At 63.7% G+C, this 230686-nt stretch carries 180 protein-coding genes and 5 pseudogenes (2 of these 185 cut by a window edge); 92 read left to right on the top strand and 93 right to left on the bottom strand.

Going from position 1 to position 230686, the window contains the following annotated elements:
* Positions 1-10057, top strand: the 3' portion of a protein-coding gene (locus ACNQP3_RS17285; protein ID WP_264316274.1) for a peroxidase family protein. The gene continues 770 nt to the left of window position 1, outside the view; the window shows 10057 of its 10827 coding nt (coding positions 771-10827); its start codon lies off the left edge, out of view; its stop codon occupies positions 10055-10057.
* Positions 10058-10115: 58 nt separating this feature from the next.
* On the opposite strand, the gene ACNQP3_RS17280 is transcribed toward ACNQP3_RS17285, so the two are convergent.
* The 11 genes from ACNQP3_RS17280 to ACNQP3_RS17230 all read right to left on the bottom strand — a co-directional run bounded on the left by ACNQP3_RS17280 (position 10116) and on the right by ACNQP3_RS17230 (position 26170).
* On the bottom strand, positions 10116-10901 hold the full coding sequence (locus ACNQP3_RS17280; protein WP_012272973.1) for an ABC transporter ATP-binding protein: 786 nt from the start codon (positions 10899-10901) through the stop codon (positions 10116-10118).
* Between the two features lie 11 nt (positions 10902-10912).
* Positions 10913-11668 (bottom strand): ABC transporter permease, encoded by a 756-nt coding sequence (locus ACNQP3_RS17275; RefSeq protein ID WP_012272972.1) that lies wholly within the window; start codon positions 11666-11668, stop codon positions 10913-10915.
* Positions 11669-11678: 10 nt separating this feature from the next.
* Positions 11679-12431, bottom strand: coding sequence for an ABC transporter permease (locus tag ACNQP3_RS17270; protein ID WP_060492925.1), 753 nt, complete (start codon positions 12429-12431; stop codon positions 11679-11681).
* 197 nt (positions 12432-12628) lie between these two features.
* Positions 12629-15076 carry a TonB-dependent receptor plug domain-containing protein gene (locus tag ACNQP3_RS17265; RefSeq protein ID WP_012272970.1) on the bottom strand — a complete coding sequence of 816 codons (2448 nt, stop codon included), beginning with the start codon at positions 15074-15076 and terminating at the stop codon, positions 12629-12631.
* Positions 15077-15193: 117 nt separating this feature from the next.
* On the bottom strand, positions 15194-17437 hold the full coding sequence (locus ACNQP3_RS17260) for a TonB-dependent receptor (protein WP_012272969.1): 2244 nt from the start codon (positions 17435-17437) through the stop codon (positions 15194-15196).
* Between the two features lie 204 nt (positions 17438-17641).
* Positions 17642-18700, bottom strand: a complete 1059-nt coding sequence (locus ACNQP3_RS17255; RefSeq protein WP_069942356.1) for an ABC transporter substrate-binding protein — start codon at positions 18698-18700, stop codon at positions 17642-17644.
* Positions 18697-19761, bottom strand: a complete 1065-nt coding sequence (locus tag ACNQP3_RS17250; RefSeq protein ID WP_264316273.1) for an ABC transporter substrate-binding protein — start codon at positions 19759-19761, stop codon at positions 18697-18699. Before ACNQP3_RS17250 ends, ACNQP3_RS17255 begins: the two co-directional genes overlap by 4 nt.
* A gap of 19 nt (positions 19762-19780) precedes the next feature.
* Entirely contained in the window at positions 19781-20929 is a 1149-nt protein-coding gene (locus ACNQP3_RS17245) for an LLM class flavin-dependent oxidoreductase (protein ID WP_060492923.1), read from the bottom strand.
* 300 nt (positions 20930-21229) lie between these two features.
* Positions 21230-23077, bottom strand: a complete 1848-nt coding sequence (locus ACNQP3_RS17240; RefSeq protein ID WP_264316272.1) for an ABC transporter ATP-binding protein — start codon at positions 23075-23077, stop codon at positions 21230-21232.
* A complete protein-coding gene (locus tag ACNQP3_RS17235; protein ID WP_264316271.1) occupies positions 23070-24845 on the bottom strand; it encodes an ABC transporter ATP-binding protein in 1776 nt (591 codons plus the stop codon). The genes ACNQP3_RS17240 and ACNQP3_RS17235 overlap by 8 nt, the downstream gene beginning before the upstream one ends.
* A gap of 92 nt (positions 24846-24937) precedes the next feature.
* Complete coding sequence (locus ACNQP3_RS17230; RefSeq protein ID WP_012272963.1) at positions 24938-26170, bottom strand: acyl-CoA dehydrogenase family protein; 1233 nt, start codon at positions 26168-26170, stop codon at positions 24938-24940.
* Positions 26171-26460: 290 nt separating this feature from the next.
* On the opposite strand from ACNQP3_RS17230, the gene ACNQP3_RS17225 reads away from it, so the two are divergent.
* The 7 genes from ACNQP3_RS17225 (at position 26461) to ACNQP3_RS17195 (ending at position 34788) form a co-directional block, all read left to right on the top strand.
* Positions 26461-27522, top strand: coding sequence for an ABC transporter substrate-binding protein (locus tag ACNQP3_RS17225; RefSeq protein ID WP_012272962.1), 1062 nt, complete (start codon positions 26461-26463; stop codon positions 27520-27522).
* Between the two features lie 18 nt (positions 27523-27540).
* Positions 27541-28272, top strand: a complete 732-nt coding sequence (locus tag ACNQP3_RS17220) for a class II aldolase/adducin family protein (RefSeq protein WP_060492921.1) — start codon at positions 27541-27543, stop codon at positions 28270-28272.
* Positions 28273-28345: 73 nt separating this feature from the next.
* Positions 28346-29533 carry an LLM class flavin-dependent oxidoreductase gene (locus ACNQP3_RS17215; RefSeq protein ID WP_264316270.1) on the top strand — a complete coding sequence of 396 codons (1188 nt, stop codon included), beginning with the start codon at positions 28346-28348 and terminating at the stop codon, positions 29531-29533.
* Positions 29534-29543: 10 nt separating this feature from the next.
* Complete coding sequence (locus tag ACNQP3_RS17210; protein ID WP_264316269.1) at positions 29544-31118, top strand: ABC transporter substrate-binding protein; 1575 nt, start codon at positions 29544-29546, stop codon at positions 31116-31118.
* Complete coding sequence (locus ACNQP3_RS17205) at positions 31111-32187, top strand: ABC transporter permease (protein ID WP_012272958.1); 1077 nt, start codon at positions 31111-31113, stop codon at positions 32185-32187. The genes ACNQP3_RS17210 and ACNQP3_RS17205 overlap by 8 nt, the downstream gene beginning before the upstream one ends.
* Positions 32180-33007, top strand: a complete 828-nt coding sequence (locus tag ACNQP3_RS17200; RefSeq protein WP_012272957.1) for an ABC transporter permease — start codon at positions 32180-32182, stop codon at positions 33005-33007. Before ACNQP3_RS17205 ends, ACNQP3_RS17200 begins: the two co-directional genes overlap by 8 nt.
* Positions 33004-34788 carry an ABC transporter ATP-binding protein gene (locus tag ACNQP3_RS17195; RefSeq protein WP_179027916.1) on the top strand — a complete coding sequence of 595 codons (1785 nt, stop codon included), beginning with the start codon at positions 33004-33006 and terminating at the stop codon, positions 34786-34788. Before ACNQP3_RS17200 ends, ACNQP3_RS17195 begins: the two co-directional genes overlap by 4 nt.
* Before the next feature lie 132 nt (positions 34789-34920).
* On the opposite strand, the gene ACNQP3_RS17190 is transcribed toward ACNQP3_RS17195, so the two are convergent.
* The 6 genes from ACNQP3_RS17190 to ACNQP3_RS17165 form a co-directional block, all read right to left on the bottom strand.
* Entirely contained in the window at positions 34921-36009 is a 1089-nt protein-coding gene (locus ACNQP3_RS17190) for an LLM class flavin-dependent oxidoreductase (protein WP_264316268.1), read from the bottom strand.
* A 27-nt stretch (positions 36010-36036) separates the two neighbouring features.
* Positions 36037-38613 carry a TonB-dependent receptor gene (locus ACNQP3_RS17185; protein ID WP_264316267.1) on the bottom strand — a complete coding sequence of 859 codons (2577 nt, stop codon included), beginning with the start codon at positions 38611-38613 and terminating at the stop codon, positions 36037-36039.
* 227 nt (positions 38614-38840) lie between these two features.
* On the bottom strand, positions 38841-40394 hold the full coding sequence (locus ACNQP3_RS17180; RefSeq protein WP_060514709.1) for an ABC transporter substrate-binding protein: 1554 nt from the start codon (positions 40392-40394) through the stop codon (positions 38841-38843).
* Positions 40395-40398: 4 nt separating this feature from the next.
* Positions 40399-41598: an LLM class flavin-dependent oxidoreductase gene (locus tag ACNQP3_RS17175; RefSeq protein ID WP_060492915.1), complete on the bottom strand. Its 1200-nt coding sequence runs from the start codon at positions 41596-41598 to the stop codon at positions 40399-40401.
* 12 nt (positions 41599-41610) lie between these two features.
* Positions 41611-42834, bottom strand: a complete 1224-nt coding sequence (locus ACNQP3_RS17170; protein ID WP_012272951.1) for a lipase family protein — start codon at positions 42832-42834, stop codon at positions 41611-41613.
* Between the two features lie 11 nt (positions 42835-42845).
* Positions 42846-43919 carry an ABC transporter substrate-binding protein gene (locus ACNQP3_RS17165; RefSeq protein ID WP_060492914.1) on the bottom strand — a complete coding sequence of 358 codons (1074 nt, stop codon included), beginning with the start codon at positions 43917-43919 and terminating at the stop codon, positions 42846-42848.
* A gap of 294 nt (positions 43920-44213) precedes the next feature.
* On the opposite strand from ACNQP3_RS17165, the gene ACNQP3_RS17160 reads away from it, so the two are divergent.
* Positions 44214-45272 (top strand): sigma-54 interaction domain-containing protein, encoded by a 1059-nt coding sequence (locus ACNQP3_RS17160; protein WP_012272949.1) that lies wholly within the window; start codon positions 44214-44216, stop codon positions 45270-45272.
* Positions 45273-45344: 72 nt separating this feature from the next.
* Here ACNQP3_RS17160 and ACNQP3_RS17155 read toward each other — a convergent pair whose 3' ends face one another.
* From ACNQP3_RS17155 to ACNQP3_RS17145, 3 genes are all read right to left on the bottom strand, one after another.
* Complete coding sequence (locus ACNQP3_RS17155; RefSeq protein ID WP_264316266.1) at positions 45345-47735, bottom strand: TonB-dependent siderophore receptor; 2391 nt, start codon at positions 47733-47735, stop codon at positions 45345-45347.
* Positions 47736-47833: 98 nt separating this feature from the next.
* Complete coding sequence (locus ACNQP3_RS17150; RefSeq protein ID WP_060514706.1) at positions 47834-48805, bottom strand: FecR family protein; 972 nt, start codon at positions 48803-48805, stop codon at positions 47834-47836.
* On the bottom strand, positions 48802-49320 hold the full coding sequence (locus ACNQP3_RS17145) for a sigma-70 family RNA polymerase sigma factor (protein WP_060492911.1): 519 nt from the start codon (positions 49318-49320) through the stop codon (positions 48802-48804). Before ACNQP3_RS17145 ends, ACNQP3_RS17150 begins: the two co-directional genes overlap by 4 nt.
* Positions 49321-49491: 171 nt before the next feature.
* Between ACNQP3_RS17145 and ACNQP3_RS17140 the strand changes: the two genes are divergently transcribed.
* The 5 genes from ACNQP3_RS17140 to ACNQP3_RS17120 all read left to right on the top strand — a co-directional run bounded on the left by ACNQP3_RS17140 (position 49492) and on the right by ACNQP3_RS17120 (position 56027).
* A complete protein-coding gene (locus tag ACNQP3_RS17140; protein WP_012272945.1) occupies positions 49492-50001 on the top strand; it encodes a sigma-70 family RNA polymerase sigma factor in 510 nt (169 codons plus the stop codon).
* Positions 50002-50004: 3 nt separating this feature from the next.
* Positions 50005-50952: a FecR domain-containing protein gene (locus ACNQP3_RS17135; RefSeq protein ID WP_060514705.1), complete on the top strand. Its 948-nt coding sequence runs from the start codon at positions 50005-50007 to the stop codon at positions 50950-50952.
* A 114-nt stretch (positions 50953-51066) separates the two neighbouring features.
* The gene (locus tag ACNQP3_RS17130) at positions 51067-53553 is read left to right on the top strand and encodes a TonB-dependent siderophore receptor (protein WP_082425750.1); all 2487 of its coding nucleotides are present in this window, start codon (positions 51067-51069) and stop codon (positions 53551-53553) included.
* Positions 53554-53611: 58 nt separating this feature from the next.
* A complete protein-coding gene (locus tag ACNQP3_RS17125; RefSeq protein ID WP_012272942.1) occupies positions 53612-54097 on the top strand; it encodes an isochorismatase family cysteine hydrolase in 486 nt (161 codons plus the stop codon).
* 79 nt (positions 54098-54176) lie between these two features.
* Entirely contained in the window at positions 54177-56027 is a 1851-nt protein-coding gene (locus ACNQP3_RS17120; RefSeq protein ID WP_264316265.1) for a DUF3857 domain-containing transglutaminase family protein, read from the top strand.
* Positions 56028-56049: 22 nt separating this feature from the next.
* On the opposite strand, the gene ACNQP3_RS17115 is transcribed toward ACNQP3_RS17120, so the two are convergent.
* Positions 56050-56940, bottom strand: coding sequence for a LysR substrate-binding domain-containing protein (locus ACNQP3_RS17115; protein ID WP_264316264.1), 891 nt, complete (start codon positions 56938-56940; stop codon positions 56050-56052).
* 150 nt (positions 56941-57090) lie between these two features.
* Here ACNQP3_RS17115 and ACNQP3_RS17110 point away from each other — a divergent pair.
* Positions 57091-58108, top strand: a pseudogene (locus tag ACNQP3_RS17110) (LLM class oxidoreductase).
* Positions 58109-58143: 35 nt separating this feature from the next.
* On the opposite strand, the gene ACNQP3_RS17105 reads toward ACNQP3_RS17110, so the two are convergent.
* The 6 genes from ACNQP3_RS17105 to catA form a co-directional block, all read right to left on the bottom strand.
* Positions 58144-60594: a TonB-dependent siderophore receptor gene (locus tag ACNQP3_RS17105; RefSeq protein ID WP_264316263.1), complete on the bottom strand. Its 2451-nt coding sequence runs from the start codon at positions 60592-60594 to the stop codon at positions 58144-58146.
* Positions 60595-60678: 84 nt separating this feature from the next.
* Positions 60679-61359, bottom strand: coding sequence for a FecR domain-containing protein (locus ACNQP3_RS17100; protein ID WP_264316262.1), 681 nt, complete (start codon positions 61357-61359; stop codon positions 60679-60681).
* Positions 61335-61631, bottom strand: coding sequence for a DUF4880 domain-containing protein (locus ACNQP3_RS17095; RefSeq protein WP_264316261.1), 297 nt, complete (start codon positions 61629-61631; stop codon positions 61335-61337). The genes ACNQP3_RS17100 and ACNQP3_RS17095 overlap by 25 nt, the downstream gene beginning before the upstream one ends.
* Positions 61628-62158, bottom strand: coding sequence for a sigma-70 family RNA polymerase sigma factor (locus tag ACNQP3_RS17090; protein ID WP_012272936.1), 531 nt, complete (start codon positions 62156-62158; stop codon positions 61628-61630). The genes ACNQP3_RS17095 and ACNQP3_RS17090 overlap by 4 nt, the downstream gene beginning before the upstream one ends.
* Positions 62159-62255: 97 nt before the next feature.
* Positions 62256-65027, bottom strand: a complete 2772-nt coding sequence (locus ACNQP3_RS17085) for an amino acid adenylation domain-containing protein (RefSeq protein ID WP_264316260.1) — start codon at positions 65025-65027, stop codon at positions 62256-62258.
* A gap of 249 nt (positions 65028-65276) precedes the next feature.
* The gene (gene catA / locus ACNQP3_RS17080) at positions 65277-66182 is read right to left on the bottom strand and encodes a catechol 1,2-dioxygenase (RefSeq protein ID WP_264316259.1); all 906 of its coding nucleotides are present in this window, start codon (positions 66180-66182) and stop codon (positions 65277-65279) included.
* Between catA and ACNQP3_RS17075 the strand changes: the two genes are divergently transcribed.
* Positions 66181-66318 (top strand): hypothetical protein, encoded by a 138-nt coding sequence (locus ACNQP3_RS17075; protein ID WP_264316258.1) that lies wholly within the window; start codon positions 66181-66183, stop codon positions 66316-66318. The genes catA and ACNQP3_RS17075 overlap by 2 nt on opposite strands.
* A gap of 31 nt (positions 66319-66349) precedes the next feature.
* Here the strand turns inward: ACNQP3_RS17075 and ACNQP3_RS17070 are convergent, their stop codons facing one another.
* Positions 66350-68038, bottom strand: coding sequence for a sigma-54-dependent Fis family transcriptional regulator (locus ACNQP3_RS17070; protein ID WP_012272933.1), 1689 nt, complete (start codon positions 68036-68038; stop codon positions 66350-66352).
* 375 nt (positions 68039-68413) lie between these two features.
* On the opposite strand from ACNQP3_RS17070, the gene ACNQP3_RS17065 reads away from it, so the two are divergent.
* The 7 genes from ACNQP3_RS17065 to ACNQP3_RS17035 all read left to right on the top strand — a co-directional run bounded on the left by ACNQP3_RS17065 (position 68414) and on the right by ACNQP3_RS17035 (position 74009).
* The gene (locus ACNQP3_RS17065) at positions 68414-68671 is read left to right on the top strand and encodes a phenol hydroxylase subunit (RefSeq protein ID WP_012272932.1); all 258 of its coding nucleotides are present in this window, start codon (positions 68414-68416) and stop codon (positions 68669-68671) included.
* A gap of 55 nt (positions 68672-68726) precedes the next feature.
* On the top strand, positions 68727-69722 hold the full coding sequence (locus ACNQP3_RS17060) for an aromatic/alkene monooxygenase hydroxylase subunit beta (protein ID WP_264316257.1): 996 nt from the start codon (positions 68727-68729) through the stop codon (positions 69720-69722).
* Positions 69719-69988, top strand: coding sequence for an MmoB/DmpM family protein (locus ACNQP3_RS17055; protein ID WP_012272930.1), 270 nt, complete (start codon positions 69719-69721; stop codon positions 69986-69988). The genes ACNQP3_RS17060 and ACNQP3_RS17055 overlap by 4 nt, the downstream gene beginning before the upstream one ends.
* 32 nt (positions 69989-70020) lie before the next feature.
* Entirely contained in the window at positions 70021-71535 is a 1515-nt protein-coding gene (locus tag ACNQP3_RS17050; RefSeq protein WP_012272929.1) for an aromatic/alkene/methane monooxygenase hydroxylase/oxygenase subunit alpha, read from the top strand.
* 65 nt (positions 71536-71600) lie between these two features.
* On the top strand, positions 71601-71960 hold the full coding sequence (locus tag ACNQP3_RS17045) for a phenol hydroxylase subunit P4 (RefSeq protein WP_060492904.1): 360 nt from the start codon (positions 71601-71603) through the stop codon (positions 71958-71960).
* A gap of 11 nt (positions 71961-71971) precedes the next feature.
* Positions 71972-73033, top strand: coding sequence for an NADH:ubiquinone reductase (Na(+)-transporting) subunit F (locus ACNQP3_RS17040; protein ID WP_060514698.1), 1062 nt, complete (start codon positions 71972-71974; stop codon positions 73031-73033).
* Positions 73034-73109: 76 nt separating this feature from the next.
* Entirely contained in the window at positions 73110-74009 is a 900-nt protein-coding gene (locus ACNQP3_RS17035) for a SphA family protein (RefSeq protein ID WP_012272926.1), read from the top strand.
* A gap of 152 nt (positions 74010-74161) precedes the next feature.
* On the opposite strand, the gene ACNQP3_RS17030 is transcribed toward ACNQP3_RS17035, so the two are convergent.
* Entirely contained in the window at positions 74162-74860 is a 699-nt protein-coding gene (locus ACNQP3_RS17030; RefSeq protein WP_012272925.1) for a pirin family protein, read from the bottom strand.
* A 186-nt stretch (positions 74861-75046) separates the two neighbouring features.
* On the opposite strand from ACNQP3_RS17030, the pseudogene ACNQP3_RS17025 reads away from it, so the two are divergent.
* A pseudogene (locus tag ACNQP3_RS17025) lies at positions 75047-76093 on the top strand (UvrD-helicase domain-containing protein); the annotation flags it as partial.
* Here the strand turns inward: ACNQP3_RS17025 and lasR are convergent.
* On the bottom strand, positions 76094-76813 hold the full coding sequence (lasR, locus tag ACNQP3_RS17020; protein ID WP_347032980.1) for a transcriptional regulator LasR: 720 nt from the start codon (positions 76811-76813) through the stop codon (positions 76094-76096).
* Here lasR and ACNQP3_RS17015 point away from each other — a divergent pair.
* Positions 76811-78211 (top strand): annotated as a pseudogene (locus tag ACNQP3_RS17015) (UvrD-helicase domain-containing protein); the annotation flags it as partial. The gene lasR and the pseudogene ACNQP3_RS17015 overlap by 3 nt on opposite strands.
* A 4-nt stretch (positions 78212-78215) precedes the next feature.
* Here ACNQP3_RS17015 and ACNQP3_RS17010 read toward each other — a convergent pair.
* The gene (locus ACNQP3_RS17010) at positions 78216-82685 is read right to left on the bottom strand and encodes a dermonecrotic toxin domain-containing protein (RefSeq protein ID WP_264316255.1); all 4470 of its coding nucleotides are present in this window, start codon (positions 82683-82685) and stop codon (positions 78216-78218) included.
* A 191-nt stretch (positions 82686-82876) separates the two neighbouring features.
* On the opposite strand from ACNQP3_RS17010, the gene ACNQP3_RS17005 reads away from it, so the two are divergent.
* The 4 genes from ACNQP3_RS17005 to ACNQP3_RS16990 all read left to right on the top strand — a co-directional run bounded on the left by ACNQP3_RS17005 (position 82877) and on the right by ACNQP3_RS16990 (position 86074).
* Positions 82877-83803 carry an alpha/beta fold hydrolase gene (locus ACNQP3_RS17005; protein ID WP_012272922.1) on the top strand — a complete coding sequence of 309 codons (927 nt, stop codon included), beginning with the start codon at positions 82877-82879 and terminating at the stop codon, positions 83801-83803.
* Positions 83804-83878: 75 nt separating this feature from the next.
* Complete coding sequence (locus ACNQP3_RS17000) at positions 83879-84298, top strand: VOC family protein (protein WP_060492899.1); 420 nt, start codon at positions 83879-83881, stop codon at positions 84296-84298.
* Entirely contained in the window at positions 84295-85074 is a 780-nt protein-coding gene (locus ACNQP3_RS16995) for an alpha/beta fold hydrolase (RefSeq protein WP_264316254.1), read from the top strand. Before ACNQP3_RS17000 ends, ACNQP3_RS16995 begins: the two co-directional genes overlap by 4 nt.
* A gap of 118 nt (positions 85075-85192) precedes the next feature.
* Positions 85193-86074 carry a sterol desaturase family protein gene (locus tag ACNQP3_RS16990; protein WP_060514693.1) on the top strand — a complete coding sequence of 294 codons (882 nt, stop codon included), beginning with the start codon at positions 85193-85195 and terminating at the stop codon, positions 86072-86074.
* On the opposite strand, the gene ACNQP3_RS16985 is transcribed toward ACNQP3_RS16990, so the two are convergent.
* On the bottom strand, positions 86057-86743 hold the full coding sequence (locus ACNQP3_RS16985) for a helix-turn-helix domain-containing protein (protein ID WP_264316253.1): 687 nt from the start codon (positions 86741-86743) through the stop codon (positions 86057-86059). The genes ACNQP3_RS16990 and ACNQP3_RS16985 overlap by 18 nt on opposite strands.
* 194 nt (positions 86744-86937) lie before the next feature.
* Between ACNQP3_RS16985 and ACNQP3_RS16980 the strand changes: the two genes are divergently transcribed.
* Positions 86938-88617 (top strand): MFS transporter, encoded by a 1680-nt coding sequence (locus ACNQP3_RS16980; protein WP_012272917.1) that lies wholly within the window; start codon positions 86938-86940, stop codon positions 88615-88617.
* Between the two features lie 63 nt (positions 88618-88680).
* Here ACNQP3_RS16980 and ACNQP3_RS16975 read toward each other — a convergent pair whose 3' ends face one another.
* Both ACNQP3_RS16975 and ACNQP3_RS16970 read right to left on the bottom strand, forming a co-directional pair.
* Positions 88681-89250, bottom strand: coding sequence for a hypothetical protein (locus ACNQP3_RS16975; protein ID WP_012272916.1), 570 nt, complete (start codon positions 89248-89250; stop codon positions 88681-88683).
* Positions 89251-89286: 36 nt separating this feature from the next.
* Positions 89287-89673, bottom strand: a complete 387-nt coding sequence (locus tag ACNQP3_RS16970) for a VOC family protein (protein WP_012272915.1) — start codon at positions 89671-89673, stop codon at positions 89287-89289.
* A 164-nt stretch (positions 89674-89837) separates the two neighbouring features.
* Here ACNQP3_RS16970 and ACNQP3_RS16965 point away from each other — a divergent pair, with 164 nt between their 5' ends.
* Together ACNQP3_RS16965 and ACNQP3_RS16960 are read left to right on the top strand one after the other, a co-directional pair.
* Positions 89838-90020 carry a hypothetical protein gene (locus ACNQP3_RS16965; protein ID WP_041166532.1) on the top strand — a complete coding sequence of 61 codons (183 nt, stop codon included), beginning with the start codon at positions 89838-89840 and terminating at the stop codon, positions 90018-90020.
* Between the two features lie 150 nt (positions 90021-90170).
* Positions 90171-91076, top strand: coding sequence for a LysR family transcriptional regulator (locus ACNQP3_RS16960; RefSeq protein ID WP_041166739.1), 906 nt, complete (start codon positions 90171-90173; stop codon positions 91074-91076).
* A 48-nt stretch (positions 91077-91124) separates the two neighbouring features.
* On the opposite strand, the gene ACNQP3_RS16955 is transcribed toward ACNQP3_RS16960, so the two are convergent.
* Positions 91125-91598, bottom strand: a complete 474-nt coding sequence (locus ACNQP3_RS16955; RefSeq protein ID WP_012272913.1) for a YMGG-like glycine zipper-containing protein — start codon at positions 91596-91598, stop codon at positions 91125-91127.
* 428 nt (positions 91599-92026) lie between these two features.
* Here ACNQP3_RS16955 and ACNQP3_RS16950 point away from each other — a divergent pair, with 428 nt between their 5' ends.
* The 6 genes from ACNQP3_RS16950 to ACNQP3_RS16925 all read left to right on the top strand — a co-directional run bounded on the left by ACNQP3_RS16950 (position 92027) and on the right by ACNQP3_RS16925 (position 98338).
* On the top strand, positions 92027-93373 hold the full coding sequence (locus ACNQP3_RS16950) for a hypothetical protein (protein ID WP_069942381.1): 1347 nt from the start codon (positions 92027-92029) through the stop codon (positions 93371-93373).
* A gap of 132 nt (positions 93374-93505) precedes the next feature.
* A complete protein-coding gene (locus ACNQP3_RS16945) occupies positions 93506-94102 on the top strand; it encodes a paraquat-inducible protein A (protein ID WP_012272911.1) in 597 nt (198 codons plus the stop codon).
* The gene (locus tag ACNQP3_RS16940) at positions 94099-94743 is read left to right on the top strand and encodes a paraquat-inducible protein A (RefSeq protein WP_012272910.1); all 645 of its coding nucleotides are present in this window, start codon (positions 94099-94101) and stop codon (positions 94741-94743) included. The genes ACNQP3_RS16945 and ACNQP3_RS16940 overlap by 4 nt, the downstream gene beginning before the upstream one ends.
* The gene (locus ACNQP3_RS16935; protein WP_012272909.1) at positions 94727-96367 is read left to right on the top strand and encodes an intermembrane transport protein PqiB; all 1641 of its coding nucleotides are present in this window, start codon (positions 94727-94729) and stop codon (positions 96365-96367) included. Before ACNQP3_RS16940 ends, ACNQP3_RS16935 begins: the two co-directional genes overlap by 17 nt.
* An 11-nt stretch (positions 96368-96378) precedes the next feature.
* Positions 96379-96915 (top strand): PqiC family protein, encoded by a 537-nt coding sequence (locus tag ACNQP3_RS16930; RefSeq protein WP_012272908.1) that lies wholly within the window; start codon positions 96379-96381, stop codon positions 96913-96915.
* Between the two features lie 130 nt (positions 96916-97045).
* A complete protein-coding gene (locus ACNQP3_RS16925; RefSeq protein WP_264316252.1) occupies positions 97046-98338 on the top strand; it encodes an MFS transporter in 1293 nt (430 codons plus the stop codon).
* Here the strand turns inward: ACNQP3_RS16925 and ACNQP3_RS16920 are convergent.
* The 3 genes from ACNQP3_RS16920 to ACNQP3_RS16910 form a co-directional block, all read right to left on the bottom strand.
* A complete protein-coding gene (locus tag ACNQP3_RS16920) occupies positions 98221-99726 on the bottom strand; it encodes an MDR family MFS transporter (protein WP_012272906.1) in 1506 nt (501 codons plus the stop codon). The two genes, ACNQP3_RS16925 and ACNQP3_RS16920, sit on opposite strands and share 118 nt — an antisense overlap.
* A gap of 10 nt (positions 99727-99736) precedes the next feature.
* Positions 99737-100405 (bottom strand): TetR/AcrR family transcriptional regulator, encoded by a 669-nt coding sequence (locus tag ACNQP3_RS16915; protein ID WP_264316251.1) that lies wholly within the window; start codon positions 100403-100405, stop codon positions 99737-99739.
* 168 nt (positions 100406-100573) lie between these two features.
* Positions 100574-102352, bottom strand: coding sequence for a phosphoethanolamine transferase CptA (locus ACNQP3_RS16910; protein WP_012272904.1), 1779 nt, complete (start codon positions 102350-102352; stop codon positions 100574-100576).
* 192 nt (positions 102353-102544) lie between these two features.
* On the opposite strand from ACNQP3_RS16910, the gene ACNQP3_RS16905 reads away from it, so the two are divergent.
* The 3 genes from ACNQP3_RS16905 to ACNQP3_RS16895 all read left to right on the top strand — a co-directional run bounded on the left by ACNQP3_RS16905 (position 102545) and on the right by ACNQP3_RS16895 (position 106492).
* The gene (locus ACNQP3_RS16905; protein ID WP_060514690.1) at positions 102545-103060 is read left to right on the top strand and encodes a sigma-70 family RNA polymerase sigma factor; all 516 of its coding nucleotides are present in this window, start codon (positions 102545-102547) and stop codon (positions 103058-103060) included.
* Complete coding sequence (locus ACNQP3_RS16900) at positions 103057-103980, top strand: FecR domain-containing protein (RefSeq protein ID WP_060514689.1); 924 nt, start codon at positions 103057-103059, stop codon at positions 103978-103980. The genes ACNQP3_RS16905 and ACNQP3_RS16900 overlap by 4 nt, the downstream gene beginning before the upstream one ends.
* A gap of 103 nt (positions 103981-104083) precedes the next feature.
* On the top strand, positions 104084-106492 hold the full coding sequence (locus ACNQP3_RS16895) for a TonB-dependent siderophore receptor (RefSeq protein ID WP_264316250.1): 2409 nt from the start codon (positions 104084-104086) through the stop codon (positions 106490-106492).
* A gap of 54 nt (positions 106493-106546) precedes the next feature.
* Here the strand turns inward: ACNQP3_RS16895 and ACNQP3_RS16890 are convergent, their stop codons facing one another.
* Positions 106547-106993, bottom strand: a complete 447-nt coding sequence (locus ACNQP3_RS16890; RefSeq protein WP_012272900.1) for a MarR family winged helix-turn-helix transcriptional regulator — start codon at positions 106991-106993, stop codon at positions 106547-106549.
* Between the two features lie 82 nt (positions 106994-107075).
* Between ACNQP3_RS16890 and ACNQP3_RS16885 the strand changes: the two genes are divergently transcribed.
* Entirely contained in the window at positions 107076-108239 is a 1164-nt protein-coding gene (locus ACNQP3_RS16885; protein WP_069942383.1) for a PLP-dependent aminotransferase family protein, read from the top strand.
* Positions 108240-108277: 38 nt separating this feature from the next.
* On the top strand, positions 108278-108433 hold the full coding sequence (locus ACNQP3_RS16880; RefSeq protein ID WP_082425748.1) for a DUF2986 domain-containing protein: 156 nt from the start codon (positions 108278-108280) through the stop codon (positions 108431-108433).
* Between the two features lie 63 nt (positions 108434-108496).
* Here the strand turns inward: ACNQP3_RS16880 and ACNQP3_RS16875 are convergent, their stop codons facing one another.
* Positions 108497-108871 carry a hypothetical protein gene (locus tag ACNQP3_RS16875; protein WP_012272897.1) on the bottom strand — a complete coding sequence of 125 codons (375 nt, stop codon included), beginning with the start codon at positions 108869-108871 and terminating at the stop codon, positions 108497-108499.
* Between the two features lie 161 nt (positions 108872-109032).
* Positions 109033-110343, bottom strand: a complete 1311-nt coding sequence (locus tag ACNQP3_RS16870) for a PLP-dependent aminotransferase family protein (protein WP_231118559.1) — start codon at positions 110341-110343, stop codon at positions 109033-109035.
* 264 nt (positions 110344-110607) lie between these two features.
* On the opposite strand from ACNQP3_RS16870, the gene ACNQP3_RS16865 reads away from it, so the two are divergent.
* Genes ACNQP3_RS16865 through cydB form a run of 4 tightly spaced genes read left to right on the top strand, consistent with a single transcriptional unit; the run spans position 110608 to position 115529 of the window.
* Positions 110608-112617, top strand: a complete 2010-nt coding sequence (locus ACNQP3_RS16865; protein WP_060494537.1) for a DUF2849 domain-containing protein — start codon at positions 110608-110610, stop codon at positions 112615-112617.
* Complete coding sequence (locus ACNQP3_RS16860; RefSeq protein WP_012272894.1) at positions 112607-113083, top strand: DUF934 domain-containing protein; 477 nt, start codon at positions 112607-112609, stop codon at positions 113081-113083. The genes ACNQP3_RS16865 and ACNQP3_RS16860 overlap by 11 nt, the downstream gene beginning before the upstream one ends.
* 2 nt (positions 113084-113085) lie before the next feature.
* Entirely contained in the window at positions 113086-114507 is a 1422-nt protein-coding gene (locus ACNQP3_RS16855; protein ID WP_012272893.1) for a cytochrome ubiquinol oxidase subunit I, read from the top strand.
* Between the two features lie 14 nt (positions 114508-114521).
* Positions 114522-115529 carry a cytochrome d ubiquinol oxidase subunit II gene (cydB, locus tag ACNQP3_RS16850; RefSeq protein WP_012272892.1) on the top strand — a complete coding sequence of 336 codons (1008 nt, stop codon included), beginning with the start codon at positions 114522-114524 and terminating at the stop codon, positions 115527-115529.
* Positions 115530-115560: 31 nt separating this feature from the next.
* Here cydB and ACNQP3_RS16845 read toward each other — a convergent pair whose 3' ends face one another.
* The 4 genes from ACNQP3_RS16845 to ACNQP3_RS16830 all read right to left on the bottom strand — a co-directional run bounded on the left by ACNQP3_RS16845 (position 115561) and on the right by ACNQP3_RS16830 (position 119060).
* Complete coding sequence (locus tag ACNQP3_RS16845; RefSeq protein ID WP_264316249.1) at positions 115561-116154, bottom strand: biliverdin-producing heme oxygenase; 594 nt, start codon at positions 116152-116154, stop codon at positions 115561-115563.
* Positions 116155-116228: 74 nt separating this feature from the next.
* Complete coding sequence (locus ACNQP3_RS16840; protein ID WP_060514686.1) at positions 116229-117020, bottom strand: ABC transporter ATP-binding protein; 792 nt, start codon at positions 117018-117020, stop codon at positions 116229-116231.
* On the bottom strand, positions 117014-118009 hold the full coding sequence (locus tag ACNQP3_RS16835) for an ABC transporter permease (protein ID WP_012272889.1): 996 nt from the start codon (positions 118007-118009) through the stop codon (positions 117014-117016). The genes ACNQP3_RS16840 and ACNQP3_RS16835 overlap by 7 nt, the downstream gene beginning before the upstream one ends.
* On the bottom strand, positions 117990-119060 hold the full coding sequence (locus ACNQP3_RS16830) for an ABC transporter substrate-binding protein (protein ID WP_012272888.1): 1071 nt from the start codon (positions 119058-119060) through the stop codon (positions 117990-117992). Before ACNQP3_RS16830 ends, ACNQP3_RS16835 begins: the two co-directional genes overlap by 20 nt.
* Before the next feature lie 262 nt (positions 119061-119322).
* Between ACNQP3_RS16830 and ACNQP3_RS16825 the strand changes: the two genes are divergently transcribed.
* Positions 119323-119814: a GNAT family N-acetyltransferase gene (locus tag ACNQP3_RS16825; RefSeq protein WP_060493869.1), complete on the top strand. Its 492-nt coding sequence runs from the start codon at positions 119323-119325 to the stop codon at positions 119812-119814.
* 17 nt (positions 119815-119831) lie between these two features.
* Here ACNQP3_RS16825 and ACNQP3_RS16820 read toward each other — a convergent pair whose 3' ends face one another.
* On the bottom strand, positions 119832-120605 hold the full coding sequence (locus tag ACNQP3_RS16820; RefSeq protein ID WP_060493868.1) for a LysR family transcriptional regulator: 774 nt from the start codon (positions 120603-120605) through the stop codon (positions 119832-119834).
* A gap of 122 nt (positions 120606-120727) precedes the next feature.
* On the opposite strand from ACNQP3_RS16820, the gene ACNQP3_RS16815 reads away from it, so the two are divergent.
* On the top strand, positions 120728-121459 hold the full coding sequence (locus ACNQP3_RS16815) for an SDR family oxidoreductase (protein ID WP_012272885.1): 732 nt from the start codon (positions 120728-120730) through the stop codon (positions 121457-121459).
* Between the two features lie 62 nt (positions 121460-121521).
* On the opposite strand, the gene ACNQP3_RS16810 is transcribed toward ACNQP3_RS16815, so the two are convergent.
* The 9 genes from ACNQP3_RS16810 to phnD all read right to left on the bottom strand — a co-directional run bounded on the left by ACNQP3_RS16810 (position 121522) and on the right by phnD (position 131703).
* Complete coding sequence (locus ACNQP3_RS16810) at positions 121522-123027, bottom strand: nucleobase:cation symporter-2 family protein (RefSeq protein WP_060493867.1); 1506 nt, start codon at positions 123025-123027, stop codon at positions 121522-121524.
* A 122-nt stretch (positions 123028-123149) separates the two neighbouring features.
* On the bottom strand, positions 123150-124523 hold the full coding sequence (locus ACNQP3_RS16805) for an 8-oxoguanine deaminase (RefSeq protein WP_012272883.1): 1374 nt from the start codon (positions 124521-124523) through the stop codon (positions 123150-123152).
* 205 nt (positions 124524-124728) lie between these two features.
* Positions 124729-125556: a phosphonoacetaldehyde hydrolase gene (gene phnX / locus ACNQP3_RS16800; protein WP_179028185.1), complete on the bottom strand. Its 828-nt coding sequence runs from the start codon at positions 125554-125556 to the stop codon at positions 124729-124731.
* A gap of 81 nt (positions 125557-125637) precedes the next feature.
* On the bottom strand, positions 125638-126504 hold the full coding sequence (locus tag ACNQP3_RS16795; RefSeq protein ID WP_012272881.1) for a LysR substrate-binding domain-containing protein: 867 nt from the start codon (positions 126502-126504) through the stop codon (positions 125638-125640).
* 42 nt (positions 126505-126546) lie between these two features.
* On the bottom strand, positions 126547-127842 hold the full coding sequence (locus ACNQP3_RS16790) for an MFS transporter (protein ID WP_060493864.1): 1296 nt from the start codon (positions 127840-127842) through the stop codon (positions 126547-126549).
* Between the two features lie 88 nt (positions 127843-127930).
* Complete coding sequence (gene psrA / locus ACNQP3_RS16785) at positions 127931-129019, bottom strand: iron-containing alcohol dehydrogenase PsrA (protein ID WP_041166735.1); 1089 nt, start codon at positions 129017-129019, stop codon at positions 127931-127933.
* Positions 129020-129221: 202 nt separating this feature from the next.
* Complete coding sequence (phnE, locus tag ACNQP3_RS16780) at positions 129222-130040, bottom strand: phosphonate ABC transporter, permease protein PhnE (protein WP_264316248.1); 819 nt, start codon at positions 130038-130040, stop codon at positions 129222-129224.
* The gene (phnC, locus tag ACNQP3_RS16775; protein ID WP_060493862.1) at positions 130037-130837 is read right to left on the bottom strand and encodes a phosphonate ABC transporter ATP-binding protein; all 801 of its coding nucleotides are present in this window, start codon (positions 130835-130837) and stop codon (positions 130037-130039) included. The genes phnE and phnC overlap by 4 nt, the downstream gene beginning before the upstream one ends.
* Positions 130834-131703, bottom strand: coding sequence for a phosphonate ABC transporter substrate-binding protein (phnD, locus tag ACNQP3_RS16770; protein ID WP_012272876.1), 870 nt, complete (start codon positions 131701-131703; stop codon positions 130834-130836). The genes phnC and phnD overlap by 4 nt, the downstream gene beginning before the upstream one ends.
* Before the next feature lie 112 nt (positions 131704-131815).
* Between phnD and ACNQP3_RS16765 the strand changes: the two genes are divergently transcribed.
* Complete coding sequence (locus tag ACNQP3_RS16765) at positions 131816-132682, top strand: LysR substrate-binding domain-containing protein (RefSeq protein WP_012272875.1); 867 nt, start codon at positions 131816-131818, stop codon at positions 132680-132682.
* 30 nt (positions 132683-132712) lie between these two features.
* On the opposite strand, the gene ACNQP3_RS16760 is transcribed toward ACNQP3_RS16765, so the two are convergent.
* Complete coding sequence (locus tag ACNQP3_RS16760; protein ID WP_069942391.1) at positions 132713-134293, bottom strand: aldehyde dehydrogenase (NADP(+)); 1581 nt, start codon at positions 134291-134293, stop codon at positions 132713-132715.
* Positions 134294-134411: 118 nt separating this feature from the next.
* Positions 134412-135806 carry an APC family permease gene (locus tag ACNQP3_RS16755; RefSeq protein ID WP_012272873.1) on the bottom strand — a complete coding sequence of 465 codons (1395 nt, stop codon included), beginning with the start codon at positions 135804-135806 and terminating at the stop codon, positions 134412-134414.
* Between the two features lie 281 nt (positions 135807-136087).
* On the opposite strand from ACNQP3_RS16755, the gene ACNQP3_RS16750 reads away from it, so the two are divergent.
* The 4 genes from ACNQP3_RS16750 (at position 136088) to ACNQP3_RS16735 (ending at position 143044) form a co-directional block, all read left to right on the top strand.
* The gene (locus tag ACNQP3_RS16750; RefSeq protein ID WP_012272872.1) at positions 136088-136930 is read left to right on the top strand and encodes a helix-turn-helix transcriptional regulator; all 843 of its coding nucleotides are present in this window, start codon (positions 136088-136090) and stop codon (positions 136928-136930) included.
* A 42-nt stretch (positions 136931-136972) separates the two neighbouring features.
* Positions 136973-138355, top strand: coding sequence for an aspartate aminotransferase family protein (locus ACNQP3_RS16745; protein ID WP_179028181.1), 1383 nt, complete (start codon positions 136973-136975; stop codon positions 138353-138355).
* Between the two features lie 106 nt (positions 138356-138461).
* The gene (locus tag ACNQP3_RS16740; RefSeq protein WP_264316247.1) at positions 138462-139955 is read left to right on the top strand and encodes an aldehyde dehydrogenase; all 1494 of its coding nucleotides are present in this window, start codon (positions 138462-138464) and stop codon (positions 139953-139955) included.
* A gap of 203 nt (positions 139956-140158) precedes the next feature.
* Complete coding sequence (locus tag ACNQP3_RS16735; RefSeq protein WP_060493858.1) at positions 140159-143044, top strand: HD domain-containing phosphohydrolase; 2886 nt, start codon at positions 140159-140161, stop codon at positions 143042-143044.
* A gap of 3 nt (positions 143045-143047) precedes the next feature.
* On the opposite strand, the gene ACNQP3_RS16730 is transcribed toward ACNQP3_RS16735, so the two are convergent.
* The 5 genes from ACNQP3_RS16730 to ACNQP3_RS16710 all read right to left on the bottom strand — a co-directional run bounded on the left by ACNQP3_RS16730 (position 143048) and on the right by ACNQP3_RS16710 (position 150362).
* Positions 143048-144838 (bottom strand): sigma-54-dependent Fis family transcriptional regulator, encoded by a 1791-nt coding sequence (locus tag ACNQP3_RS16730; protein ID WP_081336926.1) that lies wholly within the window; start codon positions 144836-144838, stop codon positions 143048-143050.
* Positions 144839-144921: 83 nt separating this feature from the next.
* On the bottom strand, positions 144922-145812 hold the full coding sequence (locus ACNQP3_RS16725) for a transporter (protein ID WP_264316246.1): 891 nt from the start codon (positions 145810-145812) through the stop codon (positions 144922-144924).
* Between the two features lie 60 nt (positions 145813-145872).
* Complete coding sequence (locus ACNQP3_RS16720) at positions 145873-146997, bottom strand: NAD(P)-dependent alcohol dehydrogenase (protein ID WP_060514411.1); 1125 nt, start codon at positions 146995-146997, stop codon at positions 145873-145875.
* 18 nt (positions 146998-147015) lie between these two features.
* Entirely contained in the window at positions 147016-148485 is a 1470-nt protein-coding gene (locus tag ACNQP3_RS16715) for a benzaldehyde dehydrogenase (RefSeq protein ID WP_176729437.1), read from the bottom strand.
* A gap of 164 nt (positions 148486-148649) precedes the next feature.
* A complete protein-coding gene (locus ACNQP3_RS16710; protein WP_264316245.1) occupies positions 148650-150362 on the bottom strand; it encodes an FAD-dependent oxidoreductase in 1713 nt (570 codons plus the stop codon).
* A gap of 194 nt (positions 150363-150556) precedes the next feature.
* On the opposite strand from ACNQP3_RS16710, the gene ACNQP3_RS16705 reads away from it, so the two are divergent.
* From ACNQP3_RS16705 to ACNQP3_RS16695, 3 genes are all read left to right on the top strand, one after another.
* Entirely contained in the window at positions 150557-151333 is a 777-nt protein-coding gene (locus ACNQP3_RS16705; RefSeq protein WP_012272863.1) for an IclR family transcriptional regulator, read from the top strand.
* 139 nt (positions 151334-151472) lie between these two features.
* The gene (locus tag ACNQP3_RS16700; RefSeq protein ID WP_264316244.1) at positions 151473-152525 is read left to right on the top strand and encodes a Gfo/Idh/MocA family protein; all 1053 of its coding nucleotides are present in this window, start codon (positions 151473-151475) and stop codon (positions 152523-152525) included.
* 30 nt (positions 152526-152555) lie between these two features.
* Entirely contained in the window at positions 152556-153371 is an 816-nt protein-coding gene (locus ACNQP3_RS16695; RefSeq protein ID WP_179028175.1) for a sugar phosphate isomerase/epimerase family protein, read from the top strand.
* A 210-nt stretch (positions 153372-153581) separates the two neighbouring features.
* On the opposite strand, the gene ACNQP3_RS16690 is transcribed toward ACNQP3_RS16695, so the two are convergent.
* From ACNQP3_RS16690 to ACNQP3_RS16670, 5 genes are all read right to left on the bottom strand, one after another.
* Entirely contained in the window at positions 153582-154907 is a 1326-nt protein-coding gene (locus tag ACNQP3_RS16690; protein WP_012272860.1) for an MFS transporter, read from the bottom strand.
* A gap of 379 nt (positions 154908-155286) precedes the next feature.
* Positions 155287-156969, bottom strand: coding sequence for an FAD-dependent oxidoreductase (locus ACNQP3_RS16685; RefSeq protein WP_264316243.1), 1683 nt, complete (start codon positions 156967-156969; stop codon positions 155287-155289).
* 41 nt (positions 156970-157010) lie between these two features.
* Positions 157011-157331 (bottom strand): NIPSNAP family protein, encoded by a 321-nt coding sequence (locus tag ACNQP3_RS16680; RefSeq protein WP_012272840.1) that lies wholly within the window; start codon positions 157329-157331, stop codon positions 157011-157013.
* A complete protein-coding gene (locus ACNQP3_RS16675) occupies positions 157316-159049 on the bottom strand; it encodes an FAD-dependent oxidoreductase (protein WP_264316242.1) in 1734 nt (577 codons plus the stop codon). Before ACNQP3_RS16675 ends, ACNQP3_RS16680 begins: the two co-directional genes overlap by 16 nt.
* A gap of 4 nt (positions 159050-159053) precedes the next feature.
* On the bottom strand, positions 159054-159863 hold the full coding sequence (locus ACNQP3_RS16670) for a shikimate dehydrogenase family protein (protein ID WP_012272838.1): 810 nt from the start codon (positions 159861-159863) through the stop codon (positions 159054-159056).
* 155 nt (positions 159864-160018) lie between these two features.
* Here ACNQP3_RS16670 and ACNQP3_RS16665 point away from each other — a divergent pair, with 155 nt between their 5' ends.
* The gene (locus tag ACNQP3_RS16665; protein ID WP_012272837.1) at positions 160019-160789 is read left to right on the top strand and encodes an IclR family transcriptional regulator; all 771 of its coding nucleotides are present in this window, start codon (positions 160019-160021) and stop codon (positions 160787-160789) included.
* A 51-nt stretch (positions 160790-160840) separates the two neighbouring features.
* Here ACNQP3_RS16665 and ACNQP3_RS16660 read toward each other — a convergent pair whose 3' ends face one another.
* Complete coding sequence (locus ACNQP3_RS16660) at positions 160841-161515, bottom strand: GntR family transcriptional regulator (protein WP_264316241.1); 675 nt, start codon at positions 161513-161515, stop codon at positions 160841-160843.
* A 280-nt stretch (positions 161516-161795) separates the two neighbouring features.
* On the opposite strand from ACNQP3_RS16660, the gene ACNQP3_RS16655 reads away from it, so the two are divergent.
* Positions 161796-163118, top strand: a complete 1323-nt coding sequence (locus ACNQP3_RS16655; protein WP_012272835.1) for an MFS transporter — start codon at positions 161796-161798, stop codon at positions 163116-163118.
* A 13-nt stretch (positions 163119-163131) separates the two neighbouring features.
* A complete protein-coding gene (locus ACNQP3_RS16650) occupies positions 163132-163872 on the top strand; it encodes an aldolase (protein WP_012272834.1) in 741 nt (246 codons plus the stop codon).
* Positions 163873-163928: 56 nt separating this feature from the next.
* Here the strand turns inward: ACNQP3_RS16650 and ACNQP3_RS16645 are convergent, their stop codons facing one another.
* The 8 genes from ACNQP3_RS16645 to ACNQP3_RS16610 form a co-directional block, all read right to left on the bottom strand.
* The gene (locus ACNQP3_RS16645) at positions 163929-165173 is read right to left on the bottom strand and encodes an OprD family porin (protein WP_264316240.1); all 1245 of its coding nucleotides are present in this window, start codon (positions 165171-165173) and stop codon (positions 163929-163931) included.
* Positions 165174-165367: 194 nt separating this feature from the next.
* Positions 165368-166411 (bottom strand): polyamine ABC transporter substrate-binding protein, encoded by a 1044-nt coding sequence (locus ACNQP3_RS16640; RefSeq protein WP_012272832.1) that lies wholly within the window; start codon positions 166409-166411, stop codon positions 165368-165370.
* Complete coding sequence (locus ACNQP3_RS16635) at positions 166408-167544, bottom strand: NAD(P)/FAD-dependent oxidoreductase (protein WP_012272831.1); 1137 nt, start codon at positions 167542-167544, stop codon at positions 166408-166410. Before ACNQP3_RS16635 ends, ACNQP3_RS16640 begins: the two co-directional genes overlap by 4 nt.
* Positions 167541-168899, bottom strand: a complete 1359-nt coding sequence (locus ACNQP3_RS16630; RefSeq protein ID WP_264316239.1) for an NAD(P)/FAD-dependent oxidoreductase — start codon at positions 168897-168899, stop codon at positions 167541-167543. The genes ACNQP3_RS16635 and ACNQP3_RS16630 overlap by 4 nt, the downstream gene beginning before the upstream one ends.
* A complete protein-coding gene (locus ACNQP3_RS16625) occupies positions 168896-169186 on the bottom strand; it encodes a (2Fe-2S)-binding protein (protein ID WP_012272829.1) in 291 nt (96 codons plus the stop codon). The genes ACNQP3_RS16630 and ACNQP3_RS16625 overlap by 4 nt, the downstream gene beginning before the upstream one ends.
* A gap of 14 nt (positions 169187-169200) precedes the next feature.
* Positions 169201-169995 (bottom strand): ABC transporter permease, encoded by a 795-nt coding sequence (locus tag ACNQP3_RS16620; RefSeq protein WP_019471212.1) that lies wholly within the window; start codon positions 169993-169995, stop codon positions 169201-169203.
* 4 nt (positions 169996-169999) lie between these two features.
* A complete protein-coding gene (locus ACNQP3_RS16615) occupies positions 170000-170869 on the bottom strand; it encodes an ABC transporter permease (protein ID WP_264316238.1) in 870 nt (289 codons plus the stop codon).
* Positions 170866-171885: an ABC transporter ATP-binding protein gene (locus ACNQP3_RS16610; protein WP_060514404.1), complete on the bottom strand. Its 1020-nt coding sequence runs from the start codon at positions 171883-171885 to the stop codon at positions 170866-170868. Before ACNQP3_RS16610 ends, ACNQP3_RS16615 begins: the two co-directional genes overlap by 4 nt.
* A gap of 249 nt (positions 171886-172134) precedes the next feature.
* Between ACNQP3_RS16610 and ACNQP3_RS16605 the strand changes: the two genes are divergently transcribed.
* Positions 172135-172962 (top strand): IclR family transcriptional regulator, encoded by an 828-nt coding sequence (locus tag ACNQP3_RS16605; RefSeq protein ID WP_012272825.1) that lies wholly within the window; start codon positions 172135-172137, stop codon positions 172960-172962.
* 68 nt (positions 172963-173030) lie between these two features.
* Here the strand turns inward: ACNQP3_RS16605 and ACNQP3_RS16600 are convergent, their stop codons facing one another.
* Positions 173031-174884 carry an ABC transporter ATP-binding protein gene (locus ACNQP3_RS16600; RefSeq protein ID WP_264316237.1) on the bottom strand — a complete coding sequence of 618 codons (1854 nt, stop codon included), beginning with the start codon at positions 174882-174884 and terminating at the stop codon, positions 173031-173033.
* A 336-nt stretch (positions 174885-175220) separates the two neighbouring features.
* On the opposite strand from ACNQP3_RS16600, the gene bcsE reads away from it, so the two are divergent.
* The 12 genes and pseudogenes from bcsE to ACNQP3_RS16540 all read left to right on the top strand — a co-directional run.
* Complete coding sequence (bcsE, locus tag ACNQP3_RS16595) at positions 175221-176711, top strand: cellulose biosynthesis protein BcsE (RefSeq protein ID WP_264316236.1); 1491 nt, start codon at positions 175221-175223, stop codon at positions 176709-176711.
* Positions 176708-176893 carry a cellulose biosynthesis protein BcsF gene (gene bcsF / locus ACNQP3_RS16590; RefSeq protein WP_264316235.1) on the top strand — a complete coding sequence of 62 codons (186 nt, stop codon included), beginning with the start codon at positions 176708-176710 and terminating at the stop codon, positions 176891-176893. Before bcsE ends, bcsF begins: the two co-directional genes overlap by 4 nt.
* Positions 176886-178499: a cellulose biosynthesis protein BcsG gene (gene bcsG / locus ACNQP3_RS16585; protein ID WP_060514403.1), complete on the top strand. Its 1614-nt coding sequence runs from the start codon at positions 176886-176888 to the stop codon at positions 178497-178499. The genes bcsF and bcsG overlap by 8 nt, the downstream gene beginning before the upstream one ends.
* Positions 178496-178714, top strand: coding sequence for a cellulose biosynthesis protein BcsR (bcsR, locus tag ACNQP3_RS16580; protein WP_012272820.1), 219 nt, complete (start codon positions 178496-178498; stop codon positions 178712-178714). Before bcsG ends, bcsR begins: the two co-directional genes overlap by 4 nt.
* A complete protein-coding gene (gene bcsQ / locus ACNQP3_RS16575; protein ID WP_060514402.1) occupies positions 178711-179418 on the top strand; it encodes a cellulose biosynthesis protein BcsQ in 708 nt (235 codons plus the stop codon). Before bcsR ends, bcsQ begins: the two co-directional genes overlap by 4 nt.
* On the top strand, positions 179415-182024 hold the full coding sequence (gene bcsA / locus ACNQP3_RS16570; protein ID WP_060514401.1) for a UDP-forming cellulose synthase catalytic subunit: 2610 nt from the start codon (positions 179415-179417) through the stop codon (positions 182022-182024). The genes bcsQ and bcsA overlap by 4 nt, the downstream gene beginning before the upstream one ends.
* Positions 182024-184310, top strand: a pseudogene (gene bcsB, locus ACNQP3_RS16565) (cellulose biosynthesis cyclic di-GMP-binding regulatory protein BcsB). Before bcsA ends, bcsB begins: the two are co-directional and overlap by 1 nt.
* Positions 184310-185425 (top strand): cellulose synthase complex periplasmic endoglucanase BcsZ, encoded by a 1116-nt coding sequence (gene bcsZ / locus ACNQP3_RS16560; protein ID WP_012272816.1) that lies wholly within the window; start codon positions 184310-184312, stop codon positions 185423-185425. The pseudogene bcsB and the gene bcsZ overlap by 1 nt, the downstream one beginning before the upstream one ends.
* Positions 185413-188931 (top strand): cellulose synthase complex outer membrane protein BcsC, encoded by a 3519-nt coding sequence (bcsC, locus tag ACNQP3_RS16555; protein WP_264316234.1) that lies wholly within the window; start codon positions 185413-185415, stop codon positions 188929-188931. Before bcsZ ends, bcsC begins: the two co-directional genes overlap by 13 nt.
* A 303-nt stretch (positions 188932-189234) precedes the next feature.
* Complete coding sequence (gene dapA / locus ACNQP3_RS16550; protein ID WP_264316233.1) at positions 189235-190104, top strand: 4-hydroxy-tetrahydrodipicolinate synthase; 870 nt, start codon at positions 189235-189237, stop codon at positions 190102-190104.
* A 208-nt stretch (positions 190105-190312) separates the two neighbouring features.
* A complete protein-coding gene (locus ACNQP3_RS16545; protein WP_041166525.1) occupies positions 190313-192175 on the top strand; it encodes a hypothetical protein in 1863 nt (620 codons plus the stop codon).
* Between the two features lie 209 nt (positions 192176-192384).
* A pseudogene (locus ACNQP3_RS16540) lies at positions 192385-192801 on the top strand (dihydrodipicolinate synthase family protein); the annotation flags it as partial.
* Between the two features lie 76 nt (positions 192802-192877).
* Here ACNQP3_RS16540 and ACNQP3_RS16535 read toward each other — a convergent pair.
* The 3 genes from ACNQP3_RS16535 to ACNQP3_RS16525 form a co-directional block, all read right to left on the bottom strand.
* On the bottom strand, positions 192878-193414 hold the full coding sequence (locus ACNQP3_RS16535) for a hypothetical protein (RefSeq protein WP_012272811.1): 537 nt from the start codon (positions 193412-193414) through the stop codon (positions 192878-192880).
* A 31-nt stretch (positions 193415-193445) separates the two neighbouring features.
* Positions 193446-195140, bottom strand: coding sequence for a DUF262 domain-containing protein (locus ACNQP3_RS16530; protein WP_264316232.1), 1695 nt, complete (start codon positions 195138-195140; stop codon positions 193446-193448).
* A 198-nt stretch (positions 195141-195338) separates the two neighbouring features.
* Positions 195339-197105, bottom strand: a complete 1767-nt coding sequence (locus tag ACNQP3_RS16525; protein WP_264316231.1) for an NAD(P)H dependent flavin oxidoreductase family protein — start codon at positions 197103-197105, stop codon at positions 195339-195341.
* Between ACNQP3_RS16525 and ACNQP3_RS16520 the strand changes: the two genes are divergently transcribed.
* Positions 197106-198602 carry a PLP-dependent aminotransferase family protein gene (locus ACNQP3_RS16520; protein WP_264316230.1) on the top strand — a complete coding sequence of 499 codons (1497 nt, stop codon included), beginning with the start codon at positions 197106-197108 and terminating at the stop codon, positions 198600-198602. It begins immediately after the preceding gene.
* Positions 198603-198629: 27 nt separating this feature from the next.
* Here the strand turns inward: ACNQP3_RS16520 and ACNQP3_RS16515 are convergent, their stop codons facing one another.
* Entirely contained in the window at positions 198630-199874 is a 1245-nt protein-coding gene (locus ACNQP3_RS16515; protein ID WP_060514391.1) for a DUF1835 domain-containing protein, read from the bottom strand.
* Between the two features lie 226 nt (positions 199875-200100).
* Between ACNQP3_RS16515 and ACNQP3_RS16510 the strand changes: the two genes are divergently transcribed.
* From ACNQP3_RS16510 to mgtA, 3 genes are all read left to right on the top strand, one after another.
* The gene (locus ACNQP3_RS16510) at positions 200101-200991 is read left to right on the top strand and encodes an alpha/beta fold hydrolase (RefSeq protein WP_264316229.1); all 891 of its coding nucleotides are present in this window, start codon (positions 200101-200103) and stop codon (positions 200989-200991) included.
* 140 nt (positions 200992-201131) lie between these two features.
* A complete protein-coding gene (locus ACNQP3_RS16505; protein WP_264316228.1) occupies positions 201132-202757 on the top strand; it encodes a methyl-accepting chemotaxis protein in 1626 nt (541 codons plus the stop codon).
* 744 nt (positions 202758-203501) lie between these two features.
* The gene (gene mgtA, locus ACNQP3_RS16500) at positions 203502-206216 is read left to right on the top strand and encodes a magnesium-translocating P-type ATPase (RefSeq protein ID WP_264316227.1); all 2715 of its coding nucleotides are present in this window, start codon (positions 203502-203504) and stop codon (positions 206214-206216) included.
* A 14-nt stretch (positions 206217-206230) separates the two neighbouring features.
* Here the strand turns inward: mgtA and ACNQP3_RS16495 are convergent, their stop codons facing one another.
* Together ACNQP3_RS16495 and ACNQP3_RS16490 are read right to left on the bottom strand one after the other, a co-directional pair.
* A complete protein-coding gene (locus ACNQP3_RS16495) occupies positions 206231-207457 on the bottom strand; it encodes an MFS transporter (RefSeq protein WP_041166730.1) in 1227 nt (408 codons plus the stop codon).
* Positions 207458-207613: 156 nt separating this feature from the next.
* Complete coding sequence (locus ACNQP3_RS16490) at positions 207614-208459, bottom strand: EamA family transporter (RefSeq protein ID WP_012272802.1); 846 nt, start codon at positions 208457-208459, stop codon at positions 207614-207616.
* Between the two features lie 107 nt (positions 208460-208566).
* Here ACNQP3_RS16490 and ACNQP3_RS16485 point away from each other — a divergent pair, with 107 nt between their 5' ends.
* Complete coding sequence (locus tag ACNQP3_RS16485; protein WP_012272801.1) at positions 208567-209043, top strand: Lrp/AsnC family transcriptional regulator; 477 nt, start codon at positions 208567-208569, stop codon at positions 209041-209043.
* A 301-nt stretch (positions 209044-209344) separates the two neighbouring features.
* Here ACNQP3_RS16485 and ACNQP3_RS16480 read toward each other — a convergent pair whose 3' ends face one another.
* Positions 209345-210031 (bottom strand): TetR/AcrR family transcriptional regulator, encoded by a 687-nt coding sequence (locus tag ACNQP3_RS16480; protein ID WP_264316226.1) that lies wholly within the window; start codon positions 210029-210031, stop codon positions 209345-209347.
* A gap of 131 nt (positions 210032-210162) precedes the next feature.
* Here ACNQP3_RS16480 and ACNQP3_RS16475 point away from each other — a divergent pair, with 131 nt between their 5' ends.
* From ACNQP3_RS16475 to ACNQP3_RS16445, 7 genes are all read left to right on the top strand, one after another.
* A complete protein-coding gene (locus ACNQP3_RS16475; protein ID WP_081336930.1) occupies positions 210163-210561 on the top strand; it encodes a DUF2946 domain-containing protein in 399 nt (132 codons plus the stop codon).
* Positions 210562-210844: 283 nt separating this feature from the next.
* Positions 210845-211438, top strand: a complete 594-nt coding sequence (locus ACNQP3_RS16470) for a putative natural product biosynthesis protein (protein ID WP_012272798.1) — start codon at positions 210845-210847, stop codon at positions 211436-211438.
* A gap of 231 nt (positions 211439-211669) precedes the next feature.
* A complete protein-coding gene (locus ACNQP3_RS16465) occupies positions 211670-212377 on the top strand; it encodes a hypothetical protein (RefSeq protein WP_012272797.1) in 708 nt (235 codons plus the stop codon).
* A 51-nt stretch (positions 212378-212428) separates the two neighbouring features.
* On the top strand, positions 212429-214084 hold the full coding sequence (locus tag ACNQP3_RS16460; protein ID WP_264316225.1) for an ATP-binding cassette domain-containing protein: 1656 nt from the start codon (positions 212429-212431) through the stop codon (positions 214082-214084).
* Between the two features lie 9 nt (positions 214085-214093).
* A complete protein-coding gene (locus ACNQP3_RS16455; RefSeq protein ID WP_012272795.1) occupies positions 214094-215005 on the top strand; it encodes a JmjC domain-containing protein in 912 nt (303 codons plus the stop codon).
* Entirely contained in the window at positions 214998-215237 is a 240-nt protein-coding gene (locus ACNQP3_RS16450; protein ID WP_012272794.1) for a DUF2164 domain-containing protein, read from the top strand. Before ACNQP3_RS16455 ends, ACNQP3_RS16450 begins: the two co-directional genes overlap by 8 nt.
* Complete coding sequence (locus ACNQP3_RS16445) at positions 215234-215605, top strand: DUF4440 domain-containing protein (RefSeq protein ID WP_081336931.1); 372 nt, start codon at positions 215234-215236, stop codon at positions 215603-215605. Before ACNQP3_RS16450 ends, ACNQP3_RS16445 begins: the two co-directional genes overlap by 4 nt.
* A gap of 85 nt (positions 215606-215690) precedes the next feature.
* Here ACNQP3_RS16445 and ACNQP3_RS16440 read toward each other — a convergent pair whose 3' ends face one another.
* From ACNQP3_RS16440 to ACNQP3_RS16430, 3 genes are all read right to left on the bottom strand, one after another.
* Positions 215691-216566 (bottom strand): universal stress protein, encoded by an 876-nt coding sequence (locus ACNQP3_RS16440; RefSeq protein ID WP_060493501.1) that lies wholly within the window; start codon positions 216564-216566, stop codon positions 215691-215693.
* A gap of 159 nt (positions 216567-216725) precedes the next feature.
* A complete protein-coding gene (locus ACNQP3_RS16435; RefSeq protein ID WP_012272791.1) occupies positions 216726-217028 on the bottom strand; it encodes an AzlD family protein in 303 nt (100 codons plus the stop codon).
* Entirely contained in the window at positions 217025-217744 is a 720-nt protein-coding gene (locus tag ACNQP3_RS16430; protein WP_012272790.1) for an AzlC family ABC transporter permease, read from the bottom strand. Before ACNQP3_RS16430 ends, ACNQP3_RS16435 begins: the two co-directional genes overlap by 4 nt.
* Before the next feature lie 119 nt (positions 217745-217863).
* Between ACNQP3_RS16430 and ACNQP3_RS16425 the strand changes: the two genes are divergently transcribed.
* Complete coding sequence (locus tag ACNQP3_RS16425; protein WP_012272789.1) at positions 217864-218328, top strand: Lrp/AsnC family transcriptional regulator; 465 nt, start codon at positions 217864-217866, stop codon at positions 218326-218328.
* 18 nt (positions 218329-218346) lie between these two features.
* On the opposite strand, the gene ACNQP3_RS16420 is transcribed toward ACNQP3_RS16425, so the two are convergent.
* Positions 218347-219198, bottom strand: coding sequence for a LysR substrate-binding domain-containing protein (locus ACNQP3_RS16420; RefSeq protein WP_012272788.1), 852 nt, complete (start codon positions 219196-219198; stop codon positions 218347-218349).
* Between the two features lie 279 nt (positions 219199-219477).
* On the opposite strand from ACNQP3_RS16420, the gene ACNQP3_RS16415 reads away from it, so the two are divergent.
* Genes ACNQP3_RS16415 through metC form a run of 6 tightly spaced genes read left to right on the top strand, consistent with a single transcriptional unit; the run spans position 219478 to position 225888 of the window.
* Complete coding sequence (locus ACNQP3_RS16415) at positions 219478-220317, top strand: transporter substrate-binding domain-containing protein (protein ID WP_264316224.1); 840 nt, start codon at positions 219478-219480, stop codon at positions 220315-220317.
* Positions 220317-221051 carry an ABC transporter permease subunit gene (locus ACNQP3_RS16410; RefSeq protein ID WP_012272786.1) on the top strand — a complete coding sequence of 245 codons (735 nt, stop codon included), beginning with the start codon at positions 220317-220319 and terminating at the stop codon, positions 221049-221051. The genes ACNQP3_RS16415 and ACNQP3_RS16410 overlap by 1 nt, the downstream gene beginning before the upstream one ends.
* Complete coding sequence (locus tag ACNQP3_RS16405) at positions 221041-221721, top strand: amino acid ABC transporter permease (protein WP_012272785.1); 681 nt, start codon at positions 221041-221043, stop codon at positions 221719-221721. Before ACNQP3_RS16410 ends, ACNQP3_RS16405 begins: the two co-directional genes overlap by 11 nt.
* Positions 221711-222529 carry an amino acid ABC transporter ATP-binding protein gene (locus tag ACNQP3_RS16400; RefSeq protein ID WP_012272784.1) on the top strand — a complete coding sequence of 273 codons (819 nt, stop codon included), beginning with the start codon at positions 221711-221713 and terminating at the stop codon, positions 222527-222529. The genes ACNQP3_RS16405 and ACNQP3_RS16400 overlap by 11 nt, the downstream gene beginning before the upstream one ends.
* Positions 222530-222558: 29 nt before the next feature.
* Positions 222559-223149 carry a cysteine dioxygenase family protein gene (locus tag ACNQP3_RS16395; RefSeq protein ID WP_012272783.1) on the top strand — a complete coding sequence of 197 codons (591 nt, stop codon included), beginning with the start codon at positions 222559-222561 and terminating at the stop codon, positions 223147-223149.
* A 48-nt stretch (positions 223150-223197) separates the two neighbouring features.
* Complete coding sequence (gene metC / locus ACNQP3_RS16390) at positions 223198-225888, top strand: cystathionine beta-lyase (protein WP_264316223.1); 2691 nt, start codon at positions 223198-223200, stop codon at positions 225886-225888.
* On the opposite strand, the gene ACNQP3_RS16385 is transcribed toward metC, so the two are convergent.
* The 5 genes from ACNQP3_RS16385 to ACNQP3_RS16365 form a co-directional block, all read right to left on the bottom strand.
* The gene (locus tag ACNQP3_RS16385; protein ID WP_069942428.1) at positions 225889-226902 is read right to left on the bottom strand and encodes a methionine ABC transporter ATP-binding protein; all 1014 of its coding nucleotides are present in this window, start codon (positions 226900-226902) and stop codon (positions 225889-225891) included.
* Positions 226903-226943: 41 nt separating this feature from the next.
* Positions 226944-227714 carry a MetQ/NlpA family ABC transporter substrate-binding protein gene (locus tag ACNQP3_RS16380; RefSeq protein WP_264316222.1) on the bottom strand — a complete coding sequence of 257 codons (771 nt, stop codon included), beginning with the start codon at positions 227712-227714 and terminating at the stop codon, positions 226944-226946.
* Positions 227715-227740: 26 nt separating this feature from the next.
* Positions 227741-228406: a methionine ABC transporter permease gene (locus tag ACNQP3_RS16375; RefSeq protein WP_264317304.1), complete on the bottom strand. Its 666-nt coding sequence runs from the start codon at positions 228404-228406 to the stop codon at positions 227741-227743.
* Between the two features lie 10 nt (positions 228407-228416).
* The gene (locus ACNQP3_RS16370) at positions 228417-229640 is read right to left on the bottom strand and encodes an SfnB family sulfur acquisition oxidoreductase (protein WP_060493520.1); all 1224 of its coding nucleotides are present in this window, start codon (positions 229638-229640) and stop codon (positions 228417-228419) included.
* Between the two features lie 117 nt (positions 229641-229757).
* Positions 229758-230686 carry the 3' portion of a LysR family transcriptional regulator gene (locus ACNQP3_RS16365; protein WP_012272777.1) on the bottom strand. The gene runs 13 nt beyond the window's last position, so 929 of the gene's 942 nt are visible here — the last part of the coding sequence; its start codon lies off the right edge, out of view; its stop codon occupies positions 229758-229760.

The following is a 230686-nucleotide window of genomic DNA, read 5'->3' as shown; positions in this document are numbered from 1 at the left end:
GATCACCAACCGCGACCTTGGCGCGGACGGCAAATTCGGCACTGCCGACGACGGCAACAGCGAAAATGGCGGCATGGCCACCTGGGCGGTGGTCAAGGCCCAGGCGCGCGACCTGCTGGGCATCAACCTCACCGACGCCGATGTGCACAGCGTGCCGCTGCTGGCCACCGATGCCTACGGCAACTTCCTGCGTGGGCCCAACGGCATGCCGCAGGTGGTCATGCGCGTGAACAACGGCGCCGACGGCATCGCCGGTACCGCCGACGACGTCACGACGCTGGTCGAAGGCAACCGCGCCGCGCCCATCAGCTTGGCCAATGCCGTGAGTACCGGGCATGGCTTCCTCGACGATATCGCCCACAATGCCGAGCCGGTGAAGGTTGGCGGGGTACTGCAAGCCGACGCCGACAGCGCCGTCGGCAACGTGCAGCCAGTGGGCCCAGGCGGCAACAACCTGACCTACGACAACGAACTGCTCGACGCCCACTACATCGCAGGCGACGGCCGGGTCAACGAAAACATCGGCCTGACCGCCGTGCACCACGTGTTCCACTCCGAGCACAACCGCCTGGTGCAGCAGACCAAGGACACCCTGTTGGCCGCAGGCGACCTGGCGTTCCTCAACGAATGGCTGATCGATGACGTCACCGCCATCCCCACCACGCCCGCCGGCATCGCCGCCCTGGTGTGGGACGGCGAGCGGCTGTTCCAGGCCGCCAAGTTCGGCACCGAAATGCAGTATCAGCACCTGGTGTTCGAAGAGTTCGCTCGCACCATCCAGCCGCAGATCGACGAGTTCCTCGCCCCCAATGGCTACGACACCTCGATCAACCCGGCCATCCTCGCCGAATTCGCGCATGTGGTGTACCGCTTCGGCCACTCGATGCTCACCGAAACTGTCGACCGCTTCGACCCATCGTTCAACCCAGTCTCCGGCGACCCAGCCAACCCTGACCAGCAACTGGGCCTGATCGCCGCGTTCCTCAACCCATTGGCATTCGCCGGCAGCGGTGCCACCGCCGACGAAGCGGCAGGCGCGATCATTCGCGGCGTTACCCGCCAGCTGGGCAATGAAATCGACGAGTTCGTCACCGAAGCCCTGCGCAACAACCTGCTCGGCTTGCCGCTCGACCTGCCGGCGCTGAACATCGCCCGTGGCCGCGACACCGGCATCCCCAGCCTGAACGAGGCGCGCCGCGAGTTCTATGGCGCTACCGGTGACAGCCAGCTCAAGGCCTACATCAGTTGGGCCGACTTTGCCGACCACCTCAAGCACCCGGCCTCGCTGATCAACTTCATCGCCGCCTACGGTACCCACAGCAGCATCACCGGGGCCACCACCGAAGCGGCCAAGCGGGCTGCCGCGGTGGCGCTGGTGCTTGGCGGCGCGGGTGCGCCGGCCGACCGCCTGGACTTCCTCAACAGCACCGGTGCCTGGGCCAACGTGACGCTGGCCGGCAAAGACGGCATCGCCGGCACGGCTGACGATATTGCCGGGGTGACGGTCAGCGGGGTCGATGCCATCGACTTCTGGGTCGGCGGCCTGGCCGAGAAAAAAATGCCCTTTGGCGGCATGCTGGGTTCCAGCTTCAACTTCGTCTTCGAGACCCAGCTGGAAGCGCTGCAGAACGGCGACCGCTTCTACTACCTGTCGCGCACGGCGGGCATGAACTTCGGGACGGAACTGGAAAACAACTCCTTTGCCAAGCTGATCATGCTCAACTCCGACGTGACCCACCTGTCCAATACCGTGTTCCTCACGCCGACCTTCACCCTCGAAGTCAACCAGGCCAACCAGTTCACCGGGCTGGGCGCCGACGGCAAGGCCGACCCGACTGGCGGCATCGAGATCAACGGCGTGGAAATCGTACCGCTGGTGATTCGCGACAACCCCGACACCGTCGGGCCAGACAGCAACTATCTGCATTACACCGGCGAAGATCACGTGGTGCTGGGGGGCACCTCCGGCAACGACATCATCATCTCTGGCGACGGCGACGATACCGTCTATGGCGATGCCGGTGACGACGTGCTTGAAGGCGGTGCGGGCAACGATGCGGTGTTGGGCGGTGCCGGCGACGACATCATCACCGACTCGTTCGGCGACAACCGTCTTGAGGGCAACGCCGGTAACGACGTGATCGTCGCCGGCAGCATGCTGGCAGCCGGCAACCTGATCCTGGGCGGTGACGGCCAGGATTTCATCATCACCACCGAAGACATTTCCACCACCTTCGGCGGCCAGGGCGACGACTTCATCCTCGGCGCCAAGACCAACCTGCCACCGACCGGCAACGAGGGTGACGACTGGATCGAGAAGGGCACCCAGGACGGTGCGCCCGGCGACAACTTTGCACCGCTGCTGGGTGACGAAGTGGTCGGCAACGACATTTTCGTCGGCGGCGGTGGCTTCGACGAAATGATCGGTGAGGGCGGCGACGATATCTTCGTCGGCAGCGATGCCCAGGACAAGATGGACGGCATGTCCGGCTTCGACTGGATTACCAACAAGAACGACAAGGTCGGTGTCACCGTGGACCTGAGCCTGGCCGCATTGGCCCAGCCCCATGGCAATGCACCGAACCAGAACGCCGGCGTGTTCAACCCGGTCGGTGCTTCGCCGGCCAGTATCCTCGACCGCTTTGCCGAGGTCGAAGGGGTGTCCGGTTCCCACTACGCCGACGTGCTCAAGGGCGATGATGTCGATGCCGTGACCATCCTCAACCATGGTGGCGCCACCGGTAGCGCCCTGACCAATGTGGCGCTGATTCGTGGCCTGCAGCAGTTCCTGGCCGATGCGGGCTTGCCTACCACGGGCTTTGCCACCGGTAACATCATGCTCGGTGGCAATGGCAGCGACCTGATCGAAGGCCGAGGCGGCGATGACCTGATCGACGGTGACAAATGGCTGAACGTGCGCATTGCCGTGTACGCACCGGGTGACGTCAACCACACCGGCCCCGAAATCGCCAGCTTCGACAGCATGGTCGACATGATCCCGTTCATGCTCGATCGCACCTACAACCCAGGCCAGCTGAAGGCTGTGCGTGAAATTTTGCCTGGCACCTCGACGGGCGGCGCGGCCTTTGACACTGCCATTTTCTCGGGGGTGCAAAGCGAATATGTAGTGAGCCAGAACACCAAAGGCACGGCCGATGTTGCCGATGATGTGTGGACGGTGACCGACACCGTGGCGGGCCGCGATGGCGTCGATACACTGCTGCATATCGAACGCCTGCAGTTCGCCGACAGCCAGCGCGTGCTGGTGACAGGCGTGAACGCACAACCCACGGGCAGCCCGACCATCACCGATGGCAACGGTGCCGCCATTACGGTAGGTGATCTGCTTACGGTGAGCGTGGCCGGTGTGCGTGACGCCGACAACATCAGCGCAGGCAACCCGCTGGGTACGCTGGCCGACCGCTCGGTGTCGTACTACTGGCAGTTCGAGGCGGATCCCGGTAGCGGTGTGTTCCAGGACATCATCCTGCTGCCGGCCGGCGACTTGGCATTCCAGAGCGCCGATGGCACCTCGTTCAAGGTATCGCCAGACCTGGCCGGGCTGAGCCTGCGGGTCAAGGCGATCTACCAGGACGCCCATGGCACCACCGAAGTGCTGTTCTCTGCGCCAACGGCCGTTGTGCAGCCCGGTGCGCCCGTGGTGCCGACGCCGGCCACCCCGGTGGTGGACGCCACGGCAGGGGGGGAGGGGTTGCACATGGTGCGCTCCGACCTCAACTTCATCCTGGCCCAGATCAAGATCGCCGAGGCCGATGCCGCCGGGCAGGACATCCTCTCGTTGATCCCCAACATCCGCGCGCCCCTGGGCCTGCGTGCGGTCGATGGCTCGAACAACAACCTGATGAACCTCAATGGCCACAACAACACCCAGTTCGGTGCCGCCGACAATGTCTTCCCGCGCTTGACCGACCCGGTGTTCAACCCCGCGGAAGGTGCCCCGGCCGGCTTCTTCGGCCCTGGCTCGCCGGCCATTCCCGGCTCGTCGTACCAGCAGACCAGCGGCCCGGTGTTCGACTCGCAGCCGCGCACCATCAGCAACCTGATTGTCGACCAGACCTCCAATAACCCGGCAGCTTATGCCACCGCCTATGACCCAGGTGCCGATGGCGTGCTCAACTTCGGCGCGCCTGGCAACGACGACGTGCTCAAGGATGGCGTACGCATCGTCGCCAGCCCAGGTATGGATGGCCAGTTCGGCACCACGGACGACCACGATGTGTACCTGTTCGAGAACACCGCTGCCGATGCCGGCCTGTCCGCGCCGTTCAACGCCTGGATGACGTTCTTCGGGCAGTTCTTCGACCATGGCCTGGACCTGGTCACCAAGGGCGGCTCGGGTACCATCTACATCCCGCTGCAACCGGATGACCCGCTGTACGTGGAGGGTGGTTTCACCAACTTCATGGTGGTGACCCGTGCCACCAACCTGCCAGGGCCGGATGGCATCCTCGGCAACGCCGACGATATCCACGAGCACACCAACACCACTACGCCGTTCGTTGACCAGAACCAGACCTACAGCTCGCACCCTTCGCACCAGGTGTTCCTGCGTGCCTATGTGATGACCGACGACGGCCCCGTTGCCACTGGCCGGCTGATCACCAACCGCGACCTGGGCGCCGATGGCAAGTTCGGCACCGCCGACGATACCGAAATCGGCGGCATGGCGACCTGGAAGGTGGTCAAGGCCCAGGCCCGCGACCTGCTCGGCATCAACCTGACCGATGCCGACGTCGACAACGTGCCGCTGCTGGCCACCGACGCCTACGGCAACTTCATCAAGGGGCCGAACGGCTACCCGATGGTGGTGATGAAGGGCCTCGACGGCATTGCCGGCACGGCCGATGACCAGCAGGTCGAAGGCAACCCGTTGGCGCCGATCAGCCTCACCAACGCCGTGCGTACCGGGCACCAGTTCCTCGCCGACATTGCCCACAATGCTGTGCCGGTGTTCAGTGGTGGGGTATTGGCGCCGGACGCCGACAACGTCGTTGGCAACGCCGTGCCGGTCAACCCGCAGACCGGTGCCAACCTGGCCTACGACAACGAACTGCTGGATGCGCACTACATCGCCGGCGACGGTCGGGTCAACGAGAACATCGGCCTGACTGCCGTGCATGCGATCTTCCACGCCGAGCACAACCGGCTGGTGGCGCAGACCATGGACACCGTGCTCGACTCGCACGATCTGGCGTTCCTCAACGAATGGCTGCTCAACCCGGTCACCGCATTGCCGGTCACCCCGGCCGAGATCGACGCACTGGTATGGAACGGCGAGCGGTTGTTCCAGGCGGCCAAGTTCGGTACCGAGATGCAATACCAGCATCTGGTGTTCGAGGAGTTCGCCCGTACCGTGCAGCCACGGGTCGACCTGTTCTTTGCCCCGACCCAGGTGTACGACGTCGACCTCGACGCGTCGATCGTGGCCGAGTTCGCCCACACCGTGTACCGTTTCGGCCACTCCATGCTGACCGAGACTGTCGACCGCTTCGACATCGACTTCAACGTCATCAAGGACCCGGCCAGCGCCAACCCCGACCAGCAACTGGGCCTGATCGCCGCGTTCCTCAACCCGCTGGCGTATGCCGCCAGTGGCGTTACCCCCGAGGACGCCACCAGCGCCATCGTGCGTGGCGTCACCCGCCAGGGCGGTAACGAGATCGACGAGTTCGTCACCGAAGCGCTGCGCAACAACCTGCTCGGCCTGCCGTTGGACCTGCCAGCGATCAACATCGCCCGTGGTCGCGACGTTGGCATCCCTTCGCTGAACGCCGTGCGCCGTGATGTCTACGGGCAAACCGGTGATACCCAGCTCAAGCCGTACACCAGCTGGGTCGACCTGGTGCAGCACCTGAAGCACCCTGAGTCGCTGATCAACTTCATCGCGGCCTATGGCACCCACAGCAGCATCACCGGGGCCACCACATTGCTGGAAAAACGCGCTGCGGCCATGGCCCTGGTGTTCGGCGGCGAGGGTGCGCCGGCCGACCGCCTGGACTTCCTCAACAGCAGTGGCGCCTGGGCCAATGTGACGCTGCCCGGCAAGGACGGTGTGCTGGGTACTGCCGACGACCTGAAGGCCGTCACCATCACCGGCGTCGATGCCATCGACCTGTGGATCGGCGGCCTGGCCGAAGAGAAGACCCCGTTCGGTGGCATGCTCGGCAGCACCTTCAACTTCGTGTTCGAAAACCAGATGGAGAAACTGCAGGACGGTGACCGCTTCTACTACCTGGAGCGCACCTCTGGCCTGTCGATGAACGCCGAGCTGGAAAGCAACTCGTTCGCCAAGCTGATCATGGCCAACACCTCGGCCACCCACCTGCCAGGCCTGGTGTTCTCCGACCCAGGCTTGTACCTGGAGCTGGACCAGAGCAAGCAATACAACGACGGCCTTGGTCATGCCGACCCGCTGGGCGAAAACGGCGAACAGGTGGTGTTCCGCGACAGCCCGCTGACGGCTGGCCCGGACAGCAACTACATCCGCTATGCCGGTGCCGAGCACATCGTGCTGGGCGGCACCAACGGTGACGACATCCTGGTGTCCAGCGAGGGTGACGACACGGTCTGGGGCGATGCCGGCAACGACCGCATCGAGGGCGGTGACGGCAACGACCAGCTGCGCGGTGGTGCCGGCGACGACATCATCAGCGACATGGGCGGTGACGACAACATCCAGGGCGGCGACGGCAACGATGTGCTGCACGGCGGCAATGGCGTCAACCTGATCATCGGCGGTTTCGGCAACGACTTCATCGTCACCGGTGAAGACGCCTCCGAAGCCATCGGCGGCCAGGGCAACGACTTTATCCTGGGCAGCAAGGCCAACGAGCAGGACATGGGTAACGAAGGCGACGACTGGATCGAGAAGGGCACCTCGGACGGTGCGCCTGGCGATAACTTCGACCCGTTGGGCAACGACCCGATCATCGGCAACGACGTGTTCATCGGCGGTAACGAGAACGACAAGTTCAACGGTGAAGGCGGCGATGACATCATGGTCGGCAGTTTGGGCTTCGGCGACCGCTATATCGGCGGCTCGGGCTACGACTGGGCCACCTTCAAGGGCCTGGCCCAGGGCGTGACCATCGACTACAGCGACCGCTTCTTCGATGTGCCGCCAGTACCGGGTTCGGGCGCTTCGGCGCTGGTGCGCTTCGACATCATGGAGGGCCTGTCGGGTTCGGCCCATGGCGACTTCCTGCGCGGTGACAACGAAGATGCCGCCAGCTTGCCGACCAATGGCGCCACGGGCAGCGTGCTGACCAACATCAGCCTGATCAACGGCCTGTCCAGCCTGCTGGCGGCGGGTGCGACATTCTACGATGGCGGCAACATCATCCTCGGTGGCAGCGGCAGCGACCTGATCGAAGGCCGTGGCGGCGATGACATCCTCGACGGCGACAAATGGCTGAACGTACGCATCAGCGTACGCGCCAATCACGATGGCACGGGCCCTGAAATCGCCAGCTTCGACAGCATGGAACCGATGGTGCCGTTCATGCTCAATGGCACCTACAATCCCGGCCAGCTAGTGATCGTACGGGAGATCCTCAACGGCACCGACAACTATGACACGGCGGTGTTTTCGGGGGTTGCCACCGATTACAGCGTGGTGGTCGATGGCAACGCGGTGATCGTCACCGACCTGGTGGCCGGGCGCGATGGTGTCGACCACCTGACCGGTATCGAGCGGCTGCAGTTCTCTGACCGCTCGCAGGCCTCCGGCGTGGGTACCGCCGTGAACGCCGGCCCGACGGGGCACCTGGTGATTCTTGACGATGCTACCGGGGTGCGTGACGACACACCGGTCACTGGCCAACTGCTGCGGGTAACACCGCTGGCGGTGCATGATGCCGACAACGTGAGCGCGGCCAACCTGAACGGCGCAGTCAACGGCCCTGTGGCGTATTACTGGCAAGTCGAGAACCTGCCAGGCTCGGGGGTGTATGAAGACATCACCTTTGTTGCCGCTGGCGAAGTTTCGCGGGCCATTGGCACGACCTACCGGGTCACGGACGATGTGGCGGGCCTGAGCATCCGTGTACGTGCGGTGTACCAGGACGCCAAGGGCACACTGGAAATCGTCGATTCGTCGCCCAACAGCGCGCCAAGCGCCGGGCCAGCCGTGACCGGGCTGCTGGTGCAGAACCAGACGCTCACCGCCAACCCGGCGACCATCGTCGATGCCGATGGCCTGAGCAACCCACAGTTCACCTTCCAGTGGCAGGCCAACCGGGGTGTGGGCTGGGTCAACATTGCCGGTGCCATCAGCAGCACCTTTGTCCTGACCCAGGCGCAAGTGGGGCAGAACATGCGGGTGGTGGTCAGCTACGTGGATGACTTCGGCGTGCACGAAAGTGTCGCCTCCGACATCCTCGACCCGGTGGCCAACGTCAACGATGCACCGACCGGTGCCGTGCTGATCAGCGACACCACGCCAGACCAGGGCCAGACACTTACCGCGCTCACGGGCGGTATCGCCGACCTCGATGGTTTAGGTGCCTTCAGCTTCCAGTGGCAGCAAGGCACGGGCGGCACCTTCGCCAACATTGCCGGCGCCACTGCGGCCACCTTTACGCCGGGCTTCGCCCAGGGAAACCAGCAGTTGCGGGTGATCGTGCGTTACACCGATGGCTTTGGCACCCTGGAGTCGCTGACCTCGGCGGCCACCGCAGCAGTGACCGTGCCGCCAGGCGTGGTGCTGACGGGTACCAACGCTGCCAACACCCTGACCGGTGGTGCGGGCAACGACGTGATTTCGGGCCTGGGCGGCAATGACATCCTCAATGGCCTGGCCGGTGCCGACCAGCTGTTCGGGGGTGTCGGCAATGACACCCTCAACGGGGGGGACGACGCCGACCTGCTCAACGGTGAAGATGGCAACGACATCCTCAACGGCGGGCTGGGTGCGGATGTGATGAACGGCGGTGCTGGTAACGATACCTTCGTGGTCGATAACGTCGGTGACACGGTAACCGAAGCACTGAACGGTGGTACCGACCTGGTTCAGACCAGCCTGGCCAGCTACACCTTGGGCGCCAACGTCGAAAACCTGACCTACACCGGCAGCAGTGCCTTCACCGGTACCGGGAACGCGCTGGCAAACACCATCACCGGTGGCGCCGGCAACGACCTGCTCAACGGCGGTGCGGGTGCCGACCGCCTGGTGGGTGGCGTGGGCAACGACACCTATGTGGTGGATGATGCCGGCGACGTCGTGGTCGAAGCCACTGGGGCAGGGACTGACCTGGTGCGTACCACGTTGGCCAGCTACACCATGGCCGCCAACGTCGAGAACCTCACCTACACCGGGGTGGGTAACTTCAGCGGCACTGGTAACGGCCTGGCCAACATCATCAACGGCGCGGCGGGCAATGACACGCTCGCCGGCGACGGTGGCAACGACATCCTCAACGGCAACGCTGGCAACGACACCCTCAACGGCGACGCCGGCAACGATCAGCTGTTCGGCGGCCTGGGTGCCGACCGCCTGAACGGTGGTGGTGGTGATGACAGCCTCGATGGTGGCGATGGCAATGACACGCTGCTGGGGGATGCGGGCAACGACACGTTGCTGGGTGGTGCTGGCGATGACAGCCTGGACGGTGGCAATGGCAACGACTCGTTGCAGGGCGGCGATGGCAACGACACGCTGTTCGGTGATGTCGGCACCGACACCTTGATCGGGGGGGCCGGTAACGACTTCCTCAACGGTGCAGGCGGTAACGATACGGTGGTGGGTGGTGCCGGCAACGACACCATGATGGCAACCGACGGCAACGACGTGTTCCAGTTCGCGGCCGGCTTCGGCAACGACCTGATCATCAACTTCGATGCCATTGCGGCGGGTGGCCAGGATCGGCTGGACATCACCGCCCTCAACATCACCGCGGCTACCTTTGCCGCCAGCGTTACCATCGCCGATGTGGGTGCCGATACGCTGGTCAGCATCGGCGCTGCCGACTCCATCCGCCTGGTGGGGGTGGCGGATGCGACCACGGTGACTGCTGCGGACTTCATCCTGGCGGGTTGAGGGCCTGAAGGCAAAGCTGTTGGTGTCAAATGCCGGGGGCCGCACAGCGGCCCCCGGCTCATTGCCCCACCAGTTCTCCCAGCAACCGCTGCTTGTACCCCTGCAACACCTGGCTATCGCGCTGGCGCGGGTGCGGCAGGTCGATACGCAGGTCCTCGCGAATGCGCCCTGGGTGTGCATCCATGACGATCACCCGGTCGCCCAGGTACAACGCTTCTTCGATGTCATGGGTCACCATGATCACCGTGCAGCGCTCCTGTACCCAAATGCGCTGCAACTCCTGTTGCAAGCGCACTCGGGTCAGTGCATCCAGGGCGCCAAGCGGTTCGTCCAGCAACAGCACCTTGGGCTTGTTCACCAGGGCACGGGCAATCGCCGCGCGTTGGGCCATGCCGCCGGACAACTGGTGCGGGTAGGCCTGCTCGTAACCACTCAGGCCCACCAGGTCGATGTGCTCGGCCACCAGGCGGTTCTTCTCCAGCGCCGGTAGCGCATGGTTTTTCAAGGCCAGGGCAATGTTTTGCTGCAGGGTCATCCAAGGGAACAGGCGGTGGTCCTGGAACACGATGCCGCGCTCCAGGCCTGGCCCGCGCACGGGTTGCTGGTCCAGCAGGATCTGCCCCTGGTAGTCCTGATCGAGCCCGACAATCAGCCGCAGCAGGGTGGATTTGCCACAGCCACTGGCGCCGAGGATGCTGACGAATTCGCCAGGGCGAATGGCCAGGTCGATGCCTTCGAGCACCGGTACCGGCTTGCCTTTGAGCGGGTACGCTTTGTTCAGGCCGCGAATGGTCAGCGCGCCAGTGCTGGCGGTGGTGGGTAAAGCGTGGGCGATGGCGTTCATGGTTGGGCCTTTCAATGGTTGGTGCGCCAGCGCAGCAGGCGGCGGGTGAGCAGGGTGCACAGCCAGGACATCAGGTAGCCACTCAGGCCGATGCACAGCACGCAGACCACGATGATCTCCATGCGTGCGGTGGCTTCGGCATTCATCATCAGGCTGCCAAGGCCGGCGCCAGCGGACAGGAACAGTTCGCTGCCCACCGAAGTTACCCAGGCGAAGGCCAAGGCCTGCAGCACCCCGGCGGCAATGCCAGGCAGAGCCGCCGGCAGCAGGATCAACCACAGTTGCTGCCAACGGCTGAGCATCAGTACCTGCGCGGCTTCTCGGTGCTGGGCAGTGACCTGGCGCAGGCTTTCGAAGGTGTTCAGCACCATGGGGTACAACGCCGCCAGGCTGACGATCAACAGCTTGGCGCCTTCTCCATTACCGAGCCACAAGGCAATCAGCGGGATCCAGCCCAGCATCGGTACCTGGCGCAGGGCATGGAACAGCGGCGCGATCAGGCGGTTGGCCGGTGCGGACAGGGCCATCAGTGCCCCCAGGCCGACACCGCCGACAATGCCGATGGCCAGGCCGCTGCAGGTGCGCAGCAGGCTCGCCCACAGGTTGACCAGCAATTCACCGCTGCCCAGCAGCTCGGTCAGTGCCGTGCCCACTTGGGCCAGTGGCACGAAGGCATAGGCACCGGCCGCCCCCTGGCGCGAGGCATATTCCCATGCACCGAGCAGCAACAGCGGTAACACCAGGCCACGTATGTTCTGCAGTTTCATCTCATCCTCCTCAGCGGTTTTGCCAGGCAGAAAGGCGCCGTTCCACACGGCGCAAGGTGAAATCCAGGGCAAAGCCGATCAGCCCGGTCAGTACCACGCCGACCATCACCACATCGATGCGTAGCATCTGCCGGCCCATCTCGATCATCTGCCCCAGGCCGCTGTCGGCCGCCAGCAGTTCGCAGGCCACCAGCACCACCCAGGCGCGGGTCAGGGCCACGCGAATACCGGTGACGATGGCCGGCACAGCAGCGGGCAGGGCAATCCGACCTACCAGCGTGGGCCAGCGCAAGCGGTACACCGCTGCCACTTCGAAATGACTGCGCGGGATCGCGCGGATGCCTTCGCAGGTGGCCAGTGCCACAGGGAAGAACGCAGTCTTGGCGACGATGACCACCTTGAAGGTTTCGTCGACGCCGAACAGCAGCACGAACATCGGGATCAGCGCGATGCTGGGCACCTGGCGCAAGGTATGGAACAGTGGGGCGCAGTAGGCCTCCACGGTTTTCGACAGGGCCAGCGCCGCGCCAAAGGCAAGGCCTGCCAGGGCACCACCGGTAAAGCCCAGGGCCAGCCGCGACAGGCTGCCGGCCAGGTGTTCCTGAAGCTCGCCGGTGGCCAGCAGGTCGGTGAGGCTGTGCCATACCTCCAGTGGCGGGATCAGCAGGTTGGCCGGAAACAGCCCAGCGTTGGCCACCGCCGCCCAGAGGGTGAGCAGGGCCAGGGGTGAGATGAACCAGGAAAGGGACGAGAGCACGCGCATGGCTGGCCTTGGATAAACAGGGGATACCGGGGTATCGCAAGAGCTGTGCCAGGCGGAGAAAGCCCCGGATTGCGAGGCTGAAGGTCGAGTGTGGTGCTTGAGCAGCAGCGATATGCTGCTTGAGCAGCAGTCATTCAGCAGTATCGGTGCTGGCTTCTTCGCGGGCTTGCCGGCGAAGAAGCCAGCGCGGTATCAGATCAGAAATCGTAACTCACACTGGTGTAGTAGAACGCCCCCTGCGCCCCCTCCGGGCTGGTGATGGAGTATTTCGGTACGCCATACAGCTGTGCGCCCTTGAGCTTGTCCGGGTGGCTGTCGAACAGGTTGATCGCACCCGCCGACAAGGTCAGGCCCAGGTCGAAACGGTATGACACGTCAAGGTCGGTCACCCACTGCGGGCTGAAGGTCTGGTCCAGCGTCGGGTTGGCAGCGTTGCGGTTTTTCCACTCGCCATAGCGGCGCTGGGCCACGGTGACGCTCCAGCCGTCATACAGCCAGTTGGCGCTGAGGGTCAGCTTGTCCTTGGGCGTACCGTCCTCGATCAGGCCCTGGGTGTTGCGGCCGATGATCTGGTTGCCGGGGATGCCGCCCACGTCGTCCAGGCCGGTGATGCGGGTATTGTTGCGCGCGTAGCCGCCGTTTAAGTCCAACCGGCCCCAGCCGGTCAGGTCCAGTTGGTAGTGGCCGGCCAGCTCGAAGCCATCGGTGCGGGTGTCGGCGATGTTGCTGTAGAACGCCGCGCTCTGGATGTTTGCGTAGGGCGTACCGGCGAAGATCGGGCCGACCACCGACGCCGGCAACTGGTCGGACAAGGTAATGCGGTTGTCGATGTCGATGCGGTAGGCATCGAGTGTGACCGACGCGTTTGGCAGTGGCCGCCAGACCAGGCCCACGGAGAAGTTGGTCGACTCTTCCGGCTTCAGCGCCTTGCCGCCAAGCAAGGCGGCCTCGGGGCTGTCGGCGCGCAGGGTGCGTTGCTGCACCTCGACCCAGTTGCCGCTGCCCGGCGGTTGTTCCACCACCTGCACGCTGAACGACGACAGCCCGCTTTGCACCAGTGAAGGCGCGCGGTAGCCGGTGCTGGCGCTGGCCCGCGCGGCAATCTGCGGGGTGAAGTCGTAACGCAGCGACAACTTGCCGTTGGTGGTGTCGCCAAAGTCCGAATAGTGCTCGCTGCGCACCGCCACACCGGCCTGGAATTTCTCGGTGACCTGGGCTTCGACATCGAAGTAGGCGCCGATCACCCGGCGGTCCAGCGACACCGCATCGACCTGGGTGATGCCCGAGTAGTAGCCGGGGATACGCCGGCCGGTGACAGGGTCGATCGTGTTGAACAGTGGCCCGTTGGACCAGCCGGCGGCGTCGCCCTCGCTGAGGTCGTAGTTTTCCTGGCGCCAGGCCAGCCCGGCGGACACGGTCAGCGGCTTGAACAGCCAGGCGTTGGCGAAGTCGCGGGTCCAGTCCAGGGTCAGGTTGGTCTGGTCGGCTTCGCGGCGGCCGGTGTAGATGGTCGACGGACTGGCGGTGCCCCAGCTGGGGTTGATGGCGTCGTGGTCGGTGGAATCGACGCGGTTGTCGCCGTAGTTCAGCGCCAGGTCGAAGTTGCCCAGGGTTTCGTTTTCAAAACGCAGGCCGCCAGTGACGGCAAAGTCTTCCAGGCCGTAGCGGGTGACTGGCAGGCGGCCGTCCGGGTAGCGCGCCAGGGCTACGCTGCCGTAGTTGTTGCGCAACGTGGTCGGCGGGTCGAAGAAGTTCTCGGCGTCGGTGTTCTTGTGCGCATAGGTGGCGAAGCCATAGGCACTCAAGCCTTCGCTCAAACCCATTTCAGCGTTGGCGGTAAAGTTGTACTGGTCCGAGACATTGCCCGAGCCCCAGCGCCAGTTGCGGTAGCGGTTGTTCTGCTCGCGCGGGGTGTCGATGCTGGTGGAGCCTGGGTAGAACAGGCGGTTGTCGTCGCGGGTGTCGCTGGCCGGGTCCTGGCTGCCCGCGTCGAATGCCAGGGTCAGGAAACCGTCGTTGGGCAGGGCAAAGCCCTTCCAACCGCTGAGTTTTCGCTGCAGACCGTCGCCTTTCTTGTAGCCACCGAAGCGGTAGCCGGCGTTGCCGCCTTCGTCGCGCTCCTTGAGCACGATGTTGATCACCCCGGCGATGGCGTCCGAACCGTATTGCGCAGCGGCGCCGTCGCGCAGGATTTCCACCCGTTCGATGGCCGACAGCGGGATCAGGCTGAGGTCCACTGCTGCCGCACCACGGGCGTTGACCAGGCCCTGGCGGGTGACGTTGGCGCTGGTATGGCGGCGCTTGCCGTTGACCAGTACCAGTACCTGGTCCGAGGCCAGGCCGCGCAGCGAGGCGCCTTGGGCAATGGAACCAGCAAAGGCGCCTTGGGGCGACTGCGGGAAACTGAACGAGGGTGACAGCGCGGTAAGCGCTGCGGACAGGTCGCTGGCGCCGGTTTCCTGAAGTTTTTCACCGCTCAGCACATCGACTGGCGCGGCGCTTTGCAGGGCGGTGACGTCGCTGCGATGGGTGCCGACCACGACCACGGTGTCGAGGCGGTCGTTGGGTTCGGCGGCGAATGCGGGCATGGCGAGGCCGGCGATGGCCAGGGCGATGGCGCTGGCCAGGGGGGTGTGGTGGGGCATGGGTAATCCTTCTATACGGCGTGATGCCTTGGGGCTGCTGCGCAGCCCATCGCGACGCGAGGCCGCTCCTACAGAGGGAGCGCGGGCTCCTTGTGGCAGCAGCCCAATGGTTTTCAATCAGAAGCGGCTGGTAACGCTGAGCCCGACGGTGCGTGGGTCGCCGTAGGTGATCACGTACTGCCCGGCAGTGCCGTTGGGCCGGCCATGCACCTGGTAGCGGCGGTCGGTGAGGTTGTTGACGAAGCCCGTCACGCTCAGCTTGTCGTCATGGCTGAACCAGCTCAGCCGCGCGTTGGCCAGGGTGTAGTGGGGCTGGCTGAGGGTTTCGTCGGCGCTGCTCTGGCGGTCGGCCAGGAAATACTCTTTGTCGCGGAAACTCACGTCGCCACCGGCCACCAGCTTGCCGCCGACCTCCAGCGGGATGGTGTAGTCGGCACCCAGCGACACCACGTTGCGTGGCGAGCGCACGAAGCTGTTGCCGCTGTAGTCGCCGGTTACCGCGCCGGTGGTGGGGTTGGTGTTCTTGAAATCGGTGTACTCGGTGTCCAGGAACGACACCGCCGCGCGCAGGTGCAGGCGCTCGGTCGGCTGGCCCTCGACCTCCAGCTCCGCGCCCTTGACCTTGCCTTTGGCGCCGTTGGTCAATGCGGTGGTGAGTACGCCGCTGTTCACTGTCAGCAGGTTCACCTGGATGTCGGAGTAGTCGTAGTAGAAGAGGTTGGCGTTGACGGTCAGGCGACGGTCGAACCACTCCGACTTCAGCCCCAGTTCGTAGGCATCCAGTTCTTCCGGGTCGACCGTGGTCAATTGCGCCAGGCTGGTCGACAGCCCGGTGTTGAAGCCACCCGAACGGAAGCCGTGGGCGTAGCGGAAGAACACCCGCAGGTTGTCGTTGATGCGGTACTCGGGGGTCAGGTCGTAGGTCCAGGCTTCCCAGGTCTTGTCTTCCTGACGGTTGCCGTTGGTGCCTACGCCGCCCAGTGGAATCAGCGGGCCGTTGGCCGTGGCGCGGGTCAACTGCACCAGGTCCAGGTCGATGTCCTTTTTCTCCTGGGTCCAGCGCAGGCCGCCGGTCACGCTGAAGTCATCGGTGAAGTCATAGGTCAAGTTGCCGAACAGCGCGTAGCTGTCGGTGCGGTGATCGTAGCCCAGGTCGCGGAACGCGGTAGTGCCCACCTGGTTCGAGCCGGTACCGTTGGGCGTGGGGCCGGGGGTGACGATGCGCTGGGCAGAACTGTCCAGGTCTTCATGGAAGTAGTGGGCGCCCACCAACCAGTGCAGTGGGCGGTCTTCCGGCGAGGCCAGGCGCAGCTCCTGCGACCACTGGCGGTAGCTGTTGTCGGTGATGGCCGCGCCGTTGACCTCGTAGGGGGTGTAGTCGGCATCGCTGGTGGAGCGGTTGCGGATGTAGTCGTAGGCGCTGATCGAGGTCAGCGTGTAGTCGCCCAGGTACCAGTTGAAGGTCAGCGAGGCGCCGTCGTGGTCCAGGCGGTAGTCTTCGTTGACGTTCAGCGAAATGTCGCGACCCTGCGGGCGTTCGTAACCGACGTTGTAGTAGCGGCCCACCGGCAGCGAACCATTGCTGCCGTCGCCTTTGAACTGGCGGCTGTGCAGCTTGAGCAGGGCGTCCAGGTCGGGGTTGAGCTGGGCCAGGAACTGCAGGCGGATGGCCTTTTTGTTCACGTCGCCATAAGTGTTGCCGTCGAAGTCGTTGTTCTGGAAACCGTCGCGTTCTTCGGAATACAGCGCTACTCGCCCGGCCAGTTTTTCATCCACCAGCGCACCACCAATGGCACCGGTGACGATGCGCTCGTTCTTGCTGCCAAAGCCGACCGTGCCATAGCCATCGGTGTCGAACGTCGGCTTTTTCGAGATCACGTTCACTGCACCGGCAGTGGTGTTCTTGCCATACAGGGTGCCTTGCGGCCCACGCAGGATCTCGATGCGTTCCAGGTCGAACAACGGCCCGCCACCGGCGATGGGGGCGTTGAGGTACACGTCATCGGCGTAGATGCCCACTGGGTAGACCGTTGCCGCACCGGTGTCGCCGGTGCCCAGGCCACGGATGTACCAGCGCGGGCGGCCGTCGCCGTCGGGGTTCTTGGCCGAGGCGTTGGGCACGAAGGTGGTGATGTCGCCCATCGAGCGCACACCGTCGGCAGTGATGCTGGTGCCTTTGATGGCCGATACGGCGACCGGGACTTCCTGCAAGGTCTGTTCGCGATGCTGGGCGGTGACGGTGACAGTTTCCAGGGCTGGTTCGTTTTTATTGTTTTCGTCGGCGGCGATAGCCTGGCTGCCGGTGCCGGCCAACAGCAGCGCGAGGCTGATCTGGCGGGCCAGTGGATGACGTTGGTGCATGGTGAATCTCCCCGTATGTAAAGCGTTGTTGGGGAGAGCTAGAGCAGGGACTGTGCCATGTTGTTAAGTTATTGATGTATAAAGATTTTATTTGAACTATTGGGCTGTGTTGCAGATTGGGCAGCAGTGGGGTGCTGGGCGAGTGCTGCTGGGGCAGCAGTGGTGGGGCTCAGATTGTCGGGGCCGCTTAGCGGCCCCAAAATCTCAAACTGCCAACCGCGACGTCGAACCGATCACACTCTCCAGCACGCGAAAATCAATCCACTCCCGCACATCGAAGCGCCGGGGTATGAACCCCCACCTGAACAGAAACTCGGTAAAGTCCTGCAACGCCCCGATCGAGCGGCTGTCCAGCGTTGTGCGCAAGCGCCGATGCGCATCGTCGCCATAGGCCGCCGCCACCCAGTACTCGCTGGTGTTCAGCTCACGCGCCAGAAAGCGCCGGGTCTCCTCCGGGTTGGCCCAGGCCCATTGCTCGGTGCGCAGCACCGTGTCGACCAGCGTGCGGCTGGCATCGAAGTGGTTCTCCAGCAAGTGCCGGTCCACGGTCAGCGTTCGCGGGGTGCCGTTGTTGCTGCGGATCAGCGGGTCGGGGTGGCTGCCGGTATCCACTACCACGCGCAGCCCAAACTCATGGGCCAGGTGCACGGCATGCGCGCCCTTGAGGAAGATGGCGTCGATATCGCCCCGTAGCAGGCCGATCAGCTCGTTGTTGCGGCGGCTGAAGCGGCTGGTGTCAAGGCTCACTTCGGCGCCATACAGGTGCTGCTTGGCGTCGTCGCTGTAGGTGCCACCGTAGGGGTAGTCGACCAATTCGACATCGGCAACGGCCAGGCCTTCGAGCTTCAGGGCGTTTTCCAGCCCGCGCAGGGCCTGGGCACGGGTGAAATCGATCTGCACGTTGGCCCACTTGGGTATGCCGAAGCGACGGTTTTTCAGGTCGCGGATGCTGCGTACGCCGCTTTCTTCGGTGGTGAGGATCAGCTGCACCTCATCACTCCACGACAGCCCCAGCACGCGGGTATCGACGCCGCTGGCATAGGCCCAGATCGCCGGGATGTTGCCGCCGTGGCGCACCGAGTTCTGCAGGTGGTGGTCGTAATGGGCCTCGCGCACCTCGCGTTCGCTGGATTCGCGCAGCGACTGGATGTTGGTGCCGAACGGCGCAAAGGCCTCAGCCAGGCGCCCCGACTGCACGGCAATGCCGAGGCCGGTGGGCACCGGGCTGTGGGTGTACCAGAGGGTTTCCAGGGGCTTGGTCATGGGGTAACGGGTTTCCTTTCCATGGAGGTGGGGGCCAGCAGCTGGTCCAGTGGTTGCTGGGCGATCCAGTCGCGCACCTCGAAGCGCGCCGGGATGAAGCGCCAGCGTTCGAGGAACTCGACAAAGTCCTGCAAGGCGGTAATGGCCTGATCGTCCAGGCGGGTGCTCAGGCGCAGGTGGGCGTCAATGCCGTAGGCCACTTGCACCCAGTACTCGCTGCTGTTGGTTTCCCGCGCCAGGTAGCGGCGGGTTTCATCCGGGTGCTGATGGGCCCAGCGCTCGGCGCGCAGCACCGAGCCAAGAAGCGTGTGCACCACCTGCGGGTGCTGCGCCAGCAGGTGGCTGTCCACCGCCAGGGTGCGCGGTGTGCCATTGTTGCTGCGGATCAGCGGGTCGGGGTGGCTGCCGGTGTCGATCACCGTGCGCAGGGCAAAGGCGTGGGCCAGTTGCACGGCGCTGGCACCTTTGAGGAAGATCGCGTCCACCTCGCCGCGCAGCAGGCCGGCCAGCTCCAGGTTACGGCCTTCGCTCTGGGTGCTGGATACCGGAGTGCCGGCCACGTTGCGCACTGGGCGGTCGCTGAAGGTGCCGTCGTAGCGGTAGTTGACCAACGCTACGTCGCCCACTTGCAGCCCTTCGAGTTTCAAGGCGTTTTCCAGGCCGCGCAGGGCCTGGGCACGGGTGAAGTCGATTTGCGCCGCAGCCCAGTCGGGCAGGCCGAAGCGCCTGCCCTTGAGGTCTTTGACGGTGTGGATGCCGCTGTGTGGTCGGGTCAGGATCAACTGCGCCTCATCGGCCCACGACAGGCCGATCACGCGGGTATCGCGGCCCTGGGCGCGGGCCCAGATGGCCGGGATGCTGCCGCCATGACGTACCGAGTTCAGCAGGCTGTGGTCAAAGTGCGATTCACGCACGGCCTGCTGCTCGGCTTCGCGTAGCGACTGCACCTGGGTGCCAAGGCTGGCCAGGTCCTCCTGCAGCCAGCCTTGCTGCACGGCAATGCCAAGGCCCGTGGGCACCGGACAACGGGTGTACCACAAGGTATCGAGGGGTTGGCTCATGTTCGGGCTCCGGTCGGGGTCAGGCGCTGGCCTGCAAAAGGGTAGGGGTGGCCTGTTGCACCAGCGGCAGCACTTCCTGGCCGATGCGCAGGGCTTCTTCCAGGTGCGGGTTGGCGGCGAGGATGAAGGTGCTGAAACCGGCATCGCGGTATTCGGCCAGGCGCTCGGCGATGTTCTGGTGGCTGCCCACCAGGCCCACGGTTGGGCCAGGCTTGGCCTTGGCGAAGCCGGCCCACAGGTTGCGTGCCAGGATTAGTTCGTCGAAACCCTGCAAGCCCTGGTGATACGCGGCCTGGCGCGCGCCGCCGACCGAGTCGGAGCCGGTGATGAAGTTTTTCGCCGTGCTGCTGGCCTTGCCTTCCAGGCGCTCGAACTGCTGGCGCAGCTCGCGCCAGGCCTGCTCTTCGGTTTCGCGGGCGAACAGGTCGACGCGCAGGCCGAAGCGCACCGTGCGACCCTGTTTGTCGGCCAGCTCGCGTACCCGTTCGATATGCGGCTTGAGCTTGTCGATCGGTTCAGCCCAGTTCAGGTACACGTCGGCATGGCGCGCGGCCACGTTCAACGCGGCATCGGAAAAGCCGGAGAAGTACACGCCTGGTTTGCGTTCGTGTTGCAGGCCTGGCGGCAGGCTGCCGTTTTCCAGGCGGTAGATGTCGCCATCGTAGGAGAACGAGTCTTGCGTCCACAGGCCTTGGATCACGTCGAGAAATTCGCCCGTGCGCTTGTAGCGCAGGTCGTGTTCGAGGAAGTCGCCATTGGCGCGTTGGCTGGCCGGGTTGCCGCCGGTGATGATGTTCCAGTCCAGCCGCCCTCCGCTGAGGTTTTGCAGAATGGCCGCCTGCTGGGCGGCATAGGCGGGCAGGGTCCAGGTGGCCTGAAAGGCGATCAAAAAGCGGATACGGCGGGTTTCGCGGGCCAGCGCGGCGGCGGCAATCCACGGCTCCGGGCCGGTGGGCAGCAGCGCCCCCTCGAAGCCGGCCAGCTCGGCGGCCTTGGCCACCTGGGCGATGTAGTCGATGTAGGTAAAGCAGTCGGCCTGGCCATCGGGCAGGCGACCGGGGGCGATGTTGCCGGGGCGGTGTACAGGGTTGCCACGGTTGTGGCGGTCGGTGGACAGCTGCGGGCCGTCGGTGCCCAAGGGCAGGCGCCAGAAGAATTCGGTGGTCATGGGGGCTCCTGAAGGGGGAGAGTGTGCGGATGGAGAGGGTGGTGCAACGGCTGTGCCATGCGTGGCGCATGGCCTGTGGGGCGGGGGATTGAGGCGCTAGCGGGGAGAGGGGTGCTGCTGTGGCAGCAGTGCGCCAGCAATGGATGCTGGGGTAGCAGCACGAGTGCAAATCAACCTGTAGGAGCGGCCTTGTGTCGCGATTGGGCGCGCAGCGGCCCCAGATCTCCAGCTTTGCCGCGAAGATTGCCGGGGCCGCTTTGCGGCCCATCGCGACACAAGGCCGCTCCTACAGGGATAGCGTTAATGCGCAGCTTCGGTTGCAACCTCCCCGGCGCTGCGCAGATAGGCTTCGTACAGCGCTGCATAAGCACCGCTACGCCCGATCAGATCGGCATGCGCCCCTTGCTCCACCACCCGCCCATGCTTCACCACGGCAATCCGGTCGGCATCGCGGATGGTCGCCAGGCGATGGGCGATGATGATTGCGGTACGCCCTTGGCACAGTCGACGCAGGGCGCGCTGGATACGCCGCTCGGTGTGCACGTCCACCGCCGAGGTGGCTTCGTCGAGCACCAGCACCGCCGGGTCGGCCAAGTACGCCCGCACCAGGCACACCAACTGCCGCTGGCCATGGCTCAGGTGCGCGCCCAGTGGGCCGACTTCGGTGTGGTAGCGCTGCGGCAGGCGTTCCAGCACTTCGTCGGCACCCAGCTCGCGGGCGGCGGCCACCAACTGCGCGTCGTCGGCGTCGGGCGCGGCCAGGCGCAGGTTGTCGAGGATGCTGCCACTGAACAGCACGTTGTCCTGCAACACCACGCCCACGTTGCGCCGCAGATCGTGCTGGGCCAGTGCGCGCAGGTCGATGCCATCGAGCCTGATGGCGCCTTGCTGCACTTCGTAGAAGCGTGTCAGCAGCTGCACCAGCGTGCTCTTGCCATGCCCGGAGGGGCCGACGATGGCCAGCACCTCACCGGCGCGGATATGCAGGTCGAGCCCATCGATCACAGGCCGGGGGCTGTTGGGTGCGTAAGCAAAACCGACGCTGTCGAAGTCCACCTGGCCGCGCGCACGGGCCAGCGCCTGCTGTACCGGAGGGTCGAGCACCTGCGGGCGGGTGTCGAGCAGCAGGAAGATGCGCTGGGCCGAGGCACTGCCGGTGGCATAGCGCTCGAACAGGTCCGACAGCTCCTGCAATGGCCCAAGGAACAGGAACACGTAGAACAGGCTTTCGGCCACCTGGCCCACACTCACCTTGCCCTCGGCCAGGCCATGGGCGCCGACCAGCAGCAGTACCGCCATGCCGGTGGTGCTCAGCAATGCGGTGAACGGGGCGAACCAGCCGGCGCGCAGGCTGCCGCGAATCAGCGCTTGGTTGAAGTCCTCCAGCAGGCGCCGGTAACGCGCCTGGTTGCGCTGCTCTTGCCCGCACTGCTGGATCAGCCGCACCCCGCTGACGCTTTCTACCAGGTGCGCGGTGAAGCGGCTGCGTTGTTCGGCCACCTTGGCCCAGTTGCGTTGCGACACGCGCTTGAAACGCCAGGTGGCCACGGCCAGCAGCGGCACTGTGGCGGCCAGGCTGTAGAAGAAACTGGGCTCGATGCGCCACAGCATCACCGCCGCCAGGCCGCAGCGCAGCAAGGCACCCAGCAGCTCCGGCGGACCTTGCACCAGCAGCGGCTCCAGCGCATCCACGTCACGGTCGGCGCGGGAAATGATGCGCCCGGCGCGGGTCTGGTCGAAATAGCTCACCGACAGCGCCTGCACATGGGCAAACACCTTCACCCGCAGCGCGTTCAGCACGCCGATGGCAGCGCGTCCGGCAACGAACTGCGACACCCCGGCCAGCAGAAAACGCCCCAGCCAGCTCGCCGCCAGCCCCAGGCCCAACCACAGCACCAGGCGCTCATCCAGCAGCCAGTGGTCGGCGCTGGGCACCAGGCCATTGTCCAGCAGTTCGCGCACGAACCACGGGCGCAGGAACACGGTGAACACCAGCAGCAGTTCGATGCCGATCACTGCCAGGATCTGCCCGCGAACAGGCCGTAGCAGCGGCAGCAGGCGGTGGAACATGCCACGGTCCAGCGCCTGCCGGGCCAGGCGTTGCTCGGTGTCGATATCGCTGGCAGGGGTGTGCTGCACATCAGTCATGGTCGATCCCCAGCAGGTCGCGGTAATGGGCGTTGTGCGTGCTCAGTTCGGCATGGCTACCGGAGGCACCGATGCGGCCGTTTTCCAGCATCAGCACGCGGTCGGCCAGCAGCAGGGTGGACAGGCGGCTGGTGATCAGCAGCAAGGTCGGGCCTTGGCCACTTGTGCTGTGCAGGCGGCGGATGTTGTGCAGTACCTGGCGTTCGCCCAGTGCATCCAAGGCGCTGGTGGCGTCGTCCAGGCAGAGGATATCGGGTGCCCCAAGCAGCGCGCGGGCCAGGCACAGGCGTTGGCGCTGGCCGCCGGACAGGGTCACGCCACGGTCGCCCAGCGGGGTGTCCAGGCCGTGTGGCAGGCGCTCCAGCACATCCTCGGCGGCGGCCAGGCGCAAGGCTTCACGCAACTGCGCGTCGCTGGCCTGCGGTGCGGCCATGCGCAAGTTGGCGGCCAGGCTGTCAGAGAACAGAAAGCTCTCCTGCGGCAGTACCTGCACGCGGCGGCGCAGGTCGGCCAGGTCGAGGTCGCGCAGGTCATGCCAACCGGTACTGTCACTACCGACCTGCACGCTACCGCTTTGCACATCGGCCAGGCGTGGCAGCAGGCTGGCCAGCAGGCTTTTGCCGGTGCCGGTGGCGCCGACCAGCGCCACCACTTCGCCGGGTCGCAGGGTCAGCGAGCAGTCGTGCAGGATGTGCCGGCCCGCTTCTGCAGCACTGACGTGTACCTGGTTGAGCTTCAGCCCCAACGGCCCGGCGGGCAGGGCGGCATGGCCGCCAATGATGGCCGGGCGCTCGTCCAGCAACTGCCAGATGCGTTCGGCGCTGGCGCGGGCATCGGCAAACGTCTGCATCACCCGGCCAATGCCTTCGATACGGAACACCAGCGTGGTCGCCACCAGCAGCGAGGTGACCAGCTCGCCGATGCCCAGCGCGCCGGCTGCCACGCGCTGGGCACCATAGACCAGGATCCACACATGCCCCAGCGCCACCACCGCCTGCGGCAGCGGAATGCGCGAGCTGGCGTAGGCGAGGGCGGTGCGAGCATGGCCGGTGAACACCTCGACCTGGCTGGCAAAACGGGCGATGCGCTGCTTTTCCAGGCCGAAGGCCTTGATTACCCGCACCCCACCAATGCCTTCGGCCAGGTCCTGGCTGACTTGGTCGTAGGCGGCGCCCACGGCACGGTCGAGGGTGACCAGGCGGTCGGTCTGTACCACGAACAGCCACAGCCCGGCACCGGTCAGCAACAAGGGCACCAGGCCCAACAGCGGGTCGTACCAGCTCAACAGGCCAACGGCGGCGATCACCACCAGCGGCGTTTCGATGATCTGCCGCCAGAAGGTGATCAGCGCGTCGCGCACCTTGTCGGCATCGCGGGTGGTGCGGGTAACCAGTTCACCCATGCCGTGGCGCCAGTGGTAGCCCAGGTGCAGGTACTGCACCTGGCTGAGGATGCGCTCACGCAGGCGCGTGAGCAGGGCTTGGCTGAGTACCAGTGACAACACGGCGGCGGCGTATTGCAACAGGCCGCGCCCCAGGGCAATGGCCAGCAGCAGCCACAGCCAGTGCCAGGCTATGCTGGCGTCCAGGCTGCCATCGGCCAGGCGCTGTACGGCGCGGCCGCTGCTGACATCGTCGACCGCGTGGCCGATCAGCCACTGTTGCCAGGCCAAGCCGAGGTTGCCGGCAATGTACAAGGCTGTGACCAAGGCGAAGCGCCAAGGCATTTCGCGATAGATGGCCAAGGCCCGAAGAAGAGGGTGGTTCATGTAAATGCTCGATCAGAATGCGACGCCGCCCCTTGTAGGAGCGGCCTTGTGTCGCGATAGGGGCGCAAAGCGCCCCCCGCCCAAACCCCATTTCAGCGGCGTGTAGCGCCCTGGTTCTCCTTGGCATTGAGCACAGCCGTGTACTCCCCGGGATCCGCCCCGTTCAGGTAGTAGTTGCCGACGTTGTGCAGGCGCCAGCGGATCGGGTCGTGGGTGGTGTGCACCCGGGCATTGCGCCAGAAGCGGTCGAGGTTCCACTTGCTGAGCGAAGCGCTGGCCCCCAGCAGCGAGAACAGGTCGCTGGAAATTTTCAGCGACGCCGCATCGGAATGCGCACGGGCGGTAGCCACCGACAAGATCAGCTCATCCTGCAACGCCTTGTTCTGCGGATCGCGCTCGTGTTCGTCGAACACCCGCGCCGCTTCGCGCAGCACCGACTCGGCGCCGCGTAGCGCCACGGCATACTCGCCGACCTGGCGAATCACATGCGGCTCGTCACTGGCGCGCTCGACGCCGCTTTCCACCCAGGCGCGGGCATGTTCGCGCAGGTACTCGACCGCCGCCTGCAATGCGCCTGCGGCGATGCCGGTGTCGATGGCCGCGTGGAGGATCTGCGGGAAGGTCAGACCGGTGCGTTTCATCGGCCCGCTGCGGCGGGTCAGGTAGCGTTCGTCGAGCACGATATCGTCGAACTTCACCGTGCCGCTCACCGAGTTTTGCTGCCCGAAGGCCTGCCAGTCATCGACCAGGGTCAAGCCGGGGGTGTCGCGGTGCAGCAGCACACCGACGCCGCCGTCTTCGCTGGCGGCAGTCAGCGAGATCCACTCGGCCAGGTAGGAGCCGGTGGAGTAGAACTTGCTGCCGTTGAGTACCCACTGGCCGTCGGCGCGGCGCTCGACGCGGGTCTTGAGGGCGAACTTGTTCTTGCCGCCGATTTCGGCCAGGGCATTGCCGAAGCGCTTGCCAGCCAGCACGTCGGCAATCAGCCGGTCGCGTACTTCATCCGGGTAGCCGGTGAAGATGCCGCGCAGCATCACGTTGTGAATCTGCAGCAGTTGGCCGACGCCGCCGTCGGCGGTGGAAACCAGGCGCACGGTTTCGACCACGGTCTGCACCGAGGCACCCAGGCCGCCGAATTCGGCCGGCACGGCGATGGCGGTCAGGCCGCTGCTGGATAACAGCTCGGCTTGGCGGTGGGGGAGCTGGCCGTTGTTGCGCGGGTCGGCGGCCAGCTCGGCGATTTGTGCAGCAACCTGGCGGGCGGCTTCGATGGCTTGAGCTTCGCTGGTGAGGCGGCGGGCGGGGGAGGGTTCTATGGCGCTCATGAAGAGGTCTCGGGTAGGTCTGAAGGGGCCAGTGCGCCTTGGCGCGGTCCCAAGCCCTTGAGCAATATCTTTGCCACCCCCTCTTCAAGCCCCATCCTGCGCGGTCTCTACAACTTTTTGCTGCCCCAGCAGCAGCCGCCTTGCTGATCTGGCAGCACCCCACCCGCAATCTTGCTCCCAATCCAGCACCATGCGCCCTGTCACAACAGCCAACCCCACGTAAATCAAGGCTTCTAGCGGTTGGCACGCACACTGCAATGGTGCTTGCACGACGCCCAAGGAGCCTCCCCATGACCCTCGCAACCCCCACCGCAAAACGCCTGGCGGACGACCCGTCCGCCCTGGAGCGCATCTGGTTCACCCGCTGCCCCGTGCCTACCGCCTCTGGCATCGCCTACAAGCTCGGCTGGCTGGAACAAGAGTTCGCCCCCGACGGCCTGCCGGTCTCGACCTTGCAGGAGGCCCGCCAGCTGGGCCATCACCATTACGATCACCAGCTGCCTGGGCTGCTGCGCGAAGGCGGCAACGTACCGGCGTTGGCGGCGCGCGCTGCAGGCTCGCCCAGCCGGCTGATCGGCCTGACCTGGATCGAGGAATGGCAAACCATTCTGGTCCGCCCAGACTCCGGTATTCGCAGCGCCGCCGACCTGCGCGGCAAACGCCTGGCCCTGCCGGCCTGGGGCGACAGCCGCCCCGGCAGCATCGCTCGGGCCATGAGCCTGCACGGCTACAAAGGCGCCCTGGCTTCGGCTGGCCTGCACCTGGATGACGTGCAGTTGGTGGAAGTGGCTCTGCTTGACCAGGCCGACGCCGCCACCCCGCAGTTGGGCCTGCAACGGCTGTGGTCGGGGCTGGAGTACCTGGCGCGCGGTGACGTCGATGCGGTGTACGTGAAGGGCGCGGCAGCGGCTGATGCGGCACGCCGGTTGGGCCTGGTGGTCGGCGTCGACCTCGACCTGCTGCCCGACCCACGCCACCGCATCAACAACGGTACACCGCGCCCGATCACCGTGCACCAGCGCCTGCTCGACAACCATTTTGACCTGGTGGTGCGCTTCCTTGCTCAGACCTTGCGTGCTGCCGAATGGGCAGCCGGCAACCGTGCCGCGCTCAATCGCATCCTCGAAGAAGAAACCCGCGCTGGCAGCCAAGGCGTGGCTGACGCCTACCGTGGCGATTTCCACACCACCCTGGCGCCAGACCTGTCCGAGCAGCGCCTGGCCTTCCTTGGCACACAAAAAGATTTCCTCTACCTGCACGGCTTCCTCGAAGCCGACTTCGCCATCGCCGACTGGGTCGACCCGCGGCCCCTGCAAGCTGCCCATGAACTGCTGGCCCAGCGCCGCGCCTGACCTGACCGGAGATTGAACATGACCGTACTGATCAACGAACGCCCCATCACTGCCGAACTGCAAACCTTCATCGACCAGGTGGTGGCCGAAGCGCAAGCGGCCTTCAGCGTCTTTCGCGAAACCAACACCATCACAGCCAATGGCACGGTCGGCTTTATCGAGCGGGTGCCCGGTGAAGAACTGCTGGTAGCGGTCAACTACGGCGGCCCGTGGAACCACCACAAGCCACTGCAGGCCACGGTGACCGACTTTTCCGGCAACGTCATCGTCGGCAAGGGCAAAGGTGGCCTGGGCCGTTACACCAAGCTGTTCCAGACCCACGCCGACATCACCACCGTGTCACACGTGCACAGCCCGTACCTCGGCGCCTGGGCCCAGACCCACCGTACCTTGCCGTTCCACTATGTGCCGGTGCAGCGCTACCAACTGGCCCGCGAGCTGCCGGTGTACATCGACCGGCGCCAGGCCGAGGTGGACTTCATTCTCGACAAGATCGTCGAGAACCCGTTCAACCTGGCGATCCTGGAAGCCAACGGCGGCGCCACGGTGTGGGGCAAGCAGGGGTTGCGGGCCACGGCGGAGTTCATCCTGTTGCTGGAGGAGGGCGCGCAGATTCAGCTGTTGGCGGACGCCTTGGGTGGGTCGCGGCCTTATGGGCCGGGGGTGCTGACCCAGCAGTGGAAGATGAGCGGGTTGTATGAGCGCGCTACCGAGCTGGGCTTGGTGCCTGGCATCGATCGACGTAGCTGAGCAGATCGCTGGGGGCGCTGCGCGCCCCTGTCGCGACACAAGGCCGCTCTTACCTGAAACAAGGACTCACCCCATGGCAGTAAAGATCCTCTGGTACCTCACCACCCCCGACGGCCCCTATCCCTGGGAGCCCGAAGGCCGCTGGCACACCGATTTCGAGCACCTCAAGCAGTTGGCCATCGCCGCTGACCGCCTGGGCTACTATGGCTCGCTGCTCGGCTCCAGCCCCAACGAAAGCCTGGCTGTGTCGGCAGCGCTGATCGACGCCACCCAGCGCCTGCGCTTCCTGGTCGCCCAGCACCCCGGCGAGCTGTCGCCAGCAGTGTTGGCCAAATGGGCACTCACCTTCGACCAGTTTTCCAACGGCCGTCTGCTGTTCAACGTGGTCAACGGCAACGACGCTGGCCTGGCCACCTTGGGCGTGCATTATCCGCACGATGAGCGCTACGACTTCAGTCTGGAGTATTGGCGCGCCTTCCAACGTTTCTACGCCGGAGACACCGCGGGTTACGACGGCCGTTACGTCAAGCTTTCACCCCGTTCGCCAGCTGCCGCCCATCACCCGCTGGGCGGCTGGCACCCACCGAAGCAAACGCCTGGCATCCCGCTGTGGGGCGCTGGTACGTCGGCGCCGGGCGTGGCCCATTCGGTGCAACTGCTCGATGTCTACCTGAGCTTCGCCGACACCCCGCAAAAGCTCGGCGACAAGTTTCGCCGGGTGGCGGCCGAGGCGGCGAAGATCGGCCGTGAGCTGACCTACGGCACCCGCCTGCAGGTGATCGTGCGCGAGACCGAAGAAGAAGCCTGGGCCCACGCCGAGCGCCTGTTGCAGCGCACCTCGCTGGCCACCGCGCGTGCTGCCATCGAGCGCCAGCTGCCGCCGGGGCAAACCTTCGACAGCTACGTCAGCGACGACCCGCGCATTCAGCGCAACCTCGACAGCATCCGCGCCGGGCGCCTGCCCACGGCCCGCGAACTGGAGATCTACCCCAATGTCTGGCTAGGCCCCAGCCTGTTTGGCTTCAACATCCTCGGCCCGGCTGCCGGCACCTACCTGGTTGGCAGCGCCGAGCAGGTCGCCGAGCGCATTCGTGAGTACGAGGCCCAGGGCACGTCGGCATTCATCCTCTCGGGTTTCCCGCTGATCGATGAAGCGCACCGGGTGGCTGACCTGCTGTTCCCGCTGCTGGACCTGGACCATGGCTTCGAGGTGCCGCGCCTGGCTGCGGCCGGCAAGCCGCCCGTGGCACAACCGGCGTAAGGAGAGGGTGATGAGCGAGCTGTTTTCGCGCCGGGTGTTTCTCGGCAACAGCCTGGCCGTTGGCGGCAGCCTGCTGCTTGGCGGCGGGTTGCTCAGCGGCTGCGACAGCGGCGCCCCAGCAACCGCCAGCGCGGTGCCGACGGGCACGCCGGTGCGTGGCGGGCGACTGCGGGTGGGCATTATCGACGGTGACCAGGCCGGTAACCTCGATGCGCACAAACCGGTGGGTGGCGGCATCATCCGCGGCTGGGCGTTGTACGCCAAGTGCTGGGAATGGAATGCTGATGTCAGCACGCGCCTGGCACTGGCCGAGTTCGCCGAGCCGAACGCCGATGCCAGTGCCTGGACCATCCGGCTGAAGCCTGGGCTGGAATTTCACCACGGCAAAAGTATCACCGCCGATGACATGCTGTTCTCGATCCTGCGCCTGACCGACCCGCAACTGGCCTCGCCATTTGCCGGGCTGGTCGGCGCCATCGATCGGCAGGCTTTGCGCAAGCTGGACGCGCGCACCCTCGAAATTCGCTTCAAGCAGGGGCAAAGCTTCTACCCCCTGGACGAAACCTTGATCAGCTTCGGCGGCATCGTGCCCACTGACTACCACCCGGTGACCAACCCGGTCGGTGCCGGCCCGTACCGGCTGAAAAGCTTCATCCCCGGCCAGCGCTCGCTCTACACCCGCTTCGAAAACTACTACAAGCCCAACCGTCCCTATGCGGATGAGCTGGAAATCATCGAATTCAAGGACCAGGTCTCGCGGGCCGCAGCGCTGCGTGCCGGGCAGATCGACGTGGCCAGTGGTGTGCAGGCCGAGCACAGTGCGTTGCTCAAGGCCGACCCACGGCTGCGGCTGTATGCCTCGCCGACCACCTCGTTCACCGGCTTCAACCTGAACATGGCCAAGGCGCCGTTTCAGGATGTGCGGGTGCGCCAGGCGTTCCGCCTGCTGGCCGACCGCCAGGAGTTGGTGGCGCGTGGCCTGAATGGTTTTGGGCGGGTGGCCAATGACCTGTATTCGCCCCATGACCCCACCTTCAACCATGCCATCGCCCAGCGCCCCTACGACCTGGACCAGGCCCGTTCGCTGCTGCGTCAGGCCGGGCAGAGCGATTTGCGTGTCGAACTGACAACCACGCCGGGGGCCGGTGTCAACGCCGCGCTGGTGTTCGCTCAGCAGGCTTTGAAAGCCGGGGTGCAGGTGAAGGTCAATCAGGTGGATGGGTCCGTCTTCAATGGCCCGCAGCGTGAGCAATGGCAGCTGTCGCCGGGCTCGACTCCGGCGCGCGGCTTTCTCGCCTCGGCGTTGCACAACGATGCACCGCAGGCCATCTACAACCGCAGCAATTTCCACGACCCGCGCTTTACCAACCTGTTCCAGCAAGCCCTGGCCCAGCCTGACTTGGCATTGCGCAAGGCCTTGGTGCATGAAGCCCAAACCATCCAGCACGAACGTGGTGGGTTGCTGGTCTGGGGCTTTTCCGACGTGCTCGATGCCGCGTCGGCCAAGGTGGGCGGGCTCACCCCGGAACAGACCACCTTCGCCTCCTGGCGTTTTGACGAACTCTGGTTGAACCCCAATGCCTGATACACGACACACGCCCCGCACACCGGCATGGCTGGCCTGGTTCATCGGCCGACTGGGCTATGGCCTGCTCACCGCGTGGGTGATCACCCTGGTGGTGTTCGTCGCCACCCAGGCGCTGCCCTCGGACCCGGCGCGGGTGATTCTTGGCCCGGATGCGCCGCTGGACAGTATCCTCACCCTGCAACGCCAACTGGGCCTCGACCAGCCGATCCTGGTGCAATACCTGCGCTGGCTGGGCGCCGCATTGGGCGGCGATCTGGGCATTTCGCTGGACTCCCAGGTACCCGTGGCGCAGCTGCTGTTTGGCCGGTTGGGCCATACCCTGGCCTTGTTGGCCGGGGTGCTGGCGCTGGTGGTGCCGATGGCGCTGCTGCTGGGCGTGAGCCTGGCCCTGCGCCGCGATAGCCGGCTGGACCGCTGGGGGTTGTCGGCGTTGATTCTGCTCAAGGCCACGCCGGGCTTTTTGCTGGCCATCGGCCTGGTGCTGGTGTTTTCCATGCCGGGCATGGGCTGGCTGCCGGCGGTGTCGATCCTTGACCCGCAGTTGCCGTTGTGGCGGCAATGGCAATCGTTGGTGCTGCCGGTAGTGGCCCTGAGCTTGTCGGCACTGCCGTACCTGACGCGCATGGTGCGTGCCTCGATGATCGAGGCGCTGGAGTCCGAGTACGTGATCGCCGCCCGTCTGCGCGGCATCCCCGAGCGGCGCATCGTCTGGCGGCACACGTTGCCCAATGCCCTGACCCCGGCGATCCAGGGCGTGGCGCTGACCCTGCGCACGCTGGTCGGCGGCGCCCTGCTGGCAGAGGTGATCTTCAGTTACCCAGGTATAGGTACGGCGTTGAACGCAGCGATCCAGATGCGCGACCTGCCGATGATCCAGGGCGTGGTGCTGGTCATCACCCTGGCGGTGGTGCTGATCAACCTGCTGGCTGATCTGTTGACCGTATTGCTTACCCCCAAGCTGCGTACCGCGCGCCGGGTGCGGATGATCCGCCGTATCCGCCGCGGTATCCGCCCGTGGTGGCGACGCGCGCGCAGCACCCCTGCCCAGGAGGCGACCCATGACTGAATCCCGTTGGCTGGCCGACCCGCAGGTACGGCGTGGCGCCGTGATCACCTTGTTGGTGGCGCTGTTGGCCGCGTTCGGCCCCTGGCTGGCGCCGCATGCTCCCACGGCGATGGTGGGGCCGGTGTACGGCCCGCCGGCCGCCGGAGCGCCGCTGGGGCATGATTTTCTTGGCCATGACCTGTTATCGAGGCTGCTCAGTGGCGGGTTATCGGTACTGTGGATGTCGGTTGCCGCAGCCACCTTGGCATTGCTGGTCGGTGGCAGCCTGGGCTTGCTGGCCGGGTTCTCGCGCCGGCGCCTGGACCAGGCGATCAGTTGGGCGGCGGATGTGTCGCTGGCGTTTCCCGACCTGATCCTGGTGCTGCTGATCGTGTCCATGCTCGGCAGGGCGCCGTGGCTGATCGTGTTGACCGTAGCCATTGCCTTCACCCCAGGCGTCATCCGCCTGGCGCGCGGCAGCGCGGTGGCGGTAGCCGGGCAGGAGTTTGTCGAGGCTGCGCAGATGATGGGTTACCCGCGTTGGCGCATCCTCTTTCAGGAAATCCTGCCGAATATTCTTACGCCCCTGCTGGTGCACTTCGGCAACATGCTGACCTGGGCGGTGGGCATGCTGTCGGGCTTGAGTTTTCTGGGCTACGGGGTGGCACCGCCTGCTGCCGACTGGGGGCTGATGATCAATGAAAACCAGGCCGGCTTGCTGGTGCAGCCGTGGGCCGTGCTGGCTCCGGCGTTACTGATCGGCGTGTTTGCCTATGGCACCAATATCCTCGCCGAGGGCATTGGCCGGGTCAGCGCACGGGTCGGGGAGAAACAGTCATGAATGCGCCTTTGAAGGTCGACAGCGACGTGTTGCAAGTCAGCGAGCTGCGGGTGGAACTGGCTGGGCAGGTCGAGGTGTTGGCCGAGGTTTCCTTCAGCCTGGCGGCAGGGGAGATTGTCGGCCTGGTCGGCGAGTCCGGCTCAGGCAAGACCACCTTGGCCACGGCATTGTTGCAGCATGCCCGGCAGGGCGCGCGCATTGTTGGCGGGCAGGTGGTGGTGGCAGGGCAGTCGGTGCTGGCACTCGAAGGCGAAGCCTTGCGCCTGGCCCGTGGCGGGCTGGTCGGCTACGTGGCCCAGGACCCAGCCACGGCGCTGAACCCGGCGTTGCGCCTGGGGGCCTTGCTGCGTGAAACGCTGCTGGCGCACCAGCCCAAGCTGTCGCGCGACGCTGTGCGTCAGCGCATCGGCGAAACCCTGGTGGAGGTGGGCCTGCCCGATGACGACGCCTTCCTGCGGCGCTTCCCGCACCAACTGTCTGGCGGGCAGCAACAGCGGGTGATGCTGGCGCTGGCGTTCGTCCTGCGGCCCCGGTTGATCGTGCTCGACGAGCCTACTACCGCACTGGACGTCACCACCCAGGCCCATGTGTTGCAGACCCTCAAGCGCCTGTGCCGTGAACACGGTGTGGCGGCGCTTTACGTCACCCACGACCTGGCCGTGGTGCGTGAGCTGGTGGACCGGGTCATGGTGATGTACGCCGGGCGGCTGGTGGAGGTGGCCGGGCGCGAGGCGCTGTTCTGCAACCCTGCGCACCCTTACACCCGTGCCTTGCTCGCGGCTATCCCCGACGTTGCCCGGCGTCAGCCGCTGCAGGCGATTGCCGGGCATGCGCCGGCACCCGGGCAGCGCCCGCATGGCTGTGCGTTTGCGCCGCGCTGCGACCGGCATCGGGCCGAGTGTTCGGTGATCGAACCGTCGTTGCTGACGCTCGACGGCAAGCATCAGGTCGCCTGCCTGGTGCCGCACCAAGAACCGCTGCCCCTTGCGGGGGCGGCTGTCGAGGTTGAATCGGTGCCGAACGAAGCCGTGTTGCTAGAGGTTCGGGAGCTGGATGTCGCTTACGATCGCCAGGTGCTGTTCGATGTTTCATTGCGTGTGGGGCAAGGGGAGTGCCTGGCGCTGGTGGGCGAATCGGGTTCGGGCAAGACCAGCCTGGCCAGGGCCATTGCCGGGCTGGGCGAGAACGTTCAGGGGCAAATGCGTTACGCCGGCGAGCCTTTGGCGTTTGCCGCACGCGAGCGTGATGCCCGTTTGCGTCACCAGATTCAGTATGTGTTCCAGAACCCTTATCGGGCCTTGAACCCAAGGCAGACGGTCGGGCAAACGCTCAGCGCGCCGTTGGCGCACTTTTTCGGTGTGCGTGGTGGTGAGGCGCGGCGTCGGGTCGAGGCGGTGTTGGAACGGGTGTCGTTGCCGGCTCGGGTGGCGGATTTGTACCCGCATAGCTTGTCTGGTGGTGAACGGCAACGTGTGGCGATTGCCCGAGCGTTGATCTGCGAGCCAAGGCTGCTGGTTTGTGACGAGATTACCTCGGCGCTGGATGTGTCGGTGCAGGCGTCGATTCTGGCCTTGCTACAGCGTTTGCAGGGGGAGGGGCTGACCTTGTTGTTCGTCACCCATGACCTTGGGGTGGTGCGGGCGATTGCCGACCGGGTGCTGGTGTTGCGACAGGGGCGGGTGGTGGAGCAGGGGAGTGCCGAGCAGGTGCTTGGGAGGCCGGTTGATGCGTATACCCGGACGCTGGTGGAGCATTCGCCTCGGTTGCGTGTTGGCTTCTAGGTTCATGGCTTGGGGTGTTTGGTGCCTGTGAGATCGAGCGCCGCGCGGGCGGCGCTCGATCTCACAGGTGCTGCATACCCCAAGCCATGAACCCAGAAGCCAACACGCAACCCCAACCCATACACCCCATCCTCACCCCACAAACTGCGCCTGCCGCCGCCGCACTTCCTCGCGCACCGCCGGAATCACCCAGCGCCCGTAATCCACCGTGTCATACAGCGGGTCATAACCGCGGTTGAGAAAAGTGGTCACCCCTAGGTCGACATAATCGAGCAACGCCTGGGCCACCGTTTCCGGCGTGCCCACCAGCGCAGTGGTATCGCCATAGGCACCCACTGCGGTCGCCGTCGGCATCCACAACGCCCGATCATGCCGGTCGGCGCGGGCGGCGGCAGCGAGCAGGCGCTCGGAACCGGTGCCTTTGATACGCTTCTGCCACGGGCTGTCTGCCGCAAACTGCGGGTTGGCTTTGATCTGCGCGAGGATCTGTTCGGCGCGCTGCCAGGCCTGTTCTTCGGTGGCAGCCAAAATCAGCCGCACCGACAGACTAATCCTGGGTGCGGCTACGCCTGCGGCGGCCGCGGCCGCCTTGAGTTTGCCGATCTGCTCGGCAACACCGCTCAGCGGCTCACCCCACAGGGCATACAAATCCGCATGCTTGACGGCGATCTGGTAGGCGATATCGGACGAGCCACCGAAGGAAATCGGGATATGCGGCTGCTGCAACGGTTTGACCGGTGAAAAAGCACCTTTGATGTTGAAGTAGCGGCCCTCGAAGTCGAACGGTTCCTCGGCGGTCCAGGTGCGGCGGACAATCTCGAGGTACTCGTCGGCACGCCGGTAGCGCTCGGTCTTGTCCAGCAGGGTGTCACCTTCTTGCGGCTCGGCGGTAATACCGGTAATTGCGTGCAAGCGGATGCGCCCGCCGCCGGTGGTATGGTCGAGGGTGGCGAATGCCCGTGCGGCCACCGTTGGCGCTGTCAGGGCCGGGCGGTGGGCGATCATGAAACCCAGGCGTTCGGTGTGCGCGGCCGCATAGGCGGCAATCTGCAGGCTGTCGGCGCTGCCTGGGCCGCTGGCGATCAGCACCCGGTCGAACCCGGCATGCTCATGGGCGCGGGCGTGGTGACGAATGAACGGCAGGTCGAAGTCCGCTGTGCGCACGCCACGGGTCTCGGACCACTGGCGGGGGAAGATCATGCCGACGAATTCAATGGACATGGCTGAGGCCTTTCAGGTTGAGGGTGATCAGAACTGGTAATCGACCTGGGCCAGCAGCGTGCGGCCCGGCATCGGTTGCAGGAAAGTGTTGGTGGAACCTGCCAGGCCACTGACGAAATTCAGCTCGTCGGTGACGTTGAGCATGCGCACCGTTACGCCCCACTGGGGCTGGCGGTAGTACACGGCAAGGTCGAGGTTGTATTCGTCCGGCACTTTCACCGTCTTGCTCAGGTTCAGGTACCAACTGCTGGTCCACCAGCCAGAAAGCTCGACGCCAAACCCCGAATCGAAGCGGTAGTCGACATAGCCGCCGGCGTTGTATTCGGGGATCTGCACGGCATCGAACTTGCCGGACGGGCGCTGGTTGAGGCTGTTGTTGTCGCCGAATACGGTGCCGTTGTCGGGGATGAACCCCGCCGAGGCAAACCCCGCTTGGCTGGTGAACTCGTTGTAGGCACTGATGCGGCTGAGGTTGAGGCCGCCGCGCAGGTGCTGGTCCTGGTAGCGCAGGGTTGCTTCCCAGCCTTTGACGATCAGCCGGGCAATGTTGTTGTTGCTGTCCGGCGACTGGTCGCGGGCTTGCCGGTAGGCCGCCAGGGTCAGGAACAGCTGGTCGGGCACTGCCTCCACCTTCAAGCCCACCTCATGCAACACGCTCAGGCTCTCGAAGGCCAGCGGGTTGAGCTGGTTGGCCCCGCTGCCACTGCCCCAGCCCAGGCCGTTGGTGAAGAAGCCGGTGTTCACCGCCAGCGAGCGATCGAAGGTGTAATACAGTGTGCTGTTGTCCGTGGGTTTGAAATAGGGGCTGACCTGCACCGAAAACAACCGGTAGTTGTTCGCGTCCTTGCGCGGGTTGCCGCCGGGCAGCACGAATGGGTTTTCGATGCGTGCGTCTATCCAGCTGCGGCTGGCGCCGACGTTCAGGCCTACACGCTCGCCCAGGCGCAGGTTGTGCTGGCTGAACAGGGTCTTGGTGGTCCAGGTGCTGTCTGCGGTGTACGGCGCCACCGATTCGGCATACAGGCCGTGCCCTGCCGGGTACATGGCGGGCAGGTTGAGCCAGCCGTAATAGCTGGAGAATTGCGGCACACCGGGTTGGCCGATCCAGGCAGCGTTGCCGCCAGCTGGGTTGCGGCCGCTCAGGCCGAGCAGGTCGCCGGGGTTCTTCAAGGTGGGGGCGAGGGTCAGGTCATACGCGTTGATGGTACTGCCGAAGCTGTTGTTGGCGGCGATTGACTCGTTGCGCTCGCGGCGGTAGATAAGCCCGGTATTGCTGTCGTCGATCAGGGTCAGGTCGCCCAACTGCCACTGGCCGCGCGCGCGGAACTCGAAGCGGTTGTCGAAGATGTCGTCCTTGCCCTGCACCTGGAACGCGCCCACGGCGTCGGTGGTGTCGGTGGAGTGTTGGTAGAAGGTGCTGTTGGCCAGGGTGATCGACGAGGTCAGGTCGCCTTCGACGCGCAGTTGCGTGGTGAAGCGCCGCGAGCGGTTTTCGTCTTGCGCGCGCTGGCCGGTCTGCGATGACAGCGAAGTCAGGCCGTTACCTGCAAGCGAGGGGTCGTAGACCCAACCACGCAGGCTGCCGGGGTTGGCCTGGGTGTTGGGCGAGGCGCCCTGGAAACTGCCGTTGACCACCGCGTACTGGCCCTGGGCATTGCGCTGGCGTTGTACCCAACCGAGGACTTGGGCATCGGCGGCGCCAGAGGACAGCACCGGCGACCACAAGGTATTGCCATTCTGAATGATCGGCGTGGCGCGGCCGGCGTAGTACTTGCCGTGGTCGACCAGGCCCTGGCTGGCGCGGTTCCAGCCGTGGGTGATGTTGTAGTCGTAGTAGTCGTCGTAGGCGGCGTTCCAGTCCACCCGCAGGTTGTCATTGCGCCAGGCGAGGGCGCCGTAGAAAGCGTCGAAGTTGTTCTCGACGTTGTCGTAGAAGTCTTCCTGACGCTGGCGGGTAATGCTTACCCGGTAGGCCAGGTTGTCGCTCAGCGGGCCGGTGTTGTCGATGCTGAACTTGGTGGCATCGCGGGACTCGCCATCGGGGATCCAGCTGCCGATCTCACCGCTGAGCTTGGTACGAAAGCGGTTGAAATCGGGCTTCTTGCTCAGGTAATTGACGTAGCCGCCACTGCCGCTGACCGAGCCGTAGGTGACCGACGATGGGCCGGCGACGATGTCGGCGCCTTCGTAGGCGTTGAAATTGGCCGGGTGACGTACACCGTAGGCGCGCTGGCCGTCCTGGAACACCTCGGTGTTCTGCCCGCGCATCTGCGGGGCGATACCGGCGTTCTGGCCACCGCCGCGGGTGATGCCGGGGGCGTATTTGACCAGGTCGTCGGAGCTGCGGATCGGGTCGTTGGCCAGTTGTTCGGCGTTGATCTGGGTGACTGAGCGCGGGGTGTCCAGCACCTTGGCTTCCAGGCCGCCATAGATCGAAGCGGGCGGACGGGTGGGCAGGGCGTCGTCGTCGGTTTGTTCGGCCTGCACGGTGACGGTTTGCAGTTGGGTGTCTTCGGCGAAGGCCATGGGTGTGCTGGTGGCCAGGATGGCCAGCGCCAGGGCGCTAGGCTGGAATTTTGGGTGCAGCAAGGTAACGCGGGGCATTGGCTGGGCCTCGTTCAAGAGTAGGAATGTGGGAGAAACGAGGGCGCAGCCGCGCCTGCGGTTGGTATTGGGTACACGCGGTCCCTGTACGAGCGGCCTTGTGTCGCGATAGGGCCGCAAAGCGGCCCCGGCAATCTATGTATCGACGCTGAAATCCTGGGGCCGCCTTGCGGCCCTATCGCGACACAAGGCCGCTCCTACAAAAGGCAGACCGCGTAGTAACAGGGTCAGGTTTTCAGCCACAGGCTCTCGAACCGCCAGGTACTGAACAGCGACTGCTCTGCCTGCGCGCCACCCACGCGGGTGCTGACACTGTCGAGCAGGTCGGCAAAGCCCCAGATCAACATGCCGCCGCGTTCGTATTGAATGCGTTGCGCCTGGTGCACCAGGTTCTTGCGCTTCTCCAGGTCTGGCTGGGCCATGGCGGCGAGAAAGGCCTGACTGAATTCGGGGTCGTTGAAGTGGGTCTTGTTGGCCACGGCGAATGGCGCATCGGTGTGAATCGCGCTGGCCAGGAACGGCGCACCGATGCTGCCACCGGTACTCAAGGTCCAGTCATCGCGCTGCGGCCCTTGGAAGGTGGCCAGGTCGACCTGGCGCACATTGAGGGTCACACCGATACGCCGGGCCTGCTCGGCCAGCACCAGGGCCGAAGCCAGCCCTGGCCCTGGCGTGGTCACCAACTCCACCTGCAACTGTTCATGGCCGGCTTCGCGCAGCAACTGGGCTGCGCGCTGCGGGTCATGAGGGCGTGGGCCGATGCTGTGGTCGAAGGTGGGGTCGAACGGTGCATACAGGTCGTTGGCCACCCGGCCTTGGCCATTGAGCGCACGGCGCACCAGCTCGTCACGGTCGGCCAGCAGGCGGAATGCCTCGCGCACGCGCGGGTCGTCGAACGGCGCCTTGGCGGTGTTCATGTCGAACGACAGCCAGTTGCCGCTCACCGACTTCAGCAGGCGCAGCCGTGGGTCGGCTTGCAGCACCTGCAGGTGTTCGGTGGACATGACGTTGGCCATGTCGATCTGCCCGGCCCGCAATGCCGCCAGGCGGCCGGTCTGGTCCTTGAAGTCGATGATCTCCAGTTCATCGGCATAAGGCTTGCCGGGTTTGTAGTAGTTGTCGAAGCGGGTGAACAGTGAGCGCTGACCTGGGGTGAAGCTTTTCAGTTTGTAAGGCCCGGCGCCGACCGGGTTGGTGACTGGGTGGTAGTCCACCGGCACGATGCCGCCGAAGTTGACCCAGGTCTCCGGCAGCGGCAGGTAGCTGCGCCCTTCGCGAAAGCCCAGGCGTACGGTACGGTCGTCCAGCTTGACCAGGTTGTCGCGGTCCACCCAGTGCAGCAGCGCCGCGTAGGGCGAGGCCAGCTGCGGGTCGGTGAGGCGGCGGATGGAGAAGATCAGGTCGTCGGCGTCGATGGTCTTGCCGTGGTGGAACTCCAGCCCCGGCTTCAGGCGCAAGGTCCAGCTGCTGGCATCGGCATTGGGCTCGGCGAACTCGGCCAGGGCCAGGCGCGGCTGCATCTGCTCGTCCCATTCCCACAGCTTGCTGTACAGGGCAAAGCCACGCACGATGCCGCTGCCGATGGGCTTGTGGGCGTCGAGGTTGCCGCTCTGGTTGCCGTCGATGATGCCCAGGCGCAGGCGCCCGCCATGGCGTGGCTGGTCGGCCACGGCATGGGTTGGGCCGTCGGCGGGGCCGCAGCCGGCCAGCAACCCGCCGGCCAGCACGCCGGCGTGGCCAAGGAAACTGCGCCGGCTCAGTGGGTAACCGTCCCTGGCCATGGCGTCAGGCTCCGTTGCTGGCGTGCAGTTGCACGGGTTCGGCTACAGGGCGGGCAAGGGCTGCGCGCTGGTCACGAAAGTGCGGCAGGATGTGCTCGCCGATGCGGTAGGCTTCTTCCAGGTGCGGGTAGCCGGCCAGGAAGAACAGATCGATGCCTATGCCGTGGTACTCGCGGATGCGCGCCACTACGTTGGCGTAGCTGCCTACCAGCGCGCAGCCGGGCGGGATGCCGATGTAGCCGAAGCCGGTCCACACATTGGGGTGGATGAAGAAGTCGTCGAAGGCCTGTTGCTCGTCCTTGTCGTTGTAGTCGTGCTCATAGCTCAGTTTGCGTGCCGTGCGCAGGCCCGCATGGGCAGCGCGAGCCTTGACCGTGCCCTTGGCCACGCCTTCGTCGAAGAAGCGCTTGGCCTCGGCCAGTGCCGCCTCTTCGGTATCGCGAGCGATCACGTCGATGGACAGGCCAAAGCGAATATCGGTGCGGCCCCACTTCAGCGCGCGGGCGCGGATATCGGCGATCAGCGCGGCAATCTCGTCCGGGTGCTCGGCGCGCATCAGGTAGAAGTCGGCGTGCTTGGCCGCGAATTCGCGCGCTGCCACCGACGAACCTGCCGTGCAGATCAGCGGCAGCTCGGCTTTTTTCAGCGGGCCGCGCAGGCCACCGCCCTCGGCGCGGTAGTAGGTGCCTTGGTAGTGGAACTGCTCGTTGTGCCAATAGCCGCGCACCACGTCCATGAACTCGGTGGCGCGGGCGTAGCGCTGGTCATGGTCTTCGAAGTCACCGACCTGGCGCTGGATGGCATCCGAACCGCCATTGATGATGTTCCATACCAGGCGATTGCCAGTGGCGCGTTGGTAGGTCGCGGCCTGCTGTACGGCCACCCATGGGGTGTAGTGATAGGGCTGGAAGGCGGTGACGAATTTCAGCGTGCGGGTTTCACGGGCCAGCAGCGAGCACACCGTCCACGGCTCTTCGCCGGTGGGGGCATTGACCATCAGCGCGCCGCCAAAACCGTTTATTTCAGCGGCGCGGGCGATTTGGCCGAGGTAGTCGATGTAGGTGAAGTGATCACCCACGGCAAACCCCGACACTGCACCGGTGCTGGGCCCGCCCGCATGCCAGTCGCCGCGGTTGCGCGGGTCGCCGGGAAGGAACTGGGTTTCGCCATGCAGGGGCAGGCGGGTGAAGAATTCGATGCTCATGGGCTGGCCTCCTTACTGGACGCTTGGGCTGCAATTAGGGGTGACCGGTTGGCCGCTGATGACCTGGCGGGCGAAGGGGATGGAGTCCTTCAACGAGGCATTCACCGTTTCACTGTGGCCCAGGCCTTTGTACAGGTGGCCCTGCACCACCGAGCCTGCCTTGCAGGCGTCCTGCATCAGCGCTACCTGGGTGGCGGCGGCGGGGGTCTTGTCCTCGGCGCCGGTGCCGATGAAGATCGGCTGGGCCAGCTTCAAGGTCGGGTACGACACCTGCGCCAGCCAGGGCTTGAGCTTGTCGCCCTGGTAGTCCTTCTTGGCATTGGCCGGGGTCAGGCCGGTGCCGACCACGTCGCTGACCAGTGCTGACAGGCAACTGGTGCGCGCCTGCTCGAACAGTGGCAGGGCCTTGTCGGTGTAGAAGTCGCGCGGGTCGATGCTCGGGTCATACTGCTGCGCGGCAAGCAGCGTGTAGAAGCCGTAGGCCAGGGCCGGGTCGACCTTGTTCTGGTCCTGTTCGCCGACATTTTTCGAACCCACGGTGTAGATCACCCCTGTGCCGATACTGCCCTTGACGCCCAGCTTGGGCGCATAGGTTGCCGCATAGGCCCCGGCGGCAAAGGCCCCGGCCCCCCCTTGCGACTGGCCAATGATCAACACCTTGTCGGCCAGCCCCGGTACGCCGGCGACCACGGCCTTGGCCGCATCGAGAATGCCGTAAGCGGCCATGCGGTTGTTCAGCAATGGGTGGCCGCCCGGTACACCCAGGCCCTGGTAGTCGGTGGCGACGATGGCATAGCCTTCATCCAGCCAGCGGTTGAGGTATTGCACGTCGCGGTAGCTGCGCCCGGCCCAGGACGGCGCGCAGATATCCGCCACGCCAACGGTGCCATGGCCCCAGCTGGCGACCGGCCAACCGCCCGCGGGTGCCTTGCCTTTGGGGATGAACAGCGCACCAGAAACCACGATTGGCGTCTTGCCGTCGATACCGTCCAGCGAGGTGTACAGGATGCGTTGTGCGCTGGCCGCATTGGGCAGGCTCAGCGCCTGCTCGAGCGGTTCGCTGCGCAGCAGTTTGCCGGGCGTGGCGGGGATGGCCTTGGTCCAGGTGTAGAAGGCCGACACGCGGCCATCGCCCTGTTGCGGGTCAGGTTTTGGCGCGTAGGTTTCGGCGGCCATGGCGCCGATGGACAGGGCCAGGGCGCTGAGGCCGAAGACGAGCGAAGCAGGCAGTTTCATGGGAAAGGCTCTCAAGGTTGTTGGCTGATCTGGGCGTCGAGGGACGGCCAGTAATGGGTCAGTTGCAAGTCGATCAAGGCCTGGCGGGTAAAGCCCGTGGCCAGGTCGCTGGTAATGTCGTAGGGCGTGCGAATCAGCCGGTTGGCCAGTGCGTACTGGCCCAGGGCGTCGTAATGGGTTTTAAGCTGCGCATCGCTTTTTGGCGCCCAGCGCGCTTGCCAGGCCACGGGGTCGTCCTGGTCGTCACGGCGTAGCACGCTTTCACTGACCCCCGCGCGCGATGACAGCGCGTAGTAGGCGTCGCGGTTCTGTTCCTGGGAAATCCACCAGGCCGCGCGCACCCAGGCGGTGGCCACCAGTTGCGTCAGGTCGGCGTGCTGCTGCACGAAGCGGTCGGTGCCCCACAGGTCCGAGACCAGCCGCCAATCATTGGCGCCTTGCTTGGTCGACCAGAGAATGCGCGCCACGCCTTTGTCTTCCAGGGCATAGGCTTCGTTGAGCAACACGGCGGCATCGACCTTGCCGGCGGAAACCGCAGCGGCGCCCACTTGCGGGTTGAGGTTGGCGATCTTGAAATCACTCAGTTTCAGGCCTTGGCTTTCGAGGAAGTTGCTGAAGGCGAACTCCCACGGGCGACCACGGTGCAGGGCCAGGCGTTTGCCCTTGAGGTCCTGGATGCTGCGCACAGTGGAATTGCTCGGCACCACCAGGTAGATGTTGTTGCCGCTACCGCCCGGCACCACCAGCTTGCCCGGCACCTGGCCAGCCCCGGCGATGACCGAAGGCAGGTCGCCACGCACGGCAAAGTCCAGGCTGTCGTTGCTGAAGCCTTCGTTGATCTGTGGCCCGGCGCCGGCATGGGGCAGGGCGGTCCATTGCAGTTTCACGCCGCGGGCGGCCAGTTGCTGTTCCAGCCAGCCTTCCTCGATCACCCGGCCGGGGATGCCGCCGAACACCGGCGCCCCGCCCTGGGTGAAGGCGACGATGGCAATGCGCACCGCCGCCGGTGGCTCGGCTGCCAGCGCAGCCAGGCTGAGGAACAGGCCGCCCAACAGAGCAAGGGCATGACGCCAGGGATTGTTCATGTGCAGCTCCAGGCAAAGGTTCTACAGGCCAGGAGCGAAATGCATGCCAGCCCTTCGAAAATTGGCTGCAGACCATGCGTGGTGGGGCTTTCAGCCAGGGTTAGGCTGCGTGCGGCGGGCCGGGCCTGCTGGCCGGCGGGCAGGCGAGTGCTGGCGGGTTGCTGCTGTGGCAGCAATGGGCTGCTGAAAAATCGAATATTTCCAATTCGAATATATAAATATTAATTAATAATTTTTTGATCTAATTTGTTTCATGCACTATTGGCCTGCGCGTCAACTGCCAGGAATGCCCCTATGTCGCTGATCACCCACCCCAATGCCCGCGAGCTGACCAAGTCGGTACGTGCCACCGTGCTCGTGTTCAAGGACCCGCGCTCCCAGGAGCTGCTCAGCCGCATCGAGCGCCTGGCGCCCAGCGAGGCCAACACCCTGATCATCGGCGAAACCGGCACCGGCAAAGAGCTGGTCGCCCGTCACATCCACCACCTAAGCCGCCGCGGGCGTGAGCCATTCGTGGCGGTTAACTGCGGTGCCTTTGCCGAAACCCTGGTGGAAAGCGAGCTGTTCGGCCACGAAAAAGGCGCGTTCACCGGCGCCACCAGCAACAAGGCCGGCTGGTTCGAAGCAGCCAACGGCGGCACGCTGTTCCTCGATGAAATTGGCGACTTGCCGCTGAACATGCAGGTGAAGTTGTTGCGGGTGCTGCAGGAGCGTGAAGTGGTGCGCCTGGGCTCACGCACGCCGATCCCGATCAACGTGCGGCTGGTGGCAGCGACCAACGTGAACCTGGCTGATGCAGTGGTGGCGGGGCATTTTCGTGAAGACCTGTTCTACCGCCTGCATGTCGCCACGATTCGCTTGCCGCCGCTGCGAGAGCGACCGGGGGACATCCTGCCGCTCGCGGAATTCTTCATCGAGGAGCATTGCCGACGCCTGGGGTACGAGCGTGCCTCGTTGAGCCCGGATGCCGAACGCAAATTGCTGGCGCATAGCTGGCCGGGCAACATCCGCGAGCTGGAAAACGCCATTCACCATGCGTTGCTGGTGTGCCGGTATCAGGTGGTGGCACCGGCGGACCTGCACCTGGTCGATATGCGGCCACAGGTAGCGGCGCCGGTTGCACATGCCTACTTGCCGACAGCCAGCGCGGCACCACCTGACCTGGAAAGTGCGTTGCTGGCGTTGTTCGAGCAGAATGTGCCGAACCTGTATGAGCATATCGAGGAGACAGTGTTCAGGGCGGCGTATCGATACTGCCACGGCAACCAGTTGCAGACGGGGCGCTTGCTGAACATCAGCCGTAACATTGTGCGGGCGCGGCTGGAAAAGATTGGCGAACTGTCGAAGGCATGAGGTGCCTGTGTTGGGGCTGCCGCGCACTTATCGCGGGCAAGCCCGCTCCCGCAAGTTCGGCGGCGTACCCAGCTACCAGCGATAGGTCAGGTCGGCGGTTACGGTGCGCCCCGTTCCCAACAGGCAGGCTACGGTGGCGAAGCAGCCGGCCACGTAGTACTTGTCGGTCAGGTTTTTCACATTGAGCTGCGCCGACAAGCCCTGCAGGCCGTTGTTGGCCTTGCCGAAGTCGTAAGACAGCATGGCATCGACCAAGGTGTAGCCAGGCACTTCGAAAGTGTTCTGCGCATCGCCAGAGGTGGCGCCGGTGTAGCGCACGCCAAGGCCGCCGCCAAGCCCGGCCAATGGCCCGCCCAGCAGGGTGTAGTCGACCCACAGCGAGGCCAGATGACGTGGGACCCGCACCGGTGCATTTCCCTTGTTGCTGACGCCCAGCGCGTTCGGGTTGTCCTTGGTTACCTCGACATCGTTGTAGGTATACGCGGTGATCAGGTTCAGCCCCGGCAGCGGTTTGGCTACGCCTTCCAGCTCCACCCCGCGCGAGGTCACTTCCCCCTGCTGCACGCTGAAGCCCGGGTGCTCGACATCGGTCGTGGCCACGTTCTGCCGGCGCAGGTCGAAGGCTGCCACGGTGATGTAGTTTTCGCTGCCTGGCGGTTGGTACTTAATGCCCACTTCGTATTGCTTGGCTGTTTCCGGTTCGAACGGGGAACCGTCGAAACTGTTGCCACTGGCCAGTTTGAACGACTCGCTGTAGCTCACGTAGGGGAACAGGCCCATGTCGAAGCTGTAGCCGAACGACGCGCGGGCAGTGGTGGCCTCGTCGGTGATCACCTGGTGGCTGCCATTGATGCGATTGGTGCTGTCCTGGCGCGCCCAGTCGTGACGCATGCCAAGGGTGGCGACCCAGTTGTCGAGGTGCAATTGGTCCTGCAGGTACAGCCCGACCTGGCGGTCGTCGCGGGCGGTGGACAACAGTGAGGTGTAGCGGGAAGTGTCGATCGTTACACCGCGCACCGGGTTGTAGATGTTGATCGATGGCGCGTCGCCGTGCTGCACGTCCTGGCTGCGGTGGCCGCGCAGGTAGTCGGCACCCAGCAACAGGTCATGGCGCAATGGGCCGGTGTTGAAATTGGCCAGCAGCTGGTTGTCCAGGGTGTAGTTGTCGCTGTTGTAATCGCGCAGCTCGTAATAGCGGGCCAGGGTGTTGCCATTGATCACACCGCTGTTGCGAAACAGTTGATCCTGATAGCCGTGCATGTGGCTGTAGCGCAAGTTCTGGCGGAAGCTGAAGGTGTCGTTGATGCGATGGCTCAGCTCATAGCCCAGGTTGTTCATCTCTGACTGCTCGCGGTCGAAGCCCGGCTCGTTCAGCGAGCGGTGGCGGGGTACGCGGCCGTTGGGGTTGGAGCCGTCGAACAGGGAGTAGGCCATGTTCGAGGTGAACAGGTTGGTGTTTTTCTGGTACGACGCCAGCAGGGTCAGGCTGGTGTCTTCATTCGGTGCCCAGGTCAGGCTGGGCGCGACGTACTGGCGGTCGTCCTTGATACCGTCGATCTCGTTGTCGGCATCACGGCCGAGCATCACCAGGCGGTAGGCCAGGGTGCCCTGGCTGTCGAGCAGGTCGCCGACATCCAGGCTCAGTTGCTGGCGGTCGTGATTGCCGAGCGACAGACCGACTTCACGGTGGGCGGCAAACAATGGTTTTTTCGAGACCAGGTTGATCATGCCGCCAGGCTCGCCCTGGCCGTAGATAACCGACGCCGGCCCTTTGAGTACCTCGATGCGCTCCAGGCCAAACGGCTCCGGCGCGTAATAGCCAATGTTGTTGTTGCGCAGGCCGTCGGTGTAGGCATCGCTGTTGATCTGTTGGAAACCACGCACCATCAAGGTGTTGTCGGTGGGGTTGTTGCCAGCGACGTTGGCGTGCACGCCAGCGGTGTAGCTCAAGGCTTCGGTAACGGTCTGTGCACCTTGGGCCTTGATCCGGTCACGGGTCACCACCGACACCGAGGCGGGGGTTTCCAGCAGCGCGCTGTCGGTCTTGCTGGCGCTGCTGGCGCGGGTGGCCAGGTAGCCGTTCACGGCACCGTAGGCGCTGTCGCGATAGGCATCGACGCTGGTGGGCGCCAGTTGCAGGCCCGCACCTTGTGCCGCAGGTTGCAGCCGATACTGGCGTTCGCCGCTGGGCACGGCGATCAGGCCACTGCCCAGCAACATGCGTTCCAGGGCCTGTTCGGGGGTGAATTCGCCTTGCAGCGGTGCGCTGGCCTTGCCTTGGCTGAGCACGCCATCGCCGACAATGTAGATACCGGCCGCACTGGCCAGGCGGTTGAGCTGCTGGGCCAGCGGGCCGGATGGCAGGTCGTAGCGGCGCGGGCTGTCGTCGGCCATCACCGGGGTGGCGATCAGCAACGGCAGAGCCAGCAGCAGAGGGCGCAAGGTAAACGGGAGCAGGGGCATGGGTGTTCCTTGTGGGGGCAGATGAAGCTGGGTGTTCATCTGCTAATCCGAACGAGCCGGGTAAAACCGGAACACCCCTGCGCAAAAAAACGGTGGGTTCAGCGTGGCTCGATGCTGTACCACCAAGGCAAGGTCTTGCGCACCTTGATCGGCAGGGCGCTTTCGAGCATGGCCAGGGTGCGTTCCGGGTCATTGGCTGGGAAGTTGCCCATCACCCGCAGCGCCTGCACTTGTGGAGCAACACCGAGATGACCGGGCAGGTAGGCACGCAGTTGTTCGCTGAACTCGCCAAGGCTGATGTCGTTGGCCAACAGACGGCCATCGCGCCAGGCCTGGCGCGACTCGTCCACCGCACGGGGCGGTTGTGCGCCATGGCGGTCGAAATCCGCTTGCCATCCTGCCGCAACCACCAGGCTGCCTGCGCCATCTGCGGGGTGAAGGCGCACGGCACCGTCGAACACGCTCAGGCGTGCGGCCTGGTCGCGTTGCCAGACGCTGAAGCGGGTGCCCAACGCTTGCAGGCGGCCGTAACGGGTGTCGATCACGAATGGCCGGCTGTCATGGGCGGTTTCTACCAGTACTTCACCGGCCAGCAGCTCCAGGCGGCGCAGGTTGGCGCGGTAGTCGATGTTCAATGCGGTGGCACTGTTCAGCCACAGTTGGCCGCCGTCCGGCAGGCGCAGGCTGCGCACTTCGCCGGTGCCGGTGCGCTGGTCGGCGCTGAGTGCCTGCAGCTGTCGCCTGGCGGCAGGTAGGCGCCAGCCGGCCAAGGCCAGCAGGCTGCCGCCGCACAGCAAACCGAGCAGTCCAACTGCGCGACGGCGGTCGAGGTCGGTGCGGCGCACGCTGCCCAGTGCCTGCAGTGAGGCGTCGGCCTGTAGTTTCAGCGGTGAGAAACGCTGACTGATGCGTTGCACATGGTCCCATGCCACCTGGTTGGCGTGTGCAGTCCCGAGCCATTTCTGCCAGCGCAACTGCAATTGCAGGTCTTGCGGGGCTGCAAGCAACTGCGCATACCAGTTGGCGGCTGCCTGCAAGGTGGCGTGGTCCGGGCGCTCGCTGGCGTTCATGGCAGGTCCAGTTCCAGCAGCAGGCACTGGTACATCGCCTGGGCCATGTACTTGGTCACGCTGCGTTCGGAAACCTGCAGCTGCCTGGCGATTTCCCGGTAGCCCAGGCCCTGTACGTGGGCCAGCAGAAAGGCCTGGCAGACCTTGTCCGGCAATCGCGCGAGCATTCGCTGCACCTGCTCGAGTGCCTCGAACACCAGTGCACGCTCTTCCTCGCTGGGTGCCAAGGGTTCGGGCAGGGCGGCCAAGGCCTCCAGCCAAGCCTGCTGCAGGTGCTGACGGCGCCAGAAATCGATGCACAGATGGCGGGTGACGGTGCTCAGGTAGGCGCGCGCGTGCTGCTCGGTCTGGAATTGCTGCGGCTTGCTCAGCAGGCGCACGAACACGTCATGGGCCAGGTCGGCGGCATCACTGGCATTGCCCAGGCGCTTGTGCAGCCAACCGCGAATCCAGCCGTGGTGGTTGGTGTAATATGTGTGAATCTGCTGGCTGTAAGCGGGGTCGAGACGCGACATCGGGGCATCCTTACGCTATGCGACAAGGTCTCATATGAGAATTTTTCGCAATGGTAGGCCAGGGCTGATGAACACGGCAACACTATCTGATGGCGAGATACGATTGCTAAGCCCTGCAAGACTCGGGTTAAATGAGAGTCATTATTAAAGACGTTCTGATCGGTTCAACCCATGCCCTGCGCTGACCCTTCCCTGCAAAAAGCCGTGCACACACTTTACGAGGACCATCATTCCTGGCTGTGCGGGTGGCTGCGCGGCAAGCTCGGTTGTGTGGAGCATGCCGCCGACCTGGCCCAGGACACTTTCATCCGGGTGCTGACCCTGCGCAAGGCCGCTGAGCTGCGACAGCCACGGGCCTATTTGAGCAGCGTGGCCCGCAGCCTGATGATTGACATGTTCCGGCGACGGGCACTGGAGCAGGCTTACCTGGAAACCCTGGCGACACGGCCCGAGCTGGTAGAGGTTTCGCCCGAGGCGCGCCTGCTGATCATCGAGACCTTGATGGAGATCGATCGCCTGCTCGACGGCCTGGGCACACGCACTCGCGAAATCTTCCTGATGGCCCAGCTCGATGGCTTGAGCTATGTGGAAATCGCAAGGCGCCTGAATGTGTCGCTTACCACCGTCAAAAAGCATGCAGTGCGGGCGCTGACCCATTGCCTGCTGCTGGCTGAGGCGTGACCGGTGACAGGTGCAGACCCCTTGGATCGCAACACGCTGGAGGCTGCCGCACGCTGGTACGTCGAGCTGCGCTGCGAGGCTGACGAGGCCACGCGAGCGGCACATCGGCGCTGGCTGCTGAGTGACCCGCGGCACCAGCAGGCCTGGGAGCGCCTGGGGCGTTTGCAGGGCACGCTGCAGCAGGTTGCGCCGGGTATCGCGCGGCCCATGTTGAACAGTGCCAGGGCCAAACGGCGTGAGGTGCTCAAAGTACTGTCGGTGCTGCTGATGGCGGGCGCGGCAGGTGGGCTGGCATTGCGCGAAGGTGGCGTTGCCAGCTTGATGGCTGACTTGAGCACTGGCGTTGGCAAGCGCCGTTCATTGCAACTGGACGACGGCAGCCAACTGCAGTTGAACACCGACACGGCTGTCAACGTTCGCTATACCGCCGACATTCGCGCACTTGAATTGCTCAAGGGTGAAATCCTGGTGCAAACCGTGCCGGATGCATTGTCTCGCCCGTTCATCGTGCACACCAGGCAGGGCAGTGTCCGCGCGCTAGGAACACGCTTTACGGTGCGCTGCGACAGCGAGACCAGCCGGGTTTGCGTGCTGGAACATGCCGTGGAAGTTCGCAGCGCACGTGGCGCGGCGGTGGTGCGGGTAGGCGCAGGCCAGCAATTGGCATTTCGCCTGGAAGAGATCGGTGCCCTGACACCGGCTGCGGCCATGGCAGACGCCTGGGCCCGTGAAATGTTGGTCGTGGATGACTGGCGCCTTGCCGATGTTGTCAGCGAGCTGCAGCGGTATCGCCCTGGGTACCTGGGCTGTGATGCGGCCGTCAATGATTTGCGGTTGTCCGGGGCGTTTCATTTGAGCGATATCGACAGTGTCCTGGAAAACCTCACCACCACGTTACCTGTGCGTATTCGTCGCTTCAGCCGCTACTGGACGCGTGTCGAGGCGGCCTGAAGCCTGTCCTTGTTTTTTTGTCAGCAGGGTTATCGATTTTCGTTCTCGTTCGACTTGTAGGTAGACGCGCACCAAGCGCACTGAAAAAACTGCCGCAGGGCGAAAGGAAACCGCATGCTCGCTGTCAACGATTGCAACCGTACTCTCCCGATCAACTCGACCCAAGCCAGCCTGGCGCGGGCCGTGCATCGCGCGCTGTTCAGCGTGGCGTTGGCGACACCGCTGGCAGCGGCGATGATCGCCCAACCTGCCGTTGCCCAAACCCAGGCTGAAGCGCTCTTCGACATACCCGCTGGCGCACTTGGCACGGCACTGACGCAATTTGCCTCGGCGGCCGGTGTGACGGTGTCGTTCGAGCCGTCATCGGTACAGGGGCTGCAGTCGCCCGGCCTGCATGGCCGCTACAGCGCCGACGCCGGCCTGCGCCAGGTGCTGGCCGGCAGCCGGTTGCAGGTGCTGAAGCAGGGCAGTGGCAGCTACTCGCTGCTGCCCATGGTGGGTGATGATTCCACCTTGCAGCTCGATACCACCAGCGTTACCGGCACGGCCGTTGAGTCCGCCTATGGGCCGGTAAGCGGCTACGTCGCCAGCCGCAGCGCGACCGGCACCAAGACCGACACGCCGATTCTGGAAATCCCCCAGGCCATCAACGTGATCACCGCCGACCAGGTGCAGGCGCAAGGGGCGCGCAACCTGACCCAGGCGCTGCGCTATACCCCGGGCCTGGCCACCGGCGGCTTCACCGACCGCAACAGCATTGCCGACGAAATCACCAGCCGTGGCTTTGCCCCGACCCCGTTGTATCTGGACGGCGCCTACTTGCCGTACGCCGGCAGCCTGGGCGGTGCCCCCCAGATCGACCCCTACACGCTGGAGCGTATCGAGGTGCTCAAAGGCCCATCGTCGGTGCTGTACGGGCAAAACCAGCCGGGCGGGCTGATCAACATGGTCTCCAAGCGCCCGACCCGCGAGCAACGTAGCCAGGTAAAGCTGGGCGCCGGTAGCTACAACCGGGTCAACGGTGCCTTCGATACCAGCGGCCCGCTGGACGAGCAGAAGGTCTTCACCTATCGCCTGGTCGGCGTTGCCGACAAAGGCAACGAATTGGTCGCCCATGCCCACAGCGAGCGCTTGCTACTGGCACCCAGCCTGACCTGGGCGCCGAATGAAGACACCTCGCTGACGTTGCTCGCTCAGGTTCAGCGTGACGATGGCTTGCCCGACTACCAGACGCTGCCGATGATCGGTTCGCTCAAGCGTGGCCCGACAGGCCAGCATATCGACCGGGACTTCTTCTCGGGCGACTCGCATTACAACGATTACAAACGCAACCAGTACATTTTCGGCTACGACTTCAACCACCGCTTCAGTGACGAGCTGGCATTTCGCTCTACCGCGCGCTACACCGATGTCCGTGACCGCTACAAAGGCTTTTACCTGCGCAGTTTCGTGACAGAGGGCGATGGGGTGGACTACACCCGCGCCAACCGGGTGAAGCTCGACTGGCGCCAGCACAATATTTCGTACACCGTCGATAACAACCTGGAATACAAGTTCAATACAGGCGCCTTGCAGCACACCGCGCTGGCAGGCGTGGACTACCGTCACTTCACGCGCAAGTACGATGGCTATAACGCCTACAACGTGCTGCCCGTCGATCTCTATGGCAAGAACAACTTCGACACCAGCAGCATCACCCCGGTACTGGATACCCGTTGGGACAATACCGTGCGCCAGACCGGGGTTTACCTGCAGGACCAGATCAAGCTGGACAACTGGATCCTGACCGTAGGCGGGCGCCAGGACTGGGCCGAAATCGACAACAAAGACTTGTTGGCGCACAGCATTGCTTCCCAGCGTGACAGCAAGTTCACCGGGCGCATCGGCCTCACCTATGTCACCGAGTTTGGCCTGGCACCCTATGTCAGCTATTCCCAGTCGTTCTTGCCAACCTTGGGCACGGCGGCCCCAGAGCGTGGCGGCAAGGCGTTCGAGCCCACTGAGGGCGAGCAATACGAAGTGGGGCTGAAGTATCAGCCGTTCGAGGGCACCTTGTTCACGGCCTCGGTGTTTCAGGTGAAGCAGAAAAACGTGCTGACCGGCGATACCGAGTACCCGCAGTACGAGTCGCAAAATGGCGAGGTGCGTTCGCGTGGGGTGGAGCTGGAGCTCAAATCCAGCATCGAGAACGTTGATGTCCTGGCCGCTGCCACCTACATCGACTCGTTCTATACCAAGAGTACCTATGGCGACCAGGGCAACCGCAACGAGTCGCAGGCCCCGGTGTCTGCCTCGCTGTGGGTGGACTATCACTTCACCCAGGCCATGCTCAATGGCCTGACCTTTGGCGCCGGTGCCCGTTACACCGGCCGCAAGCCGGGCAACTCGGCCAATACCTTCGATGTGCCGGCTTATGCCGTGTATGACGCTACCGTCAGCTACGACCTGGGCAAACTCGACCCAAGCCTGCGTGGCCTGCAGGCCAGCGTGAATGTGCAGAACATCTTCGACCGCGAGTACGTATCGGACTGCAACTACGCATTTGGCTGCTACTACGGGCAGGAGCGGGTAGCTTCGGTAGAGATGACCTACGACTGGTGATCAAGCCCCGGCGCCACGCGTTATACTCCGCGCCATTTGCCTATGGCCGGAGTACGCTATGCGCCAGGTTTTGCTCATCGTCGATGTCCAATCCACCTTCAGCCCACCCGAGTGGCTGGTCGATGGCCTGCGGCGTTTGTCGGCCAACATCCCCACCATTGCCTCGGTCGAGTTGCATGATGAACAGGTCACGCCGTTCGAGCGCCAGCTCGGCTGGCACCCGGCCGCCGAGGACGAAAGCCTGGTCGAGGCCGACCAGGTATTCGTCAAGCATGGCTACGGGCAACGTGCCGAGGCGATTGAGTACATTCGGCAATTGGGTGTGGAACGGGTGCTGGTGTGTGGGTTGCAGACCGAAACCTGTGTGCTGGCCGCAGGCTTCGCCCTGTTCGACGCAGGGTTGATGCCAACGCTGGTGACAGACATGACGGTAGGGTCTTCGCTGGACCGCTCGGGCAAGCTCGGTATCGACCTGTGGAAGCACCATTTTCGGCAGGTCACCACCTCATCCGAAGTACTGGCCGAACTGGCCATGCAAGGGTAGTGCATGTAGTCACTTTGCCATCATGCGGTGACAATGCGTATCATTGTCGATTGTAAACCGCTGATCGAGAAGGATCTCCATGCTGAAAATGCTCCGTCTGGCAGCTGTTCTGCTGCCTGTAACCCTGGCCTGGTGTAGCCATGCCCACGCCTTCACCGACGGCACCGACCGTTCCGTCACCCTGGAGAAGATCGCGCAGAAATTCGTGGTACAGAAAGACGGCAGCTTCCGTCTGGATGTCGACAGCGTCATGCTGATCAACGAAGACCGCGCCATCAAGACCAATGCCCAGCACCCGTTGAGCTACAACCGGTCACTGGAAACGCTGGAAGTGGTCGAGGCTTATACGCAAAAGCCCGACGGGCGCAAAGTGCAGGTGGATGCCGCGCACATCAAGGAGCAGCAAGAGCAGGCGTCTGCCCAGGCACCGATGTTCCAGGACTCGGTCAACAAGGTGGTCATCTTCCCCGAGGTTGCGGTGGGTGACCGGCTGGTGCTGCGTTATCAACGTAACCGCTCTACGCCATTGTTCCCTGGGCAGTTCGAAGACATCACCGTGCCGCAGTTCTACCCGGTCGGGCAGTTTTCGCTGACCTACGAGATGCCCCAGGGCATGCCGCTGCAGGCCGATGCCCGTGGTTTCAAGGCGTCGCCGCCTGCCACGAGTGATGGCCGTACAGTGTATCGCTGGGACTATGTACCGGGGGCGCGGGCGCGGATCGAGACGGGGGCGGTGTCGTACCTGGATTACGGCCACTACCTGGCAGTGTCGACGTTCTTAGGGTTCAAGGACTTCGCCCAGGCCTATCAGACCAGGGCCACGGTCGAGGTCACCCCTCAGATCAGCGAGCTGGCGAAGCGCCTGACCGCCGGTGTGCCCACAGCCCGGGAAAAGGCCCTGACCCTCAGTGATTGGGTGCGCCAGAATATCCGCTATGTGGCGGTGTATGTCGGTGCTGGCGGGGTGGTGCCGCATGCCGCGCAAACCGTGCTGGACAACCGCTACGGCGACTGCAAGGACCATGTTGCGCTGCTGGAGGCGCTGCTGAGCGCGGCAGGTATCAGGAGCACACCGGCGCTGGTGAACCAGGGCAACGCCTATGTGTTCCCCAAAGTGCCGACCTTGGGTGTACTGAACCATGTGATCACCTATGTGCCGAGCCTGGACTTGTACCTGGACTCGACCGACCCGTCGATCGCGGCGGGTTACCTGCCGTTGACCGTGCTGAACAAGCGCGTGCTGCTGACGGCCACCGGCGAGTTCGGCAAAACCCCGGCCATGCAGCTGAACCAGGTTTCCAGTGATTTGCTGTTCAAGGTCAAGGCCGATGGTGCCGCCGACTTCACCAACGTTTCCACGGTGAAGGGCTGGGCCAGCGAGATGAGCCGCTTTGGCTTGCAACTGATGAAACCGGCAGACCGCGACATGCTGGTGGAAAAAGTGCTGGCCGCCTACGGCCAGCGCGGCAGTGGTTCGTTCAAGGTCGCGCCGCCCGTGGGCAATGGCGATTTTGTCAGCACCGTCGACGGGCGCACGGAAAACCTGGTCAACCTGCCAGGGCCGGTGGGCGTGGCGACCCTGACCAGCCTGGCGGGCGGTATCTCGCAGAATGTGTACAGCTTCACCCTGGAAAAGGACCGCAGCCAGAGCTTTGTGTGCATTTCCAACGACACGGTGGAAACGTCGCGCTTCGAGTTCCCGGCCCAGGTCAACGTGCTGGCGATCCCCAAGCCTGTGAAGGTGCACGATGGCAATGTCGACTACAGCGCGCGTTACACCCAGGATGGCAATGCGGTGGTGGTGGAGCGGCATTTCAAGTTCAGCCGACCGGATGTGGTTTGCACGCCAGAAGACTTCACGGCCATGAAACCGGCCCTGGAGGCGATGATCCGCGACCTGCAGAGCCAGATCATCGTGCAGGCGGGGTAAATGGAAGAGGTGCAATTCGCCCTCACCATTTGCCCAGTGCCTGGTCTGTGACCCAGTCTATGAACGCCCGCACCTGCGGGCGTTTCAGTGCTTGCTGGTGGGCCACGGCATAGTAGGCGAACCGCGCCGGCCATGGCCTGTCCACCGCTACCACCAGCCTGCCGCTGCGCAGGTCTTCTTGCGCGTGGTGGTCCTGCACCAGCGCAATACCTTGCCCAGCCAGCGCCGCACGCAACAGCAGCAGGTCTTCATCGAAGCTCGGGCCGCGGCTGCAGCGGCCATCCACGGTGCAACCATGCGCCTGCAGCCACAAGGGCCAGTCGGCACGTTCGCCATCTTGCAGCAACGGATAATACAGGCAGTCCGCGGGGGCTTCGATCGCTGGCCCGCTGGCCAGCAGCGCAGGGCTTGCCACCGGCAACAGCACAGGTGCCATCAGGGCGATGCTCTGCAGCCCAGGGTAATGCCCCAGGCCATGACGCAGCGCCACATCGACGCGGTCGCGTTGCAAGTCCACCAGCTTCGCTGACGCCTCTACCCGCACCTCGATGCCCGGGTGGCGGGCATTGAAATCGCCCAGGCGCGGTACCAGCCAGGTCGCGGCGAAGGCAGGCACGGTGCTGACGGTCAGGGTGGGCGTGCGGGCCACGGTTTGCAGTTCGGCCAAGGCGCTTTCGATCTGCCCGAAGCCGCGTGACAAGCCCGGATACAGCGTGGTGCCGGCGTCGGTCAGTTGCACGCCCTGTCGGGTGCGTACCAGCAGCGTGACGCCCAGGCGCTCCTCGAGCAGGCGTATCTGCTGGCTAATCGCGCCCGGCGTCACCCCCATATGCTCGGCGGCGGCTTTCAAGGTGCCAAGACGTGCTGTTTCGGTGAACGCGCGCAAGGCAAGCAAGGGCAAGACGGCGCCCATGGGCTGCTCCTGTGTTTAGAAAATCTAAAGTTACATGGCAGAACATATCGTTTCTTATTCAAACCAGTGGTGAATAGGATAACGCTCGGATCAACTGCCAAACATTAGTTTTTCTGAGGGATTGATAGAATGTCCGTTTACGATCCGACGTTGTCGGCTGTTACTCGCGGCGCCGATGCCAACGCGTTTGCCAACCACCCCGGTTACTGCCGTATGTTCGCCCCCCAGCGGCTGACGCTGGGCGTGTTCCTGCCATTGCGCGCCTACCAGGGCGACATGCGTGTATTGCTGGGCCAGGCTGAACAGGTGCGGGCCATTGACCGGCTGGGCTTCGCTGCCGTGTGTGCGCGACGTGCCATTGTTCGACCCATCGTTCGGTGATGCTGGGCAGGTGTTCGACCCATTCGCCTACCTGGCCTTCCTGGCCGCTCAGACCCAACGCGTAGCACTGGCCACCGGTAGTGCCATTTTCACCTTGCGTCACCCCATCGACCTGGCAAAAGCAGCGGCGACACTGGACTGCCTGTCGGGCGGGCGGCTGGTGCTGGGTATTGCCTCGGGTGACCGCGCCGTTGAGTTCCCCGCTTATGGCCTGGCCCATGAAGCGCGCGGCGAGCGTTTTGCCCTGGCGGTGGACTATGTGCGCCGATTGCTGGCGGGGCACACGTCGATCGACTCGCCTCTGGGGTTGGTGCGCGATGCCCAGCTGTTGCCCAGGCCGCTGAGTGGGCGTATTCCGTTGGTGGTTACCGGCCGTTCGCAACAAAGCCTGGAGTGGCTGGGCGAGTATGCCGACGGCTGGCTGAGCTACCCGGACGCCACCCACGATGCCATGGGGCGCACGCGCCTGGCCGAGAAGGTCCGCGCCTGGCGTGCCGCAATCCCTGGCGGCGGCTTCCGCCCGCACATGACCAACGAGTGGATTGACCTGGTCGATGACCCGCATTTTCCACGCACACCCGTGCAGGGTGGCTACGTGTTGAAAACCGGGCGTCAGGGGCTGATCGACTTGCTAGGCGAGTGGCAGGCGGCAGGGGTCAACCATGCCGCGCTGGGCATTCACAAGGCGCAACGGCCTGTGGCAGATATCCTCCAGGAGCTGGCGCAAGAGGTGCTACCGCTATTCCCCAGCCTGCCGGGGCCGCAGCCAATGTGTCAGGACTGGTAGATGCCCGGCGGGCTGGGCGCTGAGTCGCAGACCGGTCAGAAATCCCAGCGGGTGGTGACCATCAGGTTGCGTGGTTCGCCATAGTAGGTCGTATCGAAGTTGCCCAGCCCGGTCAGGTAGACCTTGTCGAACACGTTGTTGGCGTTGACCGTAACACTCAGGTGCTCGTTGTACTGGTAGCGGGCCATCAAGTCGACCAGGGTGTAGCCGCCTTGCTTGATGCGGGTGTAGTCATTGGCGACCGGGCTGTAGATGTTGCCATAGAAGCCGCTTTGCCACCTCAGCCCGCCGCCTACGGTCACCGGATCGAGTACACCAGGCAGGCGGTAGGTATTGAACAGCCGCACTACGTGTTCAGGCTTGGTGGTTGCCAACGGGAAACCGAATATCCGCTGGTCGTCGGCATCGCGGGTACGGGCATAGGTATAGCCGGCGGTGATGTTCCAGCCGGGCGCCAGTTCGCCGGCCAGTTCCAGTTCGACACCTTTGGTGGTTGCACCGTCGATAGCTTTGTAGATGCCTTCATTGGTTACCGGGTTGGTGCCGACGTTGGAGGCGACGTTGTCTTGCTCGATGCGGAAGAACGCCAGGGTGCCGTTCAGCCGGCCATCGAACCAGGCGGCCTTGAAACCTGCTTCGTAACCATCGCCTTCCACCGGTGCCAAGGTCGCGCCGTTGATGTCCTTGTACACTTGCGGCTGGTAAATGGAGGTGTAGCTGGCATAGGCCGAGTAGGTGTCGTCCAGGTCGTAGACCACGCCCGCGTAGGGGGTGACCACACCGTGTTCCTTGTAGCTCGCGTGGGTGTCGCTCAGCGAAGACGTTGGGTAATAGTCTTCATCATCGTTGTACTTGAAGGTGCTGACGCGGGTGCCAAGGATGACCGAAAGCTTGTCGGTCGGCCGCAGGCGGGTGGCCACATAGGCGCCGTTCTGGCTTTGCGTGGTGGTGTAGTCGCCGTTTTTCGGGAAGTGCTGCTCGGGCAGTTTGCCGTTCCAGTCGAAGATGGAGCCGGGCACCCTCTCGAATGCGCTGCCGTCGTAGGTATCACCGGTCTGCCGCGAATGCGAGGTCATGAAGCCTGCCACCAGGTCATGCTCGCGGCCGAACAGGGTGAACGGCCCGGATACATTCAAGTCTGCGGTGTTTTGCACGCGGTGGCCTTCCCAGCGCCCCCAATACAGGAACATCCCTTCGCCGGTGACCGGGTCCGGGTTGCCGCCGCTGGCAGAAGCCAGGCGTGTGTCGTGATCGCTGATCATGTGGTTGAGGCTGAATTTGACCTTCCAGTCATTGACCAGGGCCTGCTCCAGCGAGCTGAAGTAGGTGGTGGACTGGAAGTCGCGACGGCTCCAGTCGGCTGCCGGGTTGTGTGCGCGCGAAAAGTCGGTGCGGCTGCCGTCGGAGAAGTACGTCGGGTTGCCGGTCCAGGACGACCCGCGCGGGGTAGTGGCCTGGTTGTCGATGCCGAATGTCAGCAGCGTGTCGGGTGTCAGGTCGGCTTCGACAATGCCGTAGTAGACGTCCTTTTTCTGCTTGTAGTGGTCCAGGTACGACTTGCGGTCCTGGTAGGCACCTACCAGGCGGCCGCGCACGCTACCGCTGTCGTTGAGCGAACCGGAAATGTCACCTTCGGTGCGGTAGTTGTCCCAGGAGCCGGCGCTGGCGGTGATCGACGCCTTGAAGTCGTGAGTGGGCTTCTTGCGCACCAGGTTGACCGTGGCAGATGGGTCGCCAGAGCCGGTCATCAGGCCGGTCGCGCCCTTGATGACTTCGATACGGTCATAGGCGGCCATGTCGACATGGGTTACGCCCTCGTCGTAGACCCCGTCATAGATGGTGTTGATGCCATCGTACTGGTAATTGGTGATGGCAAAGCCGCGTGCGGAGTACTCCATGCGTTCGCTGTCATAAGCCTGGACTGACACCCCAGGCGTGTTGCGCAGCACGTCGCCGATGTCTTGCGAGCCGTGGTCGTCCATGACCTGGCGAGTGATCACGCTGACCGACTGCGGTGTCTCACGCAGGGTCAGTGGCAGCTTGGTTGCAGTGGTAGAACCACCGGTGGTGTACGCACCGGTACCCTCGGTGACGTTACCCAGCCCCAGGGCATCGACGCGGCTGGGTGCCAACTCCACCACATCGCCCTCGCCGGTGTTCAACAGCAGCGAATAGCGCCCGTCACTTTCCTGTATGGCTTGCAACCCGGTACCGCCCAGCAGCATTCGCAAGGCCTGCTCTACGCCATAGCGCCCGTCGAGTGCCGGCGAACGTTTACCGCGCGTCAAGTGCGTGTCGAACGACAGCACGATGCCGGACTGCGCAGCGAACTGAGTCAGTGTTTCGCCTAAGTCACCCTGCGGCAGGTGGTAATCATGGGCTTGGCTGGCACAGGCGGCGCCGGGCCCACCGAGCAGGGCAGCCAGCATCAGGCAGGTGCGCAGGCCTGGCGCAGTGAAAGGCCTGGGGTTGAAGCGGCGGGTCATGTTTGCGTTTCTCATGTAGGTAAGTGTCGGGTTACCTATGAGTCGGATAAGCCGCAGCAAAGTGATCAGGTAGGGCGAGTTTATTTACACCGCCGTGACCGTTACCCAGTAGCGTGTGCGCGCTTGCACCTGCACCGGCAGGGACGTGGCCAGTGCCCGCAGAATCTGGTCGGTATCACTCAGCTTGTAGGTGCCGCTGATGCGTAGGCCTGCCACCGACTGCGCGCAGCGCAGCCAGCCCGGGCGGTAGCGTGAAAGGTTGGCGATGAACGTGTCCAGGCGCTGATCGTTGGCAATCAGCAAACCCTGGCCCCAGGCATCAGCTGCCAGCGCGACAGCTTCCACCGAGGAGAAGCCCTGTTCGTTGAACTGGCAACGCTGGCCGCTCGCTAGCTGAAGGGTTTGGCCCGAAGCCAGCTTCACCTGTGCCTGCTGGGCGAACACCTCAAGGCTGCTGCTGTCTTCGAACAGCCGCACGGCAAAGCGGCTTTCGCCGGCCTCGATGGTGCCGTTACGGGTAACGACTTTACAGGTCTGGCGTGCCGGCACCGTTACCATCAACTCACCTTGGCGCAGGCGCAGCCACGGCGCTTCGCGCAGGTCACCTACATCCGTTGCCGAGGCAGTGTTGAGGACCACCGCAGTGCCATTGTTCAGCAGTAGCGAACGCTGTTCGCCTACGCCGGTACGCACGTCTGCCAGCCACGCAGACTGCTTCACCTCCCGGTAGCCACCCAGGCTCAGAGCACCGCCGCCCAGAAGCACCAAGCCGGCCTTGACCACCCGCCGCCGGCTGGCGTGCCGGCCGTGTGCCGCCAGCGCCAGCACGCGTGCCGAAGCGGGTTTTCGCTTGCTGCCATGCGCGTTTGCAGCCGCTCGGCCTGCTGCCAGGCCCAGCTATTGACGGGTGTCGCATTCAGCCACAGCTGCCAGGCTGAATAGTCACTGGCCTGCACGTCACCGCTGTTGAGCTGGCTGAACCAGTGCGCAGCCTGGCGCAACGAAGCCCGCTGCTCGGCATCCAGGTGCACGCTCACAGGCCTAGGCCAAGGCTGTAGATCATGCAGTGCTCGGCCGCTTTGGCAACGTAACGGCGCACACTGACTTCGGAAATGCCCAGCTGCGCGGCGATTTGCTTGTAGGGCATGCCATCGATCTGCGAAAGCAGAAATGCCTCGCGCACCTTGGGCCCGAGCGAGGCCAGCATGGCGTCGAGTTCGAACAGGGTTTGCAGCAGGGCCAGGCGTTGCTCGGGGGAGATATCCAGTGCTTCGGGTTGCTCGGCGAGCACCTGCAGCCAGGCCCGTTCCAGGTGCACGCGGCGCAGGTGGTCGATCATCAGACGGCGTGCGATGGTTGCCAGGTAACCTTTGGGTTCGCGCACGGCTTCGAGTTTTACCGCAGCGTCGGCGGCAGACATGACGCGCACGAACACATCCTGAACGAGGTCTGCGGCCAGGTGGCTGCAGTTGACTCGCGGTTTAAGCCAGTTATGCAGCCATTTGCTCTGGGCCCGGTATAGCTGGCTGACTTGAGAAGTGAACGCTACGTCCGGGGTGCTCATCCATGCCGCCTGAAAATGCTTGCAAATGTTAATGGTTCGCATTTTAGGCAGAGTGTTTCAGGCTTTGCAATCACTGCTCCTGTGCCGGCAAGTCAGCTCAGGCTGAGGTGGCGCGCTCGGCAGGGTCTGCTCCGCGTGCCGGGTTGTGCTTGTTTCTGCGGGTAAACAGCAGACGTATCAGGGTATTCCAGCAATAGGCCACCAGCACCCCACCAGCGAGTGCCAGGGCCACCTCGAACAGCGGGTGCCTGGACACATGGTCCGCCACGGACTGGAACTGGAAATGCGTCAGGTAGATAAACAAGGTTGAAGAGGCGATCACGGCGCCTGCCCGGGCAACCAGGGCCGGGACCGGCACCGAGCGAAACCAGATCAGCGCCAGCATCGCCGGCAGGGCGATGTCGACATAGCGCGTGAACGCTTCCCAGCCAACACCGGCCACCGCCATCAGGTCCAGCTCGCCGACCACCAGCACGGCTACTGCGCTGGCCACCCATTTACGTGCGGTGGTGTCGGCGTGGTGCACGGCCATGCCCAGCACCATCACCGCCAGGAAGTGCTGCGGTACCCGGTGGAGCAGGGCACTGGCGTCGAATACGAACTGGTTGATGAGCACATCCAGCGCCACCAGCGCACAGGCCGCGATGATCAGGCAGCGGAACGGGTCGGCCACGACGACCCGGCGCACGCGCCTGATCGACAGCAGCAGGCCAATGATCACGATCATCTGCACCAGCACTTCGATGTACCAGTAGTTGAACAGGCTGACCTCGCTGGCCGGGAACCAGTTGGACACCAGCAGCAGCGATTGCCAGTGCAACCGGTCGAACACCAGCTGGATCAGTGCTGTGTACAACAGCGTCGGCACCACGATGGCTGCCAACGACCTGAGCAGCGTGCGTGCATCACCACGTGCTTCGATGGCCTTGAGCTGAAAGCGTGCCAGGCTGATGCCGGAAACCAGGAACAATACCGAGGTTTCACCGACGATCAGCCAGTGGTCGAATTCGCTCAGGTGGCCAACCACAATCAGGATGATGGCGAGCATGCGCACGAACACCGGCATTTCCATCACCCGCCACGCGCCCTTGGGCGGCGCACTCAGCTCGGCCAGTTGGCACACTGGCAGGGTTTCCCAGCGCTCTGGCAGGTGGCCGATCAGCGCTTCCAACACCCGCGAGGCCTGCACGAAAGATATCGAGTCGCCACCCAGCTCGACAAAGCTCAACCTGGCGTCCAGGCGCGGCACCTGGAGAATGCGTGCCCAGGCCGTGCTGAGCTTTTCGGCCAGCGGGGACAACACTTGGTTGGCACTGTCGTCGAAGGGGGCAGGCAGGGCGCGTTTGTCGACCTTGCCGTTGGGCGTGAGCGGTAGGGCATCCAGGAACACGAACAGCGCCGGCACCATATAGTCCGGCAACTGGCCGGCGAGCGCCTGGCGCAGCTCGTCAGCCCGGGTAGCCTGCTGTGCGACGCAATAGGCAACCAGGCGGGTCGCCCCGCCATCCTGGTTGGCCACCACCACGCATTGCCCGATGTGCGGTTGACGGGTGATGGCGTTCTCGATTTCCGCCAGCTCGATGCGATGGCCGCGGATTTTCACCTGGCTGTCACCGCGCCCCAGAAAACTGGCGCTGCCATCGGCCAGGTAGGTGCCCAGGTCACCGGTGCGATAACAGCGGTCGCTTGCACTGCCGGTGAACGGGTTGGCGATGAACTTGGCCTCGGTCAGTGCCGGGTCGTTCCAGTAGCCCAGCGACAGGTACGGGCTGCGGATCAGGATTTCGCCGGTTTCACCTTCGCTGACCAACTGGTTGGCCGGGTTGACCACCAGCAACTGCGCATCGGCAATGCCTTTGCCCAAGGGTACGCGGGCATCGACCGCCTCCGGTTCGAGGGTATGGAAAGCCATGGCTTGCGGGGTTTCGGTGGTGCCGTAGAAGTTCACATTGACGGCATTCGGTGCGATGGCGCGCACCTGCTGGTACTGCGCCGGGCTGAGCGCATCACCGCCCCAGAACAGGTAGCGCAGCTGGTCGAACACCTGGCTATTCATGTGTGCGCCGGTTTCGATCAGTTTGCCCAGTGGTGGGGTGAGGTGGATCACGCTCACGCCGTGCTGGTGAATCCAGCTGGCCAGCCGTGAGGGGTCGGTCAAGGTCGACTGGGCCGGGCAGGCGAGGGTCGCGCCGATCGACAGTGGTGTGAACACGTCGCGGTACACCGGGTCATGACCCAGGCCGGAAAGCAGCGAGAAGGTGTCAGCTTGGGTGAAGCCATGCTGTTGCACATGCCAGTCGATGAAGTGCACCAACGGCGCGTGGTGGGTGACGATGCCCTTGGGCTCGCCGGTGCTGCCCGAGGTGAAGGTGATGTAGGCCGGTTGCTCGGGGCTGACAGCGGGCAGCGCGACAGGTTGGCGAGGGAAGGCTTGCTGTGCTGCAGTGGGGGCTTCTGGCTCCGCAGCGACAATGAACTGGCCGGCGTCCACGGTTGCCTCGCCGCAGCGCAGGACCACGGCAGGCTTCAGGGTGCTGACGATTTGCTTGATGCGCACGGCGGGGTAGGCGGCGTCGGCCACGGTGAAGGCCAGGCCGGCGCGCAGGCAGCCGAGCATGGCGTACACCAGCGCAGCGCTTCGGCTGGCGACGATGACCACACGATCGGCGCCGCTGGCAGCGTTTTCTACCAAAAATGCGGCAATGCCCTGACTGATCTGCTCCAGTTGGGTGTAGCTGCAGGTGGTGTGCTGGGCAATGATGGCAGTGGCATCCGGGCAGCGGCTGGCTTGCTTGAGAAAAGCCTGATGAATCGGCTGCTCGGCACGGTACTCCAGGCGCAGCGTCGGGTTCGGGCGCAGGTCCGGCATGATGGGTGAAGGCTCCGCATGAACGTTGGGGCTGGCTGGTAGCACAACGCTAGTGCAGGGTGGCCGATGGCGCCAATGATTGGAGGCTGCCTTGCGATAGCCGGGTTGGCACGACACTGATTTCGCAGCCAGTCCTAGTGCCCTGTGGGAGCGGGATTACCCGCGAAGAATCCAACGCGGTGCCTGGCACCGGCTGTGCCGGTGTTCGCGGGTAAACCCGCTCCCACAGAGTGGACTGCCCCTGCTAAATCAATCGGTACTTGTTTGCAAAGCCCGAGGCCGCTGGCTGCGCTGTTCATCATCGGCGCTGGCCGCCGCCTGCAGGCAAAAATCGAACACCACCCGCGCCACTCCGTCCGCAAGCTGTTCAACCTCACCCACCAGCCCGTCACGGGTGGCATGGGCAAAGTCATCCCACAAATATTCGTCCCCCGCCAGGTTGATCTGCGTGGTCAGGTGCCGATACCCCGGTGCGCTGATGAAAAAGTGGATATGCGCGGGCCGCTGGCCATGGCGGCCCAACTGGTCCAGGCAGGCTTGGGTCGGCCCGTCGGCCGGGCAGCCATAGCCGCTGGGTACGATGCTGCGGGCGCGATAGCGGCCCTGGGCATCCGTGCGGATACGCCGGCGCAGGTTGTACTCGGCCTGGCTGGTGTCGAAGTAGGAGTACAGCCCCTGGGTATTGGCGTGCCACACATCGACGATGGCCCCGGCCAGCGGTTTGCCGTGCACGTCCAGCACCTGGCCTTCGAGCAGCATTGGCTGGCCCAGGTCGAGGCCATCGTCCAGCCGAGCTTCGCCTTCGCACAGCGGCGCGCCAGCCACGTACAACGGGCCTTCGATGGTGCGCGGTGTACCGCCGGCATAGCCGGCCTGGCTATCGCGGGCATCGCTGAGCAGGTCGAGGAAGTGCTCCAGGCCAAGCCCCGCCATCAGCAGGCCCGCTTCGTTGCGCCCGCCCAGGCGATTGAGGTAGTCCACCGCTAGCCAGAATTCGTCGTCGCTGATCGCCAGGTCTTCGATCAGCCTGGCGCTGTCCTGCAGGATGCGCAGCACGACCTGCTTCAGGCGTGGGTTGCCCTGGTCGTTGCCTATGCCTGCGGCCTTGGCGAAAAAGGCCTGCACGTCGGGGGAATGGGATATCGCTACAGTCATGGTTGCCTCACCGGTCGTTGTTGTTATTGCGGTGCAAAGGCTTGAGCAAATGCAATGCCAGGTTGGTAACACGCTGAAATCAGGCAGTTTTGTTGTTCAGGCGGGGGTGAAAGCGGGCGCAGGCTCGATCATTTGATCAACCTGCGCCAGTGTCATTGCGCAAATGCTCAAGGCTTGTCGGGGGCTTTCTTCAGCCGATAGGCAAGGGCAGGGCGGGTTACGCCGAGCAGGCGCGCGGCTTCAGAAACATTCTGCCCGCAGCGCTGCATGGCTTCCTGCATCAGCGCGTCTTCGACGGCATCCAGGCCAGTACCGCTGTCGAGAATCTGCGCCACCCAGCCAGGCGCAGCCTGGTCACTGGCCGCGACCAGCCGGCCATCGCTACCCAGGCCGATGCTGTCGATAGCCGGCGGCTCATGCGGGAACAGCGCGTCCAGGCCGATGCTCTGGTTCTCGTCGGTGATGATCACGCCGCGCTCCATCAGGTTTTCCAATTCGCGGATGTTGCCTGGCCAGTCGTATTGCAAGCACACCTGCAGCGCTCGGTCGCTCAGGCCACGGGTTTTCTTGCCGTAGCTTTGGTGCAGGCGGCCGAGAAAGTGCTCGATCAGCAGCGGGATGTCTTCGCGGCGCTCACGCAGCGCCGGAATGTGCACGGGGAACACGTTAAGCCGGTAGAACAGGTCGGCACGGAAGCGCCCGTCCTTGACCGCCTGTTCGAGGTTCTCGTGGGTGGCAGCGATCACCCGCACGTCCACCGGCCGCGTACGGCTGTCGCCCACCCGCTCCAGTTCGCCCTCCTGCAGCACGCGCAGCAGGCTGGCCTGGGCTCGCGGGGTTAACTCGACGATCTCGTCCAGGAACAGCGTGCCGCCGTTGGCCCGCTCGAAGCGCCCCATGCGAGCCTGCTGGGCGCCGGTGTAGGCGCCTTTCTCGACGCCGAACAGCTCGGCTTCGATCAGGTCTGGCGGGATGGTCGCGCAGTTCAGCGCGACGAATGCCGCGCCGGCACGCTCACTGCGCAGGTGCAGGCTGCGGGCGATCACTTCCTTGCCCACCCCGGTTTCACCCAGCAGCAATACCGAGGCCTTGCCTGGGGCGACCTTGTCGGTGAGCGCGCAGCAGCGCCGGTAAACCGCCGACTGGCCAATGCCGTAGAACTGCCCTGACTCGTATTGCAGGCGCTGGCGCAGGTTGGCTACTTGCACTTGCAGCGATTGCAGCTCGTCGATCACCGGGTCGCTCTGGAAGTAGCGCAAGAAGGTTTCGGCATCGTCCCATTGCTCCACCGGCTTGCCGATGATGCGGCATTCGCTGCCACCGCAACCGCGGCAGCTGACCTCCTTGTACAGCACCTGGCGGCCAAGGAAGAACGAGCTGTAGCTGATGGCATAGCCCAGCAGCATCCAGCACACCGGCTGTTCGGAATGCAGGCCTTCTGACTGGCAGTTTTCCACCTCGAAGGAATCCTGCCACTCGATGTCGGCGTAGAAGTGGCCGTTGTCCAGGTCGATTTCCAGTTGCTGCGGGCGCACCTTGACCATGCCTTTGAGCGAGTGCAGTTGCGGGCCGATGAAGAACATTTCCACCGGGTTGCCGTTGGGCCGCAGCTTGCGGGCAAGCTCGGCGTCCTTCAGGCCTGACTGGTAGCCCAGGCGTAGGAAGAAGCCTTTGGCCCGTTCTTCGCCGAGCATTTCGATCAGCTCGCGACGCATGCTGGCCATGGTCGCAGCTTGCACCAGCAGCATGCGTTGTTCGTCCAGCCAGATCTTGCCTTCGGTGCCTTCGAACCGTACCCGCTCGGTCAGGTCTTTCAGCGCCGGTGCAGGTTCAGGCGCCCTGTACTGGGTAATCATTCGCTTGCGCCCCTTGCTTGTAGTTGTATGGGGATTTGGCGTGCACCCGCTCAGGCTGGGCGGGTTTATCGGTCACGCCGAAACGACCTCGGTGTTGCAGGCAAGGCCCGGGTCGCTCTCTTTTCTAAACCGCCTGAAAGCCGCGCAAAAGTCAATCGCTGGCCGCATTGGCCATTTGCTCCATCCGCCTTGGCCCGATTGAGCAAATGATCAAACGGGCAGGCTTCTGTGTGCGGGCAGGGCCACGTCCGGTTAGCGTCAGTAGAAATTAAAACTCATAAAAAACAATGAGTTGAATGAATTTTTATTTGGTTTGAAAGTGCCTGGCACAGCCGTTGCTCTAGCCCTTGGCACGTCCAGCCGGAGCACCAGCGCATGACCTCAGCCACCCCTTCTTTCGAACAGATGCCGCGCTACGTCCGCGTACGCAGCGAACCGGATGCGGCCTTTGTCGAGTTCGACTTCGCCATCGGTTACCCGGACCTGTTCGTCGAACTGGTCCTGCCGCGCACTGCCTTCGCCAGCTTCTGCGCCAGCAACCGAGTGCGCCACATGGATGCCGCGATGGCCGCTGCCGTCGATGCCGACATGCAGAAGTGGCGCTATGGCGAAAGCCGCGACGCGGACGAGTGAAGCGCCGCTTGCCGGCGCATTGCATCCCCACAACAACAAGTACAGGACGCCTTGCATGAGTATCGAGATCAAGACGGCCACGGTCGAGCCGATCCGCCAGACCTTCAGCCACACCCGCCGCCGTTTCGGTGACAAGCCGGCCAGCCGTTATCAGGAAGCCAGCTTCGACATCGAAGCCGCCAGCAACTTCCACTACCGCCCGCTGTGGCAGCCCGACAAGCTGCTCAACGACCCCAGCCGCACTGCCGTGCAAATGGCCGACTGGTACGCCGTCAGCGACCCGCGCCAGTATTACTACGGCACCTACGTGCAGGCCCGGGCCCGCATGCAGGAAAACGCCGAGCACAGTTTTGCCTTCTGCGAAAAACGCGAACTGCTGACCAGCCTGCCTGCCGAAACCCGCGCCCTGATCGCGCGCCTGTTGCTACCGCTGCGCCATGCCGAACTGGGCGCCAACATGAACAACAGTGGCATTGCCGCCGACGCGTTCGGCACCAGCGTCACCCAGATGCACATGTTCCACGCCATGGACCGCCTGGCCATTGCCCAATATCTGTCGCGCATGGGGCTGTTGCTGGAGGACGACGGCCTGGCACTGCTGGCCGAAGCCAAGCAGCGCTGGCTGGACGAGCCAGCCTGGCAAGGGCTGCGCCGTTACGTGGAGGACAGCCTGGTGCTGCGCGATTGGTTCGAGCTGAGCCTGGCGCAGAACCTGGTCAGCGATGGCCTGCTGTACCCGCTGTTGTTCGAGCACTTCGACGCGCAATTGGTGGCCGCCGGGGCAGGGCAGCTGGGCATGCTCACCGAGTTCATGCGCCTGTGGTTCGCCGAGAGCCAGCGCTGGGTCGATGCCCTGGTCAAGACCGTGGTTGCCGAAAGCCCGCACAACCGTCAGTTGATCGAGGGCTGGGTCAGCCAATGGCGCGGCCGCGCCGTGCAAGCGCTGCTGCCACTGGCCGAGGCCGGCCCCGGCCGCGACGCGCTGGATGCCTGTGACAGTGCCTTCGGCGCACGCCTGAAAAAACTCGGCCTCAGTGGAGATGCCGCATGACTTCCCTCGTTTATATCGCCTTCCAGGACAACGACAGCGCCCGCTACATCGTCGAGGCCATCACCCAGGACAACCCCCATGCCCAGGTGCAGCACCAGCCGGCGATGATCCGCGTGCAGGCCGAAGGGCGCCTGGAAATTCACCGCGCCACGGTGGAAGACAAGCTTGGCCGTGAATGGGACGTGCAGGAAATGCTGATCGACGTGATCACCCTCGGCGGCAACGTCGAGGAAGACGAAGACTGCTTCGCCCTGCACTGGAACTGATCCGCACAACGACAAGAACAAGGGAGACCACCATGGCCGCCAAGCGCCTCAACCAGAAAGACAAGTACCGCTGCCTGACCCGTGACCTGGGCTGGGAGCCGAGCTACCAGAGCAAGGAAGACATCTACCCCTACGAGCGGTTCGAAGGCATCAAGATCACCGACTGGGACAAGTGGGAAGACCCGTTCCGCCTGACCATGGACGCCTACTGGAAGTACCAGGCCGAAAAAGAAAAGAAGCTGTACGCCATCTTCGATGCCTTTGCCCAGAACAACGGCCACCAGAACATTTCCGACGCCCGTTATGTCAACGCCCTGAAGTTGTTCCTGAGTGGCGTCACACCCCTGGAGTACCAGGCCTATCAGGGCTTTGCCCGGGTTGGCCGGCACTTTGGCGGTGCCGGCGCACGGGTGGCCTGCCAGATGCAGGCCATCGACGAGCTGCGCCACGTGCAGACCCAGGTGCACGCCATGAGCCACTACAACAAGCACTTCAACGGCCTGCATGACTTTGCCCACATGCACGACCGGGTGTGGTTCCTGTCGGTGCCCAAGTCGTTCTTCGAGGATGCCCGCACGGCGGGCCCGTTCGAGTTCCTTACCGCTATTTCGTTCTCGTTCGAGTACGTGCTGACCAACCTGCTGTTCGTGCCATTCATGTCGGGTGCGGCATTCAACGGCGACATGGCCACGGTCACCTTCGGTTTCTCGGCGCAGTCCGATGAAGCCCGGCACATGACCCTGGGCCTGGAGGTGATCAAGTTCCTGCTGGAGCAGCACGAGGACAACGTGCCTATCGTGCAACGCTGGATCGACAAGTGGTTCTGGCGCGGCTACCGGCTGCTGACCTTGGTCGGCATGATGATGGACTACATGCTGCCAAACAAAGTGATGTCCTGGGCCGAAGCCTGGGAGGTGTATTTCGAGGAGGCCGGCGGCGCGCTGTTCAAGGACCTGGAACGCTATGGCATTCGCCCGCCGAAATACGTCGAGCAGACCACCATCGGCAAAGAGCACATCAGCCACCAGGCCTGGTCGATCTTCTACCAGTACAGCCAGGCCACCAACTTCCACACCTGGATCCCTACCGACGAAGAACTGGACTGGCTGTCGGCCAAGTACCCGGACACCTTCGACCGCTACTACCGCCCGCGCTACGAGCATTGGCGCGAATTGCAGGCGCGCGGTGAGCGCTTCTACAACCCGACGCTGCCGATGCTGTGCCAGATCTGCCAGATCCCGCTGGCCTTCACCGAGCCGGATGCGCCGACGCAACTGAGCCACCGTAGCCTGGTGCACGAGGGCGAGCGCTACCACTTCTGCTCCGATGGTTGCTGCGACATCTTCGCCTTCGAGCCGGACAAGTACGTGCAGGCCTGGTTGCCGGTGCACCAGATCCTGCAGGGCAACTGCGGGGGCGGCGATGTCGAGTCGGTGGTGCGCGACTACTACAACATCACCCCCGGCCAGGACAACTTCGAGTACCAGGGCTCGCCCGAACAGCAGCGCTGGCAGGCGCTGCAGGGTGCCGAACGCAAGGTTGTCTGAAGTGCCGATCTGCCAGGGCGCGCTTGTTGCGCCCTGGTTTTCACAAGAACAAGAGGACCAACGCCATGCCCGTGACCGCCATCGGCCGCTACACCGCCCAACCCCTGGACTGCCAGGCCAATTTCCACGGCGCCCAGCTGGTGTACCTGTGCTGGGAAAACCACCTGCTGTTCTGCGCACCGTTCACCTTGCCGGTGGACCCGGCGCTGCCTTTTGCCGCCTTCATCGAACAGGTGGTCAAGCCGGCCATTGCCCTGCACCCGGATGCTGCACAGGTCGATTTTGCCGCCGCCCGCTGGCGCCTTGACGAGCAGCCGTTCACGCCTGACCTGGCCCGTGGCCTGGCCGCCAACGGGGTTGCCCACAAGAGCCTGCTGCACCTGCACACCCCCGGCCTCGAAGGCCTGGGCGGCAGCCACAACTGAGGAATGCCGCCATGAGCTATCAAGTCACCATCGAACCTACCGGTGAGCAGATCGAAGTGGAGGAGGGCCAGACCATCCTGGAAGCCGCCCTGCGCCAGGGCGTCTGGCTGCCGTTTGCCTGTGGCCACGGCACTTGTGCCACCTGCAAATGCCAGGTGCTGGAAGGCGAAGTCGACCTCGGCGCTGCATCGTCCTTCGCCCTGATGGACATGGAACGCGACGAGGGCAAGGTGCTGGCCTGCTGCGCGATCCCGCAGAGTGACCTGGTGATCGAGGCCGACATCGATGTCGACCCGGACTTCGCCGGCCTGCCGGTGCAGGACTACCGTGCGGTGGTCACCCAGCTGGTGGAACTGTCGCCGACCATTCGCGGCGTGCACCTCAAGCTCGACCGGCCGATGGCCTTCCAGGCCGGGCAGTACGTGAACTTGCAGCTGCCAGGTATCGAAGGCTCCCGTGCGTTTTCCCTGGCCAACCCGCCCCAGCAGGCCGACGAGGTGGAACTGCACGTGCGTCTGGTAGAAGGCGGCGTGGCCACCGGGTACATCCACCAGCAGCTCAAGGTGGGCGATGCGCTGGCGCTGTCCGGCCCTTACGGGCAGTTCTTCGTGCGCGGCTCACAGCCGGGTGACCTGATTTTCATCGCTGGCGGCTCGGGGCTTTCCAGCCCGCAGTCGATGATTCTCGACTTGCTGGCGCGTGGCGATACCCGGCGCATCACACTGTTCCAGGGCGCCCGTACCCGAGCTGAACTGTACAACCGCGAGTTGTTCGAGGCGCTGGCCGAGCGCCATGCCAACTTCAGCTACGTGCCTGCTCTTAGCCAGGCTGCTGAGGACGAGCAGTGGCAAGGTGTGCGCGGCTATGTGCACGACGCGGCCAGGCAGCATTTCGATGGCCGCTTCAACGGTCACAAGGCCTACCTGTGCGGCCCGCCACCGATGATCGATGCGGCCATCACCTGCCTGATGCAAGGCCGCCTGTTCGAACGCGACATCTTCATGGAGCGCTTCTACAGCGCTGCCGATGGTGCTGCCGAAGGCCAGCGTTCGGCCCTGTTCAAACGCATCTGAACACCTTCAAGCCCGGCGCCCCGAACGCGGGGGGCCGGCGTGCACCCGACCGATAACAACAACAAAGGTTGACCCGATGAACCCGACCCTAGCGAACCTGCTTCGCCTTGCCGTGTGTGCCTCGTTGTTCGGCGCCGCCAACTTGACCCATGCCACCGAAGGGGGTGGCACCTCGTATCCACTGGGGGCCGAGAACTACATGTCCGGCGCCATGCCGCCACCGGGCTTCTATGGCCAGCTGTTCGTCAACCACTATGAAGCAGACAACCTGCGTGGCAACGACGGGCGCAAACTGCCGGTGGACTTTCGCGTGCGGGCCAACGCCATCGTCCCCCGGCTGATCTGGGTGAGTGACTACACCCTGCTGGGCGGTAGCCTGGCGCTGCATGCCATCGTGCCGCTGGTGGACGTCAAGGTCTCGCTCAATGGCCAGTCACAGCACAACAGTGGCCTGGGTGACGTGATCTTCGGCCCGGCACTGGGCTTTCACCACAGCGACAAGTTCCACAGCATCCTGGCCTTCGACATGATTGCCCCCACCGGCCGCTACGACAAAAACGACCTGGCCAACCCAGGGCGCAACTACTGGGTGTTCGAGCCGGTGTATGCGATGAGCTATGTCGACCCGGCGGGGCTCAACCTGGATGCCAAGGTGATGTACGACTTCAACCGGCGCAACCCAGCCACCGATTACCGCTCGGGGCAGGAATTTCATGTGGATTATGCCGTGGGGTGGGGGCTTGGGAATGGTTGGGTGCTGGGGGTAGGGGGGTACTACTACCGGCAGACGACTGACGACAACCTGGATGGCGAGCGCATCGAAGACAACAAAGGCCGCAGCTTTGCCATCGGGCCGTCGATCAAGTACAGCGGCAAGGATGGCTGGTTCGTGACGGCCAAGTGGTCGAAGGAAACCGAAGTGCGCAACCGCGCCCAAGGCGATGCCTACTGGTTGAAGTTGACCTTGCCCTTCTAAGCCTGCGTGGTCCCTGTAGGAGCGGCCTTGTGTCGCGATCGGGCTGCACAGCAGCCCCTCGGTTTCTGCCGCGCTGCAGAGCGTGCTGGGGCTGCTGCGCAGCCCGATCGCGACACAAGGCCGCTCCTACAAACAACGCAGGTCGCTGGGCGTCAGGCCACATCCACCAGCACAATCTCGCTGTCTTCGATAGCGGTCACGCGCAGTACTGCTTCCTGCTCGATTGCCACGCCGTCGCGCGCCTTGGCCCGCAACCCGTTGACCTCGACCAGCCCCTTGGCCGGCACCAGGTAACCCCGGCGTGCGGCATCGAAGCGGTATTCGGCGGTTTCACCCGCACGCAAGGTGGCCGCCACCAACCGTGCATCGGTGCGAATCTGCAGGCTGTCTTCATCACCGGCACGGCCGCTGGCCAGGGTCACGAAGCCTTCGCCACGTTCGCCTTTGGGGAACGGCCGGCTACCCCACTGCGGTGCTTCACCGGTGCGCTCCGGCACGATCCAGATCTGGAAAATGCGCGTATCGACGTCTTCCAGGTTGTACTCGCTGTGCACGATGCCGGTGCCGGCACTCATCACCTGCACATCACCGGCTTCGGTACGGCCCTTGTTGCCCAGGCTGTCCTGGTGGCTGATCGCGCCTTCACGTACATAGGTGATGATTTCCATGTCGCGGTGCGGATGCGGCGGGAAGCCACTGCCGGCTGCAATCAGGTCGTCGTTCCATACCCGCAGGTTGCCCCAGTGCATGCGTGCCGGGTCGTAGTACTCGGCGAAGGAGAAGTGGTGGTGGGCGTCAAGCCAGCCATGGTTGGCGTGGCCGAGGCTTTCGAAGGGTCGCAGTTGCAGCATGATCGTGCTCCTTGAAACAGTGGAATGACGCCATGATGCGCTAAAGAAACATCGAAAATAAGCGTAAATATCGGCTTAAAACAATCTATTTATTGGATTGAATATGCTGCCAAGCGTTATGCGCTTCATCGCCTAATCCACTGATCTGCAAGCATTCGCTGGCGATTTTCCGTCGATGCGGCGAACATGCCCGTTGTTTTGATTTTCAACGGAGTGACCGTGGCCCACGAGCAACCCCAGGCCCTCGCCGACCTTACCCCTCCTGCCCAGTTGCCCTGGTTTCGCCGCCTGGTCGCCCGCCTGCTGGGGCGTGGCCTGACCCGCTTGCAGGCCCAGCACCGTGACTCCTGGTCCCTCGGCCACGCCACTGGCTATGAGGCTGGTCGCCAGGTGTTGGTGATTCGCGATTCGCGCCCCGACACAACCGCTGTGCCTGGCCAGGACGACAACCTGTTCGACGACTGGCGCCTGCCGTTGACAGCCGAGCTGAAGAAGCGCTTCAAGGCGGATGTCGCCCAGCGCCTGCCTACCGAGGCGCAGCCCAGCGCCGCGCAATGGAAGCTGATCTTCAGTGACACCCCTTCCACCTGCGTGGTGGCAGGCGCCGGGGCAGGCAAGTCCACATCGTTGGTGCTGCGCATCCTGCTGTTACGCCATTACCTGGGCTATGAGCTGGATGCAATGACCGTGGTGACCTTCACCCGCGAGTCGCGTAAGGACTTCATCAAGCGCCTGTTGCAGGTCTTCGCCCAGTGGCAGATCAACCTGCAACCGGTGCAGGCCCGCGAGCTGGTGCGCACCTTCCATTCGCGCATCCTGCCGCTGGTGCGCAGCCTGCCGGGCTTCGGCCAGGTGCGAGCATTCGAAACACTGGGCAACGAGATGCCTGCAGGGCGTGAAGCCGAGGCTGACAGCAACCCGTTCGATCTGCGCCTGAACGACGCCCAGCGCCAGCAGCTCAACCAGTGCTACAGCAGCTTGCTGGGCGAGAGCCCGCGTTTTGCCGAGCTGGTAGGCTTGTTGCGCAGCGAAGCGTTGCAGCTCAAACCGCTGGACCCGAACAACCCCGACGTGCAGAAGCGCGCCCAGGTAACCCAATTGGCGGCCCAGCGCGACGATGAACTGTGCGACGTGATCGAGGACCTGTGGTTCGCTGCCGGTGCCTGGCCGATCAAGGGCATCGAACCCTGCCGCGAAACCGTCGATATCCGTGGCAGCCGCTTTCATGTGCATTCAGAGAGTAATAAGACCCAAATTAACGGCCATAATGGCCGCTACGCGGCGGGAGGTCACACCGAACTTCCGCCGAATATTTCCCATATGGAAGTTCACATTGGCTTCCGAGCAGTTGCAGATAACCGATATCTCCCAACTGGTCTTGCCGATGGCGCACCACTGCAACACTTCCTTCTCCCGGCTGGTCAGAACCACCGGTTTGCTGACCGGATGTTCGAAGGCCAGTCCGGCACCGCTCTGCAGTGCGTAGTCCTTGAGCATCCACAGGGTCGGCAGGACCGACTCTATGAAACGGTTGGCCTCGGCCCGGTTTTCCGCTTCCACGCTGAGGCTCAGCGCGCCGAGTTCGCCGCGAGCACCATGCAGCGGCATGGTCAGCCCATACACCAGGCCGGCGGCCGAGGCTTCCTCGAAGAACTCGTGCTGCTTTCGCGTCTGGTAGATGGACGGTTCCCAGAAAATCGGCAGTACGCTCTGGGTACAGTGACTGACCGTCGGGTCGACCCGCGCGTAGCCAGCCCGGTCGTAATGCTCGCGCCAGGCGGCCGGGTAGTTGCCGACGATGAAGGCGTTCTCGTAGTCCTGGCTGTCCTTAGGCAACAGGCCGAACAGGATCTTCGAGAATCCAAGGTCGCTCGCCATCTTCTGCAGGATGGCGCTCCACTCCAATTTTCCACTTGAGCGTTCCAGCTCAAGAAAACCGTCAACCAAGGCCATGGCCGTCTGCAAGGCCAGGGGCCGTTGGTGGTGCTGGGCTTCGACCCGGCGGAAAGCGCGCAGTACCAGCGCCCTGGCGCCAAGCTGGCAGTGCGTGCGGAGTGGGCGGTCAAGCGCACGCTGTTGCAGGCTTTCTGCGACAGGCCACTGATCTGGCTGGACAACTACGCCATGGCCCGGCGCCTGGCCGCATCGTTGGCAGGCGATGCGGTGGCTGGCCCCGGCTTCGAGTACAAGGTCAAGGGTGAATTGGCCCCGGCGCCACTGCTGGATGCATTCGTCAGCGCGGCCAACTTCATCGAGAACCTTGGCCTGGACGTTAACAACGCGGTGGCGGCCATGAGCTTCCCGTCCGGCGACAGTGATGCACGGTTCTTCGAAGCCCTGGCGCTGTATTGGAAAGCGCTGGAAATGCACCTGCTGGACCAGTCGCCGCCGGTGATGAGCTACAACCGCATGTTCGCGCTGTTCGGCGAAAACAACCCGGAAAACCTGCAACTGCTGCCCGACCCGTTGCTGCGGCCATTGGCGCACCTGATGATCGACGAGTTCCAGGATGTGTCGCCGCAGATCGTCAGTTGGCTGCGTGCCAGCCTCGCCGAAATCCGCCGACGCGGCTCGGCCATGCATACTGGGCGCCACGCCCAGCATTCGTCGCTGCTGTGCGTGGGTGACGACTGGCAGTCGATCTACGGCTGGCGTGGCAGTTCGCCCAAGTACTTCATGGAGTTCACCAAGGCCTTCCCGTCACCGGCCAATACGCGGGTAATGCTGGTCGACAACTATCGCTGCCAGCAGCAGGTGATCGACGCGGCCGAGCACCTGGTCAAAGGCACCCCGGCGATTGCCGGCAAGAAAGCCCGTGCCAGTGGCCCGGCGGCCGAGCTGCCCGGCTCGCCGGTCAAGGTGTTCGACCGTGACGAGGCCGCCCTGGGCGAAACGCTGATCGAGCATTACCAGCGCGGTGAGACGGTCATGATGCTGTACCGCAAAGGCAGCGACAGGGCCTTGATGGCCGAGCACCTGCAAGGCGTATTGCACGCCGACGCGGCGCTGCCGGCCGAACAGCGTCGGCTGCGCCAACTGACCTACCACAGTGCCAAGGGCCTGCAGGCCGATGCGGTGTTCATGCTGGGTGACTGCCAGTACCTGACCAGCTCGCCGTACAAGAATCAGGTGTATCGCCAAGCCGGCTTGGGCAAGGCTGGTGATGCGCAGCCGTTCGATACGGCGCAGAAGGAAGAGGTGCAACGCCTGGCCTATGTGGCGGTGACCCGCGCGGTGCAGCACTGCTACTGGCATGTGGAGGCCGCCAACGGCGATGCCGCGGTGGCCCCACGGGCGTCGAGCCAAGTGGATGGCAGGCAGGCCTTTTTCGAAGACCTGCGCGGGCAGTAGGGCGCTATCTGTTCGGGTCTTGCAGGCGGGTAAGCGTTTCGAACAACGCTTCGCGCTGCTGCTCACGCCCGGCGTTCAGGCGCCGGCTGGCCAGGTCGTAAGCCTGGCTGCCAAGGTCCATTCTTTGCAATTGACCACTGCCGTCCAACGCTGGCGCGGGCAGCGCCTCGCCGATGGCTTGCAATACCGTACCATCCAGCGAAGTGACGGCTTCGTTTTCAGCGTCCAGGCAATAGTCCAGGTACTGCATGCCTTGGTACCACCGCTCATCCAGCGTGGCGAACTGGCTGGCGAAGTGCTGGGCAAGGTAACGTTGCCAGCTGGGCTGCCGCGCAACCCATGCCCTGCGCTCTGTGGCGGTTTGGTCGAATTGCCGGACGGCGTGTTCGACATTGCTTTCCACCCGTGTCGAAATCATCGCTTCGCGGCGATACAGCATGCCTTGGCTGGTTTCTGGAAAGTCGAGTGGCACTGCCAGTGACTGGCGCAAGGCCAGGCGTATTTCGATCAGGTCCGTCCCGCCAGTGAGCAGGGCGTTGTCACTCAGCTCGTCGAGGCTGTCCAGCGCAGGCACATCAATCCTTGCGGGCTGTGCCTGGGCAGGTAGCCGCTCCAGCTCCAGCAAGCGTGCCTGGCGCGCCAGTCGAGCGAGCTGGATCCGTTCGCCCAGCGCGTTGACCATTTCCCGGCGATAGAGGGTTCTGAAAAAGTTGAACAGGTAGGCGGGGCGCTCTGCTTCCTGGGCCAGTTGGCTGAACACCTGTGCTTCAATTTCGAGGGCGCTGAACGCATCGGTACCGGCGTCGCCACAGGTGGGCGGGTAGTCTTGCGCGACATTGTCCAGATGGGTGCGCAGCGCCTCATCCTGCCCGGCCTGTTCGAGCAACCGCCAGACCTGGTTACTCAGCCCGCGCAAATCCTGCTCGGCTTGCTGCGAGCGAGTCACGCGTTCGATGACATCGCGTAAATGTCGGTTTGCATCGCCCTCGAATAATTCGTTCCAAAGCTGTGTCTGTTCTGGGCTGGCATCCACGAGCCAGAACTCCTCGCTGATATCCGACAGTTGATCGTCGCTGTGCACTTCGACGCCGGCCGCGCGTAGCCGGCGGTTGCTGTTGGCATCCAGGTCGTTTTCGTTGAAGTCCCACAAGGCATCGCGGTTTGCACGCAGGGCATCGGCAAAGGGGCTGGTCAGCAACTGGTTAAGGTCCGGCACCTCGGCGATCGGGTTGTAGCTCAGGCTGAGGTGGCGCAATTGCAGGTCGGCCTGCGCCATCAGTGATGTGAGGCCGCGCGGCCACTCATGCAGGCTGCAGTTGCGCAGTTGCAGGTTGGTCAGGCGGGTCAGACCGGTCAGGTCGGGGGCCTGACCCAGTGGGTTGTTGGTCAAGCGTAGGCCGCGCAATTGGTGCAGGCCGGTGAATCGTGCTGCCAAGGCATCACTCAGCGTAATGTGGTTGTACTCCAGATCAATGTATTCGAGGGGAAGCTGTGCAAGGGTCTGCAGGTCGGCTTCGCTTAGCTGCAGCCTGTTCAGACGCAGGCTCAGCCGGCGCAGGCGGGTAAGGCCGGTCAGGTGTTGGCGCATCCCGTCGGTCAGGCTGCCCAACTGGTTGTTGCCCAGGTCCAGCTCTTCCAGTTGCGGGGTGGACGCCAGTGCACGGAACAGGCCGTCGAAATCGAGCTCTGGGCTTTGCGCCAGGCGCAGGGTGCGCAACGAGGGGAAACTCTGGAAGAAGTCTGCAGGTATCTGACGGATGCCGATAGCGCGAATGTTCAGGGTGGTGATGTGATCGAAGCGCGCCGGCAGTGATGGCAGGGCGTCGACTTCCAGGTCTTGCAGTGTCAGGCTGTCGGGGTCGTCACGGCGCCAGGCGGCATTGAACAGGTCGCGTACCTCGTTGCGTGCGTTGCGCTGGTTCTCGTTGCCTTGACTCGCCCAGTCACGCAGCGTGTTGTCGAGGCTGTTGCGCTCGGTTTCCAGCGCCCTGATCTGCGCCGCTACGTCACCGCGCTGGCGCAGTTGGCCGAGCAAGGTATTGCGCTCGCTTGAACTCAGGCTGGGGTACAGTGCCCGCAATCGTCTATTTGCCGTATTGGTCCAAGGCAGCCTTCCACTGAGTGGGTAGCCAAGGCGGCCATCGGCCAGGCGCATCGGCGAACGGTAGCCCGGCCTGATGGGTTGCTGCCCGATCAGCCGTGCCGCATGCGCCCGGTTGGCAATCGCCACCTCATACCGTTGGTGAGGATCAAGCTCAGGGTGTTCGGCCTTGAGTGCGGCATCCAGCACTTCACTGTCGGCAGTGGCCAGGTCAGGGCGATACAGCCCCAGCAAGGCCCTGCTCAAGCGGGCATGTGCCTGAAGCCGCCGGGCCTCTTCGGCGACGCGCAAAGGCACCCTGCCTTGGGCCAGGCGTAGACGCTCACTGGCGCAGGTCCTGGCCATGAGCTGCCGGATGGCGCGCCCCGGCAGCCCCGGAAACTGCCTGGCCAGGGGGTGGGCTCGATCGGCAGGGCTGAGCTGATCCCGTGCGCTAAGGCGGTCGAGTGCATCGGCCAGCAAGGCAGGCGGTTGCTGTGCGGCAACCTGGGTTTGGCGAAGTTCGTCGCCTTGCACACCGGAGCACGCTAGCGCTGCCTTCAGCGCTTCGTCAGTCAGGCCGTCACTGATTGGCCCTAAGCGGCGCAACAGATACAGGTCATCCCATTCCAGCGGCGTTTCATGTTCTGCGCGCCATGCGCCTGCACCGTATTCGCGCACTACCGGCCGATAAGCCTGTGGGGCCAGTGGGTGGGGGATGCGCCACTGGCCCCGCTCATACACCTGTTCGTAGACAACACCATCGATGCGAATGTAGTGGCGCCCGTCTACCGTGTAACGGCCTTGTGCGTCGGGCTCAAGGTGTTCGGCAATCGATACCGGGCTTGCACGGTCCTTCAACGTGGGGTTCCACAGGTAGTCGTTGCCATCCTTGACGATGCTCTGCATGGCATCGACGAATCCTGAGGCCTTCAGCGCTATGGTGGCGCCGCCCATGGCAGCCACTGTGACAATGTTCAGCAACACCGACTCAAGCTGGGCCACAGCCGCTTCATTGTCACCTTCCTCCCACGCTGAAATGCCCTCGAACACGCTGCCCATGATCTGCGCGGCGCCGATGGTCAGCATGATCGGGTTCAGGCAGGGTACGACCATGGCGGCGACATTCAGCACGGTCATGCCCAGGTCCAGCCAGTATTCGATGTTCTGCAAGCGTACCCTGGCGTCAACATCTTCTGTGGGAACCGCCACCTGGCGAGCATCGGCCCGCAGACGTACAAGATGGCGGGATTCCAGCTGTGCCCAAGGGACATCTGGCAAGGTGCTGTCGATGGACTCCAGATGTATCGACTTGCGAGGTTGCCGCTGCGCTCCCTGGTCGGCGTTGCTGTAAAGGGCGCGCTCAAGCTGCTGGTTCAACGCTGCCTGTTGCGATTGCAGCGCCAGGGCGACGAAGCGCTTGCGGTAGTCGTCTTGCAGCAGTTGCTGGCGCAGGTACTTGCGTGCATCGCCCAGCGAGGCAAATTCCCTGAGCGCATCGCCATCTGCCGGGTTGTAGAGAAATACCGGGTCATGGGTGCGGTTTTGCGTGGGCGCGATGAACAGCAGTTCGTGGATCGGGATGCCAAACAATTGCAGCTGCCAGCAACGCAGGGGGCGGCCTTGATAGGTGGGGTCGGCGTTTTCGGCACCGAGGCCATGCAGCGCGAAAGCGCTGGCGTGGCTGAGGTGGCCTTTGTAGGCCGCAATACGGGTTTGCACGCGGAACTCGTCACGCCGTGCGGTGATGGCCAGTGACTGCAGCTCGGCTTTGTTTGCACCGCCGTAGACCTGGTCAAGGTGCTGCTGGTAGCGCTGGCCCAGGTCAAGCGCACGGCACTGGTCGATGAACCCCGCCACTGACATCCCTGCGATTGGCCTGATGTCCTGGCGGCCGTGCTGCAGGCGGCTGAAACGGGTGGTATCGGCAGTTCCTTCGAAATTGTGCAGGGCCGCTTCGAGCAGGCTGCGATACTGCGGGTCACCTTTGGGTACGATCTCGCCCAGCTCACCTGGTACTACAGGGCCACTCGGTATCCCGTCCGGTTGCCTGACGGCGGTGGCTTGATAAACGTATTGCGCCTGAGTGACCGGGGTGTCGATGCCCAGCTGCTTTTGCAGCAGTGGGGCGCAGAACGCAGTGACGCCCTGCAAGTCGCTCAGCGCAGCCTGCAGGGCCCTGCTGCTGGCGTCGCGAGTGGCGATGGCGCGCTGCACGGCCTGACGGGTGAGTGGGTCTGCCTGGCTGTACCAAGGGTAAGCATTGCCTTCGGCATCCTGATAGTCCTTGCGCAAGCGCGCCAGGATGCGACTGGCGTGTTCGCTGTGCAGCGCCTTGCTCCAGCCGGGCAGGGACTGTGTCATTTGCGCGTGGTGGTAAGGGGTGTGGCTCATGTCGTAGCTCCGTGGTCGGTCGCCGCTATGGAGCCGCAGGCGCAGGCGCGAGGTGCGGTAGATAATTGCCTGCCCGAGTCGGTGATGCACATGCAGTTGTCGGCGAGGGGCCAGCAGGTGAGCCGTGGCTGGGCCAAGGTGGTGTGCCGGCCTGACGAGTACGCGCCAGGCACCAGTCAGGGAGAGAGAGCATGCGTTCGCCGTTCAGTCCCAAGGACCATTTACTGGACCTCGACGGTATCGAGATTGCTGTGCGCTGTTGGGGCCCGGAAGAGGGGATACCGGTACTGGCCCTGCATGGCTGGCTGGACAACGCCGCCTCGTTCGAGCGCCTGGCACCGATGCTCGATGGTTGCTTCGTGGTGGCGCCCGACCTGGTCGGCCATGGCCGTTCCGACCATCGTCGTCATGACAGTGGCTATTACCTGTGGGAACACGCCCAGGACATGCTGGCTGTGGTCGACAGCCTGGGCCTGGCGCAGTTTCATGTGCTGGCCCATGGCATGGGCACTGGCGTAGCGTCGCTGCTGGCGGCCATGACCAGTGGCGTTGCCAGCATGACCTTCCTCGACGGCATGGGTGCACCGTTCACGGTGGCCGAGGATGACCGCGTGCAGCACCTGGCACGGGCCTACCGGCTCAAGCGCATGGTACAGCGCAGCCAGTTGCCGGGTTTTGCCGAGCCGGACGCGGGCCGCTTCGACGACCTGGACACCGCCCTGGCGCAACGCCGCGAACGCCTGGACACCGAGCTGTCGGAGGGTGCCGCACGGCTGTTGGCGTTGCGCGACCTGCTGCAACTGGGCGATGGCTATTGCTGGCGCCACGATCCACGGCTGGTGCTGCCCGAACCCATGCCGCTGACCGAGCGCGAAGCCTGCGACCTGCTCAGCCAGATCCGCTGCCCGTTGTACCTGCTGTTTGGCCGCCAGGGCGCATTCACTGGTGAGGCCTTTGTCCGGCGTCAGGCCGCCTTGCCCAGCCAGGCGAAGGTTTCCTGGCACCCGGGCGGGCACCACTTCCACCTGGACGCCCCGGACCGTGCGCTGGTCGACCAACTGCTGCGTATCTTGACGCGCCATGAAGGGGGCGTGCTGCAACGGTTGGTTAACGAGTAGCTGATTCTGGCCACGCCGGGCGAAGCTGGGCTATGGTGGCGACGGTACTCGCACACACGGCATAAGGAGCCCGGCATGCGACCGTTCGCTATCAAGCACATAGACCATCTTGTTCTGCGGGTCCGTGACCTGCCGCGCAGTGTTGCCTTCTACACCGAGCTGCTGGGCTGCAATGTCAGCCGGGTGCGCGAAGACCTGGGCATGGTGCACCTGGCCACGGGCACAGCGATGATCGACCTGGTGACCCTGGACGGCCCGCTGGGCCAGCCAGGCGGGGCGGCACCGGGGGTGGAAGGGCGCAACCTGCATCACTTCTGCCTGCGGATCGAGCCGTTCGACGAGGCCGCACTGACGGCCTACCTGGAGGCCGCCGGGGTAACGGTAGAGCCTGCGGAAAAGCGTTATGGCGCCGAAGGCGAAGGGCTCTCGCTGTACTGCTACGACCCGGATGGCAACCAGGTCGAGTTGAAGGGGCCGGTGGCGGAGGCGGTATGAGCGGCCTGCACATTCGCGAGCACTGGATCGACACCGCGTCAGGCAAGCTGTTCGCCCAGCAGTGGGTGCCGCTGCAGGCACAGGGGGCGCCTATCGTCCTGTTGCACGATTCGCTGGGTTGCGTGGCCTTGTGGCGCGACTTCCCGGCGCAGCTGGCGCAGGCTACCGGGCACCAGGTGATCGCTTACGACCGCTTGGGCTTCGGTCGTTCCGACGCACACCCCGGCAGGTTACGCCTGGGCTTTGTCGAGAACGAGGCGCAGCAGGGCTTCACGGCCCTGCGCGAGTACTTTGACATAGCTGATTTCATTGTCTTCGGTCACAGCGTTGGCGGCGGAATGGCCGTGGCCTGCGCTGCGGCATTCGCCAGCCAGTGCATGGGGTTGATCACCGAGTCGGCGCAGGCCTTTGTCGAAGCCCGCACACTTGAAGGCATTCGGTCAGCGGACCAGCAGTTTGCCGAGCCTGGGCAACTGCAGCGGCTGGAGCGCTACCACGGCAGCAAGGCCCAATGGGTACTGCGCGCCTGGGTGGACAACTGGCTGGCCGAGGATTTTGCCGACTGGAACCTGGATACCGTTTTGGCGCAGGTTCGCTGCCCCTTGTTGAGCCTGCATGGCGATAACGACGAGTTTGGCTCGTCGGCGCACCCCGAACGACTGGTGGCGCTGGCGGGTGGGCCTGGAGTGGCGCGACTGCTGCAAGGCTGTGGGCATGTGCCACACCGGGAGCAGGCAGAGGTGGTGCTGGCGGAGGTCGTGCAGTTCTTGTGGTAACGGTTTTTTCAAGCCAACGCGGGCGATTTGCAGGCGCGGCCATGCATGCGCCGTTCTTTCAAGCGCTCACCTGGGCTGAGGCTCAACACTGGCGGCTCCTGACTACCTGGAGTCGCCCATGCGCACCCTATACGCCCCACTGTTCTTCTTCGGTTTCATTGCCGCCGCCTTGTCATTGGCAGCCCATCCGTTGTGGCTGGTGCCACTGCTGGCCAGCGCAGTGCTGCTGTCATTCGCCTGTGAGCGGCTCATGCCTTACAAGGCTGCCTGGAACCAGGCACAAGGCGATGGCCGTCGCGACCTGTGCCATGCGCTGTTCAACGAGTGCCTGACCCTCGCCAGCGTGGCAGCCATCCCGCTGCTTGCCCACTGGCTCCCGGAAACGGGCCTGTGGCCGGGCCACTGGCCGTTGGCCTTGCAGTTGCTGCTGGCCATTGCCTTGGCCGACCTGGGCATCACGCTGGTGCACTACGCCAGCCATCGCAGCCCGCTGCTGTGGCGGCTGCATGCGGTGCACCACAGTGTCACCCGCTTGTACGGCTTCAACGGTTTGATGAAACACCCTATACACCAGTTGCTCGAAACCTTGGGGGGCACCTTGCCGTTGCTGCTGCTTGGCTTGCCCGTCGAGGTGGCATCGCTGCTGGCGTTCAGTGTGTCTATCCAGCTGTTGCTGCAGCACAGTAACGTGGACATGCATATTGGCGGCTGGCGCCATGTGTTCGCCTGGGCACCGGTGCATCGCTTGCACCACCTGAAGTACGGCACTACCGGCGACGTCAACTTTGCGCTGTTCTTCCCCCTGTGGGACCGCCTGCTTGGCACGCGGCTGTACCTGCCAGGCTATACGCTGGCGGACGACGACATGGGTATCGGTGATCGGCCGGACTATCCGCAGGCGTACCTGGCGCAACTGCGTGAGCCGTGGGCAAGCGCAGATGTTCAGCCACCGGCGGTATTGCCGGCAGGCCTGCGTCAGGCGTTAGCCGAACGTACGTAGGCGCAAGCGGCGCAAAGCGGTACCTGGGCTGAGGCCGAATTGCTGGCGAACGCTGCGGGTGAAATGCGCCGAATCGGCAAACCCCGCCGCCAATGCCGCTTCGGTCAGGCTGGCGCCGCCCAGCGCCTGTTGCAGGGCCATGCGCAAGCGCTGCCACAGCACCAGCCGGCGCACGGACAATTTCAGTGAGCCGCTGAACAGGCGTTCCAGTTGGCTGAGCGACAGCGCAACAGTGCTGGCCAGTTCCTGGGCCGGCAAGGCCTGTTCGTCGAGTGCGCGGATGCGCTCGAGGGCTTTTCTCAGGCGCGGGTCGAGCGGCCGGCGCGGCCAGTGCATGAGGCACTCTGCCAGTTGCTCTGCGCTGTTGCCGGCTTGCTTGCAGGCTAGGGCAAGGTCTGCCAGGTCGAAGGCCAGCGGTTCGGCAAACACGGTTAGGCACGGTACGCCATGGCTGAGGATGGCATGGGGTTGCCGCGACGCGATGAACACCTGTGGGCCGCTGCAAATCCGCTCGCCTAGGCGCACCTCGACATCCGCACCAAGGCCCACAAGCACCTGATGCGCGTAATGCACATGGCTGTCGGTCCTGCCCAGCGTAGACCGCAGCAGGCAGTGATCGTCCGCCAACCAGATATCGCCCTGCCAGCCGGGTATTGCCGTGTCGTCCATGCTGCCCTCTGGTGTATGGCCAGGCGGGTGGATATCCCGGCAATCCCGATTATGCTTCATTTACCTTGCTGCGATCCGAGGCGGCCCGCCTCGTCGTGCTTCGCGCAACCCAAAGCAAGCCCCAGCGCCTGGGTGCGACGGTGAAGTGGTTGTGAGGTGCTCCGGCCTGCATGACGACATGACGGAGGCAACCCATGGCGGTTCTCGACAGCGCATCCACGGGCAGTAGCGCGCCCCAACGCGGTATCACCAAGGAGGAGCGCAAGGTCATCTTCGCCTCGTCCCTGGGCACGGTGTTCGAATGGTACGACTTCTACCTGTACGGTTCTCTCGCCGCGATCATCGCCAAGCACTTCTTTGCCGGGGTCAATGAAACCACCTCGTTCATCTTCGCGCTGCTGGCGTTCGCCGCCGGGTTTGCGGTAAGGCCGTTCGGCGCCATCGTGTTCGGCCGGCTGGGCGACATGATCGGGCGCAAGCATACCTTCCTGATCACCATTGTCATCATGGGCCTGTCGACCGCACTGGTGGGCTTGCTACCCAGCTACAGCGCGATTGGCGTGGCTGCGCCGGTCATCCTGATTACCCTGCGCCTGCTGCAAGGCCTGGCCTTGGGTGGTGAATACGGCGGCGCGGCCACTTATGTGGCCGAACATGCACCCAAGGGCCGACGGGGCTTCTTCACCGCCTGGATCCAGACCACGGCCACGTTGGGGCTGTTCCTGTCGTTGCTGGTGATCATGGCGTGCCGCACCGTCATGGGCACCGAGGTGTTCGAAGCTTGGGGCTGGCGGGTGCCGTTCCTGTTGTCGATCTTGCTGCTGGCGATTTCGGTGTACATCCGCATGCAGCTCAACGAGTCGCCGGTGTTCATGAAGATGAAGGCCGAAGGCAAGGCGTCCAAGGCACCGCTGACCGAGTCGTTCGCCCGCTGGGACAACCTCAAGGTGGTGATCATGTCGCTGCTGGGCGGTACCGCAGGGCAGGCGGTGGTGTGGTACACCGGGCAGTTCTATGCGCTGTTCTTCCTGTTGCAGATGCTCAAGATCGAGCCGCAGACCGCCAACCTGCTGATTGCCGGCTCGCTGCTGATCGGCACGCCGTTCTTCATCTTTTTCGGTAGCTTGTCTGACCGCATTGGCCGCAAGAAGATCATCATGGCCGGCTGCATCATCGCCGCGCTGACCTATTTCCCGATCTTCAAGGCGTTGACCGAGTACGGCAACCCGGATGTGTTCGTTGCCCAGGAGCAGAACCCGGTCGTGGTGGTGGCCGACCCTGGCCAGTGCGCATTCCAGTTCGACCCGGTGGGCAAGGCCAAATTCACCAGCTCCTGCGACATTGCCAAGAGCCTGCTGGCCAAGCGCGCCATTCCCTATACCAACCAGGCGGCCGAGCCTGGCAGTGTGGCGCAGATCCGCATTGGTGAGCGGGTACTGCCCAGCTTTGAAGGCAGCAGCATGGCCGCCGCGGACTTCAAAGTGCAGAGCGAGGCCTTTACCGCCACCTTGAGTGGTGCGTTGAAAGAGGCCGGCTACCCGGAAAAGGCCGACCCGGCGAAGATCCACTACCCGATGGTGCTGTTGCTGCTGACCCTCCTGGTGATCTACGTGACCATGGTCTACGGCCCGATTGCCGCCTGGCTGGTGGAGCTGTTCCCGGCGCGTATCCGCTACACCTCGATGTCGCTGCCTTACCACATCGGTAATGGCTGGTTCGGCGGCTTTCTGCCGACGGTCGCGTTTGCCATGGTGGCGGCGACCGGGGATATCTATTACGGCTTGTGGTACCCGATCGTGATTGCGGTGATGACGGCGGTGCTGGGGATCTTCTTCCTGCCGGAAACCAAGGACCGTGATATCAACCACACCTGATTAATGAAGTTGCCTGTAAGTGTCTCTTCGCGGGTAAACCCGCGAAGAGACCCGCAGAGGCTATCAATCGAAATAGCCACGCAGGCCAAAGGCATATCCTGTATCCACCTCCGTCGCCTCACCCCGGCTCCAGCGCTTCTTCAACACGAACTCGAACGCCGGCTCGTACAAGCCTTCGCGCACCAGCGCCCCGGCCAGCACCTCCACGTCGTACCAGCCATTGTCCAGCTCGATGATCGGCCGTCCCGGTACCTGGTAGCGGGCCATCAGGTCACCCAGAGTCTTGGGTGTGAAGTGCTGCAGGATGCGCCAGGTATAGAGCATCACAGCACCGTGCTCGACGCGCAGCACATAGCCATTGCGCCGATGTTTCAGGCGGCTGCCGGCTTCGCGCAGGGCCGGTGTGTAGCCATCAAGGGTGAACAGGATGCGATAGGGCAGGTTGTCGACCCCGGCCAGCGGCAGCACGATGCCTTCGCGCACCGCTTTGTCGCCGCTGTCGTCGTGAGTGAAGGCGTAGGCCAGGTCGTCCGGTAGCTCGTGCTCCTGCTTGAAGCGCTCTAGCAACTGGATATCGCCAAGCAGGAAGTAATCGACCAGGTCGTTGAGGACTTCGCGGAATTCGTGGCGCATCTGTTTTCCTTATTGGTGCGCTTAGGTTGGGGGCTTTCAGTGTTTCTGGGCGATCTGGATCAAGTTGCCACAGGTGTCATCGAACACGGCCACCGTGACGGGGCCCATGTTGGTGGGTGGTTGGGTAAACTGCACGCCCGCCGCGCACAGCCGGGTGTATTCGGCCTGGATGTCACGTACGCCGAACGAGGTGGCGGGAATACCGTCCTGCTTGAGCGCGGCCTTGTAGGTTTTGGCGGCCGGGTGCGCGTCGGGTTCCAGCAGCAGCTCGACGCCATTGGGGTCATTGGGCGAAGTCAGGGTCAACCAGCGGTGCCGGCCCATGGGGATGTCGTGCCTGGGCTCGAAACCGAGTACGTAGTGGTAGAAGGCCAGAGCCTTGGCCTGGTCGTCGACGAGAATGCTGGTGACCACGATCTTCATAGGCGTACACCGTGTTCCTGATGCCGTTGGGTATCAGTAAAGACGTTTGGGGGTATTTAACCAGTTCGCTGTGGGCCTGCCGTGAGGGTGTTTCCAAATGGGTTGGTGCAGACGCCAGCATTTAAGTTGTTCGGGCAACACAATTCAAACCAGGAGTGAACACCATGCAAGAAGAACCCATGGATCAACTGCCCGATACCTCTGAAGCGTCGCTAGAGGACAATGCTCAACAACCGGAAAGCCTTTCCAGGCGCAAGCGGAGTGTCACCACTTCCGTGGGATTGCAATGCGAGGCAGGCTACAAGATGGTAGGTGACGACTGCGTGATGATAGCGTCGTTCGAGTGAACCGACGTGGAGGGGTGCAGGGCACCCCCCCCCCACAAAAACCTGCTCAAGCCATAGGTAAATCCTTCATCACCCAGCCCCCACTTTGCGTTCGCGAGAGGTAAAGTGTCAGGCATGATCCCAGCGCCGACAGGCGTCAATGAGGTGCCCGTGGCTGCTTATACCCTGCGACAACTCAAGTACTTCGTTACCACCGTGGAGGCTGGCAGCGTTGCCGAGGCCTCGCGCCAGCTGTACATCGCCCAGCCGTCCATTTCCACCGCCATCAAGAGCCTGGAAGAAAGCTTCGGCGTGCAACTGTTCATCCGCCACCACGCCCAAGGCGTGTCGCTGACGCCCAGCGGCAAGCGCTTCTACGCCAAGACCCGAGCGCTGCTACAGATGGCCCACGAGTTCGAGCAGAACGCCCTGGCCGACAACGACACCGTGGCCGGGCAGATCGATATCGGCTGTTTCGAAACCGTGGCACCGTTGTACCTGCCTCGTTTGATCGCCGGCTTTCGTCAACGCTACCCTGGCGTGGATATCCGCCTGCGCGACGGCGAGCAGCAGGACCTGATCCAGGGCCTGACCGCCGGTACCTTCGACCTGGCGTTTCTCTATGACCACGACCTGGATGGCACCATCGAGGCCGAGCCGTTGATGCCACCGCAAAAGCCTTATGTGCTGCTGCCGGAAAACCACCGCTTTGCCGGCCAGGCCCAGGTGTCGCTGCGCGACCTGTGCCCGGAGCCGATGATCTTGCTGGACGTGGCCCCCAGCCGCACCTATTTCGTCAGCCTGTTCAACGAAATGGGGCTGACGCCAAACATCGTCTTCAGCTCGCCGTCAATCGAGATGGTGCGCGGCATGGTCGGGCAGGGCTTTGGTTTTTCGTTGCTGGTCACACGGCCGCACACGGAGTACACCTACGACGGGCAGCGCTTGGCAATGCTGGACATTACCGAGCCAGTGGCGCTTTCTGGGCTGGCTGCGGCGTGGTTGAAGCGCGTGCAGCTGACCAAGCCTGCGCAGTTGTTCGTGGAGTTTTGTCGGGAAGAACTGGCGAAGTTCTGAAGCTGAGCACGCCATGCCTCACCGGCAGGGGCATGGCGTGCCGGTTGCTCAGGGGTTGACCTGATAGCCGCGCCCCTGCAGGCAGCCGCTGTAGGCGCTGGCATGGGCCTGGGTTTTTGCCTGGTCCTGGCTGCGCCTGTCCTGACGCCGGTCCTGACGCTGGCGCATGCCTCCGACCGCGGCACCGGCGGCGGCCACTTCGCCGGCACGGTTCTGCCGGTACTGCTGCTTGGCGTCGTCACCTACCCGGTCATACAGCTCGTCGTGCTGGTTACCGCGTACCTGCGCGCCTACCGCGCCGGCGGCGGCACCCGCGGCCGCACCGCGTACCCGTCCACCGACATGCGGGTCGCTGGACGTCGCCGTGCTGTTCGCGGCATTGCTGGCGACGGTATTGCAATCGTTGATATCCAGTTGCATCTGCTGGCTGCTCTGGCCCTTGAGCGGCACCACCGACTGCGCCTGGGCCGCCGATGCCGCGCACAGCAGTAGCAGCAGGTAACTCCACGTGAACGTACGCATGGCACACCTCCACTGGGCGGAAAGCCCGCTTCACAGAATAGTTCGGCGGTAAGACGGTGATAGGCAAAACGACCGGAAATCGGCTCGGCATGCCAAACGGCTGGCAGTTTTTGCCGTTTCGCCTACACCTGATAGCAAGGAAGAACGGCAAGCGCTCGACAGGAGTCGACACGCGGCACAGCCCGCATACCCCCCTGCGCACACTCCGTTTACACACGCTTTCGATCAACCCTGGCCAAACGGCCTGGGATGTACGCGTTCGCTCGGCAAAAAGCCGGCAGGGAGGTGCGCCACACGCCATTCACTCACCCGTGACAGCCGGCCGCGTTCGGGCGAACTCGGCCCAAAAACAATAAAGGAGTCCCTGCATCCGCCATGGGCACGCGCCCTGTCGATGCCAGGAGTGCAGCCGATCAAGGAGATCATCGATGAACCAGCCCCAAGGAACACTTGCCACACTGGCCATGACGGCCACACTGTACAGCCTCGCCGCACAGGCCGGTACCTATCCGGACTATGGCTACGCGCCACCCGACAGTTACGAAGGGACCAAATTTACCCTCAGCCAAAACTATCCGACGTCACCGCCCAATGGCGTGCCGGCGTTCTTCGGCAAGTTGCCTGCCAAGCGCGACAACAACTTCGAGACATGGCGCCCGTACATGGAGGCTGCGAAGCGCTATTGCCTGGAGGGCAACGTCGAGGCTGACTGGTATGTGCAGCACAACAAGGTTCGGCAGTGGTACCACATGCCGTGGCAGCATTACGGCCCGCTGGGGCGTGAGGGCATACACGGGCTGACCAAGGAGGCGCAGATTCAGGTCAAGCAACTGGCCAGCACGCAGACGGCCACCGGTCAAACCTATGCCGTGGGGATTTATAACGACATTGGCGCCTACACCATTGGGCAAGTCTGGAAGGACCCGAACAACCCAGACCCGAGCCATACCGCCCAACCCAACAGCTTTGCCAACGGCACGGTGGTGTGCAAGGCGCTGTTCGCCGACATCGACCGCAGCACGGTGCCGTTTCTGGCCAACCCGGTGCTGTGGCAGGGCTATATCACAGACACGTTCACCTCGGCCAACCGCAAGCTCAAGGACGTGGCGTTGATCCAGATGGACGTAGCCGTGCGCGACACGCGTATTGCCGAAACCGGGTGGATCTTCGGTACCTTCCAGTACAACGGGGCCATGAGCGGCAAGGCCAGCTGGGACAACCTGGTGCCGGTGGGCGTGATGTGGGGCAACGACCCTCAGGTGACCAGCAATGACTACACTAACCCACAGCCCACCCAGACCCGTATCAACAAGGCACTGCAACAGACCGCCATCAACGCCGATACCCGTGAACTGCCGCCTACCCACCTGGGTTGGAACGGTCGACTCAATGGGCCGGTGGACAACCCCAACAGCTCCTGCCTGAGCTGCCACGCCACCGCCGAGGCGCCGCAGGTGGCGATCATGAACCCATTGTTCCAGAAAAACCCACCGAAACCGGGCTCCGCCGAGTGGATGAAATGGTTCCAGAACATCCCGGCGGGGCACGCCTTCACCCCAGGTACGCAAAGTACCGACTACAGCTTGCAGATGTCGGGTGGCCTGGTGAACTTCTACCAGTGGAAGTGCGACATGAGCGGTATCTATGCGGACGGCAGCAATGCCTGCGCCAAAGTGGCCAGCATGAAGTTGAAGATGTCGGTGCCGGGCAAAGCCGCACAGCAGCCCGTGCAGCGTGTAATGCGTGATCCAAGCCTGGAGCAGTTGCTCGAGTAGCGCTGGGCTAACCTCCGGGCAGCCGTTGCCCGGAGGTTTGCGACGATGGGCACACCCGCTGACGCATTGCGCTTTTCCCGTCTAGGCTTGCTGACGTAGGTGCTGCCTGCAGGTCTATCCGTGGGAACCAACATGACCCAGCCCCAAGATCTGATCATTTGCGAATACTGCGACACGGTGTACCAGCGTGTGCCATTGCTCAAGCACCAGCGTGCCCTGTGCCCGTGCTGTGGCGGCGTGCTGTACCGGCATACGTCGCTCACCATCGAGCAGCGGCTGGCGTTGAGTGTGACCGGTGGCGTCCTGCTGGTATTTGCCAATGCTTACCCGGTCATGACCATCGGGATGCAGGGGCTAACCCATTCGGCGACGTTGTGGGACGCGGTGCAGATCCTCAGCCACGGCAGTATCACCTTCATCGCCTTGGTCATGGCGTTGTCGATCATCTTCGCACCGCTGTTGCAGATTGCCTTGTTGTGCTGGGTGTTGAGTTTTGCCTTGGCCGGCCAGCGTGCCCCCGGTTTTGCCCTGTGCATGCGTGGCCTGGAAAGCCTGCGACCGTGGAGCATGCTGGAGGTGTGCCTGCTGGGGGCGATGGTGGCGGTGATCAAACTGGCGGGGTTGCTCGATGTAATCCCCGGTATCGGCCTGCTGGCGCTGGCCGCGCTGAGCATGCTGATCATCCATATTGCCGGCAAGGACATCCGCGACTTGTGGGAGCAGGTATGACAACCCCGGCCAACGCAGACGACCTTGGCTTGTGCCTGTGTCATGGCTGCGGCCAGGCCTGCGACATGAGTGGCGGTGCGCACACCTGCAACCGTTGCGGCGCGGCCATTCACCGACGCAAGAGCAATGCCATCAGCCGTGGCTGGGCGTTTCTGCTGGCGGCGCTGGTGTTCTATATCCCCGCCAACCTGCTGCCGGTGATGCACACCGAAATGCTCGGCAGTGGCAGCGACAGCACCATTGGCGGTGGTGTGCTGGAATTCTGGGAAGCCGGGGCCTGGGATATTGCGCTGATCATCTTCATTGCCAGCGTGGGTGTGCCCGCGATCAAGTTTTTCTCCCTTGGCCTGCTGCTGTACACCGCCCAGCGTGGTTCCACCTGGGCTTGCCGACAGCGTTCGCAGTTGTACCGCTTCGTCGAGCTGATCGGCTACTGGTCCATGCTCGACGTGATGGTGGTGGCGCTGGTGGCGGCGCTGGTGCAACTGCGCGGGCTGGGCACCATCGAGCCACGGGTGGGTATCCTGTTTTTTGGCATGGTGGTGGTGCTGACCATGTTCTCTGCAATGAGCTTCGACCCACGCCTGATCTGGGATAGCCATGCCAACGAGGGAGGCCGCATTGATGGGGCAACAGACTGACAAGCGCGACGGTACAGGTCAGGTTGACGTGCGCACACGGCGCTGGGGGGTGTCGCTGGTCTGGATCGTGCCGATTCTGGCTATCCTGATCGGCGCATCGCTGGTGGTACGCAACTGGATGCAGCAAGGGCCGGTGATCACCATTTCCTTCCACAGCGGGGAGGGGTTGGTGGCGCACAAGACCCAGGTGAAATACCGCAGCGTGGTGATTGGCGAAGTGACCACGGTGGACCTGGCCGAGGACAAGAAGAGCGTGGTGGCCAACGTGCAGCTGTCCAACGATGCCCGCTCTTTTGCCACCCAGGGCGCGCGCTTCTGGGTGGTGCGACCGCGCATCGGCGTAGGCGGGGTTTCCGGGGTGGACACGCTGCTTTCGGGCAGTTTCATCGGGGCTGATTCCGGTGAGTCGAAAGTGCCGGAAAAGTCCTTCGTCGGCCTGGAGCTGCCGCCGCCGATCACCTATGACGAAAAGGGCAAGCGTTTTGTCCTTACCGCCAGCGATCTGGGCTCGCTGGATGTCGGCTCATCGATCTACTACCGCAAGATCCCGGTCGGTGAAGTGGTCTCTTTTGCGCTGCAGGACGATGGCAAGGGCGTGGAGATTGGCGTGTTCGTGCAAGCCCCCTACGACAGCTTCGTCACCGCCGACACGCGCTTCTGGAATGCCAGTGGTGTCGATATGCAGATTGGCGCCAACGGGCTGAAGGTCGATACCGAGTCGTTATCATCGATCCTGGTGGGGGGGCTGGCCTTTGGTTCGCCCGATTTCGCCCCGCAAGCCGAGCCAGCTGCCGACCAGGCCCGCTTCCAGCTATTTGCCGACCGCGACTTGGCGCTGGCCCCTCCCCACGGCCAGGCGCAGTACCTGCAACTGCGCTTCGACCAGGCCATGCGCGGCTTGTCGGTGGGTGCGCCGGTGGAGTTCAAGGGTGTGGAGTTTGGGCGTGTTACCTCTATTCAGCTCGATTACGACGCCGCCAGGCAGACCTTCCCGGTAGTGGTGGATGCAGTAATCTACCCGCAGCGCCTGGGGCCGGTGCACCGCAAGATGCTGGCGGTGTTCAAGCACACCGAAGGCGACATGGATGGTGCGCGGGAGCTGATCGGCACGTTTGTCGAGCATGGCCTGCGGGCCCAGGCGCGCAGCGGCAACCTGATCACTGGGCAGATGTTCATTTCCCTGGATTTCTACCCCGATGCCCCCAAAGTCGCCTTCGACATGGCCGCCAACCCCATCATCATCCCCACGTTGCCGGGTAGCCTGGAGCAGTTGCAGGAGCAGCTGCAGCGGGTCGTGGAACGCATTGCCAAGCTGCCGCTGGAAAGCATCGCCGGCAACCTCGACGGCAGCCTGCGTGAGCTGCGCGCCAGCCTCAAGCAATTCAATGGCCAGACACTGCCGGATGTAAAAGTGGCGCTGGACGAAGTGCACAAGACCCTGCGCACCGCCAACTCGGCCATTTCCGAGGACTCGCCGCAGCGCGAGCGAATGGGCGAAACACTGGATGAGCTGGAACGCATGTCACGTTCGCTGCGTGACCTTGCCGATTACCTGGGCCGCCACCCCGAGTCACTGATTCGTGGCCGGCCGAAAGCGGCCGGGCCCGCAGACCTTGAGCCCTGAGGAGACAGCCGATGCAACGACTACGCAATGTTTGTGTGGCTAGCCTGCTGGTATGGCTCGGGGGCTGCAGCAGTACGCCGAACAACTACCACACCTTGGTACCGAGTGAGCCGGCGCGTGACAGTGGCCAGCGCATCCAGGTGGTCAGGGTGGTCGTCCCGCCCCAGGTCGACCGCCCACAGTTGGTGGTACGCGAAGGGCAGAGCGGCCTGGCCATCCTTGAGACGGAATGGTGGGGGGCCAACCTGGTGGATGAGTTCCGCAGCGCCCTGCAAGACCAGTTGGGTGGCCCGGCGGGCGGCGGCAAGGCGGCTTTGCGGGTGGATGTGCAGCGCTTCGACACCGTGCCGGGGCGTTACGCCTCGCTGGAGGCCGTTTGGCGCCTGAAGGTGGCGGGGCAGGCTGAGCTGACCTGCCGCACCTCGGTGCAGACTGCGGCTGACAACAGCATCACCAGCCTGGTGAATGCGCATCAGGCCAACCTTCGCAAACTGGCCGAGGCGGTGCGGGGGAGTGCCGGGCGGGGTAGTTGTTCGCCTGTGGCCTGACCCTACATAGAGCCGTTGTGGGAGCGTCTCCTGCGAACCCAGTGCTTTACATTCAGTGCGTATGATAATAGGGTTTTAATCATACGCAATGAATGTAAGTGTGCTTTCGTTCGATAAGGAGAGTCGACCCATGTTCACGACCTACCGCGCGCTGTTCCAGTCACGCGGCACCCTTGGCTTTACCCTGGCTGGTCTGTTGGCCCGCCTGCCGTTGCCCATGACCGGCATCGGTATCATCACCATGCTCGCGCAACTGCACGGCAGCTACGCCCTGGCCGGAGCGGTGGCGGCCACGTTCGTGCTGACCTACGCACTGCTGTCGCCACAGGTTTCCCGTCTGGTCGATCGCCATGGCCAGCGCCGCGTGTTGCCGGCCGCCACCGCGCTGAGCGTGGCCGGTTTGTTGTTGCTGCTGGCGTGCGTCACCTGGCAGGCGCCGGCCTGGTGCCTGTTCCCCGCTGCAGCGCTGGCCGGCTGCATGCCCAGCCTGTCGGCAATGGTACGGGCGCGCTGGACGGCGCTGTACCGCGATACGCCACAGCTGCAGAGTGCCTTTTCGCTGGAAACGGTGCTCGATGAGGTCACGTTCATCGCCGGCCCGCCCCTGTCGGTCGGGCTCAGCGTGGCCTTGCTGCCCCAGGCCGGGCCATTGGCCGCCGCGCTGTTGCTGGCCATCGGGGTATTCGCCTTGGTCGTGCAAACGGGCAGCGAACCCCCGCTGCAGGCTGATGACTCGACCGGCCACCAGCGGGTTGCGGTGATCGCTCAGGCGGACGTGCGCCTGCTGGTCCTGTTGATGGTGGCCATGGGCGTGATCGTGGGCAGCGTCGATATCGTCAGCGTGGCATTCGCTGAACAGGCCGGCATGCCGGCGGCAGCCAGTGTCGTGCTGTCGTGCTATGCCATTGGCTCGTGCGCGGCGGGCCTGCTGTTCGGTGCCGTGAATCTGGCGGCGCCTTTGCACAGGCTGTTGTTGCTCGGCGGCCTGGCGACGGCGGCCAGTACCGTGCCGCTACTGTTGGCAGGCAACCTGTTCGGGTTGGCTGCTGCCGTGTTGCTGGCCGGGCTGTTTTTCGCACCAACCCTGATCGTGGCCATGGCCCTGGTGGAGCGTCTGGTGCCCGCCAGCCAACTGACCGAAGGCATGACCTGGCTGCTGGCCGGCTTGAATGTTGGCGTGGCATTGGGCGCTGTGGCGTCAGGGCAGGTGGTCGACGGGTTGGGCGCCAGCGCCGGTTTCCAGGTGGCGTTGGCGGCCGGGGCGTTGGTGTTGCTGGTTGCCCTGTGGGGCTATCGGCGCTTTGCTCAGGCTCGCCGCAGCGGCACCTCGCGCAGCAACCAGGACAGTGCGAAGGCCACGCTGGTGATCCCCCCAGCCAGCATGAACACGCCATGCATCGCCCCGGAAAACGCCAGCAGGTAACTGTGTTGCAGGGCGGCGGGCAGGGCGTGCACGGCGGCTGGTGAAAGGCTCGCCGGGCCACCGGCGCTGGCGGCGAAATCGCTGGCCAGGCCGCCTAGCAGGGCATGCGAGAACAACGCGCCGAACAGCGAAACGCCGATGGCGCCGCCAATCGAGCGGAACAAGGTCGCCCCGGAGGTGGCCACGCCCATATGGCGCGGCTCGACGCTGTTCTGCACCGCCAGGATCAACACCTGCATGACCATGCCCAGGCCGGCGCCCAAAAGGCCCATGTACAGGTTCATCAGCGCCATGGGCGTGTCCAGCTCAAGCCGGCTCAGCAGGCCCAGGGCAACCACTTGCAGCAGGGTGCCAAGGATCGGGAAAACCCGGTAGCGGCCCCAGCGGCTGATCAGTCGCCCGGTAATCGCCGACACCACCAGCAGGCCACCCATCAACGGCAGCATCTGCAGCCCGGCACTGGTCGGCGTGGCGTCTTTCACCACCTGCATGTACAACGGCAGGAAGGTAACCGCGCCGAACAGCGATACCCCGACGATAAAACCGATCAGCCCGGCAAGCACGAAGGTGCGGTGGCGGAACAGGTGCAGCGGCATGATCGGCTCTGCGGCGCGGCGTTGCTCGAGGACGAAACCGACCAGGCCGATCAGGGCGAACAGCGACAGGCACAGCATGTCCAGTGACTGCCACGCCAGCAGGCTGCCGCCCAGGCTGGTGATGAGCACCAGGGCACCCAGTGCCACGGTGAGGAAAAATGCACCGATGTAGTCCACCTCATGCCGCACCAGGGCCACATGCGGGCGAAACACGCTGCCGATCACCAACAGCGCCAACAGGCCCAGCGGCAGGTTGATGTAGAAAATCCAATGCCAGGACAGGTGCTCGACCAGGAAACCGCCGATCAGTGGCCCGACCACAGTGGCGAGGCCGAACACGCCACCGAACAGGCCTTGGTAGCGGCCACGTTCGGCGGGCGGGATGACATCGCCGATCGCGGCCATCGCCACCACCATCAGGCCACCACCGCCCAATCCCTGCAGGGTACGAAAGGCAATCAGCTGGGCCATGGTCTGCGCTGCGCCACACAACGCCGAACCCAGCAGGAACACCACGATGGCGACCTGAAGCACACGCTTGCGGCCGAACTGGTCGCCGAACTTGCCATACAGTGGCACCACCACCGTGGAGGCCAGCAGGTAAGCGGTGACCACCCAGGACAGCCAGCGCAACCCACCCAGGTCGCTGACGATGGTGGGCAGCGCGGTCGATACGATGGTCTGGTCGAGTGCGGCCAGGAACATCACCAGCATCAGGGCTGCCAGCAGCAGTGGGATGGAGGTTTGCGCGTCCGTTGCGGCGGGGGAGGTATCGGTGGATATCGGTTGCACGGGGCTGACCTCAACGGTGTGTGGCGTGGGCCTGGGCATGCTGTTGGCCGGCATCCAGCAGGCCTGCCAGGGCAAAGCGGTACAACTGCGCTGCAACGGCGTCGGCCGGCATTTGCAGAATCTCGTGCAGCGCGCCAGAGCCACCGCGCGGGCCGATCAACAACATTGCCCAGGGCGCCGTGACGCAGAGGATGCAGCGGGTCAGGGCGGGGTCGCTTGCAGGGATACCGCTGATTTCGCTGAACAGAGCCTTGAGCAGCGACAGCCGCAACGGCGCTGCCGCCTGCAGGTGCGCCTGGCCATGGGGGCTGGGGGCGAGGATTTCCGCGGCCAGTACCCGCAGGTGCCAGTTGTCCCGGGCTGAAGTGGCTTTGTGCACCACCAGCTCTACCAGCACGCGCAGCTTGTCCGCGGGTGGTTGGTTGCCTTGGGTGATGCGCTGCAGGTCGCTGAGGTCGAGGAAACGCTGGCGTGCTTCGTCGAGCACGGCCAGGTACAGGCCGTTGCGGCTGCCAAAGTGGTAGTTGATCGAGGCCAAGTCGACCTCGGCCTTGGCGGCAACGGCCTTGTTGCTGGTTTCGGCATAGCCAAGCGCGGCGAACAGTTCGCCAGCGGCTTCAAGGATGCGGGTGCGGGTGACGGCGCCGTCCTTGCGGGTTTCGCGGGGAGCTGTGGACATGGGGCTGCTCTGCGGGCCAAGGGAATGAGCAGAGCGTCGCGCACACGTAATTTAAAATCAATTTAAATTTAATTTATGTGATGTAAGGCTTAAGGCCCTGGGGTTGCTTTGCGGCCCATTGTGACGCAAGGGGCGCAAAGCGCCCCCAACGATCTCAACCAAAAAACATCAGTTCAAGCGCTTGCCGTTCTGCTCTTCGCCATTACTGGCCGCCTGCTGCAAGCCTGCAGCCTTGTCCATCGGCAGGTGGTCGAATTCGCGCAAGCCATCCTTGCGGTACGGGTCACCGATCCAGCGCGGTGCTGCCACGAACTGCGGGCTCACCAGGCTCTTGGCCGGCTCATAGCGGTCATAGCTCAGCCCGGCCAGGTCGGACAGGGTATGGATCAGGTGCGAGCTGCTGTAAGGGCGGCTGGCCATCGCCTGCAAGTCGCGTGGGTGCTCGGCCTGCCAGCTGGGCGAGGTCCATAGCAGGAACGGGATGGTGTACATCGGCCGGGTCGGCGCGCCTTCGTTGCGCCCCAGGCGGTCGTGGTCACCGGAGCTGTACACATCTTCACCGTGGTCGGACAGGTACACCAGGAAGCCATTGGGGTTGCCGGCCGAGTAGCGTTTAATCAGGCTCGACACCACATAGTCGTTGTAGCGCACCGCGTTGTCGTAGAAGTTGTAGGTTTTTACCTGGTCCGCGGTCAGCTGGCCGGGTACACCTGTGTTGTCGGTAAAGTGGGCATAGTCGTCGGGATAGCGGAAGCGATAGTCCATGTGCGTGCCCAGCAGGTGCACGATGATGAACTTGTTCGGCGCAGGGTCTTGCAAGGCCTTCTCGAACGGCGCCAGCACCACATCATCGTACTGGCTGGCATTCTGGTTGCGCTGGTTGTTCAGGTATACCGGCGCATCGGTCTGCTGCGAGAAGGTGGTGAGCATGGTGTTGCGCTTGGTCATGGTCTGCTGGTTGGTGATCCAGAAGGTCTTGTAGCCTGCCTGTTTCATCAGGTTGATCAGCGACGGGTCGGTGAGGAAGCGGTCCGGGTTCTGCTCGTCGCCGAAGGTGAGGATCTGCTGCATCACTTCGATGGTGTACGGGCGTGGCGATACCACGTCGCGGAACACCGTCAGGCCCTTGTCGCTGGCGGCCAGCGCGTCGAGGTTGGGCGTGGTGTCGCGGTTGTAGCCGTACAGGTGCATGTGCTCGCGGGTGGTGGACTCGCCCAGTACCAGCACCAGGGTGCGCGGCGCGGTGCCGCTGCTGTCACGCAGGTTTTGCAGTGGGGGCAATGCGGCGTTCTGGGCCAGCAAGTCCTGCATGTTGTCCAGTTGCTGGCGATACTGACGGTAGCCGACCAACAGTTGCCAAGGCACTGCGGGCTCCATGCGTTGCTGCACTTTTTCAGCGGCATCGGCGAAGTTGCGTTCCTGGGTGACCATCTGCTTGTAGAACGGGTACACCAGGTTGGCCACCAGCAACAGGGCCACCACCGGCAGGCGGCTGCGCAGGGGCAAGCTGACGGGGCGTACACGTTTCCACAGCAGTACTGCAACCAGCGTGTACAGCAGCAGCGCCAGGCCCAGCCACACGCTGAAGTACTGGCTGAAGTATTCGCCGGCCTCGGCGGTGTTGGACTCGAACATCACGAAGATGACGCTTTGCGAGAACTCCTGACGATAGATGCCGAAGTAACTCAGGCCCACCAGCGATGCGGCCCACAATACCAGGCCGATGACAGCCGCCGTGGCGCGGGTGAAGCGGGGCAGCAGCAGCACCGGGGCCAGCCACAGGCTGCTGAGGAAGAACGCATCGCGAAAACCGGCAAAGCCGGTGGTGCCACTGAACAGCAACAACGCCTGGGTGACGCCGGAGAAGTACCAGAAGAACAGCAGAAGCCAGCCCAGGCCGGCCCAGTCCACGCGCTTGTGCGCGGCGGGGGATGTAGTGTGTGACACGTATGCCTCGTCGTACCTTGGCGGCCAGCAGATGTGCCTGTGGCCGGAAAAGGCGTGACGCTAATCGGTTGACTGTGAAAATAGCGTCAACACGGTGATGAACATGGCTTGGGCGCTGGCTTCCCAAGGCGAAGGCTTATCAATACAATCGAGACAAATTCTTATTTGCATCACTGCCGGCAGGGAGAAGGCATGTCCACAACGGCCTCTGACGCAGCACCCCACGCGCATCTTCACGCCCTTTACCGTGACCACAACAGCTGGCTGCGCGGTTGGTTGCGCCATCGGCTGAGCAACTCCGCCGATGCAGCGGACCTTGCCCAGGACACGTTCGTCCGTGTGCTTCTGGCACGCTCATCCGGCACCCTGCAGGAACCCCGCAGGTACCTGGCGACCATCGCCCGTGGCCTGGTCATCGACCTGTATCGGCGCCGCAGCCTGGAGCAGGCCTACCTCGATGCACTGATGGCGCGCCCGGAACTGCACGCGCCTTCGGCCGAGACCCGCGCGCTGATCCTCGACAGCCTGCTGGCCATCGACCGCATGCTCGATGGCCTGGGTGCGCGTACCCGGCAGATTTTCCTTGCCGTGCAACTCGATGGGCTCAGCTACGAAAAAGCCGCCGATCGCTGTGGGGTTTCGGTCAGCACGGTGCGCAAGCATCTGGCCAGAGGCCTGATGCACTGCCTGCTGCTGGAAGAAGCATGAAGCGCACCCTGGCCCAGGCAGTGGACTGGTATGTGCGGTTGCATGACAGTGCGGTCAGCGACACTACACGCCGCGAGTGGCAGGCATGGCTGGCGGCGGACCCGCAGCATGCCCAGGCCTGGCAGCGCATCGAGCAACTGCAGCAACGCTTGGGCCAGGCCCCGGCAGGCCTGGCGGGGACAACGCTCGAACAGGCACGGCAACAGCGCCGCGCCGCCGTTAAGATGCTGGCCATGCTGCTGGGTGTGGGGGTCGTCGGCTGGCGGGGCTATCAGGTCTCGCCCTGGGGCGCGGACTACAGCACGCGGGTAGGGCAGCGCCGCCACTTCACCTTGGCCGACGGCAGCCGGCTGGTGCTGGACACCGACTCGCGGGCCGATGTGCAGTTCGATGGCACGCAGCGGCTGATCGTGTTGCACCAAGGCGAAATCCTGGTCGAGACGGCCAAGGATACGCGCCCGCTCAGCGTACTAACAGCCGAAGGCCGTGTGCTGGCCTTGGGCACGCGCTTTACGGTACGCCAGGGGGCGGGCATTTCCCGGGTCACGGTGGAGGCCCATGCTGTCGAGGTTCAGCCACGGCTGGCCATTGGTCAAACCTTGCGCGCCGAGGCAGGCCAGGCAGTGAGTTTTACCGCTGACACTGCGGGGCCGTTGCTGCCGGCCGTGGCGCAGGGTTCGGCGTGGACGCAAGGCATGCTGGTGGTGGTCGATTGGCGGCTGGAAGACGTCGTGGCGGAGCTTTCCCGTTATCGACACGGCTATCTGGGCTGTGCACCGGAGGTCGCTGGGTTGCGACTGTCGGGCACATTCCTGCTGGATGACAGCGAGGGTGTACTGGCCAACCTGGAGGACTCCCTGCCGGTAAGGCTGCGGCGCCTGACGCGCTATTGGGTGCGGGTAGAGGGCAGGGCGGCCTGAAAATATTTCGCGTGGAGGGGTAACAGTTTTTCTTTCCTGTTTCGGCTCTACCTGCACATGCGCATCAGTCGCAGTTATTGCCAACCTTTTCAGGATCCCCTTCATGCTCGTACGTCCCTCACTTCTTGCCCTGAGCCTGACCGGCTCGTTGTTGGTGGTCACGCCCGCCTGGGCCATCGCCTACGACATTCCGGCTGGCAGCCTGGCGGCATCGCTCAGCCAGTTCGCCGCCGCGAGCGGGGTCATGATCACCTTCAGTTCGCAAGACACTGCCGGCCTGCGCTCGCCCGGCCTGCAAGGTGACTATGAGCTGGAGCAGGGCTTTGCCCGCCTGCTCCAAGGTAGCGGCCTGCGCGTCGTGCAGGCCGGGGAGAAGCGCTACGTATTGGCCAGGGCCGACAGCAGTGGGGCCATGGAGCTTGGTGCAACCAACATCGACGCGGCGGGCCTGGGGGCTGTCACGGAAGGAACCGGCTCCTACACCACCGGTTCCAGCAACAGTTCGACCAAACTGGCGTTGTCGCTGCGCGAAACCCCGCAGACCGTCAGCGTGATGACGCGCCAGCGCATCGAAGACCAGCAACTGAACACCCTCAGTGACGTGCTCAAGCAAACCCCTGGCCTGAACGTGCAGAACATCGACAGCGAGCGGGTGAACATCTACTCGCGTGGCTATTCGATCGACAACTACCAGTTTGACGGTATCCCCACCACCCTGATCGTGCAGACCAGTGCCAGCCCGCAGAGCATGATCGACACGTCCATCTATGACCGAGTCGAAATCGTTCGCGGTGCCACCGGGCTGATGACCGGGGCCGGCGACCCGTCGGGCAGCGTTAACCTGATCCGCAAGCGTCCGACGGCAAACTTCCAAGGTGCTGTCAGCGCCGGAGCGGGGTCTTGGGACACCTATCGAAGCGAAGTCGATCTATCCGGCCCACTGACCGCCGACGCCCGCCTGCGTGGCCGTGCCGTGGTGGCTTACCAGCAGGGCAACAGCTACATCGACCATTACCAGCAGGAAAAACAGACCTATTACGGCATCCTCGAAGCGGACCTCAGCGACAGCATCCTGCTGACGGTAGGCTTCGACTACCAGAAAAACGACCCGCGTGGGGTTTCGTTCGCCAGCTTCCCGCTGTTCTACGATGACGGCGAGCAGACCGATTTCTCGCGCTCGACCAATGCGGCCTCGCGCTGGAGCTATCGCCAGCAGGACACCCTCAATACCTTCGCCACCCTGGAACAAGACCTGGTCAACGACTGGAAGCTGAAGGTGTCGGTAAACAACATGTACAGCACCCGTGACTACTCGCTGGCGTCCGCCAGTGGCGGTTTCCCCAACAAGCAAACCGGGGAGGGTGCTTACCTGTATGGCGGCGACGGCTATGGCTCGCAACGTCAGTTGGGTATCGATGCCATCGTTCAGGGGCCGTTCCAGTTGCTGGGGCGCCAGCACGAGCTGTTGGCCGGTGTGAGCGGCTCGGCGTTTCACGACTACAGTAACCCGGACGACGATGACCTGGAAATGAAGCCGGTCAATATCTACGACTGGGACAACAACACCGACCGCCCGGTCTCGGTGGGCAAACTGATGAACGATGACACCACCATCCGCCAGGATGCTGCGTACATGGTGGCGCGTTTCAAGCCGACCGACGACCTGTCACTGATCTTGGGCGCCCGTGTCGGCGATTACAGCTACAAGAAAAAGGCCATCTACAACGCGCCCTACACCCGTTCGACCAACCATCAGGCCACCCGCGAATCCGGTTTTGTCACGCCCTACGCGGGTGTGGTCTACGACCTGAATGCACAGCATTCGGTGTATGCCAGCTACACCAAGATCTACAAGCCACAGTCGCTACGCGACAGCAGTGGCGCCACGCTTGAGCCGCGCGAAGGCGACAACTATGAAATCGGCCTGAAAAGCGAGCTGCTGGACGGGCGTGTCAATACAGCCATTGCCCTTTACCAGATCAAGCAGGACAACCTGGGTGTGCTCAGTGGCGGCTTCGTCGAAGGGACCGATCGCGAGCGCGCTTACAAGGCGGTGTCCGGTGCCACCACGCGGGGTATCGACCTGGAAGTCTTCGGCGAGATCACGCCCGGCTGGAACGTCACTGCAAGTTACAGCCACAGCCTGACCAAGGATGCGGACCATGAGCGTATCAACACCATCGCCCCGGCGAACATGGTCAAACTGTGGACCACCTACCGCCTGCCGGGCGAGCTTGATCGCCTGACCGTGGGTGGCGGCATGAACTGGCAAAGCGGCCTGAGCCTGACTGATGCGCCGTGGCAGATTGGCCATACGGTCAAGGCGACCCAGGGCCAATACGCGGTGTTCAACCTGATGGCGCGTTATGACGTCACCCAGCACCTGACGGCGACCGTTAACGTGAACAACCTGTTCGACAAGAAATACCTCAGCGCGCTGGACCCGACCTTTTACACCGGGTTCTATGGCGAGCCGCGCAATGTGATGCTCAGTACCAAGTACAGTTTCTGAGCCTGCGCCTGGCAGGGCTGAGCGCCTGGCCGGCGCAAGTGCCGCCAGGCGTGTTCAGGCAGTAGCCATCTGGCTTTTGCCCAGCGCCGTGTTCACTGCCAGCCAGCCATTCACAGCGTCTTCCCCGGCTTCTGCGAACACCCGCTCCAGCAACTTCACCTGCTCGCGCCGCAGCATCTGCTCCAGGCGCGCGCCTTCCTCGGTCAGGGCCAGCAAGCGCTTGCGTTTGTCGGCCTCGCAGGCCGCACTCTCCACCAGGCGCATTTCCGTCAACTGGCGCATTGGCATGTTCAGCGCTTGCTTGCTGACCCCAAGCAAGGCCAGCAAGTCCTTCACGCTCAGGTTCGGATAGCGCGCGATGAAGAACACGATGCGTTGATGCACCCGGCCCAGGCCACGGCGTTCGAGCATTTCGTCGGCCTTGGCGGTGAACGCCTGGTAGCCGAAGAAAAAGGCCTCCATCGCCTGTTGCTGGGAGGCAGGGTTTTTAAGGTCAATCATATTGACTAATCCACGGGTGGCAGCGTAATTTCGGTCAAATAGTTTGACGTATTTTCCTTCTGCCTTGCTACCGGTGATCCCCATGGCTTTCTCTGAACGTGTCACGCGCCTCAAGAGTTCCCTGATCCGTGAAATCCTCGCCGCTGCCCAGCGCCCTGGGGTGATGTCGTTCGCTGGCGGTTTGCCGGCCGAAGCGATGTTGCCCAAGGTCGACTGGGCCGACATGCCGGTCAACATGGGCCAGTACGGCATGAGCGAGGGCGAGCCGGCCCTGCGCGAAGCACTGGCGGCCGAAGCACGGGCACTGGGGATTGACTGTCAGGCCAGCCAGGTGTTGGTGGTGAGTGGTTCGCAACAGGCCCTGGACCTTGCGGCCAAGCTGTACATCGACCAAGGCACGCAGATCATGCTCGAAGCGCCGACCTACCTGGCGGCGCTGCAGATCTTCCAGCTGTTTGGCGCCGATTGCCTGGCCTTGCCGATGCAGGCCGATGGCCCGGACCTGGCGCAACTGCGTGGGTGCCTGCAGCGCCATCGCCCGGCCTTCATTTACTTGATCCCGACGTTCCAGAACCCCTCGGGCCTGCGCTACAGCGAAGCCAAGCGCGACGCGGTGGCGGCCTTGCTGGATGAGTTCGGGGTGACGTTGGTCGAGGACGAACCCTATCGCGAGCTGAGCTTCGATGGTGGCAGCGCCCAGCCGATCGTCAGCCGCTTGCGTAACGCCAGCTGGATTTACACCGGTACGGTGTCCAAGACCTTGCTCCCCGGCCTGCGGGTGGGCTACCTGATCGCCAGCCCCGACCTGTTCCCGCATTTGTTGCGGCTCAAGCAGGCTGCCGACCTGCACACCAACCGGGTGGGGCAGTGGCAGGTGCTGCAGTGGCTGGGCAGCGACAAGCTGCAGCTGCACCTGAAGACCTTGCGCGACTACTACCGCACGCGCAGGGATGCGTTCCAGTTGGCGCTGGAAGCGCATTTTGCCGACCTGGCCGACTGGCACAAGCCGGATGGCGGGCTGTTCTTCTGGCTGACCCTGAAACAGCCACTGGATACCCGCACCCTATTGGCAGACGCATTGGCGGTGGACGTGGCATTTATGCCGGGTGAGCCATTTTTCCCTGAACCGGACCGGCATCACGGCCATCTGCGCCTGAATTTCAGCCACGTTGCCCCGGACCAGTTGGACGAAGGGCTCAGGCGTTTGGCGCAAGTGCTGCGCAATGCGCAGGCTGCACGGGTATGATGTTGCCAGCAAAACCGCACTGACAGGCCCCGTGGACTATGAACCGTCGTAAGAAGATCAAGCAGCTATTGGAGGCGCATGCCAAAAAGGCCAATGCCAAACTGGCGCCGCGCAAGCCCAAGTACATTTGCAAGGCTGACCGATTGAAAATGGAGGCCGAGGCGGCCGGGGACGTCGCCAAACCGGCTGACTGACGCAGACGGTGCAGGAGCGGCCTTGTGTCGCGATTGGGCCGCTCCTACAGGGGGGCGTCAGTTTCAGCGGCGGTAATAACGGTGTTCGTCGTAATGACGCTGGTGCATGGCCCGCTCATGGCGGCGCTCCCAGTCACGGCGCCGTTCCCAGTCGCGCCGACGCTCCCAATCCCGCCGGGCTTGTTCACGCCGCCACTGTTCGCGGCGCCAGTCGCTTCGGTGGTCGTGCCAGCGGTCGTCATCATGCGCCAGCAGCGTGGCCGGCTGTAGAACGGCCGCATTGGCCACCCTCGACCAGGGGTTGCCGGCTGGCTGCAGGGGCGATTGAACAGCAGGGGCCACGGCCTCGGCTGCTTTCATTTGTGTTGCCGATGCCGTGCCCACCGCCGCGAACGAGAACAGGCCGAGCAGCATCAACCTTGCGACATGCATTTTCATGAGCGAAGCCAACCTCTGATAACAATTGAGCCATCTGGCCAGCAGGTGGTCGGCGAACCTTTTTCGCGTCCCGCTACCTTTCTGTGCCTCCCACATAGACAGGCAATGGAGAAAAAGTTCGCTGCAGCAACAACTTGTAGGACTTTTCCTGCAGCGGGTACTTACACAAACGCCCGCCCGCCACGTCGGCGATCTTCCTTCAACAACCCCTCCACCTTGCGCAAGGCCTGTCCCAGCACTGCTTGGTCTGGCGCTCCACCCAGCGAGAGGCGCACAGCTTCCGGTCCTTGCGGTGCCACGCTGAACGAATCCGCCCCTGCCACGCTCACCCCCACATCATCCAACGCATGGGTGAACCGCTCCTGTTGCCAGTGCGCGGGTAGTGGCAGCCATACGTGCAGCCCGGTGGGGTGCGCCTGGAACTCATGGCTCAGCAGCGTGCGCGCCAGGTGCTGGCGGGCGCGGGCTTCGCGCTGGATTTCCTGTACCAACCCCTTGGCGGTGCCATCGCGAATCCATTGCTCGACCAGCGCCAGCAGCAGGGCGGAACAGCCCATGCTCGATGCACGCAGGCCGTTGAGCAGCCCTTGCCCGTCATCGCCACGCGGTGGCAGCACGAAGGCGGTGCGCAAGCTTGGCCACAGGCACTTGGACAGCGACGCCAGGTAGTACGTGTTGGCCCCCCCGGTCAGGCACGCGATGGGTGCCGGCGCGTCGTCGAGCAGATAGCGGTACGGGTCGTCCTCGATCAGCGTGATGCCGCGCTTGAGCAACACCTCGGCAATCGCCTGGCGCCGGGCTACGGGCATGGTGTGCGCGGTAGGGTTGTGGAAGGTGGGGTTGAGGTACAGCAGGCGCGCACCGCTTTGCTGAAAAGCCTGTTCCAGGTGGTCGGGGCGCATGCCGTCGGCGTCACTGGCTACCTCGACAATGCGCAGCCCCAGTTGCCGGGCGGCCAACAGCAGGCCGGGGTAAGTCAGTGGGTCGCAAAGAATGGCGTCACCCGCGCGGGCATGGGCGCTGAGGATGGCGAAGATGGCCGCCTGCGACCCCGAGCACAGCGCCAGGCCGCGCATGTCCAGATCACCCAGTGCCGGTTCCAGCCAGCCCTGTGCGGCCTGCAGCAGCGAGCGGGTGGCCGGTTCGTCCTGGTAAAGCGACAGTGCTTCGATGCGGTTGCGCTGCAGCGCCTGTTCCAGCCCGGCGCTCACCAACTGAGCCATCGAGCCGTTGGCCGGCTGCGGCGGGATGTTCATGGTCAGGTCGATGCCTGCCAGGGTGGTTGTTTGTCGGGCACCCAGGATGAACGACCCGCGGCCACTGTAGGAAGCAATCAGGCCACGGTCGCGCGCTTCGGCGTAGGCGCGGGTCACCGTGGTCAGGTCGACGCCCAGGTGCGCAGCCAGTGCACGTTGCGGCGGAATTTGCTCGCCATCCTGCAAGACTCCAGATTGTATGGATTCTGCAAGCATATCTGCAATCTGTATGTATCTTGGGCCTGACTTCGGCTTGAAAGGCTTTGTCCAGCGCATTTGCGCCGCTTCTTCTGGCGCTCCGGCAACAGGCATAGATCTTCCTCTCGGTTGTAAGTCCATACGCATAGGCATATCATGGCATACAGTTGTTAACAAATCCATACAATATGGAAAGCGTATGGTTTATTTGATGTGCACCGGAACGGCGCGGCAGGGTTGCAACGATAAGCGCTTCCGGGCTGCCAGTCATGGAGATGTTCGATGAATGACTGTCATCTGATCTGCGCCAACCGCCTCGACGATGGGGCTGTGGTCTGGCTTGATGCCGGGCATGAGTGGGTAGAGACACTGCAACAAGCCGGCACCTTCGATGCGCAGGCGCTGGTATCGGCAACCCTCGCTGCCGAGGCTGCCGTGCTGGCCAACCAGGTCGTGGCACCGACGCCTTGTGAGGCCTGGCTGGTCGATGGCCGGCCAGAGCCGAAAAGCCTGCGTGAACGGTTGCGCGCCCGTGGCCCTTCGGTACGCAGCGACCTTGGCAAGCAGGCTGCGGGCACACCGCCAAGCAGCATTGCGCGCATGCGCCCGGTGTTGCCGGTCGAGGCGGGGCAGGCAGGGGTGTATCGCTACGACCGCTTCGAGCGTGAGTTCCTCAAGGACCGCGCCCGCCAGTTCGAGCAGCAGGTTGCCCGTCGCCTGAGTGGCGAGCTGGATGAAGAGGCGTTCAAGGTCTACCGGCTGATGAACGGCCTGTACCTGCAACTGCACGGCTACATGCTGCGTGTGGCGATCCCCTACGGCACCTTGAGCGCGCTGCAACTGCGCCAGCTGGCCTATGTGGCGCACACCTACGACAAGGGCTACGGCCACCTCACCACCCGGCAGAACATCCAGTTCAACTGGCCGCGCCTGGCCGATACGCCGGAGATACTGTCGGTGCTGGCCGATGCCGACCTGCATTGCATCCAGACCAGCGGCAACTGCATCCGCAACGTCACCACCGACCATTTTGCCGGCGCCGCCGAGGATGAAGTGCTCGACCCTCGGGTACATGCCGAGATCCTCCGGCAGTGGTCCACCGAGCATCCGGAATTTACCTACCTGCCACGCAAGTTCAAGATCGCCATCACCGGCAGCCCCAAGGACCGCGCGGCCGTGCGCTTCCATGACATTGGCATCCTGGCGCAACGCAACGCGCAGGGTGAAGTCGGCTTCCAGGTGTATGCCGGCGGTGGCCTTGGGCGTACCCCGATAGTTGGCACCCGCGTGCGCGAATGGTTGCCGGAGCGCGAACTGCTGCGTTACGTCGAGGCCATCTTGCGGGTGTACAACGCCCTGGGACGGCGCGACAACCTGTACAAGGCACGTATCAAGATTCTGGTGCGTGAGCTCAAGCCTGGGCGTTTCATCGAAATGATCGAGGAGGAATTCGCCAGCCTGCCGGCCGACCACCAGTACTTGGAGCCGGCCATCGTTCAGGGCATTCATGCCCGCTTCGTGCAGCCCGCCTTCGAGGCGTTGCCCGGCCTGTGTGACAGCTTTCTGCGCGCACGGGCGGACGACAACGCGTTCGCCAGCTGGGTACGGACCAACACTCACCCGCACAAGAAACGTGGCTACATCAGCGCGGTCATTTCGCTGAAACCACCCGGCGGTATCCCCGGCGACATCAGCGCCGAGGAAATGCTCGCCCTGGCCGACCTGGCCGAGGCCTACTCGCTGAACGAGATTCGCGTCTCCCACGAGCAGAACGTGGTGCTGCCGCACATTCGCCTGGTGGATCTGTACAGCGTGTGGCAGGCCTTGCGCCAGGCTGGGCTGGCAACCAGCAACATTGGCTTGTTGTCCGACACCATCGCCTGCCCAGGCATGGACTACTGCAGCCTCGCCACCGCCCGCTCGGTGCCGGTTGCCCAGCGCATCGCGCAGCGTTTCGACGCGGCCCGGCAACAGGACATCGGCGAACTCAAGCTCAACGTCTCCGGCTGCATCAATGCCTGTGCCCACCACCACGTGGCGCACATCGGCATCCTCGGCCTGGACAAGGCCGGCCATGAAAACTACCAGATCACCCTGGGCGGCAGCGCCGAAGAGGACGCGGCGGTCGGGACCATCCTGGGCCGCTCGGTGCCCTTCGAGGAGGTGCCCGACATCGTCGAGGCGATCGTTGCCATCTACCTGCAATTGCGTGAAGACGACGAGCGCTTCCTCGACACCTACCGCCGTGTCGGTATCGAGCCGTTCAAGGAGGTGTTGCGTGATGCTCGTTGACCATGAGGGCCAGGTTCAGACCGATAACTGGCGTTATCCGAGCAGCGACGCGCTGCCGACCTTTGCTGCGCGTACGGTGCTGCAGCCGCAGCAGTGGGACGACTACCACATGCGTTTTGGCCAGCCAGCCGAGGGCCTGTGGCTGGCCGCCGACCAGGACCCGGCGCAGGTGCGGGCACTGCTCGGCCAGCTGACATTGATCGTGATCGAGTTCGCCAAGTCACGCGATGGCCGTGGTTTCACCCTGGCCAGGCTACTGCGCGAGCGGCACGGTTTTACCGGTGACCTGCGCGCCGCCGGGCCATTGCTGCCGGACCAGTTCGCCATGCTGCTGCAGTGCGGTTTCACCAGCGCACTGGTTTCGCCCAGCGTGCCGGCGCAGCGCTGGCACGCTGCCGCAGCCAGCCATCGGCAGGCCCGCCCACGCACTTTGCTGCAACGTCTTTCACAACGGAGCGAGGCATAGCCATGTTCAGCCTTACAGCCTTGGAGCTGGCCCGTATACAGTTTGGTTTCACCATTACCTTCCACATCATTTTCCCGGCCATCACCATTGGCCTGGCAGCATTCCTGGCGGTACTGGAAGGCCTGTGGTTGTGGAAAAAAGATAACGCCTACCTCGACCTGTACCACTTCTGGTCGAAGATCTTCGCCGTCAACTTCGCCATGGGCGTGGTCTCCGGGCTGGTCATGGCCTACCAGTTCGGCACCAACTGGAGCTTCTACTCGCAGTTCGCCGGCAGCATCACCGGCCCCTTGCTGACCTACGAGGTGCTGACGGCCTTCTTCCTTGAAGCGGGTTTCTTGGGGGTGATGCTGTTCGGCTGGCACAAGGTCGGCCGTGGCCTGCACTTTTTCGCCACTGTCATGGTGGCCGTGGGCACGATGATTTCTGCCACCTGGATCCTGGCGTCCAACAGCTGGATGCAAACGCCCCAGGGGCACGAAGTGATCAATGGCGTGGTGGTGCCGGTGGACTGGTTTGCCATCATCTTCAACCCATCGTTCCCGTACCGCCTGGCGCACATGGTGACGGCGGCAATGCTGTCGACCGCGCTGTTTGTCGGCGCCTCGGCGGCCTGGCACCTGTTGCGTGGCAACCGTACCCCGGCGGTGCGGCGGATGTTCTCGATGGCATTGTGGATGCTGCTGTTCACTGCGCCGCTGCAGGTGCTGATCGGTGACATGCACGGCTTGAACACGCTCAAGTACCAGCCGGCGAAGGTCGCTGCGATGGAGGGGCACTGGAGCAATACACCGGGCCAGGGCGTGCCGCTGATCCTGTTCGGCATCCCGGACATGGAGGCTGAAACCACCCGCTACAAGGTTGAAATCCCCAACCTGGCCAGCCTGATCCTGACCCACAGCCTGCACGGGCAGATCCCAGGCTTGAAAGACTTCGCCAAAGAAGACCGGCCCAATTCGACCATTGTGTTCTGGTGCTTCCGGGTCATGGTCGGCCTGGGCATGCTGATGGTTGTGCTGGGCCTGTATGGCGCCTGGCTGCGCTGGCGCGGGCGGCTATACACGTCACGGGGGCTGGCGCGGTTTGCCTTGTGGATGGGGCCTTCGGGCCTGGTGGCCCTGCTGGCCGGCTGGTATGTCACCGAAATTGGCCGCCAGCCGTGGGTGGTGTACGGCCTGATGCGCACCAAGGATGCGGTCTCCGACCATTCGGCGCTGACCTTGTCGGTAGGCCTGGTGGTGCTGGTGGTGATGTACATCGGGGTATTCGGCACAGGTGTCGTCTACATGCTGCGCCTGGTGCGCAAGGGGCCGGAGGTACACGACGACCACCAACAGCCGGTGACCGCCAACCAGCGGCCGGCCCGCCCGTTGTCGGCGGTGGACGAGCCGCTGTATCCGCATTCACCCAACCACATTGACTGACCGGAGACGCTGTCATGGGTATTGATCTTCCGCTGATCTGGTTCCTGATCATCGGCTTTGGCGTGATGATGTACGTCATCATGGACGGTTTCGACCTGGGTATCGGCATCCTGTTCCCGTTCATCACCGACCGCGAGCAGCGCGACACCATGGTCAACACCGTGGCGCCGGTGTGGGACGGCAACGAAACCTGGCTGGTGCTGGGTGGTGCAGGGTTGATGGCGGCCTTCCCCAAGGTGTATGCCATTTTGCTCAGCGCGCTGTACATTCCGGCGCTCGGCCTGCTGGCCGGGTTGATCTGGCGTGGGGTGTCGTTCGAGTTTCGCTTCAAGGCCGATGAGGCGCACAAACCGTTCTGGGACCGGGCCTTCATGGCCGGGTCGTACGCTGCGGCGTTCTTCCAGGGGGTGATGCTGGGGGCGTTCATCGAGGGGCACTCGATCGTCGACGGGGTGGCCACCAATGGCCTGATGAGCTGGCTTACGCCGTTCAACGTGTTCTGCGGGGTTGGGGTGGTGGTGGCCTATGCGCTGCTGGGCGCCACCTGGCTGGTACTGAAGACCGAAGGCCGGCTACAGGCAAGCATCATTCGAGCCTGTACACCGATCACCCTGGCGACGGTGGCGGCCATGCTGATTGTCAGCATCTGGACCCCGCTGACGCATCCGGCGATCTTCGAACGTTGGTTCAGCCTGCCCAACTTCTGGTTCTTCCTGCCGGTACCGGTGCTGGTGCTGGTGGCCACCTGGGCGATTCTCAAATCGCTGCGTGGCGCACCCCATGCCGGGCCTTTCGTCTGGTCGCTGCTGCTGGTGTTCCTCGGTTTCACCGGGTTGGTGATCAGCATCTGGCCTTACGTACTCCCGCCCAGCCTGACCATCTGGGAGGCGGCGGCGCCACCGCAGAGCCTGGGCTTTGCCCTGGTCGGGGCGTTGCTGATCATCCCATTCATCCTGGGGTATTCGGCCTGGTCGTATTATGTGTTCCGCGGTAAGGTGAAGGACGGCGAGGCCTATCATTGAGCCGTCGCGGGTAAACTCACCTCCCACACGGCTAGCGATCCTGCGCGAACACCTCGCGCAGGTGTGCCCGATAACTGTCGAACGCAGCAATCACCCCTGTCACTACCTCTGCTTCTTCTTGCTCACCCAGCACCAGGGCATCCAGCCTGGCAACAAACGCGCGCCAATGCAGCGCCCGGCCATCCGGGTGCGCTGCCAGGTGGCGGGCGCCCTGGTCACCGTCCAGCCCCAGGCGCTGGGTGTGCTTGAACAGGAACGCTGCCCCCAGGTTCGACCCTTCACTGCAATACAGCCAGCCCAGGGCCTGGGCCGGGCTGGCACGTATTTGTCGAGGGGGCGTTGGCAGCGGCAGGCCCAAATCGAGTAGGTCGCCCTCGACCGCCGCAAAACGCGACAGCTCAACCAACCCCGGCAGGCGCTGGTTGAGCTGTTCATCCTGATACAGCGCCAGCAGGCTGCCATGAAAGCGGTGCTGCACCTGCAGAAAGCGGCCATACCGCTCGCGGTTTTCAAAAGGCCGCGCCGCCATCACCAGTTGATCGACACTGTCATGGTCCCGGCTGCTGGCGGCCTTGAGGCGTTTGCAGCGGCTTGGCTCCGTAGAGGGGGAGAGGGCAGCGGTCATTGGCGTATCCGTGGCAACAGGGCAATGCCTCCATCATGCTTGCCTTCCCTGGTACGCAGCAAGTATCACCTCGTTCACCAATCCCGCCCTTGGCCCAGTAATTCCAGCGCATGCTGGCGCAACTCCAGCAACCGTGGGTCATCTCGATGCCGCGGGTAACCCCGCTCGACCTTCAGCTCGGCCAGCACCCGCGCTGGCCGTGGCGAAAACACCAGCACCCGGTCACACAGCAACAGCGCCTCTTCGACATCATGGGTCACCAGCAACGAACTGTAGCCTTGCTGCTGCCACAGGCGGATCAGCTCGCCCTGCATGGCAATGCGGGTCAGCGAGTCGAGCTTGCCCAGTGGCTCATCGAGCAGCAGCAGCCGAGGTTCGTTGATCAGCGCTCGGGCCAATGCCACACGCTGGGCCATACCGCCCGACAACTGGCGCGGGTAGGCATCACGAAACTGCAGCAGGCCGACCTTGTGCAAGGTCTCGTCCACCCGATGGCGCTGGGCCTTCAGCTGGCCACGGGCTTGCAGGCCGAGGGCGACGTTGTCCCACACGCTGCGCCATGGGTACAGCGTCGGGTCCTGGAACACCAGCACGCGCGAGTGGTGTGGGGCAACAATGGCCTGGCCGTCCGCCAGCAAGCTACCACTTTGCGTTGTTTCCAGCCCGGCAACCAGGCGCAGCAGGGTGGACTTGCCGCAACCGGACGGGCCAAGCAGCGCCACGCTCTCACCAGGCGCCAACTGCAGGTCGACCTTGTCCAGTACGGGCAGGCGCTCACTGCCCAAATCAAAGGCGTGGCTCAGCCCACGGATATCCAGCGCCATGCCGGTGTCCTGGGCCAGCACCGCTTGTACGCCACTCACCATTTCACTGCTCCCTTTTGCCAGGCCAGCACCCGGTCACGCACCAGGAACAACAGCGTGATCAGCCCCGAGCACAGCAATGCCATCACCAGCAGCGCTGCATACATGTTGGCGTAGGCAGCCCAGCCCTGCGCCCATTGCAGGTACCAGCCAAGGCCGGCCTTGACCCCCATCATTTCGGCCACCACCAGCACCGAGAACGAAGCCCCCAGGCCCATGAACAGGCCGACGAACACATGGGGCAGGGCAGCGGGGATCGCTACCCGCCAGACCAGGAAGCGCCCGCTGGCACCCAGGGTGCGCGCCACTTCGTAATAGGCCTTGTCAACGCTGGCCACCCCGGACCAGGTCAGCACCGTGACCGGGAACCAGGTGGCCAGGGCTATCAGGAACACGCTGGCGCTCCAGCTGGAAGGGAAGAAGAAAAAGCAGATTGGCAGCAGCGCCGTGGACGGCACCGGCCCGAGGATGCGCAGCACCGGGTGTACCCAGTAGCCGATCCGGTGCGACCAGCCAATCGCCACGCCGGCGATGAAACCGGCCGCACCGCCGATGACTACACCGTTGAGCAGCAGCCACAGCGAATGCAGCAGGCTTTCGCCAAGCCGCGACCAGTCATCGACGAACACTTCGATCAGCGCCTGGGGCGGCGCGAAAAACGGTACCGGCAGCAATACCACCTTGGCTGTGACCAGCAGCCACAGGCCAAGCAACAAGGGCAAGGCGACCAGCCACGCAGCGGCCGGCCGCAACCGAGCGACGCTGCGGGTAAACACCCCCGGCAACAGTGCGAGCAGCGCCAGCAGCCCGCCGGCCACTGCGCCCGCCAATGCCAGTTCGCGGGTGAATGGCCAAGGTTTGCCACCGTCCGGGTAGAACTGGGTGAACAGCGCGAAGGCGACCCAAGCCAGTGCCGCAAGCAGGCCGCCACGCCATACGGCGATGGCGGGTGCTTTGGCGGTTCGGCTTTGCTCAAGCGAATACGTTGGCATGGATGCTCTCCGCGAATTCCAGCGGGTCGGTGCGTGGGCGCAGTACCTCGATGTTCTTCAGGTCACGGGCGTACACGGCAATTTCCTTCACGAAGGTGTTACCCACCGAGTAATAACCGTGGGTGTGTTCGGTGAGGATGGCGCGTACTTCTTCCTTGGAGGTGTTGATGGCGAACTTGAGGAATTCTTCGGCCACCGCGTCGGGGTTACGCGATGCCCACGCATGGGCCTGCAGAATCGAGTGAGTGATGGCGGCAGCGACCGGGGTGTCATTGCGCGCCAGCTGGCCGCTGACGCCGACCACGCAGCAGCTCATGTTGGCGTATTCCTCGACCATATTGGTCGCCAGCTCGCGGAACCCTGGCTGCTGCTTGACCCGGTACATGAGTGGGTCCGAACCGCTGGCAGCCTGGATCTCGCCCTTTTGCAGGGCAACGCTGAGCAGATCGATGGGGTAGACCCGCCAAGTCACGTCGCGCACCGGGTCGACGCCATGGCGCTTGAGCATCAGCGAGAAGAAGTTCTTGTCCGCTGCCGCCATGTCGGTGACGCCGATGGTGGTGCCTTTCAAGGCCGCGAAGTCCTGCGGGCCGCCGTCCAGGGTCAACAGGCGCAGGCAGCCGCCATGGGTGCCGGCGGTCAGTTTGACATCGAAGCCCTGTTCCAGCGCTTTCAGCCAGCGCAGTGCCATGCCGGTGGCGGCATCGGCCTTGCCGGTGGCCATCGACTCCAGCAGCACCTCGGTGGAGTTACCGAAGTTGACGAATTCCACATCCAGGTTGTGGCGTTTGAAAATGCCTTGGCTGTCGGCTACGGCCACCGGTGCCAGGCACACGGCATTGAGGTTGGTCGCCAGCCTGACCTTGCGCGGTTCGGGCAGCACCCAGCGGTTGCTCTCCAGGTCCAGGCCACTGCCGACGGGTTGTACGGCGTGCTCGCTGTGGCCGGCGTGGCTGCTGTCGGCGAAGGCCAAGCGGCCGAACAAGGTTGCCGCCGTGGCGGTGCCGGCCAACGCCAGCAGTTGACGGCGGTTGAATGAAGCAATGGGCATGGCGCCTCCATGTGCGATCAGGGGGCAGGCACCACGTGGTCGGGTAGCGTGCGAGAAACCGGCAGCTCAAGGCCGGCTGAGTGGCTTAGACAGTAAAGGCTTTCTGCATAATAATAAAATTCAATTTAGATATAACTTAATATGCAAAAAATGCATTTATTGCGCTGGGCTGTCGCGACCTGCTCGGTTCGCGACGATGGAGCGCAAGGTCGATGCTCATTTATCATGCTGGCTGCCTTCACCTTGCCCTAGGAAACCTGCCATGAGCGCCCCCCAGTTTCGCACCCCCATTCCCGCAGATGCCGAGCGCTGCTACGCCATCGAAATTGGCGCCTATGAGGGGGATGAGGCGGCCACGCTGGAAAAAATCCGCACGCGTATCGCGCAGTACCCGCAAGGCTTCCTGTTGCTGGAACGTGACGGCGAGATCGTGGGTTTCATCAACAGCGGCTGCGCCCACGACGTGGTGATGTCCGACGAAGCGTTCAAGGAACTGGTCGGCCATGACCCGGCAGCGCCGAACGTGGTGATCATGTCGGTGGTGGTAGACCCGGCGCACCAGGGCAAAGGCTACGCCAAGCTATTGATGGACGCGTTCATCGCACGCATGCAGGCGGCGGGCAAGCAGACCATTCACCTGATGTGCAAGGAGCAGCATGTGCCCTTGTACCAGAAGCTGGGCTACCAGTACGTGAAGCCGTCGCCATCGGACCACGGCGGTATGGCGTGGCATGAGATGATCATGTCCCTGTGAGTGCCACTAAAGGCAACTCAACACTGCAAGGCATCGCGCAGTTGCATGACGCCATCGAGCGCCAGCGCCTGGGCTGAGTAGCACAGGCCGATGCGTCGACGCAGGTCCAGTTGGGGCATGGGTTGCCAGCGCACGCCAGGATGCTCGGCGGCCAGTGACTGCGGCACGATTGCAGCGCCCAGCCCGGCGGCGACCAATTCCAGGGCCAACACAAAGCTATCGGCTTCTGCTACCGGGTTCACGCTGTAGAACGGCAGCAGGCGCTGATGGCTCGGCTGCGCAGGGCAGGTAATCCAGTGCTCGGCAGCGCTTGCCTGGGTTGCAAGGGCCAGCACGAACGGGTCGCTGTGCAGCGGCAAGAACAACTCATCTTCACAGCGCTGCTCTTCGCTGGCCAGCCGCACCTCGCCCATGCAGCCGGTTACCAATTGCAGGCGCACTGGGGGCTGGATGGCCGCCGCCGCCAGCACAAGCTTGGCCAGCACCGCTTTGCTTACATCCTGCTCGACGCCAACCTGCAACGGTGAACGTTCACGATCACCCTTGAAACGCCCCAGCAGGCGGTTGGCATCGGCGACCATCCGTTGCGCCTCGGGGTACAGCGCGCGGGCATCTTCGGTCACGTCCACGCCACGGGCCTGGCGCACGAACAGCGTGGTGCCCAAGGCTTCTTCCAGTGCCTTGATACTGCCAGACAGCGCCGGTTGGCTAAGGTGTATCGAACGTGCGGCGGCGGTGATGTTGCGCTCTTCGAACACGGCGATGAAAGCACGGAGCTGGCGATAATCCATGGGTTACCCATAAGTGATGCCGATGGCTGCGAAAGGAATTTCCCATTTTTCGGCAGAAAAACTGGCTTCTATACTCGCTCTACTTCTTACCCATAGGCAAATTGGATAACAGGATGGCGACCATGACCAACACCCATAAACCGCTGGTGGTAATTACCGGTGCCAGCTCCGGCATTGGCCTGGCCACCGCCAAGCTGCTGTCCAGCCGCGGCCATGCACTGTTGCTGCTGTCTCGCCGCCTGGCGCCGATGCAACAACTGCAGTTGCCCAACACGCTGGCGCTGCCGGTCGATGTGACTGACCGCGCGGCTGTGCTGGCTGCCGTTGCCGAGGCCGAGGCACGCTTTGGCCCGGTCGACGCGATCATCAACAATGCCGGTGTAATGCTGCTGGGCGCAATCGCCACGCAGGACCCAGAGCAGTGGGACCGCATGCTCGACGTGAACGTGCGTGGGCTGCTCAACGGCATCCATGCCGTGGCCGGCGGCATGGTCGAGCGCAAGCACGGCACCATCATCAACGTCAGCTCCGTGGCCGGGCGCAAGGCCTTCCCCAACCATGTCGCCTATGTCGGTACCAAGTTCGCCGTTACAGGCCTGTCGGAAAACCTGCGCGAAGAACTGGCACCGAGTAACGTGCGGGTGATCACCATCGAGCCGGGCGCTGTCGACACCGAACTGCTCAGCCACACGACCGATGACGCCATCAAGGCGGGCTACAACGACTGGAAGCAGGAAATGGGCGGGGTGCTGACGGCGCAGACCATTGCCGAGACCATCGGCTTTGCCTATGGCCAACCGCAATCGGTGTGCATTCGCGAAATTGTGGTATGCGCTACCCGTCAGCAGCAATAACCGACCCGATCGACTGGCGCGGTTTCCTCCAGGAGACCGCGCCAGCCTATAGAGGTGCAGTGTCAGTGCATGTGCGCCACTGACGTCTTACCCGTTTTGAAGTGCCCCTCATCAGCCTCCATGATCGGCACTTCGTTGCCGTCCCGGTCATACAGCTTGCCATCACGGAACACATCGCCTTCATTCAACCCGGCGATGTCCCGGTAGCGCAGGGTGCGCTCGCTGGCCGCGACGAACACCGACTGTTGATCGGAGTTGCCAGCGCGCAGGTGGTTGAACAGCAGGTTGAGCAGAATCGCCATGATCGCCGCCGAGCTTATGCCCGAGTGGAAGATGGTCTCGAACCAGGCCGGGAAGTGGTGATAGAAGCCTGGCGCTGCGATCGGGATCATGCCAAAGCCGATCGAGGTGGCGACAATGATCAGGTTCATGTTGTTGCGGTAGTCCACCTGGGCCAGGGTGCGGATGCCGCTGGCCGCGACCGTGCCGAACAGCACCAGCCCGGCGCCACCGAGCACCGCTGTAGGCACCGCGGCGACCAGCCGGCCCATCACCGGCAGCAGCCCCAGGGTCACCAGGATCAGCCCGGCGCTGGCCACCACGTAGCGGCTCTTCACCCCGGTCACGGCCACCAGGCCGACGTTCTGCGCGAAGGCACTTTGCGTGAACGAGCCGAACAGCGGCGCCAGGGCGCTGGAAATCATGTCGGCGCGCAGGCCATTGCCCAGTCGCTTGGAATCGACCGGGGTGCCGATGATTTCACCCACCGCCAGGATGTCGGCCGAGGTCTCGACCATGGTCACCACGATGACGATAAGCATGGACAGAATCGCCGCCACCTGGAACTGCGGCGCACCGAAGTGCAGCACCTCGGGCATGGCCATCCACGGCCCTTGCAGTGCCTGGGAGAAATCAGCCATGCCGGTGGCCATCGCCGCCAGCGTGCCGATCACGATCGCCAGCAGGATCGACAGGCGCGACAGGCTGGCACTGCCCAGCTTGCTCAGCAGCAGTACCGAGGCCAGGGTGAACGCGGCCAGGCCAATGTTAGCCGGGCTGCCGAAGTCGGCGGCCTGGCTGTTGCCGCCCATGGCCCAGCGCGCGGTCACCGGCATCAAGGTCAGGCCGATGGTGGTGATGACGATGCCGGTCACCAATGGCGGAAAGTACTTGATGATGCGTGAGAACAGCGGGGTGATCAGCAGGCCGACCAGCGATGAAACGATCACTGCGCCGAACACCACCTGCATGCCCCCGATACCGTCATTGCCGATGATCGCGACCATGGTGGCGACGCTGGCGAAGGACACCCCTTGGACCAGTGGCAGGCGGCAGCCGAAGAAGGGAATGCCCAAGGTCTGCAGCAGCGTTGCCAGGCCGCCGGCGAACAGCGACGCGGCGATCAGCAGGCCAACGTCGCCAGCGCTGAGGCCGGCGGCTTGGCCGATGATCAGCGGCACGGCGATCATGCCGCCATACATGGTCAGTACATGCTGCAGGCCGTAAGCCAGGTTGGCGCCCACGCCGAGGTTCTCGTCTTCTGGACGAGGTGAAGCGGGAGAAGTCATGGTGAGTAGCTCGCTTTGTTATTTTATGCGTCTAACAGCACGGTCTCAGTCGCATTCGTTGAGAAAAGAACAGGCAGGAATGGGCTGCTGCGCCCGGCTTGGGGCGCAGCAGCCCGGGTGCATCACGCGCCGCTGACCAACTGGTGTGCCAGCTGGTTGTGGCGCTCCAGCACGCGTGGCAGGTCGACGGTGGCCAGCTGGCCATCCTTCACCACCACACGGCCGTTGATCACGCTGGTGTGCACTTGGGTTGGCGTGCAGAACACCAGCGCTGCCAGCGGGTCGTGGTGGCCGCCGGCATAGGCCACGTGGCCCAGGTCGAACGCGACGAAGTCGGCGACCATGCCGGGGGCCAGGGCGCCGATGTCATTGCGGTTGAGCACCTTGGCGCCGCCGAGGGTGGCGATTTCCAGGGCTTCGCGTGCGGTCATGGCGTCGGGGCCGAAGCCCACCCGCTGGAGCAGCAAGGCCTGGCGCACTTCACCGATCATGCTGGCGCCGTCGTTGGACGCCGAGCCATCGACCCCCAGGCCCACCGGTACGCCGTGGTCGCGCATCTTGCGCACCGGGGCGATACCCGAGGCCAGGCGCATGTTCGAGCATGGGCAGTGGGCAACGCCGGTGCCGGTGCGGGCGAACAGCTCGATGCCATGCTGGTCGAGCTGTACACAGTGGGCATGCCAGACATCGTGGCCGACCCAGCCGAGGTCTTCGGCGTATTCGGCAGGGGTCATGCCGAACTTTTCGCGGCTGTAGGCGATGTCGTTGACGTTTTCGGCCAGGTGGGTGTGCAGCGACACCCCGTACTGGCGCGCCAGCACGGCAGCTTCACGCATCAAGTCACGGCTGACCGAGAACGGCGAGCACGGCGCGACCACGATGCGGCGCATCGAGCCGTGGCTGGCGTCGTGGTAGTCCTCGATCAGGCGTTGCGACTCCTTGAGGATGTCGGCTTCCTTTTCCACCACCGAGTCGGGTGGCAAGCCGCCCTGGCTCTGGCCCACGCTCATGCTGCCGCGTGCGGCGTGGAAGCGCATGCCGATCTCGGCGGCAGCGTGGATGCTGTCATCGAGCTTGCAACCGTTGGGGTAGATGTACAGGTGGTCGCTGGAGGTGGTGCAGCCGGAGAGGATCAGTTCGGCCATGGCGGTCTGGGTCGACACCGCGATCATTTCGGGGGTCAGGCGTGCCCAGATCGGGTACAGGTTGGTCAGCCAGTTGAACAGTTCGCCGTCCTGGGCCGCCGGTACCACGCGGGTGAGGCTCTGGTACATGTGGTGGTGGGTGTTGACCAGGCCAGGGATGACCACTTTGCCGGCCATGTCGAGGACGACGTCGGCTTGTTGTGGCAGGGTATCGCTGGTGCCGACCTGTTTGATCAGGTTGTCTTCGATGAACAGGCCGCCGTTCTTGATCTCGCGGCGTTGGCCGTCCATGGTGACCAACAGAGCGGCGTTTTTGACGAGTAACGTTTTTGCAGGGGTTGTAGGTGACATGGCGTAAGCCTGCCGCAATACGCATCGGCGATTACCGATGTCATAGGCGCAGGGCATTGTAATCAAGCTTTTTGCTGATTGTATACAGCTTTGCTGGGCCTGTGCTGGCCTCTTCGCGGGCAAGCCCGCGCCCACAAGGGCGTTGCACAACCCTGAAGGCCGGCGCAATCCTTGTGGGTGCGGGGTTGACCGCGCAGCTTAGGTCTCAACTGCTCTGGGGCATTTCCCCGCGCGCCAGGCGGGCGTTGATATCGGCGATTACCCCGGGTAGCTCGGCGATGGTGTCGATCAGGTAATGCGGTCGCGACCCTTCGAACAGGCTGCCGATGCGCTGGCGTTGCTGTTCCAGTTCCGCTTCGGGCAGGGCCTTGTACTGCTCATGGGTGAGCCCAAGCGCGTTGCCTGAGCAGGTCAGGGCCACGGTCCACATCCCGGCGCTGCGCCCTTCGAGAATGCCCGGCCAGGTGTCGTCGACCTTGACGCAAGCTGCCACGTCGCTCACCCCCAGGGCGACCACGTTGGCCAGTGCCTGCGCGGGGTAGGGGCGGCCATTGGGTACCTCGTCGGTTGCCACCACGTGGTCGGCGCTGTAGCCATTGCGCAAGGCCAGGGCCACTACCTTTTCCATCACCACCGCCGGGTAACCCGAGCACGAGCCAATTTTCAGCCCCTGTTGGCGCATCTGGGCGATGGCCTCCAGCGCTCCGGGGATCAGCGCCGAATGGTCGGCGATCTTCTCGATCTGCAAGGGCATGAAGCGCTCGTAGATGGCTGTTACATCGTCGTCGCTTGGCGTGTGGCCGAAGGCGGCGTGGTAACGCGCAGCGATGGCCGGCACATTGCACAGGGTGCGAATGTGGTCCCACTTGCCCATCCCCATGGGCCCGCGGGCTTCTTCCAGGCTGACCTGCACGCCGAACTCGGCAAAGGCCTCGACAAAGATCTGGGTGGGGGCGAACGAGCCGAAATCCACCACGGTGCCGGCCCAGTCGAGAATGGCGGCTTGCAGTTGCTTGGGTTGCTGATAATGCATGGCAAAACTCCAGTGGGTAAGAACTCAGGGTGCGCGCGGCCCGCCCGGCACACTGGCAGGCTCGCGGTGGTCATGGGGGCATCAGTGCGCGTTGAGCGCGTCGAACAGCTCGGCGATGATCGCCCGGTTACGGCGGATGCCCAGGCAGCACAGGTAGTAATGGATGTGGAACGGGTCTTCGGCAAAGGCGATGGAGCGCGTGCCGGGGCGGTCGGCGTACTCCACTGCCGAGACAAAGCCCACGCCAATACCATGCACCACCGCATGCACGATGGCCTCGCGGCTGTTCAACTGCATCGCGCAATCCAGTGTCACGCCATGCTGGCGGCAGCCTTCTTCGACCAGTTGCCGGGTGCGCGATGCCGCTTCGCGCAATACCACCCGCTGGCCGGCAATGTCCTTGACGCTGACACTCGCCTGCCGCGCCCACGGGTGGTCGTCGCGCACCACCGCCAGAATCGGGCAAGTGCGGTAAAGCCGCGTGCTCAGGCGCTGGTCGAACTCCGACAGGGCGAGGATGGCCAGGTCTATGTCGAAGTTGTACAGCCGCTCCAGCGTGCCGGCTTCGCTGCTGAACGAGGTTTCCAGCTCGATCTGCGGGTAGCGCTGCATCAGCTCGTAGGTCAGGCTCATGGCAATCGGCGGCGACACCGCCCCGATGCGCAACATGCCTTGCTTGCGCTGCTGGAAGCTCTGCAACAGTTGCAGCGCTTCGTCCTCCTGGCCGAACAGGCCCTGGGTAATTTCGTACAGCTGGCGGCCTGCCGGGCTGAGCTCGATAAAGCGCCCTCGACGGTGGAACAGTTCCACGCAAAAGCGCTTTTCCAGGCCACTGACCTGCTCGCTGATGGTTGGCTGGCCGATGCTCAGCAACTCGGCGGCCTGGGTGAAACTGCCGGTGCGCGCCACCGCATGAAATGAGCGCAACCACTTGTGGTACTGGTACATGACACCTCTTTGGCAATGGCATGGACGACATGGCAGGCACCCTCAGCGGCGTACGAACAGGGCGACCAGGGCACTGCAGGCGCAGGCGCTGGTGACCACGATGAAAATCAGCGAGGTGTTGCCGGTGGTGTCGAGCATACGTCCGATCAGCGGCTCTGCCAGCCCGGCGAACAGGTACGAGGCGAAATTCATGATGCCGGTGGCGGTGCCGGCGCGACGCGCGCCGACCAGGTCCGGGCACAGCGCCCAGAAGCTCGATGCCGGGCCGTAGACGAAGAAACCGCAGAGGAACAGCGCCAGCAGGCCAACCGCGCTGTGCGCTGGCAGGCTCCACATCCACAGGCTGGTGAGCGCGCCCAGCACCATGTACAGCATGATCGCCAGGTAACGTTTGCTGCCGAACAGTTTGTCCGACACCCAGCCATTGCTCAGCGCGCCAACGGCCATGCCTACCGGCAAGGCGATGGTGATCCATTTCGGGTCGATGAAACTGTCGCCTTTCTGCCAGTTGGCACCCAGGAAATGCACGGGCACCCAGACGATCAAGCCGTACCGCGCGGCGTTCTGGAAGCCCAATGACACCGCTGCCACCAGCAGGCGCGGGTTTTTCAGCACGGCCAGGTAACGTTGGCGCGAGGTTTCTTCACCGCCCAGGCTGGCCTCGTTGGCACGGTCTTCGGCGTTGGCCACGCCAGTGTCGTCCAGCGCCGGGTAACCCATGTCTTGCGGGCGCTCCCGCGCCACCAGGTAGAAGACGATGCCACCGGCCAGCATCAGCAGCACAGGCAAGCGGAAAATCCAGCGCCACTCCAGGTGCAGCACATCGATCACCACCACCGAGGTCACATACGACAGCACCGATGCGCAGCCAGCGGCGAACACATAGAAGCCATACACCTTGCCGCGCTCGGCAGCGCCCCACCAGTTTGAAAGCAGGCGGCTGCCGGGCGCCCAGCCCAGGGCCTGGAAATAACCGTTGACGCCCCACGGCAGGATCAGGCTGAGAAAACCGCCAGCAAAGCTGGTGACCCAGTTGGCGCCGCACGACAACACGGCGCCGATGCTCATGATGCGTCGGCCGCCGAACTTGTCGGCGAGGTTGCCATTGATGGCTTGGCCAACGGCATACATCCACAGCATGGCGGTGGAGGCCCAGCCGAGGGTTTCCTTGCTCAGGCCGAACTCGGCCTGGATCCCGGGGATGGCGAAGCCGAAGGTTTGCCGCCCGGTGTAGAAGAACAAGTAGCAGAACATCGCGGCCAGCAGCATGCGCCATTGCGCAAGGCGAAACGGCAGGGTGCTGGGCATTGCGCCAGTCAGGGTTTGTGCGCGGTTCATGACGGTTTCCTTTTTGTTCTCTGGCGCCGGCCCATGGGGCTCGGCGAGTCGGCACTCTTGAAAGGTGCTACAGGAAAAACGCAGAAGATCAGGCGGCTTGCGCGCCGATGAAATTGCGCCCGCGGGCGCCCTGCAGGGCGGCGTCGATCATCGCCTCGGCCTCGGCGGCTGTCACGCCGTAATCTTCGAACTCGGTGCGCACGCCCAGGCGGTGAAGAAACGCCCGCAAGCGCTGTTGCGCTGCCGCGAGGTCGTGGCCGAACGCCTTTTGCAGGGTCTGGTCGCGCCCGGCATCACGGCCCCAGGCCAGGCCCAGCACCAGCGGCAGGGTGAACGAGCAGGCAATGCCGTGGGGCAGGCCGTGGCGCAAGGTCATTTCGTAGGAAATGGAATGGGCCAGCGCGGTCTTGGTGTTGGAAAAGGCCAACCCAGCCTTCAGTGCGGCCAAGGCCATGCGTGCGCGCAGTTCGGGGTTGCCAAGGTCTTGTTGCAGGCGTGGCAGGCAGTCGAGGATGTCCTCGATGGCCGACAGCGCGAAGGTGTCGGAGAGTGGGTTGGCGTTGTGGTTCCAGATCGACTCCAGCGCGTGGGACAAGGCATCCAGCCCGGTGGACACGGTTACGGCAGCCGGCACACTGAGCATCAGCTGCGGGTCGATCAATGCAACGCTGGGCCAGGTGCAGGGCAGGTGCAGCGAGTACTTCTTCTGCTGGCCGGCGTCCCACAGGGTGGCCCAAGGCGTCACCTCGCTGCCGGTGCCGGCCGTGGTCGGCGCGGCTACCAGGGTCTTGTGCCGGGGCGGAACAAACGGTTTGCCACTGGCCAGCAGGTCAAGCAGTTCGTCGAATCGGCCTGAAGCGGTACCGACGATCAGTGCCTTGGCGGTATCGATGGCGCTGCCACCCCCCAATGCCAGCACCGTATCGCAATCGCCGTGCTGGGCCCAAAAGGCTTCGTGCACGCCACGCAGCCAGGCGACATCGGGGTTGGGTTGGACGTTGTCGATCACGCACACCAGGCGCTCGCCCAACAGGCTGCGCACCCTGGCCAGCAGGCCGAGCTGCGCAGCTTCGGGAAAGGTAACCAAGGCGACCTTGCCAGGGCAGTGTTCGGCGATCTGGTCCAGGCTGCCACCGCCGAAAACGGTGGTGACCGGGTTGTGGAAGCAGGCAGGCATGGGCAGTTCCTTATTGTTGTTGGAAGGTGCGGCCATGCTCGACGGCTGGCGGTTTTCGTTCCAATCGATTGATTGCAGGGTGCTATCGGCCAGGCCGATAACGGGACGTGCGGGCATTGCGGGAACTCCAGGCATGGTTTGCCCGTCGCGCGCCCAGCGGGCGCACGTGGCAGGTTGCTTGTGTCGAGGGTAGGGCTGTGGATCAGTGGCGGGCGTTGCCCTGAATCGCATGGCGCAGGCGGTTGGAGGCCAGGTCGGCCAATACCACCATCACGGTGATGACCAGGATGCAGGTGGCGGTTTCCTGGTACTTGAACAGTTTCAGGCTGCTGACCAGCTCGAAGCCCAGGCCACCGGCACCGACCATACCCAGTACCGTGGCCGAACGCAGGTTCACCTCGAAGCGGTACAGCACCACGGCGATCCAGGCGGTGATCACCTGTGGTAGTACGCCGAAAGCGATCACCTGCAGTGGCCGTGCACCGGTCGCCTGCAGCGCTTCAATTGGTCCTTGGTCGATCTCCTCGATGCTTTCGGCAAAGAACTTGCCGAGCATGCCCACGCCATGCATCGCCAGGGCCAGCACGCCTGGGAAGGGCCCCAGCCCCACCGCGGAGACGAACACCAGGGCCAGGATCAGTTCGTTGATGCTACGAATCACGTTCAGCACCTGCCGGGTGGCCTGGTACAGCCAGCGGTTGCCGTGCAGGTTGCGCGCCGCGAGAAAGCCCAGTGGCAGGGCGAGGATGATCCCCAGCAAGGTACCCCACAGGGCAATTTGCAGGGTTTCCAGGGCCGGCTGCCAAAGGCTTGGCAGGATGCTCAGGTCGGGCGGCAGCGAGCGGCCAAGGAAATCGCCGATCTGTGGTAGCCCGTTGGCCAACTCGGCCCAGCTCAGTTGTGCGCCTTCGGCGCTCCACTGCAACACCAGGACCACTGCCAGCAGCAGTGCGGCAGTGCCCAGCCAGCCACGGGCGCGGGTGGGTGTATTGACCAGCCATTGGTGGCTTTGTGGGTTCATGCCGAGGCTCCTGTGCCGGTGGTCAGCATCGGCCGGGCCACGGCCAGTGATACTGCGGGCTCATCGGATGAGGGCGTGTGATAGATACGCTGCAGGGCTGCTTCGTCCAAGTGCCCAGGCGGGCCATCGAACACCAGGCGCCCGCTGGCCAGGCCAACGATGCGGTCGGCGAAGGCCCGGGCCAGGTCTACCTGGTGCAGGTTGCACACAACGGTAATGCCGAGGGTGCGGCTGGCTTCGCGCAGGTACTGCATTACCACCTGCGCAGTATTCGGGTCGAGGCTGGCCACCGGCTCGTCGGCCAGGATGACCTGGGGCCGCTGGGCCAGCGCACGGGCGATGCCCACCCGCTGCATCTGCCCGCCAGACAGCGCATCGGTGCGTGAGCCGGCCTTGTGCTCCAGCTCCACCCGGCGCAGGCAGTCACGGGCCAATGCCACGTCGTCGCGGCGGAACAGCTGCAGCAGCGAGGTGAGGGTACTGCAGTGGCCCAGGCGACCGGTCAGTACGTTTTTCAGCACCGACAGGCGCGGCACCACGTTGTGATGCTGGAAGATCATTGCCACTTGCCGGCGCAGGGCGCGTTGATCGGCTGCGCGCATGGCGTTTACCCCGGCTACCTGCAGCTCGCCGCTGTCAGCCTTGGCCAGGCGGTTCATGCAGCGCAGCAGGGTGGACTTGCCGGCACCAGACTGGCCAAGGATCACCACGAATTCACCGGCTTGAACGTCCAGGTCGATGCCGCGCAGCACCGGGTTGTCGGCGTAGCCCTTGGCCAGTCGGCGGATGCGGATCATTTCAGGCTCCGCAGGTCGAGGTCGAGCACCTTGGCCGTGTCGCGAACCACGTTGTAGGCAGCATCGGTGGTTGGCTGGAAGCCATTGAGCATGCCCTGGTCACCCCACGGTACATCCTTGATCTCGGCAAACGCACCGCGCAGTTTGGCCTGCAGTTCGGGGTCGAGGTTCTTGCGCCAGACCATCGGAGATTCGGGAATGTCTGGCGAGGTCCACACCACCTGGAAGTCCTGCTGCTTGACCTGGCCACTGTTCACGGCGCCGGCCAGGATGCGGTCGGCCACGGCGGCGGCATCGACCTTGCGGTTTTCCACGGCGAGGATGCTGGCGTCGTGCGACCCCGAGAAGATCACCCGCGAGAACAGGGTTTTCGGGTCGTGCCCGGCATGCTCCAGGCCGGCCTTGGGGAACAGGTGGCCGGAGGCAGAGCTGGGGTCGACGAAGGCAAAGGTATGCCCCTTGAGGTCGTCGAGCGTGCGGATGCCGCTGTCTTGGCGGGCAATGATCAGGCTGTGGTAGGCACTGCTGGCGGTCTTCCTGGTCACTGCCACGGCAAAGGCTTCGGCGCCTGCTACCTGGTTGGCAAGGACATAGGAGAACGGGCCGAGGTAGGCGACGTCCAGCTTGCCGGCGCGCAGGGCTTCGATCACCCCGTTGTAGTCGGTGGCAACGTACGGCTTGACCGGCATGCCCAGGCGCGCCTGCAACTGGTCGAGCACTTGCTGGCTGCTCTTGATCATGGCCTGGGAGTCTTCCGACGGGATCAGGCCGACGGTCAGCGCCTGCTGGGCTTGCACGGTGGGGGCGAGCAGCAGTGGCAGCAGGGCAAGGCGGGCACAGCGCAACAGTTTCGGGAGGGGTGTCATGGCAATACCGGAGTGGTTGTTGTCGGTAGTGCCAAAACTAGGGCTGTCATGTGACAGTCACGCCATCAATTCAATATGGGTTTCGCCAGCCAACCATTCAAAGGATCTATGGATGTCCACCGCCCGCTTGCGTACGTTCCTTGCCGTGGCCCGGCATGCCAGCTTCAGTGCCGGGGCCAGGGCCATTGGCCTCAGCCAGCCGACCGCCACCAACCAGGTCCAGGGGCTGGAGCGCGAATTCAACGTCGAACTGTTCCACCGCCGTGGCCGGCGCATCGAGCTGACCGCCGTTGGCCGCGCCTTGTTGCCGATTGCGCAGCGGATGTGGATGCTCGAAGCCGAGGCCACCAGCCTGCTGCGCGACAGTGGCCAGCTTAACCGGGGGGAGCTGAAGATCGGTGCGGTGGGGCCGTTCCATGTGATCGAGATGGTCGACCGCTACCGGCAGGCGTATCCACAGATCGACGTATCGATTCGCGTGGGCAACTCGGCGTCGGTGCTGGCCGATCTTCAGGGCTACGTGACCGATATCGGCGTGTTGGCAGGGCTGCATGATGACCCGGCGTTTGTCGCACAACGCTATGCCAGGCACGCGGTGATCCTGTTTGTCCGCGCCGATCACCCGTTCGCCCGTCATGACCAGGTTCTGCTGCAGGCGTTGCAGGGGCAGCCGTTGCTGCGCCGTGAGCAAGGTTCAACTACGCGGCTGGCGTTGGACAATGCACTGGATGCTGCCCAGGTAACACCGCGTATCGTCATGGAGATCGGCAGCCGCGAGGCGCTGCGCGAGGCGGTGATTCGTGGCATGGGTATTGGTGCGGTGTCCGAGGCAGAATACATCGCCGACCCCCGCTTGAAAGTGATCCGCATCGCACAGGACTCGGTGTATACCGAAACCTACCTGTACTACCTGGCCGAGCGACAGGGCAGCCAGGTCATTGCGTCGTTTCAGCGCACCCTTCAAGGCTGGCACGGCTAAAGGTGCCGTGCCAGTTCAACGCGGCAGGTATCACACCCCTTCGCGGCTGCTCACCCCATCGAGCAAACGCACAATCCCCAACGGGTTAGCGTTTTTCAACGCATCCGGCAGCAGCGCATCCGGGTAGTTCTGGAAACACACCGGCCGCAGGAAACGGTCGATCGCCAAGGTGCCCACCGACGTACCGCGTGCGTCGGAGGTGGCCGGGTAAGGCCCGCCATGCACCATGGCATCCGAAACTTCCACACCGGTCGGGTAGCCGTTGAGCAGCAGACGCCCGGCCTTGCGCTCCAGCAAAGGCACCAGCGAGGCAAAGGCGACCAGGTCGTCAGGTTCGGCAATCAGGGTGGCCGTCAGCTGGCCCTGCAGATGGCGCAGTGCTTCGGTCAGTTGCTGCGCATCGGCCACTTCAACCACCACGGTGGTCGGGCCGAACACTTCTTCCTGCAGCAGCGGGTCGCCGTTCAGCAGCAGGCTTACGTCCGCCTTGAACAGCTGTGGCTGGGCCTGGTTGCCGGTTTGTGGTTGCCCGGCCAGGTGCTGAATACCTGGGTGCGCCAGCAGGTGCTGGACACCGTTCTGGTAGCTGCGCAGGGTGCCAGCGTTGAGCATGGTCTGCGGGCCTTGGTCTGCCATGCGTGCAAGCAGTGTTTGCACGAAACGCTCGAACTGCGCGGACCGGATACCCACTACCAGGCCTGGGTTGGTGCAGAACTGCCCGCAACCCACCACCACCGAGGCGGCCAGTTCGCCGGCGACTTGCTCGCCACGGGCTTGCAGCGCCTGGGGCAGGACGATAACCGGGTTGATGCTGCTCATTTCGGCAAACACCGGAATCGGTTGCGGGCGTGCCGCCGCCATGTCGCACAGGGCGCGGCCACCGCGCAGCGAACCGGTAAAACCGACCGCCTGGATGGCCGGGTGCTTGACCAGCGCTTCGCCCACGCCGGCACCGTAGATCAGGTTGAAGACGCCTGCCGGCATGCCGCTGCTGGCCACCGCGCGGTCGATGGCTGCGGCCACATGGGCGGCAGTGAGCATGTGCCCGCTGTGCGCCTTGAACACCACCGGGCAGCCGGCAGCCAGCGCCGAGGCCGTGTCCCCGCCAGCGGTGGAGAAGGCCAGGGGGAAGTTGCTGGCGCCGAACACGGCCACCGGGCCCACGCCGATGCGGTACTGGCGCAGGTCCGGGCGCGGCAGCGGGGTGCGCTGGGGCAGGGCGCGGTCGATACGAGCGGCGTAGAAGTCGCCACGGCGTACCACTTCGGCAAACAGGCGCAGCTGGTTGCTGGTGCGGCTGCGTTCACCACGGATGCGCGCTTCGGGCAGCGCGGTTTCGCGCATCACATGCTGGATGAAGTCATCACCCAATGCGTCCAGCTCGTCGGCGATGGCGTCGAGGAAGGCGGCGCGCTGGGCCGGGCGGGTGCTGCGGTAGGCCGGGTAGGCGGCCTCGGCGGCCTGCACGGCGGCCTCGACCTCATCGCCGGTCGCCTGATGGAAGGCGTAGGGCAGCGGCTCACCGGTATGGGCGTCGACGCTGTTCAGCAGCACGTCACCGTTGCCGCTGAGTTGGCCGGCGATGTGGTTCAGGCGGTGTTCGATGGACATTTCGTCTCCCGTTGGCAATGACTGTCGTTGGGGTTGGACTGTAGGGGGCGAACGGGGGGCTGAATAATGATTAATACGGATCGGGTGATAACGGCCAGTTATCACCCGACGTTCGGCCTCATTCGGCCATCTGCAACTCCGGCAATTTCACCCGGAATGCGCGCGTCAGGCCCATCAGCACTACCAGGCCCATGCCCAGCCAGCACAGGCCAATGGTGAACGACAGGCTGGTCAGGCTGCTCCACAGCCACAGCGTGCTGAGAAAACCCAGCCCAGGAATGGCACCGTACAGCAGGTAGTTGCGGCCGCCGCGCAGTTTCTGGTCGACCAGGTAGTGCTTGACCACCGCCAGGTTCACCGCCGAGAAGGCGAACAGCGCGCCAAAGCTGATCATGTTGGCGACGGTATCGAGGGTGATCACCAGGGCGATCATCGACACCAGGCTGACCACCAGGATGGCCGTGGCCGGCACGCGCTTTTTCGTCGCCAGCTGGCCGAATGCCCGCGGCAATGCGCCGTCGCGCCCCATGGCGAACAGCACGCGCGATACGCTGGCCTGGGACACCATGGCCGAGGCGAAGCAGCCGGCCACGTAGGTGGCGGTGAACGCGGTTACCAGCAGCTCGCCGCCTACCCGGCGCATCACGTCCACCGAGGCCGAATCGGGGTCGGCGAAGCTGCCCCAGTCGGGGAACACCATCTGTGCGCAGTACGACACTACCAGGAACAGCAGGCCACCGATCAGCGACACGGCCAGAATCGCCACGGGAATGCGGTAGGTTGGGTTGCTGGTTTCCTCAGCCATGGTCGACACCGCGTCGAAGCCGAGGAACGACAGGCACAGCACGGCGGCGCCGGTCATGATCAGCGGCACACTGAAGCCTTCGTGGTGAAAGGGCGCCAGCAGCGACACCGGCTCTGCCTGCCCACTGAGCTTGAGCACGGACAGGGCGACGAAGACGATGATGAACACCAGCTGCACCACCACCAGGATCCAGTTGACCCGGGTGATCGACTCGATACCGATCAGATTGAGGAAGGTGACCAGGGCTATGGAGCCGGCCACCCACACCCAGGCGTGGATGGCCGGGAAGTATTCCGACATATAGATGCCGATCAGCAGGTAGCTGAGCAGCGGTAGAAAGATGTAGTCGAGCAGCAATGTCCAGCCGGTGATGAAGCCGATGTGGCTACCGAAGGCTTTGCGCGTGTAGGTGTAGACCGACCCGGAGTAGGGGTGGGCCTGGACCATGCGGCCATAGCTGTAGGCGGTCAGCAGCATGGCGGCGAGGGTCAGCAGGTAGGCGGTGGGCAGGTGCCCTTTGGTCATCTGAGTGACCAGCCCGTAGGTGGTGAATACGGCCAGGGGCACCATGTAGGCCAGGCCGAACAGCACCAGGGCGGTCATCCCCATGGACTTGCGCAAGCGGCCGGTGCTGGCGTCGGGTTGTGTGGGTGCATGCGGGGTGGGGCTATGTGCGGGGCTATGGGCTGTACTTGTTGTTGTATGCATTGCTAACTCCTGGAAAGGGATGCAGGACACCGCAGTACGCGAGCAGGCTCGCTACCGGTGGGCGTTGTGCAAGGAGGTCGAGCGAAAGGCTCGCAGCGCTGGGCGGGTTGATGCTCCCACACCCTGCAGGCACCCGGAATCACCCTTTGGGGTGAGCAGGGGCGGACCTTGTCCGGCTCACCCCAAAGGGTGATTTCGGTGTCCGCAGGGCCGTGGGAGTATCTGGTCAACAACGCACCGCACAGGCGGCGGTGCCACTGAAAAGAAACGGCAGGCCCACAGTGACGACTCAATTGCTTTCAGAACACTGGTTCGAGCACCAGGCCAAGGTCACCGAGGCAATCGGCCGGCCGGGCTTTGCCGCCAACCTGTTTGCCGCACTGGGTGTGATCCGGCCCATCCAGGCCACCACGGTGTACCTGTACCCGCACGATGGCATGCCCTGCGCGCTGTTCGAGCAGGACGACAAGGCGCCTTGGCAGCCCGAGGGCAATGTCAGCCGCTACCTGTCTGGCTTCTACCTGCTCGACCCGTTTTACGGTGCTTGCGTGGAACAGGTCGAATCCGGCTGTTACGGCCTGTTCGAGGTGGCGCCCGACCATTTCGAGGTCAGCGAGTACTACCAGTCGTTCTACCGCCACTCGCACCTTGAGGATGAACTCAACTACATCCTGCAGGTGGCGAACGGGCAAAGCCTGGCGGTTTCGCTGGCCTTCACCGACAAGCTCGATGGGCAAAGCCGCACGCTGTTCGGGCTTGTCACGCCTTGGGTGCTGGCGGTACTCAGCAAGCATTTTGCCGGGCTGGACAGCCGCGCCGGGCGCTTCGAGAACATCCTCGAGCAACGCATCCACGCCGCGCTGAACAACTTCGGCAGTTCGTTGCTGACCGAGCGTGAATGCCGCATCGCCCAACTGATTCTGCGCGGTCACTCGACCAAGTCGCTGGCCGAGCGTCTGGGGGTGTCGGAAGACACCATCAAGTCGCACCGCAAGAACGTCTACGCCAAGCTCGACATCGGTACCCAGTCCGAGCTGTTCTCCCTGTTCATCGACGCGCTGGCCAATGCCCAGGGCGTGCTGGGCAAGGACCCGCTTGAAAGCTACATGGGCAAGCTGCGCTGAGTGCCAGCCACCCTGCAACCCCACCGCAAAGGAAAACCAACAATGAACGCGCCTTTCGCCCCGCAACGCCAGACCCGCGACTACCAGGCAGCCGATGCCGCCCACCACATCCATGCCTTCCTCGACCAGAAGGCGCTGAACGCCGAAGGGCCACGGGTGATCGTCGGTGGCGAGCGCCTGCACCTGTGGGACAGTGAGGGCAAGCGCTACTTGGATGGCATGTCCGGCCTGTGGTGCACCCAGCTTGGCTATGGCCGCCGTGACCTGACTGCCGCCGCCGCCACGCAGATGGACCAGCTGGCCTACTACAACATGTTCTTCCACACCACCCACCCGGCAGTGATCGAACTGTCCGAGTTGCTGTTCAGCCTGCTGCCAGGGCACTACAGCCACGCGATCTACACCAACTCCGGCTCCGAGGCCAACGAGGTGCTGATCCGTACCGTGCGCCGCTACTGGCAGGTGGTCGGCCAGCCCAGCAAGAAGGTCATGATCGGCCGCTGGAACGGCTACCACGGCTCGACCCTGGCGGCCACGGCGCTGGGCGGCATGAAGTTCATGCACGAAATGGGTGGGCTGATTCCGGACGTGGCGCACATCGACGAGCCGTACTGGTACGCCGAGGGTGGCGAGCTGACCCCGGCCGAGTTCGGCCGCCGCTGCGCCCTGCAACTGGAGGAAAAAATTCTCGAGCTGGGTGCCGAAAACGTTGCCGGCTTCATTGCCGAGCCGTTCCAGGGCGCGGGCGGCATGATCTTCCCGCCAGAAAGCTACTGGCCGGAAATCCAGCGCATCTGCCGCCAGTACGACGTGCTGCTGTGCGCCGATGAAGTGATCGGTGGCTTTGGCCGCACCGGCGAATGGTTCGCCCATGAATACTTCGGCTTCGAGCCCGACACCCTGTCGATTGCCAAGGGCCTGACCAGCGGCTACGTGCCGATGGGCGGCCTGGTGCTGAGCAAGCGCATTGCCGAGGCGTTGGTGGAGCGTGGCGGGGTGTTCGCCCACGGCCTGACTTATTCCGGCCACCCGGTGGCGGCGGCGGTGGCCATTGCCAACCTCAAAGCGTTGCGCGACGAAGGCATCGTGCGCCAGGTAAAGGACGACACCGGGCCGTACCTGCAACGCATCCTGCGTGAGGTGTTCGCCGATCACCCGTTGATCGGCCAGGTGCAGGGGGCAGGGTTGGTGGCGGCGCTGCAGTTCGCCGAGCACAAGCCGACGCGCAAGCGCTTTGCCAACGAGAACGACCTGGCCTGGCAGTGCCGCACCTTTGGTTTCGAGGAAGGGGTGATCATTCGTTCGACCCTGGGCCGGATGATCATGGCGCCGGCCTTGATCGCCAACCACAGCGAGCTGGATGAGCTGGTGGAGAAAACCCGGATTGCCGTTGACCGCACGGCGCGGTTGGTCGGCAAGCTCTAACCCGCTCGCAAGCCCGGCACACTTCCTGTTGGAGCGGATAAACCCGCCCCAGCAGGGAGCGCGTTGCCTTTACGAAAAGACTGCTCCAAAGCGATCAGGAGTACAAATGTACACCCTCGAATTCTGGCAACAACGCGCCTCGGATCTGTACCTGCCGTCCCAGGCGTTGATCAACGGCAAACCCGTCAACGCACAGGACGGCGCCACCTTCGCCGCCATCAACCCCGCCACCAACAAGGTATTGGCACAGGTGGCTGCCTGCGGCCAAACCGAGGTCGACCTGGCTGTCGCCAGTGCCCGCCGAGCTTTCGAGCAAGGCCCGTGGCCACGCATGGCCCCTGGGGAGCGCAAGAAGGTGCTGCTGCGCTTGGCCGAGCTGATCATGGCCCATCGCGAAGAACTGGCCTTGCTGGACTCGCTGAACATGGGCAAGCCGGTGATGGATGCCTACAACATCGACGTGCCGGGCTCGGCACATGTGTTCGCCTGGTACGGTGAGGCGCTGGACAAGCTGTACGACCAGGTGGCGCCCACGGCGCCGAATGCGCTGGCCACCATCACCCGCGAAGCACTGGGTGTGGTCGCGGCCGTGGTGCCGTGGAACTTCCCCCTCGACATGGCCGCCTGGAAGCTGGCCCCGGCGTTGGCCGCCGGCAACAGTGTGGTGCTCAAACCCGCTGAACAGTCACCGTTCTCGGCCTTGCGCCTGGCCCAACTGGCGCTGGAAGCGGGCTTGCCGGAAGGCGTGCTGAACGTGGTGCCGGGGCTGGGTGAGCAGGCCGGGCAGGCGCTGGGCCTGCACCCGGATGTGGACTGCCTGGTGTTCACCGGTTCCACCCAGGTGGGCAAGTACTTCATGCAGTATTCGGCGCAGTCCAACCTCAAGCAGGTGTGGCTGGAGTGCGGTGGCAAGAGCCCCAACCTGGTGTTCGAAAACTGCCAGGACCTGGACCTGGCTGCGGAAAAGGCCGCCTTCGGCATTTTCTTCAACCAGGGCGAGGTGTGCTCGGCCAACTCGCGGCTGTACGTGCAGCGCGCCATCCATGATGAATTTGTCGAGCGTCTGCAGGCCAAGGCCCGCCAGTGGTTGCCGGGTAACCCGCTGAACCCGGCGAGCCGCGCCGGGGCCATTGTCGATGCCGAGCAGACTGGGCGCATCGAGGCCGCCATTGCGCGTGCCGGGCAAGAGGGCGCGCGGTTGGTGTGTGGTGGCCGGCGCCTGACCCTCGACGGTTCGGACAACTACATCGAGCCGACTGTCTTTGCCGGTGTCGAGGGCCGCATGAAGCTGGCGCGCGAAGAGGTGTTCGGGCCCGTGCTGGCCGTCAGCGCCTTCGACACGGAAGAAGAAGCGGTGCGCCTGGCCAACGACAGCATCTATGGCCTGGCGGCCTCGGTGTGGAGCGATGACTTCAACCAGGTACACCGGGTCGCGCGGGCGTTGAAGGCCGGCACCGTGTCGGTGAACACGGTTGATGCACTGGATGTGACGGTGCCGTTCGGCGGGGGCAAGCAGTCGGGCTTTGGCCGCGACCTGTCGCTGCATTCGTTCGACAAGTATTCACAACTCAAGACCACCTGGTACCAGTTGCGCGCCTAAGCGCCTGGCGCACTATTTGCCGTGCCTGTGAGATCGAGCGCCCCCGCGCGGCGCTCGATCTCACAGGCGCTGCAAATCCACCGGCAGGCACCTGAACGGCCTAACCCCATACTAATTTCCGTAACCCCAGCAAAAAGCTCACGCGCACTCTACACTGCTCCGGATATCAGCCAAGGCAATGCGCCATACATGGAGTACCTGGGATGGGCTACGTGTCGAATGGTCGTGCCTCTGGAAACGCCGGATGGGGTATTTCACTGCAGTGGCTGGTGGCGCTGGCCATTGTGCTGGGTATGCTGCTGCTGGGCGCCGCCCTGGCCTGGCAAGGCTATCGCGGCATTCGCCAGACCCTGGTAGCCGCCGCAGGCGATTCCGCCTTGCAAATGGGTAAGACCATCGACGAGCGTGCCCGGCGCCTGATCGACCCGGCGCAAAGCAGTATCCGCCTGCTTGCCTACAACCCGGCCGCGCACACCCTGGCGCAGCGCCTGGAGCGGTTGCCGCAGCTGGTGGAAACGCTCGACGCCAACCGCATGCTCAGCGCCGCCTACCTGGGCTACCCCAATGGTGATTTCTTGCTGGTACGGCGCTTGCGTGACCCGCAATTGCTGCAACTTTTCAGCGCGCCACCAGGCACGGTGTTTCTGGTGCAAAGCGTCAACCGTGAGGGTGGGGCGGTACAAGGCGAATGGCGCTTCTACGACCGGGCATTGAACTTGTTGCAGACCCAGGCCAAACCCGAGTACCGCTACGATCCGCGCCTGCGTCCGTGGTTCGTCGAAGCCGCAGCACAAGCCACCACCGTGCTGACCCGCCCCTACGTGTTTTTCACCACCCGGGAAGTCGGCCTGACCATGGCCCAGCGCAGCGTCGACGGGGGGACCGTGATCGGCATGGACGTGTCGGTCAATGACCTGGCCAGCGAAACCCAGGACTTGCGCATGACGCCCGGCACCGAGATTGTCGTGGTCGATGACCAGGGCCGCGTGGTGGCCTACCCAGACCTGCAACGGGTGATCGTGCACGAGGGGCAGGGGGTGCGCCTGTCGAGCGTTGGCGAACTGGGTATTGCCAGCTTGCAGCACCTGTTTGCCGACCTGCCGGCAGGCACCCAGCCGCAGCCTTACCTGGTGGATGGCCTGACCTGGTACGGCATGCGCGTGCAACTGACCACCTTGGCCGGGCAGAACCTGCAAGTGCTGATTGCCGTGCCGGCTGATGAGTTGCTGGCCGGCGCACGCAAGGTGTTGTTCGAGCAGTTGCTCTGGACAGCGGCACTGATGGTCGTCCTGCTGGTGCTCGGCGGTGTGATTGGCCGGCGCATCGCTCGGCCGTTGCGGCGTTTGGCCGAACAGGTGCAGGGCCTGGCCGGTTTCGATTTCGGCCGTGAAGTGGGGGTGCATTCGCGGGTGACCGAGGTGCGTGAGTTGAGCCAGGTGCTGAGCCGCATGTCTGGCACCATCGGCAACTTCCAGGCGATTACCCTCACGCTCAGCCGCGAACGCGACCTGGAGCACATGCTTGATGGTGTTCTGAGCCACCTGGTGAAGGCCGCAGGGGTCAACGCCGGCGTGGTGTACCTGTACGACGACGAGCGTGCACTGCTGCGCCTGGCCGCCTCTTGCCGTGGCGAGCAGTACCCGGTTGAACTGGTCGTGGACAAAGGCGACCAGCAGCGCCTGGCCGTTGCAGTGACCCAAGCCCTGGGCTTGCACGAGCATAGCCTGGCCGTGGTGCTCAATGACCGTAGCCAAGCGCTGCTGGGCATTCTGCTGTTGCAACTGGACGAAGCGCCTGGGCGTGCGCAGGCAGGTCAGCCGTTCCGGCGCTTTGTCGAGGAGCTGTCCGGGGTGGCGGCGGTGGCCATCGAGACGCGCCAGCTGGCCGAAGCCCAGCGGCGTCTGATGGATGCCATGATCAAGCTGCTGGCCGACGCCATCGATGCCAAGAGCCCCTACACCGGCGGCCACTGCGAACGGGTGCCCCAGCTGGCGCAGATGCTGCTGGACCAGGCCGTGGCAGCTGACAGTGGCCCCTACGCCAGCTTCAGCATGACCGAGGCCGAACGTTACGAATTCCGTGTGGCAGCCTGGTTGCACGATTGTGGCAAGGTCACCAGCCCCGAGTACGTGGTGGACAAGGCGACCAAGCTTGAGACCCTGTACAACCGCATTCATGAAGTGCGCATGCGTTTTGAAGTGCTCTGGCGCGATGCCGAACTTACCTACTGGCAGGGCCTGGCCAGCGGTGCCGAGCCGCAGGCCTTACGACGTGCCTTGAGCGTTGCCCAGGCCGAGCTGCAGGGCGACTTTGCCTTCGTCGCCCAGGCCAACATCGGCGGCGAGTTCATGCAGGACGCCGATATCCAGCGCTTGCAACAGATCGGCCAGCGCCGCTGGCTGCGCCATTTCGATAACCGCCTGGGTATCTCCCGTGATGAAGCGGAGCACCTTGCCGGCGTGGCGCAACCTGCGCTACCGGTAGCGGAACCATTGCTGGCCGACCGCCCCGAGCACTGTGTGCCCTGGGGCGCTCGCACGCCGCCGGTGGGCAAGGACGACCCGCGCAATACCTGGGGGTTCGACATGCGCTTGCCAGCCCACGCCAGCAACCACGGCGAGCTGTACAACCTGGCGATCCGCCGTGGCACGCTGAATGACGAAGAGCGGTTCAAGATCAACGAGCACATCGTGCAGACCATCATCATGCTCAGTTCATTGCCGTTCCCGCGCCACCTCAAGCGGGTACCCGACATCGCTGGCAACCACCACGAAAAGATGAACGGCAGCGGTTACCCGCGCCGGCTGGGCGAGCAGGACCTGGGCATTGCAGAACGGGTGATGGCGATTGCCGATATCTTCGAGGCGCTGACAGCGGCCGACAGGCCTTACAAACCGCCGAAGACCTTGTCCGAATCGGTGAAGATCATGGTGTTCATGGTCCGTGACGGGCACCTCGACGGGCAACTGCTGCAGCTGTTCATCAGCAGCGGGGTTTACCGCCAATACGCCGAGCGCTTCCTGCGCGCCGAACAGATCGACGAGGTGGATGTGGCCTACTGGCTGGAGCAGATACGCTGCCCGGCCTGAGCGTTACTGCTTGCCCAGGCGCTTGTACAGGGTAGTGCGCGAGATACCGAGTTCCTTGGCGGCGGCGCTGACGTTACCGGCATGGGCCAGCAGGACGCGTTCGATCACTTCCTGGGTAGCGTCGGCAAGGTTGCACGACGTCACGTGCGCCTGGCCTTGCAGGTCGTCGGGAAGGTGCTGCAGGTTGATGCACGGTTCGCCAGCGGCCAGCACCCCGACCAGGCGCGCCACGTTGTCCAGTTGCCGCAGGTTGCCCGGCCAGTGGTAGGCCTGCAATTGGCGCCTGGCCTCTGCCGCCAGCGGCGGGAAGCCTGGGCGCTGGAAGAAATTGTCGATCAGTTGCGCCTTGTCCAGGCGCTGTTCCAGGGCAGGCAGGGCCACGCGCAGGCCGTCCAGGCGGTAGAACAGGTCCTCGCGAAAGCCGCCGCTGCTCACCAGGCTGGCGAGGTCCTTGTGGGTGGCGGCGACAACGTGGGCCTTCAGCGCCACGCTGCTGGTGCTGCCAACACGGGTGATCTGCCGCTCCTGCAAGGCACGCAGCAGCCGGCTTTGCAGGGCCAACGGCATGTCACCGATTTCGTCCAGCAGCAAGATGCCGTCGCCGGCGGACTCCAGCAGGCCCACGGCGCCGCCTTTGCGAGCGCCGGTGAAGCTGCCTTCGGTGTAGCCGAACAGTTCAGCTTCGATGAGGCTCTCGGGCAGGGCTGCGCAGTTGATTGCAATGAACGGGGCCTGTGGGCAGCAGTGTTCGTGCAGCGCCTTGGCGAACACTTCTTTACCAGAACCGGTCGGCCCGGTGATCAGCACCGGCAGGTTTCCAGCCACGGCCTTGCAGGCATCTGCGAAGCGGGCGTTGACCCGCCGGTCGCTGCCCAGCGCCGTGTGGCTGGCCCGCAGTGGCCGTGGCTTGGCGGCAGGCTGCGCCAATAGCCGGCCATACAGGCGTGAGCCGTCGGCCAAGGCCAGCAGCTGCGGCGAGCCATCCAGGCCGTTGTGGCCAGGGCGGTCGAACAGTTGCTCCAGCGTCAGCCCTTCAGGGCGGTAGCTGGGCACGCCCAGCAACTGCTGTGCGGCGCGGTTGGCTGCGTACACCGTGCCATCGTCGTGCACGGCCAGCAGCGCCTGCAGTGGCGAACCGAGCAGCCTTGGGTCGTGTTGCAGCTCCAGGATGCGGCAGCCCGGCAGGCCGTGGAAGAAATTGTTTTCAGTCGCCAGCGCCGCATGTTTGAGGCGTTCGAGCATGGTCCCGGCATTGCGTGTGCCGATACCGGTCAGGTCCAGCGCCCCGAGCAGCTCGCCATTGACCCCGCGCAATGGCACGCTGACGCAGAAAAACTGGGCAAACTCCTGCAGGTAATGCTGGTTGCCGGCAACGATCGCCGGCAGGCCGTCCATCAGCGTGCAGGCCGGGGCAGTGGTGCCGACGTCGACCTCGCTGACCCGGCGCCCGGTGTGCAGGGCCGACAACGGGCCGTCGATGCCTGATGGCTTGCGGGTCTGGACAATGCGGTTATCCGGGTTGACGCAAAACAGCATCCAGTGCGAATCGCCAATCAGCTCCCATAACCGTTCCAGCTCTGGTTGCACGCAGGCAGCCAGTTGGCTGTCGGCCTCGGTCAGTGGCAGCACATCCAGCTGCCCGTGTGCCAGGCGCGGTTGCCACGGGCTGAGCCCGGCGGCCCTGGAACGCTCCCACGAGCGCTCGATAGGTTCCGGCAGCAGCCCGGCGGGCAACGGCAGGCCTTCGGCGAATTGCTGGCGGGCGCTGTGCAACTGGAGTTGTAGGCGATCCATGGGTACACCTTGTGAGGGTTTACGGCACGCTGCTGACTGCGCACGTTGCGCCGCTGCCAGCAGCGCGTCAAGGCTGCCGAGCATCAGAACAGCAGCAGCGCCCGCAGGTTGACCCCGGTGTCCTCCTGGAAACCACCGACCACGCGGGTGTCGTGGGTCAGCTGGCCGCTCAACTGCACGGTGCTGCCGACCATCTGCTGAAACTCCAGACGCACTTGCTGCACCTCGGTCTTCTGCCCCGTGTAGTCGCCCGACAGGTGCTGCTTGCCGCCTTCGCTGGCGGAGAAGCCCAGGGCCAGGCGCTGGGCCGGGTTGAAGTCGTAGCGCAGGTTGGTCTGCAACTGGTAGGTCGTGTCCTGGCGCAATGTCTGGCTGCCGCTGCCGGCCTTGTCGTTGCTGCCATAGAACACGGCATCGGCATACCACTCCATGGACCAGCGGCCCCACAGCGGTTCTACCCAGCCCAGTTGCAGGTCGCCTTTCCAGCGGTTTTCGCCCAGGTTCACACCGGCGCCGCGGTCGTATTGGCCCCACGGCAGGTACAGCAGTGGGGTAATGCCGAAGTAGCGGCCGCTGGCGCCCAGCCCAGGCTGGTTTACCAGCCAGAAGGTGGCACCGATGATCGGGTCGGCCATGCCGCTGTTGCTGCCCAGCGACTGCCCGCCAACCTTCACGTCGTAGACATGGCCGAAGGGCAGGAGTATTTGCGGGTCCACGGTGATGCCGGCAATCTCGGTGAAATGGATCAGACGCAGGATGCTGATGTTGGAGCGCAGGCTGGTGCCGTGTGTGGCGTCGGGCGCACCGTCGCCGTTGAAGCGGTCGGCGCGGCTGAATTGCTGGTACCAGGCGGCGACGTTGGTGCCTGGGGGCAGCGCCGTGTAGTCGCCGGCATTCACATCGACAGCCAGGGCCTTGGCTGAAACCAGCGCGCAGGCCAGCGTGCCCCAGGCAAGGCTGGAGTTCTTTATCATGTCAGGGGTTCCCTTGTTCTTGTTATGGCGTGGGGCAGCCCATGGCTGCCCCTGGGGGCGTTACTTCTGGATACGGATGATCGGTTTCAGCGTCAGGCCTTTTTCGCTGTCCTCGGCGGCCTGGTTGATCTGCTCGAAGTCATAGAAACGCACCAGTTTGTCGAAGGCGAAGCGGCCCTGCAGGTACAGGTTGACCAGCTCGGGGATGAACTTCTTCGGCACGCTGTCACCCTCGACGATGCCGCGAATGACCTTGCCGCCCAGCAGCAGGTCGTTGACGTCGAACTGTGCAGTGGTGCCCAGCGGCGGCGCACCGACCACCCCCAGTGCGCCACGGCTGCCAAGGGCATCCACGGCCTGGCGCAGCACTTCCGGGCGCCCCGTGGACTCCAGGGCGAACTGCACGCCGCCGCCGGTGATTTCGCGGATGGCTGCCACCGGGTCGGTTTCACGGCTGTTGACCACGTGGGTGGCGCCCAGCTCCAGGGCCAGCGCCAGACGCGAAGGCACCACGTCGACCGCGATGATGGTGGCGGCGCCTGCCACTTGCGCGGCCAGCACGGCGGACAGGCCCACCGCACCGCCGCCAAAGGCGGCAAAGGCGCTGCCCGGGGTGACCCTGAGCGAGTTGATCACCGCGCCGGCGCCTGTCTGGATACCGCAACCCAGCGGGCCAAGCAGCTCGATTGGCGCTTCCTTGGGCACCCGCACGGTGTTGTTCTCGCGCCCCAGTGCGTAGGTGGCGAACGACGACTGGGCGAAGAAGTGGTCATTCAGGGCGTAGCCTTGTTCATCCTGCAGCGCATGTTCGCCTTCGGGGCCAGCACCACTGAAATTGCGCCCGAAAAAGTCCTGGCAGTAGGCGGCCTGGCCGGCGTCGCAGGCCAGGCAGTGGCCGCAGTAGCCGTAGGTCATCACCACGTGGTCGCCCACGGCCAGGTTCTGTACCAAAGGGCCAACGGCCTCGACGATGCCAGAGCCTTCGTGCCCCAGCACCGCTGGCAGCGGCACGGGGTAGTACTGGTCGCGCACGATCATGTCGGTGTGGCACATGCCGGTGGCGACGATGCGCACCAGCACCTCATCACCTTGCGGCGCACGAATACGCGCCTGTTCCAGCACGAAGGGGGCGCCTTTGCCACGGGTGACGGCAGCTTGAATGGGGCGAAACAGAGGTGTTGTCATTGTTATTGTTCTCCGGGGTTACAGGGGGTAGGCAGGCGCTTGGCCCTTGAGGGTCAGCCATTGCCATTGGGTGAACTCTTCCCAGTTGGCGGCGCCACCGATGCTGCTGCCGTTGCCGGATGCACCCACGCCGCCGAAGGGGTTGATGACCTCGTCGTTGACGGTCTGGTCGTTGATATGCAGAAGCCCGGTGCGCAATTGTTCGCCCAGGCGCAAGGCGCGGCCGGTATCGCGCGACAGGATGGCAGCGCTCAAGCCGTAGTCCGTGTCGTTGGCCAGTTCCACGGCCTGCTCATCGCTATCGAACGGCACCACCACGGCCACGGGGCCAAAGATTTCCTCGTGAAATGCCGGGTTGTCACGCTGCACGTCGCTGAGCACGGTCGGCTGGAAGAACAGCCCGTCAGCCGCACCGCCGGTTGCCAGCGTTGCCCCGGCAGCGCGTGCGGCGTCGACGATGCGCAAGGCGTTGTCACGCTGGGCCGCGTTGATCAGCGGGCCTAGGTGTACCTGGCCGCTGGCCGGGTCGCCCACCGTCAGGCTGCGTGCCTTGGCCACCAGGCGTGCGACGAAGGCGTCATAGATGCCCCGTTGCACCAGCACCCGGCCGGTCGACATGCAGATTTGCCCCTGGTGCAGGTACACCCCCCAGGTAGCGTTGGCGATGGCCAGGTCCAGGTCGGCGTCGTCGAGGATGATCAACGAGTTCTTGCCTCCCAGTTCGAGCGAGACTTTCTTCAGGTGGCGACCGGCAGCTTCGCCCACTTTGCGGCCAGCGGCGGTGGAACCGGTGAACTGGATCATCGCCACGCTGGGTGACGCAGTCAGCGCTGCACCGGCCTCTGCGCCGCCCGGCAGCACATGCAGCACGCCTGCCGGCAAACCTGCCAGCTCGAAGATGCGGGCGATGACATGGCCGCCGCACACTGCGGTGCGCGGGTCGGGCTTGAGCACGACCGCATTGCCCGTGGCCAGTGCCGGGGCAACCGCACGCATGGCCAGGTACAGCGGGAAGTTGAACGGTGAAATGACTCCGATCACGCCCAGCGGGCGGCGCCGCGCGATGCTCAGGCGGCCGGCTGTGGAAGGCAGTACTTCGCCTTGGCTGCGCGAGGGAAGGGCACAGGCTTCGTGCAGCGCTTTGATGCTGATGGAGGCCTCGAAGCCGGCCTTGGCCTGGGTCGAGCCACTTTCGCGAACGATCCAGTTGGCGATCTCGGCCTGGTATTGCTCGGCGATAGCGGCGGCCTTGCGCAGGACTTTGGCGCGTTCGTCGTAGGGCAGGGCATACCAACTGCGCTGGGCCGTGGCGGCCTCGCGCGCGCTGTGCTCCACCTGTTTGGCACCGGCGTTGGCCAGGGCACCCAGTGCCACGCCATTGCCAGGGGAGGTTACGGCGGTGGCGGGCAGCTCACCGGGTACCCAGGTACCGGTGAACAGCCGCTCGTTCCAGAGTTCGTTGGGCAGTAAGGTATCCACGCAAAGCATCCTGTGTTGTTGTGTTCACGGATGCTTGTTGCAGGGGGTGTGCCAAGGTGCAGCGGCCATAGAATTCAGGAGCTGCGGGCCTGGCGGTGTTCACAACCTGAACAATCGACGGTTTTGCGAGTGTTCATTTTCTGAACAGGGCGCTGCAAGCCTTTCGGCTTGCCTCACTCGTATCCTTGCGCCCCGGCAATATGCCGCCCGGCCACATAGCCGAAGGTCAGCGCCGGCCCCAGGTTGATGCCGCCCGATGGGTACCAGCCACCAAACACGCTGGCCATGTCGGTACCCGCCGCATACAAACCTGCAATCGGCTGCCCGGCCTCATCCAGCACCTGGGCATTGCCGTCGGTGCGCAGCCCGGCAAAGGTGCCGAAGCAGCCGGGCTGTACTTTCACCGCATAGAACGGCCCGTGCTCGATGGGCGCCACGCAAGGGTTGGGGCCTTTGTGCCCAGGGTCGCCTTGCTTGCGGTTGAACGGCGTGGACCCCCGGCCAAAGGCGGGGTCCTGGCCATTGCGTGCGTGCTTGTTGAAGTCGCTGACGGTGGCCCTTAACCCGGCCGGGTCAATGCCGCAGGCATCCGCCAACGCTTCCAGCGTGGCACCTTGCTTGAGGTAGCCGCTGCGCACATGGGGCCCCACCGGCAACGGCGCGGGGCGGGCGTGGCCCAGCCCGTAGCGGCGCAGGAACCGATGGTCGCAGACCAGCCACGAACACACCGCTTCATCCTGCGGCACCGCCGCGACCATCGCCGATACATAGTCGTAGTAGCCATGCGCTTCATTGACGAAGCGCTTGCCGTTGGCCAGCACGCCGATAATGCCCGGCTTGCCGCGCTCGATAATGTGCGGAAAATGGCCGACGCTGCCGTCGCGGTGCGGCACCTGCGAAACCGGTGCCCAGGCCACCGGCGATTTCAAGTCGGTGGCAACCACGCCACCGGCAGATTCCCCCAGGCGCAGGCCATCGCCCGAGCAGCCCTTGGGCGGCAGCGCCAGGTTGTCGTGGCCGCTGGCATCGCGGGGGAACAATTGCCGGCGGCGGGCGTTGTCGTTGGGGAAGCCGCCTGCCGCCAGCACTACGGCCTTGGCGCGAATCAGCTGCTCGCCCTGCGGTGTGGCCACCCGTGCCCCGCGCACCTGGCCATCCTCGACCAGCAGGTGCTTGGCCGGCGCCGACTCTTGCAGGTGCACGCCCAGGTCCTGCGCCGATTTGGCCAGGCGCGCCACCAGCGCCACGCCGTTGACCAGGTGCATCGCCCGGCCGTAGCGGGCCAGGTGGTACAGGTGGCGGCCAAAGCGTTTGCACACATGCAGCAGGGCTTTGGGCGAGCGGGTCATGTTGAGAAAAGCAGCAAGGTCGGCGCCGGCCATGATCGGCATGCCCATGAATGAGGTTTCGCGCAGGGTCTTGCGCAAGCGCGGCAGCAGGGCGCCAACCTCGCGGGCGTCATAGGGCGCGGCGATCACCTGGTGCCCGCCCTGGGCTGCCCCCGGTGTGTCGCCATGCATGTCGGGTATACCGTTGCCGTCGGCAAACTGCAACGCCGTGTGCTTCTCGAAAAACGCCACCATGTGCGGGCACGCTTCAAGGAAGGCATCGACGCGCTCGGCGTTGTAGTTAGCCCCCAGTTCATGGCGCAGATAAGTGCGTGGCTGTTCGATGTCTTCTACGATGCCGGCCCTGCGCGCCAGTGGATTGCGCGGCGCCCAGGCCCAGCCACCGGACCAGGCGGTGGCACCGCCAAACACCGGTTCCTTCTCCACCAGGATCACCTTCTGCCCATGCCAGGCAGCCGTTACGGCCGCAGCCAGCCCGGCGGCGCCAGAGCCTATGACCAGTACATCGCATTCGGTTTCGAAGGGAGCGGAAGGCATCACGGGATTCCTGTATTGTTATTGGAACAAGGTTCCATATTCTTGTCGGCAGCGTCTCGGCCTGCAAGGGCAGGCGGGTTGTGCCAGGCAAGTACTGGGCGATCATCGGACATTCACAGTCGCTGGCGCTGCGCTGGCTAGCGACGATGTGGAATCATCTTCTAGAATTCGCAAAAAAATCAGGGACCTGTGTCATGGCTGGTAGTCAGATCGAACGCGCCTTCAGTCTTGTAGAAAGCCTTGCCGGTGAGCCCCAGGGGCTACCGCTGCAAACCCTGGCCGAGCGCCTGGACATTCCCAAAAGCGCTGCCCACCGCATGCTCACCGAGCTGGTGCGGCTGGGCTATGTGCGACAAAACCGGGAAAGCAGCCGTTATCAGCTATCGGCCAAGCTGGTCGCGCAGGGCTTTCGTTACCTGGCCAGCAGCGGTGCCGACATCATCCAGCCGATTCTCGACCGCCTGGCCCAGGACAGCGGCGAACTGGTACGCCTGGGTGTGATCGAGGGCGTCCGGCAAACCTGGATCGCCAAGTCCCAGGGCGCCCGCTCCGGGCTGCGCTACGACCCGGACATGGGCCGCGATGCGCCGCTGTTCTATACCGCCTCCGGGCATGCCTGGCTGGCCAGCCTGAACGATGAGCAGGCGCTGCAGATGGTGTTGCGCCAAGGCATTGCCGACCCCGCTCAGTTCGGCCCGAATGCACCGCGCTCCACCGATGAGCTGCTCGCCTACCTGCACCGCGCCCGCGAGCGTGGCTACGCCTGGGTCGAGGAAACCTCCGCCATTGGCACGTCGGCCCTCGCCGCAGTGGTGCGCCGCCCGCAAAGTGACGAGGTCATCGGCGTGCTGAGCATCGCCGGGCCCAGCGCGCGCCTGGCACAAAGCCGCCTGCCCGAGCTGGCACCGCTGCTGCTGGCGGCGGCGGACGAACTGTCGGCTGCCAGCCGCGCCAGCGAGTTGTTCGCTTGAAGGCATAAAGCGGTCGATTACCGCACAGTCTGTTGAGCCGGTTCTTCTGAAAAGCTGAACCAGGTTCTAAATTGTTGATCGTGGATTCTGGAACTGAGTTTCAGAATTCACAAAACAACAATGACAAGAGGACAGGCTGTTGAACGCACCCCTTCGTATTGCCTTGATCGGCGCTGGCATCATGGGCCGCCAGCACTACCAGCACTTGCGCAATGTGCCGCAAGCCCAACTGTGTGCCGTGGCCGACCCCGGCCCACAGGCCGAAGCCTTCGCCGCCGAGTGCGGTGTGCCTTGTTTTGCCGACCATCGCCAGATGCTTGAGCGTGTGCGCCCGGAGGCGGTGATCATCGCCAACCCCAACAATCAGCATGTGGCCACCGCGTTGGATTGCGTCGAGGCCGGCGTGCCGGTGCTTGTAGAAAAACCGGTAGGCGTACATCTGGATGAAGTTCGGGCACTGGTAGAGGCTTCGCGTCGGTGCAATGTGCCGGTGCTGGTCGGCCACCATCGCCGGCACAACCCGCTGATCGCCAAGGCGCACCAGGTGATCAGCGAAGGCAAGCTGGGCCGGCTGATCAACGTCACCGCGCTGTGGCAGTTGCAAAAGCCCGACAGCTATTTCGAAACCCCCTGGCGTCGCGAGCCAGGGGCGGGCTTTTTGCTGACCAACCTGATCCACGACCTGGATCTGCTGCGTCACCTGTGTGGTGAGGTGGTGCAGGTGCAGGCGTTCACCCGCAACGATGTACGTGGTTTTGCCAACGAAGACAGCGCAGCAGTGCTGCTGCAATTCGCCAATGGCGCGTTGGGCAGCCTGACGGGCTCGGACGCGGTGGCCGCGCCCTGGAGCTGGGAGCTGGACTCTGGCGAAAGCCCGATCTACCCGCGCCAGGACGGTCAGCCGTGTTACATGCTGGCTGGTACTCAAGGGGCGTTGAGCATTCCCCAGCTCAAGCGCTGGCATTACGCCGAGGCCGGTTCGGGCTGGCACACGCCGCTGCTGCAGTGCGAGGAGAGCATCCCCGCTGGCGAGGCGTTGACCCTGCAGTTGCAGCACTTCGTGCGGGTTGCCCGTGGTGAACAGGCGCCGCTGATCGATGCCGCCGACGGTGGCCGCACCCTCGCGCTGATCGAAGCGATCCGCCAGGCAGCCGAAAGCGGCCGGGCCTGCGCGCCCGAGCACATTGGCTGAAGCAACCTTACTCTTTACTGGTGACGATAAATGACTGATCGGATTTTCTCCCTCGCGGCCCTGACGGTACTCGAGCTGTCCCCACCGGACATGGTCGAGGCTGCCGCCCGCGCGGGTTACAGCCACGTTGGCCTACGCCTGGTGCCCGCTACCGAACACGAGCAGCACTTCCCGTTGGTGGCCGATGCCGACCTGCGTCGGCAGACCCAGGCGCGCCTGCGCGACACCGGCATCAAGGTGCTCGACCTGGAGATTCTGCGCCTCAAGCCGGAAACCTGCGTCGCCGATTTCGAACCGATCCTGGCGGTGGGCGCCGAGTTGGGGGGCACCGAACTGCTGGTGGCTGGCAACGACCCGGACGAAGCGCGGCTGACCGAACGCTTTGCCGCTTTGTGCGAGCTGGCGGCGCGCTACGGCATCTACCCGCACCTGGAGTTCATGCCCTGGACCGACGTGCGCGACCTGCGCCAGGCCATGCGAGTGGTGGCCAACGCCGACCACGCCAATGGCTGCGTGCTGGTGGATGCCTTCCACTTCAACCGATCCCACTCATCGTTGGACCACCTGGCGCAGTTGGCTCCGCAGCGCATGCGCTATGCCCAGCTGTGTGACGTGGCCGGCCCAGTACCGGCCGACATGGACGAGATTCTGCGCCAGGCGCGTAACGAGCGACGCTTCCCCGGTGATGGCGATGCCGACCTGGTCAGCCTGCTGCGCGGCTTGCCGGCAACCGTGCCGCTGAGCCTGGAAATACCCACACGGCAGTTGCTGGAGCAGGGCATCAGCGGCGAACAGCGCGCGCGCATGGCGCTGGAGAAAGCCCTGGCGGTGTTGGCCAAGGTCTGATTTCGACCGGCAGCGCCCCCTTTTGTAGGAGCGGCCTTGTGTCGCGAAAGGGCCGCAAAGCGGCCCCAGATTCTCAGGCGTGTTGCAGAAATCGCTGGGGCTGCTTTGCAGCCCTTTCGCGACGCAAGGCCGCTCCCACTGTCATGGCCATTATTACTAGCCCAAAAAAAGGGCCCGCAAGGGCCCCGTAGAGAAAAGTGGCTAGCGCCCTCAGGCGCTCTCGACCTTGCGCGGTGCCATGAAGTACATCCACACCAGCGCCAGGAAGTACATGGCCGGGATCATGGTGAACAGCACGGCATAGTTGTTGTGGGTAGCGGTCAACACGCTGCCGACGATTTGCGTCATGAACATCCCGCCAATCGCCGCGCACATGCTGCCAAACCCGAACACCGTGCTCACCAGGTGCTTGGGTGTGTAGTCCATCACCAGGCTCCAGATGTTCGCCGTCCACGCCTGGTGCGCGCCCACGGCCAGCGAGATGGCGGCCACTGCAACCCAAAGGCCACTGGCGTTGGCGGCAAAGATGACGCTGAGCATGGTGCAGGCGAAGATCAGCATCGACACCAGCCGCGCAGTCGTGGCACGCACGCCACGGCCAATCAGCCACGACGACAAGATGCCGCCACCGATGCTGCCAAAGTCCGCCGTCAGCCAGATGATGATCAGCGGGATGCCCATCTGGGTCACGTTGATGCCCAGGCTGTACTGCTGGTTGAGGAATGGCGGCAGCCAGTACAGGTAGAACCAGAACACCGGTGCGGTAATCGCATAGGCCACTGCAAACGCCCAGGTGCCACGCAGGCGCAGGATACGGCTGAACGGCACGCGGGTCGGCTCGGGCTCGTCGTCCTGCTGTATGTACTGCACCTCGCTCTGGCGCACGCTGGGGTGGTCTTCGGGGTTGTAGTACTTCAGCACCCACAGCACCACCCATACCAGGCCCAGGCTGCCCATGGCGATGAACGCGGCCTGCCAGCCCCACACGGCGAGGATCAGCGGCAGCAGGGCCGGGGTGACCATGGCACCGACGTTGGTGCCGGCGTTGAACAACCCGGTGGCAATCGCTCGCTCACCCGCTGGGAACCACAGGCGCACGGTCTTGACGCAAGCCGGGTAGTTGGCGGCCTCGGTCAGACCGAGGATGAAGCGGCACACCATGAAACCTGCCGCCGAGGTAGCCAGGCCATGGGCACCGGTGGCCAGGCTCCACAGCAGCACGGCGAAGAAGAAGGCGCGTTTGACCCCGACTTTGTCGATCAGCCGGCCCTGCAGCAGAAAGCCGATGGCGTAACCGACCTGGAACCAGAAATTGATGTTGGCGTAGTCCATCGCCGTCCAGCTCATTTCCTTGGCCAGCACGGGCTGCATGATGCCAAGGGCGGCGCGGTCGATGTAGTTCAGGGTGGTGGCGAAGAACACCAGGGCAAGCATGCCCCAACGGGTTTTGCCGACGCCGAAGGCGCCGCGAAGCTTGTCGCCGATCGAACCCTGGGACATCCGGGGTGCGGCGGGGGTGATCTTGGAGTGGTTCATAAACTGCTCGTTTCTTGAAATTGTATTCAGCTGCGGTGCTACGGGTACGTGACCGGTTCCCAGGCAGGGGGGCACGCAAGGCCGGTGCATGGTGAGCAGTGAAGGCGGCAGCGTCAATTCAAGAGACGGGCTACTGTTCGGTTACCGAACGGTTGCGTTGGCCTGCGGGCGCGGCAGGGATTCACGTCAATAAAGGGTAGAAGGCTTTGAGCCTTGTTGCTGGATGGGCGCAGTTTTGATGAGAAGGGCAGGCTGCCCATTACCCAGCAGCCGTTCACGGGCTTCCGTTTACCGCGAGGGTTGTTGCAACAGCCACTCAAGGTTGCTCAGATGGAGTAACCCTATGAGTAGCCGTTTCGAAAATCAGGCCTCGCTGTGGTCATATTGAGCTCAGGCCACTCAATGCTCTCCCGGCCAGATACCCAAAGGTCATCCCCGGCCCAAGGGTAATACCGCCGCTCGGGTAGTGCCCACCCATCACGCTGTGCATGTCGTTACCCACTGCAAACAGCCCGGGTATCGGCTGCCCCGCGTGGTCCAGCACGCGGGCCGAGGCGTCTGTGCCCAGGCCGGCGAAGGTGCCAAGGCTGCCTGGCAGCAGTTTTACCGCGTAAAACGGCCCCTTCAGCAGCGGGCGCAACGATGGGTTGGGCACTTGCAGCGGTTCGCCCTGGGCCTGGTTGTATGCCGATACTCCTCGCTGGAAAGCAGGGTCTCTACCTTGGGCTGCATATTGGTTGAAGCCTTCTACCGTGCGCTGCAACTGCGCAGCGTCGATCCCACAGCGCTGCGCCAATTGCGCCAGGGTAGCGCCATTGTGCAAATAGCCACTGCGCTGATAGAAGCGGGTAGAGAAGGGAAACGGCTTGGCCCACCCAATGCCATAGCGCCGTTGCGCAGTGTGGTCACAGATCAGCCAGGCCTCTGGCCGCTCGCCTTGCGGCGTGGCGGCGAACAGCGCGTTCATGAAATCGTGGTAGCAATCGGCTTCGTTGACGAAGCGCCGGCCATCGCGGCGTACGGCAATGAACCCGGGCTTGGCGCGGTCGATCAAGTGCGGGAAATGACCGAAACCGCCATCACGTCGCGGCACCCGCGACACAGGTGCCCACGCGCCACTATGGACCGCAGTGGTAGGTACCAGGCCACCGGCCTGTTCGCCCAGGCGCAAACCGTCTCCGCTGTTTTCCCTGGGCGCTGCAGAGTAATGCTGGTCACCGCCAGGCGCGTGCGGCATCAGCTGCGCGATGCGCTGGCGGTCATGCGGGAAGCCGCCACAGGCCAACACCACACCACGGCGGGCATGGATGACCTGGCCATCGGCGAACAGTGCGCCGCTGACCCGCCCTTCGCCCAGCAAGCGGCTGGCGGGTTTGTCGGTCAGCAAGGTCACGCCGAGGTCGAGGGCGCTGCGCAGCAGGCGCGCCACCAGCGCGTTGCCGTTGACCAATTGCAGCCCGCGACGGTGCAGCAGCAGGTCGCGCCCATGACGCAACAGGCGTTTGCCCACATGCAGCGCCGCCTTGGGCGAGCGGGTGGCGTTGAAGAAGGCGGCCATGTCGGCGCCCCCGGCAACGCCCATGCCGGCCAGGCTGACGATATCCAGCGGCGGGCGCAGCTTGTGCAGCCAAGGCCCGAGCAGGCGACCGTCATAGGGCAGCGCACACAGCGAGCGCCCACCGCGTGCACTGCCATCGCCTTCACGCATGTCGGGCATACGGCTACCGCACTGGAACTGCACGGCAGTGTGTTGCTGGAAGAACGCCACCATCTCCGGGCCATGGCGCAGGAACGCGCGTTGGCGTGGGTCCAGCGCGCGGGTGTGGGTTTGCGCTCGTAAGTAACGCTCCGGGGCATCGTCGTTTTCAAGGATGCCCTCGGCGATGGCCAGCGGGTTGCGTGGTATCCACAACCAGCCCCCCGACCAGGCGCTGGTGCCGCCCAGCTGGCTGGCTTTTTCCGCCACGATCACTTGCAGGCCGTGATGTGCGGCGGTTACGGCGGCAGCCAGGCCAGAGGCGCCGGCGCCGATGACGAGTACGTCACAGTCGAGGGGTTGCATGGAAGGGGTCCACTCAGGCATGGGAAGAGGTGGCGTGCGGTTTATTGCAGCGGTGAGAAGCCGGTCGGCCGCAGCAGCCGCGATTGCAGGCGCTGTACCGCACCCAGCTCGCGGTTGCGCCGCGAGAACTCCGCCCAGCGCGGGTCTGCCGCCATGGCTGCGCGGCGAGCCATGCGCTCGTCGAGGCTGGCGTAGCCCCAGATGTGCACCACCTGGTTGACGTCGCCGAACTCACTGGTGAAAAAACCGACCAGGTTGCCCAGGTGTTCGCTTTGCACTTCCAGCGCATGGCTTTGGTACAGGGCCAGCCAGTCGGCCATTTTCAGTGGGTCGAGGGTGTAGGTTCTCAGTTCGTAGTACATGCTGGGGTCTCCGTGTGGGCAGTCGGCGCCTGCAGGCGCGCGGTGATGTGGTTGGCAGCGAGCCAGCCGAAGGTGAGGGCAGGGCCCAAGGTGATGCCGGGGCCGGGGTAGGTACCCTTCATCAATGAGTTCATGTCGTTGCCGACCGCATACAGCCCGGTGATGGGCTGGCCGCTACGGTTCAACACGTTGGCATCGGCGTTGGTCACCAGGCCGCGGGCAGAGCCGAGGTCGCCGGTGTGGATGCGGATGGCGTAGAACGGCCCACTGCTCAATGGCGCCAGGCAGGGGTTGGGCGTGTGTTGCGGGTCGCCCATGTAGCGGTTGTAGCGGTTGCTGCCTTTGCCGAACGCGCGGTCGATGCCATTGCGGGCATCGGCATTGAACTGCTCGAGGGTTTGCGCAAACACCTGTGGGTCGACGCCGATGGCCTGGGCCAAGGCTTGTGGTGTTGCGGCCCGGTACAAGTAGCCGGCGTCGATCAACGCCTGGTTGTTCACCGGCTTTGGCCGCGCCAGACCCAGCCCGTAGCGATTTATCGCTTCGGCATCGCAGACCAGCCAGCAACTGGCAATGCCGTTGGCGAACATGGTCTGCACAAAATGGTGGTAGGAGTCGGATTCGTTGACGAAGCGGCGCCCGGCCGGGTCGACCGCAATCACGCCAGGTTTGGCGCGGTCGGTGACCAGGTGCGGGAAGCGTTCACGCTCACCCCCGGCGTGGCGCAGTTCGGAAACCGGCGCCCAGAAGAAGTTGGCCGCCAGGCCCTCGCCCTCGGCTGCTGCCACGGCCTGGCAAAGGCGCAGGGCGGCACCGTCGTTGGCCGGCGGTGACATGGTCAGGTGCGGCGCCTCTTGGGGCGGTCTGTAGTTGGCGGCCAGTGCGCCAGCAGCGAACCCGCCCATTGCGCACACCACGCCACCACGAGCAGATACCCGCACACGGAGGCCCTCGCGCTGTACAACTACGCCAGTCACCACGCCGCACTCGACGATCAACTCCACCGCTTCGCTGCGCAACCAAAGCTGTGTGCCGTGGGCAAAAGCGCTGGTGGCGAGGCGGGCAATCAATGCATTGCCGGTGGTAAGCCGGGTGCCACGCGGGTGCTGCAGGCGGTCCCGCGCGTAACGCGCCATCAGTTTCAGGCAGTGCCACAGCGACCTGGGCGAGCGGCGAATGCTGAGGAAATGCTGGATATCCACGCGGTTGACCATCATGCCGCCGAACAGCAGCATGCCGGGCGGGGGCATCTGCAGGTCCTTGAAGCGTGCGCCGAGGTGCTTGCCATCGTACTCGACCATTTCCAGCGCGCGACCGAACTGAGTGGCACCGGGGGCATCGGGGTAGTAGTCGGGCGAGTGTGGGCGCAGGGCATAGCGCAACTCGGTGTTCTGCTCCAGCCAGCGCAGCGCCTGGTGGCCTTGTTCGATGAAGGCGTTACCCAGAAGAGGGTCGTAGCCGTCGCCGATCACCTGCTTGAGGTAGGTGCGCATGGCCTCGGGGGAGTCCTTGGCTCCGGCGGCGCGGGCTTGATCGGTGCCGTATAGCCACACCGCACCGCCAGATATCGCCGAGGTACCGCCAAAGTGCTCGGCCTTTTCCACCACCAGTACCTTCAGCCCACGGCGGGCCGCCGTGGCGGCAGCGGCAAAGCCACCGGCGCCGCTGCCCAGTACCACCAGGTCGAAGCGGTGTTGCGTGTCGTCAGTGGTCGCCATGGTTTCAGATCTCCAGCGGCGTTACGCCCATGAAGGCGCCAAGGTGGCCGAGTTGGGCGAAGGCCATTTCCGGGCCGGTCTGGATCGCGCAGCCTACTTGGCGTGCGCGGTTCAGCAACGGGGTGATCTCGGGCGAAGTGACCACGTCGGCGACCAGGGTGTCGGGCTGTAGAGTGGCCACTAGGGCGGCGGACAGTGGCAGTTCCGCACTGTTGCCCATGCCGACAGGCGAGGCGTTGGCCACCAGGTCGAAATCTTCCAGCCCACTGAACTGCGTGCTGATCGTGAGCCCGGGGAAGGCGCTGCCGAGCAATTCGCACACCGCACCCATGCGCGCTGTGCTGGGGTCGCTGAGGGTGATGCTGGCAATACCTGCCTCGCCCAGTGCATAGGCGATGGCACTGCCAACACCGCCGCAACCGATCACCAAGGCCCGCTTGCCCGCTGGCTCGAAACCATGCTTGCGCGCAGCGCCCAGGAAGCCTGCGCCGTCCACGTTGTCGCCCAGCAGGCGCCCGTCGCGCTCGCGACGTATCACATTGACCGAGCCCAGGGCCGCTGCGCGTTCGCTCAGGCCGTCCAGGCGGTTGGCCAGGGCCTGCTTGTACGGCACGGTGACCACACAGCCGCGCAGGTTCTGCCAGCCGCGCAGGGTGCCGGCAAAGCTGTCCAACGCTGCCTCATGCAGGTCGATGGGCAGCATGGCGAGGTTGCAATTGTTGTGGGTGAACCAAGTGTTGAAGTTTTCCGGGGACTTCACCTGGGCGATGGGCGAACCGACGATGGCGACCAGTTCAGTGGAACCACGAATCATGCTGACCTCCTTATTGGCGTTGTTATGGCGGCAAGGGTGGGCCAGAGGGGCGTGGGTAACAATGCGCTCATCGGGTATTTAGTGCGATAATCGCAACCATGAGCCGGTTATCGCAGTAATCGGCTGTTTTTGTCCCCTGCTTGCGAGCCGAATGCATGAGCACACCCGCTATTCACCCCCGTGACCTGATCGCGGGCTTGCAGAAAGGCCTGGCGCTGATGCAACTGTTCAGTGCCGAGCAGCCACGCCTGAGCGTGCCCCAGGCAGCCAGGCTGTCCGGCCTTACGCCCAGCGCTGCACGGCGCTTTCTGCTGACCTTGGTACATGAAGGCTTTGCCGAAACGGACAGCCGTGAGTACTGGTTGACGCCCAAGGCCTTGCGCCTTGGCCAGGCGTATGTCGACTCGGCGCAACTGCCGCGCATGCTGCGGCCGATTGTGGAGCAGGTAGCGCGGCAGACGCAGGAGCATGTATCGGTGGGTACCCGCGATGGTGACGAGATCATCCACCTGGTGCGCAGCCGCTACAGCCATGTGGCGTCGTTGTCGATCAGGCCGGGCTCTCGGGTGCCGATGCATTGCACGGCCGGTGGGCGGGTTTGGCTGGCCTGGCTGGATGAGGCGGACCGGGATGAGTACTTCGTGCGTAACCCGCTGCGTGCGTTGACGCCTTACACGCAGACTGACCGGGCACAGCTGGAGGCTGCGTTGCAGCGGGTGAAGGCGCAGGGTTTCTGCATCGTTGATCAGGAATATGAAATCGGCATGCGGGTACTGGGTGTGCCGTTGCTGGACCGGGCCGGTCAGTTGAAGGCGACGCTGACCATCACGACCCATGCATCACGGCTTAGCGTGGATGAGGTACGGCTGCGCTACTTACCGGCACTGTACGAGGCGCAGGCGCTGCTTCGACCCGTGCTGGATTGAAATGGCCCGGCGGGGGCGTTTCATCGGCTTTTTACAGGGCTAACCCACCCATCAGGCGTTCCCCTGCACCCACTGCACCAGCCGTTCGCCATCGTAGGCATTGTGCTGCCAGGCCAGTTCGCCGGCAGTCTCGCTCTCGCCCTTGAGGATCGCCTGCACAAAGGCCTGATGCTGCTCCAGGATGGTCTCGGGGCTGGTATGCATCAGCAGGTTGGTGGTGTTGATGACCCAGCGCACTTGCTGCTGTACCAGTGCGTACTGGCGGATCAGACGCTGGTGGCCGGTACCTTCGATAATGGCCTGGTGCAGGGTGAAGTCGCATTGGTTGATGGCCTTGCGTGTCCCTTTGGCACAGGCCTTCTGCAGCGCCAGAAACGCCGCTCCGATCGCCTGCAGCACCTGCGCATCGCCTTGCTTGGCCACCAGTGTGGCGGCCAGCCGTTCCAGGCTGCCACGCAGCGTCCAGATTTCCCAGATGTCGTCGGCTGTCAGCTCAGCCACTTGCCAGCCCACATACGGCGTCTGCACCACGATCCCCTCTGTCGCCAACCGGTTCAGGCCGGTGCGCAAGGTGCCGCGGGCGATGCCCAACTGATCGGCAAGTGCCGTTTCGGTAATGCGCTCACCGGGCTTCAGATGCCCCGACAAGATCGATTCACGAAGGCTTTCGGTGGCTTGTTGTTCTGCAGAAAGCTTCGAAACCGGCCGAAGCTGGATGGATTTCATAGACACAGGTCCTGGTGGCGATACGCCCACATATAGCATTCGCCGCCGTTGGCTGTACACCCGGCCGCTCGCACGCGCGCACGGGTTGAGCAGAAACCTTTGGCACGCAGCAGCCAACCTGCTGAAATTACTACCGTTAATTGTTGATTGTTGACAATCAGCAATGTTCGGCCTAGCGTTTCACCGAGCCAGGCCTGGCCAGCGAGACATAACAACAACGACAGCAGTACCTATTCATCAATGCCTACAACTAGAACAAACGTGCATACAAGGTGAAAACATGAAAGAGGCGATCCTTGATGGGGCAGAGCGTGCGCCGGCCCATCAACTCGATGCGATTTACCGCAAGATGTCACTGCGGCTGATTCCGTTTCTGTTCGTTTGCTATGTGCTGGCCTACTTCGCCAGGATCAACGTCAGCTTCGCCAAGCTGGACATGCTGGCTGACCTGCATATCTCCGAAACCGCCTACGGTCTGGGCGCGGGTATTTTCTTCCTGGGCTACCTGGTGTTCGCCGTGCCCAGCAACATGATGCTGGAGCGTGTCGGTGCGCGGCGCTGGATCGGTTTTATCATGGTGGCCTGGGGGTGTCTGACTTCGCTGATGATGTTCATCGAGCAGGCCAGCACCTTCTATGCCCTGCGTTTTCTGATTGGTGTGGCTGAAGCCGGGTTCTTTCCGGGCATCATCTTCTACTTCACGCGCTGGTTCCCCAGCGAGCGGCGCGGGCGGGTCATTGCCTTGTTCATGGCTGCTATTCCGCTATCGGGGATCATTGGAGGGCCGCTGTCGGGCTGGATCATGTCAGCCATGCGGCATGCACCCATGGGCGTGGCGAGCTGGCAATGGCTGTTTCTGTTGTATGGCCTGCCCACTGTCGTGGTCGGTCTGTTGGTCAAACGCTGCCTGCCAGACAGTTACCAGGACGCGAACTTCCTTAGCGCGGCAGAAAAGCGCTTGGTGGGGGACGAACTGACCAGGGATGCCATGCGTCGGCCGTCCAGCGCGCAGCGCAGGTCGCTGAGCAGCTTTCTGTTCTCACCGGTGATCTGGTATTTCAGCCTGGTGTACTTCCTGATCGAAATGGGCGAGTACGCCCTGGGTTTCTGGATGCCGACCATCATCCGCAACGCCGGCTTCGACGACTTGCAGTCGGTCGGCCTGCTGACGGCCATTCCTTACCTGGTCGCCAGCGGCGTGATGATCTACATCGGGCGTTCGGCCGACCTGCGCAACGAGCGCAAATGGCACCTGGCGATTCCACTGTTCATTGGCATGGTTGGCCTGATCATCGCTGCGCACTTCGCCCACAGTGGCGTGCTGGCCATGCTCGGGCTGACCTTGGCCACCTGCGGGGTGATGGCCTCCTTCCCGATCTTCTGGACCGTACCCACTGCGCTGTTGGGGGCCAATGCCGCCGCCGGTGTGGCGCTGATCAACTCGATCGGCAACCTGGCCGGCTTTTTCAGCCCGTTCCTGGTGGGCTGGACCGTGGACTTGACCCATAGCACCGACCTTTCGCTGTACGTGGTGGCGGGTTGTGCGTTCCTCGGCGCGGTGCTGTTCGTGCTCGTGCCTAACCGTTTCGGCAGCAGCCAATAAGGAGAAACGACCTATGCAAGCCGTTCAAAGCCTGGAGCAAGACCTGTACAACCAGCCTGAAGTCGTGCGGTTGCGCGAGCAACTGGCGCTGGCCCTGCGCGCCGCCGCCCACCATGGCCTTGCAGAAGGCGTGTGCAACCACTTCAGCGTGACTTTGCCGGGCCGGCCCGACCTGTTTCTGCTCAACCCGCGCGGCCTGATGTGGGAAGAAGTGCAGGCTGACGACATCGTCATGGTCGATGACTTCGGCAAGCGCCTTGCGGGGCGTCATGAAATCGAACCGACGGCGATGTTCATCCATGCCGCGATCCACCGTGTGGCGCGCAAAACCTGCGTACTGCACACGCACATGCCGCACGCCACTGCGCTAAGCCTGACCGAGGCGCGGGCCCTGGACACCACGCTGTCGCAGAATGCCATGCGTTTTCACGACCGCCTGGTAATCGACGACCAATACAACGGCTTTGCCCTGGACCATCGCGAGGGGGAGCGTATTGCCCAGGCCATGAATGGGGCAGACATCGTGTTCCTTGGCAACCACGGAGTGGTGGTGTGTGCCGAGCGCATCGATCATGCCTATGACGACCTGTATTACCTGGAGCGGGCGTGTGAGGCGGAAGTGCTGGCGCGCTCGACCGGCCTGAAGCTGAAACCGGCCGACCCGGGCATGGCGCGGAAGGTGGCGGAGCAGGTCGAAGGCGAGCGCTTGCAGTCCGAACTGTTCTTCCTGGCGCTGGGGCGCAAGCTCAAGTAACCCCGGTGCCCCTGTAGGTGCGGGTGAACCTGCGCCTACAGGGCCCTGTCAGGTGGTCAGAACAGGTTGAGCGGATACTCGGTGATTACCCGTACTTCATCGATCTGCCCGCCGCGGTCCGAGCTGCGGTAGCTGGCCTGGCGCACGCGAAACGACAGATCCTTGGCCACGCCAGCCTGTACCACGTAACGCAACTCGACATCGCGTTCCCAGGCCTTGCCATCCAGGTCGCCGCCACTGCCGTTCTTGAAGTCGGTGCCTTTCACGTAGCGGGTCATGAAACTCAGCCCCGGCGCTCCGTAAGCGGCCAGGTTAAGGTCATAGCGGGCCTGCCAGGACTTCTCGTTTTCGTAGTCGAAGTCCGAGTACTGCACCGAGTTGGCAAAGTTGTAGACCGCGTTGCCGTCAGGGCCATACACATAGTCGCCGGTGCCGGACACCTTCTGGTACGCCAGGGTGAAGGCATGTGCGCCCAGCGTCCAGGTGCCGCCCAGGCTCCAGATGCGGTTGTCCAGGTCGCCACTGCGGGCCTGACCGATGCTTTGGGTGTCGTAGGCGTTGAAATCCAGCTTCAGTGACTGGCTGGCGCCCAGCGGCAACAGGTAGCGGGTGTTCACGTAGTACTTGCGAAAGTGCTCGGCAGTCTTGGCGTAGTACAGGCTGCTGGAAAGCCGCTCATTGAAGCTGTAGACCCCACCAATGTAGTCGACTGCGGTCATGCGCCCGCTGTCGCGGGACGACTGGTTGCGGTTGGTCAGGCCGGTGAAGTGGCCCGCATCCAACTGCAGGTTGCGGATTTCCTTGCTGGTGAGCGAGAAACCGTCGACGGTCTCTGGCAGCAGGCGGCTGTCGGAGGTGGCCAGCACCGGCACCGCCATCACTTGTGTGCCGTATTTGAGTACGGTGTTGGACGCACGCACTTTCAGCGCCGCACCGGCCTTGCCGATGTCCTGCTTGGCGCCGTGGCTGTCTTGCTCTAGCAGACCAGTGCCGCCACCGGTGCGGCCATCGCCGGTGTCGAGCTTGAAGGCGTACTGGCCGATCAGGTCGATACCGAAACCCAGCGTGCCTTGAGTGAAGCCGTACTGAAAGGTGCCGATGAAACCCTGGGCCCATTCCTCGCCGTAGTTCTGCCGGGCGCCGCTGGCGCGGTTATCACGCTGCATGTACATGTTGCGTGCCTTGATCGACAGCTTGCTGCCTTCGATGAAGCCTGCCGATTCGGATTGCTCGCTGGCCTGCAACAAGGGGCTGGCGGATGCCAGCAAAAGGGCGGTGACACCGAGTGGGTTGATGCTCATTTCATGCTCCGATTGCTTGTTCTAGTTAAGTGGCAGCGTGATGCAAGGGGTGCCTGAGCCGTTTTTCGGGCGTGCAGAAGCCCTATCCGCGCCTTTGCAGGGCAGAGCGACTTTGCGGTTATTGGTGGCTCAAGCGGGTGGTGCGCCCGCTGGCCGGCACCTGGGGGGCCGGCAGCGGGTCAGGGGGCCTCGGCCTATCGCTCGATCTGGCGATTCCAGCGGGCGTTCCATTCCGGGCGTTGGGTGTTGACCTGGTCCCAGTCGATGGTCACCGCCGTTTGCAGGTAGGTTTGCATGGCTTCGACCTGGCCACGGGTCTTGTCGCTGGTCGGGGTGTTGGGGTTGGACGGGATCTGGTCACCCAGCTCCAGCGCCGGTGCTTGCGCCTCGGGGCTGAGCAGGAACTCGGCAAGCTTTTGTGCAAGCTCGGGCTGGTCGTTGTTGGCGGTGACGCACTCGGCCTGGTTGAGCACCACGGCGCCTTCTTTCGGTGCGGCATACTCCACCGGGATGCCCTTGAGCTTCAGTGCGGTCACCTGGGTAGGGGTGAGCGGGAACAACGCGGCTTCGTCGGTTTGCACCATTTCCGACAGCTTGGCCGAGTTGGGGATGTACTCCAGCACGTTCGGGCCAACGTTTTTCTTCCACGCAGTGAAGCCTGGGTTGACGTCGGTATCGCTGCCGCCGTGCAAGCGGTTGTACATCAGGAAACCGTGCAGGCCAAAGGTGGACGAGGCCATCGACTGGAACACCACCTTGTCCTTGAAGCGCGGGTCGGCCAGGTCGTTCCACGAAGTGGGCGCTGCCCAGCCCTTGGCCTTGAACAGGCGGCTGTTGTAGGCAAGCCCGGTCACGCCCAGGCTGACGGCGGCGGCCTTGTCCTTGATCAGGGCCTTTTCCGGCAGTTGGGCCAGCGTCGGGTTGGGCTTGAGCGTGCTGCACAGGCCCATGCCGATGGCGCGGTACATGATGCCGTCATCCAGCACCATCACATGGATCGACGGCTTGTTCGGGGTGGCCTGGACCTTGGCCAGGATGTCGGCCGAAGTACCGGGGACGATCACCACTTTCACCCCGTTGGCCTTCTCGAACTGGGGCAGGATATTGTCGCTGAACAGCCGCTCCATGGTGCCGCCGTTCATGCCCAGGTACAGCGTGGGTTGAGCCATGGCGGGCAGGCAGGCGAACAGGCCGGGCACGGTGCAGAACAGGGCGAGCAAACGTTGCTTGTGCGTCATGACAGGTTTTCCTTGTAGTGGTGGTTGGGCTGAAAACGGTCGATGGAAAAGGCTGCCAGGCTGATTGCCGGCGCGCCATGGAGTACGCATTGCGCCAGGGCCTCGCCAGCTGCCGGGCCAATCTGGAAGCCGGCGCCGGCAAAGCCGAAGCCATGCAGCAGGCCAGGTTGCAGCAGGCTCGGGCCGAGCACCGGTTCGTCATCGGGCAGGTAGCCCTCGGTGCCGCTCCAGGTGCGAATGGCCTGGGCGCCGGCCAATGCCGGGTACAGCTCGGTGGCGTTGCGCAGGATATCGAGTACGGCGGCTTGCCCAGGGCGCGCGGTGGTCGCGGTCAGGGCGAAGCCACGGCCACCGCCCAGCACGCAGTTGCCGCGTGCCACCTGACGGGCGTAGATGCCACCGCCTTCGACCCCGGTGCTGGCGGTCATGAACAGGGGGAGCGGCTCGGTGACCAGCATGGCCGGGTGGGCTGCGCTCAGCGGCACCGGCTCGCCGTATTGCTCGGCCAACTGCGCCGACCAGGCGCCAGCGCAGTTCAGCAGCCAGGGCGCCTTGAAGCACTGGCCTGAGCTGGTGCGCACAGTGAAGCGCTGGCCGTCGTGGTCCACTTCCAGCACCTTGCACTGCTCATGTACCTGGGCGCCGCTGTGCCGGGCGGCCTGGGCGAACGCGGGTGACACCAGGCGAGGGTTGGCGTGGCCATCCTCGGGGCAGTACGAGGCGCCAACGGCGATATCGCCCACCCAGGGGAAGCGCTGGCGCAGTTCGCGGCGCTCCAGCAATTGCAGGCGTAGGTCAAAGGCCTGGGTCCGCCGGGCATAGGCTTTCAAGGCGTCGAAGTCGGTTTCGCTGCGTGCCAGCTTCAGGTGGCCGCTGCGGGCGTATTCGCCATCGATGCCGATCCACTCGCGCAGTTGCCCCCAAATGGCGTGGGCACGCATCGACAACGGCAGTTGCGCCAACGAGCGGCCCTGGCGGCGTACACCGCCGTAGTTCACGCCGCTGGAATGCGAGCCACAGAAGTCGCGCTCCAGCAGCGCCACCTGCTGGCCACTGCGGGCCAGGGTCAAGGCGGCGCTGCTGCCGACGATGCCGCCGCCGACGATGATGGCATCCACTTCGATCAGCGTCATGGCTTGATCTCCAGGCCGAAGGGCAGGGGCTTGATCGGGGCCTGGCCGCGCAGGCGGCCGACCTGGTCAATGGGGCGACCGCTTTCGCAGGCGATCAGTTCGGCGGCGGCTGCACCGCACACGCGGCCCTGGCAACGGCCCATGCCGACCCGGCACATGGCCTTCACCCGGTTTATTTCCCAGTGCCCGGCGCGCACGGCGGTGCGGATTTCGCCAGCGCTGATCTGCTCGCAGCGGCAAGCCGTGAGCAGGTCCGGCGCTTGCCGGGCCCACTGCTGCGGGAATGGGAAGGCTTGTTCCAGGCCTTGGCGAAAGCGTTGCAGGGTGGCCAGGCGCTTTTCCAGCTGCTGCTGGCGTTGCGGGTTGCCAGGCTTGCCCAGGTCGGCCAGCAGCGTCAGGGCGGCCAGTTCCCCGGTCATTTCCGCGCCGTCGGCACCGAGGATGCCGGCACCGTCGCCGGCCAGGTACACGCCTGGGCTGCTGGCGCGGCCTTGGGCATCACGTACCGGTAGCCAGGCGCGGTTGAGGGTATTCCAGGCAAACTGGCAGCCGAGCAGGTCGGCCAACTGGGTTTCACTGCGCAAGGCGTGGGCGAACGCCACGGCGTCGCAGGGCAGGCTGTGCTGCTGGCCATTTCGTGCCCAGCGCACACCGCTGGCACGGTGCTCGCCGTCGATACCCAGCAGCGTCACACCCTGATGCACCGGCACGCCCTTGGCGGCCAGCCAGGCGCGGTAGTACAGGCCCTTGGCGAAGGTGCCTGGCTGCAGCAGCAGGCGTGGCAGGGCGCGTACCTGGGCACTGAACGGCGATGTATCGAGCACGGCACTGACCGTGGCGCCGGCCTTGGCGTACTGGTAGGCCACCAGGTACAGCAGCGGCCCGCTGCCCGCCAGCACCACCCGCTCACCGATGGCGCAGCCCTGGAACTTCAGGGCAATCTGTGCGGCGCCCAGGGTGTACACCCCGGGCAAGGTCCAGCCGGGGATCGGCAACACGCGGTCGGTGGCACCAGTGGCGACGATCACTCGGTCGAAGGCCAGTCGGTCGGCCAGTTGGCCCTGCTGCAAGGTGTCCAGCACCTGCTGCTCGGCGTTCCACACCAGGGTTTCCGGACGGTAGTCGATCTGCCCGTGCAACTGCTCAAGTGTGTTGTGCAGGGCCTGCGCCTTGCCGGCCTCAAAGCCATACAAGGCTTTGGCCGGGCGGCGAAAGTTGGCCGGCTGCTGGCGATAGATCTGCCCACCGCCACGGCTGGCTTCGTCCAGCAGCACTGGGTGTACGCCGTGGGCCACCAAGGTTTGCGCGGCGCGGATACCGGCAGGGCCGGCACCGATGATGACGATTGCACTCATGGTCGGCGCCCCGGATCACGGCTCACGCAGTGGCCTGGCTCAAGGAACGTCGAGCAGGCGCGCACCCGGCGGCCGTCCTGCAGGCGTACCCAGCAGTCCTGGCAGGCGCCCATCAGGCAGAACCCGGCGCGTGGCTCGGCGCTGAAGTCACTACCGCGCAGGTGCTCCGAATGGGTCAGGATGGCCGTCAGCAGGGTGTCGCCGTGCATGCCCTGGGCCGGCTGGCCGTCGAGCAGGAAGGGCACAGGCTCGCGGTCGTGTTCGGCCACGCGCTTGAACAGGGGCATAAGGGCATTCCTTGTCATTGCTTGCCCACCAGCACGCGGTCCAGGCCGTATACCCGGTCCAGGGCGATCATGGTCAGGGCGGTGACGGCGATCACCAGGGCCGAAACGGCGGCCATCATCGGGTCGATCGATTCGGTGGCGTATACGTACATGCGTACAGGCAGCGTTTGGGTGGCGGGCGAGGTGACGAAGATCGACAGGGTCACTTCGTCGAAACTGTTGATGAACGCCAGCAGCCAGCCACCGGCCACGCCCGGCAGGATCATCGGCAGTGTCACTTTGCAGAACAGCGTGATGCGGCCGGCGCCCAGGCTTTGTGCGGCCTGCTCGGCGCTGCGGTCGATGCCGATGGCCGCAGCCAGTACCAGGCGCAGCACGTAGGGCGTGATCACCACCACGTGGGCGAACACCAGCCAGGCAAAGCTGCCATTGACCCCCAGCAGGGCGAACAGCCGCAGCAGCGCTACGCCCAGCACCAGGTGCGGGATGATGATCGGCGACAGCAGCAGGCCGTTGACAAAACCTTGGCCAGGGAAGCTGTAGCGGGTCAGCGCCAGGCCCGCCGGCACGGCGATCAGGGTGGCCAACGAGGCCGCCAGGGCGGCGAGTTTCAGGCTGTTGTAGAACGCGTCAAGGAAGTCGGCGCGCTCGAACACGGCGCTGAACCAGCGCAGCGAGAAGCCAGCGGTGGGCAGGCTCAGGGTGTTTTCCGGGGTAAATGCCACCAGGCACACCACCACCAGCGGGGCGAGCATGAACAGCATCACCAGGGCGTGAAAAGACAGGGCCAACGGGCCGTTACGGGTCATCGGTTCAAACTCCAAGTGCGCGTTTGTAGCGGCGTTCGACCAGCCGGTTCCAGCTGAGCATCACCAGCAGGTTGATCAGCAACAGGGCGACCGCGATGGTGGCCCCCATCGGCCAGTTCAGTTCGGCCAGGTACTGGTCGTAGATCATGGTGGCGACCATCTTCAGTCGGCGCCCGCCCAGCAGGCCGGGGATGGCGAACGAACTGGCAGCCAGGCCGAACACGATCAGCGTGCCCGACAGCACACCGGGCATGATCTGTGGCAGCACGATGCGGCGGAACACCGTCCACTGGCTGGCGCCCAGCGACAGCGCGGCCTGCTCGGCGGCCGGGTCGAGCTTTTGCAGCGAGGTCCACACCGGGATGATCATGAATGGCAGCATCACGTGGACCAGGCCGATGATCACCGCAAACGGTGTGTACAGCAGCTTCACCGGCTGCCCGCCGAGGGCCGTGATGCCTTGGTTGACCAGGCCATCGGCACCCAGCAGCAGGCTCCAGCCGAATGCCCGCACCACCACCGAAATCAGCAGCGGAGTCAGCACCAGGATCAGGAAGATCGAGCGCCACGGCGCACTCATGCGGCTGAGTACCATGGCCTCGGGGATACCGATCAGCACACACAGCAAGGTGACCAGGGCACTGATCCAGAAGGTGCGGAAGAAAATCTCGTAGTAATAGGTGTCGGTCACCAGGCTCAGGTAATGGCTGAGCGTGTACTGGCCGGCCTGGATACCCGTGGTGTAGTCGAACGCGTTGAACGACAGCAGCACGGTCAGCCCCAGCGGCATCACCAGCAGCGCCAGGAACAACAGCAGGGCGGGGCTGCTCAGGCCGTAGCCCCAGGCGTTGCTGCGCAGTTTTGCGGTACTCATGCCGCCACCTCAGCCGCGTTCAGTACCCGCAGCAGGGCATCGTTCCAGTCCAGGCCAACGTGCGTGCCTTCCTCCAGCGGTGCGTTGCCATCGTTGGCACGAACCACGGCCAGGTTGCCCAAGGCCGTGTCGACGCGGTACAGCCACTGGCTGCCGAGGAAGTAGCGGCAGCTGATGCGGCCCGCCAGCTTGCCGCTGCCGGCGGCGCCAAGGTTGATCTTTTCCGGGCGCAGGCTGAGGGTCAGCGGGCCTTGGGCCGCAGCCTGCGGTTGCCCGCCGGGGCCGGTTACGCCTCGCAGGCGGTTGGCCTTGCCGACGAAGTCGGAAATGAACGGCGTGCCTGGGTGTTCGTAAAGCCGGTAAGGGTCATCGACCTGGGTGATACGCCCGGCTTCCATCACCACCACCCGATCACTGATCGACAAGGCTTCGGCCTGGTCGTGGGTGACCATCAAGGTGGTGATGCCCACCTCGTGCTGAATGCGACAAATCTCGAACTGCATTTCTTCACGCAGGTGCGCGTCCAGGTTGGACAGCGGCTCGTCCAGCAGCAGCACCGGCGGTTCGATCACCAGCGCGCGGGCCAGGGCTACACGCTGACGCTGGCCGCCGGACAGTTCCCGTGGGTAGCGTTCGGCATGTTTGTCCAGGCGTACCAGCGCCAGGGCCTGGTCGACGCGGCGGGCGATGTCGGCATTGGCCACCTTGCGCATGCGCAGGCCAAAGGCGACGTTGTCGCGCACGGTCATGTGCGGGAACAGCGCGTAGCTCTGAAACACCACCCCCAGGCCGCGGCTGGCCGGTTTGGCATGGGTGATGTCACGGCCATCGAGCACGATGCGCCCGCTGGTGACTTCGACGAAGCCGGCGATCATCTGCAGGGTGGTGGTCTTGCCACAGCCGGAAGGGCCGAGCAGGGAGACGAACTCGCCTTTTTCGATGGACAGTGACGAGCTGGCCACTGCCTCCGTGGCGCCATAGCGCTTGCAGAGTTTGTCGATCAACAGAAAGGTCATGGCTGTGCTCCATCGCAAACGGAACCGGGGTCAACCGGCAGTTTCAGGGTGGGCAGAGCGCCAGCGGCGAAAAGCAAAGCTTTTACGGACGTTGGCGCTCGCTTCTGTGGCGGCGGCCGATGTTGTGATATCGCCCTATGGACCGGAGAGTAGGGCAATGATTAGGATGGCGACAAAGGGTAATTTCACTGAGTGACAGCTATTTTGAAATTATTCCACTCATTGGAATTTCTTAGGGTTAAGTGAAAAATGGATTCCGATAAACGAAATGAACAAGGCAAGGAAGTCGGCGTCACTGCGGTGTCCCGTTTGTTCGCCGTGTTGCGTGCGCTGGGTGATTGCGCTGGCGAGGGTGAGAAGGTTAGCCAGCTAGCACAGCGGGTTGGCCTGGCGCAGCCGACCACCCACCGTTTGCTGCGCAGCCTGATCGAAGAGGGCATGGTGGACCAGTGTGCGACCAGCAAGCGCTACCGCCTGAGCCTGGATTTCTTCGCCCTCGCGGCCAAGGCCGGGCAGGCTGGCAACCTACGCGATGTGGTACGCCCGAGCCTGCTGAGGCTTTCGGCTTCATTGGGTGATTCGCTGTTTTTGCTGGCACGTTCAGGGTTCGACGCGGTGTGCCTGGACCGCAGCGAAGGGCCGTACCCGATCCGTACCTTCACCGGTGATATCGGTGGCCGCGTGGCCTTGGGCGTGGGGCAGGGCAGCCTGGCGATCCTGGCCTTCCTGCCCGAGGAGGAGCGTGACGAGGTGATCCGCTACAACTTGCCGCGCTTGAAGGACTTTCATCATTACGACGAAGTGCTGCTGCGTGCCGAGATCGACAACGTGCGCAGCCTGGGCTATGCCGGGCGCAATACCGGCGTGCTCGACGGCATGGCCGGTTTGGCGGTGCCGATCCTTGACCGTAATGGCCATGCGGTCGCGGCCCTGAGCGTGGCGACCATCAGCGACCGCCTGGGGCCCAACCGCATGCCGACCGTGGTGGCATTGCTCAAGCGCGAGGCAGCGGCGATTGGCGAGCGTATCAACCCGTTTGATCCGGTGTTGCGCCGGCCTTCTCATGTGTTTGGTTAGTGCCAAGGCATTGCCGCATCGCCAGAACAACAGTTGGGGCCGCCCTGCGGCCCCAACCAATAGCAGGCCTACTCCACAGCCTCTGCAACACCCTGGTCTTCCCCCAGGAAGCCACCGCTCTGGTGCTGCCACAACCGCGCATAGGTGCCATTCTTCGCCAGCAGTTCGGTGTGGGTGCCTTGCTCGATGATGTGCCCTTCATCCATCACGATCAGCCGGTCCATGGCGGCGATCGTCGATAAACGGTGGGCAATGGCGATCACGGTCTTGCCTTGCATCATTTCATCCAGGCTCTCCTGAATGGCTACTTCCACTTCGGAGTCCAGCGCGCTGGTGGCTTCGTCCAGCAGCAGGATCGGTGCGTTCTTCAGCATGACCCGGGCAATGGCGATGCGCTGGCGCTGGCCACCTGACAGTTTGATGCCGCGCTCCCCCACCAGTGTGTCGTAACCGCTGTTGCCCTGGCGGTCGCTGAGCTGGCCGATGAATCCATCGGCTTGGGCGTTGGCTGCAGCGGCGCGGATCTGCGCCTCGGTTGCATCGGGGCGGCCATAGGCGATGTTGTCGCGAATCGTTCGGTGCAACAGCGAGGTGTCCTGGGTCACCATGCCGATAGCATTGCGCAGGCTGTCTTGCGTGACCTTGGCCACGTTCTGCCCGTCGATGCGGATTTCCCCCTTGTCCACGTCGTAGAAGCGCAGCAACAGGTTGATCAAGGTGGACTTGCCCGCACCGGAGCGACCCACCAGCCCGACTTTTTCGCCTGGGCGAATCTTAAGGCTGAGGTCGTTGAGCACCTGGCGCTCGCCGTTGTAGTTGAAACTGACCTTGTCGAAGCTCACCGCGCCACCGGTGGTGACCAGCTCGGTAGCATCTGGCGCATCCTGCACCTTGGGGCCGCGGGTGAGGGTGGCCATTCCGTCCTGCACGGTGCCGATGTTTTCGAACAGCGAGGTGATCTCCCACATGATCCAGTGCGACATGCCGTTGATACGCAAGGCCATGGCGGTAATTGCCGCCACCGCCCCGGTGCCGACCTGGCCCTGGTGCCACAGCCACAGTGCATAGCCCCCGGCGCCCATGATCAAACCCACCACCAGCGCCTGGTTGACGATTTCGAACTGGCTGACCAGGCGCATCTGACGAAAGCCGGTCTGTTTGAAGTCTTCCATGGCCGCACGGGCAAAGTGCGCTTCGCGGTTGGAGTGGGAGAACAGCTTCACCGTGGTGATGTTGGTATAGGCGTCGGACACCCGCCCGGTCATCGACGACCTGGCGTTGGCCTGCTCCTGCCCGACTTTGCCCAGGCGCGGTACGAAATACAGCATCGCCAAACCGAACAGCACGACCCAGGCGATGAATGGCAACATGAGTTTCAGGGCGAAACCGCCGGCCAGGGCAATGATCGCGATGAAGTACACGCCAATCCCAGGGAGGATTTCGATGAGTGTGAACAGCACATCGCGCACTGCCAGTGCTGTCTGCATCACCTTGGTGGTGACCCGGCCGGAAAACTCGTCAGAGAAGAACGACAAGCTCTGGCGCAGCATCAAGCGGTGGAAGTCCCAACGCAGCCGCAGCGGCAAGTTGATTGCCAGCACCTGGTGTTGAACCATGGTGCGCAGCGCCACCAGCCCGACGCTAACCAGCAGGACGATGCCGATGCCCCAGAGTACGCGGCTTTCGTCGGGGCCGACGGTGCCGCCGGCCTGCCACGCCGAAAGCAGGTCGACCACCTGGCCGAGGAAGGCGAACAGCCAGGCTTCATAGATCGATACCCCGGCACTGAGCAGTGCCAGCGCCAGGATGTAGCCTCGGGCGCCGCGGGTGCAGGCCCACATGAAGCGCACCAATCCCATTGGCGGCGGTGGCACCTCGTCGGGCGGGAAGGGGTCGAGCCTGCGCTCAAAGATACCAAGCATGCTTGTCTCCGGAATATCGATTTTTACTTAACCGGTAACCATACAGCACAGCGCGGGATTCGCCTTCAGCAGCCAGCACCGATGCAGGCAAAGTGCATCACATCAAGCGCTGTGCAGGGCCGCCTGCGGGGCGTCTGTTAACAAAACTTTGCAATTGATTACATTTTCGTCTGATTGCAAATTGCCTTGGTGCTGTAGGATTGACGCGCTTTTATCTTTCGTGATGTTTTTGTCGTTTTATTGACGTAGCTCATGAGGCTTCCTCAGCGGGCATGTCACATTCTCCTTTCAAGCCCTTTCGATTTACTTAGCAGAGCCAGTGTTTTGACGTATGCAATGCCGTTGTTGGCTATTTCCGGCCTGAGCGCCGAGAGTAGCCAGCTTCATCAGCAAGGATTGTATTGGTTAGCCTGTGACGCCACCGAAGACGCCACTTTGCTATGCCGCCAGGTGGTCGAAGGCATGCCCGCTCATACCAGGGCAGCCCTGATTGCCGAAACGCAAGCCATGGATGACGTGCTGGGTGCGCTCGACGCCGCATGCGGCCCGGCCGAGCTGGCGCTGTATGAAGCCAACCCGCGTGCCACCCGCTACCTGTTGCATGATCTTCCCCGTCTCGATGCCCCTGGGCGTGTGCTGGTGCTGCTGGCACCGGCCGATGCCTGGGCGGGCACCGAAGTCGAGCACTGGTGCAATGCCCTGCGCCCCGCTTTGGTGGCCGAGGCAGCGCTGCTGCTGGTCATCAGTGGCGGGCAGGGTACCGCCCTGGTCGAGCGCCTGCGTGCAGTCAATCAAAGCGTGGACGGGTTGGCCCAGGTGTACCGTGGCAAAGGTGGGGTGCGCTACCTGCAGCATTTCTGGAGCAACCCGCTCGGCAAGGCTGGTGCGTGTGAACTGCAACTGGAGCGCCGTAATGCGGGTTTTGCCGTTACCGGAGCGCCGCAGGTGCCAGCCGACACCGGTGGCGATGAGCTGCTGTGCCTGGCCCAGCGCCCAGTACTGGAAGGCGCACCCGCGTTCTCCGAGCACTGGCAGGTCTGCGAAAGCCTTGATGAACTGAGCGCCAAGGCCAGCCGTGCGGTCTCTGCCACGGTAATCTTCGCCATCGATGGTGGGCAGCGCCTGGACCACCTGGCGCGCCAGCTGCACCGCCTGCGCCAGCGGCGTGGCAATGCCTTGAAGTTGGTGGTGCGCGAAATGGCACCCACCCTGCGTTACCAGGACGAACAACTGCTGCTGGCCTGCGGCGCCACCCAGATCGTGCCGTTCGGCGCCAGCTTGTCGCGCTTTTTGACCATGGTCGAAAGCATCCAGGGCTATGTCTGGCGCCGGAACCTGCCAAGCGACTTCGATGCCTTGCTGGCCCGCCTGCGGCCGCAGGCCATCTGCGGGCTGGTGGCACCCCGGGCATTCGCCGAAGCGGTGCAAACCATGTGGCAGGGTGTGCGTCACGGTGAAATCGTCCACCAGTTACTGGTGCTGCACCCGGCGCCTGGGCTGACCCCACTGCAGGCTTGCTCGCGCACGGCGTTCCGCCGTGATGGCGACATTGCGTGCGTGGTTGGCGAGGTGTTGTTCCTGTTCCTGTTCGCCTGCCGCTGCGAAGGTGTCGAACAAGCGCTGGATCACATCTTCCAACTGTCGTGGAAAGAGCTGTTCATTAGCCAGGAGGTGCTTGCCGACCTCGACAGCCTGGCCGCCCCGGCGTTTCTCGACAGCAGCTTGCCACAGCCACCCCGGGCCGATCCGGTGGTGCAGCGGCAGGCACAGGCGTGGCCGGCACTGGCCCCGCGCAAGGTCGCTCTGGCCAAGCGGGGGGGCGCATGAACTTCGTGCAACTGCTGCAGGTGGTCGGCATTACAGCCCTGGTCACATTGGGCCTGGCTTTGTTGATGTTGCGCCTGTGCGCGGCCCTGCGCACTTGGTTGCGCCGTCGCCTTTCCCCCCGTTACCTGAAACCACTGGGCGTACGCCACCGCGCTGTACGCCAGGGCCCCCAGAATGACTAATACCACCGTCACCCTCCCGGTACTGGCCCGCTGGCCTGGACTGGGAGGGTGGAACCTCTATTTTTTTGCCAAATTTTTGTTGGTCGCCCTTGGCATGCTCGACTTCCAGGCATTGCCAAACCTGCTGTTCGCTGCGTTTCTGCTGATCCCGTTGCCGGGCAAGTGGCTGCGTATTGCCCGGCAACTGCTGGCGGTACCCATCGCAATCGCGCTGTTCTACCAGGACACTTGGCTACCACCCTTCAGCCGCCTGTTGGCGCAGCCGGGGGTGCTGGATTTTTCGTGGGACTACCTGCTTGAACTGCTGGGCCGCTTCGTCAACTGGAACCTGTTGGGCGCGCTGACGCTGTTGCTGGTGGGTTACCTGTACCTGCGCCATTGGCTGCGCCTGAGCACCTTGAGCCTGCTGGGGCTGGCCTGGTTGGCAGCTGGCGGCTTGCCATCGCTGGGGGCGGGCCAGGCGCCCGGCGTGGTGACGAGCACCCCGGCCGAACCGCTGCCCACCACCGCAGCCGCTGACAATGCCACGCTCGACAGCTGGCTTGAGCGCTTCTTCGCCAGCGAGCGCGAGCGGGTAACGGCGTTTCCTGCCGTGAATGCCGATGAACAGCCGTTCGACCTGCTGGTGATCAACATCTGTTCGCTGGCCTGGGATGACCTGTCCGCCGTGGGGCTGCGCGACAACCCGTTGCTGTCGCGCATGGACGTGGTCTTCGACCAGTTCAACTCGGCAACTTCCTATAGCGGCCCAGCCGCCATTCGCGTGCTGCGTGCCAGCTGTGGGCAGTCGTCGCATGCTGGCCTGTACCAGCCTGCCCCGGAGCAGTGCCTGTTGTTCCAGAACCTGGCCCGGCTGGGTTTCCAGAGCAACACTTTGCTCAACCACAGTGGCCGGTTCGACAACTTCATCGGTGACATTACCCAGCAGCGCATGCCACAACCGGGCATGCGCAATACCGACTTCCCAAGGGCACTGGTGGGCTTCGACGGCTCGCCGATCGCCAGCGACCTGGAGGTATTGCGCCGTTGGTGGGGGCAACGCAAAAGCACTGCGAATGAGCATGTGTCGCTGTTTTACAACAGCATCAGCCTGCATGACGGCAACCGTATCGTCACCGCCGACGGCGGTACCCGCGTGGCCGACTACGCCACCCGCGCCAATCGCCTGTTCGGCGAGCTTGGCACCTTCCTCGACGAATTGGAGCGCAGTGGCCGCCGGGTAGTGGTGGCCATTGTTCCAGAGCATGGCGCTGCGTTGCATGGCGACCGCATGCAGCTGTCGGGCATGCGCGAAATCCCCACGCCGTCGATTACCCATGTGCCAGTCGGGCTGAAGTTCATCGGCATGGGCCAACCTGCCCGCAGCGAGCCGCTGCGGGTCACGGCAGCCACCAGTTACCTGGCGTTGTCCGAGCTGATCTCCCGTGTGTACGCGGGCCTGGGCCAGCAGCACGTGCTGGATGTGCCCGGCCTGCTGACCGACCTGCCAACCACCGAACAGGTTGCCGAAACCGCCGGCGCGCAGGTGCTGAATTACCAGGGGCGCGCCTACATGCGCCTGCAAGGCCAGCCTGACTGGCAGCCCATCCCCAAGGAGCGCCCATGATCACTGGCAAGGCAGACCCGTCCGACCGCAGCGACGACATCGCCCAACTGCGCCAGCACCTGGACATGCCCGAGCTGAACTACCAGGACATCTCGATGCTGGTGGGCGTTCAGCAAGCCCTGCAGCGCTGGCCGTTGCTGGGTGAAAGCTGTCGGGCCAGCAGCCAGGACGGGTTGTACGCGGCTGTCAGGCAGCGCGAGGGCGTTTCGTCATGACCAGCCTGGCCCTGCACGGGGTGCGCGGAGGCCTGGGGCGCAGCGCCTTGTTGGCTGCGCTGGGCTATGCGCTGCAGGGTATGGGCGAGCGGGTGCTGCTGATTGACCTGTGCCCAAGCAATTTGCTCGGCCTGCACTTCAACCTGCCGCTGGATACGTCCGAGGGCTGGGCGCTGGCCGAGCGGGAAGGGCGGCCGGCCAGCGATGCTGTGTATGAGGTGCTCGATGGCCTGTGCCTGCTGCCGTTCGGCAACCTGCCTGGCAGTTCGCGGCACCTTGTGCCTGACGCGCTGGCATGGCGTGCTCGCCAGGCCGAACTGGCTGAGCAGTTCGATTGGGTGTTGTTCGACCTGCCGCAACCGTTGGCCGACAGCGCTGGCAACGGCATCGAGACCGATGTGCGGGTACTGGTGGCTGAGGCCGAAATGGCCAGCCACCTGCTGCTCGGGCGCCGACCGGTTGAGCACTACGACATGCTGCTGGTCAATCGCTACGACCCGGCCAGCCGTTTGCAGAGCGACCTGTTGATGGTGTGGCGCGACCTGTTCGGTGAGCGCTTGCCGATCCAGGTGGTCCACCGCGACGAAGCCTTCCTCGAAGCCCTGGCGTGCAAGGCGCCGCTTGGCCATTACGCCCCGCAGAGCCTGGCCTGCCGGGACGTACAAAGCCTGGCGGTACGCTGCCTGACGAGGCGCGGGCCGTGACCTTGACTCCTCTGTCGGCCTATACGTGGTTCACCGCCCGTGGTGCGCGGCTACCGGTTGCCTGGCTGTTTACCTTGGGCGTGTGGCTGGCCTTTCTGTTCCTGCGCCTGGAGTCACCCGCCTGGCAGGCATTGCTGGCCGAACGCCAACGCCTGTACCCGCAGCTTTCAGGCAAGCGCCCGAGCCTGGGTGACCCGCTACGGCTGCTGATCCAGAGCCTGTGGTTGCTGGTGCGCCGTCAACCGGTGGCACGCACAACAGGGCCTGGCCGCCGAGCATGGGGCGCAGTGCGCTTGCGACTGCGGGGTGTTGGCCAGGTTGGGCGCCATTACCGAGGGCTGCTGATCGATGCACTGCATCGGGTGCCCGCGCGCTACCGCGCCAGTGCTTTCAGGCACGAAGCCTCGGCACGCCTGCGCGGCCTTAGCGTGCTCGCCAGGCGGGTGTTCTACAGCGTGTTGACGGTGTGCGCCGCAAGCCTGGCCCTGCTGTGCGTGACTGAACCGTTCGGCTACCTGGCGCAACTGATGTTCATCTGCCTGTTGCTGGGCATTGCCATGCTGGTGCGACACATGCCGGGGCGCTTCCCGACCCTGATGCTGATCGTGCTGTCGACCATTATCTCGTGCCGCTACCTGTGGTGGCGCTACACCTCGACCCTGAACTGGAACGACACCACCGACCTGGTGTTCGGGGTGATTCTGTTGGCAGCCGAAACCTATTCGTGGTTCGTATTGATCCTGGGTTACATCCAGACCAGCTGGCCGTTGCAGCGCAAACCGGCCAACCTGCCGGCCAACCCGCAGCACTGGCCGACTGTCGATTTGTTGATTCCTACCTACAACGAAGACCTGTCGGTGGTGCGCACCACGGTACTGGCCGCGCTGGGCCTGGACTGGCCGCGCGAGTGCCTGCGCATCTACATCCTCGATGACGGCCGCCGTGATGCGTTTCGTGCTTTTGCCGACGAAGCCGGGGTGGGCTACATCGTGCGGCCCGACAGCAAGCACGCCAAGGCCGGCAATCTCAACCATGCGCTGGGTGTGACCGACAGCGAGCTGATCGCCATCTTCGACTGCGACCACGTGCCGGTGCGCTCCTTCCTGCAAATGACCGTGGGCTGGTTCCTCAAAGACCCGAAGTTGGCGCTGGTGCAGACACCGCACCATTTCTTCTCGCCCGACCCGTTCGAGCGCAACCTCGGCTCGTTCCGCCGTCGCCCCAATGAAGGCGAACTGTTCTACGGCTTGATTCAGGATGGCAACGACATGTGGAACGCGGCGTTTTTCTGCGGCTCGTGTGCCGTGCTGCGCCGCACCGCATTGGAAAGCATCGGCGGTTTTGCCGTCGAGACCGTGACCGAAGACGCCCACACCGCCCTGCGCATGCACCGCCAGGGGTGGTCGTCGGCTTACCTGAGCATTCCGCAGGCCGCGGGCCTGGCCACCGAAAGCCTGTCGGCGCACATTGGCCAACGCATTCGCTGGGCCCGTGGCATGGTGCAGATCTTCCGCACCGACAACCCGTTGTTCGGGCGTGGGCTCAGCCTGTTCCAGCGGGTGTGCTATGCCAACGCCATGCTGCACTTCCTGGCCGGCTTGCCACGGCTGATATTCCTGACCGCGCCGCTGGCGTTCCTGTTGCTGCATGCCTACATCATCTACGCACCGGCGTTGATGATTCTGCTGTACGTGCTGCCGCACATGATCCACGCCAGCCTGACCAACTCGCGCATGCAGGGCAAGTACCGGCAAACCTTCTGGGGCGAGGTGTACGAGACCGTGCTGGCCTGGTACATCGCCCGCCCGACCACGGTGGCGCTGTTCGCGCCGAAAAAGGGCAAGTTCAACGTCACCGCCAAAGGCGGCCTGATGGAGCAGGCGCAGTTCGACTGGCGTATCGCCCAGCCTTACCTGTGGTTGGCGGCGCTCAACGTGGTTGGCCTGGGCTTTGCCGTGTGGCGCCTGTTCACCGGCCCCACGGCAGAAATCGGCACGGTGATCGTCAGTTCGCTGTGGGTGATCTACAACCTGCTGATCATTGGCGCCGCCGTTGCCGTGGCCGCCGAAGTGCGCCAGGTGCGCCGTGCCCACCGCGTGCAGATGCGCTTGCCGGCGGGGCTGGTACTGGCCAGCGGTCATGCCTACCCCTGCACCCTGGTCGATTACTCCGATGGCGGTGTCGGCCTGCAGGTGCAGCAAGGCCTAGAGCTGAAACCGGGGGAACAGGTACGTCTGCTGCTCAATCGCGGCCAGCGTGAGTTCGCCTTCCAGGCGTGTGTCACCCGTACCGTCGGGCAACACGTGGGCCTGGTGTTCCACGCACTTGACCAGCAACAGCGCATCGATCTGGTCCACTGCACCTTTGCCCGTGCCGATGCCTGGCTTGGCTGGAGCGAGCAGCATGAGGTGGAGCGCCCGCTGCGCAGCCTGATCGATGTACTGAAGCTGGGCGGTGTCGGTTACCTGCGCCTGTTCGAGCACATGCCACCCTGGCTGAGGGCGCGCTTGCGCCCACTGCGTACGCTGGCGCTGTGGTTGGCCAGCTATTGGCCCCGCACACCGCGGGCAATCCCTTCCATGAACCCTGTTGATCGAGACGCATGATGACTGGTTATCCCGCGCGTGCCTGGGGCCTGGCGATGGCGCTGCTCACCGCCTTGTCGCAGAGCGCCGCTGCTACCTCCCAAGCCCCGCTTGCCGAGCCCGCAATACCTACACCCACGGTACCGAACTGGCCGGTTGCGAAAACCTTCGAGCAGCTTGGGCATGCATCCGACAGCCTGCTGCTGGGTGTACGCAACAGCGAGCATATCGAGTTCGGCTTGCGTCGCGACCGCCTGGCCACCGAGGCCAGCTTGCAACTGGACTACACGCCTTCGCCGGCGCTGCTGCCGAACCTGTCGCACCTGCGTGTTTACCTCAATGACGAATTGATGGGCGTGGTGCCGGTGGAGAAGGACCAGCTGGGGCAACGCGTGCGCCGCCAGCTGCCGCTGGACCCGAAGCTGCTCAGCGACTTCAACCGAGTACGCCTGGAGTTCGTCGGGCACTACACCGATATTTGCGAAGACCCAGCGCACAGCGGCCTGTGGCTGAACCTGAACCGCAAGAGCCAGGTGCAGTTGCACGAGCAAGCCCTGGTGCTGGAAAACGACCTGGCGTATTTCCCGTTGCCATTTTTCGACGCGCGCGATACCGGCAAGGTGGAGTTGCCGGTGGTGTTCAGCGGCGTGCCGAGCCTGGGCGAGCAGCGTGCGGCGGCCATCCTGGCGTCCTATTTCGGCAGCCAGGCCGGTTGGCGCAAGGCCAGCTTTCCGGTGCTGTACAACCAATTGCCTGCCCGTGGCGACAAGCCTGCACCGAGCATCGTGTTTGCCAGCAACGACCGCCGCCCGGCGCTGCTCGCCGACCTGCAGCAGTTCCCGCTGGTCGATGGCCCGGTGCTGCAGATGATCGACCACCCCGACGACCGCTTCAGCAAAGTGCTATTGGTGCTGGGCCGTAACGACGACGACCTGGTCAAGGCGGCCTCGGCGCTGGCGGTTGGCAACAACCTGTTCCGTGGCGCGCGGGTGAAGGTGGAGCAGATGACTGCCTTGCAACCGCGCCAGCCCTACGATGCGCCGAACTGGACGCGCACCGATCGGCCGGTACGTTTTGCCGAGCTGCTGGATTACCCTGAGCAACTGCAAGTCAGCGGCCTGCAACCGCGACCTGTGACACTGGCGCTCAACCTGCCACCCGACTTGTTCGTGTGGCGTAACCAGGGCATTGCGCTACGCACCCTGTATCGCTACACGGCGCCGGCGGTGACCGATGAATCGCGCCTGAGCATCAGCGTCAACGACCAGTACATCACCAGCATGCCGCTGGTGGGCAATGACCGGCGCGGCGGTACGCTCGAGCAAATGCGCCTGGCCGTGCTGTCCGCTGACAACACGGCAGTGACCGAGAAGTCGCTGGTACCGGCGCTGAAGATTGGCGACCGCAACCGCATCCGCTTCGATTTCAGCTTTGCCAGTACCCTGGGCAGTGCTCAGCGTGACCGCTGCCAGACCTCGCTGCCGGTAGACGTGCGCGCAGCGATCGACGACAACTCGACCATCGACCTGTCCGGTTATCACCATTACATCGCCATGCCCGACCTGCGTGCCTTCGCCCGCAGCGGCTTCCCGTTCAGCCGCATGGCCGACCTTTCCGAGACCCTGGTCATCATGCCGGCCAAACCCACGGCGATGCAGGTTGGTACGTTGCTCGACACGGTTGGCGGGCTAGCCGGGCAGATCGGTTATCCGGCGCTTGGCCTGCAACTGATCGATGACTGGAAACACGCCGCAACGGCAGACGCCGACTTGTTGCTGATCGGCAACCTGCCCGAGGCTTTGAGCGATGCGCCCAACCTTGGCCTGCTGCTCAGCGCTCAGCGTGACTGGCTGCTGCAGGGGGCGCAGCGCAAGGTTACCTGGCGGCCAGCGCTTCGATACCGAGCCGGTGGCTGCGAGCAGCCGCGTGGCAGTCAGTGCGCAGGCGCCGATTGCCGCCATCACCGGCCTGAAATCGCCATTTCACCAACAGCGCAGCGTGGTCGCCTTGTTGGCCAACAGCGACGGCGATTACGCGTTGCTGCGCGATGTGCTTGGCGATGTGGGCAAGCTCGATGCGGTGGCAGGCTCGGTAACGCTGGTGCGCAGCAGTGGCCTGAGCAGCCAGTTTGTGGGCGAGCACTATTTTGTCGGTGCGCTGCCGTGGTGGCTGCTGCTGTGGTTCCACTTGTCCGAGCACCCGGTGTTGTTGGCGGCGATCGCGGCGGTGTGCGTGGTGCTGTTCGCTTTCTTGCTGTGGCGAGCATTGCGCTGGGCCGGCAAGCGCCGCTTGGGTGAGGCGAGGTGATGATGCGCCAGATGCTGGTAGGGTTGGTCGCCCTGGGCCTGCCCGTTTTCGCCAATGCCGAGGCGGCGTGCTCATGGCCTGCCTGGGAACGTTTCAAGGCCGAGCTGGTGAGTGCGGACGGCCGGGTGATCGACCCGAGTGACGCGCGCTTGATCACCACGTCGGAAGGGCAGAGTTATGGGTTGTTCTTCGCCTTGGTGGGCAATGACCGCGACGCCTTCGCCCAGTTGCTGCGCTGGACCGGCAACAACCTCGCCGAAGGTGACCTGGCCAGGCACCTGCCGGCCTGGCTGTGGGGGCGTAACGAGCAGCAGCAATGGCAGGTGCTGGACGCCAACAACGCCAGCGATGCCGACCTGTGGATCGCCTACAGCCTGCTGGAAGCAGGGCGCTTGTGGCAGCAGCCCGCATACACGCAACTGGGCCAGCGCCTGCTGTGGCGTATCGCGGCGCAGACCGTGCGCAAGCTCCCAGGCCTTGGGGTGATGCTGCTGCCAGGTGACTACGGCTTCGAGGACGCCCAGGGTACCCGCCTGAACCCCAGCTACCTGCCGCTGCAGCTGTTCGACCGCTTCAGCGAGGTGGACCCCTTGTGGGGAGAGCTGGCGGCCAATACGCGGCGTTTGTGGTTGGCTTCGTCGCCAAAGGGCTTCGCCCCGGACTGGTTGCTGTGGACACCGGCCGGCAAGCCAGCGGCAGACCCGCAGCATGGCAGTGCCGGTGATTACGACGCCATTCGTGTGTACCTGTGGGTCGGCATGTTGGCCAAGGATGCGGTGCAACGCAACGAATTGGTCGCCCATTACGCGCCGATGGCGGCATTGACCCAGCGCCAGGGGCTCCCCCCCGAGCGCGCGGACGCACGCAGCGGCGAAGCTAGCGGCCAGGGGCCGGCCGGCTTTTCTGCGGCATTGCTGCCATTGCTGGCAGCCTCGCCGGCGCACGTGGCCGGCTTGGCGGCCCAGCGTCAGCGTTTGCGCGATCAGCCGGTCGAGGCCAAGGCGTATTACAGCCAGGTGCTGGTGCTGTTCGGCCAAGGCTGGGATGAGGCCCGTTATCGTTTTGACCCGCACGGCCGCTTGTTGCCGGCCTGGAGCGCGCCATGCAACGAATGATCGGCGTGCTGATGCTGGCGACAGTCACCTGCCAGGCAGCGGCGCAACCCAAGGATGCCGATGAGCAGCGCCAATGGCTGCTGGACCAGGTACGTCGCGGCGAAGCGCTGCACCGTGACGACCTGGTCCGTGATGCACTGGGCCGGCTGCAGTTGCTGGAACCGCGCAATCCGGATGTATTGCTGGCAGCCTTGAGCCTGGCACTGCGCGAAAAGAACAGCAGCGCTGCCGAGCAATTGGGCGCCCGGATCAGTGCCGTGGCACCTGGCAGCCTGCAAGCACGCCAAGCCAGTCGCCTGCTTGAGCTGCAACACCCCGAGTCTGCGCGGCGCTTGCAGCAGGCGCGCCTGTTGGCGGTGACCGGCCGCTATGAAGAGGCACTGGCGGTGTACGAGCAGCTGTTTGCTGACGAGCCACCCAGCCTGGAGTTGGCCCTGGACTACTGGCGCGTGCGCGGCAATCTGCCGGGCCAGCGCCCTGGGGCGATTCGCCAGTTGCAGCGGTTGGATCAGCAGTACCCAGGCAGTGCCGGGCTGCGCCAGACCCTGGCCGGTTGGCTGTTCGCCGAAAAGCGCGATCGCGAGGCTTTGGCCTTGCTCGATCAGCTGTCACGCGACCCTGGTGCACGGGATGCTGCGGCCCAGCGCGAGTTCGATTACTTGGCGGGGCAAGCGGTGAGTGCCAGCAGCGCGGTGGCCTGGCAAGCCTTTGTCCAGCGCTACCCCGCTTCGCCACTGTTGGCGCAGGCCAGCGAGAATCTGCAACAGCAGCGCAAACTGTTGGCCGACCCGGCCTGGCAGGCTGGTCAACGGGGCAAGGCGCTGCTCGACAAGGGACGTCATGCCGAAGCCGAAGCACAGCTGCGCCGGGCGCTGCGCCAGTACCCAGACGATGCCAGCCTACATGGGGCGTTGGGTTATGCGCTGATGTCGCAAAAGCGATACGACCAAGCCAATGCATCTTTTCGGGCTGCGACTGACAAGGAACAGGACAGCTACAAGATCAGCAAGTGGAGCGATATGGCGTCGGCAAGCCGATACTGGGCGGTAATCCAGAGCGGGGACCGTGCGCTTGCTGCAAACGACCTGCCAACAGCGCGCTCACGCTATCAGCAGGCACGCCAGCAGCGTCCAAACGATGAGTTCGCCTTGTTGGGCCTGGCCGATGTGTTAATGGCCGAGGGCAATACAGTTGCTGCCGAACGGCAGTTTCTGCAGGTCCGGCGTATGGCGCCGGATAACGGCATTGCCGTGCGTGGCTTGATGCGCGTTTACCAGGCGCAATCGCCAGACAAGGCGCAGGCCTTCCTGGACAGCCTGCCAGCACGTCAGCAAACGCAGTTCGCCGGCCTGCGCCGCAGCCTGGCGCTGGCGCGCTTACGCCAGCAAGGGGATGAAGCCTTGCAGCGCGAAGACTGGTCGACGGCCAGCCAGGTGCTGAACCAGGCCGCGTCTTTGGCCCCTGATGAGCCTTGGCTGGTCTACCAGTTGGCCAATAGCCTGCGTCATCAGGGGCGCACCGCCGAGGCCGACGCAGCCTTCGCCAGGGTGGTGCAGCACCAGCCACATGACCCGGCAACCCGCTATGCCCACGGTCTGTTCCTGGAGTCCAGCGACCGTGATGCCTTGGCCCTGGACAGCCTGGGAGCGATACCGCAGCCGGCCTGGACCCCGGACATGCACGCGCTTGAGCAGCGTATCCAGCGGCGCATGACCCAGGCCTCGGCGCAGCAGTTGCAGGCGCAAGGCCGCAACGCCGATGCGACAGCCTTGCTTGAAGCCAGCCTGGCGCGTGGCGAAGCCAGCCCGGATGACCTGATGCTGTTGGCCGACTGGGCCGCCGCGCTTGGTGAGCCTGGTAAAGCGCGGGGCTATTACCAGCGTGTACTTGCCGTGCAACCTGGCCGAGCCGATGCGCGCCTTGGGGTGATGGAAAGCGCAGTGGCCGAGGGTAATCTGGCGCAGGCTCGGCACATGCTGGGCGTGCAGGTGCCACAATTGGCTGCCGATGACAGTAATGCCCAGCGACGCCTGGCGGCGGTCTGGGTTGCCTTGGGCGAACACCAGCAGGCGGCCAGGCAGCTCGACCGGGTCGCAGCGCAGCAGACGCGCCCCGATCCGTTGTTACGGCGCGACGCCGCCCGCCTGGTAGTGCAGGAGGACCCGCAACGGGCGCTGGACCTCTATGCGGCAGCCATGGCTGATGCACAGATGTTGGACCGCGCTGCGCTAGCACCACGGGATGACTGTGCATTGACGCTAGCCAGCCGCGAGCAGGAGGGTGACGACTGGCTGGCGCGCAGCCTGCGCAGTGACGTGGATGCCCTGTATCGCCAGCGCAATACCCACGTGACGCTGATGCACGATTACGGCTGGCGCGAGGACGACGGTACGCCTGGCACTTCCGAACTGAGTAAGCATTCGACCTTGTTGCATGTCGATACCCCTTGGCAGGACGGCACTGCCTTTGCGCGGGTAGAGCGCATCGGCATGGATGCAGGCGCGTTTGAGCAGAACGATGAGGGGCGCTACACCCCCGACTTCGGCAGCTGCCAGTTCGTTGGCCAGACCGCTGACGGCAAAACGCTGCCGGCGTGTACGGGCGGTTCGCAGACAGCGAACGGCAGCGTGCTGGCGTTGGGTTGGCAGGGCAGCCGCTGGGCGTTCGACCTGGGCACCACCCAAGGCTATGCCATCAACAATTGGCTGGGCGGCGCAACGGTCAACGGTGACCTGGGCCAGGTTGGCTGGTCGCTGACCGCCTCGCGCCGGCCGATGAGCAATTCCCTGCTGTCGTTCGCCGGGGCACGCGACCGCCCGACGGGCGTGCGCTGGGGCGGGGTCACCGCCAACGGTGCCACGCTGGGCCTGAGTTGGGACCAAGGCGGCGACAACGGGGTGTGGGCCAGCCTGGGGCACCATTGGCTGTACGGCGAGAACGTGGCTGACAACCAGCGTACTCGGGCCATGGCGGGCTATTACCACCGCGTAGTGGAAAAGGCCGACGAGCGTGTGCGTGTTGGCCTGACGCTGATGCACTGGCGCCACGACAAGGACCTGAGCGGCTACAGCCTGGGGCAGGGTGGTTACTACAGCCCGCAGCGCTACAGCTCGGTGGGCGTGCCGGTCAGTTATGCCTGGCGCAACTACGATTGGTCGGTGCTGCTGGAAGGTTCCGTCAGCTGGTCCCAGGCCCACAGTGACAGCAGTCGCTTGTATCCGCACGCGCACGTCAATCGCAAGGTGCTGGCGCAGCATGGCGTTGACTCCAACATCGATGCCATGACTGAAGCCAGCGACAGCAGCGGCTTGGGCTATCGCGTGCGTGGCCTGTTCGAACGGCGCCTGAGTGATCAGTGGGTGCTGGGCGGCGGCTTCGACTGGCAGCACAGCGATGACTACGCGCCTAGCCATGGCATGCTCTACCTGCGCTACCTGTTCGAGCCATGGCGCGGCAACCTGGCATTGCCGGTAACGCCGCTGGAACCCTACAGCGAGTGGCGTTGACTGCATCGACATGGCCAGGGTTGACAGCAGCCCCGACGCACCACCATTATCCAGCCATATCTACGCAACCGGCTTGCCAGCATGTCCATATCCAACCACGCCATTTCCGCTTCGGGCTTCATCGCCCAGGCAGGCGCGTGCGTTGCCGTTGCCAAGAAATCCAAGAAACAGCCGCTCATCTGACCGAGGCGCGCTGTCTCGTCAGGTGGGCTGACGAGACAGAAGGCGCCAGGTATCCCTGCCAGACCACTTCGACTCTTCATCCTCTGACGCTGACTTTCGGTCAACATCAGGAGTTTTTGCATGTCGAATTTCCGTGGTATCTGGATCGCCCTCGTCACGCCAATGCGCGACAACGAAATCGATTTCCCTGGCCTGGAGCGGTTGGTGAAGAAGCTGCTCGAAGACGGCGTGGCCGGTTTTGTGGTGTGCGGTACCACGGGGGAGGCGGCGGCGTTGTCCAAGGCCGAGCAACTGGCCGTGCTGGATGCCGTGTTGGCCTGGGTTGAGCCGGGTAGGGTGGTGATGGGCCTGTCGGGTTACAACCTGCGCGAGTTGCTGGGCTTGCAGGCTGAAATCCAACAGCGCGACATTGGCGGGCTGCTGGTCCCCGCACCTTGCTACATTCGCCCATCGCAGGCCGGCATCGAAGCCTTCTTCGCCACCGTGGCCGATGCCGCCCGCGTGCCAGTGATCGTGTACGACATTCCTTATCGCACCGGCGTGCGCATCGAGCGTGAAACCCTGCGCCGCATCGTGCGCCACCCGCGTATTGCGGCCGTGAAGGACTGCAGCGGCGACAGCGAGACCACCATGGCCCTGATCGAGGACGGCCACGCCCAGGTGCTGGCCGGTGAAGACCTGCAGATCTTCAACAACCTGTGCCTGGGCGGTGCCGGGGCCATTTCAGCCTCCGCGCATGTGCGCGCCGACCTGTATGTGCGCATGTTGCAGCAGGTCGACCGCGGCGATTGGGCGGCTGCGCGTGGCACGTTCTACCAGTTGCTGCCGTGGATCAAGGTGGCCTTTGCCGAGCCGAACCCGGCCGTGGTGAAGGCGGCGCTGCAGATGCAGGGGCTGACGACCGACGAACTGCGTGAGCCAATGCAATCATGCAGCCAAGCCATACGCGACAAGCTCGCAGGTGTCCTGGGCCTGTCCGCTGCCTTGTAGGAGCAGCCTTGTGCTGCGAAGAGGCCCACGCAGCCCACGGAAAAGCCAGGTATCAACCTGGTTTTTTCGCTGCTAATGAGGCTGTTCGACCGCCCTCGATAGTTGAGAGCTTGTATGTCGAGCTTGCAATCGTGTTGGTAGTCACCGAATATTTTACTTGAAGGATGGGATGTCAAGCGCCATGCATGATGGAAATCAAGGAAGTGTAATGACTGACGATCTTATGAATCCAGTGGGTACAGATGGCGAGGAAATAAGTGAAAAACACTTCTCCCGTCTATGTCTAGCGCAGTACGAAGCCGAAACCATCGCGTACTTCAGTAATCAATTGGCACCCCCGGAGCTGGACTGGGTATCGCTTAGGGAATCCGTTGAGCGAGGTGTTCTCAGCCTGGGCTTTGACGCGACCCATGCGCTTTCAATAAGGCAGTATTTGTTGGCGAAGCTGAAAAAAAGCGAGGGTGATTTAGAGGCGCTTGAATTTTTTCGTGAAAAAGTCGAGTGGTTTGTAAACGATAATTGGTCGGATTTTGAAAAGGCGCTAGCAGATAAAGCGTTATCTTGTTTTCGTAAAACTAATAGTGAATTCTTTGGGTTTGCATCGCTACTCGACGAATGGCCATTACTTGTGAGCAGCCCAGCGCTCCTCGATCAAGCGGTCGCCTGCTATGTCGATGATTATTCCAGTGGAGTGTGGCAGCTGAAGGGTTTAGCCATGCTCTGCGGCAACCCGGTTTACCTCCGCCCACTTTTGATCAGGGCATTGACGCTCACTGATCGCAACCCGTCATCCGCTGACAATGTTCAAGCGTTTTCGAATCTTGCGTATAAGTGGACTCCGAAATGTCCGTGGGTTCAACTTCTGCTTCTTCTGTGGGGTGACAGAGAACATGTCAGCGTGGCATTGCCGGCGGACGTGACCTTGGCCTGGGAGAAACTCTCATTTGTCCGGTTCGATCCACACGGCCCGAGGCCGAAGCTCAGGCTGAATAGCCTATGCGCAGAATCAGAGGCCGCTTGGCGTCGTCAGCTCAGAGACGCTGTTGGAAACAATCGCTCGTTAAGAATGGCGGTGACCGAACTGCTTTTATGGTTCGGTCATGTTGACCATGATCGCGCTATTATTTTTGCAGTACTTGAGGTTTGGGGCAATCAAGTGGGTGAGGCCTTGTCTGAGATGGCGAGCCACCCTGACTCACTGGTAAGGCTACGCGCCGAAGCCGTGCGCGGCTTGATCGAACAAGCCCCCGACGCCGCTCAGCTTCTGCAGCAGGCCCAATCTATTCGACTGAACCTGTCGACATCTTCCAACTGTGGCGCTCCCCCGAGGACTTGGTTGGCGGACGCAACGATCGAGCGTCTGATCGAGGCTGAGTTCGAAGCAGGTGCGGCCAACTACAGTCACTGGGTTCCAAAGACTGGGGGCAGTGGAGAAGAAACCCATGTGGCGATGCTTTTCGAAAAGCTCGCAGCAATATTCAAAAACATAAACGATCAAGTCTCATTGCTTGCCAGTCAACGCAAACAGAATGAACACCTCGAGTTTGAGCTGAGCTATCGGATCGTCGGGAAATTCGAAGAGGGTAATCCTCATTTAGCTGCGAAGAAATTTTCAACAGATATATGCCTTGTTTTTGAGGCGCATGACGTGGGGAATCAGCCATTCACGAGCCGCGCTTCGCTCATTCAAGCAAAGCGCCTCCATGGCGGGCATGTGGTTGGCAAGTCTGGTTCTTATCCCATTGACTTTTCACAGCTCCAGAATCTTATTTTACAAACGCCATCAAGCTATTTACTGCTTTTGGGTCCGTGTGCAGTGGCACCCATGCCCGTGATTCCGGTGCGATTGTATCTGGATCTCATTGCCCGAGGGGCATCCCCTACAGGTATCAGCCCTGATTTCGCGTCTAATATTGGTAAAAGCCTGGCCAGCTGGTTGCTTTATGATGTGATTGGGTTGTGGGCCGGGGACCCGAATCCAAAACTTTTAGATAAAGCTAAGGGCTGTGCGGGAAGTGAGCCTTACATTCTTGCGAAGCTAACCGCGAGAAATGTAAAAGTTATTATTTAGGTAATACCCAAGGAGGGAATCACTCAGCCCAGCAGGTTATGTGAGGTTGCTGAGGAATGGTGAGCATGGCGGGGGTTTGCGATGCCTGCACTGTTTTGCAGGGTGCCAGAGCTTTGCGATCTGGCAAGGGCTTTGCCCCTCGTTTCGCGGCACCCTGCACCATCCTTCAGCCTCCAGTTATTGGTTACAACTGTGCGTGCACCTCACTCATCGTGCGCCACCCGCGCATTGCGGCCGTGAAGGACTGCAGTGGTGACAGCGAGACCACCATGGCCCTGATCGAGGACGGCCACGCCCAGGTGCTGGCCGGTGAAGACCTGCAGATCTTCAACAACCTGTGCCTGGGCGGTGCCGGGGCCATTTCAGCCTCCGCGCATGTGCGCGCCGACCTGTATGTGCGCATGTTGCAGCAGGTCGACCGCGGCGATTGGGCGGCTGCGCGTGGCACGTTCTACCAGTTGCTGCCGTGGATCAAGGTGGCCTTTGCCGAGCCAAACCCGGCCGTGGTGAAGGCGGCGCTGCGGTTGCAAAACCTGATTGCAGACGAGTTGCGCCAGCCGATGCAGGCGTGTACGCAAGCCACTCGGGACACGCTGCAACGCGTGCTGGGTTCACTCGGCGCCTGAATCGGCAACCGCGGAGTCTCTACCTGCGCCCTTGCTTACGCTAGCCCGCGGCAAGGGCGCCGACAGGGGGTAAGCGTTAGCTCTGTTTCCATTTGCTCCTCAGGTTTTTTATGGAGGTGCGCAAATTGGCGTTTTGGCCATCGGGCGTCAGTAAACAAACGGAGCCATGGGGTAAACCGAACACCTTCTCGATAGTGGTTTGAATGGTTTTGACCGAGGCATCGCTTCGAGCCACCTTGAAACGCGTGCCGATAGGCTTTTTATCCAGCGCAAGCGCGTTGTCTTCTTCAACGCTTATTTCGAGCTGCCACCGGAAGGGTTTGCTGCACAACGTTCTGCTGGGCTTGCTGACGCGTTCGATTTTTACCTGGTAACCGTCAAATTCAAGGTCGTAGACGATATGGTCTTCAATCCTTTTCACATTGACTGAGTTCCAGGTGGTCCAGTCGGCCGACCTGGTGAGAACCTCAATGTGACAAGTTAATGGCTTCTTGTGGTCGTGGTGCAACATCAGCGAGTCTGCCAAATCCAGCCTGCTGCGAGCAGAGTCGGCGATGACTTCATTTTTTGCATTAAAGCAAGTGATCTTTGAGTGGGCGGGCCATTGAAGCATTTTTCAATTCCATGTGGTGTCTATCGGTTACTTAAAGCTCAGCCATCAGTGCGGCGACGATTTTATCGTGCCGAACCTGGATTGCATCTCGGTCCCACAGGCCGCCGGCGCTGACGAACGTAGCGATTTCCCGCTGCTGGAAGGTGTGCTTATAGGTCGCCAGCTTTTCGCTGAATGGGATGTTCCCCACTGCACAGTTGTGGGGTTTGGACAGCAGCAAGTAATTGCCGAGGCAGTTCAGATATTCGCCCTTGAACGTTTCGTCGTAGGTACCGTAACCATGTGGGCGAGCGGCGGGCTCGGTGCTGGGCGCGATATGCTCCAGCTCTGGACGCTCGGTGTCGTTGCTGCGCCGTGGCGCGTAACCGCGCTGGCCTTGTCCTTCCAGGTGGACTTCATACTTCCAGAGCAAATGCCTGGCGATGGAATGCCGGATATTCCATTCTAAAGCCTCTGCCAGCCTTTCATTGTTCCAAAAAGCCCACCAGCCGCTGGTTACGGTCTTGAGGTACTCGATGCGCGCGAGGATAGGGGCTATCGTCGGCGCGTCGCTGGTAAAGGCCTCGTAGACATCATTGATGCGTGACGTGATATCCGCACGGGTACCAATCAGGCGATGACGGATGATCAAGCTTTCAAAAGCGACGCACAGCGCGTTCCTGTCCGGCAGGGGAAGGCCAAAACGATAGGCCTTGAGAATAAAGGGCAATGCAATCGCGATCCCGCCCAAGCTCACCAGTGAGTGAATCGGAAAACTGCTTCGCTCGTCATCGCCGAAGAACTCTGACAAATGCTCGAAACTGATGGCCAGCGAGCAGGTAAAGTCTCGCACAAACTCAAGAGGCGCCTCAGCTGCGAGCATTTTCTCAATCCGCTCCAGCGCGCCACTCTCCCACAGGGTATTGAAATGGACGCGCAAGGTGTACTGCAGCACGTCGTCTTCGTTGATGCGGTATTCAATGGCTGAGATCGACTTGTAGATGGTCTCGAAGCGCTGCTGGACCTCTTCGATCAGGCTGTCTTTCGCTTGCTGATCTTCGCCATGAAGGTGGATGGCATACATGAACTGCGCCTTCACCACCTCAAGGTTGGACGGGCGCTTGCCGCGGTTGTTCTGGAAGATGAACATCTGAATGGCTTCTGCCTCGTCCCGCACCGGGTGCGTACTGCACGAAGCCTGGGACACTATCCGCAGCATGTCCGTCAGGTACGCTTCAGGCTGAGCCCCCAGCTTCTTTTTGAAGAAGTCGAACCCATTGATGAGTCGCTGGGCAGATGTGGTGAGCGAAGCAGGAGCGACAGTTCTGGATTGGTTGATTACATAATCGACAAAGATCTGGTTGTCGTATTCGACCGTCTTCAAGCGGATCTGACTGTCCCGTCTGATCATGTCCTTGTAGCAGTCCTGCTCATCTTCGGTCAGGGCGCGTTTGGCTTGCAAGCACGCGAACAGTGCCGCCAAAAACAGCGTGATCGTGGTCAGGCGCTGCTGGCCGTCGATGACCCGATACTCTCCCTGCGTCTGTTCGAACAGGAAATGGCCGAAGTAATAAGGGCTGCGGGAGTGGCTGTTGCGGTAGGCTTCCAGGTCGGAAAGAAACACCTGTGTCTGGCTGGCGCGGGTCGAACCTTCAACTGGCGTATCCCAGGCATAGGCGCGTTGATAGGCAGGCACCACGATGCGGTTGTTGGCCAGCATGCTGCGAATGGTTGACGAGGCGTCCACGGGGTATGTCCTTATGGGTGGTGGCGTTTTGCCTCATCATCGCTTGAATCAAGTTTTTTTGCATGCCTGGGCACTACATTTCGCGCGTCTCAGGCAGCACCTCGTACGCCTGCCTTGAGGTGTTCGGCGATGCCGCTCATAGCCTGCCGAAGTGGTCGCGCGCCTGATTGACGCGCACCTTGCTTGCTGACGGTGGTATCAAGCAGCCGTAGCCACGGCCGACCTGGCGTCGCCAATCAGGATATCTTCAAAGAATGCCCCGACCGGCTCGGTAGGGTGGCACAACTGAATCTCCAATACCCACACCACTTCGCTGGGCACGATTCCCACCTCGGCCAGCTTGTCCTGGCCATACAACACATGCGGGAAGTCTGCGATGCGGTGCCCGGCCAGGTTGCGCTCCAGCTGCCAGCCTTTGGCCTGGGCACTGCGCTCGGCGAAGTCATAAAGCTCGCGACCGGTCAGCCCACGCCCCCAGGCCTGGCAGGTTTCGTCGAACACTTCATGCAGTGCCTTCACGCAGGCGTGGTGCAGTGGGTGCTGGCCAAACACGAAGGTGTCGCCATAGTCGCCCTCATAGCCATCCCACACCGGGCCCACGTCGACCACGACAATGTCTGTGCTACGTAATACGCGCTGCAGATCAATGCCTTGCCGGGGTGTGCGTACGGTATCGTCGCCAAAACGGATGTAGGTGGGGTGCCAGGTGTGCGACGCGCCCATTGCCTGCAGGGTTTGCGCGGCCATCTCCAGCGCCTGGGCGGTGGTCATGCCGACTTGCAGTTGGCTGGCAATAGCGGCCACGGACCGTACCGACTGCTCGCGGGCCGCGAGCATGCCGTCCAGCGAGTAGCGTGGGCCGACCTTTTCCAGTTCAGGGTGCAGCGTGCTGGCTGCTGAGGCCTGGGTGGCCGCCGCGCCGCTGGCGACAAAGGCCTCGGCGACAAAGCGATGGGGTAGCACGCCCGCCGCAACGCATTGTTCGCGCGCCTGGCTGATCATCGCGGGATTGCCGCAGGCATAGACCTGGGTTTCTTCCCAGTGGTGGGGCTGGCCGAGCGCGACCTGCTGGATGCGTGCCTGGCCCGCGAGTACCGGGTACCAGCGAAAGTGTGGGTGCGCCCCACTGGCCTGGTCGAGAAACGCGTGGTCGTAGAAATCGGCCGTCGATGAGCCACCCCAGTACAGGGCCACCTCGGCGTCGCGAGCCAGGGCAGTCAGCAACAAGGGCTTGATACCGGCGTAGCCTGTGCCGGTGGCCAACAGCACCAGCGGGCGTTGCTCATCGTGCTGCCAAGTACAGGCGCCCAGCGGGCCTTCGAGCTTTACCGAAGCACCTGCTTGCAGGGTGGGTAGCAGACCTTCGGTGAACAGGCCACCGCTGACCTTGCGGATGTGAAACACCAACTGCCCTTGCTGCTGGGCAGGCAGGTTGGCAATGGAGAAACAGCGGCTGTCGCCGTTGCCCAGTTGGAACCTAACGTACTGGCCAGCCCGCACATCCAGCGGCTGAGCAGGCTGCAGTACCAGTTCGACGATATCAGCGCTCAGCGCACGCTGGCCGACAACCTGAGCGTGGGTTTCCAAGGTTGGGGTGTCCAGCGACCAGCCGGGTATCTCCAGGCGCATGTCGCTGCAGGCATGGCTTTGGCACAACAGCATTTCGTCTGCAGCCAGGGGGTAGGAGGGGGCCGGTGTGTCCGCATCCCGCTGCTTGTCCTGATACTGCCCCGACACCACCTTGACCTTGCACGAGCCGCAGGCGCCGCGGCGGCACGAGAAAGGTACCGGCAGCCCGCTGGCGAGCATGGCATCGAGCAGCAGTTCGTGGCTGGCGTCGAAGGTTTTGCCCGAGGGCGACAATTCGATGACGTGGCGGCTTTGCATGAACACCTCGGGGCAATTGGAGGTTCGATTGTTGCTATAGTCCAGGACCAGCAGAACCTCCAGTTTTGGATAATTCATATGGTCCAGCTTCGTAAATGGCAGCCACTGCTCAAGCTCGATGGGGCGCAGGCTTCGTACCGGCAGATCGTCGAGGGGCTGGTGGCCGCGATCAGCGAGGGCCGCCTGCGCCCTGGCACGCCGTTGCCGGGCACGCGGGAGATGGCGCAGTTGCTGAACGTCAACCGCAAGACAGTGATCCTGGCCTACGAGGAAGCCGAAACCAAAGGCTGGCTGCAAAGCGTGCAGCGTCGGGGCACCTTCGTCAGCCAGCAGTTGGCGCCTGGCACACTGGTCGCGCCGAGTGCCGCCAGGCCGTTTGCCCTGGCGCTGCCCGTGGAGCCCGCCGTTGCCTACTTCAAGGCGAACGAGCAGGCTGCGGCGCAGCAGGGGCGGCCAGGGGCCTTGTTTTTCGACAACGGCGCCTGTGATCACCGGCTGCTGCCCCAGGCTGTTTTGCACCGCTATTACCGCAATGCCTTGCGCAGCAGCTTCACCAGCAACAGCGTGCGCCACGGTAGCGATTGTAGCGGCCTCTACCTGCGCGCCGCCCTGGCCGACATGCTGCGGCACAATCGCAGCCTGAACGTCGGCGCCGAGCATATCTGCCTGACCCAGGGGGTGCAGATGTCGCTGTCGCTAGTAACCAGCGTGTTGCTCAAGCCAGGTGACGTTGTGCTGGTCGAGCGCCTGAGCTATCCCCCAGCGTGGGAGATTTTCCGTCAGCTGGGTGCCCGGCTGGTAACCGTGGACCTGGACCATGAGGGTTGCCGTGTCGATCAGATCGATGCCCTGTGCCGGCAGCACAAGGTGCGAATGATGTACATAACGCCCCATCACCAGTTCCCGACCACGGTCAGCCTGCCCGCCGGGCGCCGGCAGCAGTTGTTGGAGCTGGCGCGACAGCATGACTTCTGCGTGGTCGAGGAAGACTACGACTACGAATACCACTTTTCCGGGCGGCCCTACCTGCCTTTGGCCAGCGACCGCCAGCAGCGCCATGTGATTTACATCGGCACACTGTCCAAACCCTTGGGCAGCACGTTCCGTTGCAGCTACATCGTCGCACCGGTGGAGGTAACAGCCGTGCTGGAGCGTAGGTCGACGCTTACCTTGGGGCAGGGCGATGCGGTGATGCAGCGGATGCTGGCGGACTTGATCAATGATGGCGAACTGAAGAAACACTTGCGCCGGGTCAACCGTGAGTACCGTCGGCGCCGCGAAACCTTGCTGGCGTGTTTGCATGGCGCGTTCGGCGAACAGATCACCGTACAGGAACCCGAAGGTGGGTTGGCGCTGTGGGTGAAGTTCGCCGATGCGATCAACGTGGATCAGCTGGTCGACAACGCGCTGGAGCTGGACCTGGTGGTGCGCAGTGGGCGGCAGTTTTCGCCGTTTGGCCATGCCGAAAATGCGTTGCGCCTGGGGTTCGCTTCGCTGGATGTGGGTGAGATCCGGTTGGCTACCCAACGCCTGGCGGACGCAGCGAAAGCGATTGGCAAGGCGCGGTTTGTGTAGACGCGACACGAGGCCGCTCCCACCGGTCTAGGTGCGCTGCCAGACTTCGCCCTGCTCGCTGACTACCCAAGGCCTGTCTGCCGCATTGATCAGTACCCCGCCAACCCAGCGCTGCGCGGGGTTGTGATCAAGCCAGTGCGCTTTTCCTGCAAGCACTTGCTCGGCAAGCGCGGTCAGCCGCAACGGCCGTTGTGCCCAGGCTTCTCCAGGGCCCTCCAGCAGCAGCGGCTGTGGCGCATGGATCAACGGTTGCAGCAGCACATGGAACATCAGGTCACCCAGGTAAGGCAGCGGATCGTCCTGCATCATCAACTGGCCAAACACGCGGCCAGCCGGTAGCTCGCCACGAGAGGCCAGCACGCCTAACAACAGGCGTTCGGTAAGGCTCAAACCATCATTCGCTCCCGGTAGCTCCTGTAGCTGGCGCGCCAGTGCCCGGCCCAGCAAAGGCAAAGCCGTGTGCTGCTGGCCGGCGAGCGCCGCCCAGGCCTGTGGCGCCGGCGCGGTATAAGCCGCCCATGCCTGGCGTGCCAGGGCCAGGGCATCTTCACCCAGTGCACGTCGTTGTGGCCACAGCCAGGCCAGCAGGTCAGGCGCCAGTTGCCCGATGCCGATGAAGCGCTCGACACCGGGCACTTGGTCAGCTTCGATCAGTTCCAGCCGGCGTGGCAGGCCGGGGAGGCTGGCGAGCACGCGAATCAGGAACAGCTGGTCGTAAGCGTCGGCCTCGCACCACAGTACCAGCTTGCTGTCTGTGCTCAGGCCGGCCAGCGCCGCTCGCTGTGCGGCCTGGCGCTGTTCAACGTCCTCCGCCCGCAGGTTGAACGCCTGCTGCACGTAGTCTCCACGCACCCGCCAGTACCGTTCCTCGGGCAACGCCGGTACCGGGCCCATGACCATGGGGTCGTCGAACATCTGGAATGCACCGGCAAACCCGGCGGTGCGCAGGCTGTGGGCGATGTCGTTGCCGCAGCGCCAGTGCTGCACGGTGGCTTCGTCATCGGCGGCAAAACCGGGGTGGCGTGCGGCAAAGGCCACGGCGTCGGCATGTGCCTTGAGCTTTGGCCAGCTGGCAAAGCCGGCCTCGCGGGCCACCAGCCATTGGGTATCGGCAAGCCGGTAGTCGGGGCCGGGCAGGCCGAGCGTACGCAATTGCTCGCGGGCGTCTTCGGCCTGGTGATTGTTCAGGGCGTTCAGCAAGCGCTTGGCGCGTTTGCGCAAGGCGGGCAGGTCGAGCAGACCGTGCTGACGGGATGCATTGATGGCGGGCATGCCAACTCCTTTGGGGCTCGGTCCGCCGACAAGCCGGGAGCTGGTATGGGAATGTGTTGACGCAAGGCTCGGGCAACCCCTTCGCGCGGACCGCAGGCGCAGCCAGCGCCCAGGCCCTGACTTTAACGGTGCAGCGCAGCGGGTTGCAAACGATAGTTTTCCCATGCCTTGTCGCGCGTCTTATAGTGGCGGGCTTTTCTCAGTCGAAGTCAAAGGAGTGGCTGACATGCGTGTACGTACCCTGCTGGCGGCAATCGGGGCCAGCTTGTCGCTGTCTTCGGCATTGGCCGCGCCCGGCCAGCCAGAGCCCGCGCCAAGCGAACGTATTTCAGTGCAGGTCGAAGGCGCTGGGCCGGACGTTATCCTGATCCCGGGGCTGGCCTCATCGCGTGAGGTATGGGCGGGGCTCGCCAGCACGCTGCGCCAGCAGCACCGCCTGCACCTGGTGCAGGTCGCGGGTTTTGCCGGCTCGCCAGCCGTGCCCGCCGTGGACGGGCGCGTGGCCGCTCCGGTGGCCGAGGCGGTAGCCGACTACATCCGCAGCCAGCGCCTTGAGGCACCGGCCATCATTGGCCATTCGCTGGGCGGTGAGGTCGCGCTGATGCTGGGGGCACGTCATCCTGAGCAGGTAGGCCGGCTGATGGTCGTCGATGCGCTGCCGTTCTACACGTTGCTGATCGACCCCAGGGCAACCGCCGAAACCGCCGCACCGCAGGCTGCCGCATTCCGCGATGCAATGTTGGCGGCCCCTGCAGCGCAGGCCGAAGCGATGCAGCGCACGGCCATCGACCGGTTGGTCAAGACCGCAGCGGCACGGCCTGCACTTGTTGCGGCGGCGCTGCGCTCGGACCGCAAGGCCGTAGCCGATGCCACCCACGAACTGATGACCACCGACCTGCGCCCGGAGCTTGGCGCTATCCAGGCGCCGATAGAGGTCGTATACGCCTATGACCCTATGTATGGCATACCTGCCTCCAGCGTCGATGCAACCTTCGCTAATGCCTATGCCGGCACGCAGGGCATCAGCTTCAAGCGAATCGATGGCAGCTTCCACTTCGTCATGCTGGATCAACCCCAGGCCTTCACAGAGGCGGTGGTCGACTTTCTCGGTCGCTGAGGCTGGCCTCGGCGCAATCTGTTCGGTTACCGCCCATAACCGCATGCCGGCGCCTCAAGCCTGCGCCAGCTACTCCGATAGCAGCACACCCACCGTCGAATCATCGACCAGAAGTGGTGCCAACAAGGAGTACTGCCCGCATGCTTGCCAACCTGAAGATCCGCACCGGAATGTTCTGGGTGTTGTCGCTGTTCAGCCTGACCCTGCTGTTTTCCACCGTCAGTGCCTGGTGGGCAGCAGTGGGCAGCGACCAGCAGATCACCGAGCTGGACCAGACGGCGCACCAGTCGGACCGGTTGAACAATGCGTTGCTGATGGCGATTCGTTCCAGCGCCAATGTGTCCTCGGGCTTCATCGAGCAGTTGGGTGGCCATGACGAGAGTGCTGGCAAGCGCATGGCGCTATCGGTGGAGCTGAACGACAAGAGCCAGGCGCTGGTCGATGCGTTTGTCAAAAATGCCCGTGAGCCAGCCCTTCGCACGTTGGCACTCGAGCTGCAGGCTACCTTTGCCGAATACGCCAAGGCGGTTGCCGGGCAGCGCGAGGCGACCCGTCAGCGTTCGCTGGAGCAGTACTTCAAGGTCAACAGCGATGCCGGCAATGCCATGGGCCGGCTGCAAGGGCTACGCCAGCAGTTGGTCGGCGCACTGAGCGAACGTGGCCAGCAAATCATGCTGGAGTCCGACCGGCGTCTGGCCCGTGCGCAGTTGCTGAGCCTGTGCCTGCTGGGTGTGACCCTGCTGCTGGCGGCACTGTGCTGGGCTTTCATTGCCCAGCGTGTGCTGCTCCCGCTGCGTGAAGCCGGTCGGCATTTTCAGCGCATTGCCGGTGGCGACCTGAGCGTACCGGTGCAAGGGCAGGGCAACAACGAGATCGGCCAGCTGTTCCATGAGCTGCAGCGCATGCAGCAGAGCCAACGCGACACCCTTGGGCAGATCAATCACTGTGCCCAGCAGTTGGATGCCGCCGCCACGGCGTTGAATGCGGTCACCGAGCAAAGCGCCAACAACCTGCGCCAGCAGGGGCAGGAGCTGGAGCAGGCCGCTACCGCCGTGACCGAAATGACCACGGCCGTGGAGGAGGTTGCGCGCAACGCCATCACCACCTCGCAAACCACCAGCGAGTCCAACCAGCTGGCTGCGCAAAGTCGCCGGCAAGTCGGTGACAACATCGACGGCACCGAAGCCATGACCCGCGAGATCCAGACCAGCAGTGCGCATCTGGAACAGTTGGTCGGGCAGGTGCGGGATATCGGCAAGGTACTGGAAGTGATTCGCTCGGTGTCCGAGCAAACCAACCTGCTGGCGCTCAATGCTGCCATCGAAGCCGCCCGCGCCGGTGAGGCCGGGCGCGGCTTTGCGGTGGTGGCAGACGAGGTGCGCACGCTGGCCTACCGCACGCAACAATCGACCCAGGAAATCGAGCAGATGATCGCCCGCGTGCAAGCCGGCACCGAGGCGGCGGTGGCTTCGATGCAGGCCAGCACCAACCGGGCGCAATCGACACTGGAGGTGACCCTGGCCTCGGGGCAGGTGCTGGAGGGCATTTACAGTGCGATCGGCGAAATCAACGAGCGCAACCTGGTCATTGCCAGTGCGGCCGAAGAGCAGGCCCAAGTGGCGCGGGAGGTAGACCGCAACCTGCTCAATATCCGCGAGCTGTCTCACCATTCAGCGGCGGGAGCGCAGCAGACCAGCGAAGCGAGCAAGGCGCTAGCGGGCCTGGTGGGGGAGATGACGGCGTTGGTGGGGCGGTTCAAGGTTTGAGTGATGGTGGCCACGCCAGCAAGTAACATTAAAACAAGGTGAAACTTATTTAAAGTTCTGCTTGCTGGTTGACTTCGATACTACGCTTGAATAAAGTTCGACCGGCCCTGGACAAGGGCCTTACTTTCAATCACTGAAGAATTCAATGGACACAGTATCTAGTCGCTGCCTGACCACCGCCGTACGGCCAGGTCAGGCACTTGAACCGGAACACCGGTCCCGACGCCTCGGTCGGGCAAGCCGCGCCAGAGCCTGATGCTCCGCCGTAGCTTGCCGCCGCCGGTGTCCGCCGGTTGGAGGCAAGCTCATGAACCTCACTTCATTCGTTTCATATCGCCTGCTCGCCTGCTTTGCGGCGCAGCAGGCCTGTGCCTGGCCGCGCCGCCTGCACGGGTACCCTGATGACTGCCAGAACCCCCCAAGTAGATGCGGGGCGCTGGCGCGTTAGCACGCCGGAACCCCCAAAACTTCTCACTGAATAAAAGATATCAAACGGTATCTTTGTGCTCGAACTTTTTAAATGAAAAGTTTGCGGTGGCGTATGGCCTGTTGTTTATGACAAAGGAATAAAACCATGGATTGCGCGAGTAGAAAGTTCGCTGCCGAAACAACTTCCGACCCTCGGCAGCGGACAGATTTCTGTCGGAAAGAACCCGTATTCATCTGCGACCCGACATGCCTTCGTTCACCGCCTGAGTGAAACGTCTGTGTGTCGTGCCGCCGCAGCGGCAGGAGCACAGCAACATGACTGTCAAACACCGCGACACCTCATCGGCCAAGACCGAACGCGAAACCCGCTTGTCCACGCGTGCCGCCCGTGAAGCGCGCAATGGCCTGGCTGTCACCCTCGCCAACCTCGATGCCTGCGAGCAGGGCCTGACCGAGCACGAAGCCGCCAAGCGCCTGGAGCGCGACGGGGCCAACCAGGTCGCCCACGACCCGCAACCGCATGCCCTGGTGCAATTGCTCAGGGCCCTGCACAACCCGTTCATCTATGTACTGCTGACCCTGGCCGGGATCAGCTTCGTCACCGACTACTGGCTGCCGCTTCGCGCAGGCCAAACGGATGACGCCGACCTGACCAAGGTCATCATCATCATGACCATGGTCAGCCTCAGCAGCGTGCTGCGCTTCTGGCAGGAGTACCGCTCGACCAAGGCCGCCGATGCGCTCAAGGCCATGGTGCGCACCACTGCCACCGTGCTGCGCCGCGAGCAGGTCGGGCAGGCCCCGCGTCTGCGCGAAGTGCCCATGGACGAACTGGTGGCCGGCGATATCGTGCAGCTTTGCGCAGGCGACATGATCCCCGCTGACATTCGCCTGCTCGAATCACGTGACCTGTTCATCAGCCAGGCGGTGCTCACTGGTGAAGCGCTGCCGGTCGAGAAGTACGACACCCTTGGCCATGTCGCGCAGAAGTCCGCTACCGGGGGCAGCGGTAGCCAGGACAACCTGCTCGAGCTGGCGAACATCTGCTTCATGGGCACCAACGTGGTCAGTGGCCGCGCCCGCGCAGTGGTGGTCGCCACTGGCCCACGCACCTATTTCGGCTCGCTGGCCAAGGCCATTGCCGGCTCGCGCAGCCAGACCGCTTTCGACCGTGGGGTGAACAGCGTCAGCAGCCTGCTGATCCGTTTCATGCTGGTGATGGTCCCGGTGGTGTTCATGCTCAACGGTGTGGTCAAGGGCGACTGGGGCGATGCTTTCCTCTTCGCACTTGCCGTGGCCGTGGGCCTGACCCCGGAAATGCTGCCGATGATCGTCAGCGCCAACCTGGCCAAGGGCGCCGTGGCCATGGCCCGGCGCAAAGTGGTGGTCAAGCGCCTGAACGCCATCCAGAACCTGGGTTCCATGGACGTGCTGTGCACCGACAAGACCGGCACGCTTACCCAGGACCGTATCATCCTCGAACACCACGTGCGCTTTGACGGCCAGCGCGACAGGCACATCCTCGAGCTGGCCTGGCTCAACAGCCATCACCAAAGCGGCATTCGCAACCTGATGGACCAAGCTGTGCTGCATTTCGCAGGGCAGGACCGCCAGTTCCAGGCCCCCTACGCCTATGCAAAGGTCGACGAGCTGCCGTTCGACTTCATCCGCCGTCGCCTGTCCGTGGTGGTGAAGGATGCCCTGGGCGACCACCTGCTGGTAAGCAAAGGGGCGGTCGAGGAAATGCTCGCCATCGCCACCCATGTGCAGGAAGGCGACGGTGTCGTTAACCTCGATCCGCGCCGCCGCCAACAGCTGCTGGCCAGTGCCGACGCCTTCAACCAGGACGGCTTTCGCGTACTGGTGGTCGCCACCCGCCAGATCCCGGCGGCCGAAGGCAAGGCGCAGTATCACGCCGACGATGAGCGCGATCTGGTGATCCAGGGCTTCCTGACCTTCCTCGACCCCCCCAAGGAAACTGCCGGCCCGGCCATTGCCGCTCTGCGGGACATGGGCGTGCGGGTCAAAGTGCTGACCGGCGACAACCCGGTGGTGACGTGCAAGGTCTGCCGTGAAGTTGGCCTGGAGCCAGGCCTGCCATTGCTCGGCCAGGACATCGAGCGCATGGACGACACCACCCTCACGCTGCAGGTCGAAGAACGCACGGTCTTCGCCAAGCTCACCCCGCTGCAGAAATCACGCGTGCTCAAGGCCCTGCAGGCCAATGGTCACACGGTGGGTTTTCTTGGCGACGGTATCAACGATGCTGCGGCCCTGCGCGATGCCGACGTCGGTATCTCGGTAGACAGCGGTACCGACATCGCCAAGGAATCGGCCGATATCATTCTGCTGGAAAAGAGCCTGATGGTGCTTGAAGAGGGTGTGCTCAAAGGCCGCGAGACCTTCGGCAACATCATGAAGTACCTGTGCATGACTGCCAGCTCCAACTTCGGCAACGTGTTCTCGGTGCTGGTGGCCAGCGCGTTCATCCCATTCCTGCCGATGCTGGCGATTCACCTGCTGCTGCAGAACCTGATGTACGACTTCTCCCAGCTGTCGCTGCCTTGGGACCGCATGGACAAGGAGTTTCTCAGCAAGCCACGCAAATGGGATGCGCGCAACATTGGCCGCTTCATGCTGTGGATCGGCCCTACGTCGTCGATCTTCGACATCACCACCTTTGCCCTGATGTGGTACGTGTTCGCGGCCAACAGCGTCGAGATGCAGGCACTGTTCCAGTCCGGCTGGTTCATCGAGGGGTTGCTATCACAGACCTTGGTGGTGCATATGCTGCGCACGCGCAAGGTGCCGTTCTTCCAGAGCACCGCCGCGCTGCCAGTGGTGCTGGCAACGGGGCTGGTGATGGCGTTGGGTGTCTATATCCCGTTCTCGCCGGTGGGGGCGATGGTTGGCCTGGTGCCACTGCCGTGGGCGTACTTCCCTTGGCTGGTTGCCATCCTGCTGGGCTATTGCGTGGTCGCCCAGGCCATGAAGGCCCTCTATATCCGCCGCTTCGGGCAGTGGTTCTGAACCTGTGCAGCAGCTCAGCCTGGCTGCGTCGCCAGGCTATTGCTGACGTTGCGTCCCAGCACCAGCACGGTGACGAAGCCACAGCCCACCAGCGCCGTGGCCAGGCTCAACAGCACTGCGGTGCCCATATGGTCGACCACTTGCCCGCCGAAGAACGAGCCCACGGCAATGATCACCTGGAACATGGCCACGAACAGCGGCATGCCGCGTTCGACATCCTTGGGCGCCACCACGAACATCCAGATATTGGCGCAGGCCGGGAACGCACCGAAAGCAAAGCCCCACAGTGCGATCAGCATCGCGGCGCCCGTCATGCTGGTGGCGAAGTGCGGGAACAGGGCGGTACTGACTGCGATCATGAGCGCGACCAGCATCAGGGTATGTCGCACGCTGCGGTTGGCGGCAAAGCCGGCGAAGATGTTGCCCATGAAACCGGCCACGCCGTACAGCAATAGCAACGAGCCGATGGTCGGCCCGTCGAAGCCGGCATTCTGTTTGAAGAACGGTGCAACATAGGTGTACGCCGCAAAGTGCGCCAGGCCGATCAGCAAAACAGCGATCAAGCCGACCCGTGCTTGCGGGTTGACGAACAGCGCTGGCAGGTCGCTGATGCGAATGGCCTTTTCCGGCATCAGCCGTGGCAACAGCAATACCTGCGCCAGCAGCACGGGTACGCCGACCAGGGCGGTGACCAGGAAGGTCATGCGCCAGCCCATCAGGCCACTCAGCCAGGTGCCCACGGGTACGCCCACTACCGTCGCCAGGGTTACCCCCGCCATGATGATGGAGTTGGCCTTGGCTACGCCCATGCCGTCAGGTGCCAGCCGCCCGCTGAGGGCGATGGCGGTCGCCCAGAAGCCGCCGATACTGACACCCAGCAGCACGCGGCCGACCAACAGCAGGTTGAAGTCACCGGCGTAGGCCACGATGGCGTTGGCGATGATCATGATCAGTGTCAGGCCGATCAGCAGGTAGCGCCGGTCCAGCGCCCCCACACCCACCGAGATCAAAGGCGCGGCCAGCGCGGCCATGATACCGGGCAGGGTCACCATCAGGCCGGCAAGGCCGGCACTGATGCCAAGGTCGCTGGCGACATCGTTGAGTACCCCCACCGGGAGGAACTCACTGGTGACCAGGGCGAAGGCGCCCACGGCGACCGAGAGGATGGCCAGCCACTGCTGCGTGACACTCTGTTGATTATGTTCGGGAAGGCCACGAGAGGCCTGGCGGTTGCTTGGCATGGGGTTCGGTTCCATGAGGGATGTCGCCTGTAGCAGGCGCAGGAGCGGGGGGATTTGCAGGCGATTATAGAGACGGCCTGGTCAGGCCGACAGGCAGGCCGCTCGATAGTAATCATCAGCGCCATCGATGAAAGGCCTTGCGTAGAGCGCCCGCGCTCAGCGACCACGCCCTACCAGTGCCGCCCCTGCGCAGGCCAAGGCAATGGCTGTTATGCCCAGCCACTGGGTCAGTGCCAGCACTTCACCGAGGATCAACCAGCCTGCTATCGCCCCCGCAGCGGGCGAAGCGCTGAGCAGCACGCCAAAAATACTGGGCGGCAAGTGCCGCATGGCATACATGTCGAGCAGGAAAGGCACCGTGCTGGAAAGCAGCGCTACGCCCAACCCGACCATAAGCACCCATGGCGCCAGCAACTCGGCACCGGCGTGGTTGACACCAAGTGGTACGCCCAGCAGCGCGGCAAACAACATCCCGGTGCCGACTGCCTGTTTGCCGTGAACCGCCACTTTGCTGCCAAGCATCACATACAGCCCCCAGGCCAATGCAGCCGCGAGCGCGTACATCACCCCGCGCGGGTCGAGGCCCTGACTGCCCGTGCCCCATGGCAGCAAGGTAAGCCCGGCGACCGACAGGGCAATCCACAGCAGGTCGATCCGCCGCCGGGAAGACAGCAAGGCCGCGCCCAGTGGGCCGATGACCTCGATGGACACCGCGATGCCCACCGGGATATAGAGGAATGCCCGGTAAATCAGAATATTCATCAGCCCCATCATTACGCCATAACCCAACAAATGAAGCATGTTGGCCTGGCCCCAGATGCGCCAAGGGCGCAGCACCGCCAGCAAGATGACGGCGGACAAGCCCAGCCGCAGGGCGACAACGCCTTCGGGGCCGATCAATGGAAACAAGGTTTTTGCCAAGGCAGCACCGGTTTGCACCGAGACCAGCGCGGCGATGGCTGCGCCGACAGGGGCGAAGGTTCCAGCAGTTTTTGCGTCCACGCGTGGCTCCAGCATCGGTCGAGGCGACATTTTAGTGCTCGGCCTGCGAAGCAATTACTGTGAAAATGGGCCTCTGACGAGTGAACTGCTTTCTTTGGAACCCGAAAATGAGTGACTGCGCCAACCGTCCGCTGGACGGCTTCGATCACGCGATTCTGCGGCTGCTGCAGCAAGACAACAAAACCTCGCAGCGCGCCATTGCCGAGGAAATCGGCCTGTCCACACCGGCTGTACAGCGGCGTATTGCACAGATGGAGGCGAGCGGAGTGGTCACTGCCAACACCGCAGTCATTGCCCCGGAGTGTGTTGGCCAGATGATCACGGCCATCGTCGAATCACGCTTGCGGGACGATCGCTCGCAGGTGATGGACCGCGCCAAGCGTTATTTCGCCAATGTGGCAGAGATACAGCAGTGTTACTTCGTCAACGGCGGGGTGTCGTTCATCATCGTCATGCTTGCCCGTGACGTGGCGCATTTCGAAAAGCTGGTGAGGCTGCATTTTGCCGATAACGAAGACATCCTGACTTACCGCACGTTGATCGTTCTGGACAAGGTCAAGGTCGGGTTGTCTGTGCCGCTTTGAATGTTTCGCGCGACTGAAATCACTCAGCGCGGCAAACCAATGTTCCGGGCGGCGTCCAGTACCAGGCTGCGCAGCCACTTCTGGTCCAGAGGAAATCGCGTGGGGCACGATTTGCAGGTGCTTTGGGGCTCTTCCAACGCATGACGCAGTTAAAGGCCGATGGTGCCCAGCGGCAGCATCCTGGCAGGCAATCGCGGTCGTGGACACGTCAGTTCTCCTTGCTATGGATGCGGCATTGTCGGCGCAAGACCAGGCCTCTACCTGGCATCACGGCAGCACCTGCTTGCTGCCAGGTTGCCGGTCATGCCGGGACGATACCGCCCAACACCATTTGGGTGACCGTTCGGGTGGCGCGGTCAAAGTCAGCCTTGTCAGGTTCGGCTACGCCTCTGAGCTGCGACATTTGCCAGGCCAGATTGGTGTAGGTGCGTGTCGACGACCAGATGAAGATCATCAGGTGCTCAGGATCACAGGGCGCCAGCCGGCCATGGTCGATCCAGTTGCGCAGGCAGGCGACGTTGCGCTGGGCTTCCTCGTGCAGCAGGTTCTTGCATGCCTCTGGCAGATGCTTGCCCCCTGAGAGCAACTCCTGGCTGAACACGGCGGCGCTGAACGGGTGCTCGCGAATGATGCGGATGAGGGCTTTGATATAGGCCCGCAGGCCTACTATCGGGTCGTCGCTTTTGCGCAGCGCTGCCGAGGCCCTCACCAGCGGATCAACGAAGCTCATCAGCACCTGCACGTACAGGTTCTCTTTGGATTGAAAGTAGTAGTAGAGGTTGGCTTTAGGTACCCCGGCACGTTCGGCAATATCATGCGAATGAGTGGCGGTGAAGCCGGTCGTGGCAAACGCTTCGCTGGCAGCCTGCAGAATCAGCTTCTGATTCCTGCGCCGAATGCCGGCATTTCCCACGGTGTGATTGGTTGCGCCGAGCAGAGCGTCAGCGCCGTTGTCGGACTCGTTCAGCATTTCGATTTGCAGGCACATCACGGCTTCATCTGGCTTTACGGGTATCGGTGTATATAAAAGTATATAGCGATTGACGTGCTTTTTCCCGGTCCTTTACGCACGTAGCCATTGAAGTGGTGCGATGCTGTCTTTCTCACTCGCGAGCCTGGATGCTAGAGTTGCCGGCCATGGATCGCTGCACCGGTAATCGGCCCCTCATTGCCTGGGCATTGTATTTCAGTGTCCTGTTCAACGTGCTTTGCTGTGGCCTGGGTCACGGGCAGGCATTGGGCTTGGCGCTCAATGGCATCGGTGGCGGCTTCTGCAGCCTGGCCAATGACATCTCCACCTCACAGGCCCAGCAACACGGCACATCGTCCACGGCGGACTGGAGCAACCTGTTCGCCTGTCCAACGTGTACGGCGAACTTCCTTACCTTGGTGTTCCTCCTGGGGGTCGCCTGGTTGCTCAGCTGTGCGAACCCAAGGCGGTTTTGCAGCGAGGTGCGCAGCCAGGCGCCTCCACGCTATTGCTGGCCCACGGCCAACCCCCGAGCTTCTCCTTTTTGACGTTGCCGGCGCCTAGGCGCTGATGCGGGCTCGCGCCCGCGTATCGAGCACGATGCCTGGCTGCGCATGCCCGCAGCAGGCGCTGCTATCTGCAACGTCGGTCAAGGATCAACCCTCTCATGACGGTACTGACCTGCGCCAGCCATGCGCCTCGGCATCGCTGGCTTTCGCTTTATCCGCGTGCTCCCCCCTATCTACCTGTCAGAACGGTCCCGAAACGCACACTACCCGCCAGGAATCAAGGCGGGGCCTGTTCAAGGCTATCTGATGCATGGAGCACATGATGTCTCGCCCTTTGGCCACTTCACGCTTTTGCCCCCCGGCTCGCGCTGCACGCTTGAGTGAGTCTCGCTTGCCGTTTCCCGATTACCCCTGCAACGCCCGTACGTTCGTCAAGCTGGACGCGCGACTACTGCCGTACTGGCACACGTTGTTCGACGTGTGCCCAGGCTTGCTCAAGCTAGACCCGCCGGAAGGTCTGGAACTGTTCCGCTGCTTCATGACCTGGGCTTATCGACATCACCCGGCCTTGGATTGGAGCTATTACATCAGCGTCTGCCGTTGGCTGCTGGGCTCACCCTACAAGGCACAGGTAACCGAGACGCACATCGAGGCATTCATGGTCGCGGCGGCTGCCTTATGGATAGCTGCCGACATGTCTGAGGCGCGTGGCCTGGTCCTGGCGTGGCAGCCAATGGCAGATGTGGTGGTGGAATGGAAGCCGGGCATGCGGCCAACCCCCTTCACAGTGGAGCAGACGAACTGCTTGCCCCCTCCGCCCTGGGAGTTTTCCTGGAGCCCACTCAGTGGTAAAGGCCCGGACAGTTTTCGCCGGTGGTTGCCCGTCCCGGGCGCACTAGCGGGGTCAAGGGGGTGATGCGGCTGCGACAATCTACCGCAGCATGGCAGTGGCGCCTGGCATGGCGGACGGCAGCCCTGGGCTTGGCTTTCAGGGTGCGACAGCCTGTCGCAGTTCGGGGGTGCAAGTGGCAAGTGTTAAGTTCAAATCTGGCGTGAAGCGGGTGGCTGAAAAGTTTCAATACAGGCACGCCCCACGACCAAGCCCGGTAACTGCAAGGGCGATATCAATGCATGAAAAGGATATTTTATGCTACAGCAACGAATTACCAGCGATGCCATCGTCACACCCCTGCGCGTTGCAGACGCGCAGGCGGTATCGCAGTATAAAAATGAAGACGTTGTACTGAAGTTTTGCAAGGAGTGGGATGTCACGCGCGAGGAGGCAGAAGAGCTCTTCGAGGAAACCAAGAAATTCCTGTTGCTGGCTGCGCAGTGCCAGCGAGAGTGTTTCAGTGTGTCCATTTACTATCAGTTTCAAGTGATTGATGAAATGTGGCATACCTTTCTTCAGTTCACCGACCACTATTATGCGTTTTGCAATGAATACATGGGTGGGTTTCTTCATCATTTTCCGTTCTCGCGGAACATGCTGAAAGAGGAAATAAAGCACCTGGCCAAGCACAACATGACCTTTGCAACGCAGAAACAACAGGATTTTGCTTTCCAGTTGCGCAAAACCCAGCAAGTGCTGGGCGACGATACGGTCATCAAGTGGTACGGCGAGTATGCGCAGAAGTTTAGCATCGAAAGCCTCAATGCTCGACGTAAGCCGCTGATGCTGGACGACCTGCAAACCGACGAGCAAGGGCGGGTGAACGCAGAGATGCTGAAACTTCCGAAGGAGCAAATTCTCAAGTACATACTGGATCGCAATGTCGTGCTCAACAATGTGTGCGGTTGCTCCGGCAAGGGCTGTGGCGCCGGTTGCATGTGCAATTCCAATCGTAACCATTGATGGACGGGTCGCCCACCCTTGGGTGGGCGATCGACGACAACGAGTGCTACCGTGACCGAAATCGAAAAACGTACACTTAAAACCGGTATTGCCAGGCAGGTGGGGATCGCTGGCCTGACATTGCTCGCCTCGCTGCTGTTCGTGTCATTCGGTTTGATGATGCGCTTTGCAATCGATCATCCTGAATCAGTCGCGAGCCTTGCCGGCCTGGTTGCATTCTGCGCGGGCTTCCTGGCCATTCGCCTGGCGATGCCCTGCAGCTTTGCCCTCGTGGAGTGGTTGTCACACGGCTACTGCATCAGGGTTGAGTCGCTGCTCAGGGCGGCGTACCTCGACAAGCTTGGCCGCATCTACCTTGAACAACTGGAACAGCTCAATAGGAGCGAGATGGTGGCTACCTATGAAGCCGCCATGTCATCGGTCAGTGCTTATATCAGGGTTATCTGGGGTGAGGCGTTGCCCATCTTATTTCAAACCGTGTTCGTCATTGGCTGTGTCAGCTTCTATTTTGATGGCGTGATTGCAGGCAGTTTCACTCTAGTGGTTGCCACCTATATGGCGGTGGTCATCAAGATGACCAGTGCACGCTTTCCGTTGATCAAGCGAGTTGCAATCACGCAAAAGTATTTGAATGGCGTGCTCCACAGTGTGATCGCGGCAGGGCTCTGCGAAAAACTGTTCAATGCAGGTGGCAGGTTGAAGCATAGGCATGGGGTGGCCGTAGACCGCTACCTCTCAGCGCAGCAGCGTGTTCGCCAGGTATTCTTCAGGTTCGGCATTGTCACCACCCTCGTATCATTTACCGGGAGTGCAATGGTGTTGGCGGGGGCCGCATTCAGATTCAACCAGGGCTACGCCACGATGGGCAGCCTGATCATGCTGGCCACGTTTCTTTTTCAAGTATTTCTGCCCTTGAACCGTATCGGTGTGCTGTGGCGCACACTTAACAAGGCGCGCATCGATTTCGTCGTACTTGAGGAATCGCTTGGCCGTATGGCAATGCACGCCGCCGCGGTGCATCACGATCAGCCCGCCGACCCTGCAAGTATCGACATTTCCCTGCACCAACTTTGCAAGAGCAAAGGCGGCAGGCCCATCCTGCAAGGCGTCACCGCGAACGTGCCTTGCAAAGCAGGCCTGCCCACTTTCGTGACGGGTACCAACGGCACGGGGAAAACGACGCTTGCGCGCCTTATCGCCGGGGTTGACCGCCCTGACAGCGGGTGCATTCGTTTCAATGGCGTCACCCGGCAGCCTGAGCGTTATGGTTTGACACCCGACTGGATCGCCATGACCAGCCAAACCATGGTCTTTATCGGTGGTACGGTTGCCGAGAACCTTGAGACCTTTCTGGGCCCCGTAGACCTGGACGCATACGCCGTACTGGCAAGTACCCTGTCATTCGACAAGCCGCTGGCGTATGAGGTGGGTGAGCAAGGGCAGAACTTGTCAGCGGGCGAGCGACAGAAGCTTGGCATTATCCTGGCTTTGTTGAAGAAGCCCGCGTTGCTCGTCATGGACGAGCCCACCACCCACCTTGACCCGGCGTCGGTCACAGGCTTGCAACGCCTGGTTGAACAAAAGGCCTTGATCTCCCGCGTACTGATTGTGACCCATGACAGCCATTTCATGAGGCATTTTGACTGCGCGCCGAGATTCGGCTTGACGCAAGGCACCCGCACCACAGATGCTGAAAAACTGATATAGGGAATATTAATGGACCGCATGGATTTTGCGTTACCTGAAATGGACTTCTTCATTCGCTCGGCCTTTCAGAAGAAACCCTTCGTATTCGAGTCGGTCACGGGCCACCAGCTGGTGGGCTGGGGTGAAATCAACAACCTGCTTGAGAAGGATATTCTCGATTACCCCAGAATACGCCTGGCGAACGATGGCATCCCCTCCGAGCGTGGCTTCAAGGGGTTTGTAACCTATACCCTGACGGTGACAGGTGAGACCTCGCCGCATATCAACCGTTACAACCTTCTGAAGCGTTTGCAAACCGGTAGCACATTGATCATTGATCGCTGCCAGGCATTTTTTGAGCGCGCTCAACAAGCGGCAAGCTACTTGTCTACACACCTGCGTTGCCGGTCCGGGGCAAATCTTTATTGTGCCTGGAGTTCAACGCCAAGTTTTGGTGCGCACTTCGACAACCACGATGTAATTGCAGTGCAGATCGAAGGTGTGAAACGGTGGGAAGTCTATGCGCCCACACGTCCCTATCCACTGTTGAATGACAAGAGTTTCGACCAAACGCCTCCCGCCGGCGAGCCCATGCTGTGCCATACCTTGACGCCAGGCCAGGCCATCTATGTACCTGCCGGTTATTGGCATAATGTGTTCACTGAAACTGAGCGTTCGATGCACATTTCCTTCCCTGTTGTACGGCCCCGTAAGATTGACCTGATCAGGATGGTCCTGGAGCGCCTGGAGGCGTCGGCGGAACTGCGCGAACCCATTGCCCACGGCAGTGATGCTATTGGCAATGCCAGGTTGAGTGGGGTGCTTTACGCCTGCCTTGCGAATATTGACATTGATGAGTGGGAGGCGGCGGTTGTCGAAGACTGTATGCAGGGAAGAGATATAAAATTCAACCTGCCTGATATAAGGACCCGAGATGCCTGAAATTTCACTTTCACCGGAAGCGCGAGCGCTCATGATTGGCAAGTTGAAGGCGTATTGTGCCGATACCTTTGAGTTGCAGTTGGGGCAGTTTGAGGTTGAGTTTTTCCTCGATTTCATCGAAGAGGTCTGCGGTCCGGCGTTTTACAACAGTGGCGTTGAGCAAGCGATAAAAACCTATGCGGCATGGAGCGAGCGGGTTCAGGAAGAAATGGACCTGAAGAGGATACTGTGAAGATCTCATCAAATTTGTCGTTGATGCGCAAAGAGTGGTACAACGCTTTTTATACACTGAATATCGAGCAGTTGGATTACTTGGAAGCGGACTGGTTCTTCTCGACGAACGGCATAAAGTTCATGTACAAGAAAAACCAGTTACATAAACTTTCTGTGCTCCGTGGCCAGGACGCGTCAGCTTTTTCTCAGCACAAACGAACGGAGTCGAATGTCGAAGTGCGAGAGCTGGGTAACCTTGCAGCTGTCAGTGGTGTGGCATTCATTGTCACGCCGCAAGGGAGCAAGCAGATAAATTTCGTCGAGAGCTGGATCAAAATCAACGACAGTTGGAAGTTGCAATTTCAATCATTCGAAGGTGAAGGCTGACGCAACAGATCAGGCCAGCACAGCGTGTTCAAGCCTGTGCTGGCAAGATCGTTGCGCACTACTCCGTCAGCGCAAATACGGCGAGCTAAGGCGTTACCAGCACATCACACTGCGATTCGTCCAGTACATGCTTGGTGACGCTACCCACCAACAGCTCTTCCAGCGCGCTCGTACCCTGCTTGCCGACCACGATCAGGTCGCATTCCAGCTCCTGTTCCTGCTCGGCAATGCGCCAGCCAGGGTCACCGTGCACCACGATCTGCCGGGCATCGGCTACGCCGGCAGCTTCGCTCAATGCGGCCAACTGTGCCACTGCATCCTGGCGGATGACATTGCGGTAGCGGGTGAGGGTGTCCTGGTCGATATGGGCGAAGCGCACGCTGCCTTCGAACGGGGCTTCGTACGCATGCAGCAGGATGATCTCGGCCTGCGGGGCAATGGCCTTGGCCAGTTGGATCGCGCGCAGCGAAACAGGTGAAAAATCGACGGGAACCAGCACGGTGCGGTAGGCGTCACGAGGTGCCGGCTTGACGACCAACAACGGGCAGGGCATGTGGTTGAGCATTTTTTGCACGGTCGAGCCCAGCAGCAGGCGCCGCGCCACGCTCTGGCCCTTGGCTCCGCACACCAGCAGGTTGCTGTGTTTGTCCTGCACTACCCGGGTGATTTCCGTGATCACCGAACCACTGGCAACCTGCACACCCGCAGAAATGTCGTAGCGCTGGAACAACATGGCGGCCAGTGCGCGGGTTTTTTCGCCGGCGCTGTCCAGTACCCGTTTCAACAGGTCGTCATCAGGCGCCACCAGTTGCTTGAGGCGCTCGAAGGGGGCCGGGTTGGCAACGTACAGCAGGTCCAGTGCGGCCTGCTGCGTGTTGCTCAGGTAGGCAGCGCGCTCTGCTGCGTTGCGGGCATGGGGGGACAGGTCGGTGGCGACCAGTATGTGTTTCAGCGGGCTCATGTGGGGCTCCTTTTCCAAGGCCGCGCACAGTGGTCGAAGGCAAACCTTGAACAATGTGCGCCTGGCGGTGCTTGAGTCATTCCTTGCGTGCAGCCATCGTCGCGTGAACCCGGCGCGAGGGCTTGATTTGGGTCAATGGAGTGTAGGTGCAGCGGCGGATCATGCCAGCAACAGCATCCGCAGCACCCCGGTCACGACAATGGCGAACACCACCACCGGCAAGAGCGAAAACCGTGTGGCTGCGTACACCGTGAGCCCCAGCGCAATCAGGTCGGCCGGCTGCCCGGAAACGAACTTGGGAGCGATCACGGCAATCAACACGCAGCCGGGCGCGGCGTTCAGCACCTGGGTCAGCTGTGGCCCCAGGGTGCGCTTGCGCAGCAGCAAAAAGCCCAGCGCACGGGTCAGGTAGGTGGCCACGGCCATGCCCAGGATGGTGACCAGCGTCGAAACGTCCATCATGGCTTGGCCCACAGGTAAGCGCTCACCAGGCCAGCCACGGTACCCGCAAGCACGTACCAACCACCGGGGATCAGCAGGTAGAACAGCGCTGCGGTGAGCAGGCTGAACAGCCATGGCACGGCGGCATGTACGCCTTTCCACATGCCTTTGAGAAGTACCAGGAAGACTGCCGCGAAGGCCATGTCGAAGCCATAGCTGCGAAGGTCGCCGAGCAGCGGCCCGGCCTGCGCGCCCAGGCTGGTGAACGTGACCCAGGTGGCCCACAGGCTCAGCGACACGCCCATGAAATAGCGCAGGCTGAAGCCACCGCGCTGGCGCGCATCGGCCAGGCCCATGGCCCAGCTCTCGTCACACATGAAGAACAGCGCCCCCAGTGCCTTGGGTAATGGCAGGTGGCGCAGGTACGGCGCCAGTGTCGCGCCCATCAGCAGGTGGCGGCTGTTGACCAGCAAGGTCATGGCGACAATCACCAGGATTGCCGGTGGTGAGGTCCACAGCTCGATGGCGGCGAACTCCGAGCCGCCACCGAAGTTGAGGCCGGTCATCAACGCCACTTCGCCGGCTGCCAGCTGGTGCTGGGAAGCTTGCGCGCCCAGTACCAGGGCGAAGGGGATGAAGCCCAGCAGCACCGGCAGGGCGGCAACGGCGCCCCGGCGCAATTCGCTTTGCGGTGTGGTGGCAGGGGGATCGTTCAGTACAGGTTCAAGGGTATTCATGGTCACCTCCAGTGGAGGAAAATTATTCCAATGAATCGCTGGAATTGGCTTGCGTAGTTGCACAGATGCGCAGAGCATTTGGCATCTGCTACCGAATACTTAAAAAAAGAGAACGTTCAATGCCAATCAAGCTCGATGCCATCGACCGCCGCATCCTGCGCGCGCTGCAGCGCGACGGCAGGTTGCAGAATCAGGAACTGGCCAAACAGGTGGGGTTGTCTGCTTCGCCGTGCCTGCGACGGGTGCGGCTGCTGGAGGAGGCTGGGGTGATCGAGCGTTATGTGGCATTGCTGGACCCGGCCAAGGTCGCGCTGGGCCTGACCCTGTTCGTGCGCGTATGGCTGAAGCGTCAGGATCAGGACACCACCGATGAGTTTGTCGAGGCCGTGCGCCAATTGCCCGAAGTGGTGGAGTGCCATGTGATGGCGGGCGACTGCGACTTGTTGTTGCGGGTGGTGGCGGCTGACCTGGAAGCCTATCGGCGCTTTCAGATCAAGCACCTGACCAGCCTGAGCGTGGTGCAGAACGTGAAGACCGAAGTACCGATGGAAAAGATCAAGCTGACCACTGAGCTACCGGTGTAGCTGCGCGGGTGCCAGCCATCACAGCCCCGCGCTGGCGCGCACCATCGCGTAGGCCTGGCGCACCAGCGGGTTGACGGTGTTGGCCCGCACCCACAAGTGGTAGGTGACATCGGGTAGCGCCGGCAGGCCGTCGCTTTGGCCGAGCACACGCATGTCGGGGCCGACCATCTCCTGGCTGCGCGCAGTAATGCCCAGGCCGGCGCGCACCGCTGCCTTGACGCCGATCAAGTTGGACGCCAGGTACGCCTGGCGCCAGGCGATACCGGCCCGTTCCAGGGCCTCCAGGGCCAGTTTGCGGTACAGGCTGGGCTCGTCCACCAGCACCAGCGGCAACGGCTCGCTGGGCAGGTGCTGATACTGCGCCGCGCATATCCACCACACCGGTGAGGTACGCAGCGCAAAGCCTTCCAGGCCCGGTGCGGTGCGGGTTGAAATGACCATGTCGACCTTGCCGCGCTGCAAGTCTTCCATCAGGAACGGGCTGCGGCCAACGTCGATTTCCAGGCGCAGGTTGGGCGCCGAGCGGGCGATGTGGCTGAGCAGTGGCGGCAGGATGGTGTCGGCGATGTCGTGGGGCGAGCCGATCCGCAGCACGCCGCTGGGGCCATCCAGCCGCAGGCCGGCGAGCGCCTCGTCATTGAGCGCGAGCATTTGCCGGGCGTGGCGCAGCAACTGACGGCCAGCGTCGGTCAGCGACTTGTGGCGGCCTTGCTTGCGCAATAGCGGTACACCTACCTGTTGTTCCAGGCGTTGCATGTGTTGGGTGACCGAGGCCTGGGTGCGGCCCAGGTTGCGGCCGGCTTCGGCGAAGCTTGAATGGTCGGCGATGGCGACGAACGTACGAAGCAGGTCGAGGTCGAGGGTGCTCATGGAGTGGGCCAGGCAGCGTTGGGGGAGAGGGGCGCACAGTGCTTTTACATTAATGATGCACGGCTAAAGATAATGAATACTTATCTATTGTTGGGTGCTTGATCAAGAGGCTATCTGTGTGCCCCCTATTTTTCGAGGCTTATATCCATTTTGAAAATTTTCCGTTCATTCAGTGTTATAACGATAGGCGATATTTGAATTTCCCCTCATCCCTGCAACTTTCTAGCATGCGCGCTCATTGGCCGGGTGTTCCGGCTGCCGGGACGAGGAACCCCCATCATGTCGCTGTCCACCATTGCCCGTCGCGGGCTGCTCGCATCGTTGCTGGCCACCACCACGCTGGCCGCCAGCGGCCTGGCCCAGGCCGATGCCACCCTGGACAAGGTCCAGCAACGCCACAAGCTGGCCGTGGGCGTGGTGTTGTCCGGTGGCCCGTTCGGGGCCATCGACCCAGCCACCCGCGAACCGGTCGGTTTCAGCGTCGACCTTGCGCGTGACCTGGCGCGCCAGCTGGGCGTGGCGGTCGACCTCGTTGCGGTGCAGCCGGCCAACCGTGTGCAGTTCCTGCAGCAGGGCAAGGTCGACCTGCTGATCGCCAACATGGAATGGACCCCCGAGCGCGACAAATTGCTGGGCCACGTGCCCACGCCGTTCTACCGCGTGGGCGGTACCGCGGCGCTGGCCAAGGACAGCCCGATCAACACCTGGGCCGGGCTCAAGGGCCAGCCGGTGTGCACTTCGCAGGGCAGCAGCTACACCCAGGCGCTGGTGGAGCTGGGTGCCGACATCAAAGCCTTCAAGACCTCGGCCGAATCGCTGCTGGCCCTGCGCGGCAACAACTGCGTGGCTGCCGTGCACGATGCCACGCTGATCAACCCGCTGCTGGCCAAAGGTGGCGAGTGGAGCGGCTACCGCGCCCTGGCCCCCGAACTCAACCCGGCGCCGTCGGTGATCTGGACGCGCCTGGGTGAGACCGACACCCAGCAGCGCCTGGACCCGTTCGTCAAGCAGTGGCACCGCAGCGGCTGGCTGATCGAGCGTGAGCAGGCCAACCACATCACCCCGGCCTCGCCGGCGTTGGTGGAACTGCGTGCCAAGTTGCAGGGCGAAGGCGCCTGATGAGCGAGGTTCTGCACGGGCTGGTCGGGCAGCTCGCCCGGCTTGGCCTGAATTACGGCTTTCTGTTCGACACCTACGCCAGCGGCAAACTGCTCGAGGGCGCGTTGACCACGGTCTACCTGTGCCTGTTCAGCGTGGTCGGCAGCCTTGTGGTTGGCGTCTTGCTGGCGGCGGCGCTTACGTCCGCACGTCGCTGGTTGGCCTGGCCGGCGCGGGCCTTTATCGAGGTCACTCGTAATACGCCGACGCTGGTGCAGTTGTACTGCGCGTTCCTGGTGCTGAACATGCTGATCAACCAGAGCCTGGGCAACGCCAACCCGATGACGCCCTTTGCCTGGGTGGTGCTGGTGATATCCCTGCACAAAGGGGCGTTTCACGCCGAGGCCTTGCGCGCCGGCATCGAGGCGGTGCCGGCAGTGACCCTGGAGGCGGCCAGCTCGCTGGCCTTCAGCCGCCGCCAGCAACTGCTGCAGGTACAGCTGCCGCTGGCCGTGCGCTTTGCCTTGCCGGCGCTGGTCAACAACCTTATCGACCTGGTGAAGATGACCGCCGTGGCGTCGGCGATCGCTGTCAACGATATTACCTATGCCTCGATCATGATCTGGACCCAGGGCGACAATGTCATCGAACTGATGATTCTGATCCTGGCGTTCTACGGCCTGCTCAGCTTCGCTGTCAATTGTGCCGGTCGCGCCGTGGAAGCGCGCCTGAGGATGCCGGGTTATGGCCATTGAGAACCTCGCCACACTGTGGCATTGGTCACCGACCCTGGGGGCGGGCCTGTTGCAGAACATCCAGATCAGCGTTGGCGCCATTGGCCTGGGCACGTTGCTGGGCTTGCTCATAGGCGTTCTGTCGCTGTCGCCCTTGGCGCCACTGCGCGGTGTCGCACGGCTGTGGGTGCAGGTGTTCCGTAACGCACCGTGGCTGGTGCTGATCTACTTCACCTCGTACGTGTTCCCGTTCGAAATCCAGGTGGCCGGCACCTGGCTGGCCTTTCCCGACTGGCTCAAGGTCACGATCGGCCTGGCCCTGCCTGCCAGTGCCAATGTTGCCGAGATTTTCCGTGGTGCGGTGGCTTCTATCCCGGCTACCCAGTGGGAGGCTGCGCGTTCGCTGGCCTTCAGCCGCGTGCAGATCTTCCGTTCGATCATTCTGCCGCAGTGCCTGCGGCGCATGTTGCCGCCCTGGATGAACTTGTACGCGGTAGTGACCATGGGCACCGCGCTGGCTTCGCTGGTGGGGGTGCACGACCTGATCGACAGCGCGCAGATTGCCGCCAACACCGTCAACCGCAGCGGCTTCACCGTGCTGGTGTACTTCAGCGTGCTGGCGTTGTTCTTCGCCTACTGCTACCCCATTGCCCGCCTGACCCAACGCCTGGAGCGCCGCTATGCCTTCTGAACCCTTGATCCAGTTGCGCGACGTGCACCTGGCTTTTGCCGACAACCCGGTGTTGCGTGGCATCGACCTTGATGTGCAGGCGGGCCAGGCGGTGTCGATCATCGGCCCGTCCGGCTCGGGCAAGTCGACCATCCTTCGCTGCATGACCGGCCTGCTGCGGCCGCAGCGTGGCAGCATCTGCATTGGTGGTACCCAGGTCGAGCGTTTGCGCGGCGAGGCGGAGCTGATTGCCCTGCGCAAACAGGTGGGCTTTGTCTTCCAGCAATACAACCTGTTTCCCCATTTGAGTGTGCTGGACAATTTGCTGATCGCCCCGACCAAGGTGCTTGGGCGCAACCGCGCCGAGGCCCGCGAGCAGGCCCTGGCGCTGCTCGACAAGGTGCGCCTGGGCCACAAGGCAGCAGCCTTCCCAGGTGAGCTGTCGGGTGGCCAGCAGCAGCGTGTTGCCATTGCCCGTGCCTTGGCGATGCGGCCCAGGTTGATCCTGTTCGATGAAGTGACCTCGGCGCTGGACCCAGAGATGGTTGGCGAAGTGCTGGCGGTGATCCGTGAGCTGACCGAGGAAGGCATGACCTGCGTGCTGGTCACCCATGAAATGCGCTTTGCCGAAGAGATCAGCGACCAGGTGTATTTCACCGAGCATGGCCGGATCGTCGAGCATGGCAGCGCCGAACAACTGTTCCGCGCCCCGCAACACGAGCGTACCCGTGCCTTTCTGCAGCATGCGCTGGGTGAGGGCGGCCAACGCCCGAGCCGCCCGGCGCCCGATGTTTTCAGCAACCTGGGGCGCTACAGCCTCAGCGTGTGACCTCCGCTAGCCAAGAAGAGAAACCGATAATGTCCCGTGAATCCGTGATCCAGCCGTTTCTGGCGCAAGTGCGCGCTATCCATGAGCGTGGTGTCGACCGCGCCGCCCTGCAGCAGATCGTCCGCTTGCTCGAAGGCCTTGCCGAGCGCCGCGAACTGTTCAATTTCGAGCGCTTCCCGGCACCGGACGCGACCACCGGCGAGACCCAGTTCCGCTACCGCCTGAACGATGATGGCGAGTCGCCGACCCTGTACGTCAACTCGCTGCTGCCGGGCAAGGCGACCCTGCCACACAACCATGAGACATGGGCAGTCATCGTCGCCGTCGAGGGGCAGGAGCTGAACCGGGTGTATCGCCGCGAAGATGACGGCAGCGACCCGGCCCGTGCACGCCTGGCGCTGGAGCAGGAGATCGTGGTGCAGCCAGGGACCTCCGTGGCGTTCCTGGGTGAAGACCTGCATGGCATTCGTGTGGAGGGAGATCAGCCGACCTTGCACTTCCACCTTTATGGTCGGCCGCTGGAGTCGCTGGAGAACCGTTACGGGGTCAAGGACGACGGCAGCGTGGTGAACTACAACAAATCACAGATGGCGCCTTCGATCGCGGCATACGGCCTTTGATCCGTATTGCCTGAGCTCAACCCTGTAAACGACCACGGACTGCGTCCCATGACTCCCAGCATCACCCCCGCGCTACTGCATGACTGGCTGTTCGACGGCCACGAAATCGCCCTGTTCGACCTGCGCGAGCACGGCCAGTACGGCGAAGCTCACCTGTTCTACGCCGTGAACCTGCCGTACAGCCGGCTGGAAATCGAGGCCCCGCGCCTGGCGCCCAACCCGCTGGTGCGTCTGGTGGTCTACGACGCAACCGGCGGCGAACTGGTGCAGCGCGGCGTGCAGCGCCTGCAGGCGCTGGGCTACAAGGCCGTGCATTGGCTCGAAGGCGGTAGCCAGGGCTGGCAGGCCGCTGGCTTTGAATTGTTCGCCGGTGTGCACCTGCCCTCCAAGGCCTTTGGCGAACTGGTCGAACATGCCTGCCACACCCCACGCATCAGCGCCCAGGAGCTGGCCGAATGGCAACGCCAGGGCAAGCCGCTGGTACTGCTCGATGGCCGGCCACTGGACGAGTTCGCCAAGATGAACATCCCCGGCGCCACCTGCTGCCCCAACGGTGAACTGGGCTACCGCCTGGAGGACCTGGTGCATGACCCCCAAACACCGGTGGTGATCAACTGCGCAGGGCGTACCCGCAGCATCATCGGCGCGCAAACCCTGATCAACCTCGGCATCGACAACCCGGTCTATGCCCTGGAGAACGGCACCCAGGGCTGGTACCTGGTCGACCTGCCACTGGAGCACGGGGGGCAACGCGGGTATCCGCCGCATAGCGGCCAGGCACTGGGGCGGCAACGGGCACGCGCCACGGGGTTGGCGCACAAGGTCGGGGTGCAGTGGGTGGCAGCGGCGCAGGTACAGGCCTGGCAGCAGGATGCACAACGCACGCTGTTCCTGTGCGATGTGCGCACCCCGGAGGAGTTCACCGCTGGCAGCCTGCCCGGCGCGCAGCATTGCCCAGGCGGGCAACTGGTGCAGGGCACCGACTTGTACATTGGCGTGCGCAAGGCGCGCGTGGTGCTGTTCGATGGCGACGGCGTGCGTGCCCCGGTGGTGGCCAGCTGGCTGCGGCAGATGGGGCATGATGCGTACGTCCTCGAAGGCGGCCTGGGCAGTGGCTTGGCATTGCCGGCACAGCCGCCGCTGGCGGTAACCTTGGCCGAAGCCAGCGCTGCAGAACTGGAGGGCGCCTTGCTGCTGGACCTGCGCCCGAGCACGGCCTACCGCCAGCGCCACGTGCGCGGCGCGCAGTGGGCGATCCGCCCAGGGCTGGCCGAGCAGGTGCGTGAGCAGTCTGGGCGCCTGGTGTTCATTGCCGACGACCCTCGCGTCGCCGAGTTGGCTGCCAGCGAACTGCCAGATACACAACGTCGCGCTGCGCGCCTGTTCCCCCAGGCGTTGCTGGCCGAGTGGCCGCAGGTCGCGGACGACACCTCGTTGCCAGACGCCGCCTGCATCGATTTCCTGTTCTTCGTCCATGACCGACACGCCGGCAACAAGGAGGCGGCACGCCGCTACCTGGCCTGGGAGACCGGGCTGATCGCACAGATGAGCGCCGCCGAGGTTGCCAGCTTCACCCCCCTGACGCACAGCGACCCGGTCGCTACACGGCTGGTGCATGCCGGGCGTGGCGAATCGGGCCAAGGGGCCCACGGCGTCAACCCACCGGTCAGCCGCCTGAGCACCGTGCTGTTCGACAGCGTCGCCGAACAGCGTGAAGCGCGCAGCCATCGGGACCAGCAACGGGTGCTCAGCTACGGTGCCCGTGGCAACCCCACGGCCTTTGCCCTCGAAGACCTGGTCAGCGAACTGGAAGGCGGCTACCGCTGCAAGTTGTTCGTTACCGGGCTGCAAGCCATCACTCAGACCTTTCTCGCCTACTTGCGCCCCGGCGACCATGTGCTGCTCAGCGATGGGGTGTATGGCCCGGTGCGGCGCCTGGCGCGCGAGCTGCTGCAGCCGTTCGGTGTGCAAGTCAGCTATTTCGCCGCCGATGGCCACGGCCTGGAGGCCGCGTTGCGCCCGAACACCCGCATGGTCTACAGCGAGAGCCCGAGTTCGTTGCTGTACGAGCTCAATGACCTGCCGGCCATGGCTGCGTTGTGCAAGCCGCGCGGGATCCTGCTGGCGGTCGACAACACCTGGGGTTCGGGTTACTTGTACCAGCCGTTGGCATTGGGCGCAGACATCTCGGTGATGGCCCTGACCAAGTACGTGGGCGGGCACAGCGACGTGATGATGGGCAGCGTGTGCACCACCCAAGAGGCCTTCGCCGCGTTGTCGCGCAGCAGCGATACCTGCGGCTGCACGGTCAGCCCGGACGATGCTTGGTTGGTGCTGCGTGGGGCGCGCAGCCTGGCCAGCCGCATGGCCGTGCACGGGCGCCAGGGCCTGGAGATCGCCCAGTGGCTCCAAGCACGCGAGGACGTGGCGCGGGTGTATCACCCGGCGTTGCCGGAGCACCCGGGGCATGCCCTGTGGCGCCGCGACTTCAAGGGCAGCAATGGCCTGCTCAGCCTCGAACTGGCCGACGCCAGCCTGGGCCGGGCAGAAGCGTTCATCGATCGCCTGCGCCTGTTCGGCATCGGTGCCTCCTGGGGTGGCTACGAGAGCCTGGTGACCCTGGCCGAGCTGGGTGAGCGCAGCTTCGCAACCCCGGTGCGTGGTGCATTGGTGCGCCTGCACGTGGGCCTGGAAGAGGTCGGCTCGCTACAGCGCGACCTCGACCAGGCGCTGCGCTGATCAGGCCCAGTCGGCGCGGTCTGCCAGCAACCTGGCCTGGCGCAACAGCTCGTCGTCTGGCGTCGCGCTGGCGATGGCCAGGCGCAGTTGCCCAAGGAACCGCCCCTGGATAGGGGCGATCGTGCCCGAGAACAGGCTCACCCCATCGCCCAGCGCGGCACCGATGGCCGCCAGATCGGGCTTCAGCCCTTTGCCGCCGGTGTAGTGCAGGTCGAGGTAGCGTTTGTCGGCAGCAATGGCCTGTGCTGCAGGCGCGGCCTCGCCGAGCAACGTGCGGCTGACGGCGTGCTGCGGGTTGCCGAACACTTCCCACACCGCGCCCGTTTCGACGATGCGGCCTTGTTCCAGTACCGCTACACGGTCGCACAGATCACGGATTACCTGCATTTCGTGGGTGATCAGGACGATGGTCAGGCCCAGCCGCTGGTTGATGCTGCGCAGCAGGTCGAGGATCGCCTGGGTGCTTTCCGGGTCCAGCGCCGACGTCGCTTCGTCGCACAGCAGAATCTGCGGCTCCAGCACCAGCGCCCGAGCAATGCCGACGCGCTGCTTCTGGCCGCCGGACAGTTGCGCGGGGTAGGCGCCGCCACGGCCGGCCAGGCCGACCAGGCGCAACAGCTCCGCCACCCGGGCGCTGCGCTGTGCTTGCGGCACCCCGGCCATGCGCATTGGCAGCTCGATGTTCTGGGCGACCGTGCTATTGGCCAGCAGGTTGAAGTGCTGGAAGATCATCGCCACCTTGCGCCGCAGCGCGTGCAAGGGCTTGCCTTGCAGCCCGGCGATGTCCTGGCCGTCGATCAGTACCTGGCCGGCGCTGGGTGCTTCCAGGCGGTTGAGCAGGCGAAGCAGCGAGGACTTGCCCGCGCCGCTGCGGCCGATGATGCCGAACACCTCGCCCCGGCGCACTTGCAGGTCGATGGCGTCGAGCGCGCTGACGGCGCCATAGCGTTTGTGGATGCCGCGCAGGCACAGGTGCGCGTCGGTTGGCTGGATTTGCTGCTGGTAACGGCTCATGTTCGGGTTCCATGCCCTCCGTCACCAGAGGGCGTCAGGGGTCAGAAACCAGGGGCGATCTGGCCTTTGTAGCGGGTCAGGATGAAGTTGCGCACTTCAGGGGAATTGAGTGCCTTGGCCAGCTTCTGGATACCCGGGTCCTGCAGGTTGTCGGGGCGGGCGACCAGGTATTCCACGTACAGGTCCTTGCCTTTTTCAACGATCAGCGCGCTGTTGGTATCGATGCCGGCCTCCAGTGCGTAGTTGGCGAAAACGAAGGCCAGGTCGACCTGTTTCACCGAGCGGGCCAGCATGGCGCCTTCCAGTTCGCGGATCTTCAGGTGGTGGGGGTTGTCGGTAATGTCGCGCTGAGTGGACTGCGGGTTGGCCGGGTCTTTCAGCGTGAGCAGCCCGGCCTCGGCCAGCAGTACCAGGGCACGGCCAGTGTTCACCGGGTCGTTGGGAATGGCGACGCTGGCGCCGTCGGGCAGCTCGGCAAGGGTTTTGTACTTGGCCGAATAGGCGCCGAATGGCTCGATGTGCACGCCTACCACCGGCACCAGGTCGGTGTGCCGGGTCTTGTTGAAGTCGTTGAGGAATGGCCGGTACTGGTAGTAGTTGGCGTCCAGGTTCTTCTGCGCCAGTTGCAGGTTGGGCTGGATGAAGTCGTTGAACACTTTGATGTCCAGGTCGACCCCTTGCTTGGCCAGGGCCGGTTTGACGAACTCGAGGATTTCCGCATGCGGTACCGGCGTGGCGCCAACCACCAGGTGTTCGGCGGCCTGGGCACTGAAGGCGAGGAAAGCGGCGAGGGCGGTGAGGGTGTTTTTCATGGTCAGTACCTGAGAAGAGTCGGGGTTCAGCGGCGGGTGAAGTGTCTTACCAGGCGGTCACCGCTCATCTGCAGCACCTGCACCAGCAGGATCAGTAGCAGCACGGTGACCACCATCACATCGGTCTGGAAGCGTTGGTAGCCGAAGCGGATCGCCAGGTCGCCCAGGCCGCCGCCGCCGATCACACCGGCCATGGCGGTGTAGTCGACCAGCACGATGGCGGTGACGGTGACCGCCGCGATCAGCCCGGTGCGCGCTTCGGGCAGCAAGGTGTAGCGGATGATCTGCGCGATGCTGCCGCCCATGGCCTGGCTGGCTTCGACCAGGCCACCGTCCACTTCGCGCAGTGCGGTTTCTACCAGGCGGGCGAAGAATGGCGTGCAGCCGACCACCAGCGGCGGGATGGTGCCCTTCACGCCCAGCGACGTGCCGGTCAGCAGGGTGGTCAGCGGAATCAGCACGATCAGCAGGATGATGAACGGCAGCGAGCGCAGCACGTTGACCACCACCGACAGGCTTCGGTACAGCGGGCCGTGCGCCAGTAACTGGCGCTGCCCGGTCAGGTACAGCAGTACGCCAAGGGGCAGGCCGAAGAGCACGGTAAAGCCCAGTGCGGCGCCCAGCATGCTGAGCGTTTCCAGGCAGGCCTGGGCGATTTCCGCCCAGTCGACGTTGGTCAGCAGGTCATTCATTGGCGTGGCCTCAGTTCCAGTCATGGCGAGGCGGCTTGACGCCGTTCAGTGCCCAGTTACCGACCAGATGGTACTTCCAGCGCACCGGGTCGTGCAGGGTGTGCACGCGGGCGTTGCGCCAGTGGCGGTCGAGATTGTGCCGGGTCAGCGACGAGCGCGTGCCGCCCAGTTCGAACAGGCGGTTACTGGCTTCGATGGCGGCCTCGGTGGTCAGTACCTTGGCCTTGGCCACTGCAATCGAAGCCAGGGCCACGTTGTTTTCATCAGGGGCGGGTTTGGCCGCATCCAGGGCCTGGCCTGCACGTTCGAGCAGGGCTTCGGCGGCTTCCTGACGAATCTCCAGCGAGCCGACCTGGATGATGGTCAATGGGTCTTCGCTGGCCTTGTCGACCTGGGCATCGATCCACGGCCGGGCATGCTCACGCACGAAGGCGAGGGTGTCGTCCAGCGCTGCGCGGCCGATGCCGGCGTCGATGGCCGCTGTGGTCAACTGAGCGAAGGGGCCGGCGAGGGTCGGGCTTTCGTAGGAGCGGTAGCTGGGGAACAGGTTGAATGCCGGCACCCGCAGGCCGTCGAGCAGCACCGTGCCGCTGGACGTGGTGCGCTGGCCCATGCTGCTCCAGTCATCGACGATCACCAGGCCGGCACTGCCTCGTTGCACGAAGGCCAGTTGGGCACGGTCCTGCTCGTCCAGGGCCAGCACGCCGAGCCAATGGGCGTACAGCGAGCCGGTGCAGTAGCCTTTGCGCCCGTCGATGCGGTAGCCATCGCCCTCGGCGACCAGGCGTGTGCGAATGTCCTGGACGGTTTTGCCGCCGGTTTCCGACAGGGCGTTGGCAAATCGGTGCCCTTGCAATACCAGGTCGTAGAAGTAGCGTTGCTGCTCTGGCGTGCCTTGCAGGCGTATGTCTTCGAGCAGGCAATAGTGGTTTTGCGGAATTTGCCCAAGGGATGGGTCGGCAGCGGAGACGATGGCGATCACGCGGGCAAGCGTGGCGAACGATACTTCGGCGCCACCGTAGGCCCGCGGCACGGTGATGCCCCATAGCCCGCTGTTGGAAAAGGCGTCGACGATGTCGGCCGGTACTTCGCGGTTGCGGTCGCGTTCGGCTGCGCCCTCGCGCAGCAGTTCGGCGACTTGATGGGCGACGGCAAGCGCCTCGGCGTCATCGCGAATGATGTGCGCCGCTGGCGTGCGGATTTCGTAGTTGGCGGATACGGTAGGGGCAGGCATGAGCAACTCGTCGTGTAGGCGGATACCTTCACGTTGCAGCTGCTGTGCCAACCTTTAAAGCCAATGAAATCAGGCTTTTAGCTTAGTGTTTCGAGGGGTATCTGCCTGAAAACCCAACTAACTGTTGTTGCACTGTCGGCCCTGCAACAGCAGCAGTTCACTGAGCTTGTCCATGGCCGGTGTCGCCTGGCTGCCTTTACGGGTAACCAGCTCGTAGGGGTCGCTGACCGAGCCCATGCTCAGGGGCAGAATGCTGACCTGTTGATTCATCGCACATTGCCGGGCCACGTCGATCGACACCAGTGCGACGAAGTCAGGGCGGTTTTGCAACAACGACAAGGTTGCCAGGATCGAGGTGGTTTCAACCAGGTGCAGCGGGAAGCGCAGCCCGGCATCGTGGAACTCGCGCTCCAGTTGCACGCGCATCGGCATGTTGGCCCGGTACACGATCCAGCGGCTCTCGGCCAGCTCGGCAAGGCTCAGGCTTGCCGCATGCTTTAACGGGTGGTCGATGTTGGCGATGACCGCCAGCGTCTCATCCTGGACAAAGGTGCTGGCGAACAACTGTGGCGTGTTGCTGACGCTGGTGCGGCACAGGGCGATGTCCAGGCGGCCGCTCTCGATCTGCGCCAGCAATGACTGGCTGGTGTCCTCGATGATTTCGAACGACATCTGCGGCTGGATGCCGGCCAGCTGAGACACGGCTTTCATCAGCAACGGCACGGCGCCCATGATCGCCCCCACCGCCAGCCGGCCGCCAACCCCACGCAGGATGGCATCCAGGTCATGCCGCAGGTTGGCGATATCAGTCTGTACCACGCGGGCGTAGCGGATGGCGCAGTGCCCCGCGGCCGTAGGCTCCAGCCCGCGGTTGGTGCGGTTGAACAGCACGGTGCCGAAGGTGGTTTCGATTTCCTGCAATGCCTTGCTGGCACCAGGCTGGGTAAGCCCGACGCTGCCTGCTGCACCGAGCAGCGAGCGGTGCTCGTCCAGCTCGATCAACAAGCGCAGGTGGCGGGCGTGCAGGCGGGACATGATCGAATTGA

It is taken from the genome of Pseudomonas sp. LFS074 (genome assembly GCF_047978165.1).
Taxonomy (GTDB): Bacteria; Pseudomonadota; Gammaproteobacteria; order Pseudomonadales; family Pseudomonadaceae; genus Aquipseudomonas; species Aquipseudomonas putida_P.
The sequence above is the reverse complement of the archived record's forward strand: the minus strand, read 5'-3'. Positions and strand labels throughout refer to the sequence as shown.

What these genes read in the sequence shown, in the direction of transcription:
- ACNQP3_RS17280 (WP_012272973.1), bottom strand. Translation starts at nt 10,901, where the DNA reads ATGAACGCCATCGCCCACGCTTTACCCACCACCGCCAGCACTGGCGCG.
- ACNQP3_RS17275 (WP_012272972.1), bottom strand. Translation starts at nt 11,668, where the DNA reads ATGAAACTGCAGAACATACGTGGCCTGGTGTTACCGCTGTTGCTGCTC.
- ACNQP3_RS17270 (WP_060492925.1), bottom strand. Translation starts at nt 12,431, where the DNA reads ATGCGCGTGCTCTCGTCCCTTTCCTGGTTCATCTCACCCCTGGCCCTG.
- ACNQP3_RS17265 (WP_012272970.1), bottom strand. Translation starts at nt 15,076, where the DNA reads ATGCCCCACCACACCCCCCTGGCCAGCGCCATCGCCCTGGCCATCGCC.
- ACNQP3_RS17260 (WP_012272969.1), bottom strand. Translation starts at nt 17,437, where the DNA reads ATGCACCAACGTCATCCACTGGCCCGCCAGATCAGCCTCGCGCTGCTG.
- ACNQP3_RS17255 (WP_069942356.1), bottom strand. Translation starts at nt 18,700, where the DNA reads ATGACCAAGCCCCTGGAAACCCTCTGGTACACCCACAGCCCGGTGCCC.
- ACNQP3_RS17250 (WP_264316273.1), bottom strand. Translation starts at nt 19,761, where the DNA reads ATGAGCCAACCCCTCGATACCTTGTGGTACACCCGTTGTCCGGTGCCC.
- ACNQP3_RS17245 (WP_060492923.1), bottom strand. Translation starts at nt 20,929, where the DNA reads ATGACCACCGAATTCTTCTGGCGCCTGCCCTTGGGCACCGACGGCCCG.
- ACNQP3_RS17240 (WP_264316272.1), bottom strand. Translation starts at nt 23,077, where the DNA reads ATGACTGATGTGCAGCACACCCCTGCCAGCGATATCGACACCGAGCAA.
- ACNQP3_RS17235 (WP_264316271.1), bottom strand. Translation starts at nt 24,845, where the DNA reads ATGAACCACCCTCTTCTTCGGGCCTTGGCCATCTATCGCGAAATGCCT.
- ACNQP3_RS17230 (WP_012272963.1), bottom strand. Translation starts at nt 26,170, where the DNA reads ATGAGCGCCATAGAACCCTCCCCCGCCCGCCGCCTCACCAGCGAAGCT.
- ACNQP3_RS17225 (WP_012272962.1), top strand. Translation starts at nt 26,461, where the DNA reads ATGACCCTCGCAACCCCCACCGCAAAACGCCTGGCGGACGACCCGTCC.
- ACNQP3_RS17220 (WP_060492921.1), top strand. Translation starts at nt 27,541, where the DNA reads ATGACCGTACTGATCAACGAACGCCCCATCACTGCCGAACTGCAAACC.
- ACNQP3_RS17215 (WP_264316270.1), top strand. Translation starts at nt 28,346, where the DNA reads ATGGCAGTAAAGATCCTCTGGTACCTCACCACCCCCGACGGCCCCTAT.
- ACNQP3_RS17210 (WP_264316269.1), top strand. Translation starts at nt 29,544, where the DNA reads ATGAGCGAGCTGTTTTCGCGCCGGGTGTTTCTCGGCAACAGCCTGGCC.
- ACNQP3_RS17205 (WP_012272958.1), top strand. Translation starts at nt 31,111, where the DNA reads ATGCCTGATACACGACACACGCCCCGCACACCGGCATGGCTGGCCTGG.
- ACNQP3_RS17200 (WP_012272957.1), top strand. Translation starts at nt 32,180, where the DNA reads ATGACTGAATCCCGTTGGCTGGCCGACCCGCAGGTACGGCGTGGCGCC.
- ACNQP3_RS17195 (WP_179027916.1), top strand. Translation starts at nt 33,004, where the DNA reads ATGAATGCGCCTTTGAAGGTCGACAGCGACGTGTTGCAAGTCAGCGAG.
- ACNQP3_RS17190 (WP_264316268.1), bottom strand. Translation starts at nt 36,009, where the DNA reads ATGTCCATTGAATTCGTCGGCATGATCTTCCCCCGCCAGTGGTCCGAG.
- ACNQP3_RS17185 (WP_264316267.1), bottom strand. Translation starts at nt 38,613, where the DNA reads ATGCCCCGCGTTACCTTGCTGCACCCAAAATTCCAGCCTAGCGCCCTG.
- ACNQP3_RS17180 (WP_060514709.1), bottom strand. Translation starts at nt 40,394, where the DNA reads ATGGCCAGGGACGGTTACCCACTGAGCCGGCGCAGTTTCCTTGGCCAC.
- ACNQP3_RS17175 (WP_060492915.1), bottom strand. Translation starts at nt 41,598, where the DNA reads ATGAGCATCGAATTCTTCACCCGCCTGCCCCTGCATGGCGAAACCCAG.
- ACNQP3_RS17170 (WP_012272951.1), bottom strand. Translation starts at nt 42,834, where the DNA reads ATGAAACTGCCTGCTTCGCTCGTCTTCGGCCTCAGCGCCCTGGCCCTG.
- ACNQP3_RS17165 (WP_060492914.1), bottom strand. Translation starts at nt 43,919, where the DNA reads ATGAACAATCCCTGGCGTCATGCCCTTGCTCTGTTGGGCGGCCTGTTC.
- ACNQP3_RS17160 (WP_012272949.1), top strand. Translation starts at nt 44,214, where the DNA reads ATGTCGCTGATCACCCACCCCAATGCCCGCGAGCTGACCAAGTCGGTA.
- ACNQP3_RS17155 (WP_264316266.1), bottom strand. Translation starts at nt 47,735, where the DNA reads ATGCCCCTGCTCCCGTTTACCTTGCGCCCTCTGCTGCTGGCTCTGCCG.
- ACNQP3_RS17150 (WP_060514706.1), bottom strand. Translation starts at nt 48,805, where the DNA reads ATGAACGCCAGCGAGCGCCCGGACCACGCCACCTTGCAGGCAGCCGCC.
- ACNQP3_RS17145 (WP_060492911.1), bottom strand. Translation starts at nt 49,320, where the DNA reads ATGTCGCGTCTCGACCCCGCTTACAGCCAGCAGATTCACACATATTAC.
- ACNQP3_RS17140 (WP_012272945.1), top strand. Translation starts at nt 49,492, where the DNA reads ATGCCCTGCGCTGACCCTTCCCTGCAAAAAGCCGTGCACACACTTTAC.
- ACNQP3_RS17130 (WP_082425750.1), top strand. Translation starts at nt 51,067, where the DNA reads ATGCTCGCTGTCAACGATTGCAACCGTACTCTCCCGATCAACTCGACC.
- ACNQP3_RS17125 (WP_012272942.1), top strand. Translation starts at nt 53,612, where the DNA reads ATGCGCCAGGTTTTGCTCATCGTCGATGTCCAATCCACCTTCAGCCCA.
- ACNQP3_RS17120 (WP_264316265.1), top strand. Translation starts at nt 54,177, where the DNA reads ATGCTGAAAATGCTCCGTCTGGCAGCTGTTCTGCTGCCTGTAACCCTG.
- ACNQP3_RS17115 (WP_264316264.1), bottom strand. Translation starts at nt 56,940, where the DNA reads ATGGGCGCCGTCTTGCCCTTGCTTGCCTTGCGCGCGTTCACCGAAACA.
- ACNQP3_RS17105 (WP_264316263.1), bottom strand. Translation starts at nt 60,594, where the DNA reads ATGACCCGCCGCTTCAACCCCAGGCCTTTCACTGCGCCAGGCCTGCGC.
- ACNQP3_RS17090 (WP_012272936.1), bottom strand. Translation starts at nt 62,158, where the DNA reads ATGAGCACCCCGGACGTAGCGTTCACTTCTCAAGTCAGCCAGCTATAC.
- ACNQP3_RS17085 (WP_264316260.1), bottom strand. Translation starts at nt 65,027, where the DNA reads ATGCCGGACCTGCGCCCGAACCCGACGCTGCGCCTGGAGTACCGTGCC.
- ACNQP3_RS17075 (WP_264316258.1), top strand. Translation starts at nt 66,181, where the DNA reads ATGGTTGCCTCACCGGTCGTTGTTGTTATTGCGGTGCAAAGGCTTGAG.
- catA (WP_264316259.1), bottom strand. Translation starts at nt 66,182, where the DNA reads ATGACTGTAGCGATATCCCATTCCCCCGACGTGCAGGCCTTTTTCGCC.
- ACNQP3_RS17070 (WP_012272933.1), bottom strand. Translation starts at nt 68,038, where the DNA reads ATGATTACCCAGTACAGGGCGCCTGAACCTGCACCGGCGCTGAAAGAC.
- ACNQP3_RS17065 (WP_012272932.1), top strand. Translation starts at nt 68,414, where the DNA reads ATGACCTCAGCCACCCCTTCTTTCGAACAGATGCCGCGCTACGTCCGC.
- ACNQP3_RS17060 (WP_264316257.1), top strand. Translation starts at nt 68,727, where the DNA reads ATGAGTATCGAGATCAAGACGGCCACGGTCGAGCCGATCCGCCAGACC.
- ACNQP3_RS17055 (WP_012272930.1), top strand. Translation starts at nt 69,719, where the DNA reads ATGACTTCCCTCGTTTATATCGCCTTCCAGGACAACGACAGCGCCCGC.
- ACNQP3_RS17050 (WP_012272929.1), top strand. Translation starts at nt 70,021, where the DNA reads ATGGCCGCCAAGCGCCTCAACCAGAAAGACAAGTACCGCTGCCTGACC.
- ACNQP3_RS17045 (WP_060492904.1), top strand. Translation starts at nt 71,601, where the DNA reads ATGCCCGTGACCGCCATCGGCCGCTACACCGCCCAACCCCTGGACTGC.
- ACNQP3_RS17040 (WP_060514698.1), top strand. Translation starts at nt 71,972, where the DNA reads ATGAGCTATCAAGTCACCATCGAACCTACCGGTGAGCAGATCGAAGTG.
- ACNQP3_RS17035 (WP_012272926.1), top strand. Translation starts at nt 73,110, where the DNA reads ATGAACCCGACCCTAGCGAACCTGCTTCGCCTTGCCGTGTGTGCCTCG.
- ACNQP3_RS17030 (WP_012272925.1), bottom strand. Translation starts at nt 74,860, where the DNA reads ATGCTGCAACTGCGACCCTTCGAAAGCCTCGGCCACGCCAACCATGGC.
- lasR (WP_347032980.1), bottom strand. Translation starts at nt 76,813, where the DNA reads ATGGCCTTGGTTGACGGTTTTCTTGAGCTGGAACGCTCAAGTGGAAAA.
- ACNQP3_RS17010 (WP_264316255.1), bottom strand. Translation starts at nt 82,685, where the DNA reads ATGAGCCACACCCCTTACCACCACGCGCAAATGACACAGTCCCTGCCC.
- ACNQP3_RS17005 (WP_012272922.1), top strand. Translation starts at nt 82,877, where the DNA reads ATGCGTTCGCCGTTCAGTCCCAAGGACCATTTACTGGACCTCGACGGT.
- ACNQP3_RS17000 (WP_060492899.1), top strand. Translation starts at nt 83,879, where the DNA reads ATGCGACCGTTCGCTATCAAGCACATAGACCATCTTGTTCTGCGGGTC.
- ACNQP3_RS16995 (WP_264316254.1), top strand. Translation starts at nt 84,295, where the DNA reads ATGAGCGGCCTGCACATTCGCGAGCACTGGATCGACACCGCGTCAGGC.
- ACNQP3_RS16990 (WP_060514693.1), top strand. Translation starts at nt 85,193, where the DNA reads ATGCGCACCCTATACGCCCCACTGTTCTTCTTCGGTTTCATTGCCGCC.
- ACNQP3_RS16985 (WP_264316253.1), bottom strand. Translation starts at nt 86,743, where the DNA reads ATGGACGACACGGCAATACCCGGCTGGCAGGGCGATATCTGGTTGGCG.
- ACNQP3_RS16980 (WP_012272917.1), top strand. Translation starts at nt 86,938, where the DNA reads ATGGCGGTTCTCGACAGCGCATCCACGGGCAGTAGCGCGCCCCAACGC.
- ACNQP3_RS16975 (WP_012272916.1), bottom strand. Translation starts at nt 89,250, where the DNA reads ATGCGCCACGAATTCCGCGAAGTCCTCAACGACCTGGTCGATTACTTC.
- ACNQP3_RS16970 (WP_012272915.1), bottom strand. Translation starts at nt 89,673, where the DNA reads ATGAAGATCGTGGTCACCAGCATTCTCGTCGACGACCAGGCCAAGGCT.
- ACNQP3_RS16965 (WP_041166532.1), top strand. Translation starts at nt 89,838, where the DNA reads ATGCAAGAAGAACCCATGGATCAACTGCCCGATACCTCTGAAGCGTCG.
- ACNQP3_RS16955 (WP_012272913.1), bottom strand. Translation starts at nt 91,598, where the DNA reads ATGCGTACGTTCACGTGGAGTTACCTGCTGCTACTGCTGTGCGCGGCA.
- ACNQP3_RS16950 (WP_069942381.1), top strand. Translation starts at nt 92,027, where the DNA reads ATGAACCAGCCCCAAGGAACACTTGCCACACTGGCCATGACGGCCACA.
- ACNQP3_RS16945 (WP_012272911.1), top strand. Translation starts at nt 93,506, where the DNA reads ATGACCCAGCCCCAAGATCTGATCATTTGCGAATACTGCGACACGGTG.
- ACNQP3_RS16940 (WP_012272910.1), top strand. Translation starts at nt 94,099, where the DNA reads ATGACAACCCCGGCCAACGCAGACGACCTTGGCTTGTGCCTGTGTCAT.
- ACNQP3_RS16935 (WP_012272909.1), top strand. Translation starts at nt 94,727, where the DNA reads ATGGGGCAACAGACTGACAAGCGCGACGGTACAGGTCAGGTTGACGTG.
- ACNQP3_RS16930 (WP_012272908.1), top strand. Translation starts at nt 96,379, where the DNA reads ATGCAACGACTACGCAATGTTTGTGTGGCTAGCCTGCTGGTATGGCTC.
- ACNQP3_RS16925 (WP_264316252.1), top strand. Translation starts at nt 97,046, where the DNA reads ATGTTCACGACCTACCGCGCGCTGTTCCAGTCACGCGGCACCCTTGGC.
- ACNQP3_RS16915 (WP_264316251.1), bottom strand. Translation starts at nt 100,405, where the DNA reads ATGTCCACAGCTCCCCGCGAAACCCGCAAGGACGGCGCCGTCACCCGC.
- ACNQP3_RS16905 (WP_060514690.1), top strand. Translation starts at nt 102,545, where the DNA reads ATGTCCACAACGGCCTCTGACGCAGCACCCCACGCGCATCTTCACGCC.
- ACNQP3_RS16900 (WP_060514689.1), top strand. Translation starts at nt 103,057, where the DNA reads ATGAAGCGCACCCTGGCCCAGGCAGTGGACTGGTATGTGCGGTTGCAT.
- ACNQP3_RS16895 (WP_264316250.1), top strand. Translation starts at nt 104,084, where the DNA reads ATGCTCGTACGTCCCTCACTTCTTGCCCTGAGCCTGACCGGCTCGTTG.
- ACNQP3_RS16890 (WP_012272900.1), bottom strand. Translation starts at nt 106,993, where the DNA reads ATGATTGACCTTAAAAACCCTGCCTCCCAGCAACAGGCGATGGAGGCC.
- ACNQP3_RS16885 (WP_069942383.1), top strand. Translation starts at nt 107,076, where the DNA reads ATGGCTTTCTCTGAACGTGTCACGCGCCTCAAGAGTTCCCTGATCCGT.
- ACNQP3_RS16880 (WP_082425748.1), top strand. Translation starts at nt 108,278, where the DNA reads ATGAACCGTCGTAAGAAGATCAAGCAGCTATTGGAGGCGCATGCCAAA.
- ACNQP3_RS16875 (WP_012272897.1), bottom strand. Translation starts at nt 108,871, where the DNA reads ATGAAAATGCATGTCGCAAGGTTGATGCTGCTCGGCCTGTTCTCGTTC.
- ACNQP3_RS16870 (WP_231118559.1), bottom strand. Translation starts at nt 110,343, where the DNA reads ATGCTTGCAGAATCCATACAATCTGGAGTCTTGCAGGATGGCGAGCAA.
- ACNQP3_RS16865 (WP_060494537.1), top strand. Translation starts at nt 110,608, where the DNA reads ATGAATGACTGTCATCTGATCTGCGCCAACCGCCTCGACGATGGGGCT.
- ACNQP3_RS16860 (WP_012272894.1), top strand. Translation starts at nt 112,607, where the DNA reads ATGCTCGTTGACCATGAGGGCCAGGTTCAGACCGATAACTGGCGTTAT.
- ACNQP3_RS16855 (WP_012272893.1), top strand. Translation starts at nt 113,086, where the DNA reads ATGTTCAGCCTTACAGCCTTGGAGCTGGCCCGTATACAGTTTGGTTTC.
- cydB (WP_012272892.1), top strand. Translation starts at nt 114,522, where the DNA reads ATGGGTATTGATCTTCCGCTGATCTGGTTCCTGATCATCGGCTTTGGC.
- ACNQP3_RS16845 (WP_264316249.1), bottom strand. Translation starts at nt 116,154, where the DNA reads ATGACCGCTGCCCTCTCCCCCTCTACGGAGCCAAGCCGCTGCAAACGC.
- ACNQP3_RS16840 (WP_060514686.1), bottom strand. Translation starts at nt 117,020, where the DNA reads ATGGTGAGTGGCGTACAAGCGGTGCTGGCCCAGGACACCGGCATGGCG.
- ACNQP3_RS16835 (WP_012272889.1), bottom strand. Translation starts at nt 118,009, where the DNA reads ATGCCAACGTATTCGCTTGAGCAAAGCCGAACCGCCAAAGCACCCGCC.
- ACNQP3_RS16830 (WP_012272888.1), bottom strand. Translation starts at nt 119,060, where the DNA reads ATGCCCATTGCTTCATTCAACCGCCGTCAACTGCTGGCGTTGGCCGGC.
- ACNQP3_RS16825 (WP_060493869.1), top strand. Translation starts at nt 119,323, where the DNA reads ATGAGCGCCCCCCAGTTTCGCACCCCCATTCCCGCAGATGCCGAGCGC.
- ACNQP3_RS16820 (WP_060493868.1), bottom strand. Translation starts at nt 120,605, where the DNA reads ATGGATTATCGCCAGCTCCGTGCTTTCATCGCCGTGTTCGAAGAGCGC.
- ACNQP3_RS16815 (WP_012272885.1), top strand. Translation starts at nt 120,728, where the DNA reads ATGACCAACACCCATAAACCGCTGGTGGTAATTACCGGTGCCAGCTCC.
- ACNQP3_RS16810 (WP_060493867.1), bottom strand. Translation starts at nt 123,027, where the DNA reads ATGACTTCTCCCGCTTCACCTCGTCCAGAAGACGAGAACCTCGGCGTG.
- ACNQP3_RS16805 (WP_012272883.1), bottom strand. Translation starts at nt 124,523, where the DNA reads ATGTCACCTACAACCCCTGCAAAAACGTTACTCGTCAAAAACGCCGCT.
- phnX (WP_179028185.1), bottom strand. Translation starts at nt 125,556, where the DNA reads ATGCATTATCAGCAACCCAAGCAACTGCAAGCCGCCATTCTCGACTGG.
- ACNQP3_RS16795 (WP_012272881.1), bottom strand. Translation starts at nt 126,504, where the DNA reads ATGTACCAGTACCACAAGTGGTTGCGCTCATTTCATGCGGTGGCGCGC.
- ACNQP3_RS16790 (WP_060493864.1), bottom strand. Translation starts at nt 127,842, where the DNA reads ATGAACCGCGCACAAACCCTGACTGGCGCAATGCCCAGCACCCTGCCG.
- psrA (WP_041166735.1), bottom strand. Translation starts at nt 129,019, where the DNA reads ATGCCTGCCTGCTTCCACAACCCGGTCACCACCGTTTTCGGCGGTGGC.
- phnE (WP_264316248.1), bottom strand. Translation starts at nt 130,040, where the DNA reads ATGAACCCACAAAGCCACCAATGGCTGGTCAATACACCCACCCGCGCC.
- phnC (WP_060493862.1), bottom strand. Translation starts at nt 130,837, where the DNA reads ATGATCCGCATCCGCCGACTGGCCAAGGGCTACGCCGACAACCCGGTG.
- phnD (WP_012272876.1), bottom strand. Translation starts at nt 131,703, where the DNA reads ATGACACCCCTCCCGAAACTGTTGCGCTGTGCCCGCCTTGCCCTGCTG.
- ACNQP3_RS16765 (WP_012272875.1), top strand. Translation starts at nt 131,816, where the DNA reads ATGTCCACCGCCCGCTTGCGTACGTTCCTTGCCGTGGCCCGGCATGCC.
- ACNQP3_RS16760 (WP_069942391.1), bottom strand. Translation starts at nt 134,293, where the DNA reads ATGTCCATCGAACACCGCCTGAACCACATCGCCGGCCAACTCAGCGGC.
- ACNQP3_RS16755 (WP_012272873.1), bottom strand. Translation starts at nt 135,806, where the DNA reads ATGCATACAACAACAAGTACAGCCCATAGCCCCGCACATAGCCCCACC.
- ACNQP3_RS16745 (WP_179028181.1), top strand. Translation starts at nt 136,973, where the DNA reads ATGAACGCGCCTTTCGCCCCGCAACGCCAGACCCGCGACTACCAGGCA.
- ACNQP3_RS16740 (WP_264316247.1), top strand. Translation starts at nt 138,462, where the DNA reads ATGTACACCCTCGAATTCTGGCAACAACGCGCCTCGGATCTGTACCTG.
- ACNQP3_RS16735 (WP_060493858.1), top strand. Translation starts at nt 140,159, where the DNA reads ATGGGCTACGTGTCGAATGGTCGTGCCTCTGGAAACGCCGGATGGGGT.
- ACNQP3_RS16730 (WP_081336926.1), bottom strand. Translation starts at nt 144,838, where the DNA reads ATGGATCGCCTACAACTCCAGTTGCACAGCGCCCGCCAGCAATTCGCC.
- ACNQP3_RS16725 (WP_264316246.1), bottom strand. Translation starts at nt 145,812, where the DNA reads ATGATAAAGAACTCCAGCCTTGCCTGGGGCACGCTGGCCTGCGCGCTG.
- ACNQP3_RS16720 (WP_060514411.1), bottom strand. Translation starts at nt 146,997, where the DNA reads ATGACAACACCTCTGTTTCGCCCCATTCAAGCTGCCGTCACCCGTGGC.
- ACNQP3_RS16715 (WP_176729437.1), bottom strand. Translation starts at nt 148,485, where the DNA reads ATGCTTTGCGTGGATACCTTACTGCCCAACGAACTCTGGAACGAGCGG.
- ACNQP3_RS16710 (WP_264316245.1), bottom strand. Translation starts at nt 150,362, where the DNA reads ATGCCTTCCGCTCCCTTCGAAACCGAATGCGATGTACTGGTCATAGGC.
- ACNQP3_RS16705 (WP_012272863.1), top strand. Translation starts at nt 150,557, where the DNA reads ATGGCTGGTAGTCAGATCGAACGCGCCTTCAGTCTTGTAGAAAGCCTT.
- ACNQP3_RS16695 (WP_179028175.1), top strand. Translation starts at nt 152,556, where the DNA reads ATGACTGATCGGATTTTCTCCCTCGCGGCCCTGACGGTACTCGAGCTG.
- ACNQP3_RS16690 (WP_012272860.1), bottom strand. Translation starts at nt 154,907, where the DNA reads ATGAACCACTCCAAGATCACCCCCGCCGCACCCCGGATGTCCCAGGGT.
- ACNQP3_RS16685 (WP_264316243.1), bottom strand. Translation starts at nt 156,969, where the DNA reads ATGCAACCCCTCGACTGTGACGTACTCGTCATCGGCGCCGGCGCCTCT.
- ACNQP3_RS16680 (WP_012272840.1), bottom strand. Translation starts at nt 157,331, where the DNA reads ATGTACTACGAACTGAGAACCTACACCCTCGACCCACTGAAAATGGCC.
- ACNQP3_RS16675 (WP_264316242.1), bottom strand. Translation starts at nt 159,049, where the DNA reads ATGGCGACCACTGACGACACGCAACACCGCTTCGACCTGGTGGTACTG.
- ACNQP3_RS16670 (WP_012272838.1), bottom strand. Translation starts at nt 159,863, where the DNA reads ATGATTCGTGGTTCCACTGAACTGGTCGCCATCGTCGGTTCGCCCATC.
- ACNQP3_RS16665 (WP_012272837.1), top strand. Translation starts at nt 160,019, where the DNA reads ATGAGCACACCCGCTATTCACCCCCGTGACCTGATCGCGGGCTTGCAG.
- ACNQP3_RS16660 (WP_264316241.1), bottom strand. Translation starts at nt 161,515, where the DNA reads ATGAAATCCATCCAGCTTCGGCCGGTTTCGAAGCTTTCTGCAGAACAA.
- ACNQP3_RS16655 (WP_012272835.1), top strand. Translation starts at nt 161,796, where the DNA reads ATGAAAGAGGCGATCCTTGATGGGGCAGAGCGTGCGCCGGCCCATCAA.
- ACNQP3_RS16650 (WP_012272834.1), top strand. Translation starts at nt 163,132, where the DNA reads ATGCAAGCCGTTCAAAGCCTGGAGCAAGACCTGTACAACCAGCCTGAA.
- ACNQP3_RS16645 (WP_264316240.1), bottom strand. Translation starts at nt 165,173, where the DNA reads ATGAGCATCAACCCACTCGGTGTCACCGCCCTTTTGCTGGCATCCGCC.
- ACNQP3_RS16640 (WP_012272832.1), bottom strand. Translation starts at nt 166,411, where the DNA reads ATGACGCACAAGCAACGTTTGCTCGCCCTGTTCTGCACCGTGCCCGGC.
- ACNQP3_RS16635 (WP_012272831.1), bottom strand. Translation starts at nt 167,544, where the DNA reads ATGACGCTGATCGAAGTGGATGCCATCATCGTCGGCGGCGGCATCGTC.
- ACNQP3_RS16630 (WP_264316239.1), bottom strand. Translation starts at nt 168,899, where the DNA reads ATGAGTGCAATCGTCATCATCGGTGCCGGCCCTGCCGGTATCCGCGCC.
- ACNQP3_RS16625 (WP_012272829.1), bottom strand. Translation starts at nt 169,186, where the DNA reads ATGCCCCTGTTCAAGCGCGTGGCCGAACACGACCGCGAGCCTGTGCCC.
- ACNQP3_RS16620 (WP_019471212.1), bottom strand. Translation starts at nt 169,995, where the DNA reads ATGACCCGTAACGGCCCGTTGGCCCTGTCTTTTCACGCCCTGGTGATG.
- ACNQP3_RS16615 (WP_264316238.1), bottom strand. Translation starts at nt 170,869, where the DNA reads ATGAGTACCGCAAAACTGCGCAGCAACGCCTGGGGCTACGGCCTGAGC.
- ACNQP3_RS16610 (WP_060514404.1), bottom strand. Translation starts at nt 171,885, where the DNA reads ATGACCTTTCTGTTGATCGACAAACTCTGCAAGCGCTATGGCGCCACG.
- ACNQP3_RS16605 (WP_012272825.1), top strand. Translation starts at nt 172,135, where the DNA reads ATGGATTCCGATAAACGAAATGAACAAGGCAAGGAAGTCGGCGTCACT.
- ACNQP3_RS16600 (WP_264316237.1), bottom strand. Translation starts at nt 174,884, where the DNA reads ATGCTTGGTATCTTTGAGCGCAGGCTCGACCCCTTCCCGCCCGACGAG.
- bcsE (WP_264316236.1), top strand. Translation starts at nt 175,221, where the DNA reads ATGCCGTTGTTGGCTATTTCCGGCCTGAGCGCCGAGAGTAGCCAGCTT.
- bcsF (WP_264316235.1), top strand. Translation starts at nt 176,708, where the DNA reads ATGAACTTCGTGCAACTGCTGCAGGTGGTCGGCATTACAGCCCTGGTC.
- bcsG (WP_060514403.1), top strand. Translation starts at nt 176,886, where the DNA reads ATGACTAATACCACCGTCACCCTCCCGGTACTGGCCCGCTGGCCTGGA.
- bcsR (WP_012272820.1), top strand. Translation starts at nt 178,496, where the DNA reads ATGATCACTGGCAAGGCAGACCCGTCCGACCGCAGCGACGACATCGCC.
- bcsQ (WP_060514402.1), top strand. Translation starts at nt 178,711, where the DNA reads ATGACCAGCCTGGCCCTGCACGGGGTGCGCGGAGGCCTGGGGCGCAGC.
- bcsZ (WP_012272816.1), top strand. Translation starts at nt 184,310, where the DNA reads ATGATGCGCCAGATGCTGGTAGGGTTGGTCGCCCTGGGCCTGCCCGTT.
- bcsC (WP_264316234.1), top strand. Translation starts at nt 185,413, where the DNA reads ATGCAACGAATGATCGGCGTGCTGATGCTGGCGACAGTCACCTGCCAG.
- dapA (WP_264316233.1), top strand. Translation starts at nt 189,235, where the DNA reads ATGTCGAATTTCCGTGGTATCTGGATCGCCCTCGTCACGCCAATGCGC.
- ACNQP3_RS16545 (WP_041166525.1), top strand. Translation starts at nt 190,313, where the DNA reads ATGACTGACGATCTTATGAATCCAGTGGGTACAGATGGCGAGGAAATA.
- ACNQP3_RS16535 (WP_012272811.1), bottom strand. Translation starts at nt 193,414, where the DNA reads ATGCTTCAATGGCCCGCCCACTCAAAGATCACTTGCTTTAATGCAAAA.
- ACNQP3_RS16525 (WP_264316231.1), bottom strand. Translation starts at nt 197,105, where the DNA reads ATGAATTATCCAAAACTGGAGGTTCTGCTGGTCCTGGACTATAGCAAC.
- ACNQP3_RS16520 (WP_264316230.1), top strand. Translation starts at nt 197,106, where the DNA reads ATGGTCCAGCTTCGTAAATGGCAGCCACTGCTCAAGCTCGATGGGGCG.
- ACNQP3_RS16515 (WP_060514391.1), bottom strand. Translation starts at nt 199,874, where the DNA reads ATGCCCGCCATCAATGCATCCCGTCAGCACGGTCTGCTCGACCTGCCC.
- ACNQP3_RS16510 (WP_264316229.1), top strand. Translation starts at nt 200,101, where the DNA reads ATGCGTGTACGTACCCTGCTGGCGGCAATCGGGGCCAGCTTGTCGCTG.
- ACNQP3_RS16505 (WP_264316228.1), top strand. Translation starts at nt 201,132, where the DNA reads ATGCTTGCCAACCTGAAGATCCGCACCGGAATGTTCTGGGTGTTGTCG.
- mgtA (WP_264316227.1), top strand. Translation starts at nt 203,502, where the DNA reads ATGACTGTCAAACACCGCGACACCTCATCGGCCAAGACCGAACGCGAA.
- ACNQP3_RS16495 (WP_041166730.1), bottom strand. Translation starts at nt 207,457, where the DNA reads ATGCCAAGCAACCGCCAGGCCTCTCGTGGCCTTCCCGAACATAATCAA.
- ACNQP3_RS16485 (WP_012272801.1), top strand. Translation starts at nt 208,567, where the DNA reads ATGAGTGACTGCGCCAACCGTCCGCTGGACGGCTTCGATCACGCGATT.
- ACNQP3_RS16480 (WP_264316226.1), bottom strand. Translation starts at nt 210,031, where the DNA reads ATGTGCCTGCAAATCGAAATGCTGAACGAGTCCGACAACGGCGCTGAC.
- ACNQP3_RS16475 (WP_081336930.1), top strand. Translation starts at nt 210,163, where the DNA reads ATGCTAGAGTTGCCGGCCATGGATCGCTGCACCGGTAATCGGCCCCTC.
- ACNQP3_RS16470 (WP_012272798.1), top strand. Translation starts at nt 210,845, where the DNA reads ATGTCTCGCCCTTTGGCCACTTCACGCTTTTGCCCCCCGGCTCGCGCT.
- ACNQP3_RS16465 (WP_012272797.1), top strand. Translation starts at nt 211,670, where the DNA reads ATGCTACAGCAACGAATTACCAGCGATGCCATCGTCACACCCCTGCGC.
- ACNQP3_RS16455 (WP_012272795.1), top strand. Translation starts at nt 214,094, where the DNA reads ATGGACCGCATGGATTTTGCGTTACCTGAAATGGACTTCTTCATTCGC.
- ACNQP3_RS16450 (WP_012272794.1), top strand. Translation starts at nt 214,998, where the DNA reads ATGCCTGAAATTTCACTTTCACCGGAAGCGCGAGCGCTCATGATTGGC.
- ACNQP3_RS16440 (WP_060493501.1), bottom strand. Translation starts at nt 216,566, where the DNA reads ATGAGCCCGCTGAAACACATACTGGTCGCCACCGACCTGTCCCCCCAT.
- ACNQP3_RS16435 (WP_012272791.1), bottom strand. Translation starts at nt 217,028, where the DNA reads ATGATGGACGTTTCGACGCTGGTCACCATCCTGGGCATGGCCGTGGCC.
- ACNQP3_RS16430 (WP_012272790.1), bottom strand. Translation starts at nt 217,744, where the DNA reads ATGAATACCCTTGAACCTGTACTGAACGATCCCCCTGCCACCACACCG.
- ACNQP3_RS16425 (WP_012272789.1), top strand. Translation starts at nt 217,864, where the DNA reads ATGCCAATCAAGCTCGATGCCATCGACCGCCGCATCCTGCGCGCGCTG.
- ACNQP3_RS16420 (WP_012272788.1), bottom strand. Translation starts at nt 219,198, where the DNA reads ATGAGCACCCTCGACCTCGACCTGCTTCGTACGTTCGTCGCCATCGCC.
- ACNQP3_RS16415 (WP_264316224.1), top strand. Translation starts at nt 219,478, where the DNA reads ATGTCGCTGTCCACCATTGCCCGTCGCGGGCTGCTCGCATCGTTGCTG.
- ACNQP3_RS16410 (WP_012272786.1), top strand. Translation starts at nt 220,317, where the DNA reads ATGAGCGAGGTTCTGCACGGGCTGGTCGGGCAGCTCGCCCGGCTTGGC.
- ACNQP3_RS16405 (WP_012272785.1), top strand. Translation starts at nt 221,041, where the DNA reads ATGGCCATTGAGAACCTCGCCACACTGTGGCATTGGTCACCGACCCTG.
- ACNQP3_RS16400 (WP_012272784.1), top strand. Translation starts at nt 221,711, where the DNA reads ATGCCTTCTGAACCCTTGATCCAGTTGCGCGACGTGCACCTGGCTTTT.
- ACNQP3_RS16395 (WP_012272783.1), top strand. Translation starts at nt 222,559, where the DNA reads ATGTCCCGTGAATCCGTGATCCAGCCGTTTCTGGCGCAAGTGCGCGCT.
- metC (WP_264316223.1), top strand. Translation starts at nt 223,198, where the DNA reads ATGACTCCCAGCATCACCCCCGCGCTACTGCATGACTGGCTGTTCGAC.
- ACNQP3_RS16385 (WP_069942428.1), bottom strand. Translation starts at nt 226,902, where the DNA reads ATGAGCCGTTACCAGCAGCAAATCCAGCCAACCGACGCGCACCTGTGC.
- ACNQP3_RS16380 (WP_264316222.1), bottom strand. Translation starts at nt 227,714, where the DNA reads ATGAAAAACACCCTCACCGCCCTCGCCGCTTTCCTCGCCTTCAGTGCC.
- ACNQP3_RS16375 (WP_264317304.1), bottom strand. Translation starts at nt 228,406, where the DNA reads ATGAATGACCTGCTGACCAACGTCGACTGGGCGGAAATCGCCCAGGCC.
- ACNQP3_RS16370 (WP_060493520.1), bottom strand. Translation starts at nt 229,640, where the DNA reads ATGCCTGCCCCTACCGTATCCGCCAACTACGAAATCCGCACGCCAGCG.